Source organism: Staphylothermus marinus F1 (assembly GCF_000015945.1).
Lineage (GTDB): Archaea > Thermoproteota > Thermoprotei_A > Sulfolobales > Desulfurococcaceae > Staphylothermus > Staphylothermus marinus.
Genome location: NC_009033.1, coordinates 403700 through 634385 on the forward strand (window position 1 = coordinate 403700; position 230686 = coordinate 634385).

A 230686-nucleotide genomic window follows, 5' to 3' on the forward strand; every position below is an offset into this window, starting at 1 on the left:
TCTAATAAGTCTGTTCTAGAAAAAATAAGGGTTGCACATAGATACAGGTTAATAGTGAATGGACACGCACCATTACTTAGGGGAGCCGAGCTAGATGCCTACATAGATGCTGGTATATGGAGTGATCATGAATCCACAATATATGAAGAAGCACTCGAGAAAGCTCGTAAAGGCATGTATGTATTTATCAGAGAGGGCAGTGCATGGAAGGACTTAAAAGCACTTCTACCACTAATAAAGAACCACACTATTGATCATAGGTTTCTCAGCTTTGCATCAGACGATATAAACGTTGTTGATTTAATGGAGAAAGGTCATATGGATAGAATAATTAATATAGCGATCGAGTACGGCGTAGACCCTGTTAAAGCGATCCAGCTAGCAACAATTGGTCCGGCAATGCGTATACATTTAGAGGATCATGTAGGCGTAGTTGGACCAGCTAGGCTGGCAGATATAGTTTTATCTAAAAACATCGAATACATTAAACCACATACTGTAATAGCTAATGGTGAAATAATATATTATAAGGGAGAATTAAAGAAAACATTCAATAACTACAAGTATCCAGAAGAAACTCTAAACACTGTTAAACTAGCAAAAATACCTGAACCCCAAGAATTCATTCCAAAAATAAATACTAGAGAAGGAATAGTTGAAGCAAACATTATAGAAGTAACCCCTGGTTCAGCGTTAACAAAGCATGTTATAGAAGAACTAGCAGTAAAGAATTATAATGTATTAGCTGATCCCAATAGAGACATTATTTATGCAGCAGTAATAGATCGACATAAAGCAACTGGTAGCATGGGTAAAGGATTTATTAAAGGACTAGGTTTTAGAGCTGGAGCAATAGCTCAGACAATAGCACATGATACGCATAACTTGATCGTTGCAGGAAACAATCCTGAAGATATGAGCAGAGCTGTTAAGAGAATAGTAGAGATACAGGGAGGCATAGTAGTTGTTGATGAAGGCAAGATAATAGGTGAGCTACCACTTAGATTAGCAGGTCTTATGAGCATAGAGGAGCCAGAAACAGTTTATGAAAAATACAAGAAAATAACAAACGAGCTAAACAATGGGTATGGATTAGAATTTGAATCCTTCTTCATGACCCTAGCACTCGTAGCTCTACCAGTTATACCAGAGATAAGATTAACAGATAAAGGATTAGTAGATGTGAGGAAAGCAAAGTTAATACCTTTAATTAATAAGTAAACAAGAACATCTTTTATTATCTTCTCTTCTTCCATTTTCTATTTCTTATAATTTAATTATTATTTTTGAGAATCCATCCCCAGAAGCTCCTTCTCTAAAGCATTAATTTCTTCCTCACTCAATGGTTCCTCACGTGTTTTATCACTAACAATTGTCGAAACCCCTTCAGGATCAATTATTATGATTGTGTACTTGATTAATCCATCTCGTGCTTTTCTCAGCTGTTCAAGTTTTTTCTTACATTCATCTAGCGGAGCATCTGGCTCACTACATATAAATTCTGTTTTCTCAATAATGTCCATGATTAATCCCTCAATTGTTGTTATATAACCTAAAGCAGCTGGTCCAGGCTTGATCTCCACTCCTAGCTCAGGGATAATTATGGAGGCTGTAGAAGCTCTAATAACCAATGCATTTTCATCGCCTGGCTTCTCGACTCTATAAATTATTTTCCTGGCTCCTCTACTCTCAGCTAATCTAGCATCACTCCACTTGTATCCACAGCGTGGACACCTACCACTACTAATAATAACTTTTCCTACAAGAGGCATATCATATAAATGATCCTCAATTTTCATCTCTGATCCGCAAACAGGGCATTTAATAGTATATTCGAGAATTTTCTTAACAACATCCATAAACATCGACCCATAAGTGATGAAATAGACTATTCTTATTTTTGAACATTGATATATTAAATAGTTTTTCGAACAATCATTACTGTTAATGGTGATGTTTTAGCATGGTTTATTTGAAAGTTATCAGATTATTTGATCCATGGAGGAGCCCATTATGTACTTGTCCTCGTAAATATAGTTTGCATCCATATACTGGATGTAGCCATTTCTGCTTATACTGCTATGCTACATCATATATTGGTAGAAAACCTAGTATGCCTAAAACGAATTTTTTGAGAAACCTAAAACATGACTTGCCAAGAATAAATAAGAACCTAGTTGTTGAGATGAGTACAAGTAGTGATCCTTATCCTCCCATAGAGTCTTGGATGATGCTTACACGTAAAACACTGGAGTTACTTGTTCAGAGTAGAGTAAAGATATTGATTACTACTAAATCAGATATTGTACTGAGAGACTCTGATCTATTATTGAAAACTCCTTCAGCAGTAATGTTAACTATTACAACAATAAACGATAATATAGCTAAGAAACTAGAGCCAGGAGCTCCTCCGCCTAGTAAGAGGATAAGAACTGTAAAATTGTTGTCCGAGAAAAACCTACCTGTAGGTGTAAGAATTGATCCCATTATTCCAGGCATAAACGATGATCCTTTGGAGATAAAGGAGTTAGTGGAGGAAATAGCCGATGCTGGTGCAAGACACATTGTAACCTCTACATATAAGGCTAGATGGGATAATTTTAAGAGAATGATCAATGCTTTCCCAGAGCTTGAGAAATATTGGAGAAAACTATATATTAAAGAAGGAGAGAGAATACATGGATACATATACCTACCTAGAAATATACGTGCAAAAATCCTCAAACCAGTCATAGATTATGGATTAAGAAAAGGTTTAACAGTAGCAACTTGTAGAGAAGGATTAGGGCCTGAATACTTTAAGGCTCCAAGTTGTGATGGAACACATCTTATACATAGCCATCCATTATTGGTAAGAAAATAATTGTCCCCCGCCCGACCGACCCCCTTCATATCCATACCCCTAATATTCCGGGGTCTCCAGGGGTGTGAGGAAGCGGGGGCACATATAATTATTGATTTAAGATACTTATTTAACTACTTATCAACGTATATCCTTTAGGGAAACATAGCCTTGCTTAATAATGGTGTTAGCATTGGTTGAAGGATATGCTAGGGAGGCGATGGCTGAAATAGCTAGTTTTATTTTTAAAGCAATAGATGTTATCAGCGAAGATGAAAAGAATAAAATGGTTGAAGAACTAGTTGATGCTTATCGTAGAGGAGCCCGTATATTAGTGATGGGTGCTGGTAGAAGCGGATTAGTTGGTAAAGCCTTTGCTATGAGGCTCCTACACATGGGTTTCCAAGTATATGTGTTGGGAGAAACAATTGTTCCAAGAATTAGAGAAGGAGACCTCGTAGTAGCAATATCTGGTTCCGGCCGTACAAGACTAATAGTAACAGCAGCCGAAGCAGCTAAAACGGTTGGTGCAAAAGTCATAGCTATAACAACCTATCCAGACAGCCCCTTAGGTAAAATCGCAGACATAATAGTCCGTATACCGGGTAGAACAAAGATTGCTAAGGAAGAAGACTATTTCACCAGGCAGATCCTAGGAATACATGAACCATTAGCCCCGCTAGGAACATTATTCGAAGACACAACAATGGTTTTCTTAGATGGAATAGTTGTTGAATTAATGAAGAAACTAGGAAAAACAGAAGAAGACCTTAAAAACGAACATGCAAACATAGAACTATAAACAAAACTCCTCTCTCCTTATCACTACTTTTTTCCATACATCTAGTTGTTCATAAATAAAGAGATCACTGACCACTTCTCAAAATAAAAAGGTAAATATCTAAACAATACAAACAATAAATCGGTGAAAAATAATGGCTGAAAAAACCCGCGAAGAAGAAATGATCGAGGTGGAAAAGACTAGGGAAGAACTAGAAGTAGTAGCTGAATTCTTAAACAAGCTAAAGGATACAGTTAAAGAATTACTCACAACACTAATAGATAATATAAGTGGTAAGAAACTAGGCGAAGATGTTGCATCCTTCTATGAATCACTGAAAAATAAAGGGTTACCCGAGGAATTAGCAATAAAAATGACAGAAGAATACTTCAAGAAAAGACTAAGCACTATACCGGACATAGGATCATTAATGAAGCAATTCGCATCAATGAAACCAGCAAAAATACCCTTCAGCTTCAAAGGAGCAGACCTTGAGAAACAAAGTGAAGAAGAAAGCAAAAATGAAGAAAAATAACTATTCTTCTCCCTACCAATAACACTAAGTGTTTTAACATTCGAATAGAAAAGCTAATTCATCTAAGAGGTAGAATCAATGAATAGTGAGGTTGAGGAAAGGCTTGAGAAAATAGAGCAACTACTTGAAAAGGTATTATTGAAGATAAACATGTTGGAGGAGAAGCTCCGCTTAATGGGGATAGATTCTTCAGAGTTGAGAATAGCTAATATGCTTGTTTCCGCTCTAAGTCTTCCACCCATCATTGCTCTTGAATCATCGAAGCGAGTGCTAGAAATATTTAGTGCAAGAACAGGTCTTGACGATATAAGCAGAGCAATAATAGAATCTTTATCAACATGTGAAAAACTCAGTATATCAGAGATAACAAGGAGAGTGAGAGCTATACGTGGTAAAGCTTCTAGGAGAATCATCGCTGAGAAGCTGGAAATCCTAGAGGATATGGGAATAGTTGTTTCAACTAAGTTGCCGAATAAGCACCTTTTTATGTTGGCTCGCTGTATAAGCGGTCATGGTAAGAGCTAAGCTATGAATCTATACAGATTAAAGAAAATAAGAAAAATACTTGAATTAATAGATATAAACATAGGTATAGTTTCCCAAATAATAGTTTATATTATTTATATTTACTTGATCATCTTATTGAAACTCATTATATCAACTATTATATTACGAATAGTTCTTTGGAAAAGAAGAATCCCCGGTAAGTTAAGGAAAAGAATCATCGAGATATATGAGGATAAAGCAATGGAAATAATTGAAGTAACAAGCATTCTTAAAAATGTTTTATCATGAAATACACTGCTCTATCTCTATAATATAGAAAAATGTTTTTATGTATTTGTACCTTTGGATACGATTAACCTTAATAACCATTGTTATTTCTATTATATTAAAAGTATTAACTGCAAAGATCTAGAGGGAGGCGAGTAATAGTGTCAGCTAAGCTTTCAATAATGGTTGCAAGACTCTCAGTAATAGCAGCTGTATATGCTGCTTTAACAATAGCTTTAGGACCACTAGCATATGGTGAGATACAAGTTAGAATAAGCGATGCAATGCTAATATTGCCGTTTCTAGCAGGTTTTGGATGGGATGCAGTAGTGGGACTAACTATTGGAGGATTTCTAGCGAATTTAGCGAGTCCATTTGGATATATTGACTGGGTTTTCGGGCCCATAGCTAATTTTCTGGCTACACTAGGTGTTTATGCTTCAAAGAAGATCTTTGGCGAAAACATAGTTGGTTTAGTAATTGGTGAATTACTAGCTATAATTGCTATTACACTAGTAATCGGATACGGCGAGTTATACTTGGTATTCGGTATACCATGGATGGTCATATTATATGTATTGATCGGTGAAGTAATAAGCATAGGTATTGGTGGTTCAATAATATATGGTGCCTTCAAACGATTAAGAGGTTAAATAGAATTGCCGGAAATAATCGCTGAAAAACTAAGCATAGGGTATCGAAGAGAAAAACCTATCCTAAAAAACATATTTTTTAAGATCAGAGAAGGCCTCCACATATTACTAGGAGCTAATGGTAGTGGAAAAACAACTCTTCTAAAAACAATAGCTGGTTTAATAAATCCTCTAGAGGGCAGAGTTCTAATCAATAATTTTGAACCATACAAGCTGAAAAGAAGAGAAGCAGCAAAATACATAGCTTATACATGGCAAAACCCCTACTATGGATTCGTAGAAGCACGAGTAATAGATGAGATCAAATTTATTTTGAGAACAACGGGTGTTAAGGGTAATTGGGAAATAGTTGAGAAACTTGTTCCCAAAGAACTATATGAGAGAAACCCATACACATTGAGCGGTGGAGAAGCGAAAAGAGTTAGTATTGCAAGTGTTCTTGTAGGAGACCAAGATATTTGGTTACTCGACGAACCATTTAACGAGTTAGATTATGAGGGGACATTATCATTACTAGAAATAATAAGAGATGCTAGAAGGAGAGGAAAACTCATAATAATCTCTACTCACTTAGTACCATTAATGGATCAGCTGGAACCCGACAAATACCTATTAATAACTAGGAAAGGCATGCTCATAGTGAATGATTGGAACAAGCTTTCAGACGAAGAACTTGTGAATGCTGGGGTCTTATCGAGGTCGATGATTTGTGGCGGTTATCGTTGAAGCTTACCATATCCAGTTCAGAGATTCTTTTCTTCACAGAGAAAAAATGTTTCCATACAAGATCGCTTTACTATTGATCGTTGCTGTAACATTTCTTTATATGAATATATATGTATATATGATCTTAGCTTTGATCGGTATTATCCATTTTCTATTAATTAGAGAGTATAGAATAATCCTGTATAGTCTACTAGTCTATATTTCTCCAGCACTACTTATTGTATTAATAGATTACCTAGCAGGCACGTTAAGCTATAAAATAATTGCAACCCTCGTTTTCGGATATACAAGCTTCATATATATACTATTATTCTATGCTACAACACCTATTCAGCAACTCTACAAGTATTTTGGTAGAAACGTATTCACATTATCTCTGCTTATGCTACACAATATAGTAGCTGAACTATACGAAGTAATAGAATCTAAGAGAACAAGAGGGTGGGAACCTGGATTCAATATATATAATCATTTCCTACTCGTATTCGAAGCAATAAGAATAACAATTATAAGAATAGAAGAAATAACAGTTGCACTTAGATCAAGAGGTGTGGATTGAGAAAAATTATTTGGAAAGCTTCTTAACAATTTCCAAGGCTAGATCAGCATGTTTTTCAGCTGGTCTTATATTCCTTAATACCTCAACAATCCTCATATCTTGATCAATAATGAAAGTTGTTCTCTCAGCCGCCAATCTCTTGGTTCCTTTCTTGACTACTCCATATAGTTTAACAACTTTACCCTCAGGATCAGATAATAATGTAAACTTTAAATTATGTTTCTTCTTAAACTTAGCTATTTTATCAACAGGATCAGTGCTTACACCTATTACTACTGCACCATGCTTATGGAATTCATCAAGTAACTCATTAAACCTTACTGCTTCCCTAGTACATCCCGTTGTCATTGCTCTCGGATAAAAGTATAACACTATGATTTTGCCTTTATAATTGTAGAGCTCCTCTTCTTCACCTCTATCATTATATAGTTTAAAATTGGGTGCTTGTTCACCCTTATCAACCATGCATTCACACCTCCAAAACATCTTTTATGAAGTATCCATTTTCATAGATTAGATCCCCGTCCGCGTATATTCTATGTTTTCTCATATCCTTGATCATGTCCCAATGTATTGCTGACACGTTTTTACCTCCTGTTTCAGGATATGCTGCTCCCAATGCCATATGTATTGTTCCACCGATTTTCTCATCGAACAATATTTCCTTAGTGAACCTTGTAATATTATAGTTGAGACCAAAAGCTATTTCTCCAAGCCTTTTAGCACCCTCATCTGTTTCAAGCATTTTCTTCAAAAACTCTTCTCCTCTCCTAGCATGTGCTTCTACAACAACGCCTTTCTTAAAAACAAGTTTTACACCTTCAACTTCTACCCCCCGCCAAATGGCTGGGTAATCAAATTCTACATAGCCCTCCACACTATCCTCTATTGGTGCCGAGAATACTTCTCCGCCGGGCATATTGTATTTTCCATCATCATTAATCCATTTCCTACCCTCAACTCTCAAAACAAGATCTATTCCTGGCCCCTCATATTTAAGCTCGGAAACATTGTTTAGGAAATCAGCTATTCTCTGTTGTTTCTCCTTGATCTCAACCCATTTCTTCACAGGATCATCTGTATCAGCATATGTTGCGTGAAACACGAAATCTTCGTAGTCGATAATAGACATTCCAGCTTCTTGTGCAAGAGCCTTGGTTGGATAAGCTGTTACAGTCCATCTAAGCTCTCTCCTAGCACTTCTCTCCATAAATATCTTTGTTAACTCTCTTCTAGCACCACTCCTAATCTTCATCTTCTCAGGATCTATGCCTATAAAGGGTTTTGTATGGGAAGGAGATATAATTGAGATTGATGCATCAATGTTTTCAAGCACATATTTTTCAATACTACTAATATGTTCAAGCACATCTTTGGTCGCGTATCGATAGAACACTTCACTTATAGATTCATCGCTTAAATTAATCATTACAGGATAACTCCCTCTAGAAACCAGGTATTTCACTACTTCCCTAACAAGCGGTATAGCTTCAACACCAGCATTAACAACTACTTCATCACCCTTCCCTGCTTCAATACAGTATTCTACGAGGAGACGGGCTAGATTAGAAACTCTCGGATCAACCATTACCTTACACCATGAGGAAGATAATTCTACAAGGTATTCTATCAGATAAGTAGCTATTAATGTTAAGCTTTGGAAACTATTAAAAATGCTCGCATTAATTCAAACATTGGATAATAGTTTTTGTATTACTAATCAAAATATTATTTTGGGAGATAAAAATTGGGTTTTAAAGGAGAACGTATTGATTGGGAATCTTATTTTTCTCTCTATAATATCGAGTATGAAATCCTATTGAATGCTTTAGAAAAAATATTTTCTCAAGAAAAAGCTTGTAGATTAAAAGATCTTATTCAACCACAAGTTTTCCATAAGTTAAACCCTAACTTAGTAGCTAAACTAGTTGATCGTGGATTGCTTAAAAGAATACATAGAGGAGGAGAATACTATACAGTTACAACTCGTGGTATAGCAGCTTTTCTATCGGTAGTTAAACATGTTTATGAAATATTAGATGAGTTGCGTGAATCGGATTATTTAACCATTGCCGAAAAAGTTGCTAATAGAGTTTTTCTCGGCGGAATATATCGTGTCAGAGAAGTTCATAATAAACTAGTTAAGAGAACACTTGATCTCCTATCTTTAATTGGTGTTATAGAGAGCAAGAATAATAAATACATAGTAGTTGATTATGATAAGAGAGTAAAGGCTTTAGCGTTTTTTCTCAGAAAAATCAGCACTCTCACAACAATTAGGAATATTGAAGAACTAGTACATATTGCATGTAGCAGTTTATTGATCCCGATTGATTATGAAAACCAAGTACTACAGCATATTATGTCTTATGGAGCGGTGATAGGAGAAAAAGATCCTAGGGAAGCATTGCTTGATCTATTATTCAAAACTCGTAATGTAGCATATGAGAATCTTAAGCGTGGAAAATTAGTTGAAGCAGCTGCATATGAAGCCATGGGATTAGAAATTATGCGAATAATTGAGAAAATGGGTCTTATGGATGAGAAAAACCTAAAAGATATGAAGTCAAAGTTTTTATTCCACTTCTACGTGATCATGGGGGAATTCCTCTATAACAACTTATTATTCGACCTGGCAAAAACCATGTATCATTGGGCGGTTCAAGTAGCTCATGAAAACCCTGTATTAGCCAAGGAAGCTAAGAAGGTGAATGCAAAATACTTGTTAAGCCTTGCAAGAAGTCTTGCAGAGAAGGGCCGTTATGAAGAAGCAATATCGAGACTGCAAGAACTAGTAGGCTACTATAAATCCACAGGATCAATGAGGGAATCACTAATAGCTGAAGCACTAATCAACGAATACATGGCTGAACTCGAGATCAGAAAACATAAGCCATGTAATTCATATAGAACACTATTATCAGCTGTTTCAGTATATAATGAGCTAGGCGGAGAATATAAGAGCAGAGCAGAAGCATTAAGAGTAAAAGCCCTAATAAGCCAAGCAGAATGCTATATTACCAATAAAAAAGACATTAATAAAGCCATTAAGATCTTGGAAAAAGCAAAAGAAAAAGCTGTAGAGATTCTTAGCCCCCATTTAAGAAATGTTGTTGAAAGCATACTACACGAATTAATAGCTTCGCAAAAAGTTGTTGAAGAAAAATATTCTGAAGCAGCCAAAGAATATATGGAGTCAGCAAAATACTATAGTACACGAGGTAATAATTATAGATCACTGCTAAACCAAGCTAGAGGATACAAGTTTAAAGGCTACTCACAAATACTGGAAAACAAACTTAGAGAAGCACTAGAAAACTTTATTGAAGCACATACAAACTATTATAAACTGTTAAAACAAGTTATACGAAAATACTATAAGACCGGAAAACTCAATTATTATGTTTTAAATGAATCAATTAAAGGATATTATGATACAAATACATTAATACATGCTTTAAAAATAATATTAGACACTAATCTTGATATACGGAAAGAAATACACATAATAACGCAGAGCTTGGTCGAAGCAGGAAGAATAAAAGAACAAAAGATTCTTGCAACAATAATAGATTTATTAAATAATAACAAAATCGACGAAGCAAAAATGTTTCTAAGACAAATAATCAACAATGATGATATGCCACCTAGAATAAAAATATTTGCACATGCTCTATCAAAAATAGTGGATAACATAAATAATACTAATACTTATATAAGCAATATCTAGCTTGTAATTAGTATTTAAGATTTAGAATTGATTACAACACATTATTTTGTTAAGTACTTGCAAACATCCTAAAGAGATATATTTTTGAATACAACAAACCAAGTATAAGGTGTGACTATGGAAAAGCATTGGTTTTATGCTGAATTATTAAGTTATTCAATCTTATTAGAAGTATCAGGTTATCCTAAGCCTGGAAATGTTCACAGAACCCGGAATTTGCCGGGTTTAGTGTTTGAGGATTTCCTATATACTGGAGTAGCATCTGTTAAATGGTTTAAGAAAGGAATAATTAGGGGATTACGTGGTTATTCTAGGATCGTTTTTGGAGATATAATTTATGGGATAGTCCACGATACTATTAGTTATAGAGGGGTAAATACCTGTCTAGGATCATCTCTCCTCCTAGCTCCTATAAGTATTGGTATTGGTAAATGTCTTGGCAAGCAAGTAGAAGATATTAAGTGCTATATAGAGGAAGCATTGAATGCATTGAAAAAGACGACGGTTTATGACTCAATATATTTTTATAGAGCGGTTAGATTAGCGAAGCCATCGTATATAAGGAAAACAGATGATACAGGCGAATATGTTAATGTATGGGACAGATGTTTTCGATCAAAACTAATAGCTAGGAATCAGCGATTACATGATATATTGAAATATAGTGCTTCTAGAGATATTGTTGCTGATGAAGTAGTTAATGGTTATCCGAGATCGTTGGATGGAAAAATGTTTTTCCAGGCCAGGATCAATGCACATAAGGACTGGAACCGGGGGGTTGTCGAGACATACCTATATCTTCTAAGCAAATACAAAGATACCACAATAACTAGAACACATGGTGAAAAAATAGCGGCCGAAATAGTTGTTAGAGCAAGAAAAACGTTGAATACAGTATTGGAGAAAAGAAATAATTGGATGAATCAGGTTGAAGATCTAGATGTTTATCTAAGAAAACAAAATATTAATCCGGGATCAATAGCTGACATAGTTGTATCAACTATAGCATTGATCCTACTAGATAAAAATTTATCGTATACAATTAAACATGACAAACAATTGTTAAAATGAAACAGTGAATAACCAATGAGAGAGGTGAAGCAGTATTCCAAAATGCCGTATTTGTGGTAGAAACGCAGTTGTTTATTTGCATCACTCAAGATTATGGCTGTGTAGAGAACACTTCAACAAGTTCATAGAGAATAGGGTTATGAGAACTATTAAGCGATACAATTTAATTAGGAGGGGTGATCGTGTACTACTTGGATTATCAGGCGGAAAGGATAGCGTAGTCTTAGCATATATTCTGAGTAAGCTTAGAGAAACAATTGGTTTCAAACTATACTTGACACATTTAAATCTAGGTATTGGGGAATATAGTAAGAAAACCGTTGAAATAGTGAGGAAGATTTCTGAAAAGATAAATGCTCCCCTAATAATTCTTGATCTCAGAGAAATCCTGAGCATAGGTATACCTGAACTAGCATTAAAAACCCGAAGACCTCCCTGTAGCGTTTGCGGCGTTGTGAAAAGATATTTATTGAATGCATTAGCTGTAGAACTTAAAGCTGATAGTATAGCTACAGGACACAATCTAGATGACATGGTAACTTTTATTCTCAGAGAATTCCTTGTCCAAAACCTTGAACAAATACCAAAATTAGCCCCCCGCATTGAAGGAGCCGAGGATTATTTAGCGACTAAGATAAAACCCTTATACGAAACATATGAGGAGGATATTAAGAAATATGCTGAATTAAACAATATAGATTATGTTGAGGAAAAATGTCCATTAGCAGATGAAAAAACTATAACTAGTAGTTTAAAAAAGCATCTAGGGATTCTAGAAAATAAATTTCCAGGATTAACTATAGGGTTTATACGTAGATTTGTGAAGAACCTTGAGAAATACCCTAAACCCAGAGATACTATTAGGAGATGCAGTATATGTGGAATGCCTAGTAGTGGAGAAGTATGTAGTTTCTGTAAAATAACTCAGAAAGCTCTTGGAAAACCCATGGGACCTTACGCTAGAGAATACATTAGAGAGATCGTCCGTAAAAGCATTACTGATTACTGACAAAAATTGTTTTAGCCCATATTCTTATATGAAGGTATTTCGCCTTTACGTATACGGATGAATAATTTATATAATGGGTATTTATCGAGAACATTTCTAAGATCGGGATCATTCATCATTATATAGACTTCCCAGCTTCTAAGAGCTGGACATATATAGCATCCGATTCTGTAGAATCCTTTATAGTATAATGGATTTAATTCTATATTGTTCAATAACATGTATAGTTGAATATGTGCTGCACTCCAAAACTTTATAGGTGTTACTACTATTTTGTTTTCATTCTCTACATAGATAGGAGGTCTCATGCTTCTAGCTCTAGATTCTCCGTCTCTATCTCCTTTAACTAGGAGAATGTTTCCATCTGATAACTTCCCTATTGTCTCCTCTATTGCTTTTATTTTCCTATAAGTACACCATCTATTATCGTGTCTAGGCATGGGATATCCTTCATCTAGAATGCCTTTGTCTATTCCTGCATAGACTCTTATAACTTCTACTCCTAGACGTTCAGCTATTTCATTAATGTATTTATGAGTCCATGGAAACTCTGTTCCTGTATCAGCATATATTGTTTTCACCTTATTTTTCGAGAAAACTTTTAAAGTCAATAATAGTGTTGCAGTACTATCTTTTCCACCACTCCACGGAACAATTATTGTATCTGCCCATTCACGGTATTTTTCGAGTATTTTGATAGATATTTTTTCGTATAATGAGAGAACTTGTTTATTAGCTTCTAAAACATTTTTCTCATTTGGCTCATCATATGTTTCTCTAATAATTTTTCCTTTAGGGATGATTCCTTCATCTGGTATTTGTAGTATTGCTACTTTTTTATCTCCACAGTATATGTCATGTTCTCCACCATATTTTCTTACAAAGAGGGGTAGTTCACATGTTTTACCTCCAAGAATCTTTTCCAGGTTATATAAGAATTCTTCGCCTATTCCTAAGAAGATATCATATGCTGGGTCAATATTGTAGTCTTCAAGCCTAATACCCTTGTATTGGCTGAGAACATATGCTTCAACATCATTTCTCCAACCAACAGCTAGTCTGAAAATACTTTTACCTATATCGAATATCCATGCTAAATGCTCTATTCTCGTATTACGAACTCTTTTCCTAGGCACAACTTGTATTGCTAGGTTGTCTGGTTTATTCTTCCTTAATTCATCAATAATATTTTGTTCTTCTCTGCCGAGTAATAGGAGGTAGAATTTATCATCACTAATTATTTCTTTAAGCCTATAGTTTATGTCATCAATTGTTCTTGCACCATGTAATGTATATACTTTTATGTTCCAGTCCTTATAAAACCTATTAATCATAGCTTTAACAGCGTCTGCATCCTTAGAGCTACGAACAATAATATTGATCATCTTCTATGCATCCACTATGCGATGGTTCGTTAAAAATGTGTTGTTTAGAGCCTTAAAATAATTTATTTTAGTAATAGTATTGGAAAACCTTATTTCTTTACTTAATAGATACGTTTGGATTGCATGGTTCTATCTTTAGTATGCCTTTATCGATGAGGATTTTCTCCAGTAATGGTATTCCCTTATCGCTTCCAATAGTATTGTCTATTTCTATTAATAGATTCTTTTTCTTATAGTATTCTATGATTGGCTGAAATGTTTCATAGTATATTTTATATCTCCTACGTATAACTTCTGGTTCATCATCTGATCTCCTTATAAGAGGTGTTCCATCATCATCGCATCTGAGATCGTTCTTTGGAGGATTAAATAATAAGTTATAGACTCTTCCACATTTTGGACAAATATATCTATTACTGAGCCTTCTAACAGCTTCTTCCATAGCAATATATATGTGTATAGCTGCGTCAAGCTTGGTTATTTCATCTAGAGCTTCTGCTTGCCTAATAGTTCTAGGGAAACCATCAAGTATAAATCCTTTAGCCGTATCTGGTTGTTGCAATCTCTTCTTAACTATTTCTATAACTATATCATCAGGAACTAGTTCTCCTCTATCAAGTATATCTTTTATCTTTTTCCCAAGCTCTGTTCCTTTAGCTACTTCCTCCCTGAATATGTCTCCTGTACTAATATGTGGGATACAATATTTTTTCGAGAAATACCTTGCATATGTGCCTTTACCTGCTCCTGGAGGACCGATTAATATTATTCGCAACATGTAACACCCATAGATATTTCTTCTTGCTAGTAAGAAATATTTGTGTTTTAGAATATATTATATTCTCGGATAATTCTAGAAAACAATATATTGATCATGTGTGGCGAATAATATGGGTAAGAAGCTAAGATGGGGGAGAGATATAGGGTTTCTGTTTAGAAAATTAATCATTAATTATTATAGATTTTTCCACGGCGACTATGTGAATAGTGATGGTAGAAGATTATTAGAGGAGATTCTGAGAATGATAATGTATGAACACCCAGAATATAAGAGGAGGATCTATAAGATTAGAAGGGATCCTAGCCTTTACAATATTTTAAAGCTCGGAGAAGATATTGTTGGTCCAAGAATACATGAATGGGTCGAAGAAGGAATTAATTCGTTTCATTATTGATTATTTCCTTTTATTATTACCTTTTATTCTTAGTAATGGTAAGCACCCACTGCATAGTTCTAATTGGTAATATATGCAGTTTTCACATTTTGGATCAGGTTTTCTAATGGGAACCATGGTGTTATTTGGTATTTTACCATATTCTATATAGTATTCTTCAATATCTGGATCTAGACTTATTAACCGACTTATAAAAGATGCTATTTCAATTTTATTTCTTGAATAAATCATCGCTATTACTCCCTCATGGTTAACCATTACTCCAAGTAATTTATTGCATTTAGATAAGGTTTCTGCTAGCTTTTCAGGATTCTTCGTCCTAAATCTTATAATAGCAGCAATATTCCCGAGGATTTTTGTGTTCACATATGGTTTTATTTCGAGATACCCCTTGTTTATTAATCTAATTATTCTATTACGTATAGCTGTATAGCTTAAACCCGTTGCTTCTGCAAGTTTAGAAATACTAGTCCTGCCGTCGGTGGCTAGCATTTGTATTAATTTAATGTCAGCATTGTCAAGATTTCTCGCCATAATATTCACCATTTATTTTTTCCCACTCAAGCCCTTATATTTCTAAACTTTATAATAAATTAATGGGACAAATTACTAGGCTTTAAACTAACATATAATCTTGCTCTTTGTTTACCGCTCCTCATACCAGCTACTTCATAGTTTTCCTTGATCACTAAGCCCAACATATTTGATAGTTTACGGCTCAGCTTACGTGCTGCTCCATGATTATAGAAGTAAATATCGATGCCGTTTTTAACTTCAATATAATCCACAAGATCCTGTCTTAAACGCTTATCTCTACTAAATATTTTCTCTAAAGCCTTCTCCAAATCCTTAACATGGACGTCTCTGATTTGAACAACTGCTTCAAACTCTCCGCTCTCAATCATTTTACATCTTGGACACTTTGTCGGGTTTAAGTAAACGATAAAATCCAATGGATAAACAAATTCTTTACCTCCATAAATACCTCTAAAATATACTCTAACAACTGTTCTCCAAGAAGCACTTGTTACAAGCTCATACCCATCAATTCTCAGATCATCAACGCCTATACCGGGTTTAACCAGTTCTTTCAATTGATTATATACGATATGATGTAAGGCTTCATTAAAACCGTTTGTATCTATCCATTTATAACCTATACGTACAGCTCCACAAACTTTGCAGAAATCTACTCTTATCTCTCTCTTAACCTGCTCAATTATTTCTCCTCTCTTAATTCTACAGCGTAGACAAACACCTTCAACAACGGGATTGTCAGGTGTATCTTCTGCACCACAATATATACAGAACCTAGTCATTAATACACACCATTAATTCATAGTAATCTATCTATGTAGTTATGGTTCTAATAGCAACGTATATATTGATTGGTAGAGGAATTAATAGGAGTAAATACAGTGCTGTTTGTGGCTCGAAAACAAAAAGAACAAGATCAAAGGTGTTAAGAACATTAATGGAATAGATAAGATAAACAATAATAGGAGCCTCCTAACAATACCTAGGCTAAGCTCTGTCCAAGCATCAAGTTTGCCCCAGAGAAAACGAAGTATTAGTGAAAAAGATAGGTATGCCCCAAATATCCAATACGAGATAAATGTATAGAAAACCATGAAGCCATGGAGCAGAGAGATAAGAAATGAAACAATTATAAGAGAAATAAATACTATGGGGAGAAACAATATTGTTGAAGCAATGGTTTTTCCTAAAACAACTTCTTCCCTACTCAATGGATAAATATAGAGTAACCTATTCCTATCAGCTTCTAAGAAAACAAGGATTGGAGTAGTTATTACTGCTAAAATATACGCTACCAAACCATATAATCCAATAAGAACATATGAATCAGCATTATTCAATCCTTCAAGAAAAGATTGTATGGCTGGATTAAATAATGGAATATATAAAGGTGTTAGAATAGCAGCTATTTCTCCATAAAATTGTTTTTGCCGAGTATGATCCCTAATTAGCAGATAAAGATCCTTTAGCCCCAAAGTAACAATCTTGGATCTAGAGAGGATCCTCTTGCTACCACCACTACTTATTCTCTGAGACCAGATTATTTTAACACCGTATTTTCTAGGAATATATAGTGAAGAAGAGAATCCAATGATAAAGTATAGTAAACTATAAAAAACTGGTTCTGGTTCAAAACCGTTTATTGAAGCATAAACGTATGGAATAGGGAAAATGAATATATAATTCCTAATAACCGATAAAACCTCGTATCTAGAACCTAAACCCATAAAGTATACGTAGAAAGATAATACTGCTATAATAATTGATAAATATAATATCAGAGATACTAGCGAATTCGTTTCCGGCTTAATTTTAGAGTAAATAATTATTGCTAACGGATAAATTAAGAGGACTAGCGATACAAAACCTAGTGGTACCATGATTATGGGAGAAAATGATTCTAGAACAATAGATATTATTGTACCTATAGATAACCCAGTACCTAATAAAAGACTATTCGCTTATTTGGATATTATGGTTGTTTTGGAAATTATGAAAACTGTTGTTTTGATAGATTGGCGGGGTTCGCTTTATAAACCCTCACTAATATAATGGTTAATAAAAAGCAGATGAAGGGCTCAAAAGTGGTCTGTGTGGAGCCCCGATAGCCCCCTCCGTGAAGGGATGAAGCCCCAACCCAAGAGGGGGAAGCCCGTGCAAGCATCCAAAATTTCCAAAACAACCAAAAAATAAAGCACGGGCATCCACTTAATCCTCCCCCCACAATAATACTGTATGAAGCTGCTTTTTCGATGCTCTCATGTTTAATAGGCATATATTCGATAGGCTTGGTCATTCCAAGGTCTCGGATGGAAGCTGTTACTTGGTATATGAGATCCAGAATAATAACTATAGATATAAGCATAGCCATGATTAAGTAGGATGCTGTGAATGCTTTTGAAATATTGGGTAATCCCATAATGTTTGAACCATAAGATACAATGGGTATCCATAAACCAATGAATAATCCGCTCATCATCCCCGTTAATAGCCATTTCAAATTGTAGACTAATACTCCATCATCTATACTAGGCATTAAGATTTTTATGAAATAACCATATATTCCTCTCCTAACACGATAACGGGAAAGACTACGATAAATTGCTTCTCGGATAAATATTAATGCTAAATAAAAAGATTCACGGTTTAGCAATTGCATTGGTTCAACCCATTAGAGCTTTTATAATTTCTTCAACTTGTAGCTTAGACCTTGTTAGGCTTAGGAAGGCTTCTTCTAATCCCTCTGTTCTAGCTTTCTCCAAGACTTCTTCAACGCTTCCAGTAGATATTATTCTTCCCTTATATAGTAGGATAATATTATCAGCTAGTGCTTCAGCGATTTCTAGTACATGTGTGGATAATAGGATTAAACACTCTTTTGTTGCCTTATTCTTTAGTACTGTCTTTAATGCTCTAGCTATCCTAGGATCAATACCTATAAATGGTTCATCAAGCAAATAAATTAGTGGATCATGTATGAATGCTGCTGCTAACAATACTCTTCTCTTATATCCATGGCTAAGCGATCCTATGAATTCATTTATTTTATCTCTTAACATAAAAGCATCAATTACTCTCTCAATACTTCTTTTAGCAATATCTTGTTTTAAACCATATATTCTAGCAACAAATTCTAGATATTCTTTAACGCGGAGACTATGATACAATGCATCATCTTCGGGTACATAGCCAATGATCCTCCTTATAGGTATTGGGTCTCGAGCAGGATCATGTCCATAAACAACTATTTTTCCAGTATCAGGCTTTATTATTCCTAGTATTAGTTTCATGAGCGTTGTTTTACCACTACCATTAGGTCCAAGCAATACATTTACTTTTCCAGGCTCTATACGTAAACTAATATTTTCTAGTGCAGGGGTTTCACCATAGTATTTAGAGACGCTCTGGAAAACTATCATCCCAAACAACCATTTATTATATCCATTTAAGTTCTCCCATTGTTTCCCTAATCCTCTCCTCTAATTTCCTAACCCACCAAGGAACCCTAATATTCTCTATACATCTATCTGGAGTATATGCTTTAATATCGAGAACAGGTGTTCCATCATATAGATCTAGTCCTCTAACCTTTAAGAATCTCCCGTTTCTTTCAACAAGTTCTAGAATAGATAAAGCTATAGGGTTAGGTCTATGTGGAGAATCTGTACAGAATACTCCTACTAATGGTAAATCATCAATTTTTATACCGAATCTCCTAAGTCTCCTATGTCTAACCTTTAAGACTCTTCTATTCTCGTCTGATACCATGTGTAGATACGATATTACTATTATATGTGAAAAACCCTCGATTCCGTCAAGCCCTTCTTCATATTCTGGGAAAACCTCTACTACTCCTTCAACACCTGAATAACTATTCTTTATATCCTCGATACTAGCATTTGTATGGATCACACCTATAGGTTCTAATCTAATATCATATTTCTGATGGATCAATTATTAACACCCTAATCAAAAATACAATATGTAGACTATGATTAATGTTGTGGAGGGTGGAGAGCTACTATGTCTTTAAACAAGCACTCTTGGATGGATATGATAATATTTATTCTCAGCTTTTCTTTCCCATTAACAATGATCGCATTAGCTATCTCTATGTCGTCATGGTTTAATATATGGAATAATGCATTAAGCGATCTAGGACATGCTGTTAAAAGCAGTGTTGCTCCAATATTCAATCTAGGTCTTGCAATTGGTGGGATACTAATTGTTATAGTTGGTTTAAGAAATCTTTATTCGTGGAGTAGAGTTAAAGGATCTTTAATCATATCCATGGGTGTATTTCTTAACTTAATAGGGGTTTTCGACGAAGTATATGGTTGGATACATTTCCTAGTCTCAGTATTGTTTTTCTTATCAATAATAGCATATTTCATAGCTATATCAATACTTGACAAATCATGGATAGCTGTTCTACTAATAATAGGTCATATTGCAATGTGGTATCTACACTTTGCTTCAGAGATTCCGAGAGGTGCGGCTATTCCCGAGTTATTAGCGGTATTCTCGTTTTTACCATTCTATATAAGAGACTATTTTAAATCATACACTAAACGATAGTGATTTCACCTCTAGAAGTATAATAGTATGTATGGGAGCAATGAATGGGTAAGTGTAGGATCTGTGGTAGAGAAAACATATTGGTCTCAGACACTATTGGTGTTTGTGTTGATTGTTTAAGAAAATATCCTGAGAAAGCTCTCCCCATAGCATTAGAAGCTCACAGGAGATCAAGATATAGATTTGGACTCCCTCCTGTTACACCTACTGATCACGGAGGTATCAAGTGCAGTATTTGTGGTAGGGGATGTATTATTGGAAACAGTAAAAGAGGATATTGTGGTGTGAGATTAAACAAGGATAATCAATTAGTAAACATAACTGGTAGTCCTTGGATAGCTACTGGCCTATATTATTATGATCCTCATCCAACTAATTGTGTAGCCTATCCTGTATGTCCCGCAGTAACTGGGAGGGGTTACCCAAAATATGCTTTGTCTCCTAAGGGGGAGAGAGGCTACTATAATATTGCAGTATTTTATGGTGCATGTAATATGGATTGTTTATATTGTCAAAACTGGGAATATAGAAAAATGGCTTCACAAGGCAAACCCTTCCTCAGCATAGAGGATCTTGTTAATAGTGTGAATGAGAAGACAACGTGCGTATGCTTCTTTGGAGGAGACCCTGGTCCGTGGAGTATACATGCAATAGAAGCATCTAGGAGAATGATTGAGAAAGCTAGGAGGATTGGTAATAAAGTGTTTAGAATTTGCTGGGAAACAAATGGTTTGTGGAATCCATATATTCTACGGAAAGCAGTAGAAATAAGCTTGGAAACAGGTGGTATTGTTAAAATAGATTTCAAAGCTTGGAGCCCCGAAGTATATATTGCACTAACAGGTATTGAGCCTGAACATGTAGAGCTTATAAGGAAGAATATAAAACTTGTAGCAGAATATTTTGATCAAAGACCAGATCCCCCCTTATTAGTTGTATCAACGCTATTAGTACCCGGGTATATTGATGATTATGAAATAGATAATATGACTAGATATATTGCTGAAATAAATAATGAGATCCCATATGTTTTCTTAGGCTTCCATCCAGATTATGAATTAATAGATCTACCTAGGACCAGTTGGAAACACGCACTAAGAGCTGTAGAGATAGCGCGTAGGAATGGTCTTAGAAGAGTATATGTGGAGAATCAATGGTTATTATCAAATCAGTATTGAGATAGTTACTGAATATACTATGAAACAAAACCATATCGTTTTAATTATGTCTCGTTCCATATACTCTAGGTGAAACAAAACGAACAATTTATCAGCGATATAGGGATGGAGCTTGTATGATTTAATACTATTGTTTCTGGGAGCTCTCGGGATAGGTTTTGTATCTGCTATTGTAGGTATTGGTGGAGGAACACTCATGATTCCCTTCATGGTTCTCATACTGAACTATGATGTAAAAGAAGCTATAGCTACCAGTCTTGTAAGCATAATTGTTACATCATCATCTGCATCAAGTATTTATTTGCGTAGAAGAGATGTTGATCTAAAAACAGCTTTTCTACTCGAGCCATCAACGGCTGCAGGAGCAATAGTGGGGGCTTATCTAACAATATCTCTACCAACAAGAATAGTTGAGACAGCTTTCTCTCTCCTACTACTATATGTTTCTATCTCGATGTTGAGAGATGCTTTGAGGAGAAAAGAGATCGAGACAGGTAATTATAAGGTGTCGAGACAGCGTAGAGGAGTAGGTGTACTGATAGCTTTCTTGGCCGGCTTAACATCTGGAATGCTTGGTATTGGTGGCGGTGTTCTCAAAGTTCCACTTATGACGATGGTTTTAGGCTTACCTATTAGAACAGCAATAGCTACAAGCAGTTTTATGGTTGGATTAACAGCTAGTGCTGGAAGCTTAGTCTATTTATTGAAAGGGTACGTAAACCCCTACGCAGTCGCATCATTAGCTCTAGGAATAATACCTGGAGCAACCTTGGGTGCTCATATGCTGAAAAAGATTAGTCCGAGAATTCTAAAAATAATATTCTCAGTCACATTAATGTATGCCTCAATAAAACTCCTAATATAATACTGGAGGAGACCTGGAAATATGTATGAAAAAGCCGCAGAAATATTAAGAACCGGAGTATTTCTTGGACTAGTAATGCTGCTAATAGGATTGTTTGTCAATAATTTATTACATGTAGATCTATTAGTATATGTTGGCTTAGTAACCATTATCATAACACCTATGATCACTTTATTCTCCATAAGTATCATGCTTCTTCTAAGAAAAGACTATAGATCATTTACATTATCCTTAATACTACTATTCATATTAATAATATCAATTATCGCGGCCTTCCTAGAATAGGAAACAAATAATAAAACTCGTTCTCCTACGAATTAAGAACTTTATATAATGTTACAGTTATTGTGGCTGGATAAGCAAACATAATCAAGCTTTGTCTAACTCGGAGATCTATGCGATAAGTTATCTTTAATAATTAGACTCGTTTGTTTTCAAAATATTGTTGAATAAATTGTTCCATTACGATTTTCTGAAACAATTCTCGAGACAATAGGATATATAAAAACTTAATAATTTGAATAATACTTGTTTTATGGAATAATTCTATTTTCTCTTGCCAATATATTTAGTTATTAGCTGTAAGAATGGTGGGAGCGATCTAGTTTGTACATATATTCTTCCAGGTCCTTCAACTTCTATGACAAGTTCTTCTCCACCGAAAAAGAAGCTTTTTAATCCACCAAACCTTCTAATATTCCATTTCATACCGTCATCCATTGCTACGAAGTGGAAATTATCTATGATGATTCTCTCGCCTACACCCAGTTCTTTCTTTAATATTCCTCCATAACTATTTATCCATACGCCGCCAACGCCACTAGCTTTTAGCCAAAACATTTCTCCCTCAGCTAATAATCCTCTCAAACCCCTCTATGCAACACTCAGCTTTATATCGCCATGGTGTGCAAGATAGCTTGTATCTTGAATAATTAGGTCTCTCGAACCATTCAGAGCAACATACTCTATATCTCCGGGTAAAGAAGGAGCAAACCAAACCTCTCCTCCCCTAGGACCTGCTGTGAAAGTATTCATGAATATTGATTCTCCACCCAATAATTTTCTTGCAATAGCACTACCCAAACCACCTGTATGAGTTTTCACATTAACGTCCCCAGCCATATACACCATAGCACCAGGCTCTGCAGTAACGCTTTCATTCGGTTCAAGGACTACTTGTAAAAGAGAATATGAAGGCCTAGTTACAATTTCCCACTTCATAATGCATACCCCGAATAAACAGCAACATATATTCAAAACACGTTTTATTTATGTTTTTATTGTTCCAACAAAATAATATGATTATTTATATCTTGTATTGAATCAGGATCTAAGCATGGACTAGAATAATTAGAATAGGAAAAGAGAGCCGCCGGCGGGATTTGAACCCGCGACCACCGGCTCTCCCGGCCTATGTATTGTACGGGCCTGAATTAGTTCCTTGGTCTCTTCGGGCTTACAAGGCCGGCGCTCTACCGGGCTGAGCTACGGCGGCTATTCATTAATGTATTTGATTTAGTTGGGATTAATAATTTTTAGCTTCGCATTTCTTTTTCAAGTATTTATCGAACCATTCCTTGATCTCTTTTAATCTCTCCATTCTGTGTTTAGGCTTACCGCTTCTGCTCAGATCATGGTTTTCTCCAGGGAATATTACTAGTTTAGTATCTACCCCCTTTAATTTCAATGCTTTATACAGCATTAATGCTTGGTCAAGCCAGCAACGATAATCTTCTTGCGAATGTATTATTAGTGTTGGTGTTTCAGCGTTTTCAATGTATTTGATCGGGCTTTTCTCTAAGCATGTCTCCGGGTTTCTCCAAGGAGTGCATCTTATCTGGTCTTCTACGAAGTAGTGTCCAATATCTGTTGTTCCATACATGCTTATCCAGTCTGATATTGATCTCTGTGTAACAGCTGCTTTGAAGCGATTTGTATGTGTTATTATCCAGTTAGTCATGAAGCCACCATAGCTTCCTCCAGCAACACCTATTCTTTCTGGATCTAGGAAATTGTATCTCTTCAATGCTTCATCGACTATTTCTAATAAGTCTTGATAATCTCTTTCACCATAGTGTCCACGTATATCCGCGAATTCCTCGCTGTATCCATCGCTTCCACGAGGATTGCCGTAAACGATGGCGTATCCATTACTGACAAGGTAGTGTAATTCTTCTATGAAGCTCCAGCCATAGCTTGTTTTGGGTCCGCCATGAATGTATAGGATCCACGGTATTTTATCTCCAGTTTTACTCGGATACATGATCCATGCATCGATTTCTGCTCCATCGCTAGCTTTAAATACAAATTTTTCAACCTTTCCCAACTCTATTCTTGATAGATAGAACTTGTTGAAGAACGATAATTTTCTCAACGAATTATTCTCGTATAGGTAGAGTTCTCTTGGCTCGTAAGGAGTCATGCCCAGTAAAGCTATTCTACCATTAAATGACACACTATAATCATCTACTACAAATCCCTCTCTACCATATACTTCTATGAACTGGTCGGATAAGGGATTATAAGCCATAAGGTGTGTTATGCCTTTTTCGGATACTAAGAAGTACAAGTTATAGTTTCTATCCCAGTATAATTCGCGAGTATTGCTTCGTGCTCTAACATCAGAGTTTAAAGTATTCAATACGTTTCTGTCAAGACTGCACGTAATACATTTCTCCTCTCCAGTATCTGTATTTATCAGGTATACTTTATAATGAGTACTAAATCCTCTCTCCCGACGATGAAATATTAATGCAACATATTTATCGTCGGGAGACCATGCAGGGGTAAAATATGTTGTTATATTCTCCAACAATACTCTATCCTTTTTCTCGACAAGATCATATATGTGTAGCTCTGATAAGTAAGGGTTCACTCTATCCTTAGATAAAGTATAGGCTATGTATCTCCCATTATTACTCCAAGAAGCTGATCTCACAAAGATTTTTCCACTAGTTATTTTCTCATATTCTCCACTATCAGGATCAAGTATGATTAGGTGAGAAGACATATTATATACGAATCCAACACCATTAAACCATACAGGCATATCATCAATGTGTTTAACATCTTCTTCTGGTTCTCCTTCATTAATTATTGCTAACAAGTATTTTCCATCAGGACTCCACTCTATTCTTCGAACTCCTCCTTTAAACCAAGCAACAAGTCTAGGTTCACGAGAATATTTTAGATCAAGTATATATATTCCGTTTCCACGATCATTTTCTGATTCTGCATCTCTCCTACTTATAAAAGCTAGTTTCTCACCTCTCCGATCAGGCTCTGGGCTCTGATCCGTTGGACCCTTCGTTATCGGTGCATAATTATTTGTTGAGAGATCATAAAGCCAAATATTTGTTTCGTATCTATCCTTATCCATATTAATGCTTGTTAATGTGAAGAATATCTTGTCTCCATTAACTGTTATTATTGGTGAAGAAACTATTTTGAGGTGAGCTAGGTCTTCCGGTTTATTCAACTCAGTTCTCCTCAAATTCTTGTCTATAATAATATTTTATTTTCCCTCCTAGAAAAATAGCTTTACATGAATACTTACCCAGTGAACCGGGCAGGGTAAAAACAGCGTAGTTTTATGGTGGATAGTGAGAGATGAGTATATCAATACCTTTGCCGAGGTTTTTTGATCGCGAACTATTGTCTAGAGTTGTTAGTATAAGTTTACCGATGATCATTAGTGAATTAAGTAATAGTATTTATGCAATAACTGATACTTATTTTGTTAAAGGTCTTGGTACTGTTGCTTTAGCAGGTGTAGGTTTAGGTAGTTATTTGTCATGGCTTTTCTTTGTTGTCTTATCGCTTTTCTATAATGGTGTATTAATATATGTGGCTCAATCATATGGTGCCGGTAAACTAGTATATGCTAGAAGGGGGTTGAGCGAGGCAATAGTTTACGGCACAATAATAGTATTTGCAATTTCATTTTTTGGATATATTTTTGGAGGATATATTTTAATGCTACAAGCTGGGGGAACAGGTCCTGTATGGGAAGCTGCAAAAGCTTATTTTAGTATCCGTGTTCTAGGATTGCCGATCAGCCTTATAGCGTGGTCAATGGATGCTGGTCTCAGAGCTATTGGAGCAACAAAGCAGTCAATGTATGTTAATCTTTATAGTGTAGGATTAAACATTGTGCTGGATCCACTATTTATATATGGGTACGCTGGTTTTCCAAGATTAGGCGTCGTTGGTGCTGCTTTAGCAACTGTTATATCTATTGCTTTAATGATACCATTAGAATACTATTATTTAGCTAAACATACACTAGCCCCTAACAAGATTTATAAACCGAAAATAGTCTTCAAGATCATGGATTTAGGCTTACCAGTTATGATTGAAAGACTGATTTTTGCAGCTGGAAACAATGTTTATATATCTCTTATATCTAGATGTGGAGAAGCAGCTTTAGCCGCTCATCAAATAGGGGTACGTATTGAGAGCTTAATATATATGCCAGGATTTGCATTCTCAATGGCTGCATCAGCACTGGTGGGGCAAGAGATAGGTGCTGAAAATATTAGTGGTGGGAGGAGAATAGGTTGGGAAACAATTAAGCTCGGAGTACTCTTTATTACATTGACAGGTTTAATTGTAGCCGCTACATCATATTATATAACCATGCCTTTTGCAACGGATCCTGTGGTACACAAGCTTGCATCGATATATTTGATCATAGCTGGTTTAAGCGAGTTAGGGCTGGGATTAGCTATGGTAATTGGTGGAGCAATAAGAGGAGCGGGGAATACGAGAATACCTCTCATAATTAATGCTGGAAGCCTCTACCTATCCAGGATAATCCCAGCAATGATCCTAGTTAATTATCTAGGGGTCCTAGGTCCCTGGCTAGCAATGTTTATAGATGTATATGTTCGAGGAATAATATTCTTAATAATATTTACTAGGTATTTCGAGAAATTAGCTAGGAAGATCGTGTAAAAATATCTATTCTTACAAGTATAGTACTTGTATATGGGAGATGAAGAAGTTACGCACTCGTCAACCCCGCTTAGGGGGATGCACGAGCCCACTCCGCAGATCCCCTGGTTGAAATGATGAGAATTGGTCTTTGAGGAAACCCTCGATGATTGAGGGTGATGCTTGAGGGAACGAATGCTGATCTTTCCCAACAAATCTTTATTCTTAGCAATTGTAATATATAGAGTAATACATGGGATTCCCAGGTGGTTCGCTTACAATGTATAATGATTGGACTGAACAATTAGAGTATAGAATAGGTAAATATATAATAGGCGGTAAGCCAGGTAAAAACCCTGCATGGCTTATTGGATCAATATTTTATCTAGGAGACAAGCTTTTACTCAGTGAGAAAGGAGATTTTGATAAGGAAAAAGCTAAAGCGAAAATCGAGGAAGCTATAAATATTGCTGAAAACTACTCATTAGTTTTCGGATTAGACGTTGTATTTCCCAGTATTGAAAGCATTGATAAAATATTACCATTTATATCAGAATATGATATCCCTATATTTCTTGACAGCCCAGACCCAATTATTAGAGCTAAAAGCTATCTAGTAGCTAAAGAGCTTGGAATAAATGATAAAATCATAGCTAACGGAATCTTCATAGATAGCCCTGAGGAAGAAATAAATGCATTAAGAGATGGTGGGATAAAAACATCAGTAATAATGGCTTTTGATCCTAGAAACCCGTTGAAATCAATTAATCCATTAGAGAGGCTAAGACTCCTAGAAACCGTCCTTTTGCCTCTCGCTGAAAAAGCCGGTGTTGAACAAGTTCTTGTCGACGCTATAGTAATCGATCCTGCAAGTATAGCGTTTAGTGCTGAAACAATATTTGAGACCAAGAAGAGATTTGGTTATCCAAGTGGTTGTGCACCAGCCAATGCTCTCGGACCTGTATCTAAGTCTAAAACTAGTATTGGAGAAATGTATGGCGTACATGGAGGCGTCGCTGTCTATTTAAGAATTCATGGAGCAGACTATATCATGTATGGTCCCATATCTAGGATCAAATACGTTGCTCCAGCAGTAGCTATGGCTGATTCATTGCTTGGATATAGTCTTAGAAGAAAAGGAGAAAAAATCTCTAGTAATCATCCAATAAAGAAGATGCTTAGAAAAGTACAGAAACTATTTGCTACCTCTAAGTGAAACTATGTTTAAACTATTAATCCACGTCCTCATATAGTCTTCTTCTTCAGCCAAGTTTATATGAATAATCTTCTCCAGAATAGATCTATACATCTTAAACATGTTAGAATCAAGCACCATAACTTTCAAACCAGATAAAACCATGTTTCCAGCATAAGCTAACCTATCATCCTCTACTACAGGTACAAGACCTAAATCGATAAGATCACTGGATTCAATATTTGAGCCGAAGCTCCCAGCAATAATTACATGTTCTAAATCTTCACATTTAATCCCAGCTTTTCTACATAGTATTATCCAAGCTGTTTTAACTGCTGCATAAGCTTTCTGAAACTCCCTTAGATCCTTCTGTGTAAAGAATACATGATTTTCCTTGTCGATAATATATGTTTTAATATTATTGATGCGTTTATAGCCTTTAAGAAACCTGCCTTTCTCATCAATGTATTTATGGCGGAGGAGTTCAGCAACTAAACTAATAATTCCTGTTCCAAGCAATCCATATGGTTTATTAATGTATTTATAATTGAAAACTGGTTCGCCATTTTTGGAATCAACGATCTCAACTTTATATATTCCGCCGTAAACAATCGATGATCCTCTGGCTAAGTGTCCCTCGAAAGCTGGTCCAGCAGGTGTGCTCGTAGCATATATTTTATCACTGGTTACAAGTAATACTTCAGTATTTGTTCCCAAATCTATAATCATGTATGGCTTCTTCAATGCTAACTTGAGAGACGCTATTAGTTCAGAATAAGCATCTCCTCCAACATAACCCGCTATTAGGGGGGCTAGTATTGTTGGCTTATTATATGTATATGTTAGGAAGGGGCCGTGAAATAGTGGTTGAAATGGCTTTTCAGCCAATGTTTCTATTGGGAGACCTAAATATAGATGCTCCATAACACTGTTCCCAGCAATAAATATTGATCCAGTATTGAATTCTTCAGCAATACTGTTAGCTTCTTTTCTAAGCATTAAACTCATTTCTTGGAGACTTTCAGGTTTTTCTAGAACATTAGTTATTCTTGTAATTATATCTGCACCGTAAATGTTGAGTGGATTAATACTTATTTTCTCATCAATTACCTCTCCATTAATTGTTATTGCTTGATATGCTATCTTAGTTGTTCCTAGATCAATCAATAATATTTTTTCAGGGTCCCCTGTCGTGGAAAGGACGGTATCTTCTAAAAATATATAATTAGATGGTCTCGGCTCATTTATTACTACATAGTTTTTGTTTCTATATGGTAGCTTTTCTAAACGAGCAATTTTGATTATAGGATTTATTTGTTTAAGCGGGATATTTATCGAGTATTTTGGAACACTAATTATTCTCGGCTTCTCGGCTTCAACAACGAGGTCCCCCATTACTAGTACTTGGCAAGCTAGTCTCTCATCTCCCCTTAATCCATGAACAACTTCGTTTCCAGTTATAGGATTCGTTTCTCCATATACTTTTACTCTACATAATCCGCATAATCCTCTGCCGCCGCATGGTAATGGTATGATGCTTTTTGATGCTAGTATTAATCCTAAATTATCTCCTTTACACGCGGGTATTTCTCCGTAGCCAACAACTTTTATAGTTACTTTTTCACAGTTTTTATGCATCTATATACTCCTCAGCAATCTTATTCACAAGCTTCACAGCCTCGATAGCGTTGGGAGCCCAGCCATCCGCACCAATTTTTTCCGCGAATTCCCTAGTAGTAGCTGCTCCTCCTACTAAAACTTTTACTTTCTCCCTTAAACCATTCTTTTCTAACTCCTCAATTATTACTCTCATATATCTCGCAGTTGTAGATAGTAACGCACTTAAACCAATTATTTGAGGCTTATATTTTATGATTGCATCAATTATTTTTTCAGCATCAACATCAACACCTAGATCAATCACTTCATGCCCAGCTGCTTGCAACATAACTCCCACAAGTGTTTTACCTATATCATGTATATCTCCCTTAACAGTTGCCAATACTATTCTTAGCCTCTTCCTACCCTGAGCCATAGATTTAGCTTCTAATCTCAACCTTGGCTCCAATATCTTCATTGCCTCCTTAAATATGTCTGCTGCCTCCATAAGCTCCGCTATAAAATATTCTCCCTCCTCATATAATCTGCCGATCTCCTCCATAGCTTTACTCATAGGTCCAAGCACAATATCTAAAGCTTTAACCCCCATATCCAACAGTTTTATAACATTATCCAATACACAGTCCTTATCCAAATCTACAAGACAATTGTAGAGCTTATCAAATAACTCCTCAACACTCACATCATCGCACCTAACCTATAACCATAGTATTTTATACTATAAGCATTTATTCTAAGAAAAACACATACTATTTAAAAACTCAGTAAGTGATTGAAAATGTATGGGAAGATTAGGACAAGCCATGTTGGAAGCTTTCCTCTTCCTCACAGCTTAGATAATCTTAGGATGATCATAGATGATTTATGGAGAATTAAACTAGATGCACCACCATATCCTCAGCTGAGAAGCTTTATAGACATATATCTCAAACCCTTAGCAGATAAGGGGTTATTAAAGGAAAAGAACGGGTTTTATTTCTTAGAATCTAAGGAGTCATTTAAGGATATAGAATATTTAGAGCCAAGCATTAATGAAGCAGAATATATGATAAAGTATCTTGAAGAGAAAAAATATGGTTTTAAATGGCTCAGAGCACCTGTAACAGGAGCTTTTACCTTAGCATCTAGAATATACTTATCCAAAGACATAAGTGTGGGGCTACATGGAACGCTTCTCCGAAAAAAATCCCTGATAGAATACATTGTAGAATATGTTAGAAAACATATCACATATATGAGCAGGTTAGGCTATAACATATTATTTATTGATGAACCAGTCCTCGGAGTCATTGTTGGTAAGAGAAGAATACTGTTCGGCTTCTCCCAAGAAGAAATCATAGAAATAATAAATCATATATTCTCAAAAGCACCAGGTGAACACGGCATACATGTATGCGGGAGAATATCGCCTAAACTATTCGAAACATTAGCAATCACGGATAAACTAGACATTCTAAACTTCGAATTCCACGATAACCCCATGAACATCGAATCAATAAATCCAAGCCTGTTAGAGGAGAATAATAAAGTTCTAGCTCCGGGAATTGCTAGTGCTAAGAAACCAGTTATTGAACCATATGATGAACTAAGTGATTTACTCAGGAAGATAGGTGAAAAAACCATGTGGAGAATAGACTTAGTCTCAGCAGATTGCGGCTTCGGCGGATTGGCTACAGACTCAGGCGATCCATATAAAGCATACCGTATAGGATTAGAGAAGCTACATAGGATAATTGAAGTAGTAAGGCTTCTCCAAAAGAAATAGTCATGCATACTTCATAAATACACGTATGCCCTCAATGGGTTCTAGGGGAGTGGACAATACTACGCCATCACTGAGCCCTCTCAACGCCTCCAAACGATCCTTTAACTCTTCAGAACTTATAAATGGTTGATTAAGCTTGACAAACAATTCCTTATTCTTACCAATCCCTAAAAGAATAAATACATAATATTTTCACACCTAACCTACTAGCTTCCCGATAAATCATGCTAAGCAACTGGTCCTTACTTGCATCGTAGTTTATTGCATGATAAAAATCTGCTCCAAGCCTTATTCTCTCCATTATCTTTTCAAACGGGTATCTTAAACTAATAATTGCCCCTTTCCTAAACCTATAGTTTTTCTTTTTAAGCAGACCAAGTGCTTCCTCCGTACCTATATCCTCAACTATTCTCCCTTGCCATGGCTTATCTCCTCTAAGTAGAACTAATCCATCCAAACCATATGCTTCTACCGCATTAGCAATTGATAAAAGCGCTAACCTGTTTATATCATATAGTCTTACATGAGGAAATGTTTTCAGATCATACTTATATTTAAGATACATTGCAGTAGCCAAACTATATATACCAGGATAACCTCCAGGGCCTTCTGGAATAGTGTAAATACTAAAGAAATCCTTTGCTAAATCAACAATTTCATCTACTAATTTCTTTTTCCAAGGAACAAGTTCGAATAAATACTCCATTACTTATTCACCGTTTAAACAATATTATTTATTATAGCTATGTTTAAGAATCATGGAAAAATAATACTTACGCTACTGTAAGTCGTTTGAAATCATAAATATTTATCTTATCTTGCTAACTAAATCTATGATGCTTACTTCCAAGACATTATCCTCCTGATACAGGGGGGAGAATTGTGACTAAGTCGTTGTCTTTTAGTATATAGTTTTTCCTTCCAGGTCTTCCATTGACCAGTATTATGAAGGGGTTATTGTCACTAAAAATATTGCTTAGATATTTCTCTGCTTCTCTATGTTTAAGGATGATCATTCTTACTAGGTTTTCTAAAGTAGTTTCTCTATCTAGTTTGAATTCTTCTTGTTCTATTCCTATTTTCTCGCGTAGCCATAGCATATATTTAACTTTGATTCTCATTTCTTGCTTCCCTAATCATTTCCTGTAAGGCTTTGCAGACCATTCTGGGTATTTCGGGATTTAAGTCAACCACGAGTATCTCTTTGATCCCTGAAGGGATTATATCTAGAAATTCCTTTATTGCTTTAGCCATAGCTTTCCCTGCGTCGCTGGGAGATAGTCCTCCAACACCCGTTCCCATACCTGGTACTGCTATCCTATTCAACGATAGATCAAATGCTTTTGTTAGAGCAGCAAATGTTGCTTTATACGCGTTTTCCGGATTGATCCTCATAGCAGGCTTCTCCATTGTTGGAGCATGAATTATGTATTTAGCCTTTAATACGCCTGCAATAGTTACAACAGCTTTACCAACAGGTACTGGTGCAAACTTCTTGGCCTCATTCTCAATGATTTCTCCACCCTTCCTCTTCAGAACCCCTGCTAAACCGCCGCCCATTAACATAAAGCTATTAGCTGGGTTAACTATGGCTTCAACATCTAGTTCTGTAATATCTCCCTTAACACCCTTGATCACTGCTCCTCTATAATTGATCTTACAGATTTCTTCTATTCTAACCATATATGTCTCCCTTTCTAGTTTATTCGCCTGAAAGAATAGATTTTTCAACACCTAAAACATAAGCATAGAGAGATAAATGTCTCCTAGCTATTCTATGCCATTCTGTCCTAACAGCATAGCTATAGACACTGCTCATATACGCTATTGCTACATCATAGTTAGCTCTCAACCATCTAATTTTCTTTGTCAGCTCATTAGGGTTTCTAACTGGAACAGTCATTCTCGGCGCATGATGATATAGTTCTATCAATCTCGGAGCCCTAGTTCCAATGATGGGTTTTAACCCGCCCATTGATAAGTGTAGTATGCCTGAGACAGAATATGATGCTGGCCTATCCCTATAGGGTAAGACGACAGCATCTACTAATGCAACAAGTTTCAGTATCTCTTCACTTGTTAACCATCTCTCTATAAAGATCATGTTGGGCCCGTTCCTAACCATGTCCTCGAGTTCTTTCCTCAACACGGGATCCCTTGTTTCTCCAGCAACTATAACTGTGTAGTCACCGTCATGTAGGAGAGGCTTTACAGCTTTTACAAGAATATCTAAGCCTTTATCTTTTCTAAGAAATCCTGGAACACCGATTATGAACCCTACAAGTTGGTCCTCGGATATTCCCAGTGGTTCTGCTAATTTGAATCTAGGTAGCCATAGATATGGGTTTAAGAGTGTTCCATGCGGTATTCTTATAATTTTTGATGGATCGATTCCCTGATGTATTAGCTCGAATTCTTGTAGAGCACTGTGAACAATTATTGCATCAAATTTGTTTAATTGTCTTTGAAACTCTAATGTTCCTGATCTAAGAGTGTATGGGTGATCAACAGTATGCATTGTTATAACTATTTTCCCTACAAGCCTCTCCTTTCTAGCTTCTTCAACAGCTTCTATTAAACCATTATGTTTACCGAAAATACCATATTCATGCTGTATATGTAGGATATCAACACCATTAATGAGAGCTAGATTATCTAGCAATTCCCTATAACTAGTTTCTTCATGTTCGAAACTCGGTATAATTTCTACTTTAGCTAACTCATCAAATCTCCTATCCCCACCTCTCTTATCAGCTAATACATATGCGTTTATACGTGGATACAAACTCTTCAAAGCAGTAATAAGCATACGAGTATATTCTCCAACCCCACAATGAGTAGGGGGATAAGTGCTTGCAAAACCAATTTTTAAAACCATAAATAACCACCTCTCCAAAACTCTCTGTTCAGTGCCGAGAATATTATATGTTGAAAAACTAGATATGCCTTACATATATACCTATTTCTTAAACGATATATAGTTATCTATAAACCATCTAGTATAGATTGCCTCAAATATTATTGATAATAATTCACCAATAATTGGAGTTCAACCCACATAGGTCTTAATAGACCCACGTAGGCCTTGGAGCACAAGGTAATGCTTAGTTAAAATATCGCAATCTCTTAAATCATATCCTAGAACACTTAATGAGGGGAATACGTTTATGGTTAGCTATAGGAGAATTATATATGCTATAATAGAATCTGTTGGTTTAGGTTTTAATGTTAAACCTGTTCAGGAGGCTATTAGGAGGGTTATTTCTAAGTATAGAATAAGTGATCCTCAAGTTGATCGTAAGGTTTCCGGCATAGTTTACAGTATTTACCGTTATCAGGGGCTTTTAGATAAGATCGTTACCGACATAACCGGTTTTAATCCTTCAGATCTCCCATATTATGTTCATGCAGCCTTACTTGTAGCTGCTTATGTTTCACAATTAGACGAGAAGATGAGTAGCTCGATGAAGAGAACTTTTAAGAGATATATTCTGAGATATTTGGGCAAGAAAATAGGTGATAAAGCAGTTAGAGAGAAAATTATTGATAAAGCTAAGCTGTTATTTAATAATAAATGGTCTCCAAATAGTGAAGAAGACAAGGTTCTTCTAAAATATAGGGTTTCCCCAGAACTATACCGTGCACTAGCTAAGGCTCTCAAAGAACTCGGTGAAAATCTGGATGATTTCTTAAATGCAACAATGAAGATCAAGTATAGGGTTTTCAGGGTTAATTCTTTGAAGGCTAAACCGGAAGCTGTATATAGATTTCTCGAAGACTCAGAGTATAAGGTTGAACTGGGTAAGTACAGTAGGAGAGCTATTAGAGTTTATGGGAGTATTAGGAGGGAGATTATAAGGTTTATTGAGACAGGGGTTCAGCCCACATAGGTTTTGATAGACCTATGTGGGCTTTGGGACACATCACCCCTGCGGATGATTCGCAGGAGCTCGTCCCCTTTCGGGGTAACCCCGGAGCCCCACATCCGAAGGTACGCCCCCATAGGCTACCATTGTAGCCTGACAGAGGGGGCTTTTACCACCTCCACAATTGTATGTATATGGTAAAGTATTTAAACCTTTTGGATCGAAGGTTGATTAATGCTTACGAACGCCCACCAAATCCGTTACTGTTGCGGAGGGCATACTTGTTCCACAGGATGAATCAAGTATTGTGGCCGTAGAAATTCTTGATCCAAAGCCTGAGACCAAGATTGCGGATCTATGTGCTGCTCCAGGTGGTAAGACTATTTGCTTATTTGGATACTATGATTGTTTAGAGGGGCTAGTTGTTTGGTTCGCTTTATAAACCCTTTATAATATAGTGGTTTGTGAAATGCGGATGAAGGGCTCAAAAGTGGTCTATGTGGAGCCCCGATAGCCCCCTCAATGAAGGGATGAAGCCCCAACCCAAGAGGGGGAAGCCCGTGCAAGCATCCAAAGTTTCCAAAACAACCAAAAGATAAAGCACGGGCAACCACTACTATATACAGTATGCAGTGTATTGCCTTGGGAGGGAGAATATATTATCAGGGATTTCCTGGAAAAACATAGGGATGCAGAGCTTATACCATTAAATAAGCCATTCAAACAATCACCTATCCTGCCAGGTACAATGCGTGCATGGCCCCATATACATGGCACCATAGGCTTCTACTATGCATTACTAAAGAAAAAATAATGATGCTCATAAATTATCTGATCAACTTTTAAAGGAGGGTCAGAAGAGGCCGAGCCTTCCCCATTCCCAGCCATGGGATACGGGACAGGCCCATCGAAACTGTTAAATATTACATAGGCATTTATAGATGTTGGGCCTGCTCGGGATGCGGGTGTGTGGGTGGAGACCTAAGGGGGTAGGTCTTCAAATAATATTTCGTCTCAAGATGAAGGGTTTTCCCCACAGCCGTGAGCTGTGGGCAGGGGTTACCCGGATCGGGGACAAGGCCGATGATATGCTCCCCGATGAAAGGGGGGCTGAGGTTGATGAATCCCAAAGCCTACATAGGCCTATCAAGACCTACGTAGGCTGAACCCCGGCTTCTTCATCCCATAGAATCAATAAATTATACTAACCATATATTAATTCCCCCGAATGTTTTTACTTGTCGATAATAATATTTTTAAATTACTCGGGATAAATGAGAATATGTCTTTATTCACGGGAAAATACTAGTAAAACAATAAAATAAGAAGTTAAAATAAAATTACAAATAGCAACATAATAGTTATTAGGGTTATTGATTTGGCTAGCGTTTTAGAGGAGCTATCTAGGAAAAATTCATGGTTGATTATGCTTTTAATTATTCTATTTAGTATAATAAGTCCCAGTATTGTTTACGGGAATAAATCATTGCCTATTCAATCAATTAATTACAGTAAGGAATCTAGTAGTAATGATATCAGAGTTTCAGGCTTATATATTGCAATGTATACATTAGAGGCATCGGGAATCTATGCTAATAAATATATGTTACAAAAAAGTCTGAGTGGAACAATTAGGTTAAGCATAGCATATGAGATAGCTATAAATGTCACGTTTCACCCCAATAGTAGAATATATGATTACGAATACGAGTTAACCAGTTTCTATGTTAGCGGTAATAATGTTAAGAAATCAATTATAGAAGCAATCAATAAATCCATGGACAATCTTATAAATAAGACCTTTAGGGAATCATCTGATTCAGTGGATCCAATGATAAAATTAAAAGTTAAAAATTTCTCTGCCACTTTGATGAAACCTGGTAGAAAAGGAGGCGTAACAGGTATAACAATCTTTGATGATGTCTATTGTTACGAGATAAGATATTATTATATGGGTAGCCTCGAGAATATGAGTTATATAGACACAGTCAGCATGTACCGTGAAATAATAACAGGTATTCCATTATACTATTATGAGATCACATATAGTAGGCATAATTTAGGATACATTAGAGAAAAAATACTTGTAATAAACAATGGTTTAGGACAGGGATTATCAAAAATAATAGTGACCAATTCAACATTTTTCACATATGGAAAGACAGGGAGTATTGGAAAAATAGGTTTTATAGGATTAAATACATCATCTACAAATATTCAAATGGATGTATCTGTTATAAATGAAACTATTCAGATGAATATTACTAGTTATGCACCATATAGAGTATTATTGTTGTTGGATAGTAAAGCAGATATTAAGTATTCAAATATAGATTTAATAAAGTATAATGCTTCAACCATAGTATTGTATGTATCAGAGATCTTTAATAAACCTCAGAATGTACGAATCGAACTTAAAGGAGCGTCGATCAAGCTCCATGAGAGAAACGATCTCGTAGGGTTAAAGGGTTTAACTGTTGAGGAAAGAGGAGTATTATCGCTCTCAGATGCGATATTTGTCATTATAGTTGATATATCACTTATATTGATCGTTATAGAACTTATTAGGATCGTATACAGGAAAGCTAAGTTATTCAACTATTGATAAATAGAAATTTTCATTATTTCCATCTATATATTAGCACAAAGAAGATCACGATTAATATAAGGGTTATAGCGAGGAATAACAGTAAAGCGTTCGGTTCAGTATTCATTAAACTACTTGTTATAGAAACACTTGTAGAGTTTGTATATGTTCCCTGAATTAATGAAGTATTAGTTTTCTCAGAGCTAGTATAATTTGTGGTCTTAGATAAGCTCGTAGTTGTTGATTTCGAGAATGATTGGGTACATAGAGGTTTATTTATTAGAATTATTTCATACTCGTTCATTGTTGTTCGATCAGTTATTATGCCGTAAACTAGTATTCTGCTCTCGCTATCATAGTATAGTTCATAAATTAATGTTTGGTTATTGTATAGAATATGTATTGTATTATATGTTGTTAATCCCTCACCTGTATCGATCTCTATTCTTGTTTTCTCAACTGAAACATTGAGTTTATCGAAAACGTTCTCGTCATAAATATATGGAACATATGTATTGTTAAACTTAAATGTTATATTATATGAGCCGCAATACATGCATTTATGTGTAATATTATTGTCCGAAATAATTTTATAGCATATTTTTTCCTTTGGCGTACCTGTAGAAAGCAAAACAATATTGTAATTAAAGCTAATAAGTAGAAGGAGCAAAAGAATTAATAGTGCCATGCTAGATCGCTTCACGTATTAAACACCACTATATACAATTAAATATGATATATATGTAAATGTTATTCCCACCATAACCCCCATTATTAGTTGTGGTATGGTGTGTCTTCTCAAATAAAACCTTGAATACGCCGTTATAAAAGCTATAAGATATAATATGATGGCATCGATCCAGTATCCTAAAAAGTAGAAATAAGTTGCTGGACCAGTTATTCCAACCAAGTGTATACTGATCTTATATTTTAAACTAATAAGTAAAGATACAAATCCATTTACTGAATAAGATAGGGCGAGAAAAATTATTTCATTGCTACATCGAAGATATAGTATTAAAGCCAAAGTTATGAAATAGAAAATCGTCACAATACTGAAGGGATATATCCTAGTAGACCGATTAGGATAATCCCACTCATATCCTCGTCGAAAAGCAATAAATAATGGGAATATAAGAGGGATTATAACAAGCCCTATGAAGAGAATAGTAAATGCAAGAAAATCATCAATTATTTTATCAATTGCTAATCTTAAGAGTATATATAATGCTATGAATGGTGCTGAAAACATTGCAGAAATATATTCGTGAATTTTAGTTTTAATCCCATTATTAAACACTACTAATAATCACCGTGATGCTTGTTTTGTTTTAGTTTCTTTACTGGTTTTCTTCAAATATTTCATTCGTACATTATATTTATATACAGCCAATGGATTCTTTCCACCTCTACATTGACCGTTTATAGGGCAAAGATTTAATGTTTTCATAGATTCACAACTATATGGTAAATATTTTTTCCTAGAACCTCTGAGACCGGCTATGTGTTCCAATTGATACCGAGCTATTTTCTCATTAAAATCTGGCGCGTTTTTAAAGAATTCCAGCATTGAGTCGATATCCATACCTATTCTTGCCAGGAACGCAGCAATAGTGAATCTTTCGTGATGCCCTAGGTTCTCCCCTGATCTAAGCCTATTGAGGAGTATTTTCATGCATGGTGGAAATGCTTCAAAATCTATTACTCCCTCAGTGTTTTTCTCTATTTCAATGTCTAGCATTCTCTTCTGCATCCATTCAATTTCGTCTAAAATTTTTCTGGCTTCCTCTATTAGTTCCCGGAACTTATTTTCTTCAACCTTTATATTCTCTATAATATCCAATATTTTATGGTGTATAGCTTCTTCTAGTATTCTAGAAAAAATTTTCTTGTTTAAGAATACTTTTCCTCTATGCACAACTTGGTTAACTAAAGAATATTTTGGATCCCGTGCCAGCCTTTTAGCTGTGAGTTTTAAGTAATCTTTTAAATCAATACCGATCGGTCTGGGTTCAAATATTGGTTTATTTCTTTTTAAATCGATAGGAATTAATGGATAGTTTCTTGATAATTCAGCTTTGATTCCAAGTATATTGGATATTTTCAATAATGTATTGACTGGTTCATTTTGTAAATATCTATATGCGTGCTTCGCATATGTAACCGCGACTATGCTTGAAAGTTTCTTATCTTTTAAAAGCTTAACTATTGAGATTAATGTATAGAATGCTAATACTTCGTCTTCACTAGTAGATTTCGGAGGCGGTATTTTTCTTTTTGAAACTATTGATTTAAGCAAAACCATAGCGCGGAGTCTTGGATAATTATTAGGCATAGATATGATATCAGATAGTTTTAGTCCTGGCCATCTATAGTTTAAGGTATCTTTTAGGTCTGCTAGGAATGGGTAGTTTCTATAATCTATTATTGTTACAGCCAAAACATACACCCATGTTATCAGTGGGGACGGGTTTCGTTCATCAACATATATTCACGCGATGGCGTATTCATCATCCCTATACTTTATATCGTATATAAAAGGAGATATTCAGTTTTTATGTTTTTAAAAGAGGCGGGTTCAGCGCTTTGGCCCCACATCACGCTTGTTCAGGCGACCTCCCAAGATGGGAGGTCCCCATTCATCATTTACCCGCCGAGATAGAATTATTTGGTTTATGCTCTGATAAATATTCTTTTAAACAGTTTGTTTTACCTCGAAATATATTGCTTCTCTACCACCCACTCTAGTTCCAGGCTTTACTCTAAAAAATAATACTCTACCATTAGGCTCTACACGGTATGGAACACCTAGTTCTGCCTTAACTATTCTAGCGTTCTCAGGCATAAACCAATACACTATATATTCATACTCAGCCTCTTCTTCCTCATAGATGTTTTCATAAATGTTTAAGCCTTCTTTTAGTTCTCCTTTGAACTCTATGAGGAAAACAATATATGCGATCTCAGGTTTTCCCCTAACACCGATTTCTACATCTACGACTTTGGGCGGAGCTTCTACACCATTTATAAGAACTTTCTCTTGGTCAAGATAATACTGCATATTGTTTGCTAGAAACATTCTTTCCTCCTCGAGCTTCATAGGCTTTGATAATAACTTCCAATAATAACGATCTGGATCCCAATAATCAAATACTATTACTTGATCCACCAATCCTGTTTCATGCATGTAGAAGTATCCATGTGCATATAGTGGTGTTATATTATCGCTCATTCTTTGCTCTTCTCCTCAGATTTTATTTTTCCATAAATTTCTTTCCCCTTCGGGGTTAGTTTCACAATATTATATTTGCCTTTACGAATTATTTCGACAAACCCTTCTTCAGACAATCTCTTTACTCTCCTACTTATTGTTGATTTCGGTCTACCAGTAGCTCTAACGAGATCGCTTTGTTTAATTTCTCCCCCCAAATCGCCGATTGCCACAATAATATCCCTTATTGTTTCATCACTGAAAATATCGCCTGGAGCAATTGTTTCAACCTCTACACCTGCTCTATGTCTTCTCCATATCAGATATAGTAATAGTAATGTTGCTATTACTATAGCTGATATAAGTATTAGATCATTGGTTCCCAGAATTGCTAATGGTTGTTGCTGAACACTAGTTTCCATACTTGTAGTTGGCGAAGTCATAGGGGGAGTCGTTATTTCTTCAAAGCCTTTCTCAACGATTATTATAGTGTAGGGTTGTGGATCATTTAATTCTATTGTGACCACATCTTTACTGCTTGTTATGCTTACGTTCAATGATGGATACACATCTACAGTATAATTACCTATAATTCTTATCTTAGCATACATGTTGTTAGCAATTGAGAAGTTTGATAAATCCATTAGTAAACCGTAAACTCCAATACCGATCTCGTCGAGATAATTATATATGGCATATCTAACTAGAACACTTTTTGTAGCGTTAAATACTAATTTTACCACGTTTCTCTTCTTATCGACGCTATAGCTTAGATATACGTTTTTGTGAGTAGGTGAATAACTTATATTTATTAGTTCATAGTATCCCTTACCACCTGTAGGTGGGGGAATAAGTGGCACATCAATCTCTATTAATTGGTTTGGTACTGTATTTAAAGAGATGTTTTCTTCCACAAAACCTAGATCGTCCGTTACATCATAGAAGACATCTATAACAATTCTATAAACATATAAATTCTCCTGTAAATATGCAGGTGTCATACTATTCAATACAATAAACAATGCTACGAACAATAATAGAGACATTAATGAAACATTTTTCAGCAATATAGTAATCCCCGTCACAGTTCTAACTTTAATTTTAACATACCAAAATAGTGTTTATTGCAATAAGTATTAAAACAATATGTTTGTACATTAATAAAAAATATTTCTTTATTTTATCTATCTCCTTAATAATAAGGCAATCAATACTGCAACTGCTAAGACAACAATGATCAATCCTATCATGAACGGGGATAATCCAAGAGTTCCTCCAGGTGATAGAGTACTTGGAGAAGTCGTAGTCGTGGTTGTAGTCGTAGTGGTTGTAGTTGGAGGTGGAGCAGTTGTAGTTGTAGTAGCAGTAGGCGATGTTGTGGAGGTAATAGGTGGTGACAGGATAGATGATGTTGTCGTAGCCGTTGTTGTAGTGGTGGTTGCGGTCGTAGTTGTTGCAAATAATGATTTCTCGATATATATTGCGTAAATGTCTGGATTATTTATTTTTATAATTGTTAATCCATTGTCGTATTCTACATAACTATTATCTGGATCAGTTGAAACATTGAAAATATCAGGCAACACTATTTCGACAGAAACATTTATCCCGCTCAGCGGAGATAAATCTAATATTCCGCTATAGGCATTTATTCCTACTTCATTCATGAACCCTGATATTTCATAAGTTATTGTTAATGTATTCGTGTTGTTGAACAATATTGTTATTGATGTGTTTTCATCAATGTAAGTGTATGGAAATACTTGTCCCTCGCTTCCCGTAACATTTATGATATTATTAATGTTGTCTGCTACAAGTGGTAGATTTATCATTGCATTTTCCATTGTATTAGAAAACAATATCTCGTAAGTCACTATTCCATAATCCGTGTATGGATCATATACTATCTTAATATCTATTCCCTTAACACTATCCTCCATGCTTTGTGCGTTACAATAAATACTAGTACCTAATACTAAGAATATAACTATTAATAAAGTTGAAACAACATACTTACGCATACTAAATCACCATATAGTAGTAAAAATGAGTGACCAGAAAAAATATTTTGATTAATGATGGCCGTGACCGTGATGCATTATATGTATTGTGATTACCATGTTTAATATATGTGTAAGATTTACGTGTACACCTGTGTCATTTTCTATGTTTATCTCTAACTGGTTCAATACTTGTTTTAGTAAATTTATTCCGGTAGCATTGGTTTCGTTTTGAACATTCTTCACTATTGTTCTTATATAGCTGTATAATGACCACATATTGTTTAATCTATGTTTAAGTCTCCATTCTCTAATTGCTTGTCCCTGTGGGCCTGGCAACTTGGAGCCGGTGATTATCACTAAAACAACTGTTTTAGTTATATAGTTTGCAGTCATATTATTGAATCTTTCCTTGTATGTTTCAACCATTAATCTAATATGTTTTCTTAGGTCTTCAATATCTTTGATCACACCTTTTCTGAGTTTTTCCATTATTTTCGATTTGATCCATCCAGGCATGTGCTCAATTAGTTTCTCCATAACTTTCCTATCTACTTTCCTAACGATTATTTTCTCAGTAATTCTTTGTGTCTCGCCAAGGTTTAGTTTTTCAATGAATACTGATTTAATTACCCATGCATATGCTCTTATGTATTCATGATATGCTCTCACAGCATAGCTTAGTGCGCGCCCCGTATAGTTCATCTTTAATAATTGTAAGCTAGTATTTATCTTTCCAGTTGCATCAGCAACTATGAAATCAACTATTCTTAGAGGAGTCACATTGAATTGTTCAGAGATATTCTTAGCTTCACTAACTAGATCCTTTATTTCTTTAGCTTTCCCTATTACTGCTAAAACTGTATTATTTGTTAATGTATGGTTTTCTCCTAGATTACTCCTAATAGTTTTCCCGAGCACTGGATATGCTACTATAGGTGCTCTACTATATATTGCTGCAGCAGCTAATGCTAGAATTGTTGCTTTTGTCTCGTTTGTACTGCTCATATTGATTGCTTTCTCCAAGAGGTAATCTCCATGTTTGAGTAGCATGTTTGCTAATGTTATGTTTTGTGCTTGTCCCCATTCAAACATTGGATACGAAACATTTCTAACAGTATATGCTAGATCTAATGCTTCACTAAATGGTATTGTTAAGTTGAATCTTACCGTAATATTTTCATCTTCTCCTTTTCTTTCTTGTTCCTCGTCGGCCAGTACAAGTGATGCTGACACTGAGATCATTGATAACGTTACCAATACTATTAGGATTAATCCAGCAATTTTGAGGTATGTGTTGCTTATCATGATTCATCCCTCCTTTTCCTTCCAGACTCTGTTGGATTACTTTATAGTTCAGTTTATAAAAGGGATATCATGATACAGTCAATAGTGCTGGAACCGTTTCAGGCTTGGAACGATGGAACAAACTGGAACAATTGACTGAGGCGGGTAGTTGTTGAATAAATGGATCTATCAGCAATTATTTAGTTGTCCAGCAATAATAGTTCTAGGATATTTCCATACTGTACACCATGAAGGAGTAGTTTTGTTCCCCATACTTAACTATAGAGTTAATATTTTGTTGGGAAGGAATGAAAAAAGAATAATCAATAATATTCCTAAACAGTTACTACCTAGTAGAATAGAGAGAATATGTATGAATATTGCTGAGGGCAATATATACTCATCTGATTTCCTCACAAATGCTATTATCAAGACAATGTTTTATGGAGGATTCAACGTTTTCATAAATAGAAATTCTGAAGCTGTTCCAGTAGTTTTGGATTTAATCAATACATCTACATACAAGTTCTTTCTAGAAACAAATAATGTAGTGATAGCGGGGTTTCCGTCAACTAGACTAGAAAGTTGGGTAATATTTGCTACAGCTTTAAGAACGGGTGATATAGAGCTTTTCAAGGAAGCATGTATTGATCTAAGAGGAGAAATTACTGCGGAAAAATGCAGTATTAATACACCATATGGTCGATTACTAGTGATCCCCAAAGATTATTTCAAAAAAATTGAACGGGCTAGAAAAAATTATATTGAAATAGTTCCCGATAACAATCCTATTCGCCACGTAGTAAAAATAAATCGTTGACATAAATTTCTGGAAGCTACGGAAAATAAATACAAGTATTATATGTTTGAATTTATCTAGGGATAATGTGGAATAGCATGATATATGTTAGACAAAATTATGGGGTTGATCTCTTTGGTTATAACAGTTAATGAGATGAGAGTTCTCGAAACAAACACTATAGGATTAGGTATTCCTCTTATTAGGCTAATGGAGGCTGCTGGTAAAAGTGTAGCTGATACAATTGCCTCGCGCATCTCCCCAAAAGAGGCTGATAAAACAGTCGTATTGATGGGTAGAGGCGGAAATGGCGGTGATTCACTGGTGGCTTCTAGATACTTAGCTAGCAAGGGCTATCATGTAGAAATTGTTCCAGCATATAGACCCGAACTCATAAATCACCCGGATACTCGTGAAAATTACCAAATAGTTTCTAGAATGGACTCGATAATTATTCATAAACCTGGAACAATTGATCCTATTAGAAATGCTGACATAATAATTGATGGATTACTAGGTACAGGAGTTAAGGGCTCTCTTCGAGAACCTATAAAAACACTTGTTGAAGAAGCAAACAAGACTAATGCAAAGCTTAAATTAGCAATAGACACACCTACAGGCTTAAATCCCGATACTGGTGAGATACATGGAGTAGCTTTCAAAGCAGACGTTACTGTGACGTTCCATGATGTTAAGCCTGGTCTCTTAAAAAACCCTGACATAACTGGCGAGATAATTGTTGCAAATATTGGTATTCCCCCAGAAGCACAAACATATGTTGGACCAGGAGATGTTTTATACAATATTCCTCCACGCAAACCAGATACTCATAAGGGAATGGCAGGGAAAATAGCGGTTATTGGTGGAAGCTATAGATTTACTGGCGCACCAGCTTTATCGGGTCTCGCAGCATTAGAGGCAGGATCTGATCTAGCTTTTATAATAGTGCCGAGCAGTGTGAGAAATATTATAGCTTCTTATTCACCGGAGCTAATAACGCTCCCCTATGAAGGAGAATACTTGGAACCGAGACATGTTGAAACTATTCTTAAATATATTGAGGAGATACGTCCACATGTAGTAGTTATAGGTCCTGGTCTCGGCAGATTACCGGAAACACTTGAAGCAACTAAGAAGATTATTGATGAATTGTTGAGGAGAAACATTAATCTTGTAATAGATGCTGATGCATTACGCACAATAGAATTTGGAAAAACAATATTTAATGGAAGAACAGTTCTAACTCCCCATAGAGGAGAATTCAAAGCATTCACAAACATAGCCTTATCTGGAAAACCTGTAGAGGATATGGAAAAAGTAGTTGAAGCTGCAAAAACACTAAATGCAACCATTCTTCTCAAAGCACCAATAGATATTATTAGTGACGGGTACCAAATCAAGCTTAACAAAACAGGAAACCCATACATGTCAATCGGTGGGACAGGAGATGTCCTCACAGGCATAGTTGCATCTATACTAGCTAAAACCAATAATCCATTCATATCTGCATGTGTAGGAGCATATATTAATGGATTAGTAGGAGATTACCTCCTACATGAAAAGAAAACTGTCTCACCAATAAACATTATAAAAACTCTAAACTATGTAATAAATAATCCATTAGAGATCCATGTGAAGACTTATTTAAACAAGTAAATAATTTTTACATTTTATATCATAAATAAAATCATGGGTAACCCGCGAAATTGTCTGCTGACATGGTTGGGGATGCAATATAATGCATTTTAATACAGGCTTTGCCTCCACAATATTGATTATAATAATAGTTATTCACAGCACCATATATATTACCTATTATGTTGTAGACAATGAAAAACCTATTTATAAAAAATATTTGCCTAAAGCTTGGTTTACATTGAAAGATAGAGATCACGACTATATTAGTGATAAGCTTCTCAATAATCAAAACAAAATTGTTAGAGCAATAATTGTATTCTCAACAAGAATTAGTAGTTATCATCTCAAACTAATCCAAACATTAGGCGGAAAAATAATAGGTGGACCATGGAGAAATGTTTTAAACGGTATTGCAATAGAGATTCCCCGCAATAATCTCCAATCACTCAAAGAAGCTCTTATCAGAACAGATTATGATCTAGATGGATACTCAGACCTATTATTTATTGAAGAAGATACTAGGATGACCCCTGATCTACACTATGCTACTAGACAAGTAAACATTAGACCAAGAATATGGAATCTAGGTTTTAAGGGTAAATATGTTACTATAGCATTAATAGATACTGGTATAAATGTAAATGCTCCAGGAATTAATCGTAGCAAAATAATTTATTCCTATAACGCAACATTAACCGGTGTTGATCCATTAAGAGACGAATTAGATCATGGAACGCATGTAGCGTCTGTTATTATTGGTGAAAACAATGGGTCCAATGGAAACTTAATACTATCCAAAGGACCCTTTAATATATCTAATACGGAGAATCAAGACTACATAACAATTTTGCCAACTCCTATCCCAGTATATAGTATGGGGGAGTTAAAGGTCAAGGTATACATTGCACCCTATAATAATAGCTACTCATATGAAGCATACCTGTATAAGACAATAAATTATGAAAACGTCTTAGAAGCGATCAAGAATAATGATTTAGAATACGTATGCTCAAATAGTTCTTGGAAAATCAACCATATAAGTGATCCAGATGGAAACCTATACGTAAATGCTGAAACACTTTTAACATACAATGTAACCAGCAAAGATGATCATGGAAACTATGTTATAGGATTACGTCATAATTCATCAAATATCTATTTATGGTTTAATGCAAGTGTTCCATCAATAATATCTAGAGACAAATACCCGATTAGTACTGGTGTTGCTCCGGAAGCAAACATTGCTATATTTAGAGTAGCTGATAAACAGGGAAAAATTTATCTCTCATATGTTCTAAACGCGCTAGATGAGATTAGCAGGGTTAAGGATATATATAATATTAGTGTTGTAAGCATTAGTTTATCATCAACAATATACTCCGCATCTATGGAAGAAGCAACGAAGAATATAGTTGAACAAGGCATAGTAATTGTTTCTTCTACTGGGAACTATGGTGTAAGAGAAGGCTTGAACGCTACCGGTATTTATCCAGCTAGTTTTCCATGGGTTATAAGTGTTGGAGCTGTTAACGGATTCAATAATATAACATATTATACAACAATTGGCGGATATAGTTCTATCTATAACGTATCAAAACCTGACCTATTAGCGCCTGGAGGAGACTATGACCACATGATATATACTAGTGACTCAAATAATGAGGGAGATACCCCATTCTATAGCATGGCAAATAAGAACATATCCATTATTGATACTGAACCATTAGATTACGAAGCATCTATGGGTACGAGTATTTCAGCGCCAATGGTGGCTGGTGTTGCTGCAATACTTATAAGCATTCTTAGATCAACTAATACATCATCAAATCTTAGTCTCTGGGATAGAATTGTTGAAGACTATGGTATTGGAGCAAGTATGTTGATAAAGGAAATAATTGAAAGTTCATGCTACGAAACATATCCTCTAATAAGAACACTTAATGGAACAGTATCCTATGATCTAGTTAGAAACCAGTATAGTCCAAGCCTTGATCATGGATTAAAAGATATCTATGAAGGTTTCGGCGTATTAGATGCATATGCGGCGGTTAACTATACTGTTATGTTGAGAGACTATCTTCTATATCTTTATGGGTTAAGAAATAGTTATACATATGATTATAGTTTAAACAAAGATAATGTCCCAGCAATAATATATAGTGGCAATCTTAGAAATGGGATAATATATAATATAACAAAGTATTTTATGAAAGAAGATATATTATTTGGAAACTCGGTTGTTGGTATTCCTGTGCATTTTGAAAGATTTACATTGAAAATTAATGAGCATGAACTTGTATCTAGGTTTGGTGTGAGGATAACCTCTTACTCAAATGATCCTGTAAAGACTAATCTTGATGCCGACATATATTTACTGAATACTAATAGCTGGGATGCCCAATTATTAAATCATACAGTGGATGGATACGGAGTTCTTGATAAAATAACCTATATAGTGCCTCCCCCAACTGAATCTATAAATAATCATATTTACTATGTAGCAGTTAAACGAGCAACAGAGGATTCTTTTGGTGGAAGATTTAAACTAGTTATTGGGCCAGGTCTCACAGCAAAATTTGTTAATGGTAGCTATGTATGGATAAACTCTACAGCAGCTTCTTCTCCTAACATTGCAAAATATGGCCTCATAATCATATATTATCGGAACAGTACTGGAGTGTATCTGTATAAGCAGGTTATAACTACAACAACTAATCTAAATGGCTATGCACATGTATCGAGGCATGTTAACATAATTAATGGTAATTATTCTTTACAAGATGATTGGCAATGGTTTGTCAGCATAATTTATACTCGAGATCCTAGAGACCTACATAATATTTCTCAGGAAAACATTGTTGAAGGACCAGTATATGTAAAAGTACCCATAGGAGAACCTGTAAAACTATATTTATCCGGTCCACAAATGGTAATGAATAACGAATCGTTTAGAATTACTGCAACTCTATTTCTAAATGATACTGGGCAACCACTAATACATAAACAGATCCTATTCTATGAAAGCAGTGATCGCATGAACTGGACATATATAGGTTCATCAATCACCGACTCGAATGGTTCAGCCGAGATAATTCTTTCAAAACCTATAAATGGAATATATTACTATATCGCTGTATACCCCGGTGATAATATATCACAATATACTATATCGAACAATATATTACAAGTAAGAGTATACGGTGTAACAGCACTATATATTAATGTGTCAAAAACTAGTTTCTACACTATTGAACCAATTAATATATCTATTAAACTATTTTTAAAGAACAGAGGTATCCCGGTTAGTGGGGAGAGAATAGATGTTTGGTTAAGTTCTGATAACGGGGTAACTTGGCATAAGATCTTCTCGGGAACCACCGATCAAAACGGATATCTAAACTATACTTATATTTTCTTATCCAACGGCGCATATCTGCTAAAAGCAAATTATAGTGGAAGCTTTAAAAAATTATTATTCAATGCAGAATCAAACATAATATCTCTATCAATATATAGAACCCCTACACATATAGAGACTGAAACAAATAGTACAGATGTAAAAGTCTATGAAGCTGTAGTATTCACAATAGGTCTTAATTACACATATAATGGAATGGTTGGCCCAGTAAGAAACGCAAAAGTATATTTGGAACTATATAATACAACGCGGAATTCGTGGACAATAGTAAATATGACAAATACAGATTCTAATGGCTACGCATCATTAATTTATAGATTCACAAGTAATGAAACCTATATTTTTAGAGTTCGTTATGAAGGAAACGCAACATTTATACAAACAGTTACAAATACCATAATTATACATGTTAAAAAACTAAACACACATATTATAATAATAAATAAACCGATCAGTGGAGTAACCAAAAAACCTATCCATATATCAGCAAAACTTGTAGACGAAAATAATAGACCTATAGGAAACAGTTTGATCTGGCTCGAAAAACTAGTTAATAATACGTGGATTAAAATATCCCATAATACAACTGATGAAAACGGTATTGTATACTTGTCATGGATCGAGGATAAAAGTGGAATCTATAATTACAGGCTCCTCTTCGAGGGCAAAGACCATGTATATAATCCTTCCATGAATAATTTCAGTTTAACAATAGCATTAACATCTACAAAATTATCGTTAGCGAGCAATAGGAGTGAAGCATATGTTAATTCAATTCTCACATTAGTAGCTTATTTATATTCTAATAAAGCATCTATAAGACAAGCCACTATTTATCTTCAGAAACAAATTAATAATACTTGGATAACTGTCGAGAAAAATATTACTGATACAAGAGGTCGTACTATCTTCAAAATATATGAACCTTACGCAGGCAATTATACTTATAGAGCTATATATTATGGAAACATAACCTTTAGCGGAGCTATAAGCAATTACGTTGAAATCAGAATAATTCCTGTTAAAACATTTCTACTCCTAGAAGCCCCAAAGAATGCTTATGTAAAAGAAAAAATACTTGTTAGAGCCAGGCTCAATACTCTCCTCCCATATATCGAATCACTTGCTCAACAATGCATTGAACTATGGATTAGTATGAATGGAGTTAATTGGAGCAAGCTTGCCGTAAACTATACTGATCAATACGGTATAGCATATTTCTATATATCTCTCAACAATTCTGGAACATACTTGCTTAAAGCAAAATATAGTGCTCCCGGAAAGGATAGTTATAGGCAAATTTATAGTGATGCATATAGTGATACAGTACTTTTAAGAGTATCTAAGATACAGACTCTCTTATTATTGTTAACCAATACAACCAAGGTTGGAAAGTATGAAACAATATTGTTAACTGCAAGACTAGTAGATTATAAGTTATCCCCTATTGCTAATGCTACAATAGATTTCTATATTATAAATAATAATAAGCTAGTATATATTGGATCAGCAATAACTAATTCAACTGGATACGCAGTCTTAACAATAACATATAGCTTTGCAGAAACAACAACGTTTATTGCTGCATTTAATGGAACAAGCGAGTATCAAAAAGCACTTAGCAACTATGTTAAGGTGAAATATTTAGAAGAAAACATTAATTCTAACAACATTTTTGCACAAAATAATTTATTACTCTTAATCTTTTTCCTAATAATTCCACTAATAACTATTTTGATCTATGTTCTTCGGAGAAGAAGCACTCTATGGGAAGAGCCTAAATATTAATTGATATGATTAAAACTTAGGCATGATATATTACGGGCTCTAAACAATACCATAACTTGAGGAGGGAATATTCCATGTTTAAGCTTATCGATAAGAAAAAGAAGAAAAAAGAAAATACTGATGAAAACAAGGTTCCTCCTGGCATTATTCTTGACGATGACGAAGAACTAATGATTATTTACTCGGAGGAACAATATGGATCTGGATGTAGTACGTGTCCTTTTAGAGGATTTTGTGGTAGGTAGTGAGAGAGGTAACTGCTTTGACTAGGTATTATGTGCTTAAACTTGGAGATAAAATACGTTATAGATGCAGAAGAAGCGGTAGATGCTGCAGTACCGGGCCAAATGTTGCTTTGACAGCGTATGATATATGTAGAATAGCTAGATACATGAATGTTGATTGGAGAGAGCTTAGAGGTAAATATGTTATAGCCATTATAGCAGATATGATCGCTATACCTGCTCTTCGAGGAATGGGGGATGGAAAATGCGCGTTCCTCGAACACAGTAATGGTATTCCAACTTGTAAAATATACCCGGCTAGGCCACTAAGATGTCGATTATACCCATTTATTCCAGCTTCGCCCAGCAATCCTAATAAGATATATGTAGACCCCTACTGTCCAGGAGTCGGGATTGGCGAAGAAGTAGAGCCTCCATGGAAACTATTAAAACAATACTATAAAGAAGTAACAGAACATTATAGAAGAATGTATGATCTAGTATTTAAAGAAGGCTATGAACCATTAGATGCACTAGAAAAACTCATAGATGAAGTATGCAGAAAAGCTGAGACTAATCCTGAATGGACTAGTTATGAGTACCTCGACAAACTATATAATACATAACTTATATTTATGAATAGGTATATTGTTTATTATTAAGAAACTATTCATAAATCGCTTCTTTTGCGTGGTGGTTACAAATATGTCTAATTGTAGTAAAGCACTCGGAAAAATTATACAATGGTTAAAGCAGGGTTCTCCTAACTCCAAGAAACTTATAGATTTTCCATGGGAAGTTGAAGAAGAGAATGGAGTATATAAGGCTGTTAATCCAATGTTTCCTATATCAATATATATTAGTTGCGACGATGTAATAGGCGTCGTAAGATTACAGACACCACTAGATTTTGAAACAATTACTATGTCTAAAAATGAAAGATTGCTTCTATACTATAAATTGTTGAGACTAAGTATTGCTCCCATGATAAAATATGTATTAGTAGGTGATGAAGCTGTTCCTACTATAGTAGTTGATCTAAGTGTTAAGACGCTAGGCAAAAACGAGTTCAACGATGCATTGGCAATGCATTTAGCAGCTATAAATGCTATTATTAGAGAGCTAGGATTAGAGGAGAAATACAAGTCTAAATTATTCCTCGAGCTTTTATCCCTGGTGAAGAAGCATCTCGAGGAAGGATGGGGTAGAGAGAAGCTAGTTGAATATCTCGTAAAATATGCTAGGATCAATAAGGAACAAGCTAAGGAGATAATTGAAGCATTGCTTAAAGAAGTAGTTGGAAGATCAGAATCAAATATATATGCTTAAACCCTAAAATAACCTATTTTTAACCCGCTTAACTCGTTCCACTAAGTACATAGCTTTTTGAAGATTCACGGGATTTGTTGTAATACCTTCATTCTTTATACTTGTCCCAACAATTACCGCATCCGCTAAACCAATATATAATCCTATATTTTGATAATTAACCCCGCTACCCACAATGACTTCTTTACCATTACAAATCCTCTTAGCTACATAAACCCTTGATACAGGTGTTGCATAACCTGTATGTTCTCCGGAAACTATTACTCCATCAACTAATCCTCTACTACACGTATTTCTTAAAACCATAGTATAATTCATAAGTGGCTGTGAATGTTTCACATTTACATCGGCATAGATTTTTACATTGCATTTTTTCTGCATCTTATACTTCATAATCTCATAGGCTAAAGGCTTAATTATGCCTTCAGGTGCTAGAACGGTCTCCATATAAACATTTACACGTATAAAGTCTAGGTTATTTCTACAAGCTATATCTATTGATTCTAAACCACTATTTCTTAAAATATTTAAGCCAATCAATATATTAGGGAATTCTTCTCTAATTCTTCTAGCAATATACTCTATAAACCCCAATTTAACAGGGTCTTTCTCGTACACTGGGAATGGATAATCCATATAGTTTTCAATAATTACACCATCAAACCCGGCCTCTACAAGCTTTTCAGCTTCATTGATCGCATACTCTAGTATAACATCTATTTTTTCACCACTATATTGAGGAGAATTCGGAAGGGGCGGAAGATGAATCATACCATATAGTTTCATCTAAACCACCCTGATGAAATTAATCATTAATCATTATAACTTGTATAATTTATTATTTTACATAGATAGAAGTAAAATAAGTGAGTGGATGAAAAATATAATGATGACCAGAATAGTATCAAGGAGGATCCATGTATGGTTCTTTCTTATAGTATTTGTATTTATGATTTTCCCATCCATGATCACATATGGAGGTGTTCAAAGAAATGACAAATACATACCCACAGATACTTATCCTATAGATGAAAATAAACTACTACAACAGCTTTCCCTGCTCAAACAATTAAATGATCCTATAGTTGATAGATATGTATCAGAAATAAATCAGTCAATACAAAACGGCGATTATGAAAAAGCATATGCTTTGTTGAACGAGTTAAATAATTATTTAAAAACAAAATACGGTGATGATCTAAACTCTAATAAGGATTTAGCGAAAACTGTCTCACTAATTGATTCTATCCAAAACCTAACCGAAAATGGGATGGAAGTTAATCTTACTAATTATTTATATGAGCTAGGCAAGCTACTAAATAATGAATCGCTCATCCAAGACGCTTATAAGCTTAGACATGGGGAAGTAGTGAATAATGATCTTATCTCTGAGCTCATCAACTATATGAAGCAATATGGGGGTGGTGTTAGAGAGACTAGTGGATCAGAAAATCTTAATCCAGGAAATCTCCTTGGAAGCGGAGTACAAGAAAAGCCGCCGGTTAATATTTTCAATCTCCCCAATATTGGCGGCAATAATGCTAGTGTATTTAATCCCCCAACTATTCCATCATTTAGCTTCGGCAAATACTTCAGCATAGTATTTTATGTAACTATAGGATCCCTTGTTCTCACTATACTATATTATGTTCGCCAACCACTAAGACAATACTTAGATTACCTTATTACAAAAATAGATGAGAAAACAATGATTATAAAAGCTAGAATAGGAAAAACAACATTGTCTCGAACAATAATGCTATACTATAAATGGTATAGTATTGTAAAGAGGCATGGATATAAGAGAAAACCTTCTGAAACACCGCGTGAACTATTAAGAAGAATAAGAATCGAAGATCTGAGAAATATTGGGAAATATGTGACAAGAATTTATGAGGAAAATGTTTATGGCAAATATGAAGTCGATGAAGCTTTAATTAGCAAGGTAGAACGTGAACTGAGAAGTCTATCTATCAATAAAAATATAGATAGGTGATCTTATTGAGGCTTAAACTATTTACGGTATTTCTTCTAATAATAGGATTATTAGCAGCATTCTATATACCAGGGATTGCTATTAAAGTAGAGACCGCATTATATGTTGGAACCTGTAGTCCTCTATCATTTGACTGGTCAGGTACAAGCATACTTGTTCAAAGACTTAGAAATGAAGGATACCATGTCATAATAGTTAATAATAATGATGAATTAATAAATGAGCTAAGTAAGGGAGGGTTACTTCTTATTATAGGTCCCGATAAATCAGTATCAGCAGATAATACGGATCTGGATTTAATAGAGAAATATTTCCTCGATGGAAAAATAAATATCGCTGTACTAGATGAGAACACTACAAGTAATAATTTGTTACATAGATTCAATATTCATGTAAATGGAACAATGATCCTGGATACGATGTTAACTCAAGATCCTCAGTACCCGTTCACAATAATAAAAACCCTAGATAATGAAACAAAATATGTTCGTCTTAATTGGGCAAGTTTTATTGTTAATGATACTAAAATAAATAGACCTGTGGACATTGTTTCTATCACATATGGTATTCTCGATCTAAACTCTAATGGTAAAATCGATGATGAAGAAATAGCGTATTTTCTTAAAACCCGTGGAAACACTAGCTTTAACGGATGGATAACAGGGATTATTATAGTGTATCCTAGTTCTAAACTATTCGTAATGAGTGATAGTTCTCCATTAATAAATACCGAGCTGGGACGAAACTTAACTGTTTCACAAATTGTATATAACTATGTGAAAAAATTATCTGATGAAAAAGGTAAACGAGTAATTATTCCTAACTATTTATATCGTAGAAAAAGTATTCAGCAAACAATACCTTTTCACTCAAGCATACTTTTCCTATTGTTTGCTAATTTCCTTGAACAAGCTGATCAATTCATAGATGCATATATATCTCAATACAGTATTCTAGGCCCCCTCATATTATTATTAACAATATTAGGCTTGATTGGCCTCATGAAATCCGTATCTAACCTTAAAAAATTAGCAGAGTTTAAACATGAGAAAGTCAGAGAATATAAGATCATTATTGAGACTATTATAACAGCTAATCTCTTAGATAAAAAGTTTCTGAAGAATAAGGAGAAAATATTGATAAAAAGATACTGGGAATTGTTAAGGCAAGCATTTATTATTGTTAAGAATTTTGATCTCGAAGAAGTTTTAGCTAGTAAATCATATAATAAACTACGTGTACTCGGCATAGTGGATCAGAAGAAATTTAAAAAACTATTATGGATGTACCGAATATACCTAAAGATTAATGGTAAAAGTCATTTACCCATAGTGTTTAATTGGAGAAAGACAATGATTAAATATGTTTTATTAGTTGAGGATTTACTAAACCTACTTGGATACACAATATTTAGGAAGGAAGGGTTCAGGGATGCAAAATACCTTATCAAATAAAGGCTTTGATCCTGTTTTTGCATCGAGTGTATCGAAGAAAATTATGGAAAATGTATCGAAGATTATTGTTGGTAAAAAAGATGTTATACAGTACATTTTAATATCAATATATGCTGGTGGACACATATTATTGGAGGGGGTTCCAGGAGTAGCTAAGACTCTTATTGCTAAAACAATAGCTAGATCTCTTAGCTTATCATATTCTAGGATACAAGCAACACCAGATCTTTTACCAAGCGACATTATTGGAACACTAGTATTTGATCCAAGAATAAACGATTTCAAGCCACGTAAAGGACCTATATTCGCTAATATAGTATTGTTTGACGAGATCAATAGAGCGAGCCCTAGAACACAGTCTGCCTTGTTAGAGGCGATGCAGGAGAAACAAGTTACTATAGAAGGGATAACTTTCAAGCTTCCCGAACCTTTCATTGTAATCGCAACTATGAACCCTATAGAGATGGAGGGTACTTTTCCACTGCCTGAAGCTCAGCTGGATAGGTTTCTTCTGAAAATAATTGTTTCATATCCCGATACTGATGAGGAAAAAGAAGTTCTTAGAAGAATACATTATATTGAAAAATTCGAAATTTCACCCGTTACATCGGCTGAGGAAATATTAGCTATTAAGGCTATGCTTCCAAAAGTTAGGGTTAGTGAGGAGTTAATTGATTATATTGTAAGGATAGTTAAGAAAACACGAGAGCACCCACATGTACGTTTAGGTGGTTCTCCAAGAGCTTCTATAAGCTTATTATTAACGAGTAAGGCTAATGCATTAATTGATGGGAGATCATATGTTATTCCGGACGATATCAAATTCGTTGCCAAACCTGTTCTTAGACACCGTATAATATTGAAGCCTGAAGCTGAATTTGAAGCTATAACAACGGATCAAATAATTGAAGATGTATTAAACGAAATACCTGTTCCAACACCAGGTGTGCCGAGCTAATGCTTGAAAACGATGTCTCTGCAACATCTAATGTATATGTATTACTGAGTTTAGCCGGGTTACTAGTATCTCTAGATATTTGGCTTAATAAAACCATAACAATTTATACACTATATGTTGTCGGAATTGTTATAGCAATCATTCTCGGAACAAGAATACTAGTTGAACTTTCCGCTCGCCAAATATATCGATTAAAGATTAAACGCGAGTTTCTTGATCCCCCTATGGAAAGAAATAAGGTAAGAATAAAACTTGTTTTTAGAAATAATTCGAGTATACCATTATTCTATGTAAGCATAAATGATCTATACCCCAGTCTTTTCAAGCTAGTTGAGGGAAGCAATACCGTATCTGCAACTCTTCTTCCATATAGTGGTTTCGAATATGAATATATAGTTGAAACTGTTCTTGGCAAGCATCTTTTTCGTGGCTTAGAAATTATTGTCAAGGATCCTCTTGGATTATTTAATTATAAGACCACTATTGATCCAGAAGAGAAAATAATATATGTAAAACCTAAACCTGCAACTTTTCCTAGGAGAATGATAGGTATCTGGACGAGGAGAGGGCTGGGAATAGGTAAAGCGAGGATGAGAGGGCTTGGACAAGAATTCTATGAGCTCCGAGAATATTTTCCAGGAGATGATTATAGATTAATTGATTGGAAAAGCTTTGCTCGGCTAAGAAAACTATATGTAAAAGAATTCGAGCGTGAAGCAAATCTTAGTGTAGTATTCATTATAGATGCATCTCCAGATTCTATGAGAGGAATAGTAGGTGGTACCCCACTAGAGGATATGGCTAGAATAACCGCTGGTCTCTCCAAGATTCTACTAGAAAGAGGAGACTGGGTTGGCGTAGTTATTCGTGGCGAAAAAATAGTTAGATCAGGCTATGGTAGGGGACGCATACACTTTATGAGAATAATTAATTCTCTATCAAACATTGATTGGCATGCTAAAGAGCCGAGTATAAGCCTAGGTGGGCTAATAGTTGATGAAGCATCAAAACTGCCGAGGAGAGCAAAGACATTATTTTTTGTTTTAACAACACTGCTCAACAGATCCGAAGCTGACGAACTTATTAATGCATCAAATAAGCTTAGAAGTTTAGGTCACTTAGTCTTTATTGTTCAATTAATTCCTGAACTATATGAGGAGAAATATTTGAAGGGATTAGAATCCGCAATATTTTCAGGCTTAACTCTTGACAGGTATGTTTTGAGTAAGCAGATACGAGAATATCTTGGCCGTAGAGGTGTTAGAGTAGTGAGTGTAGGACCTGATGATATATATGTTATGATTTATAGGTTAATAGAATCTTATAGAGCTGTGATAGTATGAGAAATTATATTAGTAGAGAATTCGTTGAAAGCCTTGCAAAGAAATTCGGAGATCCCGTTTTCCAGTCAAGATTGAGCTTAGTAGTTGTATTATTATTAAATCTTTATTTCTTGAATATCTTTGTAAATCTCAGCTATATGATAAGACCAAGCATTACTCAAACTATATCGTTTATATTGATCCTCTTATGGTTTATAGGTATTGTTAGCAGGAAAATCTACTTGTCAAGTTTATACTATGTCTTAGTAAGTGGATTACTTGTATATGAAAAAGCTATAGGGCTCAGCATCTTTACAACTGCTGTTATAGCTTCTGCATGGTTACTGTTCTCATATACATTAACCGATGTCTTGTTGAAACGATCTATTCGTAGAAGACATTTCTTATCTATTAAGTCATTATTTTTCTCAACAATAATAATTATAGGAGTTTATACCGCATATTTATTCATCAGCTATATTGTAGCATCCACGGTTGTCTATGTTTACTCCTACATAGAATCTGTAACTCCAAGTATTTTTCAAGCATTTTATGAAGCATTTATTTCTACACGTGTAGGATCACTTGTTCTATTCTCCTTGATAATATTTGTAGTTTACTATATAATTGATAATTATTTAACTGGTTTAATAAGTGATACAGTATTCTTAAACATTGATTTTGTTAAGAACCGTATAAAAACAATAATATATTCTCAAGCTCATGATTTATTGAAAGGAAATGATCCGTTTCAGAAAATCTATGTTAGATCGATCCTATTTATCGTGTTCTTCTATGTATATGGTTTACTTTTCCCAGTAATGTCTTTTATTGAAAACCTTATTCAGATTACTTGGCTTTCATATATTGTATGGATAGCTATATGGCTTACCCTATCGACAATAATATATAATTCTCTCAGAGATAGAGTTCTTAACACATTAATACCTAGGCAAAGCTTTAAGTTTGATGCTTTAAAGATTACTGATAACATAAGATCCCATAAATGGATATATTTAAGCTCAGCATTTCTCTTTCTCTACATAGGTTTTATATATGTAATGGATAGAAATCCTTCAGTTATTATGGATCTACTACTTACTTCGCTTGGTTTCAAACACCCTACCTATATGGGAGGAAGAGATCAAGTAACCTTCATTATTTCCAGGTTATATACTGGTTTCTGCAATAATTTAATATACTATATTGAAAACTACTTTTATAGCATAGAAGAGGCATATACGATGTTATCTAAGCTATTAAGAGAACTAATAGTTTTCTTGTGGGGTTAAAAATGGTCTCGAGAGATATAGTTGTTGCTATTGCAGGATTCGTATTGATTGGTTTCAGCATATATGTTTTCTTGTGGTCACTTCAACTTATGATCTATAGAGATGTGCCTAGCAGTCTCCTAGCAGCATTAATAGGATTTGTAGCGTTAAGTGGTGGAGTATCACTTATTAGAACATGGAGTCTAGCTAGATATGTTGAAAAAGCTGAGAAGAAAGAAGAATCAGCCAGGGGTTCACCTTAGCACATCACACTCCCCTATTATTTCAGCGGGGAGTGCTAGCCTGCGGCAGGGCGTCTTCATCTATTAGACATTATTTAACCTGGTTACCTAATATCTTTTTATCATGTGCTGACTAGATATGAGTTAGGTGTGATAAATGGTTGAGGGAAAATTGTTGAAATTTATTGAGAAAAAGTTTAGTGGAGACGTAGTATATACATCTGCAATACCAAATGCGAGAATGGGCGGATTAATGCCTTTTAAACAAACAATACCGCTCAGCCTTCTACATCCTAAAAATGCTGAGTTAGAATATGCATTACTAGATATAGGGGTATTGGTGCCTTCTCAACATATTAATTGGCGAGTAAAACTTAACGGTATAAATGTCACTAAGGAATTTAAACCACATATAATGTCTCCTGCTGGAAACCTATACTTTGCAAAACTAGTCTATGATGTAACCAGTATAATAAAAACGCCTGAGGGGCTACGTAGGAGAAGAGCAAATATAACTTTCAAACTCGAAGGAGGAGACTATATAATTATTGAGCAACTAGCAATTCTAGCACTTTACAGTAGTAGCGAGGCAGAATCTATATTAACATATTATAGTGGAGCACTTAGTTTAAAACCTGGAGAATCTTCATCGCTAAAAATAAACTACGAGGGTGGAAACGGTAGGCTTAGGACAACAGTATATATGCCGAGCACAATTGCTAGAGGAGAGATACTTCTGAACAATAATTTATTATTAAATATAGAAAATGTACAAGGAATGGATGAACACATCATAGAATTAAACAATTTATCAAAAGAAAACATTATTACATTTAAACACTTAGAAACAAATACAACATATTTCCCGAAAGAAATGAGGATATCAAACATACTACTATATAATACTGGATATGCAAAGCCAGAGCTCAGTATAGAAGAAATAAATGTTCCCGAAATTGTCCGTAAAGGACAAGAATTAGAGATAACTATTTCAAACAATGGCGAAAGCACACCAGATAAAGCAATGATCGTTGTAATGAGTTTGGGCAACGTAGTTGCTCGTAAGAAGATCAAAAAGCTTGATCCTGGAGAGAAAACTACTGAAAAAATCAAGATAAAACTACAACCAGGAGAATACGAGCTAGTATTCAGGATTATATGGGGTAAGTTATCCAAAACATGGTATAAAGATACCAGATACAAGGTAAAGGTAGTAGAATAGGTTAGATATACTCTAAAACAATTCCTCTATTCAATACGTACTGCTCAATAATTCTCCTATGCTCTCTACGAGTACCCTTCTTTTCAACAATAATTCTCTGAGGCACAGGATCGCTTTTCACAATCATTTCTTCTAGGATTTCCGGAGACAAGTATTGAAGAGCATATTTAGCCATGATATGGCCGTAACAATAGTTTTTCTCAAAAGCCATCTTAGTGTGTTTTCTAGGATAATGTCCCCCTCCTACACCAGTAACAGGAATACATTCATGGTTAGGGTTCTCCAAGAACTTTATTACTGCCAAAGCAACAATCTCGTGATTAACTGGGTCTTTCCATTCATCAATAGTACTACCTATCTCTATAAAATTAAGGGGTTTTCTAACATCTGTGGGACCATGATGCGTTGCTTCATAGCTTACTTCATATTCATCTATTCTCCCATATTCCTCTGCGAGTATACTCAAATTAATAAGCAACTTATGTGACACAATTGGGTTGGCAATAGATAATGTTCTCGGCCTACCACCATATGGAGCTTCGGGCCCGAAGTTGCCCGTGTGGTGAACAGTATAGCTACAAACTTTTTTAGCACTAGAATGCCTAGATAACACTATATATCTTGAAACCTTATCAGGTAATCTACCGTCTAAGAAATCAAAATATATAACATCCTCGCTGAATCCTGCTAGTACAAAATTATTTCCTACATAGCATGTTATAGCATTTTTACATACATTGCTTTTCTCCAATCCATAATACTTGATAATGTATTCTGCCATACCAAAACCAGCTGGATCTTTAACACTATAAACTATTCCATATATTTCCAATACATTCATCACCTTCTATGAACTAATACTTCGTAGTTTAAATATACATTACTATTAAGATAGGGAATATATGTCATTGTAAAATTGGGGGGCAGAAATGGATTTTAAAATAAACTTATCAGCTTGGCGAAGGAGAAAAATAGAATTCTGGAACAGGTTATGGGAGGATCTAGAGATAGGATATTTAGATGAGGATCTCATAGGCATTCTTCTGATCTTAAATACTGATATAAACATTTACACATTAAGTAGTTGTAGCGGTAGAATAACGGTTAGTGATTCAACATATCCATGGAGCAGAGAAGAATCAAGCGTTGTATTCAAGAAACATGTTCCTATAACAATCAATGAGGTACTGGATGTATTAAAGAAACCAGTTGTGAGGAGACTCTGGCTAAACTCAACTGGTCCCATACTTCATCTATCAACAAATAGCTTAGAATACGCGGATAAAATATTGTCAATGGCGAGAAAAGCTGGCTTAAAACATAGCGGGATAATATCAATGAATCCTGATAAGGGATACATTATAGAGCTTACTAGTGGGGTTAAAATATCTCATCTCTTAAGGTCTCAAAACATCTTATTGGCTAAAGAAGATTCTTTGGAGGAAATCGTTAAAGTAGCGAACGAAGTATTGTTGGAGGGTAAGAAGGTGTTGATAAGGATGTTTAAAGTATTTCGTTCAGAGCTTCCATGGAATCCTGACGATAATATTATATCTGATCTCAAGAGTAGAGGAATTGACATCGATAAATATGATCCATATAAGATATATAGGAAGTATATTAGGTTGAATAATATTTAACCTCTGCTTGATTCACTAGTTTAATTGCTATATCCATTGTGTCTTGAAGAGCTTGTTTAAGTATATAGTAGTCTTCCCTACTAGCACTTGTTTCTGGATGAGGTGGTCTCAGCAAACATGTTCCAACATCTCGTGACAATATATGAAAACCTAGTTTTCGCGCTTGCTCTATTATTTCTAGTTTATCCATAAAAGCTACTGGTCTATATATGGGTTTAGGAGAGATACTAGATAATATATATAGGTTTCTAAGTGTTTGGGATGCAACTTGGCCAACGGCTTCACCGGTAACTATCCCTAAGCATTCTTCTTTGTCTGCAATAATAGAAGCTATTCTATACATGTTAGCTTTGCATAATAAGCATCGGAGACGGGCCGGTATATTTGTTGATTCCAATATTTTCTCTGCTCCACGAACTATGTAGGTCTTAATTTTGTCCCATGGAACCCATTCATATACTAGAGATAATGCTTCATAGAATCTCCTCCTAGCTTGTTCAGACCAGTATTTTCCGAGATCAATGAATACAGGTATTATACGTGCTCCCCTCTTCATAGCATACCATGCTGCTAACGAAGAATCCACTCCACCAGATAATAGAACAACTAAGCAACCTTCTACTCCATAAGGTAAACCCCCGACCCCTCTATAGATCTTGTTGGTAATATATGCTTTTCCTTGACGAATATCAATAATGTATTCCTCATCAGGAGATCGTAGGTCAATATATGTTTTAGCCTCATTAACAATAATAGATGCAAGTAATTTTTCGAGAAACAACCTATTATACCCAGATTCCCCCATGACTCTTAATCTAATACTCTTAGGTTTACTATGAGAGATCATATCTATCAACACATCAGTTATCATTGATAAATTATAATCCACCATAACTACCGGGCTCGTACTGCTAACGCCGAATACTTTAGCCAACTTACCAGCAACTTCTTCTGCAATAGTACTACTAAGACCAGATACAACTATTCTAGACCCCCCGACAATATCGACGTTTTCATATCTATAATTATTCCTGTTCAAAACACGCACAATGCTATCTCTAAGTCTTGAAACCATAAATTTAGTTGTAACTGATCCATATCTTACCATGAACTCTCCTGGTCGCACAATTACTGCGTTAAACCCGCATCGTATATCACAACACCTCGCATTTTATTGTATCATAATAAATAAAAATATGTATATAACCCTATATTGATAAGTGAACAAATAAATTAAAGGTGACAACTATGTCTAGTAATGAGGTTAGTTATGAAGAATTTATGCGTATAGATCTTAGAGTCGGATTTGTTAAAGAAGCTGAAAAGGTTAAGGGTAGTAAGAAACTATTAAAGCTAAAAGTGGATCTTGGAGAACTAGGTGAGCGCCAGATAATAGCTGGTTTAGGTGCTTGGTACAGTCCAGATGATCTCATTGGTAAATATATTATTGTAGTAGCTAATCTAAAGCCTAAGAGAATATTTGGATTAGTAAGTCAGGGAATGTTGTTGGCTGCTGATAGCGAGGATGGAGTCCCTGTTCTTTTAACCGTTGAAAAACCAGTAAAACCTGGAACTAGGATTAGGTAAAACTCTATTATTTCCTAGATTTTATTTTATTAAGATACCTCATATACCAGATCATTTTTGCTATACTAGCTACAGCTCTCTCCGCACTTGGATAAGCAGGTATACCATTCTTATTCAATAACCTAATTGCTTCACGAACGTCTTCTCCGCCAACAAACCCTGCAACCAACGGCTTACTATGAGCGGTTCCTTTATATTCTCCGTATAGTTTAACAATAGCATTCGCTAAGTCTCTGGGGTCAAGAATAGCTGTTCTACAATACAATAATATTATATTATGAATTTCATCTGATTCAAACGCGGTCCTCAATGCTTCTACATAGTTTTCAACAACGGCTTGACCAGTTAAATCGATAGGGTTCTTCGCACTACCAAACCATGGCATAGTTTTCTTAAATTTCTCCTTAAGCTCAGGGCTTGGATCTAATAATTTAACATTGTGTTCTTCAGCTGCATCAGTTGCTAGAACACCTACTCCTCCACCATTTGTAATAATGATCGTTTCTTCGCCTCGAGGTATTGGTTGTGAAGCGAATGCTCTAGCCCAATCAAACATTTCCTCTGTAGTATATGCTCTTATTATTCCTGCTTGTTTAAATGCTGCTTGATACAAGTTATCACTTCCAGCCAGGCTTCCAGTATGGCTTGCAGCAGCGGCAGCTCCACGTTTGCTTCTTCCAGCCTTAATTACAATTACAGGTTTCTTAACTGTAACTTTCTTCATTTCTTCAATAAATTTTCTACCAGTGCCAGGTTTTAGTCCTTCTAGATAAATTGTTATGACTTTAGTGTTTGGATCATTGGCTAAGTATTTAGAAACATCTATTACATCTATATCAGCCATATTACCCATACTGACGAGAGCCGATATACCTATCTCTTCCATTATTGTCCAACCCATTAATGCTATTCCTAAAGCACCACTTTGCGTAATAAATGCTATAGGGCCCTCGAGAACATCTTTTGGACCAAATGTTGCATTCAATTTTGCAGGCGTATATGCTATGCCGAAAATGTTTGGTCCAAGAATCCTCATACCATACCTGCGTGCTATCTCAACAAGTTTTCTCTCAGCTTCAACATTTCCCACTTCGCTAAAACCAGATGTAATAACAACTAATACCTTTACACCTTTTTTACCACATTCCTCAGCAACTTTCGGGACAACCTGTTCAGGAACGACTATTATCGCCATATCTATTTCGTCGGGGACCTCGACAACAGACTTATATGCTTTATAGCCAAGTATTTCATCAGCTTTAGGATTTATAGGGTATATTTTACCTTTATAACCATATTCAATAATGTTTTTCATAATAGTATGCCCGATCTTGCCTGGACTCCTACTAGCCCCTATAATCGCAATACTTCTAGGTTCGAATAAGGGTTTTAAACTATTATCGATTGCCACAGCTTGTCACCAACTACGCTCCAGTAACAGTATGTGTATCTATCTATGTCGTATTGATAAAGTTTCTATATATTAAGGTTATAGTTTCTATACATGTTTTTAAATATACGTATATCTTCCTATTCAAGACAAGAACGAGCATAGTCTAGGTTATAAATTAATTTCTCCAAGGATTTCGAGTAACTTGTAACTAGGTGTTTCAACATAGTAGTCAACAACAAACATATATGGGTTGTTAAAAGTATCTACCAAGAATAATTTTGGCTTACCATATTTAGCTATCAATGGCAACATGTTTACAGGGGATAAAGCAGGCGTCAAACCAGTAATTATAAGGGCTTCCGCGGAGGTAACCTCGACAATGCTTTTAGCCAGTAATTTATAGTTAATTTTTTCACCTAATCCTCTATATTCCGGCTCTTTTATACAGCAATCACTACATTTAAAACAACCGAGAAGCGGGATAACTTTTTCCTTCAGTAATTTTTCTTGATCACATATACATCTATATAGACAGTACGGGCTTGTAATAATGACTGATTGGAAACGATCGCTTCTTAAAATTTTAGTAAGTAAACCAACTATCTTGAGAACATCCTTACTCAGCGATGAACAATTAACAATAATGTCTTCATTAATGATTTTTTGTCTAGCTGGTTTGTAATCATAGAATCCGCTGAGACCCAGAGAATATTCTAGCCCTGAACCGATAATCATAGATATTGATTCATAATTTTGAATTAGCTTCGTGAATTCCTCAATGCTTATAATGGAAACCAATTATAATTCACCATATTGTTCAGCTTTATTATTAGACCATGGTGTCTTAGTGATGAATCTATAGTATTTGCTAGCTGAATAAAGGTTTTTTATAATTGTTTCAAGCACTTCTTCGTTATTGATTCGGAAAGTATAGTGAAGCATTATTTGTTGAAAAGCTCCTGTTTCTAAGGGTATTTGCAGAATTGCCGAGATCCTTGTGAATTCGCCGTATCTTCTGAGAAGCCTAATAAGCTTTGTTAATACTTGGTCATAAGTACCAGAAACCATTTTTAACTCTTTATTTTCCACATATGGCTTAATTCTTGCAACCAAACTTGTATCAGGGGTTAAGTATTCTTCAAAGTTTTCTTTGAGTATAAACAAGTCATCTACTAGTGCATAGGTTTTATCTAGGAAAGTATATATGTATATAACCAGTCCCTTATCCTCCAATCTCCTAATAGCTTTTTCAACCATGTCTCTGGGCATACCAGTAATTTCACTAATCCATCCAAGAGGCATTGGTTTTCCAGATAGTACAACTAGTATTCTATTTCTCGTTGTTTTTCTCCAAAGAGCTTCTAATGTTTCTTCATCGATGGGAACATCTACACCATTCTTCTTAGCAAGCTCTAATGCGTCTAGTAAACTATTCATGTCTGGTGTATCAGGTGTAACAATGTATGCAACAAATTTTAATCCCTTCCTACCTGTTAGCCTTAATATTCTGCCATGTCTTTGAATAAACCTTAATGGGCTTGCTACATTACTCCATATAATAAGCAGATCTGCTTGGGGAAGATCTATTCCTTCTTCACCTGCACTTGTAGAAATTATTATTTTTGTTTCTGAACTATGCGCTCTCTTCAATACTTCTCTAAGATCCGTTCTTAACTTAGTCTTACCGACGATGATTACCGGATTATAATGTATTAGTTTCTTCTCGAGATATTCAGCAACAATGACTCTATCGACGAATACAATTGCTTTATTAAAACCCTCATGATCACTTAGAACTCTTTTCAAAGCATCTAGTTTATGTAAAGGCCTTACCTCTTTGTTTTCAAGCATGGGCTTAATATGTGATAGTATAGATGCTAATAATGTATCTTTCTCTAAACTCTCCTTAAGAGCAAGCGCTCCATCTCTTATAAACCGTCTAATAGCTAGATTTACCAATCCCCTATACTTTCCAATATATTCCAGTCTTGCCTCCTCGAGTCTCTCAAGTACTTGTTTCTCTGCATCGTTGAGTTCTGCTTCATATATTTCACCTATCCATTCAGGCACGTACTTTTTTATTCTCTCATCAGTCCAGCTCCATACTCGTATTTTTCCAATATACTTTTCTATTTTATATCTGCGTGATCTGGGGATATGTGCTGATAATCCAAGTCTCCACTTGAAAACTTTGTCTGTTGTCTTCATGAATTTAGCATATGCGTCTTTTCCGGTTGTATGATGGCATTCATTAACAATTATTGCATCATAGTTGTTCTGGATAATTTGTTTTACATCGTTTAATGCTGTTTCAGGTGTTGCAACAGCAACTACGGCTTTTCTCCATAATTCTATTCTTTTATCCGGCGGATACCGTCCATGTATGGGGAGCGCTTTAATACCTAGTGTTTTTTCAAAATATCGAGCTGTTTGTTCTACTAGTATTCTTGTAGGTTCTAATACGAGTATTTTCTTTGCATGCTTCTTTTCCAAGAGCTCTTTGCTGAATAAAACTGCTATTAATGTTTTACCTGATCCCGTAGGCATAACTACCGTTGATCTTTTATTTGATAATGCCCACTTAGCAGCTTCTATTTGATAATCCCTTGGCTTTACTTTAAGACTAAAACCAGTCAATTTTCTACACACAAGTATAGGATAGTGGATATGGTGTAAAAATAATTATTTTATGGATTATTACAAGTGTTGAACAACTCTCTTCATAATTGATGCATAAAGATCTATTGTATCCTCATATTTTGTCTCCGGAGGCCCTGTGTATATTATGTGCATTCTAAGGGACGATCCTTTGTCTTTAACTTCTTTAACCATGAACTGAGCTAGTGCCTTGCTAATGGTTATATGCTTGGGTATCCTTTACCTAGCGGAGTTCTCTTTTTAAGTAACCTCCTCCCGAAATAGACTATTTGCTTATTTGGATATTATGGTTGTTTTGGAAAATTGTGAAAACTATGATTGTTTTGGTAGATTGGTTGGGTTCGCTTTATAAACCCCTACTAACATGTATGGTTAATGGAATGCAGATGAAGGGCTCAAAGTGGTCTTGGTGGAGCCCCGATAGCCCCCTCAATGAAGGGATGAAGCCCCAACCCAAGAGGGGGAAGCCCGTGCATCATAAAGCACGGGCAACCACACCTGTTACTTGACTGAATCTAAGGCTTAAATATCCCTTGCTCATTTCAAGTGTTTTTCTCAGTATATTGAGCCAGAAGTCCTTGTTGACTTGTTTATCTGCCTGAATAAAGTTTCCATGTTGATCAATTCTTGTCTCATACATGAAAACGTTTTCTAACTGGACACTTGGAATAACTCTATCACTACCAACCATTTCTATAATCGACTTAATTTCGTCTAGGCTCCCGATCTTTTTCGAGTATAAGTTGTTTCCAGGCTAATATACATGTTTTCAGGAGCGATCTCCAGCATTTTCTTAACCATATCAGCTACTGCTTCTAAATCTCTATGATCCATGAATACTCTCCAACCAATATGGACGTTAAAAATAGAAGCTCCTGCCATAGCTGCTTTCTTAACAGCTGCTCTCATAGCTTTCAATATACATTTAGCGATCTCGGATGATCACTAACTAGATTATAGTATGGACCGTGAGCAATAATTGTTGTAAATGCTTTAGTTGCAAATTCTCGATAAGCTTCAAAATAGTCTGGACCTCTAGTTTTCCTTGAAAAATCCCATGGAGGTATTTCTGTTAATCTCATTCCAAGTATTGCAGCTTTGGTTAAAGTGTTTAATGCATTATACGTTCCCCAATCAAACAATATCATGTTTCCACCCATATATAATATATATGTTTCTGAAAATATTAATAATTATCTAGAACAATATTTTGGAGACGATGACAGTATGTTTTAATCCTATAATCTTTACTTTTAATCTCGATCAATGCGTAAAAACCTTTGTAGCCGTCACCTGGAAAAATATATTTATCATTAACTAAACACTCCTTATATCCTCTACCAAAAACTACTATTTTAGGATGTAATGTTTTAATTAAGTGATCAACCATGCCAACACCGTTCTTGAAAGGAGTTTTTATACTTGGATAAAAAGAAACAAGTATATCTAAATGCTTATTTTCCTTTAACAACCTATTAACTGATAGCTCGGGATTAAAACCTATTCCACCAATATTTAACCCATCTATTTCAACTATTCTCCCATCAATAAATCCATTAATAGATTTCAATATTTTTATTACAGAAGGATCATCGAGATTCCCTGCAACACCGAGTACACGGCCCTTTATTCTCTTACTTATCTCGTCTATAATTAGGGGAGAAACAATGTTTCCACAAAACAATACTACATCAATTTTTTCAGTATTGGCTAGGTAGATAATATATGGAACAAGATCTTCTCTACCATTAATATTTGAAGCGGCTAATATTCTTAATACCATTAAGCCATCCCACTTATAATGGCTCAATATATCCCTTATATTCTCTGCCGCCAACAAGTATTCTATACTTATCCTCTAATTGATCATGTTGTAATAAACCACTAATAATTACCCAGCCACCATCAAATAGTTTACCAATATATAATGCATCAAAAGATAAAACATATTCAATATCGCCACGTAGTTTCTTAGTGTTTTTCAATACATAATATTTATCTATATTTGATTTTGATGGATAATTTAAAGCATCTAATCCACCTGCTAGGCACGCTTTTACTTTTATATGCCCCATTGTTCTCCATGCTTTACATGTATCTAGATGTTTGTAAACACCGTTATTGTATATTATTGAATAATCTCTTCCCATAAATGATCCTCTACGCCATCTACGATATAGTTTCTCCACTTTGCTAAGGGGTAATCCCGAGGATTCCGCATTGCTATAGATCCACTTTTTCAACCTCTCCCCTGTAAAACCTGGAAACAAATCTTTGTTTTCATTGATAAATTCTATTATGTTTAGAGATTCTTTCCAACCATAAACGATCATGTCTATATCGCTGAAAACGGGATTATGTATTCTGATAAGGAGTGAGCCTGTTACTCCTAAAGCATTTCTATTTATGGATAAATATAGTATGCTAGATAGATTAGCTGTTAACTCCTCCAATTTATCCCGAGGCGAAGAAATTATTTCGTTCAACCTATTTATTGGATTAAATATTTTCATAATGCTTGATCTAGGAATGACTGGGATATAGGAGTCGTAGCAGGGGATATATGTTTTCCAAGGAGTTGCATCATATACTTTTCTAGGCGAATAATAATTGACTATTCTATCATAGTATCCTAGATTATTTCTCCAAATACTATTCTTGCCTAAACAATATTTTACATATCCGATTAAATAACTATTTGAATGCATATTTCCCACTACGACAGCGTAGCAATAGTTTTTGAGAAACACGTAGAAATGGTCAAGCGTTACTGATTGTTCTTCTAGCAACTCTTCTGCCATCACCGATGACCCAATATTCGCCGTCATCTCTTTTTTCGAGCTTGAAGATCGGGGCCTCGTGTTTTATTCTTTCCAGAATCTCTGATGATCCTTTGAAAGCTTTCTTCCTAGTATTAGCTGATACGAAGATATAAATAGTTGGATCTCCTGGTTTGAGATTACCTATTCTGTGAATAACTATTGCACCCAATAGATCATTTCTGCTGACTTCTTCCATAACTATCTTTTTCAAAACCTCCTCCGCATATGGTTGATAAGCAGTATATTGCAATTCGTAAACTCTATGATCATCAACTATTCCTTTCACATATCCTATAAACGAAACTATAGCTCCTCCAAGACCTTTTGTATGTTCTATTAGCTCATTAACTATTGAATTAACATCAATTATTGACTCTGTTAATCCAACACGTATATATGGCATATTTACCCACCAGATGCAGGAGGAATTATTGCTACTTCATCATTCTCCTTCAATACATATTCTTCACTCACAGATTTACCGTTGACTAAAATAATTACTGGGATTTGTTTAATGGTTTCTGCAAATACTTTATTATTCTTCTTAAGATGATCAATAAGATCCTTAACACTTATTCTACCATCAATATTCAAAATTTCTTCTCTCCCAAAAATATCGCTGAATATAGAGAAAGCTCTTAGCTTAACTGTAACCATTATATCACCAATGCAGTATTGTAATATATCTTGTAGATTTTTATCTAATTTATCGGTTGATTAAGTTATCTCATAGGTGTGAATGAATGACTGGGGAGAAACTAGTTGTATTTGATATTGATGGTGTATTAGTTGATAGTTATTCAGGAATTCCAGTATTCTATGAGAAAATACTTCCAGATATGTTTGGTATCGATGAGGAATATGCTCGTTTCCTCCTATATATGGAATACATATATGATCAAGCAGGCATGCTACGTGAAGAATGGTGGCCGAAATATCTTGAAATAGATGAACAAATACTTAGCTATCTCCTAGCTAAGTATTGGGAGGTAAGAATTGAGACAAGCAAGTTGGAACCAGGAGCCGGAAATGTCTTGAAGAACTTGAAGAGTAAAGGATGGATTATTGGTAGTGTGAGTTATAGAGACGATATTTATGGTTTGAAATTGTGGAGGATAAAGGATTTGGGGCTATATGATTTTTTCGAAGACATAATAGTTGTTGGTGAAGACATATCATCGAGAATAGAGGGTATCAAGATCCTGACTAGAAAATATAATCCAAAAACAATAGTGTATGTAGACGATAAAATCCAAAATCTATATAGGATCTTGGGGAAGCTGGAAAATATAGTATTGGTATGGTATAAATATTCATGGATTAATGGATTACTAGAAAAACATATTAATTCCTCCAAGATCTATATGGTTTATAATATGTATGAGCTAGAAAAATTACTGGATGGGATCAGCTGAATTCTACACAGGTTCAGGTTCAGGTACTTCTTTTAATTGTTCTAGTACATAGTTTCTAATTTCTTGAATACTAGGTAGTTTTTCTACTAATTTGCCGTTGTCTATGTATTTTTTGAGTAATGGTTTATATTCTGGTGAGGGAGGGGTGCTTCTATTTAGTAATCCTATATAGTCGTTTAGACCTGGTCTTTTACGATATAATTGTTTAGCTCCTGGTAGTTTTCCACGTTTCGAGATAGGGATCCATTCACCATTATCATATATTTCAACAATATCTGCACTTATATCTATGTTTTTCGGGAAAGCTATGGATGTCCCTATACCGAATGAATCAACTATATCTCTCAATTCTATAAGTTCTTTCTCGCCTATACCACCGCTAACAATTATTTTGACATGTTTGTAACCATTAATGTCTAGTGTCCATCTTACTTCTTCAACAATTTTTCTCATATTTCCTCTTCTACTACTAGGGGTGTCTAATCTTACCCCATATAGTTTCTTGCCGAGAGTTTTAGCTGCCAGTAATGACTCCATTTTTTCGTCGCAGAAAGTATCTACAAGCATTATTCTAGGAACATCTTCCTCTACAACTTCGTCAAATGCTTTCCAAGCCTTTACTTGGTCACCAAATAATATTATTAATGCGTGAGGCATTGTTCCAACAGGTTTTAATCCAAGATATTTCTCGCTTATAGTTCCCGATACAGCGTCTAAGCCTCCAATATATGCTGCTCGATCAGCCATGGGTGCTAGTGCTGGGTGAAGAGCTCTTAATCCAAAGAATAATAGTGTCTTATTCATTGCTAACCTCTTCATACGAGCGGCCTTGGTAGCAATACTTGTATAGTGCCTCATAATTCCGAGAAGAGGTGTCTCATAAACTGCTATGTCGTCATAGTAGCCTTCAATAATTAAGAGGGGCTCTCCAGGTTTGAATAATGTGCCTTCAGGCAAACTATACACTGTGACAGGCTTATCTTTTAAAACATACAAGATCTCTTCTAGACCAGCATAAACAGCCCACTCATATCCTTTGGGGAGACTGGTTGTATGGAATTCCATTCTAACTTTTCTACGAATACCTTTCTCTCTGAGAATCCTTGTTGTTCTAACAAAATATATATCGGTTACAGCACCTTCTATGATCTCCTTATCACTTGCAACATATAGTCTCATAGTTTTACTCACCAATAACAGTTACAATAACGTGTCTACGAGATCTGGGGCCATCCATTTCTACGAGGAAAATATTTTGCCAAGTACCCCTAACTAGTCTACCATTAATAACTGGAAAAACCCGATCAGCCCCTATTAGAGCTGAGCCTATGTGTGCATGTGCATTATCATCTATGAGATTGTGTTTCCACTTAGAACTACCGGGTTCTGTTAACTCTTTGATCTTAGTAATTATATCCTCCATTAAACCTGATTCATGCTCATTAGCTATAATTGCCGCTGTAGCATGGGGTGCGAAGACGAGAACCATTCCATTCTTAACACCACTATCTTCAACAATTTTTTCAACTTCATAAGTAATATCTATTAATTGAAACTTCTTATTAGTGGATAGAACTATTTCACGTGTATAAACTTTCAATATAACCTACCCCTTCGAGGGCTCTATTGATTGTGTAATGTATTATGAGTAATTTATATCCTTCTAATAAAGATATAGATCACTGTTCTTCGTAGACTGGTTTATAATTAATAGTTATCTCGCCGGTTATGTGATCTATAAATATGTTTTTGAGAACAAGCTTTAATGGAGATTCGAGAAAATCTTCAATAAGTGAAGTCTTGTTTAATCCAATGATTAATGGAGAGATCGATAAATACAGTTCGTCGATCAATTTGTTTTTGAGAAGGGAGGCTAATAATTGTCCTCCACCCTCTATAAGTATTTTTCTAATATAGAATTCTCTATATAGTTTCTCAACTGCTTTTCTAAGATCGAGTTTTGAGGGGTCATTTTTATCTGTGTCGATAAATAGTACTTTTACGCCCTTCGATGTGAATCTCTTAATTATTTCTCTATCCTTATTACTAATGCTTGTGATAAGTATTGTTGGAGCATATTTTGTATTAAACACTTTATATTTAGGCGTTACTCTTAGCTTACCATCAATCACTATTCTATATGGTTGTTTGCCCTTATAGCCTGGTAAACGTATTGTTAGTAATGGGTCATCTATTATAACAGTATTAGCACCAACCATTACAGCATCTACAATTGATCTAAAATAATGTAGTCTGTAAAGGTCTCTATCACTACTTAACTTGTATTTTTTACCCTTAACAGATAATCCTCCATCAACACTAATCGTTGAAAACACCAATACATATGGTCTCTCCAATTTCAAATAGACACCATACATTCTCATATTGCTTAATCAATCAAAAATATTAAGACATATAGAAAATAAAGGTATAATGAACTAATCGGTTGAGAGGTGATATTCTATATGAGTAGATGGGATGATTATAATAAACGGCGTAGAAGAGGATTCTTCGACATATTTGATGAAATATTCAGGCAAATGGAAGAGGAAATGAATAGGTTACTGCGAGAATTCGAAACATTGGAGACTAGAGGATTTATAGAAGAACTCGGCCCAACAAGAAGATTAGGTCCTTACGTTTATGGTTTTAGAATAACAATAGGCCCAGACGGTAAACCAGTAATTGAAGAATTCGGTAATGTCAAAAAGGTTGAAGGTAAAAAAATGATTAGTGAAGAAAGAGAGCCCCTCGTAGACGTATTCGAGCATGAAGACAATATAACTATTGTTGCAGAGCTTCCAGGAGTAGAAAAAGATAAGATTAAGCTAGAAGTAAGCGATGATAAGAGGAAGCTTATTATAAGAGCAAGCGATACAAACAGGAAATACTATAAAGAAGTAGAGTTACCGGCAGAGGTTGATCCTAAGTCGGCAAAGGCTACATATAAGAATGGAGTATTAGAAGTAGTATTGAAGAAGATCAAAACATCAGAGAAAAAGAAGGGTTATGAGATAAAAGTAGAGTAAATTCTTCTTACCTAATCAATAGTTTTTCTGGAGGAACACGTAATATGTTGATCGGTGTTATGAGCGATAGCCATGATAATATCTATGCCGTGGATAAAGCATTAAACAAATTCATAGATCACCGTGTCGATGCAATCATTCATTTAGGAGACATCATTTCTCCCTTCGTTGTTAGGAGAATGAAGAATATATTGAAAGATATCAAGGTATACGGTGTTCTCGGAAACAATGATGGTGACATATACTTGTTAAGCAAATTATTTTCTGTTAATGGATGGGAATTATATAGCGGTCCATCCATTATTAATCTTGGCAATAGAAACCTTCTAGTAATGCATGGATATGATGGAATAGAGCATACTGTAAAAATTGCTAAATCCCTACTCAGCATCGAAGGGATAGATGCTGTATTATTCGGACATACTCATAGAGTACTGGTTCAACATATTAATAATAAGCTTCTATTAAACCCTGGAGAAACATGTGGTTACTTAACGGGTAAGTCAACAATAGCACTTTTGGATACAAAGGATTTATCTGTTGAAGTGCTAGAAATATGAACAACTTTTCTGGAGAGAAGTCTTTCTGGAAAATACGTGTATCTAAACATGCTGTGCATAGAATGAAGGAGAGAAGAATTAGTTTAGAAGATATATACGATACTATTAATGATCCATACATGTATTTCTATGATTCCTGGAACGACTTATACTTAGCCGTTAATATTAGAGGATATGCTGTTGTATATGCATTTCACGGCAACATTGTAGAGATAGTTACTGTTCTTGGTAAAAGAGAATTTGAAGCATTACTTTCAAAATACGGGAAAAGTAGATATAAACACTTATAAATATAACACAATATAATGTAATTATCTATACAATGTTTTTGCCCAAAATCCCCCTTCTTCGATCGCTCCACGTAGAGCGCTTTGAGCCCTTCATTTGTATTTCCTGGCCCATACATATCATAGATGGTGTTGTGAAGTAAAACCCTAAATAAGAACAAAGAGTGTTCCAAATCATCAACTATACAGCTTTCAAAATAATCATAGTATCTGAGTAAACAAATAGTCTTTATATTTAGAACCTTATAGAAAAAATATTGTAGGTGATGTTTTCTTGGAAAGAGGTAAGAGACTCAGTAGTGCCAGTGCTCCTGTTGATGAATCTGGTCGTGTATATCATTTAGGTGTTAAGCCTGGTGATGTGAGTAAATATGTTTTATTACCCGGTGATCCTGGAAGAGTTAAACGTATTGCTAGTTTCTGGGATGAAGCTTGGAGAGTTGCTGAGCACAGAGAATATTTAACGTTTAGTGGAAAATATAAGGGAGTATTCATATCTGCTACAAGCACAGGTATAGGTGCTCCCTCAACAGCTATAGCTATTGAAGAACTTGCCCGTGTTGGCTCAAATACTTTTATTCGTGTAGGAACCACAGGTGCTTTAAGGAGAAATATAGGTGTTGGAGACATAATTATTTCAACCGGTGCCGTAAGGCTTGAGGGAACAAGTAAACAATATGTATTCCCCGAATACCCAGCCGTTGCTTCATTTGATGTTACAATGGCACTTATAACAGCTGCTGAGGAGCTTGGCGTTAAATACCATGTTGGCTTAACGGCTAGTACTGATAGCTTCTATGTGGGGCAGGAGAGACCAGGCTATAAAGGTTATTTACCGCCTTTCCAGAGGGGTTTAATAGATTTTTTGAAAAGCGTTAATGTGTTGAATTTCGAAATGGAGGCTGCAACGATCTTTACATTAGCAAATATTTATGGTTTAAGAGCTGGCAGTGTTTGTGCCGCGATTGCGAATAGGGAGACAGAGGAATTCATAGTTGATGCAGGGGTTGATGATGCTATAAAGGTTGCTAATGAAGCTGTTAAAATACTTAATGAATGGGATCAAATAGTTAGAGAAACCGGTTCAAAAACAGTATCTGCAAAAACAATTCTAGAATGGTATAAAAGAATAGGCAGGTTGTAGGAGCCATGTCTAAGACTAGTTCAAAACCAATACATGTAGCCGTAGGTAATTTAAACATTGATATAACAATGTATGTTCCAAGACTGCCAATGCCTGATGAAAGTGTTTTTGCCGAAGAAATAATGATTGGACCAGGTGGTTCTGCATCTAATTATTCAGTAGCAGTTACTTATTATGGCCATATAGCATATCTTATTGCTTCAACATCGCTTAATCAATTAATAGATTCTATCTTGGAAAAACTAAACTCGATCGGTGTATATACAAGATTTATTAAGAGAGTTGAAGAAAAACCCGGCATTGTAAATGTAATAGTAATCCCAGGTGGAGAAAAAATCATGGTTAAATACAGAGGTGCTAACGAGTTATTATCTCCTAACGATGTTCCTAGACAATTATTAGAGGAAGCAACAATAGTTCATATGGCAAGTATTCCGCCAACTATTGCATCAGAAATAGCAATGCGAGCCACAGGCTTGGGCTCACTAGTAAGCTATGATCCTGGAGCTTATGCATTATATGATAAAGAAAAAATTGTTTCAATACTGGACAACATAAATATCCTATTTCTTAATAGATCAGAAGCTCGTTCAATTACTGGAGGTAAAGTAGAGAACCTACTAAAATATGGTACAGATCTAATAGTTATTAAGAAGGGGCCGGGAGGAGCATATGTTTTACAACATGGAGGAACAGTTTATCATGGAGTATCAAAACCTATAAGACCACCTATAGATTCTACAGGTGCTGGAGACGCTTTCGATGCATTTTTTAATGCTGCATACATAGATTATAAGGATCCAGGTAAAGCATTATCATATGCATTAGCTGCAGGAGCATTGAAAGTAATGTGCCGTGGAAGCATACTTTGCTGGGATAAACAATTATTCTCGAAACAATTAAATGAAACAATTGTAGAAGAAATAAAAGAGCCGGAGAACTGGATACTTGAAGACTAACAATTCTCGTGAATTAATAGAGTTATTAGATAAAATTAGAGAAATTATAAGAATACTTATCCAATACGACTACGGGAAAGACTATAAAATACATAAGACTAATAGAGAAATAATTATTCGAATAAGTAATAGTAGGCTAAAAGAACAATTAAGCCGTAAAAACATTGTCGGAAATAATGAAATAATTCTGGAATATCCTTCAATACATGAACAACTATGTATAATGCCTAGACTAATAGATCTAGAAAGCATTGAAAAGAAGAACGAGATTATAGGATCAGCTATTTTCTTCGAACTATTCATAAAAAATCATGGTTCCAAATATATTATCGTCATAGATGATCAGAGTAGAAACTATATTTTAACAAGTTATTATCTATCAATATACATTGATAAATACAATGATGAAAAAGTAGATCCAGTAGTATTCTATAAATATTTGCGGGAAATCCTTAAACTAAAAAACATTATGAATGAAGCCAAAAATCTTGAGAGTTCTCTGAAAATAAAATTTGATCCAGAACTACATGAGAAATACATAATTACTATTAGCCAACTAGACAATATAACTCCTATAATTGCTAAGTTATGGGAAGAAAACAAAGAACTCTTTGATAGAATAAATAGTATTGTGGAAGAAGAAAAAATTTCTGAAGAAGAAATTCTGAAGAAGGCGAATAAGCTAGTAGAAAGGAAAACAATGTTAATTGATAATTACTTGCTTGAAAAAATAAATAAAATATTATCCAGCATCATTGATAACAAATATGTTGTTCTTAAGCTTTCGAATATAATTGGATCTATGAAGAAGCCACTTAATTATGTTGAAAAATTATCTATTATTCAACGTTATCTAGAACAGAACCATGGATGTAGAAATGTTTTCTTAGTGGATGGAGAAGAATACTATGTTTTAATCAAAGTCTCTAAGATTCCTCTCATACCGATCAATATATCCTGAAAACGTAACGAAATATTACTCATAAATACTATTGAACTCTAATGTATAATTCTAGGTACAAAATTGTCTAGAGGGGTTCCTAATTGTATCCAAGAATATATAAGAATGAGGATGTAGAGGAAATTATAGCCGCTATACCGGAGAATCATTATCATGTGAGATTCTTAATTAAATTTCGTGATCAAACCATATTGTTGCAGGAAGCAACCGTTGCTGCATTGGTAAGGGCATATGCTTATACAGCGCTTCATCCTTTCAGAAAAGGAATAATTCTTCGTAGAAAAACATTGAGCAAGGAAGAAAAGAAACCAGGCTATGCAACTCATCAATTAATTGAAATAACTGGTTCCGAGGATAAAGCTGTAAAAATCATTACAGATATAATAGGTGAAAAATAGCTTGGTAAAATATGTTGAAGCAGAAGATGTATGTTGCTTAATTAATGTTATAGTGCATTTTCTCCATGATAATTTTAAGCACATAGATCTTAATAGAATAAAATGTTTTAGAAGCATTGGGTCTAAATCATATGCTTATGCTAGAATACATGGTTTACCACGTATTTGGATTAAAGCTCTTGGAATAAAGCCTATGTATATAGTCGAAGTGTTATCGGAGAGATATGATCCATTAAATATTGAGGATAAGATACAAGTACTAATACATGAACTATTACATATACCTTATAGGTTCTCAGGGGGTCTCAGACCACATGGGAAATATGTTAATAAGAAAACAATACATAAACTCTATGGCTTATTCGTTGAGAGAGGAGGATTAGAATTTTTACTTAGAGATAAGCATTGTATTTGAATCGGTGAAAATATTTGAAGTTATACGAGTTCGAGGCAAAAGAGATCGCTAAAAACAACGGTATACCTGTTCCTCGAGGAGGTATTGCTAAAACACCTGAAGAGGCAAGAATTGTTGCTGAGAAAATTGGTGGCGAAGTAGTGTTGAAGGCTCAAGTACTGGTTGGGAGAAGAGGATTGGCAGGTGGAGTCTTATTCGCTTCTAACTCTCTCGAAGCTGAAAAAGTTGCTAGGGAACTATTTAGTAAACGTGTTCGTGGTGAAAAAGTAGAGCTTATTCTTGTTGAGGAGAAGATCTGTATTGATAAAGAATATTATTTATCTCTAACCATAGACCGCTCAAACAGGGAAATAGTATACCTTGTATCCCCTCTGGGAGGAGTTGAGATAGAAGAACTTGTTAAGAAATATCCGGATAAATTATTGAGGATCAGAGTTGATCCCGTAATTGGATATAAACCATACATGTCGCGTTTAGCAGCTAAATTTCTAGGTTTACCAAAAGAGCTATGGCCAAGTATGCATAAGATAATGAATTCCATGTATAATATTATGAAAAACTATGATGCTGATCTTGTAGAGTTTAATCCATTAGTTAAAACTTGTAGTAACGAAATAGTAGCAGTCGATGCTAAGATAACGATTGACGATAATAGTCTTTACCGCCACATAGAATTTGCTGAGAAATATGGGAGAGAATTATCTGAGATGGAGGCTATCGCTAAAAAACTTGGATTCTCCTATGTAGAGCTTGACGGAGATATTGGGATAATGTGTAATGGCGCCGGATTAACTATGGCGACAATGGATATGGTTGCATATTATGGTGGGAGACCAGCTAACTTCCTAGATATAGGTGGTGGTGCTTCACGTGAGAGAGTCAGGGAAGCAGCTAAGCTATTATTGAAACATGACAAGGTTAAAGTGCTTCTAGTAAATATTTTCGGCGGTATAACTAGATGTAACGAAGTAGCTAGAGGAATAATTGAGGCTGTAGAAGAAACTGGTGTTAAAAAACCAATTGTTATTAGATTACTTGGTACCAACGAGGAGATAGGTAGAAGACTTCTCGAAGAGAAAGGGTATAGTGTTTTTAGCGAAGCAGATGATGCAGTTAAGAAAGCTGTTGAGATAGCCAAGAATTTATCAAGGTGAAAAATTATGGGTGTCCTCGTAAATAAGAATACAAGGGTTCTTGTACAAGGAATAACTGGTAGAGAAGGTAGTTTTCATACAAAATTAATGCTAGAATATGGAACTAAGATAGTGGCGGGAGTTACTCCTGGTAAGGGAGGAATGAATGTTTATGGTGTACCAGTATATGATACAATATATGAAGCGGTAGAGAATATTGGAGAAATAGATGCTTCCATAATATTTGTACCAGCAAAGTTTGCAAGTGACGCAGTATTTGAAGCGATAGATGCAGATATTAAAACAATAGTTGTAATTACCGAGGGAATCCCCGTACATGAAGAATTAGAATTTGTGAGATACGCTAAAAAGAAAAACATCACTATTATCGGGCCAAATACTCCGGGAATAATGGTACCAGGAGAAACAAAGATAGGGATAATGCCAGCACATGTTTTCAAGCCTGGAAACATAGGTTTAATCTCTAGAAGTGGTACATTAACATATGAAATCGCACGAGAAATTGGAAAGAAAGGATATGGTATATCTACAGTCATTGGGCTTGGAGGAGACCCTGTTACAGGGCTGAATTTCATTGAAGCATATGATTTATTCGCAAAAGACCCTATCACAAAAGCCGTTGTGTTGATCGGGGAAATAGGAGGGGATGCAGAGGAAAGATTTGCAAAATACTATGCTGAATTACCCGTGAAAAAACCAGTTGTAGCATATATTGCTGGAAAAACTGCTCCTCCTGGTAAGAGAATGGGGCATGCAGGCGCAATAATTTCCATGGGAATGGGAGATTATCGATCCAAGAAGCAAGCATTGCTTAAGGCAAATATTCCCGTTGCTGAGAAACCTTCAGATATACCAATACTTCTTAGTTCAGTATTGGAGAAACTATAAAATAATTAAATACTGAATAATAAGCTTTATTTTTCTAATCAACATAAATATTTTCCAGGTGATTAAATTGTCAGCTGTAGTTAAAGAATTTTCCTCATTCGCGGATCTAATCAAGAATATAGACGAAGAATTAAATACGCTAAAACAACAACTTGCCGACTACCTTAGAAGACTGGAAGATATACGTGCTAAAAGCGAACAAGAGAGAAGGCTAAGAGAATTATTAAAGAACTTAACTGGCGAAGAACAGACTAGTAAAGGAAAGGTTGTGGATTTAAAAGATGTTAAACTCTATGTAAACCCCGACGCCGAACAAGAAGCAACTGTTATGGAAGAAATCATTGATAGAATAAATAAGACCATACAAAGCTTGCAAAGTATTAGAAAGGCTCTTGAACCATTATCAAATGTTGAAGTAGAAGCAAAGATAGTTGTGGTATATAAAGAAGGAGTGCCCTCATCAATAATATTGAAGCTATCAAGCATGTAATATTAATATCATAGTTTTTCAAAGTAGAACATTACTATTTTTATCGCCTCTCACTTAATATACAATTATTGAAAATAAACTTTAGCATGTAACAGTAGAAGGTGATCCCTCATGATCTACGATAAAATAGGTCCTGGAAAAAATGCTCCCAAAGAAGTACATGTTGTAATAGAAATACCTATGGGTAGTAGTGTTAAGTATGAAATCGATAAAGAAACGGGTCTAGTATTCGTTGATAGAATACTGTTTACATCAATGCATTACCCGTTCAACTATGGTTTCATCCCTGGAACACTAGAAGAAGACGGAGACCCCGTGGATGTTCTCGTATTAGGATATGAGTCTCTCTATCCAGGTGTTATCATAAAGGCTCGACCCATAGGTGTATTAGAGACAGAGGATGAGAAAGGCCGTGATGCTAAAATAGTGGCTGTGCCAGTTGAAAAAATAGATCCAAGGTTTGAAAATATTAAAGACATAAATGATCTCCCGGAGAACTTTAGGGATAGAATAGCTCATTTCTTCGAGCATTATAAAGAGCTTGAAAAAGGTAAATGGGTTAAAGTTATAGGTTGGAAGAGCAGAGAAGATGCATTGAATAGGATCAGAGACGCTATAGAAAGGTATAAGAGGAGTATGTGAATTGGGGAATACTTTTTTATTATTAAGCATTATACTTTTGTTCCCCTTAGCATTAATATCCGGAATTATTTCGCCTTTTAATAGTCCACAGACAATCACTGGTGAACTAAAATACGTCGTCATAGTTGATGGAGCACGTAGCGATAATCCTTTAGAGATAGTTTCTTTTCAATGTACAATATCGTTAAAGATCAAAGACAATAAAGTAGAAAGTATTACAGCATCAAATTTCATTATCAATAATATACCTAACTCTATATCTTATAGATTTCAAGAATTCGTGAAAACATTGATCATTAAATGGTTTAATTCTTTCAGCTTATTCGATAAAGTTGAAAGCAATTCTAAAACATATATTAGTGTTAATGGAAGAATTGTTGAAGCATATATTGTTCCCAGAGATAATGGTGTAGAATATAGGGAGGCTAGTACAGGACTATATGTTGGCGGAGACAATGAATTACAAATAAGTATAGAAACAATTTCTCCAGTACATCTAAGATATAAGTATAATTTAAGCATTATCAGTTATCTATTCAGTATTGAGCCAGAACAACTAATTAATTCCTTCGCCATAGTAGAGCCTCCGACAATTATTGTTAGGAATTCAACGATAATTATTGCAGCTGCTATAACGGTTTTAGCTGTTAGAACATTGGTGAAGTGGAAAGATTATAGCATTATGTAGAAACCATTTGATCAGAACGGCTCTTCGTCATCACGGGTCAGATTCGCAGGCGTTCTTCATCTCTAAATATTATTTATTATGCTCTCCCATTAATAACCCTAGATAATAGAAGATGATAAAACACGTGGGCCGGGAAGAACAATTGATCTCCATCCCCGCTTATTTAGTTCACGTGCAAGTGCTTCAGCATTACCTTGCCTCGAACCATCCACTATAACTAGTCTAGGCTCTGCTTTTTCCACATATTCTATTAACTCATCGAAATCTGCGTGATCACTCAAGGCTACGAGCCATGTATATCTATCTAGTTTCTTAATAGGCTCGTCGAACTCCCAACCACTTAGAACAATGTATAAAGTATTATTTCCTAGACGCCTATGTCTAGCCTTATTGAAGTGTTCGAATAAGATGTATCTGTTACTTTTAAGAATTTCTCTTCCCTCCAAGCTCCTCATATTATAGTATTCCCCTATTTCATAACCATATTTCTCCGCAATCCTTGTAACTTCATATATTCTTTTAGGCATTAAGAATGGTTCTCTCACACCATTCCTTCGAAGAATCTGCATTGCTTCCTGGATTTTCCCATGGTACCCGAAAATTACTACTTTACCATATATTTCTAAACCATCTAGAACAATATCAACAAGGAGATCCTCTACTTCATTCTTGAAGGGTCTACGATAAGATGGATCGCCATATGTAGACTCAATAATTAATATATCTAATCCGTCCATGATCTTAGTATTTTCTCCTAACTTAAAATCTCCAGTATATCCAATTCTAAGATCATTTGTTTCAATTAAGACCTGTGCTGAACCAATAATATGATGAGATGGAACAAGAACGAGTTTTTCTTTTCCATAAATATATTCTTCATAATAGTTTAGTCTCACCATCTTGTTTTTATAAAGCATTCTAAGTTCTCTTCCACCAATATAGCCCAGAATTATTATTAGATCATGAGTAGCAGGAGTAGCTACTATTTGTTTAGAATAATATATGCTGTCTTTTAATCCCACAATATGATCATAGTGAGCATGAGATATTACTCTAACAGGCTTCTCAGCAAAACCATCTATAGCAAAATTTTCTCCCACAATAATTGCTGAAGTATCCTCTAATATATCAACATATTTTAGTAGTTCAGAGTAGCTCCTAGATTTCGCCAAGCATTCCACGCTCAGTCAGCGTTTTATTGCTGTTTATCAACATGGATATATTGGTTTCTAGATTAAGAATTTATTACTAGGAAAAAATTCTTGTTTCGCTTATTGGTTTCCATTTCCTAGTTTTCGCATCGAAAAATATTAGAGGCTCGCTTCTAAGTCTAAGGAATAACTGATATTCTAATGGATCTAGTTTTTCCTTGATTATTTCATCGTTATCTGTATCTATTTCTTCGAAGAGTTTCTTCTTAAAATTCTCCCAAAACTCCGCGTCAACAGCTACTCTTTCTCCTCTTAAAGGAATCACTACAGCCCCCATTCTCTCCAAGTAATTAAAGAATTTATCTCTATATCTAAGCCCTGTAAGCTTACTTTCAAATAATACTTTCTCTTCCTTAAGTCTCTCGATTCCTGTCTTACGCTGCCTTATAGGTTTCTCTCTCTGTATAGGCGTTGGACGAGTAATTTTTGTTGTTATTTCCTGCACTTTCTTATCTATATCATTAATTCTTTTCTCTAACTCGTCGATTTTATCATATAATTCTATTATTTGCCTCCTTAAATTCTCTACAACCATTAATTGCTCATTTACAGCATCCTGCACATATCTTTTAATCCTTGTCTTAAGCTTATCTAGTGAAGGAATAGTTTCAGCTCCTACTGCTTGATTGATGAGTGCTAGTATATAATCGCTGATCATAGAGTATCCTTCTTTCTCGGCTTTAGCTAATAGTTTCCGATAGGTTTCTTCATCTACCCTTATAGTTAATACTTTGTATTTTTCCTTCCCAGCCATTCCACACCATCAACTAAATATTTATGTATAATCACAGCTTTAAACCTCTAATTATATAAATGAGTGATTGATGATGAAGCCTCTACTCGATGAATATAAATGATTGAGTCCTCCCTAATAGCTGAACAGTATAGGTGTGTGTGATATGGAGAAACTATTATTCGCTGATGCGCATTCTCATATAAATCCCATAAGAGGTCTTGGAGCTCGTAGAATAGCTTCCAAGTTTAAAAATAGTGGTGGATGGTTTATTGCATTGGTTTCTCTACCACCATACTATTATGGATTCAATGATTTAACAATTGAAAACTATGCTAAGACAATTGAGTTATTGATAAATGAAGCAAAAATTATGCGTAGTTATGGTTTAAAGGTTAAGTTATTGGCGGGTTTTCACCCTGCAGAAGTTGATGAGCATTTTCGTAGGGGAAGAGATTTAAAATATATTGTTGAATTCGCCGATGAAGTATTTAAGTTAATAATTGATTATCACCGAAAGGGATATATTGATGGAATAGGGGAAGTGGGTAGACAACACTATAGTACTGCTCCAAGCAGAATCATTGCTTCTGAACTAATACTTATCAAAGCAATGGAGTATGCAAGAGACCATGATATGATTATGCATCTACACCTTGAACAGGGGGGATGGGTTACTGTTGAGTCAATAGATAAACTGAGGAGGATAACTGGGATTATGCGTGAAAAAGTTTTCCTACACCACGTAGATTATGAAACAAGTGTTTGGAGCGAAAAATACGGATACTGGTATACAGTACCTGCTAAGAAGAGAATATTGTCTAAGGTATTATCTGAGAAAAGAAACTATATACTGGTTGAGTCAGACTTCATCGATGACCCTGATAGGCCTGGAGTATCTTCGTATCCATGGGATATTCCTAAAAGGATCAAGGAATTACTAAGTGAGGGAATAATTAATGTTGAAAACGTATATAGATCAATGATTGACAACATAGTGAAAGCATATAGGGTTGAACCTCCCTAAATTATAGTTCATCTCGTAGAATATGTAGATATATTTTTGAATTAGCAGAACATAGTTCTTTAATCTCCTCTAAAAGCTTATCAAGTTCATTTTCTGAACCTATCTCTACTAAAGCATCTATACATCTAACAACCTTAATCCTATATAGCATAGCTAATACCTGCCCCAGATAAGCTACGTTATAAATTATTTTAATATTATTTTATCCAATTTTTTCTAAATAACACATGTATCAGGTGGTGTTATTGCTTTGAAGGTTTGTGATATTTGTGAATCTAAGCCTGCTAAATACAAGTGCCCAGTTTGTGGAAGATATGTTTGTGAAGATGATTTTGATTTTAACAAGGGGGTTTGTAAGGTTTGTAGTGAAACCATGTGTGAGATTTGTGGAAAGTATCCATCAATAGGATACTGTATGATATGTGGTAGGAATGGGTGCGAGGATTGTTTAATACAGGTTACACCTGTTTCCTATGTATGTAAAGAATGTATTAGGCAGGGGAGATATAGGCTTGAAACTTGGCAGAGCATATCATGAAGGCGGTAAACCATCTTGGGAATTCTTATCAGAAATGTTATCAATACTTCCAACTATGGATCCTGATCTAATTGTTGGACCAAGCATCGGTGAAGACGCAGCTATTATTAGGTTTAAGGATGGCTTTCTCATTGTGCATAGTGATCCAATAACGGCTGCTACTAGAAGGATTGGATGGTTAGCAGTACATATTGTTGCAAATGATATAGCTGTTAGAGGAGCTACGCCTAGATGGTTTTTACCAGTAATACTTTTACCTCCCAAATACCCGGTTGAACAGATAGAGAGTATTTTTGAGGATATAGGCTTAGCCACACGTTCTCTCGGAGCAACAGTGATCGGCGGCCATACAGAGTTTACTCCAGGTATTCCTAGACCTATAATTTCTATGACAGCTATTGGTTATAGTATGGATAAAGTAGTTTTGACAAGAAATGCTCGACCAGGAGATAAAATATTTATTATTGGTCGTGTAGGTGGAGAGGGGGCTAGTGTTATAGCTTGGGACTTCGAGGATTTATTGCTGAGAAAAGGTATAAGCAGAGATATTATTGCTAAAGCAAAAGAATACTTTACGGGTATCAGCGTCGTTGATAAAGCATTATTGATTAGAGACTACGTTAATTCAATGCATGATCCCACCGAGGGCGGATTATTGCAGGGACTAAGAGAAGTAGCTAAAGCAAGTAATACAAGAATTATTCTCGACGCGGATAAGATTATATTAGACCCTGTTGTCAAAGAAATAACTTCTGCACTAAAACTAGATCCGTTGAAAATCCTTAGTAGCGGTGTATTAATAGCTTCAGTTCCGAAAGAGAACACTAGGCAAGTTGAAGATTTGCTTCAGGAAAAAGAATACAAGTACTCAATAGCAGGATATATATCAGAATATGTTAAAGGAGGAGAACTAATAGTTGAACAAAACGGAAAAACAATAAGAATAATAGAAGATGTTGTTGATGAAATATATAAGTTGTGGAGCAGGGAAAGCTATATTTAATAAGTTCATGGATTATATGAGTAAATCCATGAAGAATAAGTAGAGAAGGGCGAGAAAATATGGTTAAAGATACATTAATAGAAGCTAGAAACGTGGTTAGATCAGCGATGGAATCAATAGATAGAAGAATCCTGTCAAGATCAACCGAGTTAAAGGCAAGAACGGTTAGTGTTGCAAGTAGAATATATGAAGTTCTAAACTTTATTGATGCAATCTTGGGAGGCGTCATTGATAGAGTAGGAGAAGAAGATGCTAGTAGAATTGTATCCTTCGGTACATACTTCTACCTAGCACCCTACGAGGACTCATTCACATTGGTTAGGAGCAAACCCTACATGATAACTATATCTTATAAGAAGGGTGAAGGGAAACTTTATGTTAAAACCAAAAACTTTAAAGCAGAAATTACGCCATCAACTATGGAACTAACCAAGTTATCCATGAAGATTAAAGTAGACCTTAGAAGTCCTGAAGATATTTCTAAGAAACTACCAGAGATAAAGTATTTGCTGAGAAGCCTGGGTAGAATAATAGAGTACCAATTACTCCCAGTAGCCGAGAAAAGGCTAGGGTTAAAGCTATAGAATATGTTATAAATTATATAAAAACACTTTAATTTATTAAATATAGATTTTATGGAGAAACTTCGCCCGACTTTTCTGCTTCAGTTAATAGTTTCGGTAATTCAGCATAATGCTCCTTAAGCTTCTGTTCTGCAACTATCTTCGCTTCTTCAAATATCTTCCTAGCCTCACTGTCTAGTCCAACATCTAGTTCGGCTGATATATCTGCTATTCCTGTATTCATTGAAGACTCTAATTCTCTCAGTGCTACTTGTAGATCAATCCATACATCTGGTGCTACAGAGCGAACTATTCCAACAGCTTCCTTCATAACACCAACTATCGGCTGCAATTCCTTCATTGCTCCACCAAACACGAGGAATGTTTCTAATTTGAGAGAAGCATGTTCTAAAGCATATTGTACTGTTATTAATTGCTTAGCAACTTTTCTAAGCTCAGATACTTCTTTAGCATACATCTTAGCTTTTCTCTCATCTCTCTTTATTAATGCATCTACAACACTTTGGAAAAGCTCGCGATCTCTTTGCTCTATTTTTGCCAGATAATTATTAATTCTTCCTAAAGCAGTTTTAACACGGTAATGAGCAATAATTGCCTTTTTCTCTATCGGTTCACGATCATTTTTGAACAATGATTTAATCTTGTCCCCTATTGTTTGTTGGTTGTTTCCAAACCAGATATTAGACATTTATCCCATCACCCGTTTCCACATATCCAGTCTCTTTATGGTGGAAGATATAGTTAAAAAGGCGAGGACTCAATTATACTATATAAACAGTGCCGTAATGAAGAATAATATTTCTAGAACTAGTAGAAGGAGGATGAAAACAATGACAACTGCACGTAGAATGTTCGTAATAAATAAACTCCTTAGAAAAAAGAATGTTGTAGGAAAAGTAGCTGCTAGATATGTTGCCGCTGGTTTCAATGTAACAGTTAATCCACCGCTTAAAGGAGTTTATTTCACAGCTTCCAAACATGGGGTAAGGTATGCTGGCATAGTTCTTTGGCAGAAGAAAAAAGTAGGAGAAGAAATTATTGGTAAAGCAAAAGAAATTGCTGATAAATACAAAGTGAAACCCATTATTATACTGTATGGTTCAGGCCCGATAATTGACAAAGACATTGTGGCTAAAGCTAGAGAAGCAGGCATAATCATTAAGAGAATAAGGTGATATACTAGTGAAAAATATGGATACCCCTAAATCACTTGAAGAATACATAGTATGTAGACAAGATTGTCCACTCAGATTTCTAGAAGCACTAGCCATGAATGGATTCGCGGTGAAAGCTTGGACTGAGAACTGTGAAGGAGAGAAGTTCAAAAAAATAGTTGTAGAATTATTTAATGGAACAAGAATAAATAGTGAATGCAGATTCTATGAGGAAGTAAAGCAAAGTCTAAGAATAATTAATGTTTATATTGGATTCGCTAGAAGGAATAAGGCCTGGGAAAAATTAGAGATTATCGAAGGTGAAGAAGAGAAATAAACAAAAAGCTAGAACCTACTTCGAACTATTCACTACTTCATCTAGCCAATCCAAGTATTTTGCAAAGCCAATAATTAGTGGAATAGCAACTATTTCTGGTACTTCATAACTATGTTTTTCCTTAACGTATTCAACAAGTTTACCGAACTTATCAAGCCTCGTCTTTATAATCAATAAAGACTCGTTTCCTTCCTCAACCCTGCCTTGCCACCAGTAAATACTATGGATCTTATCTACTATGTTTACACAAGCACCTAGTTTTTCCTTAACGATCCCTTCAGCGATCTTCTTAGCTTCTTCATAATTGCTCGCGGTTATAAATACAATAATCCATCCACCTTTAATCATGTACGAATCCCCACACCTCATATATTAGATCAGATAAGGGGCTCGCTCATCCCTATACGTTGGTCGCCGGTAATACCATTCATCACTTTATAATAAATATACTATTAAAACCCTTATTACTCCTATGAGTAAATAAGCTAATAGTATTGAACAATAGGATATCATTATTTATGAGTGTAATGTTAATAATATAAGTGATGATATATGCTGATCAACACATTTAATCATAAGGTATTGATCTTTGAACAGATAATATTATTATTCATAATAATATTTATGCTATTAACTGTAAATTCACATATTGCAGGTTCTATATCATACTGGAACATTGGAGATAAGATCACGCTTCACATAAAGGTAAGTTTATTAGATAATAAACCTTTACCTAATGCTGAAATAATAGTTAAGCCAACTATTTATTCTACACATAAATACATTAATAAAACCAATAATAATGGCACCGCAACGATAACAACAGAATACGATGCAATTACTAATACTGTATATGTGGAAATAAATTATTGGGTATATGGCAAAATATATAGTGGAAAAATCAGTGTTATAAATAAAAACATAGCAATAACATTAAATTATACTATACTTAGAGCTAGTATCAATATATATAATGAATACTTGGAACCTACTAATGTTACATACAAACTTCTCTATGTATGCGGGGATAATCAAACTATACTCTTAGAAAATAATACACCAACAACACAAGTATTAATCAATGGAATAATAGATAATCATTATCTTCTCCTCAACAATAATACGTTACAAAACTATATTCTCCTACTCAACACAATGGAAAAACACCGCATAACTGTAAGATTTGATCAGAGAATTCTCGAGGAAAAGAGAGTAGTAATTGATATATATGATCCTATAATTAGTGTGGAAAGATCAACATATTCAATTCAGAAAATAAATCATGAATATTTCTATAAAATACTACTTACAATTAACGTATGCGACGGAGTGAATACAGAAGACACAAGATTATACGTAAAATATTATTATCCAAAAGAACAAAAACCATTTAAAATTTATCTAGTAGGTTCCAAAACAAATGGCTCTATTATAATATTCATATATAATGTATCTTCTTCCGGAATAATGAGTGGAACAAATAAAACCTTGATCTTAAATATTACAGCAATGGATCCATATGGTAAAAGTACTACATTATTTAAAACTATATATTTGAGCACCTTAAGCAAATTAAACTATACATCAACTACACCAACCACGACAACTATAACTACAAAGTATTTGGTAGGCGAAAACACTTCTACCACATCAAATACTCTACATTTAACAAGCACGAGAAATATATCCACAGAGTATTTTAGCCCACCATATAGTGGAGGCAAAGAAGCTGAGACTTTAACATTTATATATTATTTAGGCCCAATTATCTCGGCGTCTATATTGCTATATGAATTTATACGTCTTCGTCGCGGAGAATAAGAAATCTTTTATCAACTTTACCGCTTCTAATAAGTGTTAATGCTTTTGAGGCTAGAAAAAGCGCTTTTCTAGGCACATATGATAAACCAATACCTGCTTTGAGATATGAAGGTATTAGTTCAAGTAGTTCATTCAATTTATTTTCTGGAACTACAGCCAACATATTGTCTCCGCCGAGATAACTAGTTATACCTCCTAGTTGAAACACGTATTTTGTAATCATATTATAGAGATCGAGGATTCTAATATATGATTCAAAAATGCTTGTCATCTCAGTATATATTGTTACACTGTTGAAATCGATGTGAACAACTACATTTTCATCTTCTACACCATCTAAATAAATGATCTTGCCTGGTTTCTCCTCTAATAGACGAGACGCTATTAATTGTCCAATTGCGGGATATTTATGAGTAATCGAGACTATTTTTACTCCATAAGGTGTTATAGGATCTATTTCGGTAAGTATTTCTTGATGGGTCTCCTTATCTATTCCATTGCTGAGAGCTAAGTAATGATCATATCTTAGAGGAACTACGAACCCGTTTTTCTTGGAGAAAAGAGTTTGCAAGATATCATATGTTCTAGCTTGTCTTTTCTGTATAATCCATTCTCTATCATAACCCAGTTCTTCCGTCCACTTCCGATATTTCAATAGCTTTATCACTGTAATCCTGGGCACATATAATACCCCGCTTATTCTAAGAAAATTATTCTATGAAAACTGTTTCACCAGCGAATTTCTTTTCTTCTAAGCTTTTAGATCTATTAATCATTTTAGCAACTGCTTCGACAGCTCTTCTAGCATAGTCTTCTACTCTCTCCAGAGCCTGCATACGTGTTGCTCCAGGACCAATTATTCCTAAACCTACCGGTTTACCGTATTGTATCATTAAATCCATTAGTTTCCTAGCTGTTTGACTAGCTACTAGTTCATCATGTTTAGTAGCACCCTTGATAACGGCTCCTAAAGCTACTACTCCATCAACATCGTTTCTTTTCAGAAGATTCGCCACTGCAAATGGTATCTCGTATGTTCCCGGCACCTTGAATACGTATGTTATTTCTAATCCTAAGAATCTAGCGTGGCTAATTGCTTTTTGAAGCATTAAATATGTAATATCATAGTTGAACTCGGACACAACTATTCCTATTCGAGCCAATTATTTCTCACCTCTATGAGTTTATTCCTTTATAGGGCCCTCATCAGGCCTGCCTTGTCTAAGGCCCTTGCCAGCGTATTGTGTTAAAGCTTCTCTACCATATTTAACTAGCATTACAAGATTTAAAGCATGTTTCCGTGCTCGATCAACAGCTATATTGTAGAGGTCATCTAAATCGCCTGCTTCGTCCTCATGAACAGTTACATCTATAACGTGTTTACCCGTCATAATTTGTAGCATTATCAAACCCACACTCATAGCTAAATAACTATATTTATCAACTTGTCCAGGACCAACCCATCCAAGCGTTATAACGGCATCACAGCCTTCATCAATTAACAATCTCCTAGCAGCTACAGGTATATCTTTTATTCCAGGAACTGTGTAACGAATGATTTCTGCTTCTGGAAGATTCTCCTCTATAACCTCGATCGCGTATTTAGCCATGTCAACTCGAGAAAAAGTAGTGTCAACCACACCTATTTTAATCATTTAAATACCCTCTCTTCTCTGCTTCTGCAACAATGTCTACTCCATCTATAAAGAATAGTCCGTTCCTGATTGCGAATCTCTTAGCATCTTCATAGGGTAGGCTCTGCCCTTCATCCAGCATTTCAGCAATAACTATAGATGGTGTTAAACCTGTGATTAACGATAATGCAACGGATAATTCTGTATGTCCTCTCCTATTAGCTAATCCTCTCGATGTAAGTATTGGGACATGGCCTGGAGCATAGAATTCTTTAAGAAACCTATCTCTAGCTTCCTCCATATAACCTTTATAGATCAAAGCCGCTATTTCAGATAATGCTTTTATAGTTAATGCTTTATCGGAATCGCTAATCCCGGTTTTCGTGGCTACATGGTTTAACCATATATTGAAAGCAGGGGGATCACCATATCTTGGTTTCCTAGTGGCTAGTTCTCGTATGCTTGGATGCTTAATTATTAGGTCTTGGAGGAACGGCAGATCTAGGGCTTCCCTGAATAGTCTACCTGATACAAAACATATTTGTCCGCCAGCGTATTTTCTCAGATAAGCTATTTTCTTATAATCAATTGTTCCAGCATAGAAAACCATGTCTGTTTCAGCTTCTCTCTCAATACTATCAAAGATTAATACGGGTTTACCACTTAACAAAGCATTTCTAATATCGAGCCAGCTAATCAAGATACTTATCCTCCATTACTAATATATTTCGTAAACTCAAATATTGCTTTACAAGTATAAATAGGTTGATTAAAAACAGTGTGTGTTGGGCGATGAAGAATCCTAGTCCAGCCGGAACGGTGAAGAAGGGATCTCCGGCACTGAGCCGTATAGTTATTAATACTTATCATTTACTCTATGGAATCGAACTTGAAGATATCGGTAAGAGCCATATTATTGTAGAGAATGGAGTTATAAAAGAAATTAACCATGGTTTCAGAGGAGATGCTGATTATACTGTAGGAGCCATATTGCCTCTTCCGGTTAATGCTCATATTCATTTAAACGATTATAGGGTTCCAGAGCATTGTATAGGATATAATCTGAGCTCATATGCTGGATCAAAAGGAGTAAAACATCCGTTAATACAGCTCGTAAAAAACCCTATACTACCCGAAGAATTAGCATATGTCATGACCCAATACAGTATAGTTGTTGATTATCAAGAACATTTTTGGAGATGCAACGAGTTCAGAGAAAAATTATCAAGATACGGAGTAAAATATATTGGTTTATCTCGTCCAACAAGATATGATCTAGAAGAAATAAGTGATGTTCTAAAACACTGTGATGGAATAGGCATATCAAATCCGCTTAAACTTCCACCATGGATAGTTGCTGAGCTAGCACAAATTGCTAATAATAAAATAGTGTCAGCCCACATATCAGAGACTAAAACCATGGAAGAACATGGTAGCCTACACTATTTATTGAATTATAGAGTTAAACCACCACATATAGTTCATGGTGTTTACCTGGAAGACTGGGAGTATAAGCTCTTAGCAGATGAAGACATTGTATTAGTTGTAAATCCTAGAAGCAACTTATGGTTTACCAGTAAATTGCCCCGTATAGATAAAGCATTAAAACATGGAGTCAAAGTAGCTGTTGGAACAGATAATGCTGGTTGTTTCCACCCCGATGTATGGGTGGATACATTATTGCTAGAAACAATCTATAAAGATATTGATCCCAGAACATTTCTTGAAATGACAACTATAAACGGTTATTATGCAGTAAGACAAAAACCCTTAATTATAGAGGAAAATATGAATGCATATTTTATGGGTGTTGACCTAGGAGTGGCTAATTATAGGTCGGGTAATATTTATGGTTCAATAATTAATAGGATCATTTGGAGCCCATATAAGATATTTGTGAAGGAAAACAATCTATATATTCACACCATAAAATACCATTTTAAAGATTGAATGGGGCATGAAAAATGACGATTAGACTTGATCCATGGGGTCATTTCGCAATTGAAGAATACGATAAATTATTTAAACAATTCGGCATAGAACCAATAGATAAAGCAATACCTTTACTGCCAAAAAAACATTATTTCTTTGATAGAAAAATAGTGTTCGGACATAGAGACTTCGATAAATGGCTTCAAGCGCTTAGGAATGGTGAAAAAGTAGCTGTTCTAACAGGTTTCATGCCTAGCGGACATACTCATCTAGGCCATTTAATGGTGATCGAGGAGCTTAGGTTTCTCCAAGAACTAGGTGCTCACGTTAAAATAGTTATTGCTGATGCAGAAGCATATGCTGTCCGTAAATTATCTCGTGAGGAAACAATAGAGTATGGAATCGAATATATTACTCATGCTATTGCTTGGGGACTTGATCCTGAGAAAACAGAATTCTATTTCCAAACAGCGCAGAAAACAGAATATTATAGATTAATACAAATGTTCTCGAGAAAAGTCAGTATGGCTGAGATGGAAGCTATATATGGAGATATAAGCCCCGGTAAAATAATTGCATCCCTAACACAAGCAGCAGACATACTCCACCTACAATTACCGGAGTATGGTGGATATAAATATGTTCTAGTCCCTGTAGGAGCCGATCAAGATCCTCATCTTAGGCTTTCAAGAGACATTGCTGATAGATTCCATACAGAACTCGGACTCAACAGACCAGCTTCATTCTATCACAAATTCATTCGAGGACTCGATGGAAACAAGATGAGTAGTTCGAAACCAGACTATGCAATATTTCTTCTAGATAAACCAGATATTATCAAGAAAAAGGTAATGATGGCGCTTACAGGGGGGAGAGCAACAGCTGAGGAGCAAAGAAGATATGGAGGCATACCTGAGAAATGCACAGTTTACGAGTTATATATGTATTTCCTATATAAGGATGACCAGAAACTATATAAGCTCTATAAGGAATGTGTAGAAGGAAAAATACTTTGTGGAGAAGATAAGAGAATAGCTGCTAAACTACTAGTTGAAATGCTTACTGAGCATCAGAGAAGATATAAGGAAATAATGGAGGAAGGAATTGTTCAAAAAATCGTAAAAATACCTGCTTTCTAAAATAGATAATGTATTTTCAAGATAGTATTTCTTCCATGAACCTCTTAGCAGACTCTACGGGGTCATCTGCCTTAGTTATAGCACTACCAACAACAACTATATCCGCACCAGCATCAACTAATGGTTTTGCTTTACCATGCTTTATTCCTCCGGCAACAGCTATTTTAGCATTTATATTCTTCTTTAACATTTTGATCTCATCTATTAGTTGATCTATTGTTAATCCTCTACTACGCTGAACATCTATTCCAACATGATATAATACTACGTCTACACCGAGCCTGTCAAGTTCTAGAGCTCTTTTATATGGGTTAGGATGATTTATCAAGTCCACAATTAAAAGCTTATTATATTCATGTGCCTTATCTATGGATTCCCTTATTGTTGAGTCATCAGCTAAGCCGAGAACAGTGTATGCATCAGCACCAGCACTCAAAACTATTTCACCCTCAAACGCCCCGGTATCCATAGTCTTAGTATCAGCTACAACGAAGCAATTAGTGGATTTCTTTAAAACATCAACTCCTATCCTGCCCCAAGCCTTTATGAGCGGAGTCCCTGCTTCCATCCATATATTCCCACATCCAAGCTCAGCAACTATACGTGTAGATAAGCTTAATGCTTTAAACAAGTCATCAACATCCAGAGCAACCTGAAGAATAGGTTTCACTTTTTGTCGCCTCAAATAAACATATATGCATAATTATTTGAATACCTATGGTTAATTATTTTGTTTTGACAATTATTATAGTAGCACTCTATATTTTTACTAAGAAATAATATTTTTGATCTATAAAAAATTTAGTGCATTATTAATGCATGGGTTGTTTTGCAATGAATAATATAAAAGAACTGAAGAAGAAGATAAGAGAGCATATATGGAGTATTATGGAGATGAAAAACACAGCTAGATTTCCTAGACCAGTATATGGTAGGATACCGAATTTTGTTGGTGCAGAACAAGCTGCTTTGAAGATAAAGTCTTTAGATATATGGGAGAAAGCAGAAGTTATAAAGGCTAATCCTGATAGTCCACAAAAACCTCTCAGATACTATGCTTTAATGAATGGTAAGAAACTGATAATGGCTACTCCTAGGCTGAGAGAAGGATTTCTATTACTTGACCCATCAAAAATTCCATCTACAAAATACAGTTATGCATCAACTATTAGAGGAGCATTTATTTATGGAAGAAAGATTTCTCTACGCGAAATACCCATGGTAGACCTTATTGTGACAGGTTGTGTCGCAGTGGATAGAAGGGGCGGTAGACTTGGTAAAGGAGGTGGTTATGCAGAACTAGAATACGCTATACTACGCGAAATAGGATCGATTGATGAACAAGTATATGTTGTTACAACGGTTCATGATATACAAATAGTTGATCATGTTCCTTTAGAACCACATGACTTAACAGTGGATATAATAGCGACTCCTACTAGGATCCACATTGTTGAGCCAAGGCCTCCCAAGCCTAAAGGTATTATTTGGGAACTATTAGGTGAGAAGAGAAAACTCAGTGTCTTCAGAGAACTAGAAGATATTGTTAAGAAGAAATCTTAGGATAAGTAATGGTTTCCACTAGAATCATTTATTATTTATATCTTGTTCATGTATACGTATTACTGGTGGTGATAATGGATAACTATATGGAACTTTTAGAATTTGCTAGGAGAGTCACGAATAAGACTCTCCAAGAAATCTTTGACGAAGTAGATGTTGAAGCTAAAGGTGTTTCTAGTAAAGTTGTTGATATACCCTTTATTTCTAGGGATTATACCTTGAGAGGGGGGAAGAGGCTTCGAGCATTTCTTGTACTAATTGGTTATTGGAGCAGAAAATGGGGTTATGGCAATATTGACTCGATAAAGTATTTAATGGCTGGAATAGAGTTTTTGCAGAGCTACCTATTGGTGCATGATGATATAATGGATGAAGACGAGATTAGGAGAGGTGGTCCAACTGTTCATGTATGGTTTGATAGGAAATGTAGAGAAGAAGGACTTATTAGTCGATGCAAACACTACGGTGTTTCACAAGCAATAATTGTTGGAGATTATCTAGAATCGCTGGCTGTTTCAATGTTTACTAGGCTTAACTTGCCTGATTATGCATTAAAAGAATTAATTAAAACATATACTAGGGGTGTACGATTAGTAGCTTATGGTCAATTCCTCGACGTCTTAATAGCTAATACACCACTAAAGAAAGTATCTGAAGATGATGTCTATAATATACACATGTTAAAAACAGCATCCTATACTGTAGAATTACCTTTACATCTTGGAGCAATAGCTTCTCTAATGTACAATAATGAATTACTAATGGAGCTTTCACAATATGCTTTACCAGCAGGCATAGCTTTCCAGCTACAAGACGATATACTGGGATTGTATGGTGATCCAAAGGTTACAGGTAAACCTGTTGGAAGCGATGTTAGAGAGAAGAAGAAAACATTACTTATAGTTAAAGCGTATCAGTTCGCAGATGCTGATGATAAAAAGTTTCTAGAAGAACTATATGATAAGAGGAAACCCGAAGAAATCACAGACGAAGATATTAGGAGAGTTCAGAGTATAGTAAGGGAAACAGGTAGTTTAGATTATAGTGTTAAAAAGATGAACGAATACGTTGAAAGAGCAAGGAATGCTTTGAGATCATCTGTAATAATTAATGAAACAGCTAGAAACATTCTAGAATGGCTCCTAGAATTATTTATTAAAAGAAGACATTAAGTTGGTATTGTATATTTATTTTTATTATGAGGAGATAGAATCATGCCTGGCAGAAGAATGGGATGGAGAGTAGGGAGGCCTAGGAAGCCTAGAATAGTTAGATTTGATATTAGTGGGAAAATAACATGGGTACCGTTAGTTAATGGTTTACCAGCTCAGAAATCTCCACCAATAATTTTAGAGCCTGACGAGTTCGAAGCGTATAGACTTGTTTACGGTCATGGTTTAACCCAGGAGGAAGCAGCTGTTAAAATGGGTATTTCAAGAGGTACTTTATGGAGACTACTAGTTTCTGCTCGTAGAAAAATAGGTTATGCTCTTGAAAACTTGGCCCCCCTAATAATTGAGCCAAAAACTGAGACTCCATAATATTAATACTTAAGAAGGGTTTTGAATGCCTAAGAGAATGGGTGAAATAGAGTATTGGCTTAAAAAATTGTTTTTCAGCGGTAGAAAAGAAGATTATATTGTTTATATACGTTACAGAGTCGATGGGGAGGAAGAACTTAGGCCTATTCCCGGAAAATTCATTGATGATATTCGGAGAGGATACATTATTGTTGGAGAAGACATGATTCCTTTTCATAGAGTAGAGGAGATCAGGACACGCGATGGAAAAATTGTTTTTAAGCGGAGAAAAAATATGGGTTTAAGAGACTTAGATCCATCCTCTTAGCTTCATTGCACGAACTACGCGATCTACAGCGATTGCGTATGCGGCTGCTCTCATTGGGTAATCACTGAATTTCTTCTGCCAATCATCGAATACACGGTTGAAGTTATGGGTCATTATTCTGTCTAGTCTAGCTAGTGCTTCTTCATCTGTTAACCAGCATCCCATACGGTTGTGGCTCCATTCAATCCAGCTCATTGTTACGCCTCCTGCATTCGCTAGAATATCTGGTACGATTACTACGCCCTTCTTATGAAGGATCTCTTCGGCTTCAGGAGTTGTTGGCCCATTTGCTCCTTCACTTATAACTTTGGCTTTGATACGGTCAGCGTTTGCCTTGGTTATAACGTTCTCGGTTGCTGCTGGTATGAGTATATCTACGTCTAACTCTAATAGTTCTTCATTACTGATTATCTTCACATTTCCTTTCTTATAATTCGTTACCTTGCCAGTTTCCGCCTTAACCTTCATTGCTTCTTCAACATCTATTCCGTTAGGATCATATATTCCACCACTACGGTCGCTGACGGCTACAACTATTGCACCCCACTCCTTGAGGTATTTAGCAGCGTATTGACCAACATTGCCGAATCCCTGTATAGCTACGGTTTTACCTTCAATTCCCCCAATCCATCTCTTAGCTGCTTCGCGTGCTGTTAAGGCTGTTCCATAACCTGTTGATACTGTGCGTGCATGTAGTCCTCCTAATTCTACTGGTTTAGCTGTTACGACTCCCCATGCATTGTATCCGACAATTTTACTGTATTCGTCAAAGTACCAAGCCATTGTTTGTGGATTAGTATATACGTCTGGAGCTGGTATATCTACGTCTGGACCAACATTTCTAGCTAATGCAGCAAAATATTTTCTGCTGAGCTCTTCTAGTTCACGCTGGCTCAGTAGCTTGGGGTTTACTCTTACACCTCCCTTTCCTCCACCATATGGTATTCCTGCTAAGCTATTCTTCCAAGTCATCCACATAGATAATGCTACTACCTCACCAGGTGTTACGTCTTCACGGTAGCGTATTCCACCCTTGTAGGGGCCTAGAGCACTGTTATGCTGAGATCTCCATCCGAGATAGACTTCGATTTTGCCATTATCTCTTCTAACAGGTATTTTAACTTGTATTAACCTTTCAGGATGTCTCAGTACTTCTACGATCTCATCTGGCAAGCCTAGTAATTGGGCTGCTTCTCTTAATTGTTTAACTGCCATTTGATAAGTTGGGTCATTTTCATATAGTGAAGCAGGTATTTCTGTCATCTAGAACACCAATACATTATGTTCTCAATATATGTTTATATCAATATCAGGTATATATATCGATTGCCTCCATATTTACATATAATATACGGTATAGTGGGAATAGTGTGGGTATATACAAATAAGTATGAAATAAACACGTATTTAAAATAACGTTAAGAATAGAAAATCTATGCTAATATTCTTTCATGATAAGAGTCTCACTACTCTCCTCCAGAATCTTAAATATTTTCCGAGCATCAGCCTCTATCAATGGAGGATACTTTACAGGTTCAGGTATCTCTTCATCACGGCTTATAGCTCTCCTAGCCAATAATTCTTCACGTATCCTATTCTTTAAGAATTCATCAGCTAATCTACTATGATATATTGTTGCCAGGCTCTGCTTGATCATTTCAGGTATATGTGTTTCCTCCCTCTCTTCATGAATATGAGGATTACGTGGTTCTATCTGGAAAATCTCAATAGTATTCTTCATGACCTCCGGGAATCTAGTTTGTTTTAAACCAGTATATTCCTCGAGCATATAAACAATCTGGTATGGTTCAATGCTGAAACCGCTTGAATAACCTATTCTATCAACTAGTTCCAGAGTCATAGCATGTTCTCCGGCATTACTTGTTTTTATAATATCAGTTTCAAACTTTGTGATTGATGCAACTAACAGGTTCATGTATCTATTAGTTATTTCTGAAACCCTTCCCCTCCTACGGAAATAGAATCTTTTACCGACAAATTTTGTTTTATAGGGCCACTTGATTCTAACCATTGCAAATGGTGATTTAGCCATGTAGAATCCAGCAGCATATATGTGGACATACTCGTTAACAGCTCCTGGAATATAGTTGTCTGAATCAATGAATCCAACATATTTCCTACCCAGATACTTAGCCAGTAATAATCCTACAATCATTCCCTCACCTTTACCATCCTTCACGTATCCATTATCTCCAACAATATATGGATAACCAGCTTCTTTGAGCGCTTGTCCAAGCACGGGGTCTTTTTGGTGAACAACCATTAAAGGTCTACGTGTTAATCTATAGAATTGAAACAATGTATCTAACTCAATCCTATACTTATCTATTGGTTCACGCTTACTGTTAGATACAACAACCACAAATGCATCATGAGGTATTCCACTCAACACACCCTCGAGGACTTTGGGGTTCTCATTCTTCACTGGAACAATAATTGTCATATTAGCTTCTATTTCCTCAATATCACTACTGCTCACATTAATTGTTCCCGGAACTTCTCCGCCGAAATCACTTGTTTTACCACCACTAAGCTCCAATACTCGCTGAACATCATAGAACCTAACCGCTCCAAATCTCTCCATATACCTTGGCATTTCAACCCTCATACCAATCCCTCCAAGTAATAATATCTATATATCAACAATGTTTTAACACTATTCATATTTCGGCAAAAATAGTATATTTCAATGTGTGACCAGCTATGAATAAGAAGAGAATAGTAATTATATCAGATATGGATGGTTGCTTACTTGATAAAACATATGATTATAGGAAAAGTATTGATGCTATAAAATATGTTTTAAAAAACAATATTTTACTAATCCTAAATTCTTCGAAGACAAGATACGAGATCGAATACTATATTAAAAAATGGGGTTTACATGACAAAACAATATTCATAGTAGAGAATGGGGCAGCAATTTTCATCCCCAAAAAACTTGTTGGTAAGAATTCGCTGATTCATAATGTGCTTAAGAAACATAGGTACATCTTAATTGATAAATACATTATAATAGTAAACGGGTTAAAAACAAGTATTATCGAGCAGAAGATAGCTGATATAATTGAGGAGACAAAGGAAAAAATATTGTGGCTCAAAGATTTTACACCACAGAAATTCTCTGAACTAACAGGTTTACCAATAGAGCAATCAATATTGGCTCTGAAACGCGAATACTCGTACCTGTTCCACCCATTAGTTAAGGGAGAAATAATTGATAATATAATTGAAGAGATCAGAGTTAGAGGCTTAAATGTTTCAACAGGTTCTGGAATCATATACCTTATAACTGGAAACCATGATAAAGGCTTAGCAACTAAGCAAATAATTGAGATCATAAAAGAGATTTTCAATAAAAACATAGTAACAATAGGCGTGGGAGACGGACACAATGATATATCAATGCTTAAAACAACGGATTACTCTATACTCCTAAACTGTAGAGAAGATATTATCCAGGAACTTAGCAACAAAAACAACATAGCCATAACATGTAGGCGTGGACCCAGTGAATGGTTGAACATGGTGAGGAGAATAGTTGAATTAATAGTGAAGAAGCAATAAATAATTCGTACAAATAATATAATTATATTATCGGATCATCCGAGCAGAGATATTTGTTTCTAAAATATTCTTGATTAAGCAATCCATCTATTAGCTGAGTATTAGAGCTGAAAAATAAAGAAGCTGGTTAGGGAAAATATTATGTATTTTTATAAATTTGATTATTTTTATTGTTTTAAGAGCTGTGTTCTATCAGCATAGTTTACTGTGTATTCTTTTGGTTTCAGTTTTTCCACGATATAGTTGAATGCTCTCCATGGATCGCTTTTTTCTCCACACGTGTATACGTCGACTGTGGCGTAGCGGTAGTTTATCCATGTATGAATTGCTATGTGGCTCTCAAGGACCAGTGCTATTACTGATACTCCTCCCTTTTCACCGCCTAGCTTCCATGATTTAACCTCTAGTAGAGTCATATTAGCTAGTTTAGCCGCTTCTACAACCACGTTTCTAAGATATTCTTCGTCTCCAGCGATTTCTTCTGGTATTTCATATAGGTTTCCGTATACATGTTTACCTATAATCCTAGGATCTATTAGGGTGTTATCCATATAATCTCACCTCTTAACTAATCATTTATATTTGTGAATAGCCAGCTTAGATCGGGGGGATTGATTCTTTTAATTCCTTCATCTATTAGTCCATGAACAATTAATGGTAATGCTATTGTAGCGTCTACATAGACTGTTCTTCTCTTAGCGTTGGATTTAACTTTGCCCCAGCTAATTGCTTCTTCTAGTGTTGCTCCAGATAATCCTCCCCATTGAGGAGCATCAGTAGTGATCTGAATTATGTATTCGAATCCCTTATTATAGTCTCCTATTCCTTCTTGTTCGGCTAGAAGCATCTGCATAACAGTTACGAGATTAGCATAATCTTTTGGAACTCCTCCACCAATATATATTGCTGATAATTTATTGGATCGTTGTCCAATTTCTACAATTTGCTCGAAATCCTTAACCATATCTAAAACTATACTGTGACCTCTACGCTTAGCTAATATAGAAGCTATACCGTATCCACTATCAACTATTGCTGGAGAAAACACTGGAACACCAGATCTATAAGCTGCTGATACTATACAGTCTATTCCTTTCTCATCAAGATATTTTCCAAACAAGTATAAGAACTCCATTGTAGAATATGTTTTGTTGTTATCAAGTGTTTCAATGAATTCTCTTATAAGATCCTCCATTTCCCTATACTTGAGTTCATCAGCATATACATCATAGAACCTATCAATTTTAAGCTTGAACAATACTGAGTCATCAACCATCGGTGAGCCTTTATAGTAGTAGTTCCCCATAGCTTCATATATGTCTTCAGAAATATTTGCCCCAGTAGAAATAACTACATCCACTATTCTCTCCTCAACAAGCCACTTAATAAGTTTCCACATACCAGCTGTACTCATTGATCCAGCAAGTCCTAAGAATATCGTATTATTGTTTTTCCTAATCATATTCTTCAATATCCTATAAGCTTCTCCAAGAGCTCTCCCCTGATAAGCAGTATCAGCCATTGCTTCCAATAATTCAGCTACACTCTTCTTTGAAGGCTCAATAGTCCTCAACTTCTCGCTTAGGTATATATCTCTACTATGACCTATAACCATTCATTTTCCACCAACAAAAAAGTAAAACTTAACAAGTTATAAACAAGTGTAAATTCTCATAAAATTACAGATAGATAAGAAAACTATTAGCTTGTTCTATTATATAAACCAATCTAAGCAAAGAATTAAACTGAAGAATTAATTGATCTTAATAAATACTTTCCTTAACACAGGAACTAAACCCCAACCTGTAAGAGGAAGTTTATGAAAACTCGTAATCAGATAAATCGGATAAATATGAAATTAATTACAGGTATGAACAGATAAAATCATGGAGGGATTCTAGAAAAAAGCTAGGATAAATATTTTATGGGAGAGTACTAAACTTACTCTTCTTTAGGTTTCTCTTCTTCCTTCTTTCCTTTCTTCTTGGATTTCCTTGCCTTGGCCATATGGATCCTCCCCTTTGACGGGGTTCATGAGTTATCTTAGATATCTAATAATATAAGGATGAGTAAATCTATAGGAGTTTATTGTTGATGCAGATAGTTCATTAAATGTAGTATCATATAAGCCTACTACAGTGTTAACATATTTTATCTCGGTTTACATATTTTAAAGTGTAATAGAGGTTTATTTATGGAAAATTTATAGGGAAAAGGGCTGTCAAAAATTGAATAATTCAGCACCAATAGATGAAGAAATTGAGAAGAATCCTAAGAGGAGGTTGCTAGAGCTTTTAAGGATTCTAGCTTCATTTTATTCTTTTAGAAAGCTTGAAGAAAAACTCGGTATACCAATGCAGACTTTGTGGAAATACTATATGTTAAAAACTATACCTGAAAAACAAACAGCAATAAAGATACTGCAGAAGATTAAGGATGCAGGAATACTTGATGAAATAGTTAGGGAGATTAGTTATGAAATAACTGATCCTATCTCCATCCTCAGCAATAGAGGCATACTTGAATTAGCAGCTTATAAAGCATCAGAAATTGCTAGGCAGAATAATATAACAGATATAATTTCTCTACCAGATTCTTACTCTGCTACAATAGCTTTCCTAGCATCACTATATACTAGAAACAATGTTTGCCTCGCAGACCCATCATATATTGAATCCGACAGTATATGTATGGTTTTAAAAGAAGCATATAGAGCTAGACCACTATGTATAAGTAGAAGATGTCTTTCCAGGAAAAACAAGGTCTTGCTCATAGAATCAATATATGTTCCAGGCTCAATCCAAGCAATACATACATTTCTGCAAAAGAATAGAGCACATTTAACATGTGCATATATAGTATACGGTGATCCAGTAGAAATAAAAGAAGACATAAAACAAATAGCCGAGAAACCACACGTAGAGGTATTAATAACAAAAAAACACATTCCTAGCAAAACAAAATAAGCCAATATAATGCCGTGTAGATTTATAAAATAGAGCATCAGCCCTCACACGGTTCTTCATCGCATAGGCTCAACACCGAAGTCGCTCATCATCTAATAATATTTGGTCTCCCAGAAACAATTAAATATGCTATTAATGCCTTAAATCCTCAACATAAACAACTAGCTGTAATGACGTAACGATAAGTTTTTCATAATTTTTGATTAAATTCGGGAATAACTATGATCTAATGATCCCCTCATAGACTGTTATTTCCGAATTGAACCTTTCATAGAGTTTATACTTGTATTTAGTGTTGAGCCCGCTGAGCTATCTATTGTTCTTGATTAGTGGGAGGATCCGGAATGCTTATTATGAAGCATTAGGGGAGGTTTATATGCTTATTATTGGGAAGATGAAGTTTTGTTTTCTTGGTTCTTGACCGTGTTTATGGGAACCAGGGGGTTTCCAAGAATTTATCCCCGATCATTTCTTAAATAGCCCCCTTTCCAGGAAGTGTTTTGGTTTTTATAATTGATGAAACCGGGGAGTTCTAGGGGTTTGGTTTACGAAGCAATAATATCATGTTTTGCTGTGTTTTTGGAAACAATTATTTTTGTTTATGTGGATTATGTTAGGGATAAATTCATGGCTTGGTATTGGTGAGATAGTAATGGTTGTGGAGAGTATTGTTTTTGGACCTATTCCTTCTAGGAGGCTTGGATTGAGTTTGGGTGTTAATAATGTTTATAATAAGTATTGTAGTTATAGCTGTGTGTATTGCCAGGCTGGACGGACGACTAGGCTAATTATTGATAGAAGAAGTTACTATGACCCCCATAAGCTTGTTGAGGTTGTTGTTAGAGGGGTTGAGGAGAAGAAGCCTGATGTAGTATCTTTTGTTCCAAATGGCGAACCTACTCTTGATAAAAATCTTGGATTAGAGGCTAAGTTGATTAAGGAGAGGATAAATGTTCCATTAGCAATATTTACAAATGCCTCCCTAATATATAGGGAGGATGTTGTTGAGGACTTATTATTATTTGATATCGTCTCTGTAAAAATAGATACTGTAAACGAGAAAACTTGGAGAAAACTTAACAGACCCCACCCTAAATTATCGCTTGAAAGAATTCTCGAAGGAATAATTGATTTCTCAAAGAGATACCGTGGAAAATTATTGACTGAAACAATGCTTGTCAAAAACATAAATATTAGTATTGAAGAATACGAGGGGATAGCGGATTATCTCTCAAATATAAGATTTGATAAAGCATATATTCAAGCACCCATAAGGCCTCCAGCAGAAAAATTCGTTACTATTCCCGATAAGGATGATTTCTTGATCGCATACAATATTTTCACTGAGAAACTAGGAGAGAATAGAGTAGAAATACTGAATTATCCCGAGCAACCATTATTTAAATTCTCGGAAAACCTTGTAGAAGAAGTTTTAAAAACAATAAATGTTCACCCAATAAGACTCGACTATTTAAAATACATAGCTGATAAGAAAGATGTAGACTACGAAGAAATACTAGATAAACTATTAAAGACAGGGAAAACAATGATAGTAGAATATAATGGGAAAAAATTCATTGTTCCCCGTAGAATAATATAATATAAAGGCTTATCTCTAAATAGTTATTCTTGGAAAACAATATTTTTCTCGTAGAGGTGATATCCTATGAAGCCCGCACTCATAGTTATTGATATGCTTGAAGAATTCGTTCATGGAAGACTTAAGAGTCCTGATGCTGAAAAAATTGTTCCAAACATTAGGAAACTAATAGATACTGCGAGAAACAATAATATCCCAGTAATATATGTTGCTGATAGACACTTCCCAGTAGACCACGAACTCAAACTATGGGGTGAACACGCATTAATAGGTAGTGATGAATCAAAAATAATAAGAGAACTTGAACCAACAAGTAAGGACTACGTATTATATAAGAGAAGCTATAGTGGCTTCAGAGACACAGGACTAGACATGTTATTGAGAGACCTAGGAATAGACACAGTATTCTTAACAGGAATACATACACATATATGTGTCTTACACACAGCATGGGATGCATTCTATTATGGATACAATATATACGTTGTAAAAGACGCTGTAGCAGCCTTCAGCCGAGAAGACCACGAATATGCTTTAAAATATATGGAGAAAAACTATGGCGCTAAAATAGTGGATACAAGTGAAGCTATAAAGCTTCTTGGGAGTAAGGCTTGAATAGTATAGATATGGATCAATTAGTCAGGCTAATCAATGAATTACCTGGAATAAGTGAACGGGATAAGATCAAGTATTTATCCATTATTCTATTATATTATGAGAACAAATGTGCTGGAAGAGTATTTGTACATAAAACACTGGGATACACTGAGAGAAAAACTCGTAGTAGTATTAGTAAATTAGTGGATAAAGGTTTTCTTCATAAAACAAATTATAGTGTTTGCATAAGCGAGCAAGTCTCCAAAACATTGCAAGGACTAGTAATTAATAGGTATATCTTAGGAAAACAAGTTCTTGTCTCAATAAATAGTTTCCCACAAGAGATCCTGGAAAACATAAAGTATAAGATCCTAAGATTCCGAGACTACATAGTAATTCATACAATGGATCCTTACTCCCTAGAAATCACAGGATATACTATTAGAGATAAAATAAATATTCCAGGATTACCTGAAGAACTAGCTATTAAATATAGGAAGCTGATCAAAGATCTTATTGGGAATAATTCATTGTTTATCCTATGGAATCATTATCGAAAATACATTTATGACTCAATAGCATTGTTTTCTCTATATAAGGTTCTATGATATTACTTCATATAATGGTATTAAACGAGTTTTGCCATCAACACTTATCTTAGCGATCTTGACTCCATAGATTTTTTCTAAGATAGTATAGTGTTTTAATAAGTCATCCTTATCTCCAATAAAGACAGGCGTTCCTCTATCTAGTATTATGAAATATTCACCTACATCGGTGCCGAACATGATATCATGTGTTGTTAATAAAATGTTTGAAAACCTTCTCCAATCCCTGATCCATTCTATTAAGCGAGCTTTATAGTTTAGATCCATATGGTTATCTGGTTCATCTAATAATAGATACTTCGGCTTCTTAACGAGTCCAAGACCCAGCACAACTCTTTGCAGCTCTCCGGAGCTTAGCTCGCTGAGTCTTCTATCAAGTAGATTATTTATTTGTAGCATTTTTGAAACCTCCTCCACTATTCTAAGATCCTCGTATGTCTCGAAGAAAGCTTTAGATACTGGGTACCTAGCTGTTAATAATGCTTCTTTAACGGTTAGGGATAGTATGTCTACAGCTTCTATTTGTGAAACATAAGATATTAGCTTTGAAATAGTTCTGAGAGGGTATTCACGTAGTTCTTTTCCATCAATATATATTGATCCATCATAACTTGTTATTTTAGCAATTGTTTTTAACAACGTTGTTTTTCCAGCACCATTAGGTCCCATAATACATGTTACCACGTTGTCTTTTATAGTAATATCTATGTTTTTAAGAGCAGTGATCACTCCTCCATATTTTACTGTTACATTTTCAAATCTTATTATCTTACCCCACCTCTCCTACGAGAAACTATGAGGAAGAGAAAAAATGGTGCGCCAAAAACTGATACTATTGCTCCCGCGGGAACTTCTCCTGTCACGGATACTAGGAGTATTCTAGAGATATCATCGGTTATCAATAATAGTATTGAGGCTAGTAGACCTGATAAAAACAATACGTATCGGTTATCACTGCTTTTTATCAATAACCTAGCAATATGTGGTGCTACTAATCCTAGAAAACCGATGAGTCCAAAACAGCTAACTATAAGTGAAGAAGATATTCCAGCTATTAGAATAGTTGCTAAACGATATATTCTAGGATTATATCCTAGTTGATAAGCATATTCATCACCGAGTATAAGAGCATTTAATGGCTTAGCTAGTGGGAAATAACCGGTTGCAACAAGTATGAGGGAGACAAGTATTATTGGGATATAAGAAGGAGTTGCAACAATGAATGATCCTACAAGTAAGTATAATGCGTATGGGTTAACTGTTAATATAAAGTATGATAATAGAACAGATAAGCCTGAAAATAATGAGTTGACGCCGAGACCTGCTAATACATAAGATGTTGCTCCTCCCCCAATAGATTCAGCAATAAGTACTGTGATCGCTAATGCAGTTAATCCTCCAATAATAGCTACTGAAGAATAAACTATCAGCTGAACAGATGCAAATAATAGGTAAGCTAAATAAACAGTGAAAAGAGCTCCACTACCAATACCTAGAATATAGTGGTCTACAAGCGGGTTTCTTAGACTAGCCTGTAAATATGCTCCAGCAAATCCAAGTACAAAACCAGCTGTAACAGCTTCGATCACTCTATAAAACCTATATTTTAAAACAAGATCGTTTACTGGATGATCTTCATATATGGAAAAATATATTGTTATAAATAATAGGATGAGTAAAAAAGTAGAGATTAAAACAAATTTTGTCCTAGTATACATGGCTCAATTAATCACCTTGTTTTCCTAAACAATGCGTAACCTATTAGTAAGCCTATAATGAATGCTGAGACGACCAGTATAGTTATCGTTATATAATCTGTTCCTTTCTCTCCCTCTTTATTCTCTGTAGAAGTTTGTGTAGGACTGCTTGGTGAAGATGTAGTTGGTGATTCTATACTGGTTTTGGTCGTAGTGGTAATGGTTGTTGTCGTAGTAGTTGTTGTAGTGGTTGTAGTTGTCGTTGCGTTGCCTCCAAAATGTTCATCTATAATGTTATAGATCAGTTTTGGTACATTGATTATTAAGGGGCCTGGCCTGCTTAGTGCATCGGTTATTGTTTGATTAAGCAATACTATGGGGACTCCTAGATCATATAATCCAGCGTTTTTCAGAGATTCATTATCGATCCCAGTGCTTGTAACCAGTATTATGTCTGGATTCCATTCAGCAATAGTTTCGATATTTACTGCTTTCCAACCAATTGTTTCTGCAGCATTGATTAGTCCTAGCCTGCTTAATAGGTCATCTATGAATGTTGATTTACCTGCAACCCATATTCCATTATAAATTCCTACGACAACTAATACTTTAATTGCTCCTTTCTCAGCGATTAAGTTATGGTACTTATTGATTTCTGTTTCAAGATCATTTATGAATCCTGAAATCTTATCACTTGATACATTGAATATTTGTGCAATAATACCCAAGTCAGAATATATATCCTGTATAGATTTAGCTGAGCCTCCATTGAGGTATACTACTGTGATATTATATTGTTCTAACACGTTTAGTAAGGGTTTATGCGCTCCTTTGTCAGCAAGCACTATATCCGGGTTCAACGCTAGTATTTTCTCGATGGAGACTGCACTCCACCAGTATCCTCCGACTGGTGTGATATTGTGGTTTTTAACATATTCTTCGATGTCAAAATATGGATCGGTGTATGATATGTTATCGACTCCGACAATGAATTTTTGTAATCCTAGATAGAATAATGCCTCAGTTATGCTTGGAGCTAATGATACTACTTTTTCGGGTGTTTTGTTTAAAACTACTGTTCTATCTAGAGCATCTGTTACTATAATGCTGGAGATGCTGGGTTTTATTGCTCCAGTATAAGCTGGGTAAAGTAGTATTGCCAGTAATAGTAAGTATACGATTAGCTTCTTCATATTGGACACCATGTCCAATTTATCTCAATAATATAAGTTATCTGGAAATTAAAAGTTTATGGATAAGTCTTTGAAACACTGTATCTTCGATAAATATGTTCGGGCAATCCACAAACATAGTGTAGATTATCAAGCTCGATGGGATGGGGCTTAGCAACGATTATTATAGAGTGGGGAGGCGGGGGGTAAGTATAGTTTTTCAAATCAGCTAATCGATCAGCAACTATTTTCTCCATAGACGATCCTAGTTGTGCTAAGCCCACTCCTATAATATTTTCTAAAACCCCTCTTTCATCCAGATCAATAAGTATATCGACTGCTTCGGGAATAGTCATAGCCTTGTTTTCTTCAATCTTTAAGTCTAGGAGAAGAAGAGTATGCAGGTTTCTATCTAGATTATCATATATTGTTTCAATAGTAGAATATGGTTTAAAATATTCAGGATAAACCAGAGTCACTGTTTTACCAAATTTATAGGCTTGAAGACCTGTTCTTGAAGGAGCTAATGAATAAATAGATAAACCATTAATAACCTTTACCTTTATCCCTCTTCTTAATGCTTCAACCCTTATGGCGTCGTGAGTAGTAGCTATGAAGGGATCTCCTGGAACAAGAATAGCGATATTTTTCTTAGATGCTTCTTCAACGATAAAATGTATGTTTTTCCCCTCGAGAAACTCTCTTTTAGCCATCACAAATTCTTTTTCTTCACCCACTAGACTAACTAGTTTGTCAAGCGAGAAATCCGGCACAATATTAGTATATGTATCAACATATATTTTCTCCACATCTCTCAACGCATCAATTGCTTCTAGAGTTAAATGTTTTATTGATAAACCTAAGCCTATGAAGTAGAGCATTTTATAATCACTCTTTAATAATTATGTAGATAAATATATTTAGATCCGAGTTTCATAATTAATCATTAATGCTAGAAAAATTTTCTCATGGATAATACTTGTATATTTTGTAGAGAGTATAGGCTAAGTACCAGTTGTATAGTAGTGTAAATATTGTGGCTGATATACCCATTCCACGATATAAGGCTTCGAAGAAATTGTAGAAGTACACTCTCATATAATCTATGAATGAGAATACAAATGTTGTTCTATCAATAGATCTCTCTATAGCCCATAATGCGGAATAATATGATAAATCCTCAATTATTAATACCGAACCATAAACAACTGCTGCTGCAAATAACGTTACAAAAGGATATAGTATTCCCTCGATCCACGATATAGCAATATATAAAAATCTTGATCCATCGAGCATGCTATTCTTGCTGTTAATTATTATTGCTAATAATGGTAAAGCCCATGTTAAATAACCTAAATTATTAACTTTATTGACGATTAACGTCATCAATATATATATCACAAAGTACTTGTAGATGATTGATTCATCAAATCTATCAATCTTTATAATTTTAACAAAATAGAATACCAAAGCAACCACATATATTGGAAGCCATGTGACAGTTATCCAAGAAGGCAACCTGGTATAATCATAGTTGTACAGGTATAATGGTATAGCCCATAAACTAAGCTCTTGAGGATACCTTTGAGAATGATATATGAGGACTTTATAGATGAAAGCATAAGGATCCACAACAAAGAATGGTAGAATAACTATAGATGCTACAGCTATTCCTGTAACAACATATTTTTTCAAGTCTGTAAATCGTTTCTCTTTATAGTAGATTATCAAAGGTATTAATGCCAAGAATATCAGTATTTGTTTATAAAGAATAGCTAATGCAAGGTAAACTGCTACTTTAACAGGGTTTCTACTAGGTTTAGCAAGCTCATATGCAGCTAAGAGTATGAAGAGTGCTGGTAAGAGATCAAATTGATAAACCAATATTACAAGGTAGGGAACAGCGTTGGCTAACCAATAATAAGCTGTTTTTAAACCATGCTTATTTCTTAAAAAGATAAAGATCAAGTTAAAAGCTATGATTAATGGTAATTTATCAATCAATCTTATAATCGGAAGAGACGTGGTAATAGATGTTGCTAGGAGATGTGGTAATACAAAAGTTAATACTGCAATAGGCGGGTAAGCAACTTTTCTAGCATATTTATATACAAATAATATTCCATGATCCCTGACTACATCTGCCCATTCAAGAAAATATCTAACATCATAGTAGTTCCACGAAAAAATTGCTGTTGACAATAAAAGAATATTTATGAGTAATAGAAGCAACAATCCGTTCTGATAGGTTAATACTTTCCTGATCTTTTCAGCTATTTCGGACACCAAAATCAACTACCCTAAAGTACTTTTATTCTTCAGCATACACGTTACTCATCACATATTAATGTGCTAAATTATTCTTCTAATCCTTATTTTTCCGGTTATAAATGAAAAAGGTTTCCTCGGCTATGGATATGTAGCATGATTATTGTTGTAATATAATCATTAATTTATTTATTGCCTCATTATATTGTATTAGTTTATAAGTAAAATTATCATGAAATAACTTAGGTGTTATACTTGAATACTAGCAGTGATCATGACAATATTGTTTTTGTCAAATTGGGTGGGAGCTTTATTACATATAAAGATAAGCCTTATAGCATAAACTATGTTGCTCTAAAGAAAACTGTTGATATTCTGAGTAGTGTTTATGGAAAAACCAGTATATTGCTTGGAAACGGTGGCGGAAGCTTCGCTCATTTCGTCGTTGAAAAATATAAGATGTATGATAAGAAGATTTTACTAGTTAATTGTCATAGAGTTACTCGATTATTAAATTCTATAATAGTTGACTACTTATTAGATCATGGATTGCTTGTTTCAACCATGCAGACTTCAGCAATAATATATGGAGGTGTAAAAGGTTTTGAATCATTTATTAAACCGTTAAAGTATTTGTTACGTAATAATATTATTCCAAGCATTTATGGTGAGTGTATTATTGACGAGAATGAAGTTGTTAGGATAATGTCGACTGAAGAGGTTTTCTCCATTCTTGCTAAATATATAAATGTTTCTAGAATAGTCTTGTTAACTGATGTTGAAGGAGTATATACTTGTGATCCTAAAAAATGTGATGATGCAGAATTAATACCTAGAATAGACAAGAGTAATATAGATACTGTTCTTTCAAGACTTAATGAGACAATGTATATGGATGAAACGGGAAGTATTTATGGAAAGGTAAAATATATGGCTGATCTCTCAGAAAATTTAGAGATACCGGTATTTATTGTATCGGGATTTGATGTCGAGAATGCTGTAAATGCTATATTGTATGGTAAAGTATCGAGGGGTACAGTGATAGATATGAGCTAATTATACTAGGTAAACAATTAGTTTATTATCGGTTTCCTCAAAATATGTTTCTCTCTTCCTAGACAATGCTATTCCTACCTCATCACTAGTGATAATAACGTATTCATACAAGGTGTATCCAGGAGTGATTATTGTATAGTATATATCATATTTTGTTGTAGTATATACTATTTGATAATCCCCTATTAGAACAGGTTTCTTTGCAGGTGTTATCTGTGGTGGAGTTGCGTATGGATTAATTTTTTCCTTTAAATATACGTAGATGTATTTTCTTTTATTATCTTCTCCAATCCTATACCCCCTATAGTTATCAATGATAATCGTCCTAGGTCTTAGTTCCAAGGAGAAATTAGACGAATAAATAATTAATGTGTCTTCGTGTAGCTCCGTATATAACGAGCCATTTCCCCATTTGATCCTTAGCTTCAAATATTTGTTCACCAACATATTATTTATAACAATAAGGTTTTAATAGCCAATTAGGATTTAAAGGATTTAACTAGTTGAGAATATAGAGGCTGATAGCGATGCCTAAGACACCAAGTATAATACTTAGAGAGGAGCTGGCTAAGAGACAGCTAGAACTACTAGATATTTATCATGGAAAAGAAAAAGACATTATAAGAGTGAAGGATAAGATGACTGGAAAAGTATTTTTATATGAAACTAAGACTTTTGTACGTGATATGGATAAGGATAGAATTATTGAGTTAGCTAATAGTATACAAGAGAAATTAAAAGAGCTTGTTTCTAAGAAATAATCTTCACCTATTAGATCCAAGTATTCTCACACAGTATCCAAACCTACATTTCACATATTCTGAAAATAATGCTTTACTAATATGGTCTCCTTCAAGAAGCATTTTTAGAAAATATTTTTCCCTAATAATTTTTCTAAGAACAACATTGTTTTCTTCAGCCATCTTTTTCAATTCATCCATCCTTATCTGAGGAGGCTCTAATCCTGGGACCACTATATTATGATATATCATTTTCCAACATATGCGTCCATGTGTATAAATATTAGCCATACAAGCTTCTGGGAAGGCTATTAATCCTATTTTTCTAGCATATCTGATTATTTCTTCTTTGAGGTCTCTAGTACTTATTGGAACCTGCTCCCTACCACGTGGTTTTCTAGGGAGCCTACGAATTATTTCTCCTATATCTAGCCCTGCTTTTCTCAATCTATCTAGGATCCTGTTTGTAACCCTTAATGATCCCACAACGACTCCTACTGCTCCACTATCCCTAGCTTTCTCCAAGATCTCCACATATTCTTCCTCTATAATTCCTGGTATGATTGGTCTAAGGAATAATATCGGTTTTAATCCCGTGCTTCTAAGATTTTTTATTGTCTCAAATCTTTTCTCGGGAGGTGGAGCTAGTGGTTCTAGTTTATCCTTGTATTTAATAGTTATTATTGTTATTAGTGGAGATATGCCCGGGTCTAATTGTTTTAATCTATATGCATCTCTTCTGGTTAGATACATTTTTGTTGAGAATTGTATTGGGTTTTTCAGATAGGTTGCAATAGCTTCTATGTACTCGAAGGTTTTTTCACGAGTTACTCCGAGGAATGGTTCGGTTACTGATCCTATTGCTATTAGTGTCCCATATTCTCCTGGTACAAAGTATGGGTTATACAGTAATGCATATACTAGTTGTAAACCTGTTAATGGATATGGTTTAACTATCCAATTAAACCCCATGTCTTCTATATAGCAATAAGTGCATCTAAGACTGCATCCTATGCCTGTATGTATAGTCATTCCACATGGTCTAGGTTTTCTCCTAGCATGGTGATCTCTTATAGCTTCATGTATTTCTTTAGATGTAAGCTTTGAAGCAATGGTTTTTCTCAATTGATTTTTTAGTTGAAGTATGTTTACCAATTCCGCTCCCGGAAAAATATTATCTTTAAACCATATTATTCTATACTTAGCATAGATGGGTGCTAACATGGCTGATAGGAACGTATTATTTTTATCTAGAGAATGTAGTTTTATAGATGATTTCATCTATGATAAGCTTGTAAAGGAGAATTTTAACGTCGAATTCGTTGATCTCACAAGTATTTATGAACACATTAAGGGCGTTGAACTAGTTAAGCGTTTTAAAATATTTTTTAAACTATTTCTAGAAATAGTTAAGCGAGCCGATAATCATGGTTTCATTATATGTTCTCCGGTTGATTCTTGGTTTCTGTCCCTAGTTTTCAGCCTAGTCATTTCTACGCCGAGGAAAGCAGTAATTATAATACCTCCGAGTCCGAAGCATATATTTGGTTTTATAAGGTTGTTTAAACTATATTTGTTCAGATTTTCCCTTTTCCTACTAAGATTATTTGGAGTAAATACTTTATTGGTATTCACTACACCCTACGAGAAAGAATATCTGGAGACTATTGTTAGGAGCCGTAATTATGTATATATACCGCTGATAGAGCCTCGCGTATCTAAGGTTAGAGAACTTATTTATAGTGATAAACCATTGATGATTATTTCCTATGATGACTGGATAAATAATCAAGTATTCTATAATGCTTTAGAAATATTTAGAGAACTTGGCTTACAGGCTAGATACATTATAATTAGTTCTAAACCAATTGTTCATGAATGTAGGGGAAACTATAATGTTATATGTATATATAGCGACGATGTCTCCGAGATCATAAAACGTTCTACAATAGTTATTGTAAAGAATGCTAGTCCAGAATCAAATAGAATACTTGTAGAAGCAATAATGAATGGTAGACCAGTTATTTCCTCGAAGGAAATAGGTATGGCTCACATATATAGTGATACTGAGCTCATAGTATTTCTCAATAAATGGACCTTGGAGGCATTTACGGATACAGTACTAAGAATTCTGAATAGAATAGATTACTTCAAGAAAGCAAGTTTGAAGAATATACCCACACCTCTGAAAAGTGATTATGGCATATATGTCCTAATAGACTTTCTAAAGAATTAATGGCTCGGAGAAAAAGTGTTCAGTCATCGTCCGATCCTAGCCTGGCCACCTAGGATCGGCTCAATGCTCTTCCGGCGCGCTCCTCACAGCCAATAATACACTTAATAATTAACCACTATATAATCTGTTTCTAAAATTAAATTGTGAGATAGAGAAATGTATCTGTGGCTGGAGCAATAGCTAAATGATCCACTATGTTACACCTATTTTTATTACTAGAAGATTTTATTGTTAGTTTTTCATTGTTTTTAATGAGCTGTTTATTTGATCTAATATGAGGTTTATTTTGTTTATTATTCTTCTTATGTTTTCTCGGAGAACAAGTAGTTGTGCTTCTAAGCGTAGGTATTGATAGTTCTTATGTTTATAGCTTAGTACTCCTTTTTTCTGTAGTCTCCTTATTTTTCTTGCTACATCATTTATTGTAGTGTTATGTTTATCTGCTAGTTCCTTTATTGTTTTAGTTGTAGCAATTTCTTCTAGGAAATCATATTCTTCAGGACTTAGTTTTTTCTCTGTCAATAATATGTCTAGTAGTTCTTGTATAATATTGTTTATTGATGCTTTTACAAGTGTCTCTAGTTCTTCTGCTTCTACCAAGTAATAGTCTTTGAGTTGGTAAACCTTGATTCCAAGCTTATCTGCTAAAGCTGCTGCTGAATCATCTGCGAATCCCTTAGCTACTATGAGGGGCTTATACCCTACTAGCTGTGCGTTAACATAGGCTTGTCTTATACCGTTTACATCTATTGTTCCAGCCTTGATTTCTACAGCGTATTTCTCGCCTTTTTCATCCTCAACTATAGCATCGATCTCTGATACTTCTACACCTTCTATTTTTACCTTGACGTGTTTATCTATAATCTTAAATCCTTGTTGCTCTAGGAACTGGAGCGCTATTTCTTCGCTACTTCTCCATTTACGTTTAGCTGATAAACTCAATTATTTTCTCCTCATCCACGTTGTTTCCTTTCCTCGATCCATAAGTATTATTCCATGTTTTCCTAGCTCACTTCTTATACGGTCAGCTAGATCATATAGTTTTCTTTCACGAAGCTCCCTTCTAATATCTACAACTATATTGATCACATTATCTAGGAGGGTTTCTAGTTCTTCAGGTGTTTCAACCAAATATTTATCTAGAACTCCCAGTACTGTATTGAACTCCCTTAATAATTTGTAGGCGGTTAATACTAACATGTATTTAGGATTATATTGTATCTCCTTAAACACTAGAGTCATAAACTCGCTTATCACAGCTAGTGCTTGCGGTGTGTTGAAATCATTCGATAAAGCTTCGTGAAATCTTGATCTAATCTCTAATAGTTTCTCGAGAATCTTTAAGTCTTCATCATTCATCCTATGGAGACTTACTGCTTCTCTACTCAGCTTCTTAATAGTATTAGTGACTGATACAAGTCTCTCATAGTATTTCTGTGCCTGTCTTATTGATTCCTCAGTAAACACTAGTGGTCTCCTATAATGACTTGTTAAATACCATAATCTCAGTGTTTCAGGACCCCACTCCTTGAATGCTTCCCTTAATGGTATAATGTTTCCCAAGCTCTTACTCATCTTCTCACTACCCATCATAACCATTCCAGTGTGAACCCAGTACTTCACCCAAGGCTTCACACCAAATGCTGCTTCACTTTGTGCTCTCTCATTCTCATGGTGTGGAAATATGAGATCAGTTCCTCCACCATGAATATCGAATTGTCTGCCTAAATACCTAGAACTCATAACGCTACATTCAATATGCCATCCCGGCCTCCCCTTACCCCATGGAGCATCCCAATGTGGTTCTCCGGGCTTCCATGCTTTCCATAATGCGAAATCGTATGGTTTCTTTTTCTCACTAATAAATTCCTTTTCCTGGCTCCACAACTCCTTATTGGTTCTCCCAGATAATTCTCCATATTCAGGATACTTATCTACTTCAAAATAGACACTCCCGCTTGGAGCAACATATGCGTATCCTTTATCTATTAGTATTTGGATGAACTCAATGATTTCTTTAATGTGCTCTGTTACTCGGGGATGAAGATCTACCTTCACATTTAGTTTCCCGAGGCTTTCAAGATAATCTCTCGTATATGTTTCAGCTATTTCTCTCCAGTCACGTTTTTCTTGATGCGCTCTATTAATGATCTTGTCATCTATATCAGTAATATTCATCACATGAAGAACATGGTATCCTCTAAGAGCAAGGTATCTCTTCAACGCATCATATACAACATATACTCTTCCATGACCTATATGGTTATAATCATATACTGTTGGTCCACAAACATACATTTTAACAAATCCGGGAGATACCGGTTTAAATTCCTCGATCTTCCTGGTAAGCGTATTATATATTTTGATCCCATACAATAGAAGCACCCAAAAACACTCTTATTACCCTATTGATAATTTTATGAAGCCGTAACTCCTTTTTAATGCTTAGGTATTCTCTAAGACGTTCTCGCTAGAAAATGGAAAACAAAAATGTTTATTTCCATTAAAGGCTTCTATATGCTTCCAGAACAGCTTTTGCTGCTATATTTATTTTTTCTTTGAGCTCTTCGCTTGTAGCGAATTCTTCTTTTTCCGATAATAAATTATCGCTTATTACTAGTACAGCAGCTGTTCTCCAATTACGCATCCATCCAAGTGCGAAAAGTATTGCTGCCTCCATCTCGACAGCTATAACTCCTCTACTATTCCATTTCTTGGCAAATCCTGGGTCTTCAGCGTAGAAGGCATCACTGCTAAATACTGGTCCAGCATAGAATCTAGTACCTGTTTCCCCCAGCTTCTCCATGATCTTAGTAGTTAATACTGGGTCTGGAGAAGTCGGTGCGCATGCTTCAGGCATGTATTGTCCTAGACCGCATCCGCCTCTCGTATATGCTGCTCCAGTAGCTACTACTATATCTCCTATCTCTAAATCCTCTCTCATACCCCCTGCTGTTCCAAGCCTCGTAATTTTTCTGGCTCCAAGCATTCCTAGTTCTTCGAATACTATGGCTGCTGAGGGACAGCCCATTCCATGTGTTGCAATAGTCACCCGGATATCCTTGTAGTTACCGGTTATAACAAGTAATCCTCGATGCTCATTAACAACTTTGTAATCATCTAATAATTCTGCAAGAATCTTTACCCTCCCAGGATCACCTACTGCTATAACGTTTTCAGCTATTTCTCCAGGTTTAGCTTTTATGTGGGGAAGAGTTTTCTCACTCATTTCTTACGCCTACTTCTTCTTTTCCTTGTTTTCCTTGATTTTTTAGTTGTCTTACTTGTTTTTGTAGATTTCTTAGCTGGTGTTTTCGATGTATGTTTTCTTTTTCTACGCTTCTTTTTCTTAGTCTTCTTTTCTCTACTAGATTTTCTCTGAGGAATATGTAGTTCGTCGGATAGAACTATTCTAGGCCCGTCAATTGTTTTCAGAATTATCAAGTCATAATCTATGTTCTTATTTATAATACTCCCTTCGTACACCCATGTATTTGGTTCAGGCTTAATTTTATGAATAATCTCCACATGATCATCGACTTTCTTTCCGAACTCGACCGATAAGAGCAGAGAAGGTTTAGGAGATAATACCGTCTCTACTCCCTCAACCATTCCTTCTCCAACAATAGTTCTTAGCCCGGGAGCTTCCACCTCGGAGAAAACATATGCATTATCTTGGAGATTCATTATAACCATATTATTAGCCATAGCCATCATTCTATCAAGTATGTTTTTCGAGCTTCTAATACGGTGTTTCTCCCAAGACTTCTCCTCTTCATTGAAAACAATTATCTCTACTTTATCATCCCCAATCCTAACTGGCCTTAGAATCTTTGTTTTCACTAGAACATCCATGAAGATCAACCATTTTCATGTTAGGATACAGTTTAATTGTTTATGAGTATTACCTCTAAAACTTAACGGTTATAATCAAAGATCCTATGAAACAAGCATTCATAATTTATTTTCGAGATACTTATTTATGAATTCTAATTGTAAAATAATTTATGGGTGTGACTATGAACTCGAATATTAAAATTCATGTTCTCAATATTCCGGTTCCTGAGGGTACAAACATAATCATCGGTAGAAGTCATTTTATTAAGACAGTAGAGGATATATATGAAGCTCTCGTAACAAGTGTTCCCGGAATAAAGTTTGGTTTAGCATTTATTGAGGCAAGCGGTAAGAGATTGATTAGGTGGGAAGCTAATGATGAGGATTTAAAGAAACATGCTATTGATGCCGCTTTAAAGATTGGTGCCGGCCACGTATTTGTATTGTATATTAAGAATGCTTGGCCAATAAATATATTGAATACGTTGAAACATGTCCAAGAAGTTGTCAATATATATGTAGCTACAGCTAATCCTGTCCAGGTAATTGTTGCGGAGACTGATCAGGGAAGAGCTGTTATTGGAGTAGTGGATGGATACACTCCTCTAGGAGTAGAGGGAGACGATGATCGTAGGGAGAGACATGAATTCTTAAGAAAGATTGGTTATAAAAAATAAATAGTATACGGATGGAATTTTATTTTTCTCTACTTTTTAATTTATTGATACATTTCATGAATTCTTCCTTCGCTAACCTAATAGTAGTTACTGTATCGTTTGGACTCAGTATTTCTAATAAGTATCCCTTACTCTCATTTCTCTCCTTTATCAACGAGTAGATATACTTGTTGCTAAACTTCACTACAACTATATAGCATTCCGCTTCTTCGCTTTCATCTTCATAGAGATTCTCGTATCTGTATTTACTACGGATATAATCTAATAATCGCCAGCTATCTCTTCCCTTGATGGGTTCGCCTATAAATAACTGGTTCGCCTTTTCGGGGCCGAGAAATCTTAGGAGGTCAAGAATAACGTTGTTTTCCAAAACAATCACACATTAAACATTAAATGCTCCATTAATATTCTGTATCAGCCTCGCTGAGCGTTTCAACTATTTGTGCATATACTGTGTCGCCAACTACTTTTATTGCTTTAACCTTAACTCTTGATCCTAGACTCGCGTTGTATACTATGATCCTTTTACCTCTATAATTAGCTATTCCCCTTCCCTTCTCATCGACATCATTTATAGAAACAGTAAATGTTTCACCTACCCTAACTGATTCCTCTTTTGGCGTTTGTATCCTAGGATAGACGCTGAAGCGTTGAACCTCGCTTGTATATGGATTCCATTTATGTTTTCTTGCTTTATGCCTAGCCACGAACTCATCCCTTTCTATACAGCACATTCTACTAATTAATAGGTTACAGTTATTATAACATGTGAATGCCTTATAATATTTTCCCTATATAGAAATTAATTAGATTAAAGACTAATCGGGAGAGGATAAGATATGGTGCGGTATCCTGATTTTCTCAGACATATAGTTAATACAAAACTATCTGAATTAACCCGTAAATATAGAGAACTTACCGGGCACATAGATGAGATAAGAAAGGAGATCTCCAAGGCTGAGTCAAAGTATGGATTCAGCAGTTTTGGGGGGAATCCTGAGAATCTTGCAAATTATCTTTTAAGCGACGATTTCAACTTGATAATCAGCAGTTTTAAAGCAGCTAATTCTCTAAAAGCTCTCGAGGAGATCCTGGTTGAAGCTAAGAAGGCATATAGTGAGCTTCCAAATGTGGTTAAAGCAATAGATATGGTTCTAGAAAAATTAAGGGCAAGCGAAAAAGGAGCAACAATGGTATCTCATGCTAGTCTAAAAGATCTCGCTTCGAAAATTGGAAATATTCTTAAAGAATTGCGAATTAAAGCCGAGGTCAAGATTAGAGATAACGACATAGTTCTAAGCATACCCGATAAGGGATCAATCGTGATTAAACCATATGAGGCAAGCTTAGAAACTATAATTAGCATAACCATTAAGACCAAGCCTGAAAAATTAGAAGAATTGCTCAAAAAAGCATCTGAAATACTGAATCTTGAAGAATCGATCGGGGTGGCTGAGAATAAAGAAAAATAACTATTTTGGATTAGTAGTTTTTGATTGCGACGGTGTATTAACTAATCATCATAGTAGTTGGGCTTTACTACATGAGTATTTTGGCAGTAAAGATAATAGATACTTCGCAGAACTATATAGGAGAGATTTGATAAGCTATCTAGACTGGATGAAAATAGATATAGCATTAATGATCCATAGCTACGGTAAACCTATACATAGAAGAGAAGTTGTAGAAGCACTTAGCCGAATAAAAATAGTGCCGCAAGCTAAGCAAGTCTTTCAAAAACTCAAAAATATGGGTTTTACAATTGGTGTTGTTAGTAGTGGTGTAGATATTCTTGTTAAACGAGCATGTAAAGAGCTGGGCAGTGATTTCTGTTTATATAATGAATTATTATTCGTAGATGATGAACTAATACCTGGTGGAAAACCAAACGTTCCACTAAAAGAAAAACCTAGAATAATTAAGCAATTAGCAGAACAATATGGTTTAACAATGGATCTTGTGACATATATTGGTGATAGTGTATGGGATATTCCAGTCTTCAAAGAAGTTGGATTATCAATTGCTATCGAACCATGCGGTAATGCTTGTAGTGAAGCTGATTATTCTGTTAAAAACCTACTAGATACATTGAAGATTATCGAGAATTACTATAAGAAAAAATCTTCTAACCTTTAACTCTGAACCTGTACCCGATCCTCTCTAGTTCTACTAGAGCAAGTTCTACATCTTCGGATGTTTTAGCTTCAAATACTATTTCGAGTTTTGCTTTTGATGGTAGAAGCCTTGGATCCCATCTATCATGCCTTATATCAATAATGTTAAGATTATGCTTGGCTAATACACTTATCACTTTACCTAGCTCTCCAGGTTTATCCCATAATTCACCAATAATTGATAATAGTCTTTTATCTTTGGCTAGTTCATGCATTATTATTCTCGAGAGAAGAGCTGGATCAATGTTTCCACCGCTAATAACTGCAACGACAGGCCCCCGTATAGGTGAGTATCGATGAGATAATAGAGCCGCTATTGGGAGTGCTCCTGCTCCCTCAGCCACTATTTTAGCTCTTTCAAGCAAGAAATTTATCGCATAAGATATGTCTTCTTCATCAACAACCACTATGTCATCAACTAGTTCCCTAACAATTCTACTGGTTAGATCACCTGGTTTCTTAACCATTACTCCATCAGCAATACTCGGCTTAGGCCTATATCCCTCAATTCTGCCCTGAATTAGGTGAAGCATTGCCGACGCATTAGCTGGTTGTACGCCTATAATCTTAGTATTAGGGCTTCTCTTCTTCACTGCCACCGCTATACCTGATATTAATCCACCGCCTCCAATTGGAACTAATACTACTACAGGCTTCTTTAGCTCATCTATTATTTCATGACCAATTGTTGCTTGACCAGCTATAATATAGGGATCATCGTATGGATGAATAAATACGTAGCCTTTCTCCCTACTTATCTCTATAGCTTTCTCATATGCTTCATCATATATTTCGCCGTGTAAAACTACTTCTGCACCATAACTCTTAGTAGCATTAATTTTTGTAGAAGAAGCTGTTTTAGGCATAACAATAATTGCCGGTATACCAAATACTTTAGCAGCATAAGCTACTCCTTGTGCATGGTTCCCGCTACTCGCAGCAACTACTCCGGGAAGTTTTTCCCCTCTGCTCTCATATTCCTTGATCAACATATATATTTTGAAAGTTGCACCTCTAACCTTGAAGCTTCCTGTTTTCTGCATGTTCTCAAGTTTTAGATATGTATCACAACCTACAATATTGGATATAGTATAATTGTATACTAGAGGCGTTTTATGTATGAATTCCTGTATGACTTCACTGGCTTCTAAGCTTAACTTATAAATATTTTCTATATCTGAGGAGAAGGATTCTCCAGGTGTAATAATCATCACCCAATCAGTTAATTTACATATCTTATAAGAATAAAAACATAGTGATAATACGTGGTGTTAGAGCATTGGATCAAGACGAGTTTTTAACATTGAGAGAGAAAATAATGAATTTACTAATAAAAACAGATAAACCATTAACTGTTAATGAGATCATAGCGTATCTAGGATTATCACCTAGAGATCATAGGTTAGTATATGATGCTCTGGAACATATTGCTAAAACTATTAGGAGGAGAACTGATAGTAAAATGGAACTCGTAATGGTTCCTCCTAGGTGTTTAAAGTGTGGATATGTGTTTAAGGATTTGAAAAAACCTCGTAAACCTAGTAGGTGTCCTAGATGTAAGAGTGAGAGAATCTCTCCTCCAGCTTTTATTATTATTGAGAAGAAATGATCTCTGTGAGTTTCTCCGCTAATTTCTCAGTATCTATATCTCTAACAAGGATCTTCTTAGATCTTGTTCTAGCACCATATATTATATCTATCTTGCTATGTGGTAATCCAACTTTTTTAGATAAAAACCTTATTAGCGCAGCATTCGCCCGCCCCTTCTCAGGTATTTCTGTAGTATAAAAGACAAGTTCGTCTCCTTCAAGTACTAATGCGTCTCTGTCAGAGTTAGGCTTAACATATATTGGTATAATAACTCCATCTTTAGATTCTTGAAGAATCTTTAGTATTTTGTTTATAACTTCATTATTTTCACTCATATATATGTCCCCTCTACATATTTTGTTCTAGGAAAATATTATTCAGGAGGTACTATATTATTATATATTACTTAGCCGGAGATGATGTGGTTCTATGGCGGGACTGAATAGTTTAGATGTGTTGAAACCGGGCGCTGCATGGATCCGGCTCTTATCCTTGGCATAATTATTCCTCTCCTTCTCAACATATCTATTTTTAAAGCAAGCTTTTCTTGATGAACCCACTGACCATATGCTTTTCCAGCTCCTATTAGTTTCATTAATTCCTTCTTAACCCAGCTAGGCACTTTTCCAGGAGGCATCCATGCATATGGTGAGCCCGGTAATGGTAGGAATACGTGTAAATGTATTCTTGCACCTATAGATACTAGTTTCTTTATTGAACGAAGAGTCTCATATAAGTCTTCACGTGTTTCACCAGGTAATCCAATTATATAGTCTACATTAGGTATGAAACCATATTTTACTGCGTTCTCAACAGCACTATATACGTCTTCGATGCTGTGTTTTCTACCAATAAGTCTTAACAATCTATTACTTCCCGTTTGAGCTCCGAGAATAATATTTTTGTTAGCTACATATTTTCTAAGAATCCTCGCAGCATCCCTGGTCAGGTGTTCTGGTCTGACCTCGCTGGGAAATGATCCATAAAATATTCTAGCGTTTTTCTTCTCTACATATTTCTTATAAAGCCTAAATAGTAGCTCTTCTATTAAATCCAATCTAGGCTTTCTACTAATAGTTTTTAATCCATATGCAAGAGAATCTGGAGAAATAAACCTGATATCTCTAACATTTTTTCTAATCATGTAACCAGTATATTCTACAATGTTATCTATACTTCTATGCCTCATATAGAATCCATGCATATAGCTTACCTGGCAATATTTGCATCCATAAGGACAGCCACGGCTTATCTCGATAGGATTAAACAATAATCTCCAATAAGGAAACGGAGGATAATCATCTAGTTTAATAGGTTCTTGTTTCCCAGTATAAATGGGTTTATCGTCAACTATAGTAAACAATCCCTTCACATTTAATAAGTCATCATCATTAACAAATGCATAAATAAAATCCTGAATAGTCTTCTCGCTCTCACCAATAAATGCATAGTCGAAACCAAGGCTTTTTATCGTTCCAATAGGATCTCCTGAAGGGTGAGGACCTCCAGCTATAGATATGCATTTTCCTTTATGTTTATTTAGTTTAATGACAAAGTCTAGGTAGGAATCATCAGCTAACATTGTTGTTTGTATACTTAATCCAATTATGCATTTCCTATATTTTTCAGAAATATTCTTAACGAACTCGAGGAAACCACTAGTTTTCTCAATCAAGTAAACATCTGCAATGTTTAAGGAATCTATTACAGCTGTTAAAGCATGTATACTATACTTAGCCCGTTGATCATAATATATTATTACTGCAGTATCTCTAACCATCAAAGATCAACCCTTACAATGCTTTAAACCATATAGTCAAACCAAAAAAGTTATCCGACTCTAATCCCTTATATAACCCAGTGGTTAAAGGTCTATAAGATGAGGATATAAAACATATAGGGTGACGAATACATGAGCAATATAAATCTAACACCACATGAAATCAAGTATTTTTCTAGAAAGGTAAGATTAAAAATACTGCATGAAGACGATGACGTAGTATTAATGACTGCTCCAAACGAGGACCAATTAATAGAGATCATAAAAGAGCTTATCAGCGAAAAACCCATGAATCTAAGAGAAATACATACGATACTCTCAGGAATTGCAAGCGAAGACAAAATAAGGCGAGCACTATTAACACTTGTAGAAAACGGATTAGCCGTTATGGATGATGATGGAAGATACTCTATTGTTCCAGAATTCTAGAACTAATTTTTCTAATAAAATAATTATTTCTTGAACTCTACTTCCCTTATTATTTGCCATAAATAATATGTTACATCGTATAGGTTTGACCCAACATATTCAGCGCCTAGTCTACGTAGACACTCCTTTCTTTTCTCGCTAAAAGCTATGCCGATAAACTTTATTCCCGTTCTCTGAGAACTCAGTAGATCCTGTCTATAATCTCCTATATAGACAACTTCGTCTCTATCTAATCCATAACTACTGAGAGCATAGCTTATTAGCCATGTCTTATCGAATAATTCTTCTTCAACGCCTCCTAGGATAAGAGTATCAAACATTGTATAAACTTTATCAATATACTCATTTAATCCGAAACGCTTGAGCTCTTCCCATATACTTGATTCGTGACATTCTCTACCAGAAACAATTATTGTTTTTAAACCAAGTGCTTTAACCCAGTATAGAAAATAATAAGCTCCCTCCATAGGATAACCATATCTAGTCCTATATACTTGTCTAAAATATCTCCAAAAACTGAACCGGTCAACATCCGGTGGAATATAGGCTTGTAGAGAATAATTTATCAATAAATGGAAAAACTCGTTAAAACCCAGGGTTTTACCAACAAATTTCTTTAAAGCTTCATTATATGCATCATAGAAATCAATCAAATTATTCATCAAGGTTAAATCATAATCCAATAATACAGCTTTAATTCTTGCCAATTCTTCTACACCTTAGCAATCAGTATTCGGGAGAAACCACATCGACCGCCGTCTCGGTAATCGGCAAATTCATCATCTATTCTAAATTCTAGCATCCTAGAATATATTGTTTCTATAAAATATTATTTATATACCTATAACTTTAAGCATGTGTGGGGCATGATACAGCATGAAAAACATTATTTACAAAATAGATAAGCCGGGGAAAATAGTTATTAATAAAGTCTCTTATAATGAAAACACAGTCCTAGTAACTATTACACCTTCAAAGTATAGAGTAATATGTAACGGAATTGATTTCCAAGAATTCGTATGGGGCGGGGAAAGAATATCATTATGGATAGTGAATGGAGAGCAAATTAGATGTTATATTGATAAATATGTGCTACAACCCATTATAGAGAATGTTTATTATGTTTCAAAGGAAGACACATATTCTATTCCAGATATTTTATTAGACAAACTTAGTCATGTTAAGGAAATTATAGAAAAACTAAGAAAGAATACAAGATTTGAAAAATTCTTTATTATGCTAGGTAATAAAGACCTTATACAGGATAACTTTATATATGTAAAAATCTAGCCTGGGAGGGTTTTTAATGATTAAATACATTGATATGCATTGCCATTGTCACGAATACAGTGTAGAAGAACTATCTAGTTTTATCGAGAAGAACATTTTACTAGTATGTGTATCCGATGATCCAGCGTCTAGTATGAAAACCCTTGAAATAAGAAAGAAACTCGAGATTACGCCGTGTGTAGGTATTCATCCATGGGAAGCACACAAGTATAATATAAAACACGCAAAAAATATCGCGGATCTAGCGATTAAAAATAATGTTAAGTGTCTGGGAGAAGTTGGGTTAGATAAGAGATTCGTGCCTAAAACATATGATCACCAGTTCAGTATATTTGAGATTTTCTTGGAAGCAGCTAAAGAATATGATCTAGTCTTAAATCTACATACAGCTGGTGCTTGGAGAGAAGTATATGAGTTACTGGTTAAGAATGATATAAATAGAGCATATTTTCACTGGTATACTGGTCCACTGAATTTGTTAGAAGAAATTACTGGTTCGGGCTACTATGTAGGAATAAATGCAGCATGGAAAATACAGGAAAAGCATAGAAAAGTAATCAAGCATGCCCCCCTTGAAAACATGTTGACTGAAACAGATGCTCCATACAAGTATAAAAGTTTAGAGCTACGCCCCGACTATGTAGTTGAAACAATAGAATATATTGCAAAAGTTAAGAACATGCCGGTTGAATATGTTTTATTTAAGATTAATGAGAATTATGAAAAACTATTTAAGTCTCCATTGTAGCTTTTGAAATATTCATTGTTGCCGGAATTAATTCTTCATTGCTGAATATAACTACGATGATTTTTGAACCCCTACTAAATACTGTAATCTCATAATTGTTCATTTTAACAGTAATATTTCTAGGTTTTTCATAACCAATTTCTTTAACTATAACGTTGATCATTCTAAACATATCATATCCTAATCTGATGGCTTCACGTAATGTATCAAAGCTCATATTGATAGGTGCACTATAATCAATGACTCTCCCCTGATCATCAATAACTGCTACTGCAAATCCCGTTGACATTCTACATGCTCTCCTCGCAGATTTTTGTTCTTCGAACAATAAATTAGCGAAGTAAAATTATAAAAGAGAAAAATACAAGTATTTATCCATAATATACTCCAGTATATAGAGCTCCTATATTATTTATTATACCAAAAATATATATAACAACCTAAATCTATATAGAAATAATGAAAATACATATAGTAGGGTGGTAGGTATGGAGATAGTATTTGAACAACCATATTTCATTGACGAAGATGTAGTGAAGCAGAGATTCATAGTTAGGAGTAGGAATATTTTATGGAAGGGAAATGTAGAAGCTGCTCGTATAGATAATCTAGGATTTGACAAGATCAAGAAGCTTATTTCAAATAGTCTTCTAGATGCTAATAGGGGATACACGTATAAAATGGTCGGCAGAATTAATAGCAGATATATGTATGAGGTTCGTTTAGTTAAGAATAATAATTTGAAATATGATAATGTTTCAAGTGTACAGATAAAAATTTATGAGACTAATGGAAAAACATTTATGAATATGGATATTGTACCACATGATTATGTTTAGATAGTAAAAATAACTGGTTATAATTAAAGTTTCTCTATGTATTCTATAAGTTCCTTTAAAGCTAGAAGTTTCTCCTTTATAGTGTTTATTATTTTGGTTTTCTCATCTATCTCTGCTTTGAGCTTTTCATTTTCTGTTTTCAGCTTATTTATTTCTTCTTCGAGCTTCTTTAGTTTTTCTTCGTATTCTTTCTTTACATTGTTTAGTAGTTTTAGTTCTTCCTCTAGCTTCTGTACTCTCTCCACCATTTCCGTGGGTACTTTAATGAATGGAACTACTATTTTTAGTTCTCCCTTCTTGAGTTTCTCATATGTTTGTAAGACTAGTCTGCCAGCTTTTGTCTTGCCGGAAAGATAAGCACGAATCATTGTTTCGCTTCTGCCTACTTCATCCGCGATCTTACTTATAGGGTAACCTGCTTTTTGTCTAGCTAGAGCTGCCGCTGCAACCGCTAAGCTATCCACCCACGTTGCTCTCTCTATAGGATCCCTTATTAGTTCTAATACTTCAGGACTATATAGTGTCGCTATAATTAATGCCATTTCTAGTTGTTGTATTTCTCTCTTACCTTGTGGAGCTAAAGGAACTCTAGATAGATCGATTGTTATTTCTTCGCTAAGGGGCTCAAGAGTCTTCTTCTCTTCTGCCACCATTTTATTCACCTTTCAATAACTTGTTTTATTCTAAAATAATATATATTATATGTGAAATATTAATTTATAGTTAACAACTATGTTACAATTAACCAAATAATCTGTATAATATTATACATTATACACTTTTTGTTTTTCTTGAAAAACTTACCCTATTTTTTATTTAGGTTTCAAACCATATGATTTTTCAGGCGATAAAGCTTGCCGCGGTGCCCATATTATTTGAACGGATTATGTTATAGTCCTAAAACTATTGAGAAATATGGTAGTCCAAGCAGTGAGCCTGTAAATCTTGGTTATTGTTTATCTGATAATTATAATGAATGCTCATATTATACTATTAAAAGCAGTGAAGAACTCTACAAGTATATGGGTATTGAAGAATCTACCAATATTTATTTACCTATACATATTATTCCCTGCAACTATAATAGTGAGTGCCCATTCTTCGAGGTAAAGCAGATCGAGGAAAACGTGTGTGTGTCGAGGTGTACTTATTTAGATAAATACATAACTCGATCATCTGTTGAGAAATGTATTAAATACTGGGATAAATGTCCATTCTATAAAATGGCTTCTGAACAAGTGGCTCATAGTTTATCGAAGCATTAAAGTACATTATTTTCTATTGGGACATGGGATTTATCAATTAAGCCCAGATATTTAGCGTCTCCTGCAATCATGAATATGTTAAGTAGTGTTTCTACGCTTGGTAATTTATCTATAATAATAGGATCGAGGTCTTCTACTATGAGAATAGGCTTATCATCTTCAATATTATTTTCTACTCTTAAATCTATTAGTAATTCATAGTCTTCACTATTAGAGTTTATATGGTCAACTACGTATTCAATTATTTCTCTAACTATTTTCGAGTAATCATCATCTCCTAAAAGTAAAGTAGCTCTAATGATCATTTCATAGACCCCATTATTTTATTGTTCTAGTTTATTTTTAAAGGATTACATTGATCAACGAATGCATTGGCTAACGCTCTTTATGAGGAGATTTATGTTTTCATAAATAGATTGAACAGATACTCCTTCTTTATCAACACATAAAGTAACGTTGTATCTTGCACCGATTCTCTTCATATTCATGGCTACTAATCTTCCGAATCCCCTACCAAAAACTATTGGTGACAACTCCATGTAGAGTTTCCTAGCTAGTTTTAGATCATTAGCTAATTCTGCATCAATTGCTATATTATATTTTCCAAGTTTAGATATAAATACTACTGTTTCACCGAATCTTGGATTTGCAATTATTCTTTTCAATAATTTATCGATCGGAGGATCACTATTAATTAAAATAATAAATGTTTGATCAAAAATCTTAAGAATTAATTGTATAGGTTGCTTCTTCAACTCATAAAAATATATCCTGACATAACATAGTTCTCCTTGGCAATGCTGAGTCAACATCTTAAAAACTGTTGCGAAACTAACTACTCTTCTTAACAATAATATGTAAAGCCAGTCTGAAGTAGTTTTATCCATTATTTTATCAAAATCTATTTTTTCCCGTAGATTTTCTAAAACAAATATTTCGGTTCCACTGGTATTTACATATAATATTCCGCTACTCATTTAAACCGCCTTAAACAAAATAATATTTTACTGTGGAAAATAAAAATCTATATCAGTTCATATTTTCTCCCCTAAATACCTGAATTATATTGTTAAAGTTAAATATGTAAAAGAAATATATTATGGATTTATATATTTTGTTTGCATTTAGAAACTTATACATATTATTAATTAGTTGTATTTTTGAAACTCATTCATGATTCTTTGAAACTATATGCTTGTAGAGCCTTATTATAGATCTATATGAAACTACTCCATCCCTAACTATGAGGGGTTTTTCCGATGTGAGATCTATTACTGTAGAAGGTTCCCCTATAGGGGCTGTGCCTGAATCTATATATAGATCAATATTGTTGCCCAACTGTTTAATTGCTTCCTCAATATTCTTAGCTGGTTTTAACCCGCTTATATTTGCGCTAGTACCTGTAATGAATCCACCGTTGAGTTCGGCTAGTTTTCGAGGCAGAGGTGATGCTGGTACTCTAAACCCGATTTTTTCTGTACCTAAATGTATTTCTTCAGAGAATATACTGTCTATAGGCTTCAATATAACTGTAACAGGTCCCGGCCAGATTACTTCGAGAAACCGCTGTAAATTATGGTTTATATTTGTAATAGAAAAAACAGCTTTAGGACTGGAAGCTAAAAGCGGAATTGGTTTTCCCTTTCTTTTCTTTACAACATATATTCTTGAAACACACTCATCTCTAAAAGGATCAGCAAATATTCCATATAATGTATCGGTTACCCCGACAACTAAACCACAACTTTTCAGGATCCTATATGCTTCCTGAATAATGTTTATAGATGGATTTATGAAGTTTGCTCTCAAAATGTTCAAAATACCCCTTCCCCCGACAGGGGCAAATATATAAAGCATTATTCATGTTTAACACTCTAGGATACTCTATATAAAAATTATCTAGTAAAGGAGCGTGTTGAGGGATGGGTTTTTAGCTATAGTGAGGAAAAAATTAAGTCATTGTATGTTGATAGAAGACAGCTCCGAGAAATAATTAAGGAACTTAAGAAATGGAGTGCTCCAGCTACTGTTCTCCTAAGTCTATATATTCCTCCCGGTAGGCCGGTTAGTGATGTATTAAATATGCTTCGACAAGAACTCTCAATTACTGATAACATAAAATTAAAGAAGACTAGATCAGCTGTTCAGAGAGCATTGAAAGCCGCTATTGAGAGATTAAGTAAGATACCGAAGATCCCTGATAATGGATTAGCATTATTTTGTGGCGAAGACATGGATACAGGAGACTTTATATGCTTAATGTTTGTTCCCCCAGAGAAAGTACCTGTTTATTTCTATAGGACAGATAAACATTTCCATACAGAATTCCTAGAAGAAATGGTTGTTGAAAGCAATCTAGTAGGCCTTATAATTATTGAAAGAGACGCTGCTACTTTGGGGTTATTGAAAGGGAGCAGGCTAGAAGTGTTAGAGGAGATAGAGGATTATATACCTGGAAAACATCATAGAGGAGGACAGAGTCAGCGAAGATTTGATAGAATAATAGAGCAAATGGTTCATGACTTCTATAAACGTGTAGGAGAACATGCTAAGGAAAAGTTCTTACCTCTACTTGAACAGGGCAAATTAAAAGCTATACTTATTGGTGGACCAGCATATAGTAAATATGATTTCGTTGAGGGAGACTATCTAGATTACAGATTGAGACAACTTGTTCTACCAAGACTTATAGATGTAAGTTATCAAGGAGAAGTGGGTTTAAGAGAAATGGTTATGAAAGCCTCTGATCTGTTAAAGGAACAAGAATACGTGGATGCGTTAAAAGCTGTGGAAGAATTTAAGCTCAATCTAGCAAAAGATGATGGAATGATAATATATGGTGAAGAAGATGTTAAGAGAGCGCTTGAAATGGGCGCTATTAAAACATTAATTATAGATGAAGATAGACCAGATGCTCATCAATGGGCTGAGCTAGCAAAGAAATATGGTGCTAAACCAGTATTTCTAAGTGATGATGTGCCTGAAGGAGCATGGATCAAGAAAACATTTGGAGGACTAGTAGGTATTCTAAGATATCGTATTTATTAAAGTAACTAGTTTATTTAGACTTATTTATACCAAATCACATATTGATTTTCAGAATATCCCAGATATTAGGAAATAAGAAAACATTATATATTGTTCTGGGGAAGAAAATTGCCTTTAAAAGCGCCGAGACCCGTTAAATATGAGCCTATTCCAGTAATAGATTTATTGATGGAAATGAATGTTTATTCGAGGCTAATGCTTGATCTAGCATATTATTCTGTAGTGGTTAAAGATACAAGCATCGCATATGAGGTTCAGAGAATAGAGGATAAACTGGATGCTGATTGGAGCCTACTAGTTATGCAAGCTAGTCTAGCAGTTAGATCTGCGAGGGACGCTGAAGAAATGGTTAGTGTTTATAGAATGGCTAATGCCCTCGATAAACTAAGTGATTCTGCCGCAGATATCGCTATGCTTGTTATTAGAAATATAGGTATAAGCGAGCCCGTTAGAGCAGCACTGCTTGAATCAGAAGAAGTAGTTACAACTATTAAAGTACAAAATAAGGGATTGGAGGGATTCAGTGTAGGTAGGCTATACGAGATCATGACTGGATTCAACATATTAGCAATTAGAAGAGAGAATTACTGGATAATTAATCCAAGCGAGAACGAAGAAATACGTTTAGGAGACATATTAATAGTTAGAGGAACACTTGATTCTTTAAATACAATAGCAAATATTCTAGGCGATAAACTAGCATTGAAGAAACCATTAGTTGAAGAAAGAGAGAACAAAATTGCGAAGAAAATAGCATATATGAAGAATATAACGGATGTAATGATTGATCTAGCTTTTCATGCAATAGTAAACAATGACAAGCTAGCTGCTATAGAAGTATTAAACCTCGAGGAAATAGTCGATGATACAATACATAAAATGATACTTACAATAATAGAGAAGTTCCACGATAACCCCGAAGAAGCAACAGGGCTATTAAGTTTTGTTATCAGTATGGAGAACGTGGCGGATGCGGCTGCCGAGCTCGTCACTCCCCTAGCATCAAACCTGCCAATTCACCCTATAGTGAAACGAGTCGAAGAGGAGAGTATTGAGAGAATAGTTAGGCTAAAGATTCCCTCAAACTTCAAAGAAACACCTCTAGGAGAACTAGGCCTAGACGAACTAGGCGCTATTCCCATAGCTATTTATCGTGGAAGAAAAATTATACCGTTACCAAATGAGAACACTGTTATCAAACCAGGCGATATATTGATCGTAAAAATCTATAGTGGGATGGAGGAAAACCTAAACGAAAAACTAGATAACTACAATATTGAAATAGAAGGAATAGAGATCGAGGAGGAAGAAGATTAGAAATAAGTTTAAACATTAAAATACTAGTCAAAACAAAATATTATATGTCTACATAAAGCTATTCTAGGAGATTAATTATGGAGTTACACATGGATCCCAGCTATAAACGTGCCCTTTTAAGATTAATCATAGATGCAGGATTAGAAGAAGACTTTACTAAATGGCTTGAGCAACAAGGATACAAATACATATTTGGTAGACTAGACAATATACCCGGCGAACTAATAGAAACTTATGTCAAAATACGTAAACTACTTAGCAACGAAGACGAAGATGAGAAATTATTTAGAGAAATAATGAAGATGGAAGAAATAGAACCACCTGAAAAAAGAAACTTCATCCCAGCCAAGAAGAAATTACCAAGATAACCATATATAACCTAGCCGTATTCTCTTTTCCTAAATACTTTATTTTCGGACATATATCTACAAGTAATTTTCTTCACAACTAAAATATTGTTGAAGAATTGAATGTTTTAATGTGTTATAGCCGGGAGTGACCCGTCCTACGCTCATACCCTCCCGGTACACGGGAGCGTTGCGTAGGCTCCGGGGCACTCTAAATACTATATGGTTTGTTAATATTTTATATTTTATCGATTTATGCATTAATAGTAAATGTAACATATTTGTACGAAGAGGATGTGTTCTATATAGAACATCCCCACTATAGTTATATCTAACTAATTACTAAGAACATATTATTTAAATACGAATTTATAAAATACATATATGCAAAGACATATTTGGATATGAATATATATGTAATGGTGTGGTGCTGAAATATGGTTGAGAAGAGGAAAATACAGAAAACCGGATCATCGTCATATATAGTAACATTGCCTAAAGACTGGATAGATAGTATGGGGTTAAAATCAGGAGACTATGTTTTAATATATGAACATGAAGGTAAACTCATCATTACTCCTCCAAAATTAGAAGCAGGCATGTTAACAGGGGAGATCAGGGTTCTAAAACCAATTGAGAATGATCAAGTCTTCAGAATACTTGTTGCAATGTATTTGTCAGGATATAGCAGTATAACCGTAACGTTTGATAAAAATATTCCAGAACTGGCTAAGAGAATAAGTGAGCTTAAAAATCATGCCAGAATAAAGCTTGCTGGTATAGAAGTTGTTGATGAAACCTATAATAGTGTTATGATGAAGATCCTCCTAGACCTTAAAGAATTACCATTAATAAGGGCAACTAGACGATTACATTTGATCGTCAATAATATGTTACTAGATGCATTAAAGGCATTCTATACCAAAGATACTGGACTAGCAGAAGCTGTTCTGCAAAGAGATGATGAGGCTGATCGTTTCCATTTCATGATTGTTAGACAACTTGCTCTCGCACTTCTTGATATTAGAATCATGAATGAACTAGGCATATCAAATCCTGTAGAAGCTATAAATTATAGGATACTAGCGAGAAATCTTGAGAGAATAGCTGATCATGCCGTAAACATTGCTAAAAGAACATATCATAGACCAGACGATTGTGTATTATGTAAGGAAACATATGATATTGGGCTTAGAATAAATAGTTTATTTAATAAAGCAATGGATGGGTTATATAGGCTTAGCAGGCAACAATCAGAAGAAGTTATATTTGAAGCTCAAGAGATTATAAAAACAATTGATAATATGCTTTTCAACAAGATACTAGTTGGCGATATTAGTGATCAGGAGAAAATTGTTCTAACAATGGTATTTGATAGTTTGAGAAGAATAACGAGATATAGTAGTGGAATAGCAGAAGCAACCCTCAATATTAGAGCTAGTAAAAGCTCTGTTATAGAAATTAAGTGATTTATAGAAAACATATCTTAGCTAAAAATTACTGGTTTGGAGAGAGGAAAGTAAAGGATCTAGTACAATTTAGTTTATTTACCTAATCTTATTAGTATTAGTAGGAAATATGCTAGAATGCCTATGATGGAATGAGGTTTGTGTATCCAAGCTCCTTAATGTTGTTTAATAAATCCAGCCACATAGCTACAGAGTCTTGATACCTATCTGTTTCGCTGAGAGTTATTGATTTCTTGATGACTTTGGCTAGCTTACTTGGCAAGGCCTTATCTATTATTTTAATTTGTTCTCTATCATAATCTTCTATTATAGTAAGCAGTTGAGTTACAAATGTTTCTACCGGTATTTTATGTTTTTTACTATTATATTCATGGTATAAAGCTTCTAGTCTCCTAGCATACTGGACTAGCTCTGGGTTTTCGACTAGAAAAACTCTTAGAGGAACAGGTGTTCCATAAATATTTTTAAGTGTCAACAAGTTTAGCAAGATTCTACTTTTCAGCTTCTTACCTGTTGCAGCGTAGAATAAAGTTATTCCGAGACTATAGACGTCATAGTTATAACTTGCTCTTCCACGAACTAGAGCTATTGGATCAGCATATTCTGGTGTTGATTTCTTTAATTCGATCACTGAATTAAAAATATGAGGCAATCCTACAAAGTCTCCTATTAATGGAGCGTATCCATATGGTTCTCCCTCATCTTCTATTAACAATATATTTTGGGGTTTGATGTCCATGTGTATAAAATGATTTATATGTACTAAAGCCGAAGCCCCTGCAAGCCTGATTGCTAGAAAGGCTAGTTCTCTTTGATTCAATGGTTTCGATTTGATCTTTGTATCTAAATCACCTAAATTAGCATAATCTTCTAGAATCATTGGTGGACTTTCAATATATTCTTCTTCTGTAAAAGATGTTCTTAACATAATAATTGCTCTTGGTCTAAGAATATATTTACGGTAAAAAATTAGTTGATCAGCATAGTATTCGTCGTATCCTCTAGATACTAATCCTTTCCTGATACTATCCTTTGTAGACGAATATACTTCTAAACTGTTAATTATGCCTTTTAAGACCTCGTTTAATGCGTTAGTATTAGTGCTTATAGCTAATGGTTTACCATCTACAGTTTTCTCTCTAGGTATTTTTACAGCATATCTATGTTCAAACTTGTCTTTTCCCAAGAGAACATACATATATGCTCCTTTATCCGTAACAATTTTCTCGATATATAAGTCGTAGAGAACCTTGTTTACCCATATATATGGAGGTTTTTCCTCTCTCTTCTCCCGAAGACTTTCTTCGACGTATACTTTAATAGTGTCTGGTAGACTATCAATAGTGATTACTCCAACATTATATTTTACAACTGGATTATTTGGATATATCTCTTTAAACAAGGTATTATATGCTAATCCGCCAACGAGTTGTACACCATCTTTTGTTTCATAAACCATTGATATTATAAGTGTTCCAGCAATTATAGATCTTATAGTCCATCTTGAATCTATTGATTTTATAACTAAGTATAAAATAGAATTTTGTTTTAGAGCTTCTATACTCTTATTTTTTAAATAATTTAAACATTTAACTAGCTTGGCTTTCTTATTTACAATTAATACTTTCTGTTTCAGTAAAATATATGATAAAACTACGGGATCAATAAATTCCTTGCTTGCATCATCTATTTTTGTGAAAGGCTTAAATTCGACCACAATATATCCCCTACTAACTTGAACTATCACTATGACTTAAAACATCTGATGTATTATTATGTGAATATTTTGGATATATTGTCATTTATTCCTGGGGTTTCTCCTCAATGGTAGCTGATAATATTGTCAAACCAACCACTATTTCTGAGTTATTATTTATCTTCTTGGGACCCTTACCTCTTATATCTTCGTTATCAACAATGGTCCCATTTGTACTATCTAAATCTTCTATATACCATTCACCGTTCTCATAGAAAATTCGAGCATGTCTCCGTGAAACATAGGGATCGGGGATTACGATATCGTTTGTAGGGTATCTGCCGAGTACGTATTCACCTGGTTCTAGAGACCATTCTGTTTGAGGCATAAAGAAGTTACTCTTTACAACTCTAAGTATTAGGATTGAATTTTTTGGTTCAACTTGTTCTTTACTCATTCTTTTCACCCTCTCCTTTCTTTTCTTCTTTTAATCTACCTGAAATAATCCTGGATATAACTGAAGCCATTTCCTTCGAGGTTTCAGGCGTTAACCCTTCTTTTTCTATGCGTTCCTTAATATTAAGAGTTTTAGCTGTTAATCCCTCACTACCAACACGCATAGTTGTTTCTACTAATTCTTCTAACTCTTTCTGTAAATCTTTAGCTTTTCTTTTTTCAAGTGTTTCTTGTAATTTAGTAGCTGTTCTAATCATTCTCACCTCGGCTAATACTTTTTCATCTACTTTAACAGTTGAAGCTTCTTCTAGTGGTTTAACCTTGATCCTTATAGGTATTGGTGTTGCGAATTCTTGTTCTTCTGTTTCCGGATTAACATATGATATTTGTATTTCTCCAATGTGTGCTTCTCCTATTAGTAGCGGAGGAGTTGTTATATCTCCTACAATATCGATTATTTCACGATAGTATATGTCCCCGATTTCTACTTCGACACCCTCCGGTATATTATTGTATGGTCTATTGTATATGTCTACTCGGAAGCCAGGGCTTAACCTGAACAGTACTGCTACGTTTTTAGCGCTAATTTCTTGTGTTGACTTAGCATACTCCGATATTAGCTTTTCTAGCGAAGCTGGGTCACTAACGTGTTCGAATTCACCATTAAGCACCATAGCCATTCTAGATAATAGTTTCTCGTTATATTCTGTTCCAACACCTATTATTAGGGCTGAAGCTCCAGCTTCACGTAGTTTCTTGGCCATTTCAAGTATTTTCTCTGGTTTCTTCTGTCCAGTAGTTGGTTCGCCATCAGTGATGAATATTATTCTAACAAGAGATATAGCTCCGCTTTCCAAGACTTTTTTCGTTTCTTCAACTAGTTTCTTCAATGTATCATAAATGTTTGTTCCGCTTCCAAGTTTTAAACCAATAATAGCCTTCTCTACCTCGTTTCTATTAGTTGCTGGAACGGGTTCTAAAACTTTATAGAATTTTCCTGCAAAACCATATACTCCAACATAATCCTTATCACGCAGTATATCCAGAAGTCTTAACGCTGCTTGTTTAGCTCTAAAGATTTTTTCTCCGTCCATCGAATAACTAGTATCAATAACTATTAGAAATGCTATCGGTGGGTGAGCGCTATATACTCCTTCAACAGATAATACAAAAGGAATAATATCCTCTCTCCCCTCAATTACTGAATCCTTTCCCATCCTAAAAGATGCTTTGATATATTCCAACTAAACCCCCTATATATACAATCTATCTATACATTAATCTATGTATATTTTTACTAGGCAATAATAATATACCTAACTATGAATTTACCTATATGCTATAAATAAACATGTTTATTAATGATCAGTTTTAGGAACCAATATTTTATTCTCGAACTTAGCGAATTTATTACGAGCTACATGCGCTATAAATCCAGCATCTAGTTTTGGTTCATCATTCCAGTACGCATTCTTATCATATGTATAATCAACTACTTCACCGACAAAAAATGTATGATCACCATAATCCTTCGAATCCACCAATTTACATTCAATATTTGCCAACGCTTCCCTGATACTTGGTGTTTTAATGCGCCTAGAAGCAGTAAATGTAATTTTCATATCTTTTATTTTAGCAGGTCCACTCTTCGTGCCAGCAATCCATACATCATCCAACATATTAATGCTCGGCACAGCTATTACGTATTCTTTATATTTTGTAATCAATCTATGTGTGTATCTTTTGGGCGAAACAGCTACGCCGACTAGGAATGGTTCAGAAGAAAGTATTGTTACCCAATCAGCAGTCATAACATTTATTTCTTCACCTAGTCTACCTGAGACTACCAAGTATGTCCTCATAGGGTATAGTAGCCGATAAAACATTTTCTCACCTAGCAATATATTATAATAATTTTTGTAGAAAAATCTCTCGAATGATTTTTCGGAAAATCATTGAAACAAGATATATGGATGGATATTATGTAAAAATATTTATTAACATATAGTGGAGCAGAATTAATTGAACTAGTAAATGGGATGATTATTGATGAGAATAGATGAAGAAATGGAAAGAATAGCTTTTAGAATAGCAGGTGAGTCAGCTGGTTATTTAAGAGACCTCTATGGATTAGAGTCTTTAAGCACAATTGTGGGTAAGGGGGCTTCCGGTGATACTACGAGGAGAATAGATGCGTTGGTGGAAGAATATACTATTGAGTTATTGAAAAATACCGGTTTAGATCTACATATTGTTAGTGAGGAAGCCGGGATTATAAGATTAGGCAATAATCCTCAATTCATTGTTTTAATGGATCCTCTTGATGGAAGCCTAAATTATACACTCGGCATACCCGGAGTAGCTGTATCACTTGTATTTTACGATATTAATAGTAATGATTTAACCGAATCAATTGCTGGAGCAGTAGCTAATGTGTTCTTGAAGGAAATATATTCTTTTGATAAATCAAATGTATATATTAACAGAGTTAAAGTCGAGAAATATCTTTCCCGTATGAGTGGAATAAATGTTGTATACACTAATACAGCTGAAACATTTAGAAAAGTATACTTGTTTATGAAGAAAGAGTTCGGCGGAGAAGTTAGATTAAGAGTAATAGGATCAGCTGCCTTAGAATCAGTCTATGCCGCTCTCGGCAGAATAGATTTATTCCTCCACAACACTGGTAGATTGAGAAACCTAGACGTTGCTGGAGGTATTAGTATAGCTAAAAGATTAGGCGTGCCTGTGCTAGGATTGGATGGGAAGAAAATTATTTGTTCTCCCAAGAAAATAGAGTTTATCAAGTCATTAATAATTGGTAAGCCTGGAGTCGAGAAAATAGTGGAGTATTTTAAGGAGTAATAACTCTCTCGATCATTTTCGATAATACTCTTACTCCTCTCTTCGTAACCAATACATCCTCTTCTATTCTCACACCATATTTACCTGCAAAATATACTCCTGGCTCAACAGTGAAAACCATTCCAGGCTCTAACTTTGTTTTCTCACCTATCCTAATATATGGTGGTTCATGCACTAATACTCCGAACCCATGTCCTAATCCATGAATAAATTTCTCGGATAACCCGTGTTTTTCAAGGGTTTTCACAGCAATTTCAGCAAGTTTTCCAGCTTCTATTCCCGGCTGTATATTATCTATTACATTATCTACTGCTTTATTCACTGCTTCAATAGTCTTCCTTTCCTCCTCCGAGATCCTGCCCCATATAATCATTCTCGTTATATCACTACATCTACCATTGTATTTAACTCCGACATCAACTAATACAAGATTTCTTCTGCCAAGCCTAGTGTTTGAGGGAAGGTTATGTGGGTAACTATTTCCAGGCTTGAACAGTGTTAATGGTGGGAAAGCGTATTCGTCTATACCTTCCCTCCTAACACGATATTCGAAGAAACCAGCGACTTCAGCCTCTGTAATCCTTTCATTAAGATTATTTGCTACCTCATAAATGCCTTTACTAGTTATTTCGACCGCTCTAGTAATAGATCTTATTTCCCAATCTTCCTTCTTCATTCTATACTGGTTTATTGTTTTCGATAAATCAACTATTCTATCCCCATATATACTTGTTATTAATGTGTTAAGTGGTGAGACATGGGATTTATCAAATCCTACTTTATCAGAAGAAACTAGTTTTCCTATGAGGGTTTTCCAATCACTCTCTACAATCCTTGCATCACTAGGCTTAACTGTTTTGGAGACAGCTATAACTTCTACTCCAAGTTTGCTAAGGGAGTCTCTGAACCTATAATATTCTAGTAGTGGAACATATATTCGAAGATTATCTCCTTTCCTATAATGAAGTAGTAGTACAGAATCAGCAATTGTTCTTATACCTAGGAAATACTCTATATTATCGGGTGCCGTAAGCAATACTTCTTCTACACTACTTTTTTCTATGAGTTCATATAATTTATTGATCTGGGGCTTCAAAAGAGTTCACCCTGTATTTTCTGTATCTATAAACATTATAATCTGTTATAATTATTAATTTATGGTATAGTATGGAATAGGAGCTATACAGGTGATATAGTTATGAGTAGTGAGGACAATAAAGGGTTCATTTGTAAGAAAGATGGTAAACCAATGTATTTGATTGAGGAAACTGAGAAAATGAGTAATGGAAAACATAGAGCGATCTTTTACTATAAATGCCCAGTATGTGGTTATAGAATAGAAGTTGAACAAGTTATAGTAACTGTTGAAAACGATCAGATCATTGTTAACAGGAGAGTTAGATTACTTTAAAGTTTCTAATACCTTCTTAGGCGGCTGTTTAAGAATATTCATTTCCTCAGCTATCTTGTGTGCTTTACGTGCTTCTACACTATTACCGTGGATTAATACTTCATATGTTTCCTTAGTAACGGGCTTAATTATCATTATGTATTTTGAAGAATTAGTTTCATCTAGAAGCCTTAGAATATACTTGGTAACTCTTGTTGCCGATATATAATATTTTGCCTGAGGATCAGAATTTATTTCTGGAGGGTTATCTATTGATTCACCTAATAATGTATAACTTATTGATCTCTTACCTTTAGTTCTGGAAACAACTGTTCTACTAATCTTTCCCTTAATCCTAACCCAAATCCCCGTTGGTAACTTAACATATATTCCCTTAACCATTTTATTCTACCACGAAACTACATGTAACGTATCAGGGATAACTCCTTTACGAACAAGGTTTTCATAAACTCTCCAAATCCTCTTAACGGTAACGTATCTTGTATCGAATCCTTTCTCTTTCAATAATCTCAACACGATATCTGGAAATTCGTCTGGGTGAACTCCTCTAGCCATTATAGCTGCTTCCTTAACTGTTTCCACAATATCTCTACTGCTAGGATATATCTTTTTATTTCTTCGTTTATTCTCTTTTTCATACTCCATGATCTCTTCTAGGAGATCTTCGGGTATATACTCGCTATAATCTATTTCCTCAACCATTTCCTTACACCTGACAACATAATCTTTATGCTAGGATTTAAGGTTATGGTTTAATAATACTCATAGTTTATATCTTGTATATGGGATGACCGGGCAGAGACGAACTGAGCAATGATGTAGGTGGAGCGACTGGGACCGCTTTTATATTATTTCTTCTAAGCAGTTGTAAATTATTTTTTTAATCTGTTTATCCATAGTGAATATGCGAAAGAGGATATAGGTGTATAGTGTTGAGTAGTTATGAAGACGTTGTAAAGGAGGTATTATCTATTATATGGCCGAAACCATTAAAACTATTCACCGCCGGCCCCGTAGCGTGTTTTCCAGAAGTATTAGAAGCTATGAAGGCGCAAATGTTTAGTCATAGATCATCTGAGTATAGGGAACTTCACAGAGACACTACAGTTAGATTAGCTGATTTCCTCGAGACAAAAAAGTCTACAGTATTATTAATTCCTGCCAGCGGCACAGGCTTTATGGAGGCAAGCATTAGAAACGCTGTCACGCCCGGTGGAAAAGTCTTAGTAACCATTATTGGTGCTTTCGGTAAGCGTTACCATGAAGTTGTTGAGAGTAATGGTAGGAAAGCTGTTGTGTTAGAGAAAGCTCCTGGAGAACCAGTATTGCCTGAAGAACTAGATGATGCTTTAAAGAAAAACCCGGATGTAGAAGCTGTTACTATAACATATAATGAGACAAGTACTGGTGTATTAAACCCCTTACCAGAGCTTGCAAAGGTTGCTAAGGAACATGATAAACTAGTCTTTGTAGACGCAGTATCCGCGATGGGGGCTGCTGATATAAAAGTGGATGAGTGGGGCTTAGACCTAGTTTTTGCGAGTAGTCAGAAAGCCTTTGGTGTTCCACCAGGTCTTGCAATGGCTGCTATAAGCGATGCTGTATTTGAAAAAGCAAAAACTATTCCTAATCGTGGATGGTATTTTGATTTATTAAAGTATAAGAAGTATTTGGAAACACAATGGTCTACGCCATCAACACCGCCAATACCTCAGATTATCGGGTTAAACGTTGTATTGAGAATAATTGAGAAAATCGGTGGTAAGGAAGCTTGGCTTAAAATGTATAGTGAGAGAGCAGAAAAGATTAGAAAAGGAGTACTTGATCTTGGATTAGAACTATTTGCTAAACCAGGCTATTATAGTCCAACAATAACAGTTGTTAAAACACCACCGGGTATTAGGGGTATAGAAGTATATGAAGCCATGAGGAAGAGAGGCTTCGAAATAGCAAAGGGATATGGGCCAGTTAAGGAATATACCTTTAGAATAGGCCATATGGGATATATAACCGATGAAGACATACGAGAACTCTTCGATAACTTGAGAGAAGTAATCGAGGAGCTCAAGAAGAAATAAACTATACTTGTTTTTCAATTAATTTCTCTTTTTCCTTTATCTCTCATTAGCAATGATAAAGGAGAGTTTAATCAATACTTTAATACATCTATCTATGTATGTTTTATTCAGTAAACATATGGGAAGAGGCGTTGTACTATGGTAAAAATACTTGTTGCTGCACCACTTCATGAGAAAGCATTGGAGAAGCTGAGAAGCGCTGGCTTCCAAATAGTTTATGAAGAATATCCAAGTGAGGATAGATTGGTAGAGTTGATAAAAGATGTAGAAGCTATTATTGTGAGAAGTAAGCCAAAGGTATCTAGGAGGGTTATAGAAGCTGCTGAGAAACTAAAAGTTATTGCCCGCGCAGGGGTTGGACTAGATAATATTGATCTAGATGCAGCTAATGAGAAGGGTATTCAAGTATTTAATGCTCCCGCCGCCCCCACACAAAGTGTTGCAGAACTAGCAATAGGTTTAATGATTGATGTATTGAGAAAGATAGCTTTCGCTGATAGAAAAATGCGTGAAGGTGTATGGGCTAAGAAGCAGTGTTTAGGTCATGAGCTTAGAGGTATAGTATTAGGTATTATTGGTATGGGACGTATAGGAACAGCTGTTGCTAGGATCGCATATCATGGTTTTGGCATGAAGATCATATACTATGATGTGCGAAGATGCCCTAAGGATGTCGAGAAAGAACTAGATGCTAAATGTGTAGATCTAGAGACCCTGTTGAAGACAGCAGATATAGTATCAATCCATGTACCATTGGTGCCTTCTACTAAGCATTTAATTAATGAAGAAAAACTACGATTAATGAAGAAATCTGCAATACTCATAAACACTGCTCGTGGAGGCGTAGTAGACACAGATGCTCTAGTTAAAGCGCTAAAAGAGGGATGGATTGCTGGTGCAGGTCTAGATGTATTCGAGGAAGAACCACTGCCTCCTAACCATCCATTAACAAAGCTAGACAATGTTGTTTTAACACCACATATAGGAGCCAATACAGTTGAAGCACAGGAACGTGCAGGAATAGAAGTTGTTGAGAAAATAATTGAGTTCTTCAAGGGATCAAGTAATCAATAACTATAGGTAAGCAATATTTTTCTCTTTTCTCTTATTCTTACTTTTTCACATATTAACTTAATATATATGAATATAAGCTAAATATACTTCTACATATATGACTAACATATAAAGAAGCAATGGTGGTCGCCTAGAATTGTCTGGGAAGGGAAAGGTAATTATAAAATTGCCGAAAACAGTGATTCCCGTTAAACATGTTGAACCAGTATTGATCGATGTAGATAAGTTGTTGCCGCATGAAGAAATAGTTCCGGGTAGGCTCAAGGATTTAATGGAGAAAATTCGTAGTGAAGGAGTTGTTGATATGCCGATTATAGTAACCCCTATTCCTGGCATAGATAAATACCTTGTTGTCGACGGACATCATCGATGGGCAGCTGTTAAAGAACTCGGCTATAAAAAAGTTCCAGCAATTATTATTGATTACTTCGATGAAAACGTGAAGTTAAAGACATGGTATCCAGCAATCATTGGATCAATAAATAAATTACTTGAAGAAATTAAGAAAGAAGGGATTAGAATAGAAGAATGCAAAGGTAAAGATGATGTCTTAAAAGATGAAGAACTAGGTAAATATGCATTTGTAATCATAGGGAAAAACAATGAATGCTATAAAATATATGGATCCATAAATGAGCAGAAAATAGTGTCGAAAATATTGTCGAAACTAAACTTGGAGGGAGAATATACTCTAGTATACTACGGTGAAAAAGATGAAGCATTAAGAGACCTGGAAGAAGGGAAGATAGACTATTTATTTCTGAGAAAACCCCCGACAAAAAACGAAGTAATCGAGATCGCTAAACGTAACCAAGTTTACTCGCCTAAAACAACGAGACACATCCTACCTTATATACCAGCAATAACAAATACTCCGCTGGATAAACTAAAATAATTTTTCTCCTATCCTTCATTCCTATATTCTACTCATATAATTCTGTCGAAAACATTGTGTTCAAACCATGGAGAAAACAATATAAAACCCAAATGAACCTAGAAAAATAATGGCGGGGCAAAACAGCGGGGTAGGGCAGCCAGGTAGCCCGCGGGGCTCATAACCCCGAGGTCGGTGGTTCAAAACGGAGCGGCTTGAATGGCCGCTCCGGGAAAATCCACCCCCCGCTACCATTATGGGGGTCCCCGCCGCCACTTCTCTTCTAATTATTAAATATTAGTTGTTATTCCAATGATGTTCAAGTTTAGGAGCTTCATGGTTTCAATGCTTTGTTTATTTCTTACTTCAATAAATGCTTAGATGCCAGATACATTGATAGAAGAATAAATGAAGCACCTATTAATTGTTTAAATGTTAGAGTTTCTCCTAGAAACATGTACGCAAAGATAGAGGCGAATACTGGTTCTAACAAGAAAATCGTTGCCGCGGTTTCTGGTGGAACTTTTTTCTGACCATATGCTTGTAGAGCAAAAGCACCTATACTGCAGAATATGGCTAGATAAATGAATCCAAGCAGAACATTGATTCTTGTTTCTAATATGTCCGCAGGTGATGGATCAAATAATATAAATGTTTGAGTAGGTGTGAACATGAAGTATACTAGTATGAAAGGATTACATTTAGAATATTTATCGAAAACAATTATTTGTAAAGCCCACATAACCGCCCCTATTAAAACAAGAAAATCTCCTAACCTACCAATTGTTGTAGGGCTTGATAACAAGTATAAACCCAGTATGCCCGAGACCAGGCTAGCAAATAATCTTATACTATACCTTTTATACATGGAAGCAACAATTAAGTGAACAAATAATACGTTGAGCCCAGTAATAAAAGCTGAATTACTAGCAGTAGTATATGATGTACCCCATCCCTGAAAAAATAATCCTAACCCATAGAATATACCAGCTAATAAGCCTCCCTTAACGCATTCTTTGGAAACATATTTCTTAGAGATATAGAAAAGTATCAAAGGTGTTAAGAATATTATAGATAATAATCCGCGAACCCATACATACGTGTATTCATCAACATTGCTCACTAAGATTTTTATAACTGGAAAACTTGTTCCCCATAAAATAACCGTGCCCAGTAAAGCTAAGTAGTGTTTAAGTATGCTTGGATAATTATTTCTCATCTGGACACCTAGAATAAAATAACTAGTAAAAGTCAGAACTTAAAGGCTTCTTCACATAATCGGTGAGTACGGCCTTCATCATCCCATATAAACTAATATATTCTCCAACACCCTATAAGAAATATTGTTGAAAGAGAACATGATAATTATTAATGGTTAAAGGTGGAATATTTGAATCTATTATATGAGAGTATATGGGCTACACTATTGTTTATATGGGTAATGATAGTTGTTTATCCAATAACCAAGAACCTATACAAGTATATGAGGCGTAAAGGAATATCCCATATAAAAGCTGTTTATTATAATAGGAAAGTAATACATATCCTTGCCGGCGGACTAGTATCGTTAACTGTGCCTTTTCTATTCGAAACACCGCTACTACCAGCAATTTTGGCAGGAGTATTAGCTATTGCTACATACATGCCTCATCGAAGAAATAAGCTGATGGATTGGTTCCAAACAGAGGATAACATATATGAAGTCCATTTCTGCATAATGTGGGGAGTGGTGATAACTCTTTCTTGGCTAATATTTCATAACTGGTGGTATGGAGTTATACCTATTGTTTTCATGGCTTTCGGCGACGGCGTGACAGGAATTGTTAGGAATATGCTATATAATAGGAGGACAAAAGCATGGATAGGCAACTTAGCAATGGCTTTAGTAACAATACCTGTAGGCTATTTTGTCCTTGGCCCATTAGGTGGATTAGCTGGGCTTATAGCTAGTATTGTTGAACACTTCGAGATAAAACCATTCATAGACGATAACATAACTGTTCCACTAATAAGCTTCTTACTACTACTCATAGGTCTACCTTATTCCTAGAAATTAACATGGAATCCATATGGATCGGGGAATGAAGCCCATCTATAAATGTAGAATTTGTGGAAAATATGTTGAAACATCTATTCATTGTGGTGTAGAAGCTAAACTATTACTTGATGCTAATAAGAGGCTGAAACTGAGCAAGTTATTATCTGGGCTTCTAAGACATTATCCATGGGAGGCAGGTTTAAGAATTGATAGTGAGGGCTGGGTGGATATAGATGAACTCGTTGAAGGAATAAAAACTAGGTGGAGAAACAATGAAATCTACCAATGGCTGAGCAGAGAACATATCATAGCAGTAGCAAAACTAGATCCCAAAGGTAGATTTGAAATACGAAATAATAAGATTAGAGCAAGATACGGGCACAGCATAAATGTTAAGATAAAATACGAGCTAGAATACCCACCTACACAATTATATCATGGAACAAGCATAGATAAACTAGCCAAAATAATGATTGAAGGCTTAAAACCTATGAAGAGACAATTCGTACATTTAACAACTAGTTTAGAAAACGCTGTAGAAACAGGGAAAAGACATGGAAAACCAGTAGTGCTCATAATAGATACTATGTGCTTAAAAGAAAAAAGAATACCACTATATAAGGCTACAGAAAAAATATACTTAGCACCAAAAATCCCCCCACAATGCATAAAACAAACCTTTAAACCCCCTAAACTAGGAAACAAATAATGAATTAGCGCGGGGGTGCCCGAGCATGGTCAAAGGGGTCGGGCTCAGGACCCGATGGCGTAGGCCTGCGTGGGTTCAAATCCCACCCCCCGCACCATAATAACAATGTTTCAATTACAAAATTCCTCCCAGTTTCAATGTTATTAATAATTCCTATATAGAACGATCCATAAAGAATAGCTTTATTGTCTCACCTAGAAGTAAAATAGGCAAAAACATAGAGTAGAGATGAACAGCTTATATAGGCTTAAAAAAGCTTATGAAAGCTATAATCCTGGCTCGACTGCTAAAATAGCTATGAGTAATGCTATTAAAAAGAGCCATGCAAATATGCCGAATACCATTGTTATAATTATCAAGTATCTTAGCCATTTTGTTTTAATCTTAACAACTAGTAAAGCTATTCCTAAAACTATTGGTATTATGAATAGCTTAGCCTCTACATAATCACATATAAGTAGGTAAACAATAATACTGCTCATTATTAGTGAAAATATGGTTCCAGCAAATCCTAACGCAATATTCTTCAATATGTTTACGGGGTTCATCTTATAGTCCTCAATATAAACTTAGATACTGCTCCAAATATAAAGAATGCTAAAGCCCATGCTAATACGTAATTGCAGAATCCATAAATATAGCTAGGCAAAATATTGTTGTCCTGTTTAAGCCTGTGAATATAATTCTTAGTTATATTGTAGATGTAGTAGGGATCTACATTAGCCGTATAATCAATGTGTGGCTCTATCATTGTCCGCTCATGATACTCGTTCCAGCTAGTAATCATAACTATGCTTATCTGATCCCTACGCATTAGTATCCATTCCCATTCTCTAACATATAGTCTCTCCGTATAGTTTTGATCAATACATATTCCAGAGCTTCTTAGGAAAGTATCATCATATCGGGGCATTATTGAGACAAAACCATCTATTCTAATTTTTAGCTCTACATTGCTTACATCTATGTAGTCGGGCCAATAATCCCAATCTTGATATTTTGCATTATCAATATCATTTCCAGTTATCCTAATAGTATACTGTGGAAAATCATTTGAGGGGTTGTAATTCATGCCTATAGGGTTGAAGGCTAAAACTAGTGGTTTACCATCTAGATAAACGTATATGTCATTGTATGGATCTATATAGTTGGTCTTGATATAGTTCAACGTATTATTCCAAAATGTATAGTTATAATATTCTGGGTGATCACTACCTAGATAAGGCTCTATCATTATTGCGAATTTCAAATTATAGTTTCTAAGATATTCAACAATAATTCTAGTAGCGTTATCTTCGAAACTATTCGCCCCCCACCATGAGAAAACTATGAAGTCTATACCTGCTTCTCTAATAAGTCTTAGCTGTTGATTAATGATAGAGGTATTTCTTGAATCATAGAATCTCCAAATAGGCTTATCAACTACTGTCGTAGAAGAAGATTCATTCCAATGTCTTACTGGGTTAATGGAATACCATGGATAAAAATATATTCCAACAAAGTGATTTTCGTGGCCTACAAAACCGACTAACAGTATAGTTGTAATCAAAACTGATAGGACTATAAAAACCCATTCTTTCATAATCATCCGCCATGATTAGTATCGGGTTCTCTAATAATTAAAAATAATAGTTACAGGTTTAGCTGTTTATATTTGATCTTTGCATGTATTTTTGTGGAGAAAAACGTTTTCATGGAATGCTGGGAAGAATTGTTAGAATATGCTTTTTAGTCTTCCGCCATCGACTGGTATTGATGCTCCGTTAATATATGATGCGTATGGGCTGATTAGATATGCGACTAAGTAGCCTACTTCTTCTGGTTCTCCTATTCTTCGTAGGGGTATTTCTGCTGTTATCTCCTTTATTATTTCGTCTTTGCTTTTATTCTCCCTTTTTGATCTGTCTTCTATTAATTGTTTTACTCTATCAGTCATAATGTATCCGGGTAGAACAGTGTTTACCCTTATACCTTTAGGTCCTAGTTCTTTGGCGAGAGTTTTTGCTAGGCCGTGAATACTTATTCTTAGAGTGTTTGATAATGCTATATTTGGTATGGGTTCTTTTACGGCTATGCTGGTTAGATAGGTTATGGAGGGGTTCTTTGATTTTTCAAGGTGGGGTAGGGCTTTGTAGGTGAGCCATAATGCGCTCTTAATTAATAAGTTGATCCCGTATTCCCAGTCTTCAAGAGATAATTCTGAGAAATAACCTGGTCTAGGCGGGCCGGTTACATATACTAGTGCATCTAGTCCTCCAAGATAATTAATTGTTTCATCCACAAGTCTCTCAACATCCTCTTTAATAGTTAGATCTGCTTGAACACCATATACTTCGCTGGAACCAATATTTCTAAGTTCCTCAACAGATTTCATAAGCCTCTCCTTATTACGCCCATTAATTACAACTCTACAACCTTCTCTTACTAGAACCTTGGCTATACCATAACCTATACCTCTAGAAGAAGCTGTTATGAGAACTCTATACCCACTTATATCGAACATCATGAATACCCATATCTTGTTTTCTCAAAACATAATTATTCTTTGAAAACTAATATTTTATTATATCCATTTAATGAATTATTGATTAAGGAAACGGTGTATGGAATGCTTATTGTTAAGGGTACTGGTTTTAGTGTGGGTATTGAGTCTGAGCAGTCTTTCCTCAATAATTTATTTCGTTCTCTAAACAATTTATTTCCCAAGAGATATATTCCAGAATACACAGTGTCAACAAGTAGTGGAGAAGAAGGGATAGATGCTCTTGTATCGTGGATTAGTGGTGAAGGTTTCTCTGTTCAAAAACATGTTTTGAGAGATAATGGGATCGACGAATACTTTATTAGATCAAGCTTGCCTGAACCTTATGTTAACGAGTCGCCATACTTCTTTTTACTCCAAGTAATTGCTAGGAGTATTGTGAAAAATGATTATCTAGTATTAACGGATAGTATTAGTTTTGTAGTTAATAATAAAACTTATTTGTTGATCGGCTATCCTCATACGGGTAAGAGTACGTTATTAGCATTAGCCTTAATGAACGATGCTATTCCATTATCTACTGAGAATACTGTTGTATCTGTTAGTAGGGATGGTGTGAGAATTGTTGGTGGAACTAGTGTTTTAGTATATGATCCTAGGATTGAGGATATATATAATGTTAAGCTAGAATATGATTCAATGACTCGTCACGGTTATAGAATAGTTGATTTGGAGAAACATTATCCTATGAGAAATAATTATTATGGAGAAGTAGTTGATGCAATATATGTTCTACACTCGTCTTTTAAGTCAGTAGGAGTCGATGCTGAGCCTGTTAAGGGACGTAAAATCCTGAAGACACTCTGGTATTTCGCATCTGCATTGTTGAGGGGGCTAGATTATTATCCGCCTTATCCACTAGTATTATCTACGAGGATTATTGATAATAAAGTAGAGAATATGCTTAGACTAGTTAGTGAGAAGTATAGTGGTAGATTCTATGAAGTATATGGGCGCCACGACTATATATTCAAATACATAGTTGATTAAAAGAAATATTTGGGAGATAACATGGATTTAGGCTTACTCCTAATTCTTCTAGGAGCTATTCTCATCGTTATAGAAATAGCTACACCAGGCTTCTTCATAGCTGTTCCAGGAACTATTCTTATCATTTATGGTGTATTACTCGCATTATTCCCCGAGCTCATCAATATCCCATATGTTCCCTGGATACTGTTCTTCCTATCTTTCCCCATAGGCTATATAACATATTTAATATATAGGAAACTATCTCCGCCATCACCACCTGTTACTGAGAGCTATGAGGGATTAATTGGTAAGGTTGGAGTTGTTGTTGAAACTGTTAAGCCTGATTCTCTTGAGGGGAAGGTTAGGATTGATAGTGATGTTTGGAGTGCTACTAGTGATGAAGTAGTTGAGCCTGGTAGGAAAGTTGTTGTTGTAGGTGTTGAGGGTGTTCACTTAATTGTTAAACCGTTAGCTGAGAAAATCAAGGATACTGGTTAGCGATACATATATATCTCTACGGTATAGAACTTTTAATTGGTGAATCTCATGGATCCATTAACTATTGTTTTATTATTACTACTAACAATTATAGTGATCTATATTATTGCTAGAGGAATAATTGTTATTCGTCCATGGGAGGTAGGAATATATATTCGTCTAGGAAAATTCGTCGGCATACTTAGGCCTGGTGTTCACTGGGTTCCACCATTTATCAGTGTAGTACACCATATGGATCTCCGTACCCAAGTAGTTGATGTTCCCAGACAAGATGTTATTACGAGGGATAATAGTCCCGTAAGTGTTGATGCAATAGTTTATTTCCGAGTAGTTGATCCTAGGAAGGCATTCTTCGAAGTAACAGATTATCGTGCAGCAATAATTGCTCTTGCTCAAACAACTCTCCGTAGTGTTATAGGTGATATGGAGCTTGACGAAATACTCTATAATCGTGCAGCATTGAATGCTAAGCTTAGAAAAATACTTGATGAAGCAACTGATAAGTGGGGTGTTCGCGTAGAAACAGTTGAGATCAGGGAGGTTGAGCCTAGTCCACGTGTTAAGAAAGCTATGGAGGAACAAACCAGTGCTGAGCGTGAGCGTAGAGCAGCTATTCTGAGAGCTGATGGTGAGAAGAGAGCTGCAATACTTAAGGCTGAAGGTGAGAAAACCGCTCAAATACTCCGCGCAGAAGGTGAGCGTATGGCTAAGATTCTGAGAGCTGAGGGTGAGAGATTAGCAACTATTCTGAGAGCACAAGGTGAAGCACAGAGACTTAGAATACTAAGCCTTGGAGCAGCCAGTCTACACAGCCACGCATTAACAGCTATGAGCTTAGAAACATTGAAAGCAATGGCTGATGGTAAAGCAACAAAGATCATAGTCCCATTTGAAGTATCCAGATTAGTAGAAGCATTATCAGCATATATAGGGAAAGGAGTTAGAGAACCACAAATACCACAAGTAGACCTAGAAAAACTAGTAAAACTAATAGGAGAACCAGAGAAAATACTGGGTAAAATACCTAGCTACGAAGAATTATCAGTAGAAGTAAAGAAAGCAATAGAAGAAGCAAAAAAGAGAAAACCAACACCAACAGAACTATCAAGAGAAGAAAAAGAACTACTAGAAACACTGAAAAAAGAAGAGAAAACATAAACCCTCCAACACAAATAAACATAAACAGGAAAAGCCGGGGTGCCCGAGCGGACTAAGGGGGTAGGCTCGAGACCCAACACAGAAAACCCTCCGCAAAACAAGAGGGTTTTCCGGCTAACCAGAAACGAGAGACCTACTGCCCCGCGGAGGGGCGCGCGGGTTCGAATCCCGCCCCCGGCGCCACACTCCTCACCTAAACCAACAAAACAATAAAATCCAATAAACACATTAACAACTAGGAGAAAAAGGGCCCGTAGCCTAGCCCGGATCAGGGCGCCGGCCTTCGGAGCCGGAGACCCCGGGTTCAAATCCCGGCGGGCCCGCTGTACAGTATTTGTCACACACTCTATACAAACCAGATTTCCTCTTCAACTTAGACAACATTCTCCCCTAACTATAACAAAACTAATTAAAACAACAATATAAAACACCTAGTAGTACCGGGTTAAAAAAAAGTATTAAAATCCCAAATCATCTTCAAACAACCTATCTAACTAAAACTAATGAATTAATGACCAAATAGCCACTTCCAAAAAGGATCATTTCAGAGATTCAAATCACATAAATACTCATAAATAAAGTATACTTCATAGCTCCAAAAATAGATGCCTCCCACGCAACCAGATAAAAATAAGTAAATAAATTCTTACATGAAAAATATAGAAACTTTACCCATAAAACTAATGGAAACTAGTCGAATGTTTTTCATTATACAAACTTGTCAGGGGGTCAGAGATACTATTAAGTCTATAGAAAACTGGTCGAACATGATCAACCAAGAACAAAATATAGAAAGCAATATATACTGGTTCGAACAAAAAAGATAAGTGTAACAACGTATTCGAACCAAAGTAACAACATAGAAAGAATTGAAAGGCAGAAATACAACAAACATGGTTTCACATATAGGGGATTGGTAACAACATAGAAAGAATTGAAAGTTTCTTTGCTAGTATAACAGCTTCGCTTAAATCACTCGGTGGTAACAACATAGAAAGAATTGAAAGTCATTCTTCCAAGCATAATATAATGCTGTCATGATAGTGGTAACAACATAGAAAGAATTGAAAGATAAGCATTGTTGCTTGCCGTAATTGTTACTGATACAGGTAACAACATAGAAAGAATTGAAAGTCATATAATCGTCTTTTTTCTGCTTTATTCATGTTAATGTAACAACATAGAAAGAATTGAAAGATTGTTTCAAATGTTTCGCCTTGTTTCTCCAGTTTGCGGGGTAACAACATAGAAAGAATTGAAAGATACAAGACGACTATCCCAAAGAAAAATATAGATTGATTGGTAACAACATAGAAAGAATTGAAAGTGAAAGTATCTGTTCAAATATTTCTTAACAATTTCAACTAGTAACAACATAGAAAGAATTGAAAGTTAGTCCGAGCCATTTCTCCAAGATGTCTGGAAGAACAGGTAACAACATAGAAAGAATTGAAAGTATTATCAATTCTTGGAACAGGCATAATATCACTAGCATGTAACAACATAGAAAGAATTGAAAGATTATTTATGCTCGGCATCAGGCTCAACAATAAAGTCTTAGTAACAACATAGAAAGAATTGAAAGCCGCTTTGTCTTCAAAACTCTCGCCTGGTCTTTGCCACTGTAACAACATAGAAAGAATTGAAAGTTTACTAGTTTAACTGTTACTGTTTTACTGGCATCTGCATGTAACAACATAGAAAGAATTGAAAGTATTGTAATATGCAGTATCGCTACCCAGTAGAAGGCTTTGTAACAACACTAAAAGAATTGAAAGTAGTGTTCAGGGGGTGTTTTGAATCGTTTTATGAGGGCTTGTATATATGTGGAGTATGCTTGTTGGTGTGGGGAGTGGTGGTGAAGGGTTCTCCTGGGAAATGTGGTCTTGTGGAGTTTACATTTTTGGTTGAAGACTATCCTGATATATCGCATCTACTTAGTATTGTGGAGAAGAAGCTTGGTTATATTCCGCTTGATCTCATGTTTTCAATGATATTTAGTGGTGATCGATTGTTTAAGAAGAAGCTTAAGAATTATGGAATTAATGTTGGTAGTGTTAAAAAAATATTGGGATGACCGTGCTCTTCTCGCACTTGATATTTATGAGACAATTGATGAACATTTTAATATTGGTGTTGTAGTTGATGATCAGTATAGGAGTGAGCGATGCTTTATTATGACCGATTTAAATTGGAAAGGCTATATATAGCTTGTCCGCATCGATCCTTTAAAAGATAGATACAGACTCATATTATATTTTGATCTACACAAGCACCGCCGCAGATCAAGAAAAACCCGTAAATCCAAGGAGTCAAACAAACAATATAAGGAATAATCTAAAACTATATTGATACCCCACATTATGGACCTGGCCTAGGATGCCCATACATCAAGTTCCATACTAATATTATACTAGCATCCAAACAATTTTTTAACATAAATTCTCAATAAAAAACGAGATATTTATCAAATAGTTCCAGGATAGTTTTATTATTATGTTAACAATTCGCCAGGACGGTTTCAGTTTTTATGGCGGAGATAAAAGTAGTGATTCTGATGTAAAACAGCTGAAAAAGAAAACATTAAAACAATCCATATATGATGCGACACCTAATTAGAACAGATTATTGAAGCCGCTACTATTTATTCTACAAAACAAGTATGTAGTTTAAAGGAAAAGTAGATAGGGACTTTGCTAAACTAGATATATATCCATGGTAAGCTTGTTGATCAGTTATTTTCGTGTCTAGTCTTTTTAAATATGCAATTTATATACATATTTGATATTTTTCTTGTAGTTTTTTGAAATTTACTTATTAAGTGCTGTAATAAATCCTTGATCCAAGGTGAAACCCGTATGCCTTGGAATACAAATGTATCTGTTCTAATAGGTATATTGATTGTAGGACTAGTAGTAGGGCTTCTCACCGGCTATATGGTTGGTTCTATGAGTGGTTATGGAGCACCTACTACATCTACTATAACTAGAACTAGTACAACAACTGTAACTCAGACTATGACTCAGACAAAATACATGGAATACGATGTTAAGTTGGCTTATAGTGAAGAATATGGTTTATACCTGGTAGACTCTGAGGGTAGAACACTTTACTTCTTCGCTAAAGACTATAATGGTAGTAGTTCATGTTATGGTGCATGTGCTGAGCATTGGCCTATATTCTATGTTGAGAACCCTAAAGTAGGGCCTGGACTAGATCCTAATGATTTTGGAGTTATAACTAGAAATGATGGAAGTAAGCAGTTAACTTATAAAGGCTGGCCCCTCTACTACTTCGCAGGAGATGAGAAGCCTGGCGATATTAATGGTGATGGTGTAAAGAATGTCTGGTTTGTAGCCAAACCAGACTATACTATAATGATTGCTGTAAAGCCTGGGCTAGGCGCTTATCTCACAGATTCTAAGGGAATGACGCTGTACTTTTTCGCAAAAGACGTGAATGGAACCAGTAATTGTTATGGAACATGTGCTGAGAATTGGCCTCCATTCATGCCTAAACACTTAGTTGTGCCATCAATTCTGAACCTAACAGATTTCAGCTTTATAAGGAGAAGTGATGGAGGAGTTCAACTAGTCTATAAGGGTTACCCATTATATTACTGGATAAACGATGAGAAGATGGGAGATACTACTGGTCATGGAGTTAAAAATGTGTGGAGTGTAGCGTTCGTAGAGGGAGCAATGTTTAGCCCGTAAAACCTATAATAAATATATTCCTTTTTTTATTCTAGGAGAGTCTTGAGTTGAGGAGTTATAGGGAGATAAGATTAATTGTTAGATGGTTGCTTGAAGGCAGTAGGGGTGGAAAACTAAGAGCTAGAATACTATTGCTTCTAAAGGAGAAGCCTATGAACCCGAACCAGTTGGCTAAAGAACTAGGTGTAAATTATAGAACAGTTATTCACCACTTAAGAATACTGCAAGAACACGAGCTCGTGGAGAAGCTTGGAGGAAACAATTATGGAGCACCCTATGCACTCACAAGATTATCGGAGGAGATATGGGAGTATATAGAAGAATTAGTTAGAAGGATTCTAGGTGATAAGAAATGATATCTTATTGGAGCATATTATTAGGTCTTACACTCATAGAAGCAGTACTAGTCTCATGGTTCCTATTAATAGTTTGGAAGATCAGGAAAATGGGGCCCATAGGCATAAGACTAGCCGGTATATCCATAATATTCATCCTCCAAACCATACTATCCTTCTGGACCTATATTTACTGGATGGAAGAAGGATACGGAAAAGACTTGGCAGGACCCCTAATAATATACCACCTACTAATAATCAGCGGAATAGCCCTCCTACTAGACATAGTAAGAAAATAAGTCATCATTAAGAACCCATATATTTCTAAACATTTCTCACAATACAAAACGTTTTAATGAAACGTTAAGAATAAAATTTTTATCACAATATTCCTAGTGTTTTTCTAGTATTTTTTCCAATGCATAACCCCATTCATCTTTTAGCTTGTATTTCTCCCTTTCATATCTCCACTTATCACCTAGCTCTGGTTCCGTAGGCATTGGCGCTGAGTATTTCTCCACAAACCCTAGGATCAATCTTTAACAAGTCGTAAACCATATTCTCAGCATCTGCCACAGGGTTATCTGCTTCATCCTCTTTAATCTCGTTCTCTACTCCTTGAGAATTCTTTCGGCATCATCAAACGTTACCTCCTCGCCGTTCCTTAGAAGCTCTCTTAGATCACTCGGTATCTCCTGTACATAGCCTAGTATCAAGGCATAAGTGATCTTATCTATCGAGTAGGCAACAAAGTACATGAGCTCCTCTTGCTCCGTGGCAAAACTATTTATGAATTCCGCTTTACGAACTCAGGTAATTTTCTTGCTTACAAGTTTAATGTTGATATACTAGTTAATCCTCATCCAGAAGACCAGATCACCGCTATTACCCTGATTATCATAAGGCGCCATATGTCGAAATAGATGAGCTTGCCCGTCTATCTTTTGATTGTAGAGAATAATTTTCTCCAAAATCTCTTAATCGATAATTAAAAACACCATCTCGATAAACCAAAACACCATGGCTTTGGTGTCCACGAGATCCTAGTAGTAGCATCTAAACCTGAAGAGAGCGAGGAAAGCATAGGTACTATTAGACCTGCAATGCGTCAAGTGGATACATTTTTCTAAAATGATTAAAAAATAGTATCTGAATGAGATCATTGAGGTAACGAGGATAGGTGATCAATAAGAGGCTTGTGTGCTTTACGGATAAGGGCTTCTGCAGATACTACATGGGGTTGCGTGAAACAACAAAGCATTGTGAATGGAGATATTTCTCAAGTAAAACGCTAAGTCTCCTAGAAGAAATTGCTCCTAGAAAGATAAGCAAGCACCTGCCCAGGAGATATGCTGAAAAACACGGTCTACTCCTACCAAAGTATGTAAGGAAGACTGCATGGAGACTAATGATAAAAACAATGAACATGGAGGTAGCGAGATTCATACAGTCAAGATTCGGGGAGCTGAGGGTAAGCGAAGCTAGATATGAAGATCTGATCAGCCTCGCTGACCAGGCATATCCCATCTTTCTGAAGCACCTAACTGAAATTGCTCTTATCAATTACCAGTGGTACGAGGTCAATCCTACCCATACTACGTACATTCTTAGGAACTCGATATATTCTCCTTATATTAACAATAGTAATAACTTTTTATAAAACTGTAATAAGTGATAAAAACTTTAGGTTAACCACTGTGCATAATTAGAAAATATTTTTTGATCCTAAAACGCGATACAAAGTAAGTCTGTACATGGCAGAACAGACATTAGGCAATCTATGGAGAGTTAGCAGAATTAATTATAAACAGAGACAAGATATGCTTAATTGAATATGATCAATAAAAGAGAGTTTCTAGCCTAGCTTAAACTTGTTATATTATAATAAAAGAACTTTATTCAGTATGTTCTTAACAATGTTTATATTATATTTTTCACGTTTTCTTAGTGGTTTCAGTTGGAGTACTAGTATTCTTTGTTCATCGTTGATTTTTATTTCTTTTGGTTCTTGATTAGTTTCTACTAATATTTTTTCATATATTATTCTGTCTTCTTCATCAGGTGGCGTTCTTTTTAATAGGCTGGGATATGTTAGTATGCCTATTTTTGCTTTGAATAGAGTTATGTAGCTAATTACTTTGAATATTCCTTGACTGAGATATGAGGGGCTTCTCGAGAATTTTGCTTCTATTATAATTGTTTCTTTATTCTTTATTGTCGTGTCTGGTATTGCTTTTATCGGTGCTTCTAATGCAACATTATATAGTACCTCTAGCTTCTTATCATTTACTCTTGCAAGCACTCTTTTAGGTTTAATCAGATCTATATCTGCTCCCAGCTCCTTTAATGCTCTTAACACTATGTATAAGTTGTAGATCTCATAGAGTTTAAACGAGTATATTTTAAATGCTTGCTCGATCCCACTCGGCTTATCTATTAAACGATCAAGTCCACCAATTACTAAATCAATGATTTTATCCAGATTTCTTTCTAATTCATTATCCAAATAGTATTTATAAACAAGATCAAGTAAACGATCAACCCATTCAGGCCTCCACCCAGCAGCTTCGACCTCATTTACCAATTCCAATATAGGCTCTACTGATTCTGTTGTATAGAGGTACATGGGTATCTTTTCGAGAAAGCTGTTATGAAGGAATAATTCTAGCTGTCTCATGTGTTTCTTTAACCTTTTATAGAGGAATTTTAATCCTTCCAATCCTCTTGACGCTTTTGCTGAAATATCTTTCTCTACTTCAAGTTTCTTTTTGATCCCCCCCAACCTTTCCATTGCCTTCTTTAATCTATCATATGTATAATCAACTATTGCTCTTAATAGTAGGTTTTCCGGAGAAGTTAATGTGTAGCTAATCACTTTCTGTGCAATAGGTCTTCCTATAATTATATTTCTTAGTGTATTAGGCCAGTCAATAATACCTCTAACGTTCCATTCCTCAATACTGCCAAGTACGCGTTTTTGAATGAGCATTGTGTTAGCTTCCTCGATTATCTCTACAAGCTCCTCAGCAAGACTGTTAAGCCTCAATAAATATAATATAAACTGGACAATGGGCTTAGCATCAAAAGGCGTGTCACGCCTTTTCTCAATGATCTCCTCAAGTTCTTTTCCAGATAAAAATAGTTTAAATGGGTTCAGTTCGAGAGATACATATAAATCAATTATTGCATCATGCATGTATGAAACGTATTTGTACCATAGTTTATTGCGTTGATTTCTTTTCGAAGACACTGTCTAGAACCTCGTTAACGTGTTTCCTAACTCTTCTATCCCACAATCTCGATAATGGCAGGGAGGTTTCAATGTATTTTCTAAGAACCTTGTCTAAATCTTCAATTTCTTTTCCACTTTTCTTTAAGCTAAGATATGTTGTGATAAAGGATTTAATAGCTCTATAGAGGTTTGCTGGACTTATCACTAGATATGTACTAGTTCCTTTCTCTGTTTTTGTATAAGAATTGTTAGTTTCCTTATACAATTTTTTCAGCTTCTCATCAATTAAGCTCCTAACATCCTTAATTATACTCTCTATTTCATTGATTCTAGGGCCTAGCTCTGCTTTTATGTTTTCATAGACCTTGTCTAGTAATTTGTCTATATTATTAGGTGGCTTGATCTCTACTATTGCGAATCTTCTTGCAAACGCGTCGCCGAGTGTAAATAAGTTTCTTACATCAACTTGGTTCATGGTGGCAATTATTCTAAAATCTAACGGTACACGATAACCAATAACCTTATCTCCCACTTTTACCTTAGCAAGATACTCTTTACCTTCATCATTTTCGTTTTCAAGATATTCTATGAACTTTTTAGCATATTTATCAGCCATGTCTTTTTCAACATAGCTTCTTATCTCTTCAAAAAGCTCTTCTGGAATAATTCTTTCACTGGGGTTATGGCTTGAGAATATTAGGAAGAATTCAGCGAAAGCCTTATCAACATCTGCACGATTAACCTCATCTATTATAAGATAAACACCTCGAACCCCTGAGCTACACTCTTTATACATCTGTGAATTCTCGATATGCTTAACAATAGCTCTTATCAAGAACCCACTCCGCCACCTAGCCTCCTTACCCTCAAGCATTAATCCCCCAATAACATCGTACCGGCTCCAATGAGCAGTGGCGACAACATAGTATGGTTCATAGCCTCTAGCAATAGCTATTTCTCTTGCAAGAGAAGTTTTACCCGTACCTGGATAACCCACAAGTAATACGTTCTCACCAGCATCAAGAAGACTATTAATAAGCATAAGTATATCTTCATCAATGAAGAACTTTTTTGAAATATGATCCCTAATATCTTCATAACGGATTTCCTTATGCATACATTTTGACGTAAAATTCTTTAACCCCCCAAGCTCCAATATAAAAGCTGCTACTCCAGGGTTTATTGAAGATAGATATTTCTCTGGAATGGAGATCTTGTCTGAAACTTCATCATAGCTAATTTTTCTATGAAATTCAAGGAAATCCTTTAATTCAACATAATAAAATTGATCATATTTTCCTAGCCATTCATCAGCGAATTTACCATAGGATTCATTCTGTATATTGAGCTCTTTAAATTTATTTAACAAATCGTTTTTGTTTAAAACTAAAGCCTTTCTTGCAACACGCGATATACCCACAAACGTTCTTTTAAGATTTTTAGCCCTACTAGAAGTGTAGTGAAGTATACAGTCGCCCGGCTTAAGTTCATCCATTTTTTCCCATCTTTTACCATGTGGTGCCCACAAACACTTACCTATATGTCCAGGGTAGGGTGAACGAGTAACCTCGAGGAAGAATCTATTACATGTATAAGTATAATTAGCCGGCAAGTCTTATGTCCTCTTCACCCTATTTCTTATTTATTATAGCTCTTTAATATAAAATCAGCTAGATAAGTTTATAATCATCTACACTAGTATAGTCTTACCTTAATATTTTCAGTCTCTGACAAACAAGTATTTCTATATGGTGCTCTTTTAAATCGGGGATTTTGCTAGAAATAGTCCTTGAAAAAAATGTTTAAAATCGATAATTATTTGGCTGATTTATTGGTTAAGTTTAGGAGATAAAGTTTGTTAATTAGATAAGTTAAGTAATTCTTCTTAATAAAGGGATCTTTATTGTGTTAAATAATTAAAACTAACTATAAATCAATAATTTATACAGTGGTATAGGATCTGTGTCTAAAAGGCCTAAAAATGGTTAGCCCGTGTTTAGTCTAACTTTTTAATAACGCTTTCCTCGACTATATTTATGTGTTCTTTAATGAGTTGATCTAGTTCTTTTATTTCATTTATTTTTCTAAAGTTTAACGGTATTATTGCGATATATTTGTTATTGTCGTTTATAGGTATTGGTTTATGTAAGCTGTTTGTTTCTTGTAGATAGGTGGCGTTGAAGATTATTGCTCCTTTATCTACGTTGTATTCGTTCATATATCCTAGTACTATTCTTAGCTCCCTGTATATGTCTGGTAAATTTTGTCTCTGCTTTGCATCCATAACAAATATTATTTCTTCCTCATTTCCCCTGTTAATTGTTATTATTATATCTGGTCTGCCAGCTTCAGGTCCTCCAATTATCTGTTTGTTTCTGGTAAGCCAGCTTTTGTCGCTGAAGCCTTTACTATGATAGATCCTGTAACTAATATTTTTCCCATTTTCCCTAACATTTACTTCTATAAATTCCCCTCTATGATCAATAACTATTTCTTTTATTCCTAGGTGTTCTAGTTTTAAAAGTAAAGTGTATGATATTAGATAATAAGTATAGATCTCGAATACTCTCTCAAACTCTGCTCCTACGACAAAACCTGTAAACCCGGATTCTCCGCGAGTAGCGATCTCTTCTTTAATATTCATGATTGTTTGAAGATACTGTTTAAAACTTTTAGCAAGAAAATAGTATCCGTAGTTTCCACGTTCAAGAACGGTATCGCATAGTTGTAGGAGTGAATCATAATCTTCTCTTTCAGCTATACCTGCTAGATCAGTTATCCATAATATACTACCATATATCTCTCTTAGATCATCAAGTATTAAACCTATAATCTTATTTAACAAATTGTTTTCAGTCACTACTTTTTCTTCTAGATCCTCGATTATCTTCTTAATTTCCAGAGCGATATTCGCCAATAATAATGTCTCGGGAGAATCATATAGTCTTTTAATTATGCTTGATACTATTAAGAGTCTACCACTACCATAATGTACTATTGTTTTTGGAAAATTAATTCTTCCTCTAGCAAAAATATCTGTTTGCTCCTCATAATGGGTTTCATAGATCAGTTCTAATGGTATTCTTTTTAGAGTTTCTATAACTTTTCTTATAGATAAAACACGTGCAATAAGCAAACTAGTTTTATATATGTCCCTTAAAACAGTATCTTTCACTTTCCCCCAAAATTTTACAGGATAACCTCTAACATAGCTGTAGAAGAGAAATAATCCTATAAGCCTAACAGTAACCATATACAATGTCTCTAAGAGGCTAGAGTCTTCAGAACTTTGAGACAATACTATCTACCATTTCAACAAGTCCTCTATAATCATCTAGCTTTCCTACTTTCTTAATATTCACTAATGCATCAATGTATTTCTTTGGTATCATTATCTTAGATATCTCGGGATCGAGAATTGAAGCCAGAGATCTAGATAATGCTTCATCAACAGCGTTTTTGATATCCTTCGAAATATTCATGGTAATAAGATTATATGCATCAATAACGGACTCAATTATATAAGCTATTCCTAATGGGAAGTTGTTGTTAATAAATATTTTATAAATTTTCGTTAATTCCTCGGCAACCTCGCTAAGTCTCTGATTATCAACATTGCTGATCTCTTTAAGTACTTTCCTAGCTTTATTAAAGACTATCCTCTTTAAAACTTCTTCTTCAGAATCAGAGATTTTCTGTGGGAATACTCTTATAATATGGAATCTTCTAAGCAGGGCATAACCTAGTGTATATAAATGGGTTATATCCCATGTGTTAATTGTTGCTATTACTCTAAATCCCCAGGGTAGACTATTGTTTGCTCTAATATATTTGAGTATTATTTCAGCAGCTTCATCTTTATCATCATAGCTTTTAATTTCATCAATAAGTGTCTGAGGCAGCCTCCACTGACTAGGATCAACTCCTGGATATATTGTGAAGAACTCTGCTAAAACCTTATCAGCTTCACAACGGTTCAATTCATCAATAAGCAATAATACTCCTCTAAACTTCGTGTTCCCACTACTTTCATTCATATACTCAATATGTTTTGCAAGAGCTAATAGAAACACGCCACTCCTCCACTTGAACCCTTTGGAAGAAATAATTGGTCCCCCTATGAAGTCGTACCGGGTCCATGTAGAAGAAGCAGTACTGCTTACCAATTCATAGTTGAGATAATCAGCAAGAAGTTCTGTTAAATACGATTTACCAGTACCTGGTGGCCCCACCAATAATAAGTGTTTACCCTTATTATAACCTGAAACAATGCTGTTTAAGATGCTATCCGCATAGAAACCGTTGTTTCTCAATACATATTCTCTGAATTCCCTGTAATCAATGAGGCTTGGACGAGAAGGCTGTTGTCTAGGCTTTGTTTTCTCTAATCCTCTAGAGTGTATTGCTTCATAATCCTCAGGCCTAATAGGTACTAGATATCTCCCAGTCCATGTGATGTGGCTAATAATATCTCTAACTTGATCATACTTGACTGGATTTTCATATTTACGATACTCAGCCAGTCTAAACAAGAAGAAACGATCACTCCTTGATGGACGTATTATTCTCCTAATAGCAATGAAATACTGGTCAATAGTATCTGAACTAATACCATTATCGAGGAAAATTTTCCTAAGCACCTTTTTGATCTCTGGCCAAGAATACTCCTTTACAATCTTATTATTCTCTTTACTAAGAACTGATTCGCCTATGAAGGTTTTACCTAAATCATGACTAGCTCTAGATCCGATATAGTGGATTATTTTAAGCTCACCAAACTTTTCGAGAGAATATCTTATCCCCCTATATTCTGATGCGTGCTTCTTAATCATGCCCCATAGCGTTAACCCTATATGATCCAGGGTAGGAAGTATCCAATTATTTATTTCAACCCAATATTTTGAAAACCCCAATATTTTGTTATTCAATATATTTTCACCTTTTATCGATTCCGAGAAGTATTCTTAGAGCTCTAGCTGGTCTGAGAATTCCAAGATATTTTTGTTCTCTAAATCTCTCAGTAATTATTCCCGCCCAATATTTTAAGTCTAAATATGTAAGTGTGTTAAGAGCTTCAATTGCTTGGAGTTTTTTCTTATAAGTTCTCAAATTACTAGTGATAGCGGCGTAGATTAATACCTTTGCATATGTTTCCCAATTATCTATTGTGAAGGTCATAATTTTTCTGCCGCCTTTCTTTTTGAAGCCGTTTCTAAGAGCATATTGCATTAGTAATTGAGGATTACATCTAATTTTTACTTCTAATACTCCTCTGCTCCTGGTTGTGCCAGCATAAAATCTTGAAATTCCCTTATTATTCTTAGAATTAGAATAAATTACTAAGTAATATAGAGGCTTAGCTTCCTCATCAATAGTAAAGCTCATTATTTTCTCCTCACAACTGTTACTTCTATGCCGGCGTATCTAATGTATTTGTCAAGCATTCTTTTAAGAGTTGAATTAATAATTATTTCTTTTGTAAATTCTGCCTCAAAGCTTCCCTTAACAGATATATTTGAACCCATATAACCTAGCAGATCGCTAATAACCTCATAGACAATTACTGGGTCAGCTTGTTTAAATAAAACATTACCCACTCCATACTCACGGCTTTCCACATGTAGTTCCATTTTATTAACAATGAATACATTCTCATCTGGTTTATTTACTAATTCATTTAATTCATTAATAAGCTCTAGCACATCTCTATAGTTCTTATTGTTAACTAAGCTCTTAATACCGATCAATATATCTCCTTTTTCAAAAACCCCTGGTTTCTCAACAATAATGATGCTGGTCTTAGGCTTAACAATTATTATTCCCTCATATGAATTACCATAATCGTCGATTGCCTTAATCGTTATCAATGTTTGTTGCCTGATCTTTGAACCATTAATTTTGATCCATGTTTTAAATGGCACTTGTCCTTCAAGAACTCCATGATCTGTTACTACATCACTAGATACGTTAATTTTAATATTACCTCTATAATCTCCTAGAGGTTGAGCCTCAATTCTCACGTCTACGCTATCGTCCGGTGAAATCTCAATATATGATGGTTCGACTATCAGGTTTATCCCTGTTCTCAGAATATTTTCCTCCTTAACAATGAAGCCGTCTCTAAGAATTATTTCCCAGTCCGGAAACTTTTCGATATCCTTAATTGGATACTTATTGTTTCTGTATATAACGTAGTAGTTTAACTTGAGAATACCCTTATCTTTCCTTGCCCCATTGTTTTCTTCTATATCCCTCTTGATCTCTTCTAGCATCTCTCTTAGCGCGTCTCGCCAATGCATTATAATAAAACTTTCCCGAATACTTGTTGGCACTTCTCCTCTATCCTTGTCAGTAAATGACGTAATATCGCTTGGTGAGTATATGTGTTTAAAGTATCTTCTATTGAACTCGTCTATTAAGGCGATTTCCAGGTTTGATACACCCTCTTTGATGGCATCTATTATTCTACTTTCTCTTATCATAGGTAGTTCGGGCCTAGTCTTAAAGACGTTGATAACATCTCCAACACTGATCTTTCTCCCAGGGTTTATCTCAATTTCCACTTTGCTTAAATAAGTCTTTAACGATTCAAAATTTAATGATCTAACTATTTTGCCGATGTTTGGAGAGCTAAGTGCTGAGACAACTTTTTCGCTAATTGATCTATCAGATGTTGTAGCATATGTTTTCTCAACAATTCTTCTAGAACCCCTAACTACCGGATAATATACTTGATCAAAGAAGTTGAGAATATTCGTTAATAAAATGTTCTCGAACACTCTCTTCTGATAAGCTGCAATACTTCTCTCAATATCCCTGATCTCCTTGGCATAACCACTATACAGCTCATTAATTCTATCCATAATTATTTCCGCTGCTCTCAGAAGAGCTTGATACTCGAGAAGCGATTCAAGCTTGTCCCTTGTTGAAATTGTTACTGCTACAACGGTATTAGCATACGTTCTCTCAATTCCTCTAAACTTATAGATCAGTTCTTCGATCTCCTCTTGCTTATTATATAGTATAGCAACCAGTTTATAGTAACTGTTATCGGGAACCTCCGCCTCTGACGCATATTTATAAACTGATATATTCTTTGTATCGAATATTTCAACATAATTAAATTGTTCCATAGAATAAACACTAGCTTCTCTAGATCTGCCTATCTCGATTAAACGTGAGGTCATTAATTTATGTATATTCTCCATAAGCAGGTTCTCGACATAGCTCCTGTTTTCTTCTAGGATTCTTTTAGCTTCTCTTCTAATCCATTCCTTGATGGATGCAATTCTAGAATACCAGTATCTATCGGTTGATTCATCGTAATGTAGGAATACAGTATAGTTGCTGATCTTGATCTCCGTTAATGCATCTCTTATATCTACTGGCTTAAATCTATTGGTTTCGAAGAATTTTGGTTCATAAACCATTTGAGCGATTTCTTTGCTTGTTGGAAACACGGGTTCTGCTTTAAGACTATCATAAGGATAGGTTGACAAGAATATTGTTCTTAGAATTATTTTTGTTAAGTTTCTCTTTGCTGATTCTCTAGGGATTTTCTTATCTAGTGCAATTATTTCATCAATATATATTTTTTGGTAATCACTATAATCTCCCATGAAGAAGAGGCCTTCAACGCCTAGCTCGACAGGGTCAATGTGCCATGGCATAATCAGTACTGGGTCCTCATTGCTATTCAATAGTTTTCTTAACAGTAGCCTGGATATTCTCATTAAGAACCTGGTCCTATTACCGGTAACTCTTTCAGCTATTTCCCTGAGCACACTAATATAGGATGGATGGAAGGGATAGGTCTCGCTAATATCTTTTTCGAGCTTACTAGTATCCCCAAATACCTCCTTGAATTCATGATATGTATTTATGAGTCTGCGGATCTCATCGTTGGCTTCACTAACTCTGACTTCACTGAAAAGTCTCTTCTTTATAACATTGAAGAGTTCGGTATTCCTAGATATTGGGGCATATACGTTGCCTGCTACACGTAGTAGAGCGTCTAGGAGATCTCTTACGAATTCGCTTATTCTCTTATATCTAGGTTGAGGCTCTATTATTCCTTCAGGCTTCTTTTCAGCAGCAATAGTTATTACTAATACATTGTTTGTTGACTCAACAGCTTGAGCTAGTCTATCGAAAAACCTAACTACCTCTCTTATATATCCCTCCTTATTCCTATATTTTGATGATAGAATAGAATCTATATAATCAAGAATCTCGTCTACAAGAATAACAACTTTGAGTCCCTGCAATAGTTCTTTAAGAACACTTTGATCAGGACATGTCTCGTTTCTATCATCTCTTTCCACAAGCTCGTATCTCTTCAATCTATATGCTAGATAACCCCATAAAGTCTTTATTTTACGCGATCCCTTCTCTAATGGTTTTACAGGGCTTGGTGCTAATTTAGAATCCTTACCATATACAACTACTATTTCAACACCTTTAACATTCCTATATAATTTATAGACCTCATCTGAGAGTAGATGCGTTGAGTCAGGGCTTAAAACAGCGTGATAAATAGTTAGTAATGTATGCGTCTTACCTCCGCCGAAAAAGGCTATTATTGGATAAACCTTGCGTCCTTTCCCCTCAGTTAGAGTATTCCCGATCTCCAATAGAATAGTCCTCATACTATCCGTAAGATATGTTCTTTTGAAAAACTCTTTAGGATCCTTATATATTCTAGGAGCTGTACCATAAACAACCTCATAGATCTCAGGTGCTAGTTTCTCGTCAAAACTTGGATCTAGAACATCCTTCCTCACAGAAACATGTTGTTTGAAACCCATAGCTTTTATCCCCTTACCATATATGTTTTATTTACTTTATGTAGTTATCAATAGTTTTATGAATGGGCTTGGCTGGACCGCATTTAACGCCCATATATTCAAGCATTCTCATGGAGAGCCGTTGCTCCGGATCGCCTTCGAAATAGCTACAGATAACATATGCTATACCCTTAGCTTCATCAATAAAGCTAGGCCCACTAGGTTGTTCTCGAAGCTTTGAAACAAGCTTCTCAAATACGTTTTTATCATATCTAGAAGCATAGTATTCGAGAACATGAAGCGCATCAACACTATTACTTATCCTCGGCTTATCTGGATTAATTCCTCTACGCTTCTCCAAGAAAACCCTCAGCCTACTTGGTTCGATGCTTAGAGGCGCATTCAACACATACTCCTTCTTATTAGTAGACGGTACTCGCTTCTCATCTACTATCCTCTTTTTAACCATATCATCCACATCTATGCCTGAAGCAATAGATAATATGGTTATACTGCTAGCATCAAGCTTCTTCTCCTTAGAAAGAAGTTTACGAGCCGTCTCAGGATCCCTTAGAAACACTAGCTTGAATAAGAGATAGAACAGAGCTTCTGGAGAACCAACATTGAACATAGACGTACCAACTAAATAATCTATCAATCCGCGAGCAGCAGCGGGGAATACTATTTCACGTATAATTCTGCTAACAGACTCCAGATCTTTTCCATTGCTTTTAATCTCCAGAAAGTTGCTAAGCTTATTCCTTCTCGCTGGAAACACTATTTTATCATAGCTTGTTACAACTTCTAAAACCCTACCCATTACACCAATAAAAGCATCTAGTCCCCTATGTTTTTTCCAAATATCCCCTGAATAGTTTCTAGCAACTTCCACCGCCTCACGGTATACATCACTAAAAACACCAACCCGACTACTTTGTGATCTCTTCCTCCAAACAATGATCAAACTAGTATCCAGACTGCGCTTACCCCTCTTAACAATAGACTGCTTACTCTCAGTATCAAGAGGCCAAGTAGCAGTAATCCTGAAGCCACCCCTAGCCCAACCAGCCCATAATAGATCCCGCCAAGCATCCGGATCAGTATGATTATAATACGTAACAAGCAACCCATCATCCTTCAAATGCTCCCTCATAGCTATGAAAGAATCGCTGAGGAGCTCTAAGTAGCGTTCATAAGCATATTTTTCAGCATCCTGATTATTTCCAGCATAATCCCTGTAACGTCCAGGATTAAAACTAACCTCGCGCTTAGCAAAGAATTCCCACTGAGTACTAATAGGCTTCCAAACAGCACCAACACGTCTAAAGAATAAGTCCCGATGAAACATCGGAACAAGCCTACCATTCTCGATATCACACAAGGCACGCTTCAACCAGACATAATAAAAATCACTAAGCTCAGCATAAGGAACATCATCCCTATAAGGTGGATCAGTAACTATTATATCAAACTTTTCATTACTGAGTTTTCTAAGCATTGTAGCATCATCAAGCATAACTTTAACATTACTAGAATTTTCGGACACTATAGATACAAGATATGTTAAGCCATTATATATGCTCCTTAAATTTCTCGTCCAAGAACCGGTAATGTCTGCGTAAGGAGAAATTTCTCCATAATTCCAAACCATAGCAATTCCTCTAAACGTTAATGAGCCAGCAACAATTGCGCCCATTAATGTGTCTGCTCTTATAGTCGCTGTAATAGAATTAAACGCTGAATATCTTAACAGGGATATTGTAAGATAAGTCATTACCGCTTCCGTATAATTAAATACCGTCTTTTCACTCCAGCCATTCTTGAGCTTTTCTTCTTCTATTTTCTTGCCAGCTTCTCGTATTAGCTTGACTGTTTTGATTAGGGTTAGGAGTTGGCGTGGGTTAAAGAGTTTATAGAATTTGTCAATACCCCATACAATTGTATGATAAGTAGATGAACAGTATGGCTCTATCGGCTCTGTTGGTATGTCTGGGTCTCCCCATATTTGTTTTATTTTTTCTAGTGCTTTCCATAGTTTTTCTTGGTCTTCTTGTGTTGCTGGCTCGAATTCTAGGTCTTTACCTCTGGTCTTTACCTTGACTAGTATTCTGGGTCTTGCGGGTGCTTTTTTGAGTTCTTCTAGGCTTATTTCTCCGGACAAGTATTTCTCGAGGAGTTTGTTCCATTGTTTTAGAGCGTATTTGGGGTAGAATTCGACTTTTTTTCTGAGAGATGTTGGCAAATTTGATTTATCGGGGTAGTGTTGTCCTGTTTCTGGGTTTATGTATCCTATTTTGTTTCTGCAGTATAGACATTTTGCTTTCTTCTTTTTTGGATCAATGTTTTTCTCTGGGACTTCAAGCTCTATGGTTTGTTCTCCTCTAGGTATGGTTATTTTATTTGATTTAATTTTGTTCTCGTCAAGTAAGGAGATTTTGTATTTTTTGTTTACATCTATTACCTCGATATCTACTCTATTGTTTCTTTTTACTGGCTTCATATAAGCTATTCTAGTGTACTTATTATTTTTCTTCACTCTTGCTAGCCAATAGTTTCCTATTAGCGGTGTATATCTTTTACAATGGGGGCATTGGACTTCCCATGTTCCTATGTATACTGCTATATCTTCGTCATATAGTTCTTTTAGATCTTGATCATTTTTTAATTGTTCAATAATCCATTTACCCCATTTCTCTACATCCTTAGCCAGGTTTTTCCATTTAGGATCACTAACTGTTTTTAGAGGATATTCCAGGACTGCTTTCAAGAATACAACTGCTGTTGGCAATAGTTCTACTGCTGTTACTTTTCCCACGCCTAGTCTTAGTGCTTCTAGGGGTATTGAGCCAAATCCTGCGAAGGGATCTAGCAAACTTGTTTCTTTAAACAATTTCTTTAAACCAGCTAGTTCTCCCTGAAAACTTGGATTAAACCTGTGTGGAGTATTCTTGTCTAATCTGAGAATGTTCTGTTTAAACGCTTCTGGATCGATTTTGTCTGCTGGTATTATTGACCCCGCTATTACTGCTCTTGCTGTTATTAATGGTTTACGTGTCCACCAGAAAACCATTTCCCAGAATGAGGGTCTGCCAGGTCCTTTCTCAGCGATTGCTTTTTCCGAGATCTCGAGGCTTGGGAAGGAGGGAGTTTCTATTAGTTTCTTTTCCAGAATGCTTCACCTATCGTAGTGTTTTTCCTTATATAATAATTTATATTCTGCCTTGTAGATTAATTCTTTTTCCAGAAAAACTCTATTAGGATCTCGCTATGATCTTTGGTGACCCTGTTTTGAATCCGTGGAAAAATATGCCTGTTCACAGAATATTTACATTTGTAGAGCATGGTTTATTGCCTGGTATTGTTGGTGAGTTTTTCGATCTAGCCTGGGAGATCGGCTGTAGTCTAATAGTTGATCCCTTTATTGGCGGAGGAGTTGTTGCTGTTGAAGGGATTAGTAGGGGTTTCAATATTGTGGGGTTAGATGTTAATCCTTGGAGTCTTATCGTTACAAAGGCTAAGACATTAAGACTTAAAGAACCAAGGAAGATTTTGGATAGATTCTTAGGGATGCTTGAGAATGTAGGTAAGCCATATATTCCTACAAGGAGGCTGGAAAAATACTATGTTCCAGAACACCTAGAAAAAATAGGTTTAATCAGGGCGGTGATCGAAAATATAAATGATGATCTTAGACTATTACTGCTCACAGTTCTCGGGAGAATAGCTGATGAATACTCTTTTCTCAAAAGAACTCCTGCCCCAAGATTTAAGGGTAATCCTCCTCGAGGGGATCCTGTGAAGAGATATGTTGAAATATTAGAAGTAGCTCTAAAAGATCTATCCAATGCTAAACCCAGAGGATCAGCCATGTTATTACTAGCTGACTCTACCGAATGGCTTCCCGAACATATATGCGGTTTACTAACTAGTCCACCTTTTGCAAACAATATTGATTATATAAGGCATACACAGTTACAATTGCTTTGGAGCGGCTTTGCAGTTAATAGTAGAGACCTAGGTTATTGGAGAAACCTACAGCTTCCAGGCTGTGAAGCAGCCTCTAGAGCGTGGAAGAAGACGAGTAATGATGAAGTAATTAATCAATTAATCAATAATATGGCCCCCAAGTATAGGAAAAGATATGGTCGTTTCCTCAAACAGTATTTCTACTATATGCAGAAACACATAAATTTATTAGCAGAGAGTCTAGAAGGAATTGCATGGTATACTATTGGAGACAGCTACTTGGGAGGAGTATATGTTCCAACACATTTGTTCCTTCAAAGATATGCTGAGAAAAGTGGGTTAAAGACTAAGATAAGGAGGATCAAGGATAGATATTCAAGAAGTAAAAGGCTAGCATTGTATTTATTAGAAATAATGAATAAGCGATAAAAATACATGAGGAACTACTAGGTTAAACTATTTTGAATAACTCACGTATTATAACACTACCACCATCCTTAAGTAACTCAATACCCTCTATTGTTTTCTCTATGGATTCCCCGGCGATTCTATACTGAGAAATATGTTTGCCCTTATTTTTAGCATAGTGTGCTGAATGCTTGAGCCGGTCTATATTTCCTATTATTATCATTAATAATCTATGCCTGCTTAACTGTACATTTAAAACTTGGTGCTCACTAAAATACATTGTTTCAGGCCTAGTAGTGGCGAATGAATAATATGAGAAGTCATCTCCGGCCAACCATTCTTTTCCAAGCATAGTCACTATAACGTCGTCTTCGCCTCCAATTATTGATTGGACAGTTGCATATCTAAGGTGATCAGTGCTTATACCGGTTTCTATTAGTTTTTTCTTCAAATAATATCCTGTACTATAAGCTAAATCACTATATGGTGCTGTTAAGCTTATTCCAAAAGCTGGATTGCCTCCATGCAATATTATAGATATTATTGAGAGATAGAGACCTGTTAAGTAGCCTAAATACGCCCTGCTTCTATCATAAGTATCTCCAGGTGGGAATTTTCTTGTTTCGAAAACAATTAATGGTATACCATTTATTAGTGCTTCATCAATTGTTTCAGTAACACGTTTAACAGTAGATTTTGAAAGATCTAGTATTTTCCCCATTTTTGTTTTAGATTTATCTAGTACATCCTCTAAGCCGCCGGCCAATAACTTATTATATCTAACTTTGAAATGCTCTTTTGCTTTGAGTTTTCCTTCATAAAAACCTCTGCTTATCGGCGTTTCAGTGGGCCCCGGTAATCTAAAAGTTGTGTCGAGAAACTTATAGTATTCTTCTAAATTATGTCTTTCAAGTACGGATTTAATATAATTCATTAACAATGGTATACGAAATGTTTTAAATTCTGCTGCAATAGAAATTGCTTGTTGAGGATCTCCAAGAACGATCATCGACTTAGGATATGTTTCCTCAGGATTCCTAATAATGCTTCTCGCTATTGGCAGGAAAACTCTGAAAAAGGGAGTTTTACTAGCCTCGTCAACAATAAATCTTATCTCATCAGGTTTTTCAACTAGTTTCGGAGTTATTCTCTGATATTCTGTTGCAAACACGAACCTGACATTTCTAGGATCAATACTTTTCATTAGCTTTTTGATCTCGTTGCACGGTAGAATTTTATTATTTATTGATACATCCCTAAACTCTTTTTTACATGGCTCAATTTTTGATCCATAAACACGTATTAGATCAAGAATTACATTAACATCATAGCCCTTATAAAACAAGTTTGCAACAAATCTTGTAAAAGCCTCAACAACAAGATGATTTGTCGGAGCAATATATAGATAGAGAATTTTCCCCTTATAACTAAGAACTTCATCTAATATTTCTCTAGTACCTAAATCGAAAACACTAGTCTTACCTGTTCCTGGAGGGCCTTGGACAGCGCCTAATCCTAGGTAGCCCTTAGCTACTTTCTTGAATAACCTGATTGCTTCAATCTGTGATCCTTCAGCCTCCCTCTCTATACAATTCCTATTACGTGAACACTCGTAAGCCTTACGAAGCGCATCCGATAAGTGATACATTACCATGTCTTATTCTCCCCCTTTAATAAGCCCTCGATAAACAAGACACTAAACATTGCATCTCTGTATTTTTTACGAATTTTCTCCGCAGTTTTAGCTAATATATTGAGTTCAGCGACTTTACGGCTACCGCGGTGGAATGCGTCGATTGCTTGTAGTTCTAGCTGGGTTAAATCAACGTTTATCTCGACCCCTATTATTTTCTCAAGATACTCTCGATTACGGAATGTAGTTCTTCTTAGTATTTCAAGTTGTAGTCTCGATGGAATATTAGGGGCGGCGACGTGAACGTATACTTTATCTCCCTTCCTTGAAGGCTCTATCTCTATTTCTTCGACTCTACCATGGAAACTTAGTCTGAGAAGCGGGTTATTCACATAAGGATCATTAAAAATTATTAGAACGGGTTTTCCTTCTCTTAACGTTTTAAGCTTGATCGGTTCTGTGGATTTCTCGTATTCTCTAACTTTTCTCTCAAGGATTATTTCATATGGTTCACTTAGTGATGCTTTTTCAAAGTAATCTATACGATTTCCGCTCTCACCCAGTGTATTTTCCAGCCTAATTATGGCTTCAATTAGTCTTTCTATATTATAATTGTTTGCTGTGTATAGATTGTATAGCTCTTTTATGGGTTTTTGAGCATTCTCTCTAATCTTATATATGGCGTGTCTAGCTCTATAGGCTATTCTATCTAGTAGTGTCCAGTCTTCATATGTTTTCATGTAGAATTTACATGCTTCCTTATACCTACAAATTCTGCAGGGATATTTGTTTCCATATTTAACAGGATTACTGCGTGGCAAGTCTTTTGGCGCCCGGCGGAAAGCAGATATTTTTTGTCCATGCAATCCTCTTATGCTACAGATTTTAGCAGTATTTTTATCTATGTAATCTGTATACTCTGTTATTGTTAAGACTAGGTGTTCTGCAGATAATAATATGTTCCTAATTAATTCATATTTATCAATTGTCTTATCAGCTGTTCTAAAAGTATCCGCTATACTGTATACCGTAATTTTTCCAGTAGGTCTTATCACTATTGGAACAACGTCTTCTCTATCTCTAACAGCACCAACAGGATCTTCGTGTCCAAGTCTTTCAGCCTCCATTAAAGCATAAGTATAAGCTTGTGCAATCTCCCAGTTTTCTGGCGTTTTACCCGTTTTCCACTCAATAACAAGAGCTTTTCTAGAAATAGGATCTTCTATAACGGCATCAATGATTCCTACAACATGAAACCTATAACTATACATGAATAGTTCTGTAAATAATCTAAGACTTCCCTCATTCAATCCTATTCTACTTATAAAAATAGGCATTACTCTAGATAAGCTATAAATCATTTTAGTAGCGTACGTAATAGATTCATTAACTAGTTTATCTTCAAACTCTTCAATAGCTTCTTTATTCACTATTCCAGCTTCTACTAAATCCTTGTATGTATTGTTGACATATGATTCTATAGTTGAATATGGAAGTCTTCCCTTAATAAGATCAACTCCATTCGGACCATAAAATATCTGCGGTAAAGCCACAGCTAACAACTGATGAGTCAATCTCCCCCTCCCAGGTATTATAGATACAAAATCAGTTACTGCACCAATAGCCTCAGCTAAACGAGCAGCATAAATACAGAAAGCAGCACCTCGAGCAATATTGCTAGCCCTAACTAGATGAGATGTGCCAGATAAAATCTTTTGTACTCCACTACCACAGAGTTCTTGATCAGTTAGTTCAATAATGTATTCTTCAATAACCAAAACAATCCTACCCTTCAACTCCTACAAATAATTTCACTATTAAAACCATTTATAAAAATGTATTAGGAAATGATAAACCATAGAAGTATAGAAACTAAATTATAAATATGATAGAATAGTAATACGAGGTAATGAAATATTAATTCATTAAACCTATGCAGAATCATAAGCACTTAACCATATTATTTTCACTTTTTATATTAGAATATATTAGAATACAATATTGATATGATTCAAACGCATAAATTCATGTGGAGGGATAAATTTGTTAGAAATTTCCGATATTATCTTAACTAGCATATTAAAAGGGCTAAAGAGAAAGCCTACCCTCCTAGTTCATTTTCTATTTGCAACTATTTTAGCAACAATCCTGAAAATTTTAGTAAAGCTTATTGTTAATTACTTTGTTAATTATTTCCATATTTCACCGTCAAATTATCAAGTTGTACTTTCCGGGGCTATTTTAACTGGGATATTAATGTTGTCCGCGTTAGAGCTATATATACATTTATGGAACAATATAAGGAGCTTTCTATACGAAAACCTCTACAAGAAATCACCTGAAGAATCACTACTTAAGTAATTCGAAGAAGCTTTTAAAAATATCAATTATTCATTCAAGAAATAATGGATAAAACTCTCTATGACTTCTTAAATAGAAGCATACTAGAGAGAGTGTGGCCAATAACTTTTGGACTTCTGTTATTCTATTACTTAGCTTGGGGGATCAGGCATCTATTTTAACAAGATCCGTGATAGGCCTCTTGATGGTAGGAAGAAGTTGCAGAAGCTTTTATTCCTTGTTGAACACTTAGATCTAGAGTCTGGTAGGTTGTCTAAGTCAAGGGGTTTGACCGGCTATAAACTTTGTTGTTTAGAGTTATGGACCTTTCTCTAAAGATGTGTATAATGATCTTAGGATGCTTGTTAGAGAAGGATTAGTGGAGGAGAGAGTGGAGACTATTCGCTTATCTAGATACTATAGTTGTTTTGGAAGTTATGGAAATAATGGTTGTTTTGAAGACTTTGGAGCTTGGGTTCGATTTATAAACCCCCTACAATATAATGGTTTAAAACTGCAGATGAAGGGCTCTAAGTGGTCTGTGTGGAGCCCCGATAGCCCCCTCGATGAAGGGATGAAAACCCGACACAAGAGGGGGAAGCCCGTGCAAACAGTTCCAAAAATAACCGTAGTTTCCAAAAGATAATGCACGGGCAACCACTTGGAGCCAAGACTTATCACTATACACTTACATCGATGGTGGTATGCCTCGGAGAATATACTATTATAGAGTATTAGATGAGAGTAGAGTCCCAAGACCGCCCCGCGAAGTAGAGGATAAAATTAAATTTGTGATCAAAAAATATGGTTCTCTCTCGCCTATGGAGTTAGAATCACGTGTTAACGAGCTTTTAAGACTTACTCCAAAGAAAAAAGTAGAATACTAGGGTAGATCTATCGATGAGTACCTAGAGACAGAAGGACTTGCATAGAATTGTTGTAACGAAGAAGAAACCTGTATATGTATCGGAGAATCTCGCATTAAGACCGGCAACACAGAATTCAAAATTAATTCGAATGATATATAAACAGTTGGCTTCTTTAAATGATGCAATAAAGAATTTTTCTTGTGTCTTTCAAGCATTAATTATTTTAGTGCTCATAGCGAATTAAAGCAAGAAGCCAATAACTATGCAAGATCATTAAAAAGCAAATTAAATATTGATTCCCGGAAAATTCTAAGACCAACATCGAGTACTGGTTTATTTTCTCCTAATATTACATATGTTATGGATCAGCGAAATTATCCCAGTCACATAAAACTGTATGTTGAACCAGAAGTCATGATTCGGGGGGTTGTGAGGCAGTTGGATTATGCTATAGTGGATCATAGGGATCCAGCCATAGTAGAGAAATAGGCAATACTGTGCATAAATATCGACGATTTTTATGAAGTAACTATTGTCTATAATATTCTATTTCTCTACAGCACTAAAGGTACTACTTATTATTTGAAGCCTATTTTGAACATTTTTTCTGGGTTGGTTAGTCCTGCTAGGCTTAGTGCTAGTAGTGGGTTTTTGGTTTTGTTTGTTAGTTCTGTGTAGAGTTGTTGTTGAACTATGTAGAGTAGTTCTTTTTTTATCATGCTCATTGTGTCTACTTTGTCTATGGGGTCTGGTACTCCATTGTTTCCCGTTATATATGATAGGTATGATACTATATTGTCTAGACTGGTTTTTCTGGTTGGGTAGGCTTCGATTTTTGTTGCTATCATGAAGTATGTTGGGTGTATTGCTTTGTATGTTGCTACTCTAACATTCTTTGTTGTAGGAGCTGCATTGATTACTCTTGTTATCCACTCTCTTCTCTCTATAAGCGATCTTATTCTGCGTGGTTCGAGGTTGGCTCGGTGTTTCTCAATATATTTGTTTAAGTAATTTAATATACTAGTATACGATCCTATATCGATCCACTCCCCACTATTCAGTATGAATGTTGAAAATGCTTTATCGTTAACCTTGATCATGGGGTTGTCGAGGACAACTTGTAGATCCATACCATAAACTCTCTTAATAACTCCTACAATAACAGTATTTGTTTCTTCAGCAAGCTCTAGTATTTGTTGTGTTAAGTCTAGGATCCTATTATAAGCTTTAATTATAACGCTTTCACTATTCCTCTTACCAACATATCCTGGAGGGATTCGTGGGAAAAGTTCTCCATCTAGGAGAACAATGTCTAAGTCAAGTAATCCATTCTTCTTCTTCACAAGCACTTCTCTAATAAATTCTCTCTCAACAATTTTCGAGTAGGGAGTCCCTATTTTCTCGTCTCCCTGTATAAACCTTACATACCCAACAGTACCTGTTTTTTCTTCTCCACCAAGGCTTCTGCATCCATAGAATAAGTGAGACCTAGTTATAACGAGCAGTTTCCCCCCAGTAAGTTCTAGTGGTGGTGAGGTGAAGCTTGTATCTAATGCTAAGCAACAAGGCTTCACATCACTGCTGAGAATTTCTATTTTCTTCAACATTTTCTTCTCAACAAGTATTTTTCTAAAATAATCTTTTTCCTCAAGTAAATAATTCGTGTTCAAATACTTTATGATCTTCTCTGCTTCCTCCCTAACACCCTTAAAAACTATAGATGTAAGCGGTTCTCCCTGTTCAGGAGCGGGAAATAATTCTTCTAGGGATTCTTCACTCAACCGTTCTCACCTTTATAAGTATGGGTATTCTAAGCGGGTTCATGAGCCCTGCCACGAAGAATTCTCGCTTACCCAGAATTGCTAAGGTGTTTTCACTTATACCTGATAAGTCCATGTAGCCTTTTAACTCGTTGAAGTCTCCTGGTGTTTGGAGTTTGCTGAACAACCAAGTATTAATATTGCCTCTGATCTCGGGGTCTATATCTATTATTCTCTGCGTTGCTAAGAGAACTCCAAGACCCCATTTACGCCCTTCCCTAGCAATCCTCGTTATAGCTCTATGTGATACACCACAACTCCTACAAGCATAATTATGTGCTTCATCTATAACTACAAGTGTATTGATTGGTTCTCGTTTCTCCTCTATAATTCTCCACAACTCATTTATAACTGAGGACACTATATATCTACGCGCCTCAAGATCTTCTGTGCTTAAATCAACAACTACAAGCCTATTATTACCAGCATACCCAACTATATCTCGAGGCAACATATCTCGTTTATTAAGTGATTCAAAAAATTGTTTGCCAAGATAAACATCTAAAGCTATTCCAAGCCTGATCTTAGAACTATCTCTAGCCCTCATATTCTGCAGGGTTCTAATTAGTTGCTCTTTAAAACTAGTAATATCCCATACAATATTCTTTTCAGCAAGTATTTCTTGAAGCCTAGAATAATCTATCTTATTTAGGAATTCTTGAAAAGAAGGTGTTTTGGGAACTAGTGTTTTCTGCCTACCACCACTGCTACTACCTATAAGTTCTTGGAGGAGTTCTGGATGTTTTTCACGTATATAGTTGTATATATATGATAGTAGGGAGACCATTATGTATGGTTCATAGGTGTTCCTGTTAAGACCTGTTCTATAAAGGATCATGTCTGTGATCAAGCTTATATCTAGTACTGTACGAGAACCTTCAACCACATTGTCTTTGTAGAACACACTATAATCCATCCCAGTATGATCAAAGACTATTATGTTATAGTTTGTCTTAGCCAAAACCTCATCTATAAACGCTTTAACAAGCCTCGACTTACCAGTACCAGTAGCACCCACAACACCTATATGATAAGGAATCCCCCGTGGATCGAGGGGGATCTCAATACCACTATACTTATGAACACCAATAACAAGCCCCCCGCCAAGCTCAAGGCTTAGATCCGTTGGAGACTCAACAACATACACTTTAGAACCAGGATTTGGAGGCAATTGAGGCTCAACCACTCCATTCTCAGAAATAACACCAATAATCGAGACATAGCCAGAACTATGTGGAAGAGTACCAGTCTCAACAAGATCAGGATTATCAACATAACTAGTTCTCTTCCTAGAATCGAGGAAAGGCTCATAACGCCTAATCAACCTTAAAACACCGAGAAACCTCATACTCCTCCGGGAATCATCAACAACTACAAGTTGCTCCTCCTTAGCATAATGCTCAACACGATCCCAAATAATAACTGGAGCATAAGCAGTACTAGACCCACTACCTATAAGACCAATAAGCTTCAAACACAACTCACCCCCAACAATAATATAAACATATATAAAACAAATTATTAACACTCCAATCCACAATATAAAACATTACACACCCAACACAGCCAGAAAACAACCTTCAATTCTTTCTATGTTGTTACATATTTCCTGATGGGAGGAGAGCCGAGGTAGAGCTTGATCCTAGCTTTCAATTCTTTCTATGTTGTTACTTAGCCCAACAAACAAGAATGAACTGGAATGGCTTACACTCTTTCAATTCTTTCTATGTTGTTACAGAAATAGCGTTTCTGCGTTTCGCATTCATAAAAGCTTGGCTTTCAATTCTTTCTATGTTGTTACTTATGTTGTTGAAAATAATATTGAATATAAGATAGATAAAACTTTCAATTCTTTCTATGTTGTTACCGATTGATACAATTAATTAATATGAATAAGGCTGAGAAACTTTCAATTCTTTCTATGTTGTTACGCAAATATACATTGCCCGAGAGAGAACAGGGAGTTAAAACTTTCAATTCTTTCTATGTTGTTACTTATTTTATTTTTATAAAAAGACAGGCTAGGTGAGCAAGCTTTCAATTCTTTCTATGTTGTTACATAGTGTGTGAATCTACTAGCTAAGGCGGTAGCTATGAGCTTTCAATTCTTTCTATGTTGTTACTAAAACCATTACACCTAAAAGCTGGATCGACATGGTTGACTTTCAATTCTTTCTATGTTGTTACTTTGTTATGCGGGAATAGGGTCCTTTTTCATCTACTAATCTTTCAATTCTTTCTATGTTGTTACTAACCGAGAGAATACCCCCATTCGTTGATTACTGTAATAGCTTTCAATTCTTTCTATGTTGTTACCTAACTCCCTCGAGGGGGTTGCGGGGGGTGGTGAAGATAAGACTTTCAATTCTTTCTATGTTGTTACTAACCGAGAGAATACCCCCATTCGTTGATTACTGTAATAGCTTTCAATTCTTTCTATGTTGTTACCTAACTCCCTCGAGGGGGTTGCGGGGGGTGGTGAAGATAAGACTTTCAATTCTTTCTATGTTGTTACTAACCGAGAGAATACCCCCATTCGTTGATTACTGTAATAGCTTTCAATTCTTTCTATGTTGTTACCTAACTCCCTCGAGGGGGTTGCGGGGGGTGGTGAAGATAAGACTTTCAATTCTTTCTATGTTGTTACTTTGGTTCGAATTCTTTGCTACATTATATCTTTTTGTTCGAATCATTATATATGTTTTTCTATATTTGGTTTCTTAGTTGATCGTGTTCGACTGGTTTTCTATTGGTTTATTAGTATCTTTGAGGTATTGACGGGTTTGTATAATGAAAAACATTCGACTATGTTTCTATTGGTTTTGTATGTGTTTTTATGTGTTTGTTGTTTAGAAACTGCTTGGCTGTTTTGTTCGGGAATGTTGGTATTGGTGTATTTTTATTTTACATATTTTAGGGATAGTGTTGGGTTTTGGATCTTAGATATTTGGTTTAGGAGGAAAATTATATGAGAGATTGTTTCTAGTGGAGAAAGAAATATGATGAACTATTAGGTATTGATCATATTTTTAGAACCGTCTAAATCCTATAAATAAATACGTATGTTGGAAACTGAATAGTGAATCCACATATAGCTTAGCTACTCTATACTCCATTTTTCCAAGTATTCTCTAATTCTTTTCATCAAAAATGTGCGGTAAGCCTGTCTTCTACCCCCCTTAAACTCTTTCTCTCAGCTACTTCCTTATGTATAGTCATCCCCATCTTTGGGAGAACTCTATAAACACCTACTAACTCTTAGCATAACCAAAACACTTTTTAAAATCCATAAAGGCTGTTGCCAGCAAAAATATTTCAATACATAATAAAACATAGGATAATACTTAATGTTTCGATTCCGGATACGGAGATGAGCATTCGCCTAAGACTTTGAAAAATAGTTGTAGCTTCCCCGCTAGAATCTATAGCTTATAGATAAGGGAGGAGAAGCGTCTAGGTTAAAAATATGTTAAAAATACTATGGACACAAATTCTTATTTTTAAACTATCTAGAAAAACACTTTATCAGTCAGCATAATTATAGCCTAATCCTAATACTATTCAATATTGTAAATATATGTTTATGTTGTTATTTCTTTATAATTTTTTCAATAAAGTACCTATGTATTCTAGTATCGCTTGTAAGTTCTGGATGAAATGATAGAGCTAGCTTATTATTTTCCCTAGCTGCAACGACTACTTTTTCCCCATTGTAGTTTATTATACCTATCGGCTTTGTTGCTCCCCAATACTTTGTTATTGCTGGTGCTCTAATGAATACTGCTCTGAATGGCTTATCATCTAGTTCATCTAATACTATATCTAGTTCAAAGCTTTCTCGTTGCCTACCGAAATAGTTCCTTGTAACAGCTATATCCATGACTCCTAGTAGGGGTTGCTTTGTTTCTCCAACTACTTGGTCGACTACTTCTTTTGCTAGCATTATTGCTCCCGCACAAACACCCATAACTGGTAATCCTTCCACTATCTTTTCTCTAAGTAATTCTAATACATTTGTTTTACGAGCTAATATGCTGATTGTTGTCGATTCCCCTCCGGGAATAATGATACCGTCTAAGTCATGGAGTTGTTGTGGCTTCTTCACAATTAACACTTTGCCGTTGATCCCTAGTTCATGAAAGGATTTCTTCAACATGTATACATGTTCATATACTCCTCCTTGAAAGCCTAGAACACCTATCCTCATATTCACCGCCCCTAAACATATAGTTTTTCATGTTCCCCTGACTTGTAATAGTTCTTCTGGTTTCAATTGACGTATATCAATTCCCATCATACTCTTCTGCTCACTTATCATTCTCTGAGCCTCCAATACTGTCTCCGGGTCATCCCACATACTTGTAGCTAGTACTATTGCTTCCGCTCTTTCCCTTGGATCACTACTCTTAAATATGCCTGAGCCAACGAATACCCCATCTGCTCCAAGCCACATCATCAATGCAGCATCTGCCGGCGTAGCTATCCCCCCAGCAGCGAAGTTAACGACTGGCAATCTACCTAGTCTAACAGTTAAGTCCAGTAACTCGTATGGGATACCATATTCTCTGGCAACCCTTATTCTCTCCTCTGGCAAAGTATTTCTAAGCCTTAGAATATCGCCCATGATCAGTTTCATATGCCTAACAGCTTCCGCAACATTACCCGTTCCCGCCTCACCCTTTGTTCTTATTAATGCTGCTCCCTCTGTTATCCTCCTCAATGCTTCTCCAAGATCACGTGCACCATTTATGAACGGTACTGTGAATAACCATTTATTTATATGGTGTTTTTCATCAACCGGTGTAAGTACTTCACTTTCATCAATCATATCTACACCTAGTGCCTCCAGGATTTTTGCCTCCATGTAATGTCCGATCCTAACCTTAGCCATAACCGGTATCGTTATACTATTCATAACCTCCTCTATAACCCTAACACTTGCCATGCGGGCAACACCACCACTCCTACGTACATCGTAGGGTAGCTTATCTAGAACCATGACAGAAACAGCGCCTGCATCCTCAGCTATACCTGCTTGCTCAACATTAGTTACATCCATACATACACCGCCTTTCTGAAACACTGGGAAACCATATTTAACTCTCAAAGTACCCTGCTTAGGAATAGTTATCCTATCAGGAAGTTTCTCAGGACCATAAATGAAGAACAAGCCGTCCTCACGGAGCTTATCATATGTTTCAGCTAATTTATAGAAGAAATTAACAATAGTATCAAACCCTACATCGTAGAGCCGCGCAGATGTATTCAATAACATGTATTGTTGAAACATATCCATTCCCCTATATTGAACAAATATAATGGATCACAAATATAAAGTTTAATCTTTAAGAAAAACTTTAATAAAAACTCCCAGAAACCAAAGCCCATTAAATACAAGAATAACCCATAAACTTGAATTAAAAACTATGAGAATGCAATAAGCCTAATTATAATAATGAATTTTAATGTTAATAAAATATGATTGACTGATTAAAATTATTTAAGGTAATAGCCCTAATACCATAAGATCTATCCGGAATACTATGTTCCAGCGATACACGTATCAAATCCGAGTACAAATAGAAACATCCGCAAAACCCCAAACAAGCTACATAGAAGCTTTCTCTGACATACAGTTGCTTAAACTTAAATAAATATATAGATATGCCAATAAACACAAGGCATAGATAATGAAAATATAAAAACATGGTACAGAAAAATAGCATACATGATCTTGTTAGAGGTTTATGGAAACATATATGTTAAGTACTCCTAGGGAATTCTCTGATTAACAACATATGCTCATCACCACAAAATAACTAAATCTCTTTTAAGCAAGCTCCTATAATCACATATTTTTCACGAATATTTGCTTCTTCATCCGCTCCATAGGTATTGGATCTATTTTAATAGTAGTATAGTGTAATTGCCTAGTTAAAGGAATATGTCTACCTCGTATTACGTTAGATATGTTGTCCCATTGAACGTTTTTATTTTTGCCATAGGTTGCGATCTAGGACCTATTATAATTATTGTTTTACCAATGATCTCTTCTAAATAAAAATTCCTACAAGCGATCTAGCGATGACTTTCTATCCTATCTACTATACTCGTATAGTGTAGGTGATGCTTCCTTGTAGGGATGTTGTGGTAAGAAAAATTATAATAGTAGTAAACAATACCTCAAACAACAAAGAAAACCAATCGAATATTTCCCATTATACAAACCCATCAATACCTCAAAGATACTATTAAACCAATAGAAAATCACTCGAATATGATCAACCAGGGATCTAATATAGAAAGCAATATATACTGGTTCGAACAAAAAAATAAATGTAACAACATATTCGAACCAAAGTAACAACATAGAAAGAATTGAAAGACCGCCCTAGGAGAGGGCTCGAGCCCTGATTTGCTCCACAAGTAACAACATAGAAAGAATTGAAAGGTATCAAGTATCCATTACTGCCTTTCACGACACGATAATCAGTAACAACATAGAAAGAATTGAAAGTTCCTAAGAAACTCTATTCTTGGATCACTATCTTCTCCGTAACAACATAGAAAGAATTGAAAGTGTTATTCATAGCCATTATAATACTAATGGCTAGAAGGGGGGTAACAACATAGAAAGAATTGAAAGTTAAGTAGAATTGTTGAACGGCTAACTGGATTTGACATGTTAGTAACAACATAGAAAGAATTGAAAGTATGTAGTTTCTCGGCTATATGATCTATTATGGAGAGTGTGTAACAACATAGAAAGAATTGAAAGAAAAACAAGTGCTCTAATGCCTTATCCCAATCCCTATACAGTAACAACATAGAAAGAATTGAAAGCTTGCCATTCTATTGCCGAGGATATTGAATGATCCAGGAGTAACAACATAGAAAGAATTGAAAGTGTCCAATAATGAACGTAATTGTTTTCCCGATCTCGGTATGTAACAACATAGAAAGAATTGAAAGTAACTAATCCTAACGCAGATCCCATTTCTTTCATACTTGTGTAACAACATAGAAAGAATTGAAAGCTTATTGGAGAAAATACTTAGTGAACTCTCCAAGCATGATTGTGTAACAACATAGAAAGAATTGAAAGATTATTGCAAATATTAACTGTGCAACATCGCGTAAAGTAGGTAACAACATAGAAAGAATTGAAAGCCCCAACCTATACGCACCGGCTCAGTTGAAGTGGCTGGTGGTAACAACATAGAAAGAATTGAAAGTGTATTCGTCTTGCACATGTATTGTTATGCTACCGCTCGTAACAACATAGAAAGAATTGAAAGCGCTTTTTCTAATGCAATTGTGAATTTTCTCTTATCTGGGTAACAACATAGAAAGAATTGAAAGTAAGCTTGAGGGGAAAACCGAGATAGTGTCAGAAACGATGTAACAACATAGAAAGAATTGAAAGATTATTGTTAAAAGGTTTAAGGATAGATAGCTGGTTATGAAGTTGGTATAGGTAATATAATATAAGTGTATACATGGTTCGAGAAAATAAGTCTGTTATTCTAACATGCTGTGTTTATGAGGCTGTATCTAAAACTGATAATAAATATTATGCAACATTTGAATGACTCGTAACACCATTCGGACTAGACTATTTGCTTATTTGGATACTATGGTTGTTTTGTAGTGTTTATGTTTTCGCTTTATAAACACTTTATAATTGTTTGTAAAATGCAGATGAAGGGCTCAAAAGTGGTCTATGTGGAGCCCCAATAGCCTCTCAATGAAGAGAGTGAAAAACCCGACCCAAAAGGGGGGAGCCTGCAAACAATAAAGCACGGGCATTCACTTCATTGATAACCATTTCAAGGAGAGCGTGAATGGGCTCTACTGGGAGGGAGAGATAAACGGGATATATATAGTTATTGATGCAAGTTTTCCAAATGTTGGAGAAATATATGAGGCTTGGGGCGAGCCTGTGGGATACTGCCACGCACATGTATGGTGGGTTAAAGAGTAATACTAATGCGAACACGGTGATCCATAAACAACAAATAATTCCTAAACATATAATTATAGCCGTTTCTGGAATCGAAATCCTTATAACATTATTTTTTCAATTGAGCTTTCAGCTTTTCCACAAACTTCTCCACATCCTTTATATTCTCCTTAACCATTTCTGGAGGTAGCCAGTTTTCATAGAAGTTCTGGTGAAGTGTGATAGCTGAGAGCCAAAGCCTCCTAATCTCGTCATCTCCTTTCTCCCTTACAAGCTTCATAATAAACCTGTACAATTCTCCATGACTCCTCAACTCTATATTCCTAGAAGCTGCAATAGCTTTAACAATCTGTGATGCAGCCTCCCAAGCCTTCTCAGATGCTTGGACATAATCTTTTTTCTCTAAAAACTTCTTAGCCTCATTCAAGTATTTCTCACACAGCATTAAATGTAGCTCTGCCTTTACCGCAGGATCACTTGTGCTCGTCTCTCGTAGCACAGCCTCACCAATAAGCTCCTCCAAAGATTTACCTTCAGACTCTGCCCTCCTCTTAAGCTCCTCCAGGACTTTGCCGGGTAAAATAATAGAAACTTGTGCCAAAACACTCACCCAAGATAAACTATAGTTCTCTCGCAATATTATATATTATATTTATTTACTAGTACTCTATTCAAACATGTGTATATTGTAACTATATGGATAATATATTCTAGGATAGGAGAGAGAACTTATAAATAGACAAATAGATAGAGGGTAATGGATAGTTTTATGCTTAATAAATAAACTATGTATCTAGTTTCATGTATGAGCTGTACTTGTATTTTCTATATTCTTTTTTATTTATTGGTTTTCTTAGTATGAATAGTTTTTCATGATATATTAGTAGGAAGTCTTTGTTTTTCAGTTTTGACCATACTTCTCTTGTGGTCTTCATTTTATGCTGTATTTTCACAACTTCTTCTTTGAGTATGAATCCTGTTTTTAGAAGTGTTTGTAGTACATAATGGGTTATTGGGACATAGTGTTTATGTATTCTAGTATCTCCTACAAGAATGCCCATGTAGTGTCCTGGCTTTAATACTCTATAAGCTTCTGAGATCACTTGTTGTATCATGGATAAATATTCTTCTAATTTCCTAGCCCCCGAGAGATCCCCAGGGATCTTCTCCCCCCTACTATACCTTATAATGTTAAAATAGGGTGGATGAGTAGCCACTAAGTCTATACTATTATTACTTATCTTATCCAAGTTCCTGGCGTCTCCATGGTAGATCTCGACTTTAGCGTTAAGAATATCCTCAATAGATATGGGGGAATTTTCTCCTTCAATAATTTCTTGTGGTTTAGAAGCTTTTTTCTCTAAGTATTTCTCTAGCCAGTATAGTCTGTGGAGTGTGAGCATTAATGCATTATAGTTTATATCTACACCTATACAGTTTCGGCCTAGAAGCTTAGCTTCAATACATGTTGTTCCACTACCAATCATTGGGTCAAGTACTGTGTCTCCAGGCATAGTATATTTTTGTATGAGTGCACGAGCCATTTGTGGAGGCCAATTACCACGATAATTTCCGCGGTGAGTAGCCCAAGAACCCCTCTTTGGAAAACTCCAAACAGTAGTGCTTATATCAGTTAATTCTTCTGGGAGAGGATATAAATGCTTCACATGTATAGGTTCCAAACTGATCTTGCTTCCCTCAATCTCTATTACTTTATTATTCTTTAAAAACTCGAGGTAATCTTCATAAGATACTTTCCTCATGCTAACCACATCATTACTTCTCTGCATTCTGCCATGCTTCATTCCAGGCATACACCTAGAAAACCCCTTTATGCTTCCTAAAATATATTTCATATATATTATTATATAGTAAATCATATTGATCGTTTGATATGGAGAATAGGTGTTTATTGCTTCTTTATTCTTAATTGTTTGATTAGACATTGTTTATTTTAACGAAATTTTTATAATATGGATACTGTATAAATGGGGTTAACATTATTATTTATAGGGTAGGAGATTGTTTAGAATGAATAAGATGCTTGCTTTACTCTTCTTATCTATAATGGTTCTCAGTATATTGGTTATATTTTCAAATAATATAGTTGGTTCAGTAGGGGAAGAAATGGGACCTTATTGGTTCAAGGATTATCATGCTAGGATTTTCAATTATCTATATACTTACTACCATACTTCTAGTATAGCTTTTGCACCGAACGGGGACATTGTTATTGTTGGTGATACTGATGGTTTTGGTGCTGGAGAAATTGATTCATGGGTTATGAGAGTTAACAAGTGTGGTGAGATAATATGGTATAAAAGCTATGGTGGAGCCAGAGATGATATTGTATCCTCTGTAGCTATAGCACCTAATGGAGACATCATAGTTGCTGGTTGGACTGGGAGTTTTATGGAGGATGGAGACTGGGATCTATGGGTTCTCCGCCTAGATGGGGATGGAAACATAGTTTGGGAGAAAGATTATGGAGGAAGCGTTGATGATGGCTATACAAAGGTTTCATTAGCAATTGATTCATCTGGAGACATAATTGTAGCAACATCAACTCTTCAAAGCGATAGCTATGGTTATATGTGGAATAATATGTGGCTTCTACGCTTAGATGGGAATGGCAATGTTATGTGGGAAAAAACATATGGTGTAGAATCAGATGAGGATTATGCTTACGCTGTAGGTATTGCTCCGAATGGAGACATAATTGTGGGTGGAGAAACAAGGGGGTTCTATAGGGTAGGAGACACATATGTTTCTGGTGCATGGGTGTTAAGACTTGATCCAAACGGAGATGTTATATGGCAGAAAGTCTATCAAGGACCACAAGCACTAGAAAAGATCAGTGGGCTCCTAGTAATGCCCAGCGGAGACATATTAGTTAGTGGTTCAAGAGGGAGTTTAAGCGAGGAAATGTATGGTTGGATCGCGTACCTAGATGGAGAAGGCAATGTTAAATGGTCGAAAACATATATTCGAAGCATTGAAGAAGGGGGTTCAATCGATGAACTAGTCCTAGCCCCCAATGGTGACATTATTGGTAGAGACATATATGTTATAGATGTATCACAAAACGGAAGCTTGAAATGGGCTAAGTGGATGATAGATGGACCAATGGTTGGACCCGTAATATCCCAAAATGGAATAGCTGCAGTAGCTGGGATAGAAGCAAATGGCTTAGCTATTGGGAGATTCAATATAAGCGATGTAACAGAGTATTCTGGTTGGCACAACCCAGACGATCCTGGCTGGGATGGATGGGGCAGTATTAAGCTTAATGTTTACGATGCTGAAACAATTATTGCATCCTCAAATATTGTCCCAGACACATTGTCTAGTTCAGCGCGTAGCATAGATGTTGAGGTCCATGATGCAGAAGACAATATTACATCTAATACAATATGGTATATAACCTTTCTATCAGAACCACAAAACCTCAAGGCAACAGCTGGAAATAACAACATTACTTTAACATGGGATCCACCAATAGATGATGGTGGGTGTAGAATAGTAGAGTATAGAATTTATCGTGGAACAAACAATAACAACCTAGAATACTATGCATCAGTAAACGGGTCAACAACAACTTTCATAGATAAAAACATTGTATACAGCCAAACATACTATTACAAGGTAAGCGCAGTAAACAATATAGTTGAAGGACCAAAATCAAACACAGCAAGCGCCACACCAACAAGTTCAACAACTAGCAAAACCAAAACCACAACCCCCACAACAACCACAAGCACAACCACTACCAGCACAAACCCAAGCTACACACAAACAACTACATTCCAAACCAGTTCAGAAACAAGCAACACACCAAACAAAAACACAAGTCAAAACAATGAAGAATCCCCATACGGAATAGCAATGATCATAACAGCAATCATAATAATCCCAATACTAGCATACATACTAACACGCCTCAAATAACAAAAACAAAAACCACCGAAAACAAACAAATAAACACCAAGCCTTTTTACAACACACCAACAATTCCCTACACCCGTCCAACCTATCACACAGTTCATCTCTCAATTCATTTCATTTAATACATAATTGAAAATAACCTTCCAATTCTTTCTATGTTGTTACTTAGCTGCAAGCTTCTTAGCATTGCTGGGACAGGTCTGCTTTCAATTCTTTCTGTGTTGTTACATCGCAGGGGCAGTTCTAGGAACCATTGTCCCCGGTATCCTTTCAATTCTTTCTGTGTTGCTACATATGAGAATAAGAGCTTCGAGGACATAGATAGAGAAAGAATCTTTCAATTCTTTCTGTGTTGCTACCCCCAAGGAATCGTTAAGTGCTTTCTGGGCAAACACTAGCTTTCAATTCTTTCTGTGTTGCTACATTGGTTCGAATACGTTGTTACGTTTATATTTTATTTTCGAAATGTTATATATGTTTTTCCATATTTGATCCCTAATTTATCGTGTTCGACTAGTTTTCTATTGGTTTAATAGTATCTTTGAGGTATTGACGGGTTTGTATAATGAAAAACATTCGACTAGTTTCCATTGGTTTTGTATGTGTTTTTCTTGGATGTTGCTGTTCTAGATATTATCTAATGATTTTAGTGGCTATGATTTTTTGAGGCGATATGTGTTAAAATTCCAAGATATAAGCAGTGGTTTAGTTGTTGTGTTTTTATTTTTGTTTTTGGGCTGTTCTTTTTCTTATTTAGTTATTGTTTTAATTATTCTATGATAGATATATTAAGATGTATAAGTATACATAATTATGAGTCTTGTAAATATGATAAAACTGTTCTTATTGGGGAGTTAGTATGTCTAATTCTGATAATGGACATGGGATTTCTCATAAGCACCATGATCATGCTACTATGATTGCTGATTATTGGAGGAGATTCATTATATCAACGGTGTTGACGGTTCCAATTATTTTATTATCTCCTAGTTTGCAGGGATTTATAGGGTTTAGCATTGATTTTCCAGGTAGATTGTTTATATTATGGTTTATCTCCTCTATTGTCTACATATATGGTGGCAAACCTTTTCTAATAGGGTTATTCAATGAGATTAGGAATAGATTACCTGGAATGATGACTCTTATAGGTGTAGCTATAAGTGTAGCTTACGCGTATAGTACATTGGTCACATTTATTATTCCGGGTAAAACGTTTTTCTGGGAAATAGCCACTCTTATCGATGTTATGCTTCTCGGACACTGGATTGAAATGAAAAGCATTCTCGGCGCTTCAAAAGCTGTAGAGAACTTGGTTAAGGCTATGCCAAGCACTGCACATTTAGTAAGACCTGACGGCTCAGTTGTTGAAGTACATGTTTCACATGTTAGAGTTGGAGATAGAGTACTTGTTAGGCCTGGTGAGAAAATACCTGTTGATGGAGTAGTGGTTGATGGAAGCTCGAGTGTGGATGAATCACTTGTTACTGGTGAATCTAAACCTGTCTATAAAACTGTGGGTTCGAAGGTAATTGCTGGTACAGTGAATCTTGATGGTTCATTAATTGTTGAGGCTAGAGCTGTTGGGAAGAATACTTATTTATCTCAAGTTGTCAAATTGATACAGACTATTCAAGCGAGTAGGTCTAGGCTTCAAGATATAGCTGATCGTGTTGCTAAGTGGTTGACGATAATAGCTTTATCAATAGGCTCAGTAACATTTGTTGTTTGGCTCCTATATATTGGTGACTCAGTATTTGCATTGGAGAGAGCAGTCACTGTAATGGTTATAACTTGTCCACATGCTTTAGGATTAGCTATTCCACTAGTGATTGCTAGATCAACAGCGTTAACCGCTAGTAAAGGCATACTAGTAAGGAATAGATCGGTTTTTGAGAGAACCTATAAAGTAAATACTGTTGTAATGGATAAAACAGGTACTTTAACTAAGGGAAAACCTGTTGTTGTAGAAATAGTTCCTATTAAGAAGGGTTATGATGAGAAAAAAGTTCTTCAATTAGCGGCTAGTTTGGAAAAACACAGCAGTCATCCATTAGCGGAAGCCATAGTTAAGCATGGTGAAAAGCTCGGGGTTCAGCTACTGCGTGTTGAAAACTTTAAAAATATACCGGGAGTAGGGGTAGAAGGAGTAATTGATAATGAAAGAATAGTTATTGCTTCTCCACGGTATGTTGAGGAGGAGATCAAGGAGATACCTGTGGAAGCAGAGAAATATGTGAAAGAAGGCTACACTATAATTTTTGTAATTGTTAACAATGAAATAGTTGGCACAATAATTTTAGATGATGAAATAAGGGAGGAATCGAGAGAAGCAGTTAGAGAGTTAAAGAATAGAGGAATCAAAGTAGTTATGTTAACAGGTGATGCAAGAAACGTTGCTGTAAGAGTTGCTAAGGAACTAGGCATAAACGAATACTATGCAGAGGTCCTGCCTCATCAAAAAGCAGAAATAATTCATAAGCTACGGGAGGAGGGGAGAGTAGTAGCAATGGTTGGTGACGGAGTAAATGATGCACCTGCACTTATCGAGGCAGATGTGGGAATAGCTATTGGGGCAGGTACGGATATAGCGATAGAATCAGCAGACATAATCCTAGTCAAAAATGATCCTAGAGACGTTGTTCAAGTAATTGATTTATCTAAGAAAACCTATAAGAAGATCAAGCAGAACCTATTATGGGCTGTTGGATACAATGTATTCGCAATACCTGCTGCAGCAGGTGTTCTCTACTTTATAGGATTCCTCCTACCACCAGCAATCGGAGCATTACTCATGTCGGCTAGCACAGTAATTGTAGCCGTAAACGCTTCAACTCTAAAATAACTTTTTCTAGCAAAGCCTTCACATTGTATAGAGCTCGAAGCATTCCTATATAATCCAGGGATCATATTTTATTTGGTCTTGGTGTTTTCCAGAAACATTGTTAAGGATTGAAACAACTATAGTTTAGTAGGTGCTGTTAATGTGTGATATACTAGTTGTAACACCCAGCGCTTCTAAGAATAAGTTAATGTTGTTCGGTAAGAATAGTGATAGAGATCCTAACGAAGCTCAGGTTGTTGAGATAATTCCTCGGACAAGACACGAGGAGGAATATGTTAAGCTCACCAATATGGTGTATCCACAAGTTAAAGAAACATATGCTGTTCTCATATCTAAGCCTTGGTGGATCTATGGGGCGGAAATGGGTGTTAACGAATACGGGGTTGTGATCGGGAATGTTGCTGTTTTTACTAAGGAGCCTTATCGAGAAAAAGGAATGTTGGGAATGGATATGCTTAGATTAGCATTGGAGAGAACAAGGTCTGCAAGAGAAGCTCTCAAGTTCTTGATCAAGTTGGTTGAGGAGGTTGGGCAGGGAGGAAATTATTCTTATGAGAAAAAGTTCAGATACCATAATTCATTCATCATAGCTGATCGAAGCGAAGCATGGGTATTGGAAACTGCAGGTATTTACTGGTCTGCTAAGAGAATAAGGGATTTCTACACAATCTCTAACGCGTTAACGATACGTAACGATTGGGATATTGCTCACGATGAACTAGTTAAGCACGGTGTATCAAAACATGGGTGTAGTAGGGATAATTTCAGCTTTGCAGACTGCTACTCAGATAAAATATATACACGACTAGTACATGGTAGGGAGAGGAGAACAACTACCTTTAAATACTTAGCATCAAAAACCGGCGAGATCACGGTATGGGATATTATGAGTATTCTTCGAAGCCATAGTCTTGAACCATACAATCCCGCGAAAGGCTCAATGAAAGATATCTGTATGCATTATGGTGGATTACTTAGACCATCACAGACAGCATCCTCAATGATAACAATGATCAAAGAAAACAGAATACTTAACCTAATAACAGGAACATCTAATCCATGCTTATCAATATATAAACCAGTAATCTTAGACATTAAATTACCATTTAACCTAGCCAATACAACGAACAAATATGATCCAGAAAATTATTGGTGGAAACAAGAAAAACTACACAGAAAACTTCAGCTCTGCTATACGGAGCTCGCGCACAGCTATAGAGAAGAAATAATGAAAATTGAGAAGAAATACTTGGAGGAAACAATATATTTATTCTTGAAGAACTCTCTTACCGCTGAGAAAACAACTAGTATCTTAAATGAAATGTACGGAGAAGAAGTAAGAATATATAATAAGTGGATATCAATGCTTATGAAAACTAAGTGCAGAGCACCAATAATGTATAGATTCAGAATTAAGAGAATTAATCGAAAAGCTGGGATAAACTAATATAAGCACTATAATTATAAATATCTATACAACAAATATTTTCTTAATATCCCACTTCTAAAGCTAGGGTGAATAAATGTGTCAGATAATGATATCTTAGAATTCGCTAAAAACCTTGTAAAAGTCGAGAAAGAATATGCTAAGAGATTAGAGAAAACAGCTAAGAATGCTGAGAACCTCGCTGTGAAAGCTATTATTGAAGCAATATCTATGGATTCTCAGAAACATTCACTACTATATAAAGCTATAGCGGAAGGGTTGGAAAACATAGATTATTTAACGAAGCCTGAAACTGAAGCATTGCTTGGAGAAATAGAATATCATATTCAGACCGAAGCGGAGTTTATAAGAGAATTAGAGAGCAAGATTAAGACTTGTGAAAATGAGAGTGTTAAGTTCATATTAAATTCTATATTAAAGGATGAAATATATCATCACACATTATTGAGGTATATAAAAGAGTTTATTCAACGAAAAGTGAAGGCCTTAGACGAGAATCTATGGAAAATAATATGGGAATCTATTAAGTAGGTAATTCATATAGTTTTTTTCTTTCTTATTTATTTATACTTCTTTTATCATATCCAATATGTTTGTATAACCTATTTCTTTAGAGTATTTGGAAATTATTTTCTCCATATTCTCAAGTATATCATTAACATTATAGTTTTGTTCCTTATAGATAACTGCTTGTATATATGTAGCTATTCTATCGCTTAATTTAGCAATTCTAGACTCCATTGTTTCTTGTTTCAAGAACTCTTCGAGAAGACTCCTTATTAGTTTAGAGCGAAACATTTTTCCCACTAATTTCTTTTCCACAGCGGTCTTACAATTCTCCAGCTCTTTATCAATATTGGATGGTATATCTCCAATATACGCCTCTATGAGGTCATGGGTTAAAGTTATAGCTACTACTCTATAAGGATCTATATCTATTCCTTTCTCCACTAATTTCTCAGATAACACTAATGAAACGATTGCTGCAACAAATGTATGTTGAGAAACTGTCTCCGCTAAACATCTCGGCACTCCCCGAATCATCCAACCCGTTCTTACAAGATTATTTAATATAGCTACTAGATTCTTTAGCTCCACTCCTTGCCAGCCTCATTTGCTAATGATGAATTTATGTAATATTGTAATTGTTTCTCATATATTTTTCATCAATATATATTTAAGAGCTTATATGTTATAGCTAAGGTTGAATAGTTTTGATTATTTCGTGAAGCATTTATCTCCTTTAATAATGAACTAATAATGGATTCTCGGTGAAAGTATTGTGGGGTTTGAGAAAGACTATTTCGAGGGGAAGATGCTTTTCTGGCTTATAATTGGTATTGTTTCTCTAATAATACTAGTTGTTAGTATTATAGGAATACATTACTTAATTATTGATCTCCTATTGCTTGCATTATCCCTGATCATACTTGGAAGAATGACTTATATATTGATGAAGAAACACAGGATATCCGTTGATTTACTGATGGGTATAGCAGGGCTGGCAACATGGTATTTGCATGCTTATATTGAGGGCTTCCTCATTTTCGCGCTCTATTCTATATCAGAGCTTATCGAGGAATTCTCGGAGCTCCATGCTAGGAAGAAACTATCTGATATTAAAGAAATCATTCCATTAAGTGTACAAGTTAAGATAGGTAACCGATTTATTGAGAAAAGATTGGACGAGGTGAATGTAGGGGATCTAGTTCTTGTCAAGCCCGGCAACATAGTTCCAGTTGATGGTATTATAGTTGATGGATATTCGAGTTTTGACACATCATATATAACTGGCGAGGCAGAACCCCTCATTATTCATAGAGGCGGAAACGTATATAGTGGATATATTAACAAGGAAAGACTAGTAATCGTAAAAGCTTTGAAGAAACCTAGTGAATCAATGCTTCAACTACTCATTAAGGAAGCGGAGAGAGCGTTAGAGAGAAAGGCTTCTATTCAGAAGTTCTTGGAGAAATTTGCTCAACCATATACTTTCATAGTATTATTATTTTTCGGCGTTGCATCTTTTTATTTAGGCCTCTATAAGGGTTTATCCATATTATTAGCGGGTTGCCCAAGCGCCTTCATCTTGTCAACAAGCGTAGCTACAGCTCTATCCATCACTATTCTTAGTGGGAAATCAATTATTGTCCGTGGAGGAGTGGTTTTGGAGAAGGCTAGCATACTTAGAACAATAATACTGGACAAGACGGGGACGATTACTCTTGGAAGAATGGATATAGTTGGCGTTAAGTCTTATAACGGATTTAGCGAGGATATAGTTTTAAGATATGCTGGTGGAGCAGCTAAGGCAAGCGACCACCCTATTTCGAGGGTTATAGCTGAGAGAAGCGATTTAATACCTGAGAAAGCAGTTGAGTATCCGGGTAAAGGTGTTGAAGCAATTGTTGATGGTGCGAAAGTTATTATTGGATCTAAAAATCTCATATTGGAAAACAATATAGTAGTACCTAATTCTTCAAATTGTGGAGAGGGATCTATTGAAGTACACGTAGCCATCGATGATAAATATGCTGGAGTAATATGTTTGGAAGATAAAGTTACAGATGAAGTGTTTAAAACAATAAATGAGCTTCGAAAAATGAATCTTCGCCTCATAATAGCTAGTGGAGACAGAGTTGAGCGTGTGAGGAAAATTGCTTCTATGCTTGGAATAAAAGAGTACTATGGAGAATTATTACCTGATGAGAAAAGACAATTAGTGATCAAGATGAAGAGGGAAGCAGGGATGGCTGGATTTGTTGGTGATGGTATAAACGATGTTGAAGCAATTGCTGAAGCTGATGTTGGCATGGCTATTGGTAGTTTAAGAATTGTATCTAATATAGGTGATGTAGTGTTTATTAAGGGAATTAGTGGATTACCTAAACTACTACGTTTCGCTAGGAAATACATACATACAATATATTTAGCAATTATAGCTACTAGTTTTGTAAAGCTTGGAGCCATGATGCTAGGTTTAGCAGGCTTAGTACCTATATGGCTTGTAGTGGCTTTAGGAGACGATGGATCAACACTTTTATCTATAGGTATGACAACTTACTCTCTTAGTAGGAGAATCTAGGTGGTGTTTTTGAAATATATTTCTTTGGGATGGACTGGTTTGAAAATAAGTGTTTTAGGCTTAGGTTTCTGGCAAGCTGGTTCACGGCTTTGGGGCTGGAAACATAGAGATGTTACGGGATACGAAGTTGTCAGGGAAATCGTTGCAACAAGTATTATGGAAGGAATAAATTTTTATGATACAGCAGAAATTTATGGAGGAGGCTTATCAGAGAAGTTTCTCGGCAAAGCAATTAGGGAGCTAGGTATTAGGGATCAGGTAGTTGTTGTTAGCAAGATTGCTGGTTTCCGATACACGTACCATAATATGTTGAAAGCTGTTAAGGGGATTAGTGAACGTCTAGGATTTAAACCAGACATAATACTGCATCACTGGCCCCCACCATTCTATGTATCAATATGTAGAGTAATTAATAACTTAGAGAAACTCGTTGATAGAGGCTACGTAGAATACTATGGATTATCAAATTATGCAAACAAACTACTCGTTAAAGCCTTGGAATGCACTAGAAAACACGAACCAGTACTTGACCAGCTACACTATAATCTCGGATACAGAGTAATCGAGAACAATACAAAGAAAATACTCGAAGAAAACAAAATAGCCCTGATAGCTTGGAGCCCCCTAGCAAAAGGAGCACTAGCAGGATTAACAAAACCATTAACAACAGCGCAGAAAACAGACAAAATATTCCTCAATGTTGCAAAAGATCAAAAACTACAAGAAACACTAGAACAATTATCAAGAAAATACAACACCACAAAATCAGCAATAGCTCTAGCATGGCTTATAAGCAAGAATGCAATACCCATACCAGGAACACGTAAACCAAAAAGAATACATGAATACACACAAGCAACAAAGATCAAACTAGAAAAACAAGACATAAACAAATTAGATAATATCTCATCAAAATACACATCAATATATGGAACAAAATACAGCTCCCTAAAACTAATAAGACTCGTACCCGGAACACTCCAACACCTATCAATAAAAATAACCAAAGGAATATAAATCATCTTTATCTATATTGATCAAGAAGGGACTAGTTGAAAAAATAGTGCCTTTAAGAGATACAAGACGTAGAATATACAGGCTGAAACGTAAGTAAGATTTTGCTTATGTGATTTTATGAGTTTTGTTCATGTTCAAGATCGCTTTTATTTATCTCATATCTGCCTTTATATTGGATGGGCATAGTTATTAGTTGTAGATCGGTATGGGTGAGGTGAAAGATAAAGTTGGAGATCATAGGCGTAGATGAATTAAGTACTTTCCTTAAAATGTTCTCGAATAAAAGATATGGTTACTATAAGACTTTAAAGAGTATAGTAATAAACTATGATAATGTACGAGCTAGTTTTACCCGCATACAGTCTGATCCCTATGCACCTCCGTCTATTCTGGAGTTCATTGTTCCGAGGAATATACATGGGTTAAAACTCAAAAGATTTAGGGTAAGAGATTATCAAGTACTTTCGGATTATCTCTATAGGAGGCTCTATAGTGAATCTATAAGATATAGGTGGAAGTGTGGTAGTGGGTATAGTTGTTTCTTAGGGGTTCCTAAGCCTTCTCCGATAATGATTTATCGTAGTGGGGCAGAAATAGTTGGAGGAGATATTGTTTTGAGAATTTTTATTGGTTTACCAGCGTCTGGTAGGAGAATACTGGTTAAACCACTTATTCATATATTATCAATAATTATACCCCGAATAATCGATAAGTTCAGGAACTTGTATAAGTGTGAAAAAGAAATATGGGAGAGAGTTCTTTATTTTAGGGACTACTTGTATATTCAGGAATTACTCGCTGATGAAAACGCTGTTGCGTTCATAGCTAATAATAGTATTTTACCTAGAGAATCAAGTATATCGCAGAAACCCTTATCAAACGCTGTTCCTTTTAGTATAGAGGATAAGTATTCTCGAGAGATAAGGCTTCCAAGCGGTAAAACAATATATGGATTAATTATTCCTCAGGGACTCACAGTTATAACTGGTGGAGGATATCATGGTAAAACAACATTGTTGGAAGCATTACAGGAGGGAGTATATCCCCACATACCCGGTGATGGTAGAGAATACGTTGTATCTAGGCCTAGAACAGTTCTTGTAAAAGCTGAGGACGGCAGATTTATTCATAGAGTAGATATTTCCAGCTTCATCAAGAAAACACCTGTTATTGGGGATACAAAGGATTTTATAAGTAGAGATGCAAGCGGGTCTACAAGTATGGCTGCATCAATAAATGAACTTGTCGAAGCCGGTGTTGATAATATTTTGTTAGATGAGGATACTAGTGCTACAAATCTATTATACAAGGATGAATATATGGCTAGACTGCTCAGCGACGACCCGATAACAACTATTACACAACTAGCTAGAAGCTTTACTAGGAAGACAGGGATTAACTTGGTAGTAGTTTCTAGTGCTTCATCAATTCTTCTAAGCAAAGCAGATTTTATTATTCTTATGAGAAACTATAAGCCCTCAATACTGTCCAGAGAAGAAATAGGTCTAGTAGAAAAGCTTCCAGATAAACAATATCGTCCACCTAGGGAAAGAGTGTTTAAGGGGATAAGAGGTGTTGAAAAAATTAGAGCTAAGGGATCAAAGCTTACGATAAAATATAGGGATGGAACAGTTTTCGAGCTCGACTTAAAGAATAATCCGAGAATAATTGAGAACGGGCAAGTTAAAATGATCGCTACTATTCTTAAATGGGTTATTAGAGAAAAAATCACTGGTTCAACAAGAAAACTAGTTGAAACAATAAATAATGTGTTCCAAGAGAAAGGGTTCTCAGGATTTACCAAAGTAGTTCCTCCTGATCTCAGCTGGGTTGATGGATTAGATGTTGTATGGGCTATTAATAGATTATACAATGTAGTATTCGAGAAAAGACCCTCATAGCCGAGGGATTCGTCACCTATTCAGACGATGCGGGCGACACCCGACGGGCTGTCATCGGGTCATATATACTTATATGGTTAATTAGGATTTATTGTTTATTTTCTATGCGCATATCCTATGATATCGGATATTCTCGTAAATCCTTTCTCTTCCATATACTTCTTGATACCATCAAGTATATTGTTTACTATATTGTATCCAACCATGTAGAATCCTGTACCTATTTGAATAGCTTTTGCACCAGCAAGTAGTAGTTCAACACTTGTTTTCCAATCAATTACTCCGCCAACACCTATTATTTCAGCTCCAAGCTCTTCATATACCTTATAAACACTATACACTGCTACAGGATGTATTGCTGGACCCGATAATCCTCCGAATCCATGTGTTAGAACAGGTTTACCAACATATACATCAATAAACATACCGGGCAAAGTATTTATTAAAACAACTGCGTCAACCCCATTATTCAATAGTATTTCTGATTCCCTAATAATTCTCCTACTAAAACCCAGCTTACCCCATACAGGAATATTTGAAACACTAGATACATTTAAAGCAACATGTTTTAAAACTTCATCCGTAGCAACTGTGTCAACACCGAAACCTGGAGTGTGTGGACAACTAAGATTAAGCTCTAAAGCCTCTGGTCTAGCATCCAGTGCTTTCTCAGCTAATATTTGGAACTCTCTTGGATCCCGTCCACCAATACTCACAATTGCAGGTAATCCGTATTTATGAATTTCTTCAACGAGAACATTTACTGCATCAATACCTGGATTAGCAAGTCCAACAGCATTCAGTAATCCATAATCTAGTGGAATAGTTATTGGGGGTAAGTATCCTTCTCTAGGCTTAAGTGTAAGAGTTTTTGTCACAATACCTGCTACACCAGTTTTTGCAAGAATCCCTACACCATTAATACTTGATGCTAAAATACCACTAGCATTCATTATTGGATGTTTGAAAACTATACCTGTAACCTTAGTTGTTAAATCCATGAATCACCCCTCCAAAACACCGACTGCTCGTCCATGAATCTTTTGAGAAAAACCTTTTCCACGTTGAAAACCTAGTTTCCCACCAATAACTGTAGCTTCAACGCATGAGTGGAATTCCCAAGAATCATATACGCTGTACTTCGCTTTAGAAACAATGTATCCAGGCTCTATTCTTGTCTTACAGTTAAACCTAATAATTGATAAATTACCTCTACAGCCCCTGCATAATATACCATATTTTCTTAAACCAAGAATCCTGGATGGATTATAGCTTAGTAAACGATACATTTGGTCTAAGCTAATGATTCCTTTAGAAACAAGATCGCCTGCAAAAACACTTATTACTTCAACACCGTTAATACCTGGAGGACATGTTTTTGGACAACACATTTTCTCAACTACACTATGTGGTGCATGATCGCTTGCTAAGGCATCAATATGTCCTGATACGAATAAATCATATAATAGGATCCGGTTTTGGTGATCCCTTATTGGGGGAAGGACTTTTACATAACAGTTCTTAGCATTAAATCTTTCATAGTCGAACAATAAGTAGTGGGGACAAGTATCAGCTGTGTATCCAAACCTCTTAGCTTCTAGTAGTGATAAGTAATTGGTTATATGTGTTATATGAGTTTTAACGTTGAACTTATTGCTTAGAATAGATACATGCCTAATAGATTCTATTTCAACTCTAACATCTCTAAACCAATAATACTCGTCTAGACTAGTCTTATACTTGTCTATCATGTATTGTTCTTCGGGATGAACAATTAATATCTTATTTATCCTTCCTAGTTTTTCAAGCATATAATCTAGTGTTGGATAACCTATTTTTTCAGGATAAAGCTTAACACCCATTACAACAGAGTTTCTAATCATTTGTTCAACATCTGATTTATTCTCCGGAACATCTATGTATACATAGTAATCTGTATATGAGTTGTTCTCTAAAATCTTCATTCTCTTCTCGAGAATTGAGAAATTATCTATTCTGGGAAGAGTATTAGGCATTTCTCCAACAACAGTAATGCCTCCATGTAGTGCTGCTTTGGTGCCAGTCTCTATTGTTTCCTTATATGATTGCTTAAAATCTCTGAGATGTACATGCATATCAATGAATCCCGGGAAAGCTATGACTTCTTTATCTCTTCTATAATCGAGAACTATTTCTCCTGATACGTTTTCCCATGGATCAAGTATTTCCTTTATAAAACCGTTTTCAATGACTAATGTTGCTTTTCTTAATCCATGCAAATCATATATTAATCCGCGATAAATTATTTGGGGGATCAACTATAAACCCTCAGGGTATCCTCATAGTTGAATAGAGGACCGTCAATACAGAGAAGTCTGCCGAGGTTTCTTAATGTGCATTTACCACATAAACCTAAGCCACACTTAATTGTTTCTTCAAGTATAAAGTAATGATTAACATTATTATTCACTTTGTTAAGCATATTACCGATCATTTCTGGCGGCCCTGATACTATGATTGCATCGTATTCTCCTAAATTAATCTTTGTATATGCATCTAAGATTGTTCCTTGATAATCGCATTCTCCGAAACATGCAGTATATGGTTTTCCACCTAGTTTACTTATGAGTCTCGGTGCATCTCCGATTTCTTCTCTTCTCCAACACCCAAATAATACATGGCATTTGTCAGGGGTGCAACCTAGATATTTTAAATAGTATAGTATAGGGGCTAAACCGCTTCCTCCAGCTACGAATAAGAACTTGTTGCCATGTGGAATATGTTCTCTGCCTAAGAAACCATACATACCTAGATAGCTTCCACAACTCATAGATACTAGGCGCCTAGTAGTTGGTCCCACTGGTTTGACAAGTATTGATAAAGTATTGTCTTCACTATTAAAACCTGCCACACTCATTGGGATAGCTTCATATCCTGGAACCCATAACATAATGAACTGTGGTGGTTTTGGCTCAGTAATTATGTTATCCAGTATTTTAAAATCTAAAAGGTATAGGTTTAATGATAACTTGTTATTATTTATTAATTTTATACTGTAGTATTTAATGCTAGGACTCAATATAGTCTTCAATCTCGTCACCTTTCAAAACATATCCACAATACTGGCACTCCAACATAATTGGATTAGTTGATTTTAGCTTAAACAATGACTTAATAGGCTCGTTTTTCTTCCTAGATATACATGTTGGGTTCGGGCACTTGATTAAGCCCTTAACTATGCTTGGAGGTTCAACTCTTTGCTTCTCCACAACCTTGTATTCTTTGATAACATTTATTGTAGCAGTTGGCGCTATTAATGCTATGAGACTTAATTCTTTCATTGATAAGAATTTTTCTTCGATTTTAACAATGTCTTTTCTACCAAGCTTTCTGCTTTCAACATTCATTACTAAAGCTACACGTAATCCTTCACTACCAGTTATTCCAAGCACTCTTAAAACCTTCAATGCTTTACCAGCAGGTATATGATCTATAACTATTCCATTCCTAATTTTCGAGACTATTAGCTTATTTGGATATTTTGATAGATTAGTGGGGTTCACTCCATAAACACCTCACCAATGTAATGATTAATAGGATGTGGATGAAGAGCTCTGCGTGGTAGGTGCGGAGCCCCGATAACCCCCTCAATGAAGAAATGAAAACCCGACCCAAGAGGGGGAAGCCCCTGCAAATACTCATAACATCCAAAATAACCAAAAAATAAAGCACGAGTAACCACAACAAGTTTCTTCTCCATACTTAACCCCTCCAAACACCAAGTACTAGGGATAATAGAGCCATTCTCAACGGAACACCTAGCTTGGCTTGGTAGAAATATGCTGCATAAGGAGTTTCATCAACTCTATAATCAATTTCATCTATTTTTGGTAGGGGATGAAGTATTCTAAACTCTTTCTTAACATTTCTCAATGTATCAATGCTTATCCTGTATAGGTTCTTAACTCGCTCATACTCTATTGGATCAGGGTATCTCTCCTTCTGGATTCTCGTAACATATAGTACATCTAGTTCATCGATAACATCTTGTAGACTCGTTGTTTCTTCAAACGATAATCCTAGCTCAGCTATTTTATTTCTAACTTCTTCTCTCAATCTAAGTATTCCAGGAGATATCAAGTATACTTTTCTAGGTTTAAACCTTGTTAAGCCATATAAGAAGCTTGTTATTGTTCTAGCATATTTTAGATCTCCTAGAATACCTATTGTTAACCCATCTATTCCTCCAAATATTTTATACATGGTATATAAATCGATCATTGCTTGAGTCGGGTGTTCATGTCTTCCATCTCCTCCATTGATTACGGGGTTTTCCGCTAACTCTGCAGCATACCTTGCTGTTCCTTCATATTTTGACCTAATAACTATTAGATCGCTGTATGAATCAAGCATTCTAATAGTGTCTGCGAAGTTCTCGCCTTTTGCTAGACTAGTAGCTGTTTCACTAGTGAATACAAGTGTTTTCCCGCCCAATCTATATGTTGCTGATTGAAAACTATACATTGTCCTAGTGCTTGGTTCGAGGAATGCTAATGCAACAATATATCCGTCTAGCAGGTGTAGCTTCTTTTTCTCAGACAAATATTTTTCCATCTGATCAGCTACTAAGAAGAGATATTCTAGGTTTTCACGGCTATAATCCAGTATGCTTAGTACGTCTCCTCTGGGAAAACCCATGTGCCCGGCACAATTTATAGTAATAACAAAAATATAAGTTTAACTATGTTTTTCTCTGTTCAAGTAATTCTTGATCAAATAATATGTTTGTTCATCAATTAGTCTATGCTTCACTAATACATTAATTATAAACCATATATTCATGAGAGAAATTAATTCAACACCTAGCCGTTTAAGCCTCTCCCTCGCTCCCTCCTCTCTATCTACAAAAACAAATGCTTTCTCAACAATACCTCCCATACTTCTTACTGCATTAACTGCATGTTCCAAACTACCACCAGTTGTTGCTACATCATCAACTACCAGAACATTTCTATCAGCAACTATTCCCTCGACAAGTCTCTTAGTACCGTGTTGCTTAGGTTTCTTCCTCACATATCCAACGGGCTTATGTGTTTTGCACGCTATGAATGATGCATGAATTATTCCAGCAGACTCTATTCCTACCACTATATCAAAGTTTAATTTTTCCAGCTTAGATAAGGAAATATCAATTATTTTAGAATATATATCGTAGTAGCTTGGCAGAATTCTTAAATCAATATAGTAAGGGCTTATTTTTCCACTCGTCAACCTGTATTCGCCGATCTTAAAAAGTTTATTTCTATAGAGTTCTAAAACTATTTCCTCTAGAACAGATTCACTGTTCATTTATGATCAACCCCTATAATTTCTCTATGGATCTTGTTAATTTCCTCAATAATCTTGATAGGATTACTTGATAATGTAATCATTCTACCAATTATTTCATAATCAGCTCCAACACGAATAGCTGTGCCTGGCGCGGCTCCTTGAACACCTATTCCTGGAGAAAATATTTTGGCTTGAATATTATTTTCGAATAGAAACTTTTTAATCTCAATAATTCTATCCGGCCTTGTAGCTGGTGCGACAAGACCCCATGGTTTAAGTTTTTTAATAATTTCTAGTATGTTAAGTAAACACTTATCTATGATATCTAGTGATCCCTTATGGCTCATAGATGCTACAAGTACTAATTTAGAATTTTGTTTTGATAGAAAATCTTTTAACTCAAATAATCCTCCCTCTAATCCTATGAATGCATGTGCAATATATGTATTGTATCCCATCTCGACTAGTTGATTCACTGTATTAATCATTATTGGTGCTATATCAGCTAGCTTGAAATCTATGATCCAGTAATGCTTGTTATCGATTAGTTTGGATATTTCCATAAAACCTTCCAAACCATATCTTATAAGGAATGGTAGGCCAAACTTGTATCCAGCAACTATGTTTTTAGTTGCATCTATGAAATCAATGAACCAGTTTAGAGGCTTATTTGTCACGTCTAGAGCTACTATTATCCTACTATTCAATGAGTTAATCCCCAACTATTTTCTTTATGAAGTAATAATATATGGGAGCTGGTGTTAGTGGTCTGCTTTTGAATTCTGGATGTGGTTGGGACCCGAAGTATAATGTTCTATATTTTGGTAATTCGATGAATTCAGGGTATTTCTCGGGGCTCCAACCACTTATTTTTAAACCGGCGTTTTCAAGCTTATCAATGTATTTTGGGTTAACCTCGTATCTATGCCTATGTCTTTCATAAACTATTTCTCTACGATAAATTTGCCATGCAATAGTGTTTTTCTTGATATGTATAGGGTGTGCTCCAAGCCTCATTGTTCCTCCTAGATGTTTGACATTGTACTGACTTGGCAATAAATCGATTACTGGGTATGGAGTGTTCGGGTCTATTTCTGTGCTATGCGCTCTCTCTAATCCTACAACGTTTCTAGCGTATTCGACAACCATTAATTGCATTCCAAAACATATTCCCAGCAATGGTTTATTGTTTTCTCGCAGGAAACGTATAGCTTTGATTTTGCCTTCTGCCCCTCTCTTACCGAATCCTGGCAAGATAACTGCTCCATCATACTCTAATAGTTTTTCTAGAGATAACTTTCCGTTCTCAATATCTGTTGCTTCAAACCATCCTAGTTCTATGCCTGTATTATTCCATGCTCCCGCATGTTTTAATGCTTCAATTATGCTTAGATAGCTGTCGTGGAGCTTAGTGTATTTACCGATCATAGCGATCCTTGTTTTCCTTTTAGGATTAGTTAGCTTTTCTAAGAAATCATACCATTTAGACAGGTCTGGTTCACGATACTCTAGCCTCAGCTTCTCGGCGAGGTATTTAGTGTATCCTTGTCTATGTAGAATTATTGGGACACGATAAATAATGTCTACATCTGGATCACTATACACTGCTTCTTTCGATAAATTAGAATACAATGCTATTTTAGCTCTATTCTCCTCTTCTAATTCTCTAGGTGAGCGAACAACTACTATGTCCGGCTGAATACCTATTCTTCTAAGCTCTTGAATACTGTGCTGTACAGGTTTTGTTTTTTGTTCACCAGTAGATATTATTGGTGCTAAAGCTACATGTATTGCTACAGTATTCCCATAACCCTCCTCTATACGCATCTGCCTAATTGCTTCTAGGAAAGGTAATCCTTCAATATCACCAACAGTTCCACCAATCTCTACGAGAACTATGTCTGCATGAGTTTCTTTTGCAACACTCCTTATTCTCTCCTTGATCTCATCCGTTACATGCGGAATTATCTGTACACATTTTCCTAAATATTCTCCTCTACGCTCCTTCATGATAACACTATAGTAGATCTGTCCTGTAGTGATATTATGTTTCTTGGTCAGGTTCTGGTTCAGGAACCTCTCATAATGGCCAATATCAAGATCTGTTTCTCCACCATCTTCTGTAACAAATACTTCTCCATGCATATATGGATTCATTGTTCCAGCATCAACGTTAACATATGGATCAATCTTTATTGCTGTAACACTATACCCTATTGATTTCAGTAATAAACCTGTAGAAGCTGTTATAACTCCCTTTCCTAAACCAGATAATACTCCACCAGTTATAAATACATATTTAGCCATGTGCCCACCACATAGTAAGTTTATATAAGCTTAAAAAACCTACTCCAACATTCTCTAGGCAATAAATATTTATTATGACATTGTTATACTTGTAACCATGACAGGGGAGAAGATTAAGCTAGAATATATTTCTTGGAAACAACTCCATATAGCCTTGATTAATCTAGCTAAGACTATGATTAGTGAAGGTTATCGTCCTGACATAATATATGCTGTTATTAAGGGTGGACTTATTCCTGCAAGGATATTGTCGGACTTATTAGAAGTGGATCAAATTGGTTTTATAGGTGTAAAATTCTATAAAGGCATTGGAACTCGGGAGGCTAAACCAGAACTAACACTACCACCAACTCATCCTGTGAGAAATAAAAATGTCTTAGTAGTTGATGACGTTGTTGATAGTGGTAGAACACTACAATTAGTATTAGAAGAACTAAATAGATATGGTGCTAGAAACATTAAATCACTGGTAATCTATGTAAAGCCTTGGAGCCCCATATATCCAGACTACTACTATAAAGAGACTCGTAACTGGGTAGTTTTCCCATGGGAAATAATTGAGACAAGTAGAGAAACAAGCATTAACCCCGAAGATCTAGGCGAGGATAAAACCATTTTTCAAAGCATACTCAGAAGCCTAATCGGGAAATCCTAGAAAAACAATATTATAGAAGCTTCTTTATTGTCTTAGCAATTTTTTCAGCAACAACTCTATAATGTATTCTTGACAACCCTAAACCTATTACTTCTAATACTAATACATAGCCGGTAAATGTTAGGACTAATGAGTATAATAAATAGGTTTCCTCATCGAAAACCATGAGGGAGAAATGGTCTAGAAGCCTCCAAATATCTATATTAGGCTCCCTTATATGTACGTGTGTCCAAAAACTTGTCGGGAACATTATCGGCCATAAACCTATAAGTAAAACATATAGGATGGCTAAGAATCTACAACGATAACATTCTCTGAGTTTTGCAAACAATATTATTGAGAAAGCAATTGCTGGAACAAGATATTGATGATTAACTCTCCAATATGTTGTTGTGAAAACTATGTATGCTAGACTAGAATAAACAACTGGATCACGAAAACCAAGATAAGCCATTAGGATCATGGTTAACAATGTGAGAGCCGGTAACCACCAATACTCCACGAGGAACATCATATTCTTACCTGTGTGTTCATGAATATATGTTGCAAGACTAGATAATCCATTAAAACTATAACATATTGGAGGAGTATAACCAGGCTTACTAACAGATAAAGCATTGTTTATGAACATTTCTATGCTGCCAGGACAAGCTATTTCAAAAGGTATAAACAACACTAATACTCCAATAATCAAGCTTGAAACGAGCAGGATTTTCCTAAACCATTTATCTCTCTTCATAATTAGATCATAGATAATAAGTGTTAGAGGGAATAGGAATGTATGTTTAAACGCAACACTCAGCCCCGAAGAAAATGATCCCCAGACTTTTCTCCTTAATTCATTATTGTTGCGAACATATACTAAATATATGCCTATGAGGAAGAAGAATAAAGGTATTTGATCAAACATTCCATAAATACTTGAAATATATATTGTCATCGGGTTGAAAGCGTAGAGTGAAGCTAGGATTGCTGAGGATTTCCTATTATAGCCTAAACCCTTAATAATCACATAAATCATTATCGTTGATAAAATATCGAACAATATAAATAATGTTTTAGAAGCAATTATCCAATCCATTGATACATATACGTGGTAACCATCCCGATCCCAGTAATGAATCACAGGCGAGGAAGCAAGTAGTCTCAAGGGGGCTAGGAACAATACTAGTCCCGGCCCATAAACATATGGCCATGGATAAGGCCAGTTCTCAGTAGATGAATGCTTTGTATCAGCATATTTATAGAAGCATAAACCATGTCTTAGAAAAGTATCTGCAAAACCTGCAAACTGAGGTATGTCGCTACCAGAAGTATAAGGAGCAACTATTAAGCGTGGTATAAGCATTAAAACAACTATGATCGATATAATAATTATATCTAGTTTATCCATATCACCAATACACCGTCATTATTAATTCAAAACAATAATTACACTATGTCGAATATTTAACAATGCTTTACATATGTAGAGTAGAAAAAGTGCCGCCGCCGGGATTTGAACCCGGGTCACGGGCTCGAAAGGCCCGCATACTTGGCCGGGCTATACTACGGCGGCTTCTCTGTATCCATACCCGCGCTTTTCTCGGTATATTTTTCTCCATAGTTAGAGGCTTATATTTCTTGCCGCCCTATATTCTTAGAAATATAAATATGGAAATATTATATAAATTGATTACCAAGTATTAATTAATCCATACTGATAAAAAAGTATCTGGACACGTTTATTTCGTAAACAAATCTAAGAGGTGATATGTATGAGAATTTGGGAGATTACTAGAAAACCTAAGCTTGTGGTTAGAGATTTATCGCTACCCTTAAGCGTTGTTAGAAGTAAGGCTAGGAGGGCTGGTGAAACAGTTATTCCTGTATTAAAGGATCTAGTTGAAGATAAAGTATTAGGTTATCTAACACCCATAGAGCTTATTATGCCTACCAGTCACCATACAACAATTAGAGTTAGGGATGCTTTAAGAGAGCATCCTGTTCTTGTTCAAGACATGACTATTGGGGAGGTCTTCGAGAAGCTTCGAGAATTTAAAACTATTGGTGCCCCAGTTGTTAATAGTATTGATGAAATGAAGCTTTACGGAGTTGTTACTTATAATGATATATTGAATTATTTGATCAAGGCTGGGTATAGGCCTATCGCTGAAAGTATAGCAGAGATTATGACTGTTAAAGAACTAGATAGATACATTGTTGTAGCAGATGATCGTGTTAACAAGGTTTGGAGCAGAATAGTTTATCGTGGACAACCAGGCGTTGTTGTTGTTAGAAGCCTTGACGAACCTATTCCACAGGGTATCCTAACATATCACGAGTTCATAAGGAGTGGTAGATGGTTCTTCCACCGTGAAAGCGAACAACATATAACTACGCCTGCAAAGGTTAAGAGAATAATGCTTAGAGGAGTGCTTGTAGCAACCCAGGATATGCCTGTTGAAGCTGTTGCTGAAGTAATGGCTAAACACGATATACCATTAGTGCCGGTAATTGATGATGATGGAAAAGTTATTGGTGTAATAACTTATGAAGACATTATAAGAGCATATCTAGAAGGAGCAAAGCCTGGACGTATACGTGTACCCGTTAAGATACCGTTACCAATACCTGTTAGAGCAGAGGAGCGTATACAATATGTTTCTCGTGAACAAACATTAACACAAGTACTCGTTGAGAAAGCTGTACCTGTTGAGAGAGCAGGTATTTTAGCCGATGACATAATGATTGAAGAACTACCTGCGATCACTATAAATGATACCGTGGAACATGCACGCAAAGAAATGCTTAGGAGAAAAACAGATTATCTACTAGTACTAGATGAGGAAGAAAACATTGTAGGTGTAGTTACTAAGTGGAACATGCTGTTTGCTCTAGGTCTTAAAGGGCCCCTGTGGAGGAGGAGAACTAAGGATAGATACTTCATCGACTATATTATGACAAAGAATATTCCAAGAGTAAATCCTGATACCCCTATAGAAGATGTTGCTCTAGAAATGGTTAACTCGGAATCAGAAGTGGTATTCGTAGTTAATGAATCAGGCGAGATAATAGGTTTCATAACAAAGGATCAAATAATAGATGCTGCTAGGAAACTATTAGTAGACTTATTAGTAGAAAACGTTATCTTGCCAGGTAAAACAGGCAGCGTACACCCATTCCATAGCTTATACCATGTAGTTAACAAGATGAAAGCACTATATCTAGACGCGTTAACAGTTTATGATGGTTCAAGAGTTCTAGGAGTAGTATCAGCTAATAGATTACCATTTGTAGCATTCGAAGATGCTGTAACAGGTATTAAGAGTAGGAGGCTTATATGGGTTAGGAAACTAGTTCGCGGAGCAGCTAGGAGAGGCAGATATGTAAAGATAACTCCACTAGTAGCACTAGATGTTATGGTGCCGTATAGGAAATACGTATCTCCTAACACATTACTAACTAGAGCAATAGATCTAATGAAAGAAGCTAATCTAAACGGTATACCTGTTCTAAGCGATGATAGGCAAGTGGTAAGCATAGTCAGTAAAAACGATATACTAAGAGAACTAGCTCGCAGAGCGAAGAAACTAGTTAAAGTCGAGAAGAAAATTGTTGAGAAAAGAGAAGAAAAAGCTGAGGCATAACATGTTTTTATTGAGTAATAATTTAAACCCCTAACAACTTAATACATGTATTGATATGCGGCGGTCGTCTAGCCTGGACTAGGACGCCGGCCTGCCATACGGGTTCGTATAACCGTGTAGAACGCCGGAGATCCCGGGTTCAAATCCCGGCCGCCGCACCAATTCTAATCTTTAGTTTTCAATGCTTCATCGATCTTTCTGGAAACCATGTATGCGTTACGGGTATTTATGAGTAAAACCTTTGTATCATCAACCAGTCTCCTAGCTACATCAACCTTATGTCTCAGTCCAGGCGTTAGGGGGTCTGGGTAATTTAGTTTTCTCAGCCATAAATATATTGTTTCCATAACCTCTAAATACTCCATAGCTTCTTCTATCTCGCCATTGCCGAGAAGAGATAATACATGTCTTCTAAGTTCTCCGACAACATCTCCTAAACCTTGTAGATAAGGAATATGTGGAATACCTACTTCTTTATATGATGGCATCTCTCTATCTACTATGAGTTTATACGTTATATATGATTCAGCATACTCGCTTAAACTATTATATATTAAACCACTATAATAGAGATCAGGATGATCGGCTAGGAGTTCTCGAAGATCAACAATAAGCTCCCTCGCCATAGAAATATTTTTCCAAGCCTCCTCATACTTCCCCAAATGAATAAGTCTAACAGCCTCCGTACTATACCTTAAAATATCACGTGTAATTCTAATAGCCTCCTCACGAACCTCATCCTTCTTCTTCAAAACATTATCAATAAACAATATATCATTAGCCAAAACCTTCTCAACAACATCCTCCAAAACCATAAACACACACCCACATAAAACAAAATATAAATTATAAAAATAAAAACCCCTTATAAAACAAATATATTATAGGTCCCGCGGTAGCTCAGCGGCAGAGCGCCCGGCTGTAGTGGGGAAAATCTGAGCCCCCCACCCGCCAGACATCCCCGGAAACCTGGGGAAATAGAATGATGGCGGGGCGGCGAATAGAGGGCTCAGCAGATACCGGGTGGTCGGGGGTTCAAGTCCCCCCCGCGGGACCATTTAATTTATTATAATCACCTAGTTAGTTTCTCCATTATATCAGCTAATTCTTTTGTAAAAAGATATGTTTCATATCTCCTTATATAATTGGGAAGGATTTCTGGGACGACATAGAATATATTATTTTCTCTAGCAACTGAAACTATTATTTCCTGATAGAACTTTACTGCTTCTTTCATATCCTCTTTTGTGGGAGGAGTATGTTGTATCCCCTTATTATTAACCCAGTGAGCATGTATGCTGTGAATATTTCTAGCAATATTTCTTATTCTTACATAATTATATGTTTCAATAATCAAAGTTTTGAGCGCTCTCTTAGTGTTTTTTAATCTTTTCTTTAGCGGACTTAGCCTCTGCATTGGATCTATTGTAAGACCAATATCTATGTTAAATCCGGCCTCAATTATTTTCTCCGAAAGGATTTTCATGAAGGATAAGAGTTCATTATAGTTCGAAGCTGCCTGAGGCTTGCGGAGAGAGCCTGAACCTCTATTCTCAATTGTTATTCTTAGACTAAGTCCTGCATTAGCTAAAGAAGGGTATATTCTAGACATATATTCGGTTATTCCTTCAATAATGGAGCTGATAGGCTTTCTAGATCCCCTATGATCAGAATAGCCTGGATGCATCTCTATTTCAACAACTTTAAGCTTAGGGCAGAGATTTACAGCTAGATCGATTAATTGTTTAGTATATTTAACATAGTTATCTATGAACTCTGTGTCAAACCATATGGGAGCCATATATTCAGTGTGTAGGGTAGCAACAACTATTTGTTCTCCATATGATTTGAAAAAATCCATATTAGTAATTATTTGTTTAGCTAGATTAGAATAATCACATATAATTGATTTCCTCCGAGGTATGGGTACGCATCGTGTTGCAAAGGGTAGGAAAGCATGCCCGTATATTGTAAGTAGATGCTCAGATAATGATCTCAATTCTTCTAAGGACTTTATTCTAGCTCCTATAAGGAACCATCGAGGAATAGAAATAGAGGCTTTCTTCAAATACTTCTTTACCTCAACTAAGTTTTCCATTAATAAATAATAAAGAGTTGTAGTTATATGTTTTAACAATTTTTAATTCGTGTATGAATGTGATCTATGATTAAAGATAATTGTATGAATATCTTTTATTGTATCCTGATCAGATCCTATTTCTTTCAAGCACTTTTATAATGCTTAAAGCTACTCTTCTACTCTTAGTCCTTATAATTATTTCATCGCCTATTTCGATCAATTCTATTTGTTTCCGATATCTTTTTACAATAATACTAGCTAGGCTCTGTGGAGCTTTAACTATATAGTATCCCTCAGGGTCTCTTGGGCCTAGAAGATTTTTAGTCATCTCCGCCCACAATATGTTTGAATCAGTTGATTAGCTAATATAAAATATGTTAACTTAACTTGTTAAATTGGGGAAAATTTTCGAGGCTTCTAAGATACTTAGCTAATTTAACATCCACTTCGTACAAGTATTTATCGAAGTAAGTATTAAAGATCATTAGTAAGTTTCCCAGTAAGTTTATATAGTGGTTGCCCATGCTTTATTGTTTGCACGGGCTTCCCCCTCTTGGGTTGGGGCTTCATCCCTTCATTGAGGGGGCTATCGGGGCTCCACACAGACCACTTTTGAGCCCTTCATCCGCATTTCCCAAATCATTAACCATTATATTAGTGAGGGTTTATAAAGCGAACCCAATAATTAAAACAATCATGGTTTTCACAATTTTCCAAAACAACCATGGTATAGTATCCAAATAAGCAAATAGTCTCTAATGCCGTATAGAAATATATCATTGCCTCTTTTCTTAACATCGTTATACAAGTTTTCAACACAATTGTTTGATTTATATTCATCGACGATTTCTTGTTCTAATAGTAGCTTCTATTTTTCTAGGTCAATATTACGTATTATATCAACTATATTATCAACCACAAGATCATATAGAGACATTTTCATCAACCACATAGATTAGATATTTTCATTTAATCAAAAAGTTTTCTTTAAATCTAAACTAGTATTAATTAAGCTCGATAAGATTAGATATAGTTGAGGGGAAATCAATGGATATTAGACGAGTTCTCGAGTCAGAAAATGATCCGGATAAGCTTCTGGGAGATATTCTGAGAGTACTGGCTATGTATAGGAAGCTATGGGTTTCAGAAATAATTAGTGAGATAGCTTCTCTCAGGAAAACTCTTGGCGAAGAAGAGGTTGGCGAGGAGCAGGTTCGCGAAGCATTGTATAAGCTTATGAATGAAAACATAGTGGTGGGAGATAGGAGAACGAGGACAACTTTTAGAGGTAGTGTTGAAGAATATCTTGTAGAGCTTAATATAACATCGGATCTAGCTAATTTAATTAATAGAGATGAGAGGCTTAGAAAATATCTCACCGAGAAATATGAAGCTCTTAAACAATTAAGTGAGAAATAAATAGTTCTAGTTTAAACCGCTAAACGCTATATTTACCTATCACAATTAATGAATGATTGATAAATAAAAGAATATGTTTGACAATTAAATGTTTTGGTGTGCTCGAGTTTGAGTAGTAGGAAAAAACTGCCTGACTACGTTATTGATGCTGTTTCTAAGAGGATTGCCGGCGATATCCTTCTAAGCGATGAACCGGGGAAATATATTAGGAAATGGCGCGAAATCTATGGGCTTGGACAAATAGATGTTGCGAGATTAATGGGTGTATCTTATAGTGTCTTAAGTGATTATGAGAGGGGTAAAAGAGCGGCTGGCAGATCATTTATACGTAAATTTATATTAGCACTTATGAAGTATGATTCGGAGAGAGGATGGATTGTTACTCGGAGAATTGCTAGATTACTAAGTATTTATATTGAGGGAATACTTGATATAGGCGAGTTCAGAGAACCCTTGAGACTCGATGATTTAGTAACTATGGTTAAAGGTATTCTTTTAACTTCAAATATCGAGCATAGACCAATACTTGGATACACCGTTCTAGATAGCGTTGCAACTATACAATCAATAACAGCGAACGAGTTTGTGCGAATACTTGGTGCTACAAGTGATCGAGTAGTTGTATTCACAAATATTACGAGAGGAAGATCTGTAATGGTTGCAACAAGAGTTTCACCTGTTAAACCAAGCGTCATAGTTCTACACGGGATCAAGAAGGTTGATCCACTAGCTATTAGAATAGGGGATATAGAGAACATTCCACTGATACAGTCAACAATTGATATTGAAGAAGTAATTAAAAGTTTTAGACAAAGATCCTTAATCTAGTGATCATATATTACAAGGTTTAGAACCTAGTATTAAAAAACCATATCCTCTAAGTAATACATTATTCTCCACGTGTTGATCTATGTTTTTCTCATTATAAATATCAAAACTATATTTTCCAAGTTTTTTCAGATCAACACTAATATCTTTACTGGAAACATTTAGGAGAAAAATTATTTCCTCATTATTAATCCACCTCTTTATAAATAATAGATTACTTCCTAGATTCTCCACCAAGAAATAACCGTGCCTCATTGATCTACATGATTTATATATTCTTATTAGTTTCTTAATATGCTCATATAATTCTAAATCCCAATTTCCACGATCCCAGATCATAGGTCTACGATTATCTGGATCCCTTCCTCCCTCCAACCCTATTTCATCACCATAATAGATAACGGGAGAGCCGGGTAATGCGAAAATTAATACATACATTAGCTTTAACAATTTATTGTTCTGAACCATTGATTTTATACGTGGAACATCATGTGATCCAAGCATGTTATATAGTGATAATGCTTTATAGTGGGGTATATATGCATATACATTGTTTATTCTGGAAATAAATTCGTTCAAATCTATCCTCTTATAAATAAGTAGTTCTAGAATGGCTTTCCTCAAATAATAATTCATTGCTGAGTCGAAATAATCCATGTATATGCGTGGATTCTCAGCTAGCTCGCCCAGAACTAGAAAGTCTGGATAAGTATTCTTTATATATTCATAGTATTGCTTCATCCATGAATAATGAATACCCATTGCAACATCTATTCTGAAACCATCTATTCCCTTATCAATCCAGAACTTGGTGATATCGATGAAGTAATCTACTGTTCTGGGATTATCATGATTGAACTTTGCCATTAACCAGATATTAAAGAATGCTTCATAAAATGGCTTATTATTCCTGAAATAGTCTAGCTTATATAGTTCTCTTGAACGGCATTCTTCTCCATCAATATATTTTAGCATTAGCTCAACTATTTCTTTGGGTGGAGGCGAGAGGAAGCTGAACATTTCCCAGTATGGAGAATTCTCTCCTTCTCTTAGTGCTTTAACAAATAATTCATTGCATGGATTAGTATGATGCATGGTAATGTCTAGTACGATCTTTATTTTTCTACTATGTAATACTTGAACAAGCTTTTCGAAATCCTCCATTGTGCCTAAATACTTGTCTATCGATTTATAGTCGATCGTATCATATCTATGATAGCTTGTGGAGGAAAATATTGGTGTTAAATAAATTGTTTCAACACCTAGATCCTCTAAGTGATCAATATGTTTCATGATGCCTGCTAAGTCTCCTCCATAATATCCATACTCTCTCGGCACAGTTTTCTTTATCCTATTTGGAGGATCATTATTGGGGTCTCCATTATCAAAGCTATCAATAAATATTTGATAATACACTGTGCCCATATACCATCTAGGCTTATCTACTCCGGGAATATACTTGGAATTTACGACAATATAGGAAGAATTCTCTGAAACTCCTTCATCGCCATAAAATAATTTCTTATCATTATAGTTGAAGATGAAGCGGTAGCGTAGAATGCTTCTACTAGGTATAATGTATTGATAAACTATATTGTCTCCAACAACATGTTTTGTTAGGGGTTCTCTTATTTCGTTTCCTAAATCTATTAATGGCTCATTTATTTCTGTTGGAGCTATGAGTCTAATTATGATTTCGCCATTGAATTTATGAATGAATCCAGATTCTTCTATGTGTATGATTTTATCAAGAGGGTTATCTGGTTCTTTAATAACTAGTTTTGACAAGCATTTTTTATATTCTGGGAAGAACGAGGTGTGTACGCATTTTTTCTCTTCATTATCTGGATCAAGGACGTTTTCAAAATCATTATCTATTTGAAATCCGTAACCATATTCTCCAGGCCATAGTTTCAAATATACAATACCTTGTTCTTCGATCTTTCTAAGTTTTACGAAGCCTGGATAGAGGCTTGTGAATTCTCCTATTAAATAAATATTTTTCGCGTATTGAGGCCAGTGCCTTGTAAACTTGACTATATATCTTCCCTTCCTCCCCTTACCATATATTTCTCTTCCAATAATTTTGTACATCTTCTATACAGCCATTCTAGAATTGTTTCTTTTTCATCTTGTTTTCCACCAGATTTTAGATAATATGTATTTTTCTAAATCCTCCACAGTAATTATTCCTGCATATTTGCCTTTCTCATATTTTAAGATTAGTGCTTCAACATTATATCTTGATAATAATCTGATTGTTTCTTTAATCGTAATATTTTTATCGATTACGGGAATAGGATTTACTATATTAGGTGTTATCACTAATTCTTTTGTTTTTATTAGCTTTTTAACATCAATGGCACCTATTGGTGTATGGTTTTCATCTACGACCGGTATATGGGTATAGTTCGAGTTTATATAGATATGATATGCTTTATCCAATGGTTCCCCGAGTAGTAATGGTATTGGAACACTATGTATTGCGTTGTGGATTTTTGCACTTAATATTTTGGGGTCTATTGAGTTAGCTATGTAAGCTACTGTAATTATTCGCTCTATTGATGCTCTTAACCTAGTTGTTCTCTGTGTTTTATATAGTACAGTGTTCCCTATGAGTTCGCGGACTATGAATGATGATAGAATTGCTGGAAAGATCAATGAATAGCTACCAGAGATCTCTGTTACTAATATACTTATTCCTAATGGTGCTGTTGAGGCTGCACCATAAAAGGCTGCAATTCCAGCATATACGTATACGAGTGGAGGTAATGATGATAGGTACCTACCTATAAATGAGTAAAATATTAGACCAGATAATCCTCCAATAAATAGGCTGGGTCCAAAATATCCAGCACTAGCACCTGATCTTATTGTTGCAGATGTTGCGATCATTTTTAAAAGTATTAACACCAGTAGTATTAGAGGCGCTTTTAAATATATTTTCTCCTCATATATCTTTAAGAACTTATTATAACCAATACCTTCAACTTGTGGAACAAAAAACACTGTTATCCCAACTAATGCGGCTAATATGAATACTGGTAATAACTCATTGATCTTCAACATAGTTTTCTTATATTTATCAATAAACCTATCTAGATAAATAAATACATAGACTAGTGCTGTAATGAATAATGATAATAAGAGATAGATCATAATGTTTATAGGTTCTAAAATTCTCGTCAACGATATAGTTATCTGCGGCATATAAATGACTTTCCCCATAATCATCGAGGACATAACATAGCCAATAATGCTTGATAAAATAACTGGGACAATATACTTGGTTTCTAAATCCCTCCTATAAGGGATCTCTATGGCGTAAAAGAATGCTCCGAGAGGGGCTTGGAAGATGTAGGAGAGAGAAGAAGCTATTCCAGATAACATTAATGCTTTTCTCTCTGAATAACTAAGTTTTAATCGATCAGAAAGTAATCCTCCAATATATCCGCCAAAATATACAGAAGGCCCTTGTAAACCCCCGCTCCCACCCCCTCCAATAGTTATTATTGTTGAGAAAAACTTTGATATAAGATTTGATTTTCTCAATTTACGGAATGGTAAGTGGTACTCATATACGATGTTTTCAACACCAGCGCCCATAGCATGTTTTGCATTAGTAATTCGTAGTATTAGATACCCAGCTATAATGGAGAAGAACGCAGTAAGTGCTAATGAAATATTAGAATAGACTAGTTTATCTATCACTAAACCATAAGCATCCAATACATAAACAAATCCAGCAACAAACAAACTAGAAATAAAACCCACAATTAGGGATATAGCTATGAGCTTCAAATTAGGCAAAACAATCTACCCAATAGCTATGAAGCTCTCTACAAGAAAATAATGATTAATACATAGGAATTTAAACTAGGAGAAGTGGGCCCGCGGGGATTTGAACCCCGGACCTCCGCCTCTCTCAACGGGCCTATACATATTCATACCGCTCGTAAGGGCGGCGTCCTAACCAGGCTAGACGACGGGCCCTTCCACAAACAGCTTTATCCATCAATCAAAATAGACTAGAAACTAGGTGATTAAATTTTTTACGCAACAACGAACCAAGACACGTAACGGACTATGGTATAGAGTATTAACATGATACTAGGATAAGAAGCATTTTATGGTGCGGGGGGTGGGATTTGAACCCACGCAGGCCTACGCCATCGGGTCCTAAGCCCGACCCCTTTGACCAGGCTCGGGCACCCCCGCACCATTATATTGTTAGTTTATTGATTGGGGTTTAAAGGTTTAGTTTAAGATTTTATTTTCTTTGTAGTATAGGAATGTGTGTTTAGCCTAGTTCTGCTACTATTTCTGCGCGGTCTCTTAGAATGTATGCTTTTCCTCCTGTTGGTTTTACGAGGACTGTTCCACATACTTTGCATCTTACTGGGAATGTTGCGTGGCTGAATACTACGTTTTCTGCTCCACATACTTTACATATTACTTTTAAGAATCTGCTTCTGGGTTGGGGGATTAGGATTTTTCTCTTCTTAACCATTTTTACCTTGTCACCTCTACTAACTCGTATTTCTTCATACGTATTCCGCGGCGGTGAAGTATGTATCCGCATTGTCTACATTTAAGTTTTAAGACAACCTTTTTGGTTACTTTAGCGAATCTTTTCTGTTCAGATTTGCGTTTTGAACCATAACCTTTCTTTTTAGCAGCGTATCTACGCTCACCTTCAGCAAGGGATCTGCGTTTACCATGCTTATAAATAGTCACTGTATGTGGTGTGTGCGTTTTACATCTCGGACAAAATGTTACTATAACCTTTGGTATTCTCATACAATACTCACCCTTCCCCTGCTAATTCTATGTCTCAAACCATGTATTTACCCCAATAAAAACCTAATTATCCATGTTATAAGGTTTTCTACCATCTCTTATCTTTTACTCCTAGATAATATGCTATGTTATTAGTTATAATATGTAGTGCTAGAATGATTATGAGAGAATACAGTATGTATAATGGATAAGATATGAATTCTTCTATGCCTAGAAAATAATAGTATAGAGTAGCCATTAATGCGAAATCCAATTGATCAATTATGGGTAGTGGTTCTCCACTAGCAATATTCATTCTCCTCTTAATAAATGAACCGAGTAAATCACCTATTAAAGCAAATATTGAACTCCCTAAACCTATTAATATGTATTCTTCCTCGCACAAAATAATACCTATACCTATAGATGTGAGAAAACCCATTAAAACACCAACATAGAAGCCTTCCCAAGTCTTGTTTTTACCAA

243 protein-coding genes, 10 tRNA genes, 1 pseudogene and 4 CRISPR repeat arrays (2 of these 258 cut by a window edge) are annotated in these 230686 nt (G+C 35.4%); of the genes and pseudogenes, 123 read left to right on the plus strand and 131 right to left on the minus strand.

What is annotated here, in order from left to right:
* Positions 1-1221, plus strand: partial view of an adenine deaminase gene (ade, locus tag SMAR_RS01930; RefSeq protein WP_011838685.1) — the 3' portion only. It extends 597 nt beyond the left edge of the window; only the last 1221 of its 1818 coding nucleotides appear in the window; its start codon lies beyond the left edge, outside the window; it ends in the stop codon at positions 1219-1221.
* A gap of 59 nt (positions 1222-1280) precedes the next feature.
* Here ade and SMAR_RS01935 read toward each other — a convergent pair whose 3' ends face one another.
* The gene (locus SMAR_RS01935; protein WP_011838686.1) at positions 1281-1859 is read right to left on the minus strand and encodes a ZPR1 zinc finger domain-containing protein; all 579 of its coding nucleotides are present in this window, start codon (positions 1857-1859) and stop codon (positions 1281-1283) included.
* Between the two features lie 104 nt (positions 1860-1963).
* Between SMAR_RS01935 and SMAR_RS01940 the strand changes: the two genes are divergently transcribed.
* The 8 genes from SMAR_RS01940 to SMAR_RS01975 all read left to right on the plus strand — a co-directional run bounded on the left by SMAR_RS01940 (position 1964) and on the right by SMAR_RS01975 (position 6870).
* Complete coding sequence (locus SMAR_RS01940) at positions 1964-2863, plus strand: SPL family radical SAM protein (protein WP_011838687.1); 900 nt, start codon at positions 1964-1966, stop codon at positions 2861-2863.
* A gap of 172 nt (positions 2864-3035) precedes the next feature.
* Positions 3036-3644 (plus strand): 6-phospho-3-hexuloisomerase, encoded by a 609-nt coding sequence (gene hxlB, locus SMAR_RS01945; protein WP_011838688.1) that lies wholly within the window; start codon positions 3036-3038, stop codon positions 3642-3644.
* Positions 3645-3777: 133 nt separating this feature from the next.
* Complete coding sequence (locus SMAR_RS01950; RefSeq protein ID WP_011838689.1) at positions 3778-4158, plus strand: hypothetical protein; 381 nt, start codon at positions 3778-3780, stop codon at positions 4156-4158.
* A 78-nt stretch (positions 4159-4236) separates the two neighbouring features.
* Positions 4237-4683 (plus strand): hypothetical protein, encoded by a 447-nt coding sequence (locus SMAR_RS01955; protein ID WP_011838690.1) that lies wholly within the window; start codon positions 4237-4239, stop codon positions 4681-4683.
* Between the two features lie 3 nt (positions 4684-4686).
* The gene (locus SMAR_RS01960; RefSeq protein ID WP_011838691.1) at positions 4687-4953 is read left to right on the plus strand and encodes a hypothetical protein; all 267 of its coding nucleotides are present in this window, start codon (positions 4687-4689) and stop codon (positions 4951-4953) included.
* A 140-nt stretch (positions 4954-5093) separates the two neighbouring features.
* Positions 5094-5585, plus strand: coding sequence for a QueT transporter family protein (locus tag SMAR_RS01965; RefSeq protein WP_011838692.1), 492 nt, complete (start codon positions 5094-5096; stop codon positions 5583-5585).
* Between the two features lie 6 nt (positions 5586-5591).
* Entirely contained in the window at positions 5592-6311 is a 720-nt protein-coding gene (locus SMAR_RS01970; RefSeq protein WP_011838693.1) for an ABC transporter ATP-binding protein, read from the plus strand.
* On the plus strand, positions 6295-6870 hold the full coding sequence (locus SMAR_RS01975) for a hypothetical protein (protein ID WP_011838694.1): 576 nt from the start codon (positions 6295-6297) through the stop codon (positions 6868-6870). Before SMAR_RS01970 ends, SMAR_RS01975 begins: the two co-directional genes overlap by 17 nt.
* 6 nt (positions 6871-6876) lie before the next feature.
* On the opposite strand, the gene SMAR_RS01980 is transcribed toward SMAR_RS01975, so the two are convergent.
* Together SMAR_RS01980 and SMAR_RS01985 are read right to left on the minus strand one after the other, a co-directional pair.
* Positions 6877-7335, minus strand: coding sequence for a peroxiredoxin (locus SMAR_RS01980; RefSeq protein ID WP_011838695.1), 459 nt, complete (start codon positions 7333-7335; stop codon positions 6877-6879).
* A 4-nt stretch (positions 7336-7339) separates the two neighbouring features.
* Positions 7340-8458 (minus strand): aminopeptidase, encoded by a 1119-nt coding sequence (locus SMAR_RS01985; protein ID WP_011838696.1) that lies wholly within the window; start codon positions 8456-8458, stop codon positions 7340-7342.
* Between the two features lie 159 nt (positions 8459-8617).
* Between SMAR_RS01985 and SMAR_RS01990 the strand changes: the two genes are divergently transcribed.
* From SMAR_RS01990 to SMAR_RS02000, 3 genes are all read left to right on the plus strand, one after another.
* The gene (locus tag SMAR_RS01990) at positions 8618-10600 is read left to right on the plus strand and encodes a hypothetical protein (protein ID WP_011838697.1); all 1983 of its coding nucleotides are present in this window, start codon (positions 8618-8620) and stop codon (positions 10598-10600) included.
* A gap of 117 nt (positions 10601-10717) precedes the next feature.
* Positions 10718-11671: a triphosphoribosyl-dephospho-CoA synthase gene (locus SMAR_RS01995; RefSeq protein WP_011838698.1), complete on the plus strand. Its 954-nt coding sequence runs from the start codon at positions 10718-10720 to the stop codon at positions 11669-11671.
* Between the two features lie 49 nt (positions 11672-11720).
* Positions 11721-12680: a TIGR00269 family protein gene (locus SMAR_RS02000; RefSeq protein WP_425277387.1), complete on the plus strand. Its 960-nt coding sequence runs from the start codon at positions 11721-11723 to the stop codon at positions 12678-12680.
* An 11-nt stretch (positions 12681-12691) separates the two neighbouring features.
* On the opposite strand, the gene SMAR_RS02005 is transcribed toward SMAR_RS02000, so the two are convergent.
* Complete coding sequence (locus SMAR_RS02005; RefSeq protein ID WP_011838700.1) at positions 12692-14065, minus strand: phosphoadenosine phosphosulfate reductase domain-containing protein; 1374 nt, start codon at positions 14063-14065, stop codon at positions 12692-12694.
* A gap of 97 nt (positions 14066-14162) precedes the next feature.
* Positions 14163-14843 carry an adenylate kinase gene (locus SMAR_RS02010; protein WP_011838701.1) on the minus strand — a complete coding sequence of 227 codons (681 nt, stop codon included), beginning with the start codon at positions 14841-14843 and terminating at the stop codon, positions 14163-14165.
* A gap of 112 nt (positions 14844-14955) precedes the next feature.
* Between SMAR_RS02010 and SMAR_RS02015 the strand changes: the two genes are divergently transcribed.
* Entirely contained in the window at positions 14956-15240 is a 285-nt protein-coding gene (locus SMAR_RS02015) for a hypothetical protein (RefSeq protein WP_011838702.1), read from the plus strand.
* Here the strand turns inward: SMAR_RS02015 and SMAR_RS02020 are convergent, their stop codons facing one another.
* The 6 genes from SMAR_RS02020 to tsaA all read right to left on the minus strand — a co-directional run bounded on the left by SMAR_RS02020 (position 15241) and on the right by tsaA (position 19731).
* Positions 15241-15774 (minus strand): Lrp/AsnC family transcriptional regulator, encoded by a 534-nt coding sequence (locus SMAR_RS02020; protein ID WP_148676717.1) that lies wholly within the window; start codon positions 15772-15774, stop codon positions 15241-15243. It abuts the gene before it with no gap.
* A 59-nt stretch (positions 15775-15833) separates the two neighbouring features.
* A complete protein-coding gene (locus SMAR_RS02025; protein ID WP_011838704.1) occupies positions 15834-16559 on the minus strand; it encodes a 60S ribosomal export protein NMD3 in 726 nt (241 codons plus the stop codon).
* A gap of 81 nt (positions 16560-16640) precedes the next feature.
* Positions 16641-17657 (minus strand): hypothetical protein, encoded by a 1017-nt coding sequence (locus SMAR_RS02030; RefSeq protein ID WP_011838705.1) that lies wholly within the window; start codon positions 17655-17657, stop codon positions 16641-16643.
* 110 nt (positions 17658-17767) lie between these two features.
* On the minus strand, positions 17768-18436 hold the full coding sequence (locus tag SMAR_RS02035; protein ID WP_011838706.1) for a hypothetical protein: 669 nt from the start codon (positions 18434-18436) through the stop codon (positions 17768-17770).
* A gap of 4 nt (positions 18437-18440) precedes the next feature.
* Positions 18441-19196 carry an ABC transporter ATP-binding protein gene (locus SMAR_RS02040; protein ID WP_011838707.1) on the minus strand — a complete coding sequence of 252 codons (756 nt, stop codon included), beginning with the start codon at positions 19194-19196 and terminating at the stop codon, positions 18441-18443.
* Positions 19197-19212: 16 nt separating this feature from the next.
* Positions 19213-19731: a tRNA (N6-threonylcarbamoyladenosine(37)-N6)-methyltransferase TrmO gene (tsaA, locus tag SMAR_RS02045; protein ID WP_011838708.1), complete on the minus strand. Its 519-nt coding sequence runs from the start codon at positions 19729-19731 to the stop codon at positions 19213-19215.
* Positions 19732-19800: 69 nt separating this feature from the next.
* Here tsaA and SMAR_RS02050 point away from each other — a divergent pair, with 69 nt between their 5' ends.
* From SMAR_RS02050 to SMAR_RS02065, 4 genes are all read left to right on the plus strand, one after another.
* On the plus strand, positions 19801-20355 hold the full coding sequence (locus SMAR_RS02050; RefSeq protein ID WP_011838709.1) for a DUF998 domain-containing protein: 555 nt from the start codon (positions 19801-19803) through the stop codon (positions 20353-20355).
* 44 nt (positions 20356-20399) lie between these two features.
* Positions 20400-21533 carry a radical SAM protein gene (locus SMAR_RS02055; RefSeq protein ID WP_011838710.1) on the plus strand — a complete coding sequence of 378 codons (1134 nt, stop codon included), beginning with the start codon at positions 20400-20402 and terminating at the stop codon, positions 21531-21533.
* Between the two features lie 112 nt (positions 21534-21645).
* On the plus strand, positions 21646-22398 hold the full coding sequence (locus SMAR_RS02060) for a sulfite exporter TauE/SafE family protein (protein WP_011838711.1): 753 nt from the start codon (positions 21646-21648) through the stop codon (positions 22396-22398).
* 21 nt (positions 22399-22419) lie between these two features.
* Positions 22420-22683, plus strand: coding sequence for a hypothetical protein (locus tag SMAR_RS02065; RefSeq protein ID WP_011838712.1), 264 nt, complete (start codon positions 22420-22422; stop codon positions 22681-22683).
* A gap of 261 nt (positions 22684-22944) precedes the next feature.
* Here SMAR_RS02065 and SMAR_RS02070 read toward each other — a convergent pair.
* From SMAR_RS02070 to SMAR_RS02080, 3 genes and pseudogenes are all read right to left on the minus strand, one after another.
* Positions 22945-23619 (minus strand): annotated as a pseudogene (locus tag SMAR_RS02070) (TIGR00266 family protein).
* Between the two features lie 146 nt (positions 23620-23765).
* A tRNA-Thr gene (locus SMAR_RS02075) sits at positions 23766-23893 on the minus strand.
* Between the two features lie 30 nt (positions 23894-23923).
* Entirely contained in the window at positions 23924-25876 is a 1953-nt protein-coding gene (locus tag SMAR_RS02080; protein WP_011838713.1) for a S9 family peptidase, read from the minus strand.
* Between the two features lie 131 nt (positions 25877-26007).
* Between SMAR_RS02080 and SMAR_RS02085 the strand changes: the two genes are divergently transcribed.
* Both SMAR_RS02085 and SMAR_RS02090 read left to right on the plus strand, forming a co-directional pair.
* Positions 26008-27354, plus strand: coding sequence for an MATE family efflux transporter (locus tag SMAR_RS02085; RefSeq protein ID WP_011838714.1), 1347 nt, complete (start codon positions 26008-26010; stop codon positions 27352-27354).
* Between the two features lie 259 nt (positions 27355-27613).
* A complete protein-coding gene (locus SMAR_RS02090) occupies positions 27614-28549 on the plus strand; it encodes a pterin-binding domain-containing protein (RefSeq protein WP_011838715.1) in 936 nt (311 codons plus the stop codon).
* Here SMAR_RS02090 and SMAR_RS02095 read toward each other — a convergent pair.
* Positions 28529-30166 carry an ASKHA domain-containing protein gene (locus SMAR_RS02095; RefSeq protein ID WP_011838716.1) on the minus strand — a complete coding sequence of 546 codons (1638 nt, stop codon included), beginning with the start codon at positions 30164-30166 and terminating at the stop codon, positions 28529-28531. The two genes, SMAR_RS02090 and SMAR_RS02095, sit on opposite strands and share 21 nt — an antisense overlap.
* Positions 30159-30830, minus strand: a complete 672-nt coding sequence (locus tag SMAR_RS02100; protein WP_011838717.1) for a cobalamin B12-binding domain-containing protein — start codon at positions 30828-30830, stop codon at positions 30159-30161. Before SMAR_RS02100 ends, SMAR_RS02095 begins: the two co-directional genes overlap by 8 nt.
* Positions 30831-30926: 96 nt before the next feature.
* Here SMAR_RS02100 and SMAR_RS02105 point away from each other — a divergent pair, with 96 nt between their 5' ends.
* Positions 30927-31913 (plus strand): uroporphyrinogen decarboxylase/cobalamine-independent methonine synthase family protein, encoded by a 987-nt coding sequence (locus SMAR_RS02105; RefSeq protein ID WP_011838718.1) that lies wholly within the window; start codon positions 30927-30929, stop codon positions 31911-31913.
* Here SMAR_RS02105 and SMAR_RS08505 read toward each other — a convergent pair whose 3' ends face one another.
* From SMAR_RS08505 to SMAR_RS02125, 5 genes are all read right to left on the minus strand, one after another.
* Positions 31914-32060, minus strand: coding sequence for a hypothetical protein (locus SMAR_RS08505; RefSeq protein ID WP_169696929.1), 147 nt, complete (start codon positions 32058-32060; stop codon positions 31914-31916).
* A gap of 10 nt (positions 32061-32070) precedes the next feature.
* Positions 32071-32619, minus strand: a complete 549-nt coding sequence (locus SMAR_RS02110; protein WP_011838719.1) for a 5,10-methylenetetrahydrofolate reductase — start codon at positions 32617-32619, stop codon at positions 32071-32073.
* 148 nt (positions 32620-32767) lie between these two features.
* Positions 32768-33034 (minus strand): MoaD/ThiS family protein, encoded by a 267-nt coding sequence (locus tag SMAR_RS02115; RefSeq protein WP_011838720.1) that lies wholly within the window; start codon positions 33032-33034, stop codon positions 32768-32770.
* Positions 33018-33596 carry a macro domain-containing protein gene (locus SMAR_RS02120; protein WP_011838721.1) on the minus strand — a complete coding sequence of 193 codons (579 nt, stop codon included), beginning with the start codon at positions 33594-33596 and terminating at the stop codon, positions 33018-33020. The genes SMAR_RS02115 and SMAR_RS02120 overlap by 17 nt, the downstream gene beginning before the upstream one ends.
* A gap of 19 nt (positions 33597-33615) precedes the next feature.
* Positions 33616-34791, minus strand: coding sequence for a glycosyltransferase (locus SMAR_RS02125; RefSeq protein ID WP_011838722.1), 1176 nt, complete (start codon positions 34789-34791; stop codon positions 33616-33618).
* Between the two features lie 289 nt (positions 34792-35080).
* Between SMAR_RS02125 and SMAR_RS02130 the strand changes: the two genes are divergently transcribed.
* The 4 genes from SMAR_RS02130 to SMAR_RS02140 all read left to right on the plus strand — a co-directional run bounded on the left by SMAR_RS02130 (position 35081) and on the right by SMAR_RS02140 (position 38384).
* Positions 35081-35803 carry a hypothetical protein gene (locus SMAR_RS02130; RefSeq protein ID WP_011838723.1) on the plus strand — a complete coding sequence of 241 codons (723 nt, stop codon included), beginning with the start codon at positions 35081-35083 and terminating at the stop codon, positions 35801-35803.
* Between the two features lie 283 nt (positions 35804-36086).
* Positions 36087-36221 carry a hypothetical protein gene (locus tag SMAR_RS08680; RefSeq protein ID WP_011838724.1) on the plus strand — a complete coding sequence of 45 codons (135 nt, stop codon included), beginning with the start codon at positions 36087-36089 and terminating at the stop codon, positions 36219-36221.
* 195 nt (positions 36222-36416) lie between these two features.
* Positions 36417-36593: a fmu protein gene (locus tag SMAR_RS08340; RefSeq protein WP_011838725.1), complete on the plus strand. Its 177-nt coding sequence runs from the start codon at positions 36417-36419 to the stop codon at positions 36591-36593.
* 564 nt (positions 36594-37157) lie between these two features.
* Positions 37158-38384 (plus strand): hypothetical protein, encoded by a 1227-nt coding sequence (locus tag SMAR_RS02140; protein ID WP_011838726.1) that lies wholly within the window; start codon positions 37158-37160, stop codon positions 38382-38384.
* Positions 38385-38400: 16 nt separating this feature from the next.
* Here the strand turns inward: SMAR_RS02140 and SMAR_RS02145 are convergent, their stop codons facing one another.
* The 7 genes from SMAR_RS02145 to SMAR_RS02175 form a co-directional block, all read right to left on the minus strand.
* Positions 38401-39069 (minus strand): hypothetical protein, encoded by a 669-nt coding sequence (locus SMAR_RS02145; protein ID WP_052833785.1) that lies wholly within the window; start codon positions 39067-39069, stop codon positions 38401-38403.
* 3 nt (positions 39070-39072) lie between these two features.
* Positions 39073-39666, minus strand: coding sequence for a phosphatase PAP2 family protein (locus tag SMAR_RS02150; protein WP_011838728.1), 594 nt, complete (start codon positions 39664-39666; stop codon positions 39073-39075).
* A gap of 9 nt (positions 39667-39675) precedes the next feature.
* Entirely contained in the window at positions 39676-40806 is a 1131-nt protein-coding gene (locus SMAR_RS02155) for a DNA primase (protein WP_011838729.1), read from the minus strand.
* A 255-nt stretch (positions 40807-41061) separates the two neighbouring features.
* Positions 41062-41598, minus strand: a complete 537-nt coding sequence (locus SMAR_RS02160; protein WP_011838730.1) for a hypothetical protein — start codon at positions 41596-41598, stop codon at positions 41062-41064.
* Positions 41595-42644, minus strand: coding sequence for a helix-turn-helix transcriptional regulator (locus SMAR_RS02165; protein WP_011838731.1), 1050 nt, complete (start codon positions 42642-42644; stop codon positions 41595-41597). Before SMAR_RS02165 ends, SMAR_RS02160 begins: the two co-directional genes overlap by 4 nt.
* A gap of 117 nt (positions 42645-42761) precedes the next feature.
* Positions 42762-43598: a hypothetical protein gene (locus SMAR_RS08510; protein ID WP_011838732.1), complete on the minus strand. Its 837-nt coding sequence runs from the start codon at positions 43596-43598 to the stop codon at positions 42762-42764.
* A gap of 51 nt (positions 43599-43649) precedes the next feature.
* The gene (locus SMAR_RS02175) at positions 43650-44885 is read right to left on the minus strand and encodes a hypothetical protein (RefSeq protein WP_011838733.1); all 1236 of its coding nucleotides are present in this window, start codon (positions 44883-44885) and stop codon (positions 43650-43652) included.
* 151 nt (positions 44886-45036) lie between these two features.
* Here SMAR_RS02175 and SMAR_RS02180 point away from each other — a divergent pair, with 151 nt between their 5' ends.
* From SMAR_RS02180 to SMAR_RS02200, 6 genes are all read left to right on the plus strand, one after another.
* A complete protein-coding gene (locus SMAR_RS02180; RefSeq protein ID WP_011838734.1) occupies positions 45037-45684 on the plus strand; it encodes a hypothetical protein in 648 nt (215 codons plus the stop codon).
* Positions 45685-45798: 114 nt separating this feature from the next.
* Positions 45799-47319: a bifunctional ADP-dependent NAD(P)H-hydrate dehydratase/NAD(P)H-hydrate epimerase gene (locus tag SMAR_RS02185; RefSeq protein ID WP_011838735.1), complete on the plus strand. Its 1521-nt coding sequence runs from the start codon at positions 45799-45801 to the stop codon at positions 47317-47319.
* A gap of 82 nt (positions 47320-47401) precedes the next feature.
* Entirely contained in the window at positions 47402-52507 is a 5106-nt protein-coding gene (locus SMAR_RS02190) for a S8 family serine peptidase (protein WP_011838736.1), read from the plus strand.
* 74 nt (positions 52508-52581) lie between these two features.
* Positions 52582-52752 (plus strand): hypothetical protein, encoded by a 171-nt coding sequence (locus SMAR_RS08515; RefSeq protein ID WP_169696926.1) that lies wholly within the window; start codon positions 52582-52584, stop codon positions 52750-52752.
* 17 nt (positions 52753-52769) lie between these two features.
* The gene (locus tag SMAR_RS02195) at positions 52770-53357 is read left to right on the plus strand and encodes a YkgJ family cysteine cluster protein (RefSeq protein WP_011838737.1); all 588 of its coding nucleotides are present in this window, start codon (positions 52770-52772) and stop codon (positions 53355-53357) included.
* Between the two features lie 79 nt (positions 53358-53436).
* A complete protein-coding gene (locus tag SMAR_RS02200) occupies positions 53437-54060 on the plus strand; it encodes a DUF8183 domain-containing protein (protein ID WP_011838738.1) in 624 nt (207 codons plus the stop codon).
* Positions 54061-54063: 3 nt separating this feature from the next.
* Here SMAR_RS02200 and SMAR_RS02205 read toward each other — a convergent pair whose 3' ends face one another.
* On the minus strand, positions 54064-54846 hold the full coding sequence (locus tag SMAR_RS02205; protein ID WP_011838739.1) for a BtpA/SgcQ family protein: 783 nt from the start codon (positions 54844-54846) through the stop codon (positions 54064-54066).
* A gap of 100 nt (positions 54847-54946) precedes the next feature.
* Here SMAR_RS02205 and SMAR_RS02210 point away from each other — a divergent pair, with 100 nt between their 5' ends.
* The 7 genes from SMAR_RS02210 (at position 54947) to SMAR_RS02240 (ending at position 62525) form a co-directional block, all read left to right on the plus strand.
* A complete protein-coding gene (locus SMAR_RS02210) occupies positions 54947-56056 on the plus strand; it encodes a DUF4129 domain-containing protein (protein ID WP_244372460.1) in 1110 nt (369 codons plus the stop codon).
* A complete protein-coding gene (locus SMAR_RS02215) occupies positions 56053-57510 on the plus strand; it encodes a hypothetical protein (RefSeq protein WP_244372461.1) in 1458 nt (485 codons plus the stop codon). Before SMAR_RS02210 ends, SMAR_RS02215 begins: the two co-directional genes overlap by 4 nt.
* A complete protein-coding gene (locus SMAR_RS02220) occupies positions 57488-58468 on the plus strand; it encodes an AAA family ATPase (protein WP_011838742.1) in 981 nt (326 codons plus the stop codon). The genes SMAR_RS02215 and SMAR_RS02220 overlap by 23 nt, the downstream gene beginning before the upstream one ends.
* Positions 58468-59811, plus strand: a complete 1344-nt coding sequence (locus SMAR_RS02225) for a DUF58 domain-containing protein (protein WP_011838743.1) — start codon at positions 58468-58470, stop codon at positions 59809-59811. The genes SMAR_RS02220 and SMAR_RS02225 overlap by 1 nt, the downstream gene beginning before the upstream one ends.
* Positions 59808-61082 carry a hypothetical protein gene (locus SMAR_RS02230; RefSeq protein ID WP_011838744.1) on the plus strand — a complete coding sequence of 425 codons (1275 nt, stop codon included), beginning with the start codon at positions 59808-59810 and terminating at the stop codon, positions 61080-61082. Before SMAR_RS02225 ends, SMAR_RS02230 begins: the two co-directional genes overlap by 4 nt.
* A 2-nt stretch (positions 61083-61084) precedes the next feature.
* Positions 61085-61324, plus strand: coding sequence for a hypothetical protein (locus SMAR_RS02235; RefSeq protein WP_011838745.1), 240 nt, complete (start codon positions 61085-61087; stop codon positions 61322-61324).
* 136 nt (positions 61325-61460) lie between these two features.
* Positions 61461-62525 (plus strand): CARDB domain-containing protein, encoded by a 1065-nt coding sequence (locus SMAR_RS02240; RefSeq protein WP_011838746.1) that lies wholly within the window; start codon positions 61461-61463, stop codon positions 62523-62525.
* A gap of 1 nt (position 62526) precedes the next feature.
* Here SMAR_RS02240 and SMAR_RS02245 read toward each other — a convergent pair whose 3' ends face one another.
* Entirely contained in the window at positions 62527-63357 is an 831-nt protein-coding gene (locus SMAR_RS02245) for a D-aminoacyl-tRNA deacylase (protein WP_011838747.1), read from the minus strand.
* Between the two features lie 97 nt (positions 63358-63454).
* Between SMAR_RS02245 and SMAR_RS02250 the strand changes: the two genes are divergently transcribed.
* On the plus strand, positions 63455-64165 hold the full coding sequence (locus tag SMAR_RS02250) for a tRNA(Phe) 7-((3-amino-3-carboxypropyl)-4-demethylwyosine(37)-N(4))-methyltransferase (protein WP_011838748.1): 711 nt from the start codon (positions 63455-63457) through the stop codon (positions 64163-64165).
* Here the strand turns inward: SMAR_RS02250 and SMAR_RS02255 are convergent.
* Complete coding sequence (locus SMAR_RS02255; protein ID WP_011838749.1) at positions 64146-65273, minus strand: tRNA sulfurtransferase; 1128 nt, start codon at positions 65271-65273, stop codon at positions 64146-64148. The genes SMAR_RS02250 and SMAR_RS02255 overlap by 20 nt on opposite strands.
* A gap of 140 nt (positions 65274-65413) precedes the next feature.
* On the opposite strand from SMAR_RS02255, the gene metG reads away from it, so the two are divergent.
* The gene (gene metG, locus SMAR_RS02260) at positions 65414-65752 is read left to right on the plus strand and encodes a methionine--tRNA ligase subunit beta (RefSeq protein ID WP_011838750.1); all 339 of its coding nucleotides are present in this window, start codon (positions 65414-65416) and stop codon (positions 65750-65752) included.
* 7 nt (positions 65753-65759) lie between these two features.
* Here the strand turns inward: metG and acs are convergent, their stop codons facing one another.
* From acs to SMAR_RS08610, 11 genes are all read right to left on the minus strand, one after another.
* Positions 65760-67163: an acetate--CoA ligase alpha subunit gene (acs, locus tag SMAR_RS02265; protein WP_011838751.1), complete on the minus strand. Its 1404-nt coding sequence runs from the start codon at positions 67161-67163 to the stop codon at positions 65760-65762.
* A gap of 150 nt (positions 67164-67313) precedes the next feature.
* Positions 67314-67943, minus strand: coding sequence for a hypothetical protein (locus tag SMAR_RS02270; RefSeq protein ID WP_011838752.1), 630 nt, complete (start codon positions 67941-67943; stop codon positions 67314-67316).
* A complete protein-coding gene (locus tag SMAR_RS02275) occupies positions 67944-69782 on the minus strand; it encodes a DEAD/DEAH box helicase family protein (RefSeq protein WP_011838753.1) in 1839 nt (612 codons plus the stop codon). It abuts the gene before it with no gap.
* Positions 69783-69842: 60 nt separating this feature from the next.
* Positions 69843-69977: an endonuclease gene (locus SMAR_RS08685; RefSeq protein ID WP_011838754.1), complete on the minus strand. Its 135-nt coding sequence runs from the start codon at positions 69975-69977 to the stop codon at positions 69843-69845.
* A gap of 301 nt (positions 69978-70278) precedes the next feature.
* Positions 70279-70494 (minus strand): hypothetical protein, encoded by a 216-nt coding sequence (locus SMAR_RS08355; RefSeq protein WP_148676720.1) that lies wholly within the window; start codon positions 70492-70494, stop codon positions 70279-70281.
* A 23-nt stretch (positions 70495-70517) separates the two neighbouring features.
* Entirely contained in the window at positions 70518-70721 is a 204-nt protein-coding gene (locus tag SMAR_RS02285) for a hypothetical protein (protein WP_052833787.1), read from the minus strand.
* Positions 70718-70945, minus strand: a complete 228-nt coding sequence (locus SMAR_RS02290; RefSeq protein ID WP_148676721.1) for a hypothetical protein — start codon at positions 70943-70945, stop codon at positions 70718-70720. Before SMAR_RS02290 ends, SMAR_RS02285 begins: the two co-directional genes overlap by 4 nt.
* Positions 70946-70989: 44 nt before the next feature.
* Complete coding sequence (locus SMAR_RS02295) at positions 70990-71586, minus strand: metallophosphoesterase family protein (RefSeq protein WP_052833910.1); 597 nt, start codon at positions 71584-71586, stop codon at positions 70990-70992.
* Between the two features lie 13 nt (positions 71587-71599).
* On the minus strand, positions 71600-72604 hold the full coding sequence (locus SMAR_RS02300; RefSeq protein WP_052833789.1) for a hypothetical protein: 1005 nt from the start codon (positions 72602-72604) through the stop codon (positions 71600-71602).
* Positions 72564-73028: a molybdenum cofactor biosynthesis protein MoaE gene (locus SMAR_RS08605; RefSeq protein ID WP_052833790.1), complete on the minus strand. Its 465-nt coding sequence runs from the start codon at positions 73026-73028 to the stop codon at positions 72564-72566. The genes SMAR_RS02300 and SMAR_RS08605 overlap by 41 nt, the downstream gene beginning before the upstream one ends.
* Before the next feature lie 2 nt (positions 73029-73030).
* A complete protein-coding gene (locus SMAR_RS08610) occupies positions 73031-73282 on the minus strand; it encodes a MoaD/ThiS family protein (protein WP_052833791.1) in 252 nt (83 codons plus the stop codon).
* Positions 73283-73368: 86 nt separating this feature from the next.
* Here SMAR_RS08610 and SMAR_RS02315 point away from each other — a divergent pair, with 86 nt between their 5' ends.
* Positions 73369-74040, plus strand: coding sequence for an HAD family hydrolase (locus SMAR_RS02315; protein WP_011838758.1), 672 nt, complete (start codon positions 73369-73371; stop codon positions 74038-74040).
* Positions 74041-74043: 3 nt separating this feature from the next.
* Here the strand turns inward: SMAR_RS02315 and SMAR_RS02320 are convergent, their stop codons facing one another.
* From SMAR_RS02320 to SMAR_RS02330, 3 genes are all read right to left on the minus strand, one after another.
* Positions 74044-75219, minus strand: a complete 1176-nt coding sequence (locus tag SMAR_RS02320; protein WP_011838759.1) for a nicotinate phosphoribosyltransferase — start codon at positions 75217-75219, stop codon at positions 74044-74046.
* 4 nt (positions 75220-75223) lie between these two features.
* Entirely contained in the window at positions 75224-75640 is a 417-nt protein-coding gene (locus SMAR_RS02325) for a secondary thiamine-phosphate synthase enzyme YjbQ (protein WP_011838760.1), read from the minus strand.
* Positions 75641-75719: 79 nt separating this feature from the next.
* Complete coding sequence (locus SMAR_RS02330; protein WP_011838761.1) at positions 75720-76403, minus strand: RibD family protein; 684 nt, start codon at positions 76401-76403, stop codon at positions 75720-75722.
* Positions 76404-76505: 102 nt separating this feature from the next.
* On the opposite strand from SMAR_RS02330, the gene hsp20 reads away from it, so the two are divergent.
* The 13 genes from hsp20 to SMAR_RS02395 all read left to right on the plus strand — a co-directional run bounded on the left by hsp20 (position 76506) and on the right by SMAR_RS02395 (position 85655).
* On the plus strand, positions 76506-77069 hold the full coding sequence (gene hsp20, locus SMAR_RS02335) for an archaeal heat shock protein Hsp20 (RefSeq protein ID WP_011838762.1): 564 nt from the start codon (positions 76506-76508) through the stop codon (positions 77067-77069).
* A 59-nt stretch (positions 77070-77128) separates the two neighbouring features.
* Entirely contained in the window at positions 77129-77629 is a 501-nt protein-coding gene (locus SMAR_RS02340; RefSeq protein WP_244372463.1) for a metallophosphoesterase, read from the plus strand.
* A complete protein-coding gene (locus tag SMAR_RS02345) occupies positions 77626-77919 on the plus strand; it encodes a DUF4258 domain-containing protein (protein ID WP_011838764.1) in 294 nt (97 codons plus the stop codon). Before SMAR_RS02340 ends, SMAR_RS02345 begins: the two co-directional genes overlap by 4 nt.
* Positions 77920-78190: 271 nt before the next feature.
* Entirely contained in the window at positions 78191-79060 is an 870-nt protein-coding gene (gene udp / locus SMAR_RS02350) for a uridine phosphorylase (protein WP_011838765.1), read from the plus strand.
* 5 nt (positions 79061-79065) lie between these two features.
* The gene (locus SMAR_RS02355; protein ID WP_011838766.1) at positions 79066-80019 is read left to right on the plus strand and encodes a carbohydrate kinase family protein; all 954 of its coding nucleotides are present in this window, start codon (positions 79066-79068) and stop codon (positions 80017-80019) included.
* Positions 80009-80980, plus strand: a complete 972-nt coding sequence (locus tag SMAR_RS02360) for a hypothetical protein (protein WP_011838767.1) — start codon at positions 80009-80011, stop codon at positions 80978-80980. The genes SMAR_RS02355 and SMAR_RS02360 overlap by 11 nt, the downstream gene beginning before the upstream one ends.
* Before the next feature lie 83 nt (positions 80981-81063).
* Positions 81064-81378 (plus strand): hypothetical protein, encoded by a 315-nt coding sequence (locus SMAR_RS02365; RefSeq protein WP_011838768.1) that lies wholly within the window; start codon positions 81064-81066, stop codon positions 81376-81378.
* A 1-nt stretch (position 81379) separates the two neighbouring features.
* Complete coding sequence (locus SMAR_RS02370; RefSeq protein ID WP_011838769.1) at positions 81380-81793, plus strand: putative metallopeptidase; 414 nt, start codon at positions 81380-81382, stop codon at positions 81791-81793.
* A 14-nt stretch (positions 81794-81807) separates the two neighbouring features.
* Complete coding sequence (sucC, locus tag SMAR_RS02375) at positions 81808-82947, plus strand: ADP-forming succinate--CoA ligase subunit beta (RefSeq protein ID WP_011838770.1); 1140 nt, start codon at positions 81808-81810, stop codon at positions 82945-82947.
* A gap of 6 nt (positions 82948-82953) precedes the next feature.
* Positions 82954-83835, plus strand: coding sequence for a succinate--CoA ligase subunit alpha (gene sucD, locus SMAR_RS02380; protein ID WP_011838771.1), 882 nt, complete (start codon positions 82954-82956; stop codon positions 83833-83835).
* A 58-nt stretch (positions 83836-83893) separates the two neighbouring features.
* Complete coding sequence (locus SMAR_RS02385) at positions 83894-84325, plus strand: hypothetical protein (protein ID WP_425277384.1); 432 nt, start codon at positions 83894-83896, stop codon at positions 84323-84325.
* Between the two features lie 111 nt (positions 84326-84436).
* Entirely contained in the window at positions 84437-84967 is a 531-nt protein-coding gene (ppa, locus tag SMAR_RS02390) for an inorganic diphosphatase (RefSeq protein WP_011838773.1), read from the plus strand.
* Position 84968: 1 nt separating this feature from the next.
* Positions 84969-85655 (plus strand): hypothetical protein, encoded by a 687-nt coding sequence (locus tag SMAR_RS02395; protein WP_011838774.1) that lies wholly within the window; start codon positions 84969-84971, stop codon positions 85653-85655.
* A 98-nt stretch (positions 85656-85753) separates the two neighbouring features.
* Here the strand turns inward: SMAR_RS02395 and SMAR_RS02400 are convergent, their stop codons facing one another.
* Positions 85754-86827 (minus strand): MBL fold metallo-hydrolase, encoded by a 1074-nt coding sequence (locus tag SMAR_RS02400; protein WP_011838775.1) that lies wholly within the window; start codon positions 86825-86827, stop codon positions 85754-85756.
* A gap of 76 nt (positions 86828-86903) precedes the next feature.
* Positions 86904-87620 (minus strand): hypothetical protein, encoded by a 717-nt coding sequence (locus SMAR_RS02405; protein ID WP_011838776.1) that lies wholly within the window; start codon positions 87618-87620, stop codon positions 86904-86906.
* Positions 87621-87765: 145 nt separating this feature from the next.
* On the opposite strand from SMAR_RS02405, the gene SMAR_RS02410 reads away from it, so the two are divergent.
* Positions 87766-88626 carry a TatD family hydrolase gene (locus SMAR_RS02410; protein ID WP_011838777.1) on the plus strand — a complete coding sequence of 287 codons (861 nt, stop codon included), beginning with the start codon at positions 87766-87768 and terminating at the stop codon, positions 88624-88626.
* A gap of 1 nt (position 88627) precedes the next feature.
* On the opposite strand, the gene SMAR_RS08520 is transcribed toward SMAR_RS02410, so the two are convergent.
* Entirely contained in the window at positions 88628-88777 is a 150-nt protein-coding gene (locus SMAR_RS08520; protein ID WP_169696930.1) for a hypothetical protein, read from the minus strand.
* A gap of 99 nt (positions 88778-88876) precedes the next feature.
* Here SMAR_RS08520 and SMAR_RS02415 point away from each other — a divergent pair, with 99 nt between their 5' ends.
* Genes SMAR_RS02415 through SMAR_RS02425 form a run of 3 tightly spaced genes read left to right on the plus strand, consistent with a single transcriptional unit; the run spans position 88877 to position 90751 of the window.
* Positions 88877-89164 (plus strand): hypothetical protein, encoded by a 288-nt coding sequence (locus SMAR_RS02415; RefSeq protein ID WP_244372465.1) that lies wholly within the window; start codon positions 88877-88879, stop codon positions 89162-89164.
* Positions 89139-90167: an AIR synthase family protein gene (locus SMAR_RS02420; protein ID WP_169696931.1), complete on the plus strand. Its 1029-nt coding sequence runs from the start codon at positions 89139-89141 to the stop codon at positions 90165-90167. Before SMAR_RS02415 ends, SMAR_RS02420 begins: the two co-directional genes overlap by 26 nt.
* Positions 90168-90226: 59 nt before the next feature.
* Complete coding sequence (locus SMAR_RS02425) at positions 90227-90751, plus strand: hypothetical protein (RefSeq protein ID WP_011838779.1); 525 nt, start codon at positions 90227-90229, stop codon at positions 90749-90751.
* Positions 90752-90800: 49 nt separating this feature from the next.
* Here SMAR_RS02425 and SMAR_RS02430 read toward each other — a convergent pair whose 3' ends face one another.
* On the minus strand, positions 90801-91439 hold the full coding sequence (locus tag SMAR_RS02430) for a Snf7 family protein (protein ID WP_011838780.1): 639 nt from the start codon (positions 91437-91439) through the stop codon (positions 90801-90803).
* A 97-nt stretch (positions 91440-91536) separates the two neighbouring features.
* On the opposite strand from SMAR_RS02430, the gene SMAR_RS02435 reads away from it, so the two are divergent.
* Positions 91537-91926, plus strand: a complete 390-nt coding sequence (locus tag SMAR_RS02435) for a hypothetical protein (protein ID WP_244372467.1) — start codon at positions 91537-91539, stop codon at positions 91924-91926.
* Positions 91927-91942: 16 nt separating this feature from the next.
* On the plus strand, positions 91943-92242 hold the full coding sequence (locus tag SMAR_RS02440) for a hypothetical protein (protein WP_011838782.1): 300 nt from the start codon (positions 91943-91945) through the stop codon (positions 92240-92242).
* A 15-nt stretch (positions 92243-92257) separates the two neighbouring features.
* On the opposite strand, the gene cutA is transcribed toward SMAR_RS02440, so the two are convergent.
* Positions 92258-92590 (minus strand): divalent-cation tolerance protein CutA, encoded by a 333-nt coding sequence (gene cutA / locus SMAR_RS02445; protein WP_011838783.1) that lies wholly within the window; start codon positions 92588-92590, stop codon positions 92258-92260.
* A 204-nt stretch (positions 92591-92794) separates the two neighbouring features.
* Here cutA and SMAR_RS02450 point away from each other — a divergent pair, with 204 nt between their 5' ends.
* Complete coding sequence (locus SMAR_RS02450) at positions 92795-94063, plus strand: hypothetical protein (RefSeq protein ID WP_011838784.1); 1269 nt, start codon at positions 92795-92797, stop codon at positions 94061-94063.
* Here the strand turns inward: SMAR_RS02450 and SMAR_RS02455 are convergent.
* From SMAR_RS02455 to SMAR_RS02470, 4 genes are read right to left on the minus strand one after another with little or no spacing between them, the layout of a single operon-like run.
* Complete coding sequence (locus tag SMAR_RS02455; protein ID WP_011838785.1) at positions 94038-94745, minus strand: GTP cyclohydrolase IIa; 708 nt, start codon at positions 94743-94745, stop codon at positions 94038-94040. The two genes, SMAR_RS02450 and SMAR_RS02455, sit on opposite strands and share 26 nt — an antisense overlap.
* A 28-nt stretch (positions 94746-94773) precedes the next feature.
* A complete protein-coding gene (gene ribH, locus SMAR_RS02460) occupies positions 94774-95226 on the minus strand; it encodes a 6,7-dimethyl-8-ribityllumazine synthase (RefSeq protein ID WP_011838786.1) in 453 nt (150 codons plus the stop codon).
* A 21-nt stretch (positions 95227-95247) separates the two neighbouring features.
* Positions 95248-95718: a riboflavin synthase gene (ribC, locus tag SMAR_RS02465; RefSeq protein ID WP_011838787.1), complete on the minus strand. Its 471-nt coding sequence runs from the start codon at positions 95716-95718 to the stop codon at positions 95248-95250.
* Entirely contained in the window at positions 95711-96397 is a 687-nt protein-coding gene (locus SMAR_RS02470) for a 3,4-dihydroxy-2-butanone-4-phosphate synthase (RefSeq protein ID WP_011838788.1), read from the minus strand. The genes ribC and SMAR_RS02470 overlap by 8 nt, the downstream gene beginning before the upstream one ends.
* Before the next feature lie 92 nt (positions 96398-96489).
* Between SMAR_RS02470 and SMAR_RS02475 the strand changes: the two genes are divergently transcribed.
* Positions 96490-97647 (plus strand): amidohydrolase family protein, encoded by a 1158-nt coding sequence (locus SMAR_RS02475; RefSeq protein WP_011838789.1) that lies wholly within the window; start codon positions 96490-96492, stop codon positions 97645-97647.
* 14 nt (positions 97648-97661) lie between these two features.
* Positions 97662-98768, plus strand: a complete 1107-nt coding sequence (locus SMAR_RS02480; RefSeq protein ID WP_011838790.1) for a tryptophan--tRNA ligase — start codon at positions 97662-97664, stop codon at positions 98766-98768.
* A gap of 16 nt (positions 98769-98784) precedes the next feature.
* On the opposite strand, the gene SMAR_RS02485 is transcribed toward SMAR_RS02480, so the two are convergent.
* A complete protein-coding gene (locus SMAR_RS02485) occupies positions 98785-99438 on the minus strand; it encodes an orotidine 5'-phosphate decarboxylase / HUMPS family protein (protein ID WP_011838791.1) in 654 nt (217 codons plus the stop codon).
* Between the two features lie 164 nt (positions 99439-99602).
* Here SMAR_RS02485 and SMAR_RS02490 point away from each other — a divergent pair, with 164 nt between their 5' ends.
* The 4 genes from SMAR_RS02490 to SMAR_RS02505 all read left to right on the plus strand — a co-directional run bounded on the left by SMAR_RS02490 (position 99603) and on the right by SMAR_RS02505 (position 102179).
* Positions 99603-100331, plus strand: a complete 729-nt coding sequence (locus tag SMAR_RS02490; RefSeq protein ID WP_011838792.1) for a 5-formyltetrahydrofolate cyclo-ligase — start codon at positions 99603-99605, stop codon at positions 100329-100331.
* Between the two features lie 74 nt (positions 100332-100405).
* Entirely contained in the window at positions 100406-101503 is a 1098-nt protein-coding gene (locus SMAR_RS02495; RefSeq protein WP_011838793.1) for a polyprenyl synthetase family protein, read from the plus strand.
* Positions 101504-101545: 42 nt separating this feature from the next.
* On the plus strand, positions 101546-101872 hold the full coding sequence (locus tag SMAR_RS02500) for a DUF134 domain-containing protein (RefSeq protein WP_011838794.1): 327 nt from the start codon (positions 101546-101548) through the stop codon (positions 101870-101872).
* Between the two features lie 25 nt (positions 101873-101897).
* Positions 101898-102179 carry a DUF504 domain-containing protein gene (locus SMAR_RS02505; RefSeq protein WP_011838795.1) on the plus strand — a complete coding sequence of 94 codons (282 nt, stop codon included), beginning with the start codon at positions 101898-101900 and terminating at the stop codon, positions 102177-102179.
* On the opposite strand, the gene SMAR_RS02510 is transcribed toward SMAR_RS02505, so the two are convergent.
* Together SMAR_RS02510 and mpgS are read right to left on the minus strand one after the other, a co-directional pair.
* Entirely contained in the window at positions 102162-103442 is a 1281-nt protein-coding gene (locus SMAR_RS02510) for a Glu/Leu/Phe/Val family dehydrogenase (protein WP_011838796.1), read from the minus strand. The two genes, SMAR_RS02505 and SMAR_RS02510, sit on opposite strands and share 18 nt — an antisense overlap.
* A 175-nt stretch (positions 103443-103617) precedes the next feature.
* Positions 103618-104808, minus strand: coding sequence for a mannosyl-3-phosphoglycerate synthase (mpgS, locus tag SMAR_RS02515; RefSeq protein WP_011838797.1), 1191 nt, complete (start codon positions 104806-104808; stop codon positions 103618-103620).
* 95 nt (positions 104809-104903) lie between these two features.
* Between mpgS and SMAR_RS02520 the strand changes: the two genes are divergently transcribed.
* Positions 104904-105767, plus strand: coding sequence for an HAD-IIB family hydrolase (locus tag SMAR_RS02520; RefSeq protein WP_011838798.1), 864 nt, complete (start codon positions 104904-104906; stop codon positions 105765-105767).
* A 167-nt stretch (positions 105768-105934) separates the two neighbouring features.
* On the opposite strand, the gene speD is transcribed toward SMAR_RS02520, so the two are convergent.
* Both speD and SMAR_RS02530 read right to left on the minus strand, forming a co-directional pair.
* Complete coding sequence (gene speD / locus SMAR_RS02525) at positions 105935-106318, minus strand: adenosylmethionine decarboxylase (RefSeq protein WP_011838799.1); 384 nt, start codon at positions 106316-106318, stop codon at positions 105935-105937.
* Positions 106319-106335: 17 nt separating this feature from the next.
* Positions 106336-107382 carry a deoxyhypusine synthase gene (locus SMAR_RS02530; RefSeq protein WP_011838800.1) on the minus strand — a complete coding sequence of 349 codons (1047 nt, stop codon included), beginning with the start codon at positions 107380-107382 and terminating at the stop codon, positions 106336-106338.
* 613 nt (positions 107383-107995) lie between these two features.
* On the opposite strand from SMAR_RS02530, the gene SMAR_RS02535 reads away from it, so the two are divergent.
* The 4 genes from SMAR_RS02535 to SMAR_RS02550 all read left to right on the plus strand — a co-directional run bounded on the left by SMAR_RS02535 (position 107996) and on the right by SMAR_RS02550 (position 111538).
* Positions 107996-108733, plus strand: a complete 738-nt coding sequence (locus SMAR_RS02535) for a hypothetical protein (RefSeq protein ID WP_011838801.1) — start codon at positions 107996-107998, stop codon at positions 108731-108733.
* Between the two features lie 652 nt (positions 108734-109385).
* Positions 109386-110333 carry a radical SAM protein gene (locus SMAR_RS02540; RefSeq protein ID WP_011838802.1) on the plus strand — a complete coding sequence of 316 codons (948 nt, stop codon included), beginning with the start codon at positions 109386-109388 and terminating at the stop codon, positions 110331-110333.
* Positions 110334-110399: 66 nt separating this feature from the next.
* Positions 110400-110948 carry a cysteine hydrolase family protein gene (locus SMAR_RS02545; protein WP_011838803.1) on the plus strand — a complete coding sequence of 183 codons (549 nt, stop codon included), beginning with the start codon at positions 110400-110402 and terminating at the stop codon, positions 110946-110948.
* Positions 110945-111538 (plus strand): hypothetical protein, encoded by a 594-nt coding sequence (locus SMAR_RS02550; protein WP_011838804.1) that lies wholly within the window; start codon positions 110945-110947, stop codon positions 111536-111538. The genes SMAR_RS02545 and SMAR_RS02550 overlap by 4 nt, the downstream gene beginning before the upstream one ends.
* Here SMAR_RS02550 and SMAR_RS02555 read toward each other — a convergent pair.
* From SMAR_RS02555 to SMAR_RS02575, 5 genes are all read right to left on the minus strand, one after another.
* Positions 111533-112267 carry an ABC transporter ATP-binding protein gene (locus tag SMAR_RS02555; protein ID WP_011838805.1) on the minus strand — a complete coding sequence of 245 codons (735 nt, stop codon included), beginning with the start codon at positions 112265-112267 and terminating at the stop codon, positions 111533-111535. The two genes, SMAR_RS02550 and SMAR_RS02555, sit on opposite strands and share 6 nt — an antisense overlap.
* A gap of 35 nt (positions 112268-112302) precedes the next feature.
* On the minus strand, positions 112303-113256 hold the full coding sequence (locus SMAR_RS02560; protein ID WP_011838806.1) for a FecCD family ABC transporter permease: 954 nt from the start codon (positions 113254-113256) through the stop codon (positions 112303-112305).
* Positions 113257-113267: 11 nt separating this feature from the next.
* Complete coding sequence (locus tag SMAR_RS02565; RefSeq protein ID WP_011838807.1) at positions 113268-114428, minus strand: ABC transporter substrate-binding protein; 1161 nt, start codon at positions 114426-114428, stop codon at positions 113268-113270.
* Between the two features lie 56 nt (positions 114429-114484).
* On the minus strand, positions 114485-115288 hold the full coding sequence (gene dph5, locus SMAR_RS02570; RefSeq protein ID WP_011838808.1) for a diphthine synthase: 804 nt from the start codon (positions 115286-115288) through the stop codon (positions 114485-114487).
* An 85-nt stretch (positions 115289-115373) separates the two neighbouring features.
* Positions 115374-116693, minus strand: a complete 1320-nt coding sequence (locus SMAR_RS02575) for a hypothetical protein (RefSeq protein ID WP_244372498.1) — start codon at positions 116691-116693, stop codon at positions 115374-115376.
* Positions 116694-116921: 228 nt separating this feature from the next.
* On the opposite strand from SMAR_RS02575, the gene SMAR_RS02580 reads away from it, so the two are divergent.
* On the plus strand, positions 116922-117731 hold the full coding sequence (locus SMAR_RS02580) for an isopentenyl phosphate kinase (RefSeq protein WP_244372469.1): 810 nt from the start codon (positions 116922-116924) through the stop codon (positions 117729-117731).
* On the opposite strand, the gene SMAR_RS02585 is transcribed toward SMAR_RS02580, so the two are convergent.
* Entirely contained in the window at positions 117732-118160 is a 429-nt protein-coding gene (locus tag SMAR_RS02585) for a hypothetical protein (RefSeq protein WP_011838811.1), read from the minus strand.
* Positions 118161-118258: 98 nt separating this feature from the next.
* Between SMAR_RS02585 and SMAR_RS02590 the strand changes: the two genes are divergently transcribed.
* A complete protein-coding gene (locus SMAR_RS02590) occupies positions 118259-118492 on the plus strand; it encodes a hypothetical protein (RefSeq protein WP_011838812.1) in 234 nt (77 codons plus the stop codon).
* 3 nt (positions 118493-118495) lie between these two features.
* Here SMAR_RS02590 and SMAR_RS02595 read toward each other — a convergent pair whose 3' ends face one another.
* Positions 118496-119626, minus strand: coding sequence for a radical SAM protein (locus SMAR_RS02595; RefSeq protein WP_011838813.1), 1131 nt, complete (start codon positions 119624-119626; stop codon positions 118496-118498).
* Positions 119627-119693: 67 nt separating this feature from the next.
* Between SMAR_RS02595 and SMAR_RS02600 the strand changes: the two genes are divergently transcribed.
* Positions 119694-120707 (plus strand): glycosyltransferase, encoded by a 1014-nt coding sequence (locus SMAR_RS02600; RefSeq protein ID WP_011838814.1) that lies wholly within the window; start codon positions 119694-119696, stop codon positions 120705-120707.
* A 231-nt stretch (positions 120708-120938) separates the two neighbouring features.
* Here SMAR_RS02600 and SMAR_RS02605 read toward each other — a convergent pair whose 3' ends face one another.
* The 4 genes from SMAR_RS02605 to SMAR_RS02620 form a co-directional block, all read right to left on the minus strand.
* Positions 120939-121649 (minus strand): recombinase RecB, encoded by a 711-nt coding sequence (locus tag SMAR_RS02605; RefSeq protein ID WP_011838815.1) that lies wholly within the window; start codon positions 121647-121649, stop codon positions 120939-120941.
* Positions 121650-123083 (minus strand): cysteine--tRNA ligase, encoded by a 1434-nt coding sequence (gene cysS / locus SMAR_RS02610; protein WP_011838816.1) that lies wholly within the window; start codon positions 123081-123083, stop codon positions 121650-121652.
* 127 nt (positions 123084-123210) lie between these two features.
* Positions 123211-123936 (minus strand): purine-nucleoside phosphorylase, encoded by a 726-nt coding sequence (locus tag SMAR_RS02615; protein ID WP_011838817.1) that lies wholly within the window; start codon positions 123934-123936, stop codon positions 123211-123213.
* Positions 123933-124562 (minus strand): hypothetical protein, encoded by a 630-nt coding sequence (locus tag SMAR_RS02620; RefSeq protein WP_011838818.1) that lies wholly within the window; start codon positions 124560-124562, stop codon positions 123933-123935. Before SMAR_RS02620 ends, SMAR_RS02615 begins: the two co-directional genes overlap by 4 nt.
* A gap of 164 nt (positions 124563-124726) precedes the next feature.
* Here SMAR_RS02620 and SMAR_RS02625 point away from each other — a divergent pair, with 164 nt between their 5' ends.
* The gene (locus SMAR_RS02625; protein WP_011838819.1) at positions 124727-125221 is read left to right on the plus strand and encodes an adenosine-specific kinase; all 495 of its coding nucleotides are present in this window, start codon (positions 124727-124729) and stop codon (positions 125219-125221) included.
* A 19-nt stretch (positions 125222-125240) separates the two neighbouring features.
* On the opposite strand, the gene SMAR_RS02630 is transcribed toward SMAR_RS02625, so the two are convergent.
* Both SMAR_RS02630 and SMAR_RS02635 read right to left on the minus strand, forming a co-directional pair.
* Complete coding sequence (locus SMAR_RS02630) at positions 125241-125591, minus strand: hypothetical protein (RefSeq protein WP_011838820.1); 351 nt, start codon at positions 125589-125591, stop codon at positions 125241-125243.
* 31 nt (positions 125592-125622) lie between these two features.
* Positions 125623-125928 (minus strand): TRAM domain-containing protein, encoded by a 306-nt coding sequence (locus SMAR_RS02635; protein ID WP_011838821.1) that lies wholly within the window; start codon positions 125926-125928, stop codon positions 125623-125625.
* Positions 125929-126060: 132 nt separating this feature from the next.
* Between SMAR_RS02635 and SMAR_RS02640 the strand changes: the two genes are divergently transcribed.
* Both SMAR_RS02640 and SMAR_RS02645 read left to right on the plus strand, forming a co-directional pair.
* Positions 126061-126693, plus strand: a complete 633-nt coding sequence (locus tag SMAR_RS02640) for a hypothetical protein (RefSeq protein WP_011838822.1) — start codon at positions 126061-126063, stop codon at positions 126691-126693.
* Entirely contained in the window at positions 126653-127357 is a 705-nt protein-coding gene (locus tag SMAR_RS02645) for an HAD-IB family phosphatase (protein ID WP_244372471.1), read from the plus strand. Before SMAR_RS02640 ends, SMAR_RS02645 begins: the two co-directional genes overlap by 41 nt.
* Here the strand turns inward: SMAR_RS02645 and ilvA are convergent.
* On the minus strand, positions 127347-128606 hold the full coding sequence (ilvA, locus tag SMAR_RS02650) for a threonine ammonia-lyase (RefSeq protein ID WP_011838823.1): 1260 nt from the start codon (positions 128604-128606) through the stop codon (positions 127347-127349). The two genes, SMAR_RS02645 and ilvA, sit on opposite strands and share 11 nt — an antisense overlap.
* Before the next feature lie 68 nt (positions 128607-128674).
* On the opposite strand from ilvA, the gene SMAR_RS02655 reads away from it, so the two are divergent.
* On the plus strand, positions 128675-129004 hold the full coding sequence (locus tag SMAR_RS02655) for a transcriptional regulator (protein WP_011838824.1): 330 nt from the start codon (positions 128675-128677) through the stop codon (positions 129002-129004).
* Here the strand turns inward: SMAR_RS02655 and SMAR_RS02660 are convergent.
* Positions 128988-129320: a DUF167 domain-containing protein gene (locus tag SMAR_RS02660; RefSeq protein WP_011838825.1), complete on the minus strand. Its 333-nt coding sequence runs from the start codon at positions 129318-129320 to the stop codon at positions 128988-128990. The genes SMAR_RS02655 and SMAR_RS02660 overlap by 17 nt on opposite strands.
* Positions 129321-129412: 92 nt before the next feature.
* Positions 129413-130765, minus strand: a complete 1353-nt coding sequence (locus SMAR_RS02665; RefSeq protein WP_011838826.1) for a TIGR04013 family B12-binding domain/radical SAM domain-containing protein — start codon at positions 130763-130765, stop codon at positions 129413-129415.
* Between the two features lie 132 nt (positions 130766-130897).
* Between SMAR_RS02665 and SMAR_RS02670 the strand changes: the two genes are divergently transcribed.
* Positions 130898-131194 (plus strand): hypothetical protein, encoded by a 297-nt coding sequence (locus SMAR_RS02670; RefSeq protein WP_011838827.1) that lies wholly within the window; start codon positions 130898-130900, stop codon positions 131192-131194.
* Positions 131195-131217: 23 nt separating this feature from the next.
* Here the strand turns inward: SMAR_RS02670 and SMAR_RS02675 are convergent, their stop codons facing one another.
* Positions 131218-131901: an HAD family hydrolase gene (locus tag SMAR_RS02675; RefSeq protein WP_011838828.1), complete on the minus strand. Its 684-nt coding sequence runs from the start codon at positions 131899-131901 to the stop codon at positions 131218-131220.
* A 169-nt stretch (positions 131902-132070) separates the two neighbouring features.
* Between SMAR_RS02675 and SMAR_RS02680 the strand changes: the two genes are divergently transcribed.
* Both SMAR_RS02680 and SMAR_RS02685 read left to right on the plus strand, forming a co-directional pair.
* Positions 132071-132484: a hypothetical protein gene (locus SMAR_RS02680; RefSeq protein WP_011838829.1), complete on the plus strand. Its 414-nt coding sequence runs from the start codon at positions 132071-132073 to the stop codon at positions 132482-132484.
* 16 nt (positions 132485-132500) lie between these two features.
* On the plus strand, positions 132501-133232 hold the full coding sequence (locus SMAR_RS02685; protein WP_011838830.1) for a TatD family hydrolase: 732 nt from the start codon (positions 132501-132503) through the stop codon (positions 133230-133232).
* On the opposite strand, the gene SMAR_RS02690 is transcribed toward SMAR_RS02685, so the two are convergent.
* The gene (locus SMAR_RS02690; RefSeq protein WP_011838831.1) at positions 133216-133521 is read right to left on the minus strand and encodes a hypothetical protein; all 306 of its coding nucleotides are present in this window, start codon (positions 133519-133521) and stop codon (positions 133216-133218) included. The genes SMAR_RS02685 and SMAR_RS02690 overlap by 17 nt on opposite strands.
* A gap of 199 nt (positions 133522-133720) precedes the next feature.
* Here SMAR_RS02690 and SMAR_RS02695 point away from each other — a divergent pair, with 199 nt between their 5' ends.
* Positions 133721-134071, plus strand: a complete 351-nt coding sequence (locus SMAR_RS02695) for a hypothetical protein (protein WP_011838832.1) — start codon at positions 133721-133723, stop codon at positions 134069-134071.
* Between the two features lie 23 nt (positions 134072-134094).
* On the opposite strand, the gene SMAR_RS02700 is transcribed toward SMAR_RS02695, so the two are convergent.
* Positions 134095-134724, minus strand: coding sequence for a transcriptional regulator (locus SMAR_RS02700; RefSeq protein WP_011838833.1), 630 nt, complete (start codon positions 134722-134724; stop codon positions 134095-134097).
* 222 nt (positions 134725-134946) lie between these two features.
* On the opposite strand from SMAR_RS02700, the gene SMAR_RS02705 reads away from it, so the two are divergent.
* A complete protein-coding gene (locus tag SMAR_RS02705) occupies positions 134947-135336 on the plus strand; it encodes a hypothetical protein (protein WP_244372473.1) in 390 nt (129 codons plus the stop codon).
* On the opposite strand, the gene SMAR_RS02710 is transcribed toward SMAR_RS02705, so the two are convergent.
* The 3 genes from SMAR_RS02710 to SMAR_RS02720 form a co-directional block, all read right to left on the minus strand.
* Positions 135333-135641 (minus strand): hypothetical protein, encoded by a 309-nt coding sequence (locus SMAR_RS02710; RefSeq protein WP_011838835.1) that lies wholly within the window; start codon positions 135639-135641, stop codon positions 135333-135335. The two genes, SMAR_RS02705 and SMAR_RS02710, sit on opposite strands and share 4 nt — an antisense overlap.
* 54 nt (positions 135642-135695) lie before the next feature.
* The gene (locus SMAR_RS02715) at positions 135696-136313 is read right to left on the minus strand and encodes a hypothetical protein (protein WP_011838836.1); all 618 of its coding nucleotides are present in this window, start codon (positions 136311-136313) and stop codon (positions 135696-135698) included.
* Positions 136314-136503: 190 nt separating this feature from the next.
* A complete protein-coding gene (locus SMAR_RS02720; protein ID WP_011838837.1) occupies positions 136504-137154 on the minus strand; it encodes an L-threonylcarbamoyladenylate synthase in 651 nt (216 codons plus the stop codon).
* 141 nt (positions 137155-137295) lie between these two features.
* Between SMAR_RS02720 and prf1 the strand changes: the two genes are divergently transcribed.
* The 4 genes from prf1 to SMAR_RS02740 all read left to right on the plus strand — a co-directional run bounded on the left by prf1 (position 137296) and on the right by SMAR_RS02740 (position 141517).
* On the plus strand, positions 137296-138384 hold the full coding sequence (prf1, locus tag SMAR_RS02725) for a peptide chain release factor aRF-1 (RefSeq protein ID WP_011838838.1): 1089 nt from the start codon (positions 137296-137298) through the stop codon (positions 138382-138384).
* Between the two features lie 108 nt (positions 138385-138492).
* Complete coding sequence (locus SMAR_RS02730; RefSeq protein ID WP_011838839.1) at positions 138493-139701, plus strand: potassium channel family protein; 1209 nt, start codon at positions 138493-138495, stop codon at positions 139699-139701.
* Positions 139702-139778: 77 nt separating this feature from the next.
* Complete coding sequence (locus SMAR_RS02735) at positions 139779-140069, plus strand: hypothetical protein (protein WP_011838840.1); 291 nt, start codon at positions 139779-139781, stop codon at positions 140067-140069.
* Between the two features lie 416 nt (positions 140070-140485).
* Positions 140486-141517, plus strand: a complete 1032-nt coding sequence (locus tag SMAR_RS02740; RefSeq protein ID WP_011838841.1) for a phosphate signaling complex PhoU family protein — start codon at positions 140486-140488, stop codon at positions 141515-141517.
* A 121-nt stretch (positions 141518-141638) separates the two neighbouring features.
* On the opposite strand, the gene SMAR_RS02745 is transcribed toward SMAR_RS02740, so the two are convergent.
* The 4 genes from SMAR_RS02745 to SMAR_RS02760 all read right to left on the minus strand — a co-directional run bounded on the left by SMAR_RS02745 (position 141639) and on the right by SMAR_RS02760 (position 145555).
* Positions 141639-143234: a protein kinase domain-containing protein gene (locus SMAR_RS02745; protein WP_011838842.1), complete on the minus strand. Its 1596-nt coding sequence runs from the start codon at positions 143232-143234 to the stop codon at positions 141639-141641.
* 85 nt (positions 143235-143319) lie between these two features.
* Positions 143320-143670, minus strand: coding sequence for an FHA domain-containing protein (locus tag SMAR_RS02750; protein WP_011838843.1), 351 nt, complete (start codon positions 143668-143670; stop codon positions 143320-143322).
* Complete coding sequence (locus SMAR_RS02755; RefSeq protein WP_011838844.1) at positions 143663-144913, minus strand: vWA domain-containing protein; 1251 nt, start codon at positions 144911-144913, stop codon at positions 143663-143665. The genes SMAR_RS02750 and SMAR_RS02755 overlap by 8 nt, the downstream gene beginning before the upstream one ends.
* 114 nt (positions 144914-145027) lie before the next feature.
* A complete protein-coding gene (locus SMAR_RS02760; protein ID WP_011838845.1) occupies positions 145028-145555 on the minus strand; it encodes a flavin reductase family protein in 528 nt (175 codons plus the stop codon).
* A 163-nt stretch (positions 145556-145718) separates the two neighbouring features.
* On the opposite strand from SMAR_RS02760, the gene SMAR_RS02765 reads away from it, so the two are divergent.
* Entirely contained in the window at positions 145719-146534 is an 816-nt protein-coding gene (locus tag SMAR_RS02765; protein WP_011838846.1) for an inositol monophosphatase family protein, read from the plus strand.
* On the opposite strand, the gene SMAR_RS02770 is transcribed toward SMAR_RS02765, so the two are convergent.
* Positions 146524-147630 (minus strand): M24 family metallopeptidase, encoded by a 1107-nt coding sequence (locus SMAR_RS02770; protein WP_011838847.1) that lies wholly within the window; start codon positions 147628-147630, stop codon positions 146524-146526. The genes SMAR_RS02765 and SMAR_RS02770 overlap by 11 nt on opposite strands.
* Before the next feature lie 102 nt (positions 147631-147732).
* On the opposite strand from SMAR_RS02770, the gene SMAR_RS02775 reads away from it, so the two are divergent.
* Positions 147733-147945 carry a hypothetical protein gene (locus SMAR_RS02775; RefSeq protein WP_011838848.1) on the plus strand — a complete coding sequence of 71 codons (213 nt, stop codon included), beginning with the start codon at positions 147733-147735 and terminating at the stop codon, positions 147943-147945.
* On the opposite strand, the gene SMAR_RS02780 is transcribed toward SMAR_RS02775, so the two are convergent.
* On the minus strand, positions 147937-148326 hold the full coding sequence (locus SMAR_RS02780) for a hypothetical protein (protein ID WP_011838849.1): 390 nt from the start codon (positions 148324-148326) through the stop codon (positions 147937-147939). The two genes, SMAR_RS02775 and SMAR_RS02780, sit on opposite strands and share 9 nt — an antisense overlap.
* A 6-nt stretch (positions 148327-148332) precedes the next feature.
* Positions 148333-148647, minus strand: a complete 315-nt coding sequence (locus tag SMAR_RS02785; protein ID WP_011838850.1) for a hypothetical protein — start codon at positions 148645-148647, stop codon at positions 148333-148335.
* A 230-nt stretch (positions 148648-148877) separates the two neighbouring features.
* Between SMAR_RS02785 and SMAR_RS02790 the strand changes: the two genes are divergently transcribed.
* The 4 genes from SMAR_RS02790 (at position 148878) to SMAR_RS02805 (ending at position 152225) form a co-directional block, all read left to right on the plus strand.
* A complete protein-coding gene (locus tag SMAR_RS02790; protein WP_011838851.1) occupies positions 148878-150023 on the plus strand; it encodes a pyridoxal-phosphate-dependent aminotransferase family protein in 1146 nt (381 codons plus the stop codon).
* A 138-nt stretch (positions 150024-150161) separates the two neighbouring features.
* Entirely contained in the window at positions 150162-151097 is a 936-nt protein-coding gene (locus SMAR_RS02795) for a D-2-hydroxyacid dehydrogenase (RefSeq protein WP_011838852.1), read from the plus strand.
* A 136-nt stretch (positions 151098-151233) separates the two neighbouring features.
* Entirely contained in the window at positions 151234-151992 is a 759-nt protein-coding gene (serK, locus tag SMAR_RS02800) for an ADP-dependent L-serine kinase SerK (RefSeq protein ID WP_011838853.1), read from the plus strand.
* A 124-nt stretch (positions 151993-152116) separates the two neighbouring features.
* Positions 152117-152225 (plus strand) — tRNA-Met (locus SMAR_RS02805).
* 107 nt (positions 152226-152332) lie between these two features.
* Here the strand turns inward: SMAR_RS02805 and SMAR_RS02810 are convergent.
* Positions 152333-153190: a DMT family transporter gene (locus tag SMAR_RS02810; protein WP_011838854.1), complete on the minus strand. Its 858-nt coding sequence runs from the start codon at positions 153188-153190 to the stop codon at positions 152333-152335.
* 171 nt (positions 153191-153361) lie between these two features.
* On the opposite strand from SMAR_RS02810, the gene SMAR_RS02815 reads away from it, so the two are divergent.
* The 3 genes from SMAR_RS02815 to SMAR_RS02825 all read left to right on the plus strand — a co-directional run bounded on the left by SMAR_RS02815 (position 153362) and on the right by SMAR_RS02825 (position 154815).
* A complete protein-coding gene (locus SMAR_RS02815; protein WP_011838855.1) occupies positions 153362-154021 on the plus strand; it encodes a diacylglycerol/polyprenol kinase family protein in 660 nt (219 codons plus the stop codon).
* A gap of 31 nt (positions 154022-154052) precedes the next feature.
* A complete protein-coding gene (locus tag SMAR_RS02820) occupies positions 154053-154718 on the plus strand; it encodes an RNA 2'-phosphotransferase (RefSeq protein ID WP_052833794.1) in 666 nt (221 codons plus the stop codon).
* Between the two features lie 9 nt (positions 154719-154727).
* Positions 154728-154815: transfer RNA gene (locus SMAR_RS02825), tRNA-Leu, on the plus strand.
* Between the two features lie 169 nt (positions 154816-154984).
* Here the strand turns inward: SMAR_RS02825 and SMAR_RS02830 are convergent.
* From SMAR_RS02830 to SMAR_RS02840, 3 genes are all read right to left on the minus strand, one after another.
* Complete coding sequence (locus SMAR_RS02830; protein ID WP_011838857.1) at positions 154985-155266, minus strand: hypothetical protein; 282 nt, start codon at positions 155264-155266, stop codon at positions 154985-154987.
* Positions 155263-156300, minus strand: coding sequence for a glycoside hydrolase family 71/99 protein (locus tag SMAR_RS02835; RefSeq protein ID WP_148676726.1), 1038 nt, complete (start codon positions 156298-156300; stop codon positions 155263-155265). Before SMAR_RS02835 ends, SMAR_RS02830 begins: the two co-directional genes overlap by 4 nt.
* Before the next feature lie 132 nt (positions 156301-156432).
* The gene (locus SMAR_RS02840; protein WP_011838859.1) at positions 156433-157224 is read right to left on the minus strand and encodes an SDR family oxidoreductase; all 792 of its coding nucleotides are present in this window, start codon (positions 157222-157224) and stop codon (positions 156433-156435) included.
* Positions 157225-157326: 102 nt separating this feature from the next.
* Here SMAR_RS02840 and SMAR_RS02845 point away from each other — a divergent pair, with 102 nt between their 5' ends.
* From SMAR_RS02845 to SMAR_RS02880, 9 genes are all read left to right on the plus strand, one after another.
* Positions 157327-158250 carry a hypothetical protein gene (locus tag SMAR_RS02845; RefSeq protein ID WP_011838860.1) on the plus strand — a complete coding sequence of 308 codons (924 nt, stop codon included), beginning with the start codon at positions 157327-157329 and terminating at the stop codon, positions 158248-158250.
* A 21-nt stretch (positions 158251-158271) separates the two neighbouring features.
* A complete protein-coding gene (locus SMAR_RS02850) occupies positions 158272-158730 on the plus strand; it encodes an NfeD family protein (protein ID WP_011838861.1) in 459 nt (152 codons plus the stop codon).
* 48 nt (positions 158731-158778) lie between these two features.
* Entirely contained in the window at positions 158779-159888 is a 1110-nt protein-coding gene (locus tag SMAR_RS02855) for an SPFH domain-containing protein (RefSeq protein WP_011838862.1), read from the plus strand.
* A 33-nt stretch (positions 159889-159921) separates the two neighbouring features.
* Positions 159922-160071, plus strand: a tRNA-Ser gene (locus tag SMAR_RS02860).
* Between the two features lie 64 nt (positions 160072-160135).
* Positions 160136-160211 (plus strand) — tRNA-Arg (locus tag SMAR_RS02865).
* Positions 160212-160739: 528 nt separating this feature from the next.
* Positions 160740-161666: direct repeats of the CRISPR family, unit length 25 nt; unit sequence GTAACAACATAGAAAGAATTGAAAG.
* Positions 161667-161740: 74 nt separating this feature from the next.
* Positions 161741-161965, plus strand: a complete 225-nt coding sequence (locus tag SMAR_RS08365; protein WP_148676727.1) for a hypothetical protein — start codon at positions 161741-161743, stop codon at positions 161963-161965.
* A gap of 781 nt (positions 161966-162746) precedes the next feature.
* Entirely contained in the window at positions 162747-163604 is an 858-nt protein-coding gene (locus tag SMAR_RS02870; RefSeq protein ID WP_011838864.1) for a hypothetical protein, read from the plus strand.
* 47 nt (positions 163605-163651) lie between these two features.
* Positions 163652-163960, plus strand: a complete 309-nt coding sequence (locus SMAR_RS02875) for a winged helix-turn-helix domain-containing protein (protein ID WP_011838865.1) — start codon at positions 163652-163654, stop codon at positions 163958-163960.
* A complete protein-coding gene (locus SMAR_RS02880) occupies positions 163957-164238 on the plus strand; it encodes a hypothetical protein (protein WP_011838866.1) in 282 nt (93 codons plus the stop codon). The genes SMAR_RS02875 and SMAR_RS02880 overlap by 4 nt, the downstream gene beginning before the upstream one ends.
* Before the next feature lie 93 nt (positions 164239-164331).
* On the opposite strand, the gene SMAR_RS08525 is transcribed toward SMAR_RS02880, so the two are convergent.
* Both SMAR_RS08525 and SMAR_RS08530 read right to left on the minus strand, forming a co-directional pair.
* On the minus strand, positions 164332-164475 hold the full coding sequence (locus tag SMAR_RS08525) for a hypothetical protein (RefSeq protein WP_169696932.1): 144 nt from the start codon (positions 164473-164475) through the stop codon (positions 164332-164334).
* Between the two features lie 75 nt (positions 164476-164550).
* The gene (locus SMAR_RS08530; protein ID WP_169696933.1) at positions 164551-164697 is read right to left on the minus strand and encodes a hypothetical protein; all 147 of its coding nucleotides are present in this window, start codon (positions 164695-164697) and stop codon (positions 164551-164553) included.
* Between the two features lie 422 nt (positions 164698-165119).
* On the opposite strand from SMAR_RS08530, the gene SMAR_RS02885 reads away from it, so the two are divergent.
* Complete coding sequence (locus SMAR_RS02885) at positions 165120-165599, plus strand: integrase (protein WP_011838867.1); 480 nt, start codon at positions 165120-165122, stop codon at positions 165597-165599.
* Positions 165600-165818: 219 nt separating this feature from the next.
* Here SMAR_RS02885 and SMAR_RS02890 read toward each other — a convergent pair whose 3' ends face one another.
* The 7 genes from SMAR_RS02890 to SMAR_RS02920 all read right to left on the minus strand — a co-directional run bounded on the left by SMAR_RS02890 (position 165819) and on the right by SMAR_RS02920 (position 179129).
* Complete coding sequence (locus tag SMAR_RS02890) at positions 165819-167189, minus strand: hypothetical protein (RefSeq protein ID WP_011838868.1); 1371 nt, start codon at positions 167187-167189, stop codon at positions 165819-165821.
* Positions 167161-168783, minus strand: coding sequence for an AAA family ATPase (locus SMAR_RS02895; protein ID WP_011838869.1), 1623 nt, complete (start codon positions 168781-168783; stop codon positions 167161-167163). The genes SMAR_RS02890 and SMAR_RS02895 overlap by 29 nt, the downstream gene beginning before the upstream one ends.
* A gap of 384 nt (positions 168784-169167) precedes the next feature.
* Positions 169168-170469, minus strand: coding sequence for a hypothetical protein (locus SMAR_RS02900; RefSeq protein ID WP_244372479.1), 1302 nt, complete (start codon positions 170467-170469; stop codon positions 169168-169170).
* Entirely contained in the window at positions 170453-172099 is a 1647-nt protein-coding gene (locus SMAR_RS02905; protein WP_011838871.1) for an AAA family ATPase, read from the minus strand. Before SMAR_RS02905 ends, SMAR_RS02900 begins: the two co-directional genes overlap by 17 nt.
* Before the next feature lie 7 nt (positions 172100-172106).
* A complete protein-coding gene (locus SMAR_RS02910) occupies positions 172107-172556 on the minus strand; it encodes a hypothetical protein (RefSeq protein WP_011838872.1) in 450 nt (149 codons plus the stop codon).
* On the minus strand, positions 172556-175978 hold the full coding sequence (locus tag SMAR_RS02915) for an ATP-binding protein (protein WP_011838873.1): 3423 nt from the start codon (positions 175976-175978) through the stop codon (positions 172556-172558). Before SMAR_RS02915 ends, SMAR_RS02910 begins: the two co-directional genes overlap by 1 nt.
* Before the next feature lie 31 nt (positions 175979-176009).
* Positions 176010-179129, minus strand: coding sequence for a DUF1156 domain-containing protein (locus tag SMAR_RS02920; protein WP_052833797.1), 3120 nt, complete (start codon positions 179127-179129; stop codon positions 176010-176012).
* Positions 179130-179245: 116 nt separating this feature from the next.
* On the opposite strand from SMAR_RS02920, the gene SMAR_RS02925 reads away from it, so the two are divergent.
* Complete coding sequence (locus SMAR_RS02925; protein WP_052833798.1) at positions 179246-180352, plus strand: hypothetical protein; 1107 nt, start codon at positions 179246-179248, stop codon at positions 180350-180352.
* 22 nt (positions 180353-180374) lie between these two features.
* Here the strand turns inward: SMAR_RS02925 and SMAR_RS02930 are convergent, their stop codons facing one another.
* A complete protein-coding gene (locus tag SMAR_RS02930) occupies positions 180375-181985 on the minus strand; it encodes a DEAD/DEAH box helicase family protein (RefSeq protein ID WP_011838876.1) in 1611 nt (536 codons plus the stop codon).
* Positions 181979-183742, minus strand: a complete 1764-nt coding sequence (locus tag SMAR_RS02935; protein WP_011838877.1) for a PD-(D/E)XK nuclease family protein — start codon at positions 183740-183742, stop codon at positions 181979-181981. The genes SMAR_RS02930 and SMAR_RS02935 overlap by 7 nt, the downstream gene beginning before the upstream one ends.
* 1266 nt (positions 183743-185008) lie before the next feature.
* On the opposite strand from SMAR_RS02935, the gene SMAR_RS02950 reads away from it, so the two are divergent.
* Together SMAR_RS02950 and SMAR_RS08370 are read left to right on the plus strand one after the other, a co-directional pair.
* Entirely contained in the window at positions 185009-185191 is a 183-nt protein-coding gene (locus tag SMAR_RS02950; protein ID WP_011838879.1) for a hypothetical protein, read from the plus strand.
* A gap of 180 nt (positions 185192-185371) precedes the next feature.
* The gene (locus SMAR_RS08370) at positions 185372-185662 is read left to right on the plus strand and encodes a hypothetical protein (RefSeq protein ID WP_011838880.1); all 291 of its coding nucleotides are present in this window, start codon (positions 185372-185374) and stop codon (positions 185660-185662) included.
* An 89-nt stretch (positions 185663-185751) separates the two neighbouring features.
* Here the strand turns inward: SMAR_RS08370 and SMAR_RS02955 are convergent, their stop codons facing one another.
* The 4 genes from SMAR_RS02955 to pdxS all read right to left on the minus strand — a co-directional run bounded on the left by SMAR_RS02955 (position 185752) and on the right by pdxS (position 192283).
* Positions 185752-186954 carry a DNA double-strand break repair nuclease NurA gene (locus SMAR_RS02955; RefSeq protein ID WP_011838881.1) on the minus strand — a complete coding sequence of 401 codons (1203 nt, stop codon included), beginning with the start codon at positions 186952-186954 and terminating at the stop codon, positions 185752-185754.
* On the minus strand, positions 186947-188467 hold the full coding sequence (locus SMAR_RS02960) for an ATP-binding protein (RefSeq protein ID WP_011838882.1): 1521 nt from the start codon (positions 188465-188467) through the stop codon (positions 186947-186949). Before SMAR_RS02960 ends, SMAR_RS02955 begins: the two co-directional genes overlap by 8 nt.
* A 103-nt stretch (positions 188468-188570) precedes the next feature.
* Positions 188571-189640: a CRISPR direct-repeat array (repeat unit 25 nt; unit sequence CTTTCAATTCTTTCTATGTTGTTAC).
* Positions 189641-190582: 942 nt separating this feature from the next.
* The gene (gene pdxT / locus SMAR_RS02965; protein WP_011838883.1) at positions 190583-191200 is read right to left on the minus strand and encodes a pyridoxal 5'-phosphate synthase glutaminase subunit PdxT; all 618 of its coding nucleotides are present in this window, start codon (positions 191198-191200) and stop codon (positions 190583-190585) included.
* Between the two features lie 27 nt (positions 191201-191227).
* Complete coding sequence (gene pdxS / locus SMAR_RS02970) at positions 191228-192283, minus strand: pyridoxal 5'-phosphate synthase lyase subunit PdxS (RefSeq protein ID WP_011838884.1); 1056 nt, start codon at positions 192281-192283, stop codon at positions 191228-191230.
* Positions 192284-193353: 1070 nt separating this feature from the next.
* Positions 193354-194419: a CRISPR direct-repeat array (repeat unit 25 nt; unit sequence GTAACAACATAGAAAGAATTGAAAG).
* A gap of 414 nt (positions 194420-194833) precedes the next feature.
* On the opposite strand from pdxS, the gene SMAR_RS08535 reads away from it, so the two are divergent.
* Positions 194834-194977, plus strand: a complete 144-nt coding sequence (locus SMAR_RS08535; protein ID WP_169696934.1) for a hypothetical protein — start codon at positions 194834-194836, stop codon at positions 194975-194977.
* Between the two features lie 88 nt (positions 194978-195065).
* Here SMAR_RS08535 and SMAR_RS02975 read toward each other — a convergent pair whose 3' ends face one another.
* Positions 195066-195557, minus strand: a complete 492-nt coding sequence (locus SMAR_RS02975; RefSeq protein WP_011838885.1) for a PaREP1 family protein — start codon at positions 195555-195557, stop codon at positions 195066-195068.
* A gap of 184 nt (positions 195558-195741) precedes the next feature.
* Positions 195742-196770, minus strand: coding sequence for a DNA methyltransferase (locus SMAR_RS02980; RefSeq protein WP_011838886.1), 1029 nt, complete (start codon positions 196768-196770; stop codon positions 195742-195744).
* 217 nt (positions 196771-196987) lie between these two features.
* Here SMAR_RS02980 and SMAR_RS02985 point away from each other — a divergent pair, with 217 nt between their 5' ends.
* The 4 genes from SMAR_RS02985 (at position 196988) to SMAR_RS03000 (ending at position 203721) form a co-directional block, all read left to right on the plus strand.
* On the plus strand, positions 196988-198904 hold the full coding sequence (locus SMAR_RS02985; protein ID WP_052833801.1) for a fibronectin type III domain-containing protein: 1917 nt from the start codon (positions 196988-196990) through the stop codon (positions 198902-198904).
* 137 nt (positions 198905-199041) lie between these two features.
* A CRISPR array of direct repeats spans positions 199042-199324; the repeat unit is 25 nt; unit sequence CTTTCAATTCTTTCTGTGTTGCTAC.
* Between the two features lie 436 nt (positions 199325-199760).
* Entirely contained in the window at positions 199761-201743 is a 1983-nt protein-coding gene (locus tag SMAR_RS02990; protein WP_011838888.1) for a heavy metal translocating P-type ATPase, read from the plus strand.
* Between the two features lie 139 nt (positions 201744-201882).
* Entirely contained in the window at positions 201883-203190 is a 1308-nt protein-coding gene (locus tag SMAR_RS02995; protein ID WP_011838889.1) for a C69 family dipeptidase, read from the plus strand.
* Positions 203191-203268: 78 nt separating this feature from the next.
* A complete protein-coding gene (locus SMAR_RS03000; RefSeq protein WP_011838890.1) occupies positions 203269-203721 on the plus strand; it encodes a hypothetical protein in 453 nt (150 codons plus the stop codon).
* Positions 203722-203754: 33 nt separating this feature from the next.
* Here the strand turns inward: SMAR_RS03000 and SMAR_RS03005 are convergent, their stop codons facing one another.
* Positions 203755-204288: an HD domain-containing protein gene (locus SMAR_RS03005; RefSeq protein ID WP_011838891.1), complete on the minus strand. Its 534-nt coding sequence runs from the start codon at positions 204286-204288 to the stop codon at positions 203755-203757.
* Between the two features lie 184 nt (positions 204289-204472).
* Between SMAR_RS03005 and SMAR_RS03010 the strand changes: the two genes are divergently transcribed.
* The 3 genes from SMAR_RS03010 to SMAR_RS03020 all read left to right on the plus strand — a co-directional run bounded on the left by SMAR_RS03010 (position 204473) and on the right by SMAR_RS03020 (position 209193).
* The gene (locus SMAR_RS03010) at positions 204473-206275 is read left to right on the plus strand and encodes a heavy metal translocating P-type ATPase (RefSeq protein WP_011838892.1); all 1803 of its coding nucleotides are present in this window, start codon (positions 204473-204475) and stop codon (positions 206273-206275) included.
* 9 nt (positions 206276-206284) lie between these two features.
* Positions 206285-207292, plus strand: coding sequence for an aldo/keto reductase (locus SMAR_RS03015; RefSeq protein WP_011838893.1), 1008 nt, complete (start codon positions 206285-206287; stop codon positions 207290-207292).
* Between the two features lie 227 nt (positions 207293-207519).
* Positions 207520-209193 carry an ABC-ATPase domain-containing protein gene (locus SMAR_RS03020; RefSeq protein ID WP_011838894.1) on the plus strand — a complete coding sequence of 558 codons (1674 nt, stop codon included), beginning with the start codon at positions 207520-207522 and terminating at the stop codon, positions 209191-209193.
* A gap of 95 nt (positions 209194-209288) precedes the next feature.
* Here SMAR_RS03020 and SMAR_RS03025 read toward each other — a convergent pair whose 3' ends face one another.
* Genes SMAR_RS03025 through SMAR_RS03065 form a run of 9 tightly spaced genes read right to left on the minus strand, consistent with a single transcriptional unit; the run spans position 209289 to position 216810 of the window.
* Positions 209289-210194 (minus strand): dihydroorotate dehydrogenase, encoded by a 906-nt coding sequence (locus SMAR_RS03025; protein ID WP_011838895.1) that lies wholly within the window; start codon positions 210192-210194, stop codon positions 209289-209291.
* Positions 210195-210197: 3 nt separating this feature from the next.
* Positions 210198-211490: a dihydroorotase gene (gene pyrC, locus SMAR_RS03030; RefSeq protein ID WP_011838896.1), complete on the minus strand. Its 1293-nt coding sequence runs from the start codon at positions 211488-211490 to the stop codon at positions 210198-210200.
* Complete coding sequence (locus SMAR_RS03035) at positions 211487-212263, minus strand: iron-sulfur cluster-binding protein (RefSeq protein WP_011838897.1); 777 nt, start codon at positions 212261-212263, stop codon at positions 211487-211489. Before SMAR_RS03035 ends, pyrC begins: the two co-directional genes overlap by 4 nt.
* Positions 212241-212735 (minus strand): aspartate carbamoyltransferase regulatory subunit, encoded by a 495-nt coding sequence (pyrI, locus tag SMAR_RS03040; protein ID WP_011838898.1) that lies wholly within the window; start codon positions 212733-212735, stop codon positions 212241-212243. The genes SMAR_RS03035 and pyrI overlap by 23 nt, the downstream gene beginning before the upstream one ends.
* Positions 212732-212932 carry a hypothetical protein gene (locus SMAR_RS03045; protein ID WP_052833802.1) on the minus strand — a complete coding sequence of 67 codons (201 nt, stop codon included), beginning with the start codon at positions 212930-212932 and terminating at the stop codon, positions 212732-212734. The genes pyrI and SMAR_RS03045 overlap by 4 nt, the downstream gene beginning before the upstream one ends.
* A 2-nt stretch (positions 212933-212934) precedes the next feature.
* On the minus strand, positions 212935-213870 hold the full coding sequence (gene pyrB / locus SMAR_RS03050) for an aspartate carbamoyltransferase (RefSeq protein ID WP_011838899.1): 936 nt from the start codon (positions 213868-213870) through the stop codon (positions 212935-212937).
* A 39-nt stretch (positions 213871-213909) separates the two neighbouring features.
* Positions 213910-214521: an orotate phosphoribosyltransferase gene (pyrE, locus tag SMAR_RS03055; protein ID WP_011838900.1), complete on the minus strand. Its 612-nt coding sequence runs from the start codon at positions 214519-214521 to the stop codon at positions 213910-213912.
* Entirely contained in the window at positions 214518-215210 is a 693-nt protein-coding gene (locus SMAR_RS03060) for an orotidine 5'-phosphate decarboxylase / HUMPS family protein (RefSeq protein ID WP_011838901.1), read from the minus strand. The genes pyrE and SMAR_RS03060 overlap by 4 nt, the downstream gene beginning before the upstream one ends.
* 4 nt (positions 215211-215214) lie before the next feature.
* On the minus strand, positions 215215-216810 hold the full coding sequence (locus tag SMAR_RS03065) for a CTP synthase (RefSeq protein ID WP_011838902.1): 1596 nt from the start codon (positions 216808-216810) through the stop codon (positions 215215-215217).
* 97 nt (positions 216811-216907) lie between these two features.
* On the opposite strand from SMAR_RS03065, the gene SMAR_RS03070 reads away from it, so the two are divergent.
* Entirely contained in the window at positions 216908-217465 is a 558-nt protein-coding gene (locus SMAR_RS03070; protein ID WP_011838903.1) for a phosphoribosyltransferase, read from the plus strand.
* Between the two features lie 10 nt (positions 217466-217475).
* On the opposite strand, the gene SMAR_RS03075 is transcribed toward SMAR_RS03070, so the two are convergent.
* Together SMAR_RS03075 and SMAR_RS03080 are read right to left on the minus strand one after the other, a co-directional pair.
* Positions 217476-218858, minus strand: coding sequence for a hypothetical protein (locus SMAR_RS03075; protein ID WP_011838904.1), 1383 nt, complete (start codon positions 218856-218858; stop codon positions 217476-217478).
* Between the two features lie 90 nt (positions 218859-218948).
* Positions 218949-219023 (minus strand) — tRNA-Glu (locus SMAR_RS03080).
* A 199-nt stretch (positions 219024-219222) separates the two neighbouring features.
* On the opposite strand from SMAR_RS03080, the gene SMAR_RS03085 reads away from it, so the two are divergent.
* The gene (locus SMAR_RS03085; RefSeq protein ID WP_011838905.1) at positions 219223-221094 is read left to right on the plus strand and encodes a CBS domain-containing protein; all 1872 of its coding nucleotides are present in this window, start codon (positions 219223-219225) and stop codon (positions 221092-221094) included.
* A gap of 57 nt (positions 221095-221151) precedes the next feature.
* Positions 221152-221255: transfer RNA gene (locus tag SMAR_RS03090), tRNA-Gly, on the plus strand.
* A 3-nt stretch (positions 221256-221258) separates the two neighbouring features.
* Here SMAR_RS03090 and SMAR_RS03095 read toward each other — a convergent pair.
* Complete coding sequence (locus SMAR_RS03095) at positions 221259-221909, minus strand: translin family protein (RefSeq protein WP_011838906.1); 651 nt, start codon at positions 221907-221909, stop codon at positions 221259-221261.
* Positions 221910-221983: 74 nt separating this feature from the next.
* On the opposite strand from SMAR_RS03095, the gene SMAR_RS08375 reads away from it, so the two are divergent.
* Positions 221984-222151, plus strand: a tRNA-Tyr gene (locus SMAR_RS08375).
* 15 nt (positions 222152-222166) lie between these two features.
* Here SMAR_RS08375 and SMAR_RS03100 read toward each other — a convergent pair.
* Both SMAR_RS03100 and SMAR_RS03105 read right to left on the minus strand, forming a co-directional pair.
* Positions 222167-223162: a hypothetical protein gene (locus tag SMAR_RS03100; RefSeq protein WP_011838907.1), complete on the minus strand. Its 996-nt coding sequence runs from the start codon at positions 223160-223162 to the stop codon at positions 222167-222169.
* A 139-nt stretch (positions 223163-223301) separates the two neighbouring features.
* The gene (locus SMAR_RS03105) at positions 223302-223502 is read right to left on the minus strand and encodes a hypothetical protein (RefSeq protein WP_011838908.1); all 201 of its coding nucleotides are present in this window, start codon (positions 223500-223502) and stop codon (positions 223302-223304) included.
* A 719-nt stretch (positions 223503-224221) separates the two neighbouring features.
* Between SMAR_RS03105 and SMAR_RS03110 the strand changes: the two genes are divergently transcribed.
* Positions 224222-224593 carry a hypothetical protein gene (locus tag SMAR_RS03110; protein ID WP_011838909.1) on the plus strand — a complete coding sequence of 124 codons (372 nt, stop codon included), beginning with the start codon at positions 224222-224224 and terminating at the stop codon, positions 224591-224593.
* A gap of 108 nt (positions 224594-224701) precedes the next feature.
* Positions 224702-225421: a helix-turn-helix domain-containing protein gene (locus tag SMAR_RS03115; protein WP_011838910.1), complete on the plus strand. Its 720-nt coding sequence runs from the start codon at positions 224702-224704 to the stop codon at positions 225419-225421.
* A 3-nt stretch (positions 225422-225424) separates the two neighbouring features.
* Here SMAR_RS03115 and SMAR_RS03120 read toward each other — a convergent pair whose 3' ends face one another.
* From SMAR_RS03120 to SMAR_RS03150, 7 genes are all read right to left on the minus strand, one after another.
* On the minus strand, positions 225425-227515 hold the full coding sequence (locus SMAR_RS03120) for a glycoside hydrolase family 13 protein (RefSeq protein ID WP_011838911.1): 2091 nt from the start codon (positions 227513-227515) through the stop codon (positions 225425-225427).
* Positions 227516-227548: 33 nt separating this feature from the next.
* A complete protein-coding gene (locus SMAR_RS03125) occupies positions 227549-229231 on the minus strand; it encodes a chloride channel protein (protein WP_011838912.1) in 1683 nt (560 codons plus the stop codon).
* A gap of 76 nt (positions 229232-229307) precedes the next feature.
* Positions 229308-229414, minus strand: a tRNA-Val gene (locus SMAR_RS03130).
* A gap of 137 nt (positions 229415-229551) precedes the next feature.
* Positions 229552-229639 (minus strand) — tRNA-Leu (locus SMAR_RS03135).
* 82 nt (positions 229640-229721) lie between these two features.
* The gene (locus SMAR_RS03140) at positions 229722-229931 is read right to left on the minus strand and encodes a 30S ribosomal protein S27e (RefSeq protein ID WP_011838913.1); all 210 of its coding nucleotides are present in this window, start codon (positions 229929-229931) and stop codon (positions 229722-229724) included.
* A 2-nt stretch (positions 229932-229933) separates the two neighbouring features.
* The gene (locus tag SMAR_RS03145) at positions 229934-230221 is read right to left on the minus strand and encodes a 50S ribosomal protein L44e (RefSeq protein ID WP_011838914.1); all 288 of its coding nucleotides are present in this window, start codon (positions 230219-230221) and stop codon (positions 229934-229936) included.
* Positions 230222-230309: 88 nt separating this feature from the next.
* Positions 230310-230686: the 3' portion of a CDP-2,3-bis-(O-geranylgeranyl)-sn-glycerol synthase gene (locus SMAR_RS03150; protein ID WP_011838915.1), read on the minus strand. 154 nt of this gene lie beyond the right edge of the window; only the last 377 of its 531 coding nucleotides appear in the window; the start codon falls outside the window, past its right edge; it ends in the stop codon at positions 230310-230312.

Coding starts and splice junctions, on each gene's coding strand:
- SMAR_RS02760 (WP_011838845.1), bottom strand. CDS start 145,555: ATGTTTTATCGGCTACTATACCCTATGAGGACATACTTGGTAGTCTCA.
- SMAR_RS02640 (WP_011838822.1), top strand. CDS start 126,061: ATGGTGCGGTATCCTGATTTTCTCAGACATATAGTTAATACAAAACTA.
- SMAR_RS02320 (WP_011838759.1), bottom strand. CDS start 75,219: ATGAGACTATATGTTGCAAGTGATAAGGAGATCATAGAAGGTGCTGTA.
- SMAR_RS02845 (WP_011838860.1), top strand. CDS start 157,327: ATGCTTATTGTTAAGGGTACTGGTTTTAGTGTGGGTATTGAGTCTGAG.
- SMAR_RS02715 (WP_011838836.1), bottom strand. CDS start 136,313: ATGAGTAGCGGAATATTATATGTAAATACCAGTGGAACCGAAATATTT.
- SMAR_RS02005 (WP_011838700.1), bottom strand. CDS start 14,065: ATGATCAATATTATTGTTCGTAGCTCTAAGGATGCAGACGCTGTTAAA.
- SMAR_RS02240 (WP_011838746.1), top strand. CDS start 61,461: ATGGTTGAGGGAAAATTGTTGAAATTTATTGAGAAAAAGTTTAGTGGA.
- SMAR_RS02130 (WP_011838723.1), top strand. CDS start 35,081: ATGGTTAGCTATAGGAGAATTATATATGCTATAATAGAATCTGTTGGT.
- ilvA (WP_011838823.1), bottom strand. CDS start 128,606: ATGATTATTACACCTGGAGAATCCTTCTCCTCAGATATAGAAAATATT.
- SMAR_RS02190 (WP_011838736.1), top strand. CDS start 47,402: ATGCATTTTAATACAGGCTTTGCCTCCACAATATTGATTATAATAATA.
- SMAR_RS02565 (WP_011838807.1), bottom strand. CDS start 114,428: ATGAAGAAGCTAATCGTATACTTACTATTACTGGCAATACTACTTTAC.
- SMAR_RS01940 (WP_011838687.1), top strand. CDS start 1,964: ATGGTTTATTTGAAAGTTATCAGATTATTTGATCCATGGAGGAGCCCA.
- SMAR_RS01950 (WP_011838689.1), top strand. CDS start 3,778: ATGGCTGAAAAAACCCGCGAAGAAGAAATGATCGAGGTGGAAAAGACT.
- SMAR_RS02030 (WP_011838705.1), bottom strand. CDS start 17,657: ATGGTACCACTAGGTTTTGTATCGCTAGTCCTCTTAATTTATCCGTTA.
- SMAR_RS02475 (WP_011838789.1), top strand. CDS start 96,490: ATGAAGAATCCTAGTCCAGCCGGAACGGTGAAGAAGGGATCTCCGGCA.
- SMAR_RS02235 (WP_011838745.1), top strand. CDS start 61,085: ATGGTCTCGAGAGATATAGTTGTTGCTATTGCAGGATTCGTATTGATT.
- SMAR_RS02665 (WP_011838826.1), bottom strand. CDS start 130,765: ATGGTTAGAGATACTGCAGTAATAATATATTATGATCAACGGGCTAAG.
- SMAR_RS02985 (WP_052833801.1), top strand. CDS start 196,988: ATGAATAAGATGCTTGCTTTACTCTTCTTATCTATAATGGTTCTCAGT.
- SMAR_RS02500 (WP_011838794.1), top strand. CDS start 101,546: ATGCCTGGCAGAAGAATGGGATGGAGAGTAGGGAGGCCTAGGAAGCCT.
- SMAR_RS02915 (WP_011838873.1), bottom strand. CDS start 175,978: ATGGGTTTCAAACAACATGTTTCTGTGAGGAAGGATGTTCTAGATCCA.
- SMAR_RS02230 (WP_011838744.1), top strand. CDS start 59,808: ATGAGAAATTATATTAGTAGAGAATTCGTTGAAAGCCTTGCAAAGAAA.
- SMAR_RS02345 (WP_011838764.1), top strand. CDS start 77,626: ATGAACAACTTTTCTGGAGAGAAGTCTTTCTGGAAAATACGTGTATCT.
- SMAR_RS02210 (WP_244372460.1), top strand. CDS start 54,947: ATGATGACCAGAATAGTATCAAGGAGGATCCATGTATGGTTCTTTCTT.
- SMAR_RS02530 (WP_011838800.1), bottom strand. CDS start 107,382: ATGGTTATAGGTCATAGTAGAGATATATACCTAAGCGAGAAGTTGAGG.
- SMAR_RS02685 (WP_011838830.1), top strand. CDS start 132,501: ATGATTAAATACATTGATATGCATTGCCATTGTCACGAATACAGTGTA.
- SMAR_RS01995 (WP_011838698.1), top strand. CDS start 10,718: ATGGAAAAGCATTGGTTTTATGCTGAATTATTAAGTTATTCAATCTTA.
- SMAR_RS02035 (WP_011838706.1), bottom strand. CDS start 18,436: ATGCAATTGCTAAACCGTGAATCTTTTTATTTAGCATTAATATTTATC.
- SMAR_RS02980 (WP_011838886.1), bottom strand. CDS start 196,770: ATGCCTGGAATGAAGCATGGCAGAATGCAGAGAAGTAATGATGTGGTT.
- pyrB (WP_011838899.1), bottom strand. CDS start 213,870: ATGGGTTTTCCCAGAGGAGACGTACTAAGCATACTGGATTATAGCCGT.
- SMAR_RS01980 (WP_011838695.1), bottom strand. CDS start 7,335: ATGGTTGATAAGGGTGAACAAGCACCCAATTTTAAACTATATAATGAT.
- SMAR_RS02820 (WP_052833794.1), top strand. CDS start 154,053: ATGAAGCCCATCTATAAATGTAGAATTTGTGGAAAATATGTTGAAACA.
- SMAR_RS02810 (WP_011838854.1), bottom strand. CDS start 153,190: ATGAGAAATAATTATCCAAGCATACTTAAACACTACTTAGCTTTACTG.
- SMAR_RS02785 (WP_011838850.1), bottom strand. CDS start 148,647: ATGGTTGAGGAAATAGATTATAGCGAGTATATACCCGAAGATCTCCTA.
- SMAR_RS02850 (WP_011838861.1), top strand. CDS start 158,272: ATGGATTTAGGCTTACTCCTAATTCTTCTAGGAGCTATTCTCATCGTT.
- SMAR_RS02295 (WP_052833910.1), bottom strand. CDS start 71,586: ATGGTATTAAGAATATTAGCCGCTTCAAATATTAATGGTAGAGAAGAT.
- SMAR_RS02740 (WP_011838841.1), top strand. CDS start 140,486: ATGGTTGAGAAGAGGAAAATACAGAAAACCGGATCATCGTCATATATA.
- SMAR_RS01960 (WP_011838691.1), top strand. CDS start 4,687: ATGAATCTATACAGATTAAAGAAAATAAGAAAAATACTTGAATTAATA.
- SMAR_RS02950 (WP_011838879.1), top strand. CDS start 185,009: ATGCCTCGGAGAATATACTATTATAGAGTATTAGATGAGAGTAGAGTC.
- SMAR_RS02765 (WP_011838846.1), top strand. CDS start 145,719: ATGAGAATAGATGAAGAAATGGAAAGAATAGCTTTTAGAATAGCAGGT.
- SMAR_RS02615 (WP_011838817.1), bottom strand. CDS start 123,936: ATGAGTGAGAAAACTCTTCCCCACATAAAAGCTAAACCTGGAGAAATA.
- ppa (WP_011838773.1), top strand. CDS start 84,437: ATGATCTACGATAAAATAGGTCCTGGAAAAAATGCTCCCAAAGAAGTA.
- SMAR_RS02490 (WP_011838792.1), top strand. CDS start 99,603: ATGAATAATATAAAAGAACTGAAGAAGAAGATAAGAGAGCATATATGG.
- SMAR_RS02355 (WP_011838766.1), top strand. CDS start 79,066: ATGTCTAAGACTAGTTCAAAACCAATACATGTAGCCGTAGGTAATTTA.
- SMAR_RS02120 (WP_011838721.1), bottom strand. CDS start 33,596: ATGGTTAGAATAGAAGAAATCTGTAAGATCAATTATAGAGGAGCAGTG.
- SMAR_RS02840 (WP_011838859.1), bottom strand. CDS start 157,224: ATGATGTTCGATATAAGTGGGTATAGAGTTCTCATAACAGCTTCTTCT.
- SMAR_RS02560 (WP_011838806.1), bottom strand. CDS start 113,256: ATGTATACTAGGACAAAATTTGTTTTAATCTCTACTTTTTTACTCATC.
- hsp20 (WP_011838762.1), top strand. CDS start 76,506: ATGAGTAGATGGGATGATTATAATAAACGGCGTAGAAGAGGATTCTTC.
- SMAR_RS02095 (WP_011838716.1), bottom strand. CDS start 30,166: ATGCATAAAAACTGTGAAAAAGTAACTATAAAAGTTGTTGGCTACGGA.
- SMAR_RS02255 (WP_011838749.1), bottom strand. CDS start 65,273: ATGGTAAGATATGGATCAGTTACAACTAAATTTATGGTTTCAAGACTT.
- SMAR_RS02995 (WP_011838889.1), top strand. CDS start 201,883: ATGTGTGATATACTAGTTGTAACACCCAGCGCTTCTAAGAATAAGTTA.
- SMAR_RS03095 (WP_011838906.1), bottom strand. CDS start 221,909: ATGGTTTTGGAGGATGTTGTTGAGAAGGTTTTGGCTAATGATATATTG.
- SMAR_RS02590 (WP_011838812.1), top strand. CDS start 118,259: ATGCCTAAGACACCAAGTATAATACTTAGAGAGGAGCTGGCTAAGAGA.
- SMAR_RS03025 (WP_011838895.1), bottom strand. CDS start 210,194: ATGGATTTAACAACTAAGGTTACAGGTATAGTTTTCAAACATCCAATA.
- SMAR_RS01955 (WP_011838690.1), top strand. CDS start 4,237: ATGAATAGTGAGGTTGAGGAAAGGCTTGAGAAAATAGAGCAACTACTT.
- SMAR_RS02300 (WP_052833789.1), bottom strand. CDS start 72,604: ATGGCAGAAGAGTTGCTAGAAGAACAATCAGTAACGCTTGACCATTTC.
- SMAR_RS02405 (WP_011838776.1), bottom strand. CDS start 87,620: ATGGCTGGGAAGGAAAAATACAAAGTATTAACTATAAGGGTAGATGAA.
- dph5 (WP_011838808.1), bottom strand. CDS start 115,288: ATGCTCTACTTCATAGGCTTAGGTTTATCAATAAAACATTTAACTCTA.
- SMAR_RS02690 (WP_011838831.1), bottom strand. CDS start 133,521: ATGTCAACGGGATTTGCAGTAGCAGTTATTGATGATCAGGGGAGAGTC.
- SMAR_RS02700 (WP_011838833.1), bottom strand. CDS start 134,724: ATGGTGGCAGAAGAGAAGAAGACTCTTGAGCCCCTTAGCGAAGAAATA.
- SMAR_RS03085 (WP_011838905.1), top strand. CDS start 219,223: ATGAGAATTTGGGAGATTACTAGAAAACCTAAGCTTGTGGTTAGAGAT.
- SMAR_RS08520 (WP_169696930.1), bottom strand. CDS start 88,777: ATGCTATATAGGATTAAGGTTGTTAGATGTATAGATGCTTTAGTAGAG.
- sucD (WP_011838771.1), top strand. CDS start 82,954: ATGGGTGTCCTCGTAAATAAGAATACAAGGGTTCTTGTACAAGGAATA.
- SMAR_RS02425 (WP_011838779.1), top strand. CDS start 90,227: ATGGTTAAAGATACATTAATAGAAGCTAGAAACGTGGTTAGATCAGCG.
- SMAR_RS08610 (WP_052833791.1), bottom strand. CDS start 73,282: ATGGTTACAGTTAAGCTAAGAGCTTTCTCTATATTCAGCGATATTTTT.
- SMAR_RS02910 (WP_011838872.1), bottom strand. CDS start 172,556: ATGAGCTTTACTATTGATGAGGAAGCTAAGCCTCTATATTACTTAGTA.
- SMAR_RS02450 (WP_011838784.1), top strand. CDS start 92,795: ATGCTGATCAACACATTTAATCATAAGGTATTGATCTTTGAACAGATA.
- SMAR_RS03110 (WP_011838909.1), top strand. CDS start 224,222: ATGGATATTAGACGAGTTCTCGAGTCAGAAAATGATCCGGATAAGCTT.
- SMAR_RS02495 (WP_011838793.1), top strand. CDS start 100,406: ATGGATAACTATATGGAACTTTTAGAATTTGCTAGGAGAGTCACGAAT.
- SMAR_RS02315 (WP_011838758.1), top strand. CDS start 73,369: ATGACTGGGGAGAAACTAGTTGTATTTGATATTGATGGTGTATTAGTT.
- SMAR_RS02220 (WP_011838742.1), top strand. CDS start 57,488: ATGCAAAATACCTTATCAAATAAAGGCTTTGATCCTGTTTTTGCATCG.
- speD (WP_011838799.1), bottom strand. CDS start 106,318: ATGGATAACACCCTAATAGATCCTAGGATTATAGGTAAACATGTATAC.
- SMAR_RS03045 (WP_052833802.1), bottom strand. CDS start 212,932: ATGGAGAAGAAACTTGTTGTGGTTACTCGTGCTTTATTTTTTGGTTAT.
- SMAR_RS02510 (WP_011838796.1), bottom strand. CDS start 103,442: ATGACAGAAATACCTGCTTCACTATATGAAAATGACCCAACTTATCAA.
- SMAR_RS02020 (WP_148676717.1), bottom strand. CDS start 15,774: ATGGCGAGAAATCTTGACAATGCTGACATTAAATTAATACAAATGCTA.
- SMAR_RS02775 (WP_011838848.1), top strand. CDS start 147,733: ATGAGTAGTGAGGACAATAAAGGGTTCATTTGTAAGAAAGATGGTAAA.
- SMAR_RS08355 (WP_148676720.1), bottom strand. CDS start 70,494: ATGGTTGGTAGTGATAGAGTTATTCCAAGTGTCCAGTTAGAAAACGTT.
- SMAR_RS02750 (WP_011838843.1), bottom strand. CDS start 143,670: ATGAGTAAAGAACAAGTTGAACCAAAAAATTCAATCCTAATACTTAGA.
- SMAR_RS02205 (WP_011838739.1), bottom strand. CDS start 54,846: ATGAAACTATATGGTATGATTCATCTTCCGCCCCTTCCGAATTCTCCT.
- SMAR_RS02055 (WP_011838710.1), top strand. CDS start 20,400: ATGGGTAAGTGTAGGATCTGTGGTAGAGAAAACATATTGGTCTCAGAC.
- pdxT (WP_011838883.1), bottom strand. CDS start 191,200: ATGAGGATAGGTGTTCTAGGCTTTCAAGGAGGAGTATATGAACATGTA.
- SMAR_RS02780 (WP_011838849.1), bottom strand. CDS start 148,326: ATGGTTAAGGGAATATATGTTAAGTTACCAACGGGGATTTGGGTTAGG.
- SMAR_RS03140 (WP_011838913.1), bottom strand. CDS start 229,931: ATGGTTAAGAAGAGAAAAATCCTAATCCCCCAACCCAGAAGCAGATTC.
- SMAR_RS02410 (WP_011838777.1), top strand. CDS start 87,766: ATGGAGAAACTATTATTCGCTGATGCGCATTCTCATATAAATCCCATA.
- SMAR_RS02040 (WP_011838707.1), bottom strand. CDS start 19,196: ATGATAGTTTTCCAGAGCGTCTCTAAATACTATGGTGAAACCCCTGCA.
- mpgS (WP_011838797.1), bottom strand. CDS start 104,808: ATGAGGGTTGAAATGCCAAGGTATATGGAGAGATTTGGAGCGGTTAGG.
- SMAR_RS02600 (WP_011838814.1), top strand. CDS start 119,694: ATGGCTGATAGGAACGTATTATTTTTATCTAGAGAATGTAGTTTTATA.
- pyrE (WP_011838900.1), bottom strand. CDS start 214,521: ATGAACAGTGAATCTGTTCTAGAGGAAATAGTTTTAGAACTCTATAGA.
- SMAR_RS02625 (WP_011838819.1), top strand. CDS start 124,727: ATGAACTCGAATATTAAAATTCATGTTCTCAATATTCCGGTTCCTGAG.
- SMAR_RS03070 (WP_011838903.1), top strand. CDS start 216,908: ATGACAGGGGAGAAGATTAAGCTAGAATATATTTCTTGGAAACAACTC.
- SMAR_RS02520 (WP_011838798.1), top strand. CDS start 104,904: ATGAATAAGAAGAGAATAGTAATTATATCAGATATGGATGGTTGCTTA.
- SMAR_RS02110 (WP_011838719.1), bottom strand. CDS start 32,619: ATGGAGTATTTATTCGAACTTGTTCCTTGGAAAAAGAAATTAGTAGAT.
- SMAR_RS02125 (WP_011838722.1), bottom strand. CDS start 34,791: ATGGTTTTAAAAATTGGTTTTGCAAGCACTTATCCCCCTACTCATTGT.
- SMAR_RS02855 (WP_011838862.1), top strand. CDS start 158,779: ATGGATCCATTAACTATTGTTTTATTATTACTACTAACAATTATAGTG.
- SMAR_RS08515 (WP_169696926.1), top strand. CDS start 52,582: ATGTTTAAGCTTATCGATAAGAAAAAGAAGAAAAAAGAAAATACTGAT.
- SMAR_RS08605 (WP_052833790.1), bottom strand. CDS start 73,028: ATGCCATATATACGTGTTGGATTAACAGAGTCAATAATTGATGTTAAT.
- SMAR_RS02175 (WP_011838733.1), bottom strand. CDS start 44,885: ATGATAAGCAACACATACCTCAAAATTGCTGGATTAATCCTAATAGTA.
- SMAR_RS02670 (WP_011838827.1), top strand. CDS start 130,898: ATGAGCAATATAAATCTAACACCACATGAAATCAAGTATTTTTCTAGA.
- SMAR_RS01985 (WP_011838696.1), bottom strand. CDS start 8,458: ATGGTTGATCCGAGAGTTTCTAATCTAGCCCGTCTCCTCGTAGAATAC.
- SMAR_RS02015 (WP_011838702.1), top strand. CDS start 14,956: ATGGGTAAGAAGCTAAGATGGGGGAGAGATATAGGGTTTCTGTTTAGA.
- SMAR_RS03075 (WP_011838904.1), bottom strand. CDS start 218,858: ATGGATAAACTAGATATAATTATTATATCGATCATAGTTGTTTTAATG.
- SMAR_RS02010 (WP_011838701.1), bottom strand. CDS start 14,843: ATGTTGCGAATAATATTAATCGGTCCTCCAGGAGCAGGTAAAGGCACA.
- SMAR_RS02735 (WP_011838840.1), top strand. CDS start 139,779: ATGGAGTTACACATGGATCCCAGCTATAAACGTGCCCTTTTAAGATTA.
- SMAR_RS02115 (WP_011838720.1), bottom strand. CDS start 33,034: ATGAGAATCAAAGTTAAATATATGCTATGGCTACGCGAGAAAATAGGA.
- SMAR_RS02710 (WP_011838835.1), bottom strand. CDS start 135,641: ATGATCATTAGAGCTACTTTACTTTTAGGAGATGATGATTACTCGAAA.
- SMAR_RS02660 (WP_011838825.1), bottom strand. CDS start 129,320: ATGAGTGAAAATAATGAAGTTATAAACAAAATACTAAAGATTCTTCAA.
- SMAR_RS02025 (WP_011838704.1), bottom strand. CDS start 16,559: ATGACTAGGTTCTGTATATATTGTGGTGCAGAAGATACACCTGACAAT.
- SMAR_RS02835 (WP_148676726.1), bottom strand. CDS start 156,300: ATGAAAGAATGGGTTTTTATAGTCCTATCAGTTTTGATTACAACTATA.
- SMAR_RS08530 (WP_169696933.1), bottom strand. CDS start 164,697: ATGTACTTTGTTGCCTACTCGATAGATAAGATCACTTATGCCTTGATA.
- SMAR_RS02795 (WP_011838852.1), top strand. CDS start 150,162: ATGGTAAAAATACTTGTTGCTGCACCACTTCATGAGAAAGCATTGGAG.
- SMAR_RS02505 (WP_011838795.1), top strand. CDS start 101,898: ATGCCTAAGAGAATGGGTGAAATAGAGTATTGGCTTAAAAAATTGTTT.
- SMAR_RS02090 (WP_011838715.1), top strand. CDS start 27,614: ATGTATAATGATTGGACTGAACAATTAGAGTATAGAATAGGTAAATAT.
- SMAR_RS02340 (WP_244372463.1), top strand. CDS start 77,129: ATGAGCGATAGCCATGATAATATCTATGCCGTGGATAAAGCATTAAAC.
- SMAR_RS02050 (WP_011838709.1), top strand. CDS start 19,801: ATGTCTTTAAACAAGCACTCTTGGATGGATATGATAATATTTATTCTC.
- SMAR_RS02930 (WP_011838876.1), bottom strand. CDS start 181,985: ATGGTAATGTATCACTTATCGGATGCGCTTCGTAAGGCTTACGAGTGT.
- SMAR_RS02680 (WP_011838829.1), top strand. CDS start 132,071: ATGAAAAACATTATTTACAAAATAGATAAGCCGGGGAAAATAGTTATT.
- SMAR_RS02990 (WP_011838888.1), top strand. CDS start 199,761: ATGTCTAATTCTGATAATGGACATGGGATTTCTCATAAGCACCATGAT.
- SMAR_RS02225 (WP_011838743.1), top strand. CDS start 58,468: ATGCTTGAAAACGATGTCTCTGCAACATCTAATGTATATGTATTACTG.
- SMAR_RS02105 (WP_011838718.1), top strand. CDS start 30,927: ATGTATGGGAAGATTAGGACAAGCCATGTTGGAAGCTTTCCTCTTCCT.
- SMAR_RS02880 (WP_011838866.1), top strand. CDS start 163,957: ATGATATCTTATTGGAGCATATTATTAGGTCTTACACTCATAGAAGCA.
- SMAR_RS02440 (WP_011838782.1), top strand. CDS start 91,943: ATGGATACCCCTAAATCACTTGAAGAATACATAGTATGTAGACAAGAT.
- SMAR_RS01935 (WP_011838686.1), bottom strand. CDS start 1,859: ATGGATGTTGTTAAGAAAATTCTCGAATATACTATTAAATGCCCTGTT.
- SMAR_RS03105 (WP_011838908.1), bottom strand. CDS start 223,502: ATGACTAAAAATCTTCTAGGCCCAAGAGACCCTGAGGGATACTATATA.
- SMAR_RS02435 (WP_244372467.1), top strand. CDS start 91,537: ATGAAGAATAATATTTCTAGAACTAGTAGAAGGAGGATGAAAACAATG.
- SMAR_RS02200 (WP_011838738.1), top strand. CDS start 53,437: ATGTCTAATTGTAGTAAAGCACTCGGAAAAATTATACAATGGTTAAAG.
- SMAR_RS08510 (WP_011838732.1), bottom strand. CDS start 43,598: ATGCGTAAGTATGTTGTTTCAACTTTATTAATAGTTATATTCTTAGTA.
- SMAR_RS02620 (WP_011838818.1), bottom strand. CDS start 124,562: ATGGATGTTCTAGTGAAAACAAAGATTCTAAGGCCAGTTAGGATTGGG.
- SMAR_RS03120 (WP_011838911.1), bottom strand. CDS start 227,515: ATGTACAAAATTATTGGAAGAGAAATATATGGTAAGGGGAGGAAGGGA.
- SMAR_RS03065 (WP_011838902.1), bottom strand. CDS start 216,810: ATGGCTAAATATGTATTTATAACTGGTGGAGTATTATCTGGTTTAGGA.
- SMAR_RS08685 (WP_011838754.1), bottom strand. CDS start 69,977: ATGGTTAAAGAAGTTAAAGACAAAGGATCGTCCCTTAGAATGCACATA.
- SMAR_RS02085 (WP_011838714.1), top strand. CDS start 26,008: ATGAGTATATCAATACCTTTGCCGAGGTTTTTTGATCGCGAACTATTG.
- cutA (WP_011838783.1), bottom strand. CDS start 92,590: ATGATTAAAGGTGGATGGATTATTGTATTTATAACCGCGAGCAATTAT.
- metG (WP_011838750.1), top strand. CDS start 65,414: ATGTCTAGTAATGAGGTTAGTTATGAAGAATTTATGCGTATAGATCTT.
- SMAR_RS03145 (WP_011838914.1), bottom strand. CDS start 230,221: ATGAGAATACCAAAGGTTATAGTAACATTTTGTCCGAGATGTAAAACG.
- pdxS (WP_011838884.1), bottom strand. CDS start 192,283: ATGTTTCAACAATACATGTTATTGAATACATCTGCGCGGCTCTACGAT.
- SMAR_RS02695 (WP_011838832.1), top strand. CDS start 133,721: ATGGAGATAGTATTTGAACAACCATATTTCATTGACGAAGATGTAGTG.
- SMAR_RS02250 (WP_011838748.1), top strand. CDS start 63,455: ATGGATTTTAAAATAAACTTATCAGCTTGGCGAAGGAGAAAAATAGAA.
- SMAR_RS02430 (WP_011838780.1), bottom strand. CDS start 91,439: ATGTCTAATATCTGGTTTGGAAACAACCAACAAACAATAGGGGACAAG.
- SMAR_RS02540 (WP_011838802.1), top strand. CDS start 109,386: ATGGTTGTGGAGAGTATTGTTTTTGGACCTATTCCTTCTAGGAGGCTT.
- SMAR_RS02545 (WP_011838803.1), top strand. CDS start 110,400: ATGAAGCCCGCACTCATAGTTATTGATATGCTTGAAGAATTCGTTCAT.
- SMAR_RS02160 (WP_011838730.1), bottom strand. CDS start 41,598: ATGAGCGATAATATAACACCACTATATGCACATGGATACTTCTACATG.
- SMAR_RS02830 (WP_011838857.1), bottom strand. CDS start 155,266: ATGAACCCCGTAAACATATTGAAGAATATTGCGTTAGGATTTGCTGGA.
- SMAR_RS02065 (WP_011838712.1), top strand. CDS start 22,420: ATGTATGAAAAAGCCGCAGAAATATTAAGAACCGGAGTATTTCTTGGA.
- SMAR_RS02480 (WP_011838790.1), top strand. CDS start 97,662: ATGACGATTAGACTTGATCCATGGGGTCATTTCGCAATTGAAGAATAC.
- SMAR_RS02870 (WP_011838864.1), top strand. CDS start 162,747: ATGCCTTGGAATACAAATGTATCTGTTCTAATAGGTATATTGATTGTA.
- ribC (WP_011838787.1), bottom strand. CDS start 95,718: ATGATTAAAATAGGTGTGGTTGACACTACTTTTTCTCGAGTTGACATG.